General features: G+C 66.1%; 194 protein-coding genes, 3 tRNA genes, 3 other RNA genes, 1 pseudogene and 2 riboswitches (1 of these 203 cut by a window edge). Of the genes and pseudogenes, 141 read left to right on the top strand and 60 right to left on the bottom strand.

The genetic code is table 11. From position 1 onward, the window contains the following. On the top strand, nt 1-46 hold the final stretch of the coding sequence (crcB, locus tag ACNKW1_RS09200) for a fluoride efflux transporter CrcB (protein WP_418364283.1). Its footprint begins 338 nt before the window's first position; the window shows 46 of its 384 coding nt (coding positions 339-384); its start codon lies off the left edge, out of view; it ends in the stop codon at nt 44-46. A gap of 111 nt (nt 47-157) precedes the next feature. Further along, nucleotides 158-823, top strand: a complete 666-nt coding sequence (locus tag ACNKW1_RS09195) for an OmpA family protein (protein WP_418364282.1) — start codon at nt 158-160, stop codon at nt 821-823. A 138-nt stretch (nt 824-961) separates the two neighbouring features. On the opposite strand, the gene ACNKW1_RS09190 is transcribed toward ACNKW1_RS09195, so the two are convergent. The 3 genes from ACNKW1_RS09190 to thiD all read right to left on the bottom strand — a co-directional run bounded on the left by ACNKW1_RS09190 (nt 962) and on the right by thiD (nt 7,315). Further along, nucleotides 962-4,264: an SNF2-related protein gene (locus ACNKW1_RS09190; RefSeq protein ID WP_418364281.1), complete on the bottom strand. Its 3,303-nt coding sequence runs from the start codon at nt 4,262-4,264 to the stop codon at nt 962-964. 143 nt (nt 4,265-4,407) lie between these two features. After that, complete coding sequence (gene thiC / locus ACNKW1_RS09185; protein ID WP_418364280.1) at nt 4,408-6,339, bottom strand: phosphomethylpyrimidine synthase ThiC; 1,932 nt, start codon at nt 6,337-6,339, stop codon at nt 4,408-4,410. A gap of 82 nt (nt 6,340-6,421) precedes the next feature. Beyond that, nucleotides 6,422-7,315: a bifunctional hydroxymethylpyrimidine kinase/phosphomethylpyrimidine kinase gene (gene thiD, locus ACNKW1_RS09180; RefSeq protein ID WP_418364279.1), complete on the bottom strand. Its 894-nt coding sequence runs from the start codon at nt 7,313-7,315 to the stop codon at nt 6,422-6,424. Then, nucleotides 7,309-7,404: riboswitch (TPP riboswitch) on the bottom strand. It overlaps the preceding gene by 7 nt. 66 nt (nt 7,405-7,470) lie before the next feature. Here thiD and ACNKW1_RS09175 point away from each other — a divergent pair. The 6 genes from ACNKW1_RS09175 to ACNKW1_RS09150 all read left to right on the top strand — a co-directional run bounded on the left by ACNKW1_RS09175 (nt 7,471) and on the right by ACNKW1_RS09150 (nt 16,097). Continuing rightward, nucleotides 7,471-9,288 (top strand): surface-adhesin E family protein, encoded by a 1,818-nt coding sequence (locus ACNKW1_RS09175; protein ID WP_418364278.1) that lies wholly within the window; start codon nt 7,471-7,473, stop codon nt 9,286-9,288. A gap of 192 nt (nt 9,289-9,480) precedes the next feature. Next, nucleotides 9,481-10,488, top strand: coding sequence for an efflux RND transporter periplasmic adaptor subunit (locus ACNKW1_RS09170; RefSeq protein WP_418364277.1), 1,008 nt, complete (start codon nt 9,481-9,483; stop codon nt 10,486-10,488). Further along, nucleotides 10,485-13,709: an efflux RND transporter permease subunit gene (locus tag ACNKW1_RS09165; protein WP_418364276.1), complete on the top strand. Its 3,225-nt coding sequence runs from the start codon at nt 10,485-10,487 to the stop codon at nt 13,707-13,709. Before ACNKW1_RS09170 ends, ACNKW1_RS09165 begins: the two co-directional genes overlap by 4 nt. Before the next feature lie 65 nt (nt 13,710-13,774). Next, nucleotides 13,775-14,428, top strand: a complete 654-nt coding sequence (locus ACNKW1_RS09160) for a protein-L-isoaspartate O-methyltransferase family protein (protein WP_418364275.1) — start codon at nt 13,775-13,777, stop codon at nt 14,426-14,428. 7 nt (nt 14,429-14,435) lie between these two features. After that, a complete protein-coding gene (locus tag ACNKW1_RS09155) occupies nt 14,436-14,759 on the top strand; it encodes a rhodanese-like domain-containing protein (RefSeq protein WP_418364274.1) in 324 nt (107 codons plus the stop codon). A 33-nt stretch (nt 14,760-14,792) separates the two neighbouring features. After that, entirely contained in the window at nt 14,793-16,097 is a 1,305-nt protein-coding gene (locus ACNKW1_RS09150; protein WP_418364273.1) for a TolC family outer membrane protein, read from the top strand. Nucleotides 16,098-16,117: 20 nt separating this feature from the next. Here the strand turns inward: ACNKW1_RS09150 and waaA are convergent, their stop codons facing one another. Further along, nucleotides 16,118-17,389 (bottom strand): lipid IV(A) 3-deoxy-D-manno-octulosonic acid transferase, encoded by a 1,272-nt coding sequence (waaA, locus tag ACNKW1_RS09145; protein ID WP_418364272.1) that lies wholly within the window; start codon nt 17,387-17,389, stop codon nt 16,118-16,120. A gap of 214 nt (nt 17,390-17,603) precedes the next feature. Between waaA and ACNKW1_RS09140 the strand changes: the two genes are divergently transcribed. Both ACNKW1_RS09140 and ACNKW1_RS09135 read left to right on the top strand, forming a co-directional pair. Next, a complete protein-coding gene (locus ACNKW1_RS09140) occupies nt 17,604-18,611 on the top strand; it encodes an NAD-dependent epimerase (RefSeq protein WP_418364271.1) in 1,008 nt (335 codons plus the stop codon). A gap of 75 nt (nt 18,612-18,686) precedes the next feature. Further along, nucleotides 18,687-19,484 carry a symmetrical bis(5'-nucleosyl)-tetraphosphatase gene (locus tag ACNKW1_RS09135; RefSeq protein WP_418364270.1) on the top strand — a complete coding sequence of 266 codons (798 nt, stop codon included), beginning with the start codon at nt 18,687-18,689 and terminating at the stop codon, nt 19,482-19,484. Between the two features lie 87 nt (nt 19,485-19,571). Here the strand turns inward: ACNKW1_RS09135 and ACNKW1_RS09130 are convergent, their stop codons facing one another. Together ACNKW1_RS09130 and ACNKW1_RS09125 are read right to left on the bottom strand one after the other, a co-directional pair. Then, nucleotides 19,572-20,426, bottom strand: a complete 855-nt coding sequence (locus tag ACNKW1_RS09130) for a lysophospholipid acyltransferase family protein (RefSeq protein WP_418364269.1) — start codon at nt 20,424-20,426, stop codon at nt 19,572-19,574. Between the two features lie 38 nt (nt 20,427-20,464). Next, the gene (locus ACNKW1_RS09125) at nt 20,465-21,232 is read right to left on the bottom strand and encodes a GNAT family N-acetyltransferase (protein WP_418364268.1); all 768 of its coding nucleotides are present in this window, start codon (nt 21,230-21,232) and stop codon (nt 20,465-20,467) included. 113 nt (nt 21,233-21,345) lie between these two features. Here ACNKW1_RS09125 and ACNKW1_RS09120 point away from each other — a divergent pair, with 113 nt between their 5' ends. The 25 genes and pseudogenes from ACNKW1_RS09120 to ACNKW1_RS09000 all read left to right on the top strand — a co-directional run bounded on the left by ACNKW1_RS09120 (nt 21,346) and on the right by ACNKW1_RS09000 (nt 44,577). Beyond that, nucleotides 21,346-21,792: an HIT family protein gene (locus tag ACNKW1_RS09120; RefSeq protein WP_418364267.1), complete on the top strand. Its 447-nt coding sequence runs from the start codon at nt 21,346-21,348 to the stop codon at nt 21,790-21,792. Between the two features lie 214 nt (nt 21,793-22,006). Then, nucleotides 22,007-23,125 (top strand): DegT/DnrJ/EryC1/StrS family aminotransferase, encoded by a 1,119-nt coding sequence (locus tag ACNKW1_RS09115; RefSeq protein ID WP_418364266.1) that lies wholly within the window; start codon nt 22,007-22,009, stop codon nt 23,123-23,125. Further along, the gene (locus tag ACNKW1_RS09110) at nt 23,125-24,075 is read left to right on the top strand and encodes a glycosyltransferase family 2 protein (RefSeq protein WP_418364265.1); all 951 of its coding nucleotides are present in this window, start codon (nt 23,125-23,127) and stop codon (nt 24,073-24,075) included. Before ACNKW1_RS09115 ends, ACNKW1_RS09110 begins: the two co-directional genes overlap by 1 nt. Further along, entirely contained in the window at nt 24,072-24,812 is a 741-nt protein-coding gene (locus ACNKW1_RS09105) for a hypothetical protein (protein ID WP_418364264.1), read from the top strand. Before ACNKW1_RS09110 ends, ACNKW1_RS09105 begins: the two co-directional genes overlap by 4 nt. Then, entirely contained in the window at nt 24,809-25,615 is an 807-nt protein-coding gene (locus ACNKW1_RS09100) for a WxcM-like domain-containing protein (protein WP_418364263.1), read from the top strand. Before ACNKW1_RS09105 ends, ACNKW1_RS09100 begins: the two co-directional genes overlap by 4 nt. Next, the gene (locus ACNKW1_RS09095; RefSeq protein WP_418364262.1) at nt 25,612-26,037 is read left to right on the top strand and encodes a GtrA family protein; all 426 of its coding nucleotides are present in this window, start codon (nt 25,612-25,614) and stop codon (nt 26,035-26,037) included. The genes ACNKW1_RS09100 and ACNKW1_RS09095 overlap by 4 nt, the downstream gene beginning before the upstream one ends. A 6-nt stretch (nt 26,038-26,043) precedes the next feature. Continuing rightward, nucleotides 26,044-27,882: a hypothetical protein gene (locus ACNKW1_RS09090; protein WP_418364261.1), complete on the top strand. Its 1,839-nt coding sequence runs from the start codon at nt 26,044-26,046 to the stop codon at nt 27,880-27,882. A gap of 28 nt (nt 27,883-27,910) precedes the next feature. Then, nucleotides 27,911-29,602 (top strand): GspE/PulE family protein, encoded by a 1,692-nt coding sequence (locus ACNKW1_RS09085; protein ID WP_418364260.1) that lies wholly within the window; start codon nt 27,911-27,913, stop codon nt 29,600-29,602. After that, a complete protein-coding gene (locus ACNKW1_RS09080; RefSeq protein ID WP_418364259.1) occupies nt 29,595-30,842 on the top strand; it encodes a type II secretion system F family protein in 1,248 nt (415 codons plus the stop codon). The genes ACNKW1_RS09085 and ACNKW1_RS09080 overlap by 8 nt, the downstream gene beginning before the upstream one ends. A gap of 22 nt (nt 30,843-30,864) precedes the next feature. Beyond that, a complete protein-coding gene (gene gspG, locus ACNKW1_RS09075; protein ID WP_418364258.1) occupies nt 30,865-31,314 on the top strand; it encodes a type II secretion system major pseudopilin GspG in 450 nt (149 codons plus the stop codon). Beyond that, nucleotides 31,265-31,408 (top strand): annotated as a pseudogene (locus ACNKW1_RS09070) (prepilin-type N-terminal cleavage/methylation domain-containing protein); the annotation flags it as partial. The gene gspG and the pseudogene ACNKW1_RS09070, both read left to right, overlap by 50 nt. A 63-nt stretch (nt 31,409-31,471) precedes the next feature. Next, nucleotides 31,472-31,783, top strand: a complete 312-nt coding sequence (locus ACNKW1_RS09065) for a GspH/FimT family pseudopilin (protein WP_418364370.1) — start codon at nt 31,472-31,474, stop codon at nt 31,781-31,783. Then, nucleotides 31,780-32,187, top strand: a complete 408-nt coding sequence (locus ACNKW1_RS09060; protein WP_418364257.1) for a PulJ/GspJ family protein — start codon at nt 31,780-31,782, stop codon at nt 32,185-32,187. Before ACNKW1_RS09065 ends, ACNKW1_RS09060 begins: the two co-directional genes overlap by 4 nt. Continuing rightward, on the top strand, nt 32,184-32,843 hold the full coding sequence (locus ACNKW1_RS09055) for a prepilin-type N-terminal cleavage/methylation domain-containing protein (RefSeq protein ID WP_418364256.1): 660 nt from the start codon (nt 32,184-32,186) through the stop codon (nt 32,841-32,843). The genes ACNKW1_RS09060 and ACNKW1_RS09055 overlap by 4 nt, the downstream gene beginning before the upstream one ends. Nucleotides 32,844-32,875: 32 nt before the next feature. Then, a complete protein-coding gene (locus tag ACNKW1_RS09050; protein ID WP_418364255.1) occupies nt 32,876-33,706 on the top strand; it encodes a hypothetical protein in 831 nt (276 codons plus the stop codon). Next, on the top strand, nt 33,706-34,737 hold the full coding sequence (locus ACNKW1_RS09045) for a PilN domain-containing protein (protein WP_418364254.1): 1,032 nt from the start codon (nt 33,706-33,708) through the stop codon (nt 34,735-34,737). The genes ACNKW1_RS09050 and ACNKW1_RS09045 overlap by 1 nt, the downstream gene beginning before the upstream one ends. Beyond that, nucleotides 34,734-35,279, top strand: coding sequence for a type II secretion system protein GspM (gspM, locus tag ACNKW1_RS09040; RefSeq protein WP_418364253.1), 546 nt, complete (start codon nt 34,734-34,736; stop codon nt 35,277-35,279). The genes ACNKW1_RS09045 and gspM overlap by 4 nt, the downstream gene beginning before the upstream one ends. After that, nucleotides 35,276-35,905, top strand: a complete 630-nt coding sequence (locus ACNKW1_RS09035) for a hypothetical protein (RefSeq protein ID WP_418364252.1) — start codon at nt 35,276-35,278, stop codon at nt 35,903-35,905. The genes gspM and ACNKW1_RS09035 overlap by 4 nt, the downstream gene beginning before the upstream one ends. Nucleotides 35,906-35,950: 45 nt before the next feature. Next, the gene (gspD, locus tag ACNKW1_RS09030) at nt 35,951-38,233 is read left to right on the top strand and encodes a type II secretion system secretin GspD (protein WP_418364251.1); all 2,283 of its coding nucleotides are present in this window, start codon (nt 35,951-35,953) and stop codon (nt 38,231-38,233) included. Nucleotides 38,234-38,329: 96 nt separating this feature from the next. Then, complete coding sequence (locus ACNKW1_RS09025) at nt 38,330-38,779, top strand: hypothetical protein (protein WP_418364250.1); 450 nt, start codon at nt 38,330-38,332, stop codon at nt 38,777-38,779. A gap of 186 nt (nt 38,780-38,965) precedes the next feature. Next, a complete protein-coding gene (locus tag ACNKW1_RS09020) occupies nt 38,966-40,651 on the top strand; it encodes a hypothetical protein (protein WP_418364249.1) in 1,686 nt (561 codons plus the stop codon). A gap of 123 nt (nt 40,652-40,774) precedes the next feature. Continuing rightward, nucleotides 40,775-41,665, top strand: coding sequence for a peptidylprolyl isomerase (locus ACNKW1_RS09015; protein WP_418364248.1), 891 nt, complete (start codon nt 40,775-40,777; stop codon nt 41,663-41,665). A gap of 7 nt (nt 41,666-41,672) precedes the next feature. Continuing rightward, nucleotides 41,673-42,476 (top strand): ABC transporter permease, encoded by an 804-nt coding sequence (locus ACNKW1_RS09010; RefSeq protein ID WP_418364247.1) that lies wholly within the window; start codon nt 41,673-41,675, stop codon nt 42,474-42,476. A 20-nt stretch (nt 42,477-42,496) separates the two neighbouring features. Further along, the gene (locus ACNKW1_RS09005) at nt 42,497-43,678 is read left to right on the top strand and encodes an ABC transporter ATP-binding protein (protein WP_418364246.1); all 1,182 of its coding nucleotides are present in this window, start codon (nt 42,497-42,499) and stop codon (nt 43,676-43,678) included. A 5-nt stretch (nt 43,679-43,683) separates the two neighbouring features. Next, nucleotides 43,684-44,577: a hypothetical protein gene (locus ACNKW1_RS09000; protein ID WP_418364245.1), complete on the top strand. Its 894-nt coding sequence runs from the start codon at nt 43,684-43,686 to the stop codon at nt 44,575-44,577. Between the two features lie 5 nt (nt 44,578-44,582). Here the strand turns inward: ACNKW1_RS09000 and ACNKW1_RS08995 are convergent, their stop codons facing one another. Further along, on the bottom strand, nt 44,583-48,428 hold the full coding sequence (locus ACNKW1_RS08995) for a methyltransferase domain-containing protein (RefSeq protein WP_418364244.1): 3,846 nt from the start codon (nt 48,426-48,428) through the stop codon (nt 44,583-44,585). Between ACNKW1_RS08995 and ACNKW1_RS08990 the strand changes: the two genes are divergently transcribed. From ACNKW1_RS08990 to ACNKW1_RS08965, 6 genes are all read left to right on the top strand, one after another. Further along, on the top strand, nt 48,427-49,353 hold the full coding sequence (locus ACNKW1_RS08990; protein WP_418364243.1) for a hypothetical protein: 927 nt from the start codon (nt 48,427-48,429) through the stop codon (nt 49,351-49,353). The genes ACNKW1_RS08995 and ACNKW1_RS08990 overlap by 2 nt on opposite strands. 8 nt (nt 49,354-49,361) lie before the next feature. Beyond that, nucleotides 49,362-50,324, top strand: coding sequence for an NAD-dependent epimerase/dehydratase family protein (locus ACNKW1_RS08985; RefSeq protein ID WP_418364242.1), 963 nt, complete (start codon nt 49,362-49,364; stop codon nt 50,322-50,324). After that, on the top strand, nt 50,311-51,309 hold the full coding sequence (locus tag ACNKW1_RS08980) for an MraY family glycosyltransferase (protein ID WP_418364241.1): 999 nt from the start codon (nt 50,311-50,313) through the stop codon (nt 51,307-51,309). Before ACNKW1_RS08985 ends, ACNKW1_RS08980 begins: the two co-directional genes overlap by 14 nt. After that, on the top strand, nt 51,276-53,201 hold the full coding sequence (locus ACNKW1_RS08975) for a polysaccharide biosynthesis protein (protein WP_418364240.1): 1,926 nt from the start codon (nt 51,276-51,278) through the stop codon (nt 53,199-53,201). Before ACNKW1_RS08980 ends, ACNKW1_RS08975 begins: the two co-directional genes overlap by 34 nt. Nucleotides 53,202-53,264: 63 nt before the next feature. Then, on the top strand, nt 53,265-54,200 hold the full coding sequence (locus ACNKW1_RS08970; RefSeq protein WP_418364239.1) for a carbohydrate kinase family protein: 936 nt from the start codon (nt 53,265-53,267) through the stop codon (nt 54,198-54,200). Further along, nucleotides 54,194-54,667: a glycine zipper 2TM domain-containing protein gene (locus tag ACNKW1_RS08965; RefSeq protein ID WP_418364238.1), complete on the top strand. Its 474-nt coding sequence runs from the start codon at nt 54,194-54,196 to the stop codon at nt 54,665-54,667. The genes ACNKW1_RS08970 and ACNKW1_RS08965 overlap by 7 nt, the downstream gene beginning before the upstream one ends. A gap of 77 nt (nt 54,668-54,744) precedes the next feature. Here the strand turns inward: ACNKW1_RS08965 and ACNKW1_RS08960 are convergent, their stop codons facing one another. The 5 genes from ACNKW1_RS08960 to ACNKW1_RS08940 all read right to left on the bottom strand — a co-directional run bounded on the left by ACNKW1_RS08960 (nt 54,745) and on the right by ACNKW1_RS08940 (nt 59,741). Continuing rightward, nucleotides 54,745-55,965 carry a DUF3426 domain-containing protein gene (locus tag ACNKW1_RS08960; protein ID WP_418364237.1) on the bottom strand — a complete coding sequence of 407 codons (1,221 nt, stop codon included), beginning with the start codon at nt 55,963-55,965 and terminating at the stop codon, nt 54,745-54,747. Then, a complete protein-coding gene (gene prmA / locus ACNKW1_RS08955; protein ID WP_418364236.1) occupies nt 55,962-56,864 on the bottom strand; it encodes a 50S ribosomal protein L11 methyltransferase in 903 nt (300 codons plus the stop codon). Before prmA ends, ACNKW1_RS08960 begins: the two co-directional genes overlap by 4 nt. A 6-nt stretch (nt 56,865-56,870) precedes the next feature. Beyond that, nucleotides 56,871-58,229 (bottom strand): acetyl-CoA carboxylase biotin carboxylase subunit, encoded by a 1,359-nt coding sequence (accC, locus tag ACNKW1_RS08950; protein WP_418364235.1) that lies wholly within the window; start codon nt 58,227-58,229, stop codon nt 56,871-56,873. An 11-nt stretch (nt 58,230-58,240) separates the two neighbouring features. Continuing rightward, complete coding sequence (accB, locus tag ACNKW1_RS08945) at nt 58,241-58,693, bottom strand: acetyl-CoA carboxylase biotin carboxyl carrier protein (protein ID WP_418364234.1); 453 nt, start codon at nt 58,691-58,693, stop codon at nt 58,241-58,243. Between the two features lie 430 nt (nt 58,694-59,123). After that, nucleotides 59,124-59,741, bottom strand: coding sequence for a hypothetical protein (locus tag ACNKW1_RS08940; RefSeq protein WP_418364233.1), 618 nt, complete (start codon nt 59,739-59,741; stop codon nt 59,124-59,126). Between the two features lie 166 nt (nt 59,742-59,907). Here ACNKW1_RS08940 and mpl point away from each other — a divergent pair, with 166 nt between their 5' ends. Continuing rightward, the gene (mpl, locus tag ACNKW1_RS08935; protein ID WP_418364232.1) at nt 59,908-61,275 is read left to right on the top strand and encodes a UDP-N-acetylmuramate:L-alanyl-gamma-D-glutamyl-meso-diaminopimelate ligase; all 1,368 of its coding nucleotides are present in this window, start codon (nt 59,908-59,910) and stop codon (nt 61,273-61,275) included. 73 nt (nt 61,276-61,348) lie between these two features. On the opposite strand, the gene ACNKW1_RS08930 is transcribed toward mpl, so the two are convergent. The 3 genes from ACNKW1_RS08930 to ACNKW1_RS08920 are packed head-to-tail and all read right to left on the bottom strand — an operon-like array spanning nt 61,349 to nt 63,098. Further along, nucleotides 61,349-62,017, bottom strand: a complete 669-nt coding sequence (locus tag ACNKW1_RS08930; protein WP_418364231.1) for a BON domain-containing protein — start codon at nt 62,015-62,017, stop codon at nt 61,349-61,351. Then, the gene (locus tag ACNKW1_RS08925; RefSeq protein WP_418364230.1) at nt 62,017-62,610 is read right to left on the bottom strand and encodes an SIS domain-containing protein; all 594 of its coding nucleotides are present in this window, start codon (nt 62,608-62,610) and stop codon (nt 62,017-62,019) included. Before ACNKW1_RS08925 ends, ACNKW1_RS08930 begins: the two co-directional genes overlap by 1 nt. A 44-nt stretch (nt 62,611-62,654) precedes the next feature. After that, nucleotides 62,655-63,098 (bottom strand): YraN family protein, encoded by a 444-nt coding sequence (locus tag ACNKW1_RS08920; RefSeq protein ID WP_418364229.1) that lies wholly within the window; start codon nt 63,096-63,098, stop codon nt 62,655-62,657. Between ACNKW1_RS08920 and rsmI the strand changes: the two genes are divergently transcribed. From rsmI to ACNKW1_RS08815, 21 genes are all read left to right on the top strand, one after another. Then, on the top strand, nt 63,097-64,002 hold the full coding sequence (gene rsmI, locus ACNKW1_RS08915) for a 16S rRNA (cytidine(1402)-2'-O)-methyltransferase (RefSeq protein ID WP_418364228.1): 906 nt from the start codon (nt 63,097-63,099) through the stop codon (nt 64,000-64,002). The genes ACNKW1_RS08920 and rsmI overlap by 2 nt on opposite strands. Before the next feature lie 72 nt (nt 64,003-64,074). Continuing rightward, nucleotides 64,075-65,115: a dihydroorotase gene (gene pyrC / locus ACNKW1_RS08910; RefSeq protein WP_418364227.1), complete on the top strand. Its 1,041-nt coding sequence runs from the start codon at nt 64,075-64,077 to the stop codon at nt 65,113-65,115. A gap of 1 nt (nt 65,116) precedes the next feature. Continuing rightward, entirely contained in the window at nt 65,117-65,551 is a 435-nt protein-coding gene (locus ACNKW1_RS08905) for a hypothetical protein (protein WP_418364226.1), read from the top strand. A gap of 53 nt (nt 65,552-65,604) precedes the next feature. Then, nucleotides 65,605-66,078, top strand: an RNA gene (gene rnpB, locus ACNKW1_RS08900) — RNase P RNA component class A. Nucleotides 66,079-66,569: 491 nt separating this feature from the next. Continuing rightward, nucleotides 66,570-67,013 (top strand): division/cell wall cluster transcriptional repressor MraZ, encoded by a 444-nt coding sequence (gene mraZ, locus ACNKW1_RS08895; RefSeq protein WP_418364225.1) that lies wholly within the window; start codon nt 66,570-66,572, stop codon nt 67,011-67,013. After that, entirely contained in the window at nt 67,010-67,948 is a 939-nt protein-coding gene (rsmH, locus tag ACNKW1_RS08890) for a 16S rRNA (cytosine(1402)-N(4))-methyltransferase RsmH (protein WP_418364224.1), read from the top strand. Before mraZ ends, rsmH begins: the two co-directional genes overlap by 4 nt. Next, nucleotides 67,945-68,211, top strand: coding sequence for a cell division protein FtsL (gene ftsL, locus ACNKW1_RS08885; protein WP_418364223.1), 267 nt, complete (start codon nt 67,945-67,947; stop codon nt 68,209-68,211). The genes rsmH and ftsL overlap by 4 nt, the downstream gene beginning before the upstream one ends. Next, nucleotides 68,208-69,974: a peptidoglycan D,D-transpeptidase FtsI family protein gene (locus ACNKW1_RS08880; RefSeq protein ID WP_418364222.1), complete on the top strand. Its 1,767-nt coding sequence runs from the start codon at nt 68,208-68,210 to the stop codon at nt 69,972-69,974. Before ftsL ends, ACNKW1_RS08880 begins: the two co-directional genes overlap by 4 nt. Continuing rightward, entirely contained in the window at nt 69,971-71,476 is a 1,506-nt protein-coding gene (locus ACNKW1_RS08875; RefSeq protein ID WP_418364221.1) for a UDP-N-acetylmuramoyl-L-alanyl-D-glutamate--2,6-diaminopimelate ligase, read from the top strand. The genes ACNKW1_RS08880 and ACNKW1_RS08875 overlap by 4 nt, the downstream gene beginning before the upstream one ends. Further along, the gene (locus tag ACNKW1_RS08870) at nt 71,473-72,891 is read left to right on the top strand and encodes a UDP-N-acetylmuramoyl-tripeptide--D-alanyl-D-alanine ligase (RefSeq protein ID WP_418364220.1); all 1,419 of its coding nucleotides are present in this window, start codon (nt 71,473-71,475) and stop codon (nt 72,889-72,891) included. Before ACNKW1_RS08875 ends, ACNKW1_RS08870 begins: the two co-directional genes overlap by 4 nt. Nucleotide 72,892: 1 nt before the next feature. Beyond that, on the top strand, nt 72,893-73,981 hold the full coding sequence (gene mraY / locus ACNKW1_RS08865) for a phospho-N-acetylmuramoyl-pentapeptide-transferase (RefSeq protein WP_418364219.1): 1,089 nt from the start codon (nt 72,893-72,895) through the stop codon (nt 73,979-73,981). Next, nucleotides 73,978-75,378, top strand: coding sequence for a UDP-N-acetylmuramoyl-L-alanine--D-glutamate ligase (murD, locus tag ACNKW1_RS08860; protein ID WP_418364218.1), 1,401 nt, complete (start codon nt 73,978-73,980; stop codon nt 75,376-75,378). Before mraY ends, murD begins: the two co-directional genes overlap by 4 nt. Continuing rightward, nucleotides 75,375-76,607 carry a putative lipid II flippase FtsW gene (ftsW, locus tag ACNKW1_RS08855; RefSeq protein ID WP_418364217.1) on the top strand — a complete coding sequence of 411 codons (1,233 nt, stop codon included), beginning with the start codon at nt 75,375-75,377 and terminating at the stop codon, nt 76,605-76,607. The genes murD and ftsW overlap by 4 nt, the downstream gene beginning before the upstream one ends. After that, nucleotides 76,604-77,674 (top strand): undecaprenyldiphospho-muramoylpentapeptide beta-N-acetylglucosaminyltransferase, encoded by a 1,071-nt coding sequence (gene murG, locus ACNKW1_RS08850; RefSeq protein ID WP_418364216.1) that lies wholly within the window; start codon nt 76,604-76,606, stop codon nt 77,672-77,674. Before ftsW ends, murG begins: the two co-directional genes overlap by 4 nt. Beyond that, nucleotides 77,671-79,086 (top strand): UDP-N-acetylmuramate--L-alanine ligase, encoded by a 1,416-nt coding sequence (gene murC / locus ACNKW1_RS08845; protein ID WP_418364215.1) that lies wholly within the window; start codon nt 77,671-77,673, stop codon nt 79,084-79,086. Before murG ends, murC begins: the two co-directional genes overlap by 4 nt. Continuing rightward, nucleotides 79,083-79,997, top strand: coding sequence for a D-alanine--D-alanine ligase (locus tag ACNKW1_RS08840; protein WP_418364214.1), 915 nt, complete (start codon nt 79,083-79,085; stop codon nt 79,995-79,997). Before murC ends, ACNKW1_RS08840 begins: the two co-directional genes overlap by 4 nt. Then, entirely contained in the window at nt 79,990-80,856 is an 867-nt protein-coding gene (locus ACNKW1_RS08835) for a cell division protein FtsQ/DivIB (protein ID WP_418364213.1), read from the top strand. Before ACNKW1_RS08840 ends, ACNKW1_RS08835 begins: the two co-directional genes overlap by 8 nt. Continuing rightward, a complete protein-coding gene (gene ftsA, locus ACNKW1_RS08830) occupies nt 80,853-82,082 on the top strand; it encodes a cell division protein FtsA (RefSeq protein WP_418364212.1) in 1,230 nt (409 codons plus the stop codon). Before ACNKW1_RS08835 ends, ftsA begins: the two co-directional genes overlap by 4 nt. A gap of 141 nt (nt 82,083-82,223) precedes the next feature. Continuing rightward, a complete protein-coding gene (gene ftsZ, locus ACNKW1_RS08825; protein WP_418364211.1) occupies nt 82,224-83,366 on the top strand; it encodes a cell division protein FtsZ in 1,143 nt (380 codons plus the stop codon). Nucleotides 83,367-83,686: 320 nt separating this feature from the next. Further along, complete coding sequence (gene lpxC, locus ACNKW1_RS08820) at nt 83,687-84,613, top strand: UDP-3-O-acyl-N-acetylglucosamine deacetylase (protein ID WP_418364210.1); 927 nt, start codon at nt 83,687-83,689, stop codon at nt 84,611-84,613. Nucleotides 84,614-84,686: 73 nt separating this feature from the next. Beyond that, nucleotides 84,687-84,875 (top strand): hypothetical protein, encoded by a 189-nt coding sequence (locus ACNKW1_RS08815; protein WP_418364209.1) that lies wholly within the window; start codon nt 84,687-84,689, stop codon nt 84,873-84,875. Nucleotides 84,876-84,983: 108 nt separating this feature from the next. Here ACNKW1_RS08815 and ACNKW1_RS08810 read toward each other — a convergent pair whose 3' ends face one another. After that, nucleotides 84,984-85,487 carry a DciA family protein gene (locus tag ACNKW1_RS08810; RefSeq protein ID WP_418364208.1) on the bottom strand — a complete coding sequence of 168 codons (504 nt, stop codon included), beginning with the start codon at nt 85,485-85,487 and terminating at the stop codon, nt 84,984-84,986. Between the two features lie 42 nt (nt 85,488-85,529). Here ACNKW1_RS08810 and secA point away from each other — a divergent pair, with 42 nt between their 5' ends. From secA to ACNKW1_RS08780, 6 genes are all read left to right on the top strand, one after another. Next, nucleotides 85,530-88,265: a preprotein translocase subunit SecA gene (gene secA / locus ACNKW1_RS08805; protein ID WP_418364207.1), complete on the top strand. Its 2,736-nt coding sequence runs from the start codon at nt 85,530-85,532 to the stop codon at nt 88,263-88,265. Between the two features lie 343 nt (nt 88,266-88,608). Next, nucleotides 88,609-89,847 (top strand): bifunctional glutamate N-acetyltransferase/amino-acid acetyltransferase ArgJ, encoded by a 1,239-nt coding sequence (gene argJ, locus ACNKW1_RS08800; protein WP_418364206.1) that lies wholly within the window; start codon nt 88,609-88,611, stop codon nt 89,845-89,847. Between the two features lie 201 nt (nt 89,848-90,048). Then, nucleotides 90,049-92,109, top strand: coding sequence for a TonB-dependent receptor plug domain-containing protein (locus tag ACNKW1_RS08795; protein ID WP_418364205.1), 2,061 nt, complete (start codon nt 90,049-90,051; stop codon nt 92,107-92,109). Between the two features lie 5 nt (nt 92,110-92,114). After that, a complete protein-coding gene (locus ACNKW1_RS08790; protein WP_418364204.1) occupies nt 92,115-93,083 on the top strand; it encodes an ABC transporter substrate-binding protein in 969 nt (322 codons plus the stop codon). Further along, entirely contained in the window at nt 93,080-94,387 is a 1,308-nt protein-coding gene (locus ACNKW1_RS08785) for a diguanylate cyclase (protein ID WP_418364203.1), read from the top strand. The genes ACNKW1_RS08790 and ACNKW1_RS08785 overlap by 4 nt, the downstream gene beginning before the upstream one ends. A 44-nt stretch (nt 94,388-94,431) precedes the next feature. Next, nucleotides 94,432-96,102 carry a TonB-dependent receptor plug domain-containing protein gene (locus ACNKW1_RS08780; RefSeq protein WP_418364202.1) on the top strand — a complete coding sequence of 557 codons (1,671 nt, stop codon included), beginning with the start codon at nt 94,432-94,434 and terminating at the stop codon, nt 96,100-96,102. Nucleotides 96,103-96,121: 19 nt separating this feature from the next. Here the strand turns inward: ACNKW1_RS08780 and apaG are convergent, their stop codons facing one another. Beyond that, nucleotides 96,122-96,505 (bottom strand): Co2+/Mg2+ efflux protein ApaG, encoded by a 384-nt coding sequence (gene apaG / locus ACNKW1_RS08775; protein WP_418364201.1) that lies wholly within the window; start codon nt 96,503-96,505, stop codon nt 96,122-96,124. A 68-nt stretch (nt 96,506-96,573) separates the two neighbouring features. On the opposite strand from apaG, the gene purB reads away from it, so the two are divergent. Continuing rightward, nucleotides 96,574-97,950 (top strand): adenylosuccinate lyase, encoded by a 1,377-nt coding sequence (purB, locus tag ACNKW1_RS08770; protein ID WP_418364200.1) that lies wholly within the window; start codon nt 96,574-96,576, stop codon nt 97,948-97,950. A 110-nt stretch (nt 97,951-98,060) separates the two neighbouring features. After that, a complete protein-coding gene (locus tag ACNKW1_RS08765) occupies nt 98,061-98,378 on the top strand; it encodes a DUF2322 family protein (RefSeq protein ID WP_418364199.1) in 318 nt (105 codons plus the stop codon). A 104-nt stretch (nt 98,379-98,482) separates the two neighbouring features. On the opposite strand, the gene secF is transcribed toward ACNKW1_RS08765, so the two are convergent. The 5 genes from secF to queA all read right to left on the bottom strand — a co-directional run bounded on the left by secF (nt 98,483) and on the right by queA (nt 104,019). Further along, nucleotides 98,483-99,415, bottom strand: a complete 933-nt coding sequence (secF, locus tag ACNKW1_RS08760; protein WP_418364198.1) for a protein translocase subunit SecF — start codon at nt 99,413-99,415, stop codon at nt 98,483-98,485. Between the two features lie 20 nt (nt 99,416-99,435). Further along, nucleotides 99,436-101,289: a protein translocase subunit SecD gene (secD, locus tag ACNKW1_RS08755; RefSeq protein WP_418364197.1), complete on the bottom strand. Its 1,854-nt coding sequence runs from the start codon at nt 101,287-101,289 to the stop codon at nt 99,436-99,438. Between the two features lie 144 nt (nt 101,290-101,433). After that, a complete protein-coding gene (gene yajC, locus ACNKW1_RS08750) occupies nt 101,434-101,760 on the bottom strand; it encodes a preprotein translocase subunit YajC (RefSeq protein ID WP_418364196.1) in 327 nt (108 codons plus the stop codon). 92 nt (nt 101,761-101,852) lie between these two features. Further along, on the bottom strand, nt 101,853-102,965 hold the full coding sequence (gene tgt, locus ACNKW1_RS08745) for a tRNA guanosine(34) transglycosylase Tgt (RefSeq protein ID WP_418364195.1): 1,113 nt from the start codon (nt 102,963-102,965) through the stop codon (nt 101,853-101,855). Next, nucleotides 102,955-104,019 carry a tRNA preQ1(34) S-adenosylmethionine ribosyltransferase-isomerase QueA gene (gene queA / locus ACNKW1_RS08740; RefSeq protein WP_418364194.1) on the bottom strand — a complete coding sequence of 355 codons (1,065 nt, stop codon included), beginning with the start codon at nt 104,017-104,019 and terminating at the stop codon, nt 102,955-102,957. Before queA ends, tgt begins: the two co-directional genes overlap by 11 nt. A gap of 80 nt (nt 104,020-104,099) precedes the next feature. Here queA and ACNKW1_RS08735 point away from each other — a divergent pair. Further along, a tRNA-Leu gene (locus ACNKW1_RS08735) sits at nt 104,100-104,184 on the top strand. A 165-nt stretch (nt 104,185-104,349) separates the two neighbouring features. On the opposite strand, the gene nhaR is transcribed toward ACNKW1_RS08735, so the two are convergent. Then, nucleotides 104,350-105,246, bottom strand: a complete 897-nt coding sequence (gene nhaR, locus ACNKW1_RS08730; protein ID WP_418364193.1) for a transcriptional activator NhaR — start codon at nt 105,244-105,246, stop codon at nt 104,350-104,352. Between the two features lie 152 nt (nt 105,247-105,398). On the opposite strand from nhaR, the gene ACNKW1_RS08725 reads away from it, so the two are divergent. The 4 genes from ACNKW1_RS08725 (at nt 105,399) to tilS (ending at nt 109,043) form a co-directional block, all read left to right on the top strand. Further along, nucleotides 105,399-105,737: an HPF/RaiA family ribosome-associated protein gene (locus tag ACNKW1_RS08725; RefSeq protein WP_418364192.1), complete on the top strand. Its 339-nt coding sequence runs from the start codon at nt 105,399-105,401 to the stop codon at nt 105,735-105,737. A 99-nt stretch (nt 105,738-105,836) separates the two neighbouring features. After that, nucleotides 105,837-106,502 (top strand): Bax inhibitor-1/YccA family protein, encoded by a 666-nt coding sequence (locus ACNKW1_RS08720; protein WP_418364191.1) that lies wholly within the window; start codon nt 105,837-105,839, stop codon nt 106,500-106,502. A 170-nt stretch (nt 106,503-106,672) separates the two neighbouring features. After that, nucleotides 106,673-107,638, top strand: coding sequence for an acetyl-CoA carboxylase carboxyltransferase subunit alpha (locus ACNKW1_RS08715; RefSeq protein WP_418364190.1), 966 nt, complete (start codon nt 106,673-106,675; stop codon nt 107,636-107,638). Between the two features lie 82 nt (nt 107,639-107,720). Continuing rightward, a complete protein-coding gene (gene tilS, locus ACNKW1_RS08710) occupies nt 107,721-109,043 on the top strand; it encodes a tRNA lysidine(34) synthetase TilS (RefSeq protein WP_418364189.1) in 1,323 nt (440 codons plus the stop codon). A 3-nt stretch (nt 109,044-109,046) separates the two neighbouring features. Here tilS and ACNKW1_RS08705 read toward each other — a convergent pair whose 3' ends face one another. Together ACNKW1_RS08705 and ACNKW1_RS08700 are read right to left on the bottom strand one after the other, a co-directional pair. After that, on the bottom strand, nt 109,047-109,652 hold the full coding sequence (locus ACNKW1_RS08705) for a response regulator transcription factor (protein WP_418364188.1): 606 nt from the start codon (nt 109,650-109,652) through the stop codon (nt 109,047-109,049). Beyond that, on the bottom strand, nt 109,645-111,657 hold the full coding sequence (locus ACNKW1_RS08700; RefSeq protein ID WP_418364187.1) for a sensor histidine kinase: 2,013 nt from the start codon (nt 111,655-111,657) through the stop codon (nt 109,645-109,647). Before ACNKW1_RS08700 ends, ACNKW1_RS08705 begins: the two co-directional genes overlap by 8 nt. A gap of 240 nt (nt 111,658-111,897) precedes the next feature. Here ACNKW1_RS08700 and ACNKW1_RS08695 point away from each other — a divergent pair, with 240 nt between their 5' ends. The 19 genes from ACNKW1_RS08695 to ACNKW1_RS08605 all read left to right on the top strand — a co-directional run bounded on the left by ACNKW1_RS08695 (nt 111,898) and on the right by ACNKW1_RS08605 (nt 130,905). Further along, nucleotides 111,898-112,902 carry a TRAP transporter substrate-binding protein gene (locus tag ACNKW1_RS08695; protein WP_418364186.1) on the top strand — a complete coding sequence of 335 codons (1,005 nt, stop codon included), beginning with the start codon at nt 111,898-111,900 and terminating at the stop codon, nt 112,900-112,902. Nucleotides 112,903-112,978: 76 nt separating this feature from the next. Then, on the top strand, nt 112,979-113,674 hold the full coding sequence (locus ACNKW1_RS08690) for a TRAP transporter small permease (RefSeq protein WP_418364185.1): 696 nt from the start codon (nt 112,979-112,981) through the stop codon (nt 113,672-113,674). Nucleotides 113,675-113,687: 13 nt separating this feature from the next. Then, the gene (locus ACNKW1_RS08685; protein WP_418364184.1) at nt 113,688-114,974 is read left to right on the top strand and encodes a TRAP transporter large permease; all 1,287 of its coding nucleotides are present in this window, start codon (nt 113,688-113,690) and stop codon (nt 114,972-114,974) included. A 221-nt stretch (nt 114,975-115,195) separates the two neighbouring features. Next, nucleotides 115,196-115,621 carry a nucleoside-diphosphate kinase gene (ndk, locus tag ACNKW1_RS08680; RefSeq protein WP_153160961.1) on the top strand — a complete coding sequence of 142 codons (426 nt, stop codon included), beginning with the start codon at nt 115,196-115,198 and terminating at the stop codon, nt 115,619-115,621. 132 nt (nt 115,622-115,753) lie between these two features. After that, entirely contained in the window at nt 115,754-116,890 is a 1,137-nt protein-coding gene (gene rlmN, locus ACNKW1_RS08675) for a 23S rRNA (adenine(2503)-C(2))-methyltransferase RlmN (protein WP_418364183.1), read from the top strand. Then, nucleotides 116,887-117,696: a type IV pilus biogenesis/stability protein PilW gene (gene pilW / locus ACNKW1_RS08670; protein ID WP_418364182.1), complete on the top strand. Its 810-nt coding sequence runs from the start codon at nt 116,887-116,889 to the stop codon at nt 117,694-117,696. The genes rlmN and pilW overlap by 4 nt, the downstream gene beginning before the upstream one ends. 5 nt (nt 117,697-117,701) lie before the next feature. Further along, on the top strand, nt 117,702-118,694 hold the full coding sequence (locus tag ACNKW1_RS08665; RefSeq protein ID WP_418364181.1) for a helix-turn-helix domain-containing protein: 993 nt from the start codon (nt 117,702-117,704) through the stop codon (nt 118,692-118,694). A gap of 10 nt (nt 118,695-118,704) precedes the next feature. Next, entirely contained in the window at nt 118,705-119,964 is a 1,260-nt protein-coding gene (gene ispG, locus ACNKW1_RS08660) for a flavodoxin-dependent (E)-4-hydroxy-3-methylbut-2-enyl-diphosphate synthase (RefSeq protein WP_418364180.1), read from the top strand. Nucleotides 119,965-120,020: 56 nt separating this feature from the next. Then, nucleotides 120,021-121,325, top strand: a complete 1,305-nt coding sequence (gene hisS / locus ACNKW1_RS08655; RefSeq protein WP_418364179.1) for a histidine--tRNA ligase — start codon at nt 120,021-120,023, stop codon at nt 121,323-121,325. A 2-nt stretch (nt 121,326-121,327) separates the two neighbouring features. Continuing rightward, nucleotides 121,328-121,972 (top strand): tetratricopeptide repeat protein, encoded by a 645-nt coding sequence (locus ACNKW1_RS08650; protein ID WP_418364369.1) that lies wholly within the window; start codon nt 121,328-121,330, stop codon nt 121,970-121,972. 3 nt (nt 121,973-121,975) lie between these two features. Continuing rightward, a complete protein-coding gene (bamB, locus tag ACNKW1_RS08645; protein WP_418364178.1) occupies nt 121,976-123,118 on the top strand; it encodes an outer membrane protein assembly factor BamB in 1,143 nt (380 codons plus the stop codon). A gap of 13 nt (nt 123,119-123,131) precedes the next feature. Then, a complete protein-coding gene (gene der / locus ACNKW1_RS08640; RefSeq protein WP_418364177.1) occupies nt 123,132-124,460 on the top strand; it encodes a ribosome biogenesis GTPase Der in 1,329 nt (442 codons plus the stop codon). 114 nt (nt 124,461-124,574) lie between these two features. Next, nucleotides 124,575-124,811, top strand: coding sequence for an RNA chaperone Hfq (gene hfq / locus ACNKW1_RS08635; protein ID WP_418364176.1), 237 nt, complete (start codon nt 124,575-124,577; stop codon nt 124,809-124,811). A 51-nt stretch (nt 124,812-124,862) separates the two neighbouring features. Further along, nucleotides 124,863-126,032 carry a ribosome rescue GTPase HflX gene (hflX, locus tag ACNKW1_RS08630; RefSeq protein ID WP_418364175.1) on the top strand — a complete coding sequence of 390 codons (1,170 nt, stop codon included), beginning with the start codon at nt 124,863-124,865 and terminating at the stop codon, nt 126,030-126,032. Nucleotides 126,033-126,046: 14 nt separating this feature from the next. Further along, entirely contained in the window at nt 126,047-127,351 is a 1,305-nt protein-coding gene (gene hflK / locus ACNKW1_RS08625; RefSeq protein ID WP_418364174.1) for an FtsH protease activity modulator HflK, read from the top strand. Then, entirely contained in the window at nt 127,351-128,232 is an 882-nt protein-coding gene (gene hflC, locus ACNKW1_RS08620; protein ID WP_418364173.1) for a protease modulator HflC, read from the top strand. Before hflK ends, hflC begins: the two co-directional genes overlap by 1 nt. A 7-nt stretch (nt 128,233-128,239) precedes the next feature. Beyond that, nucleotides 128,240-128,425 (top strand): DUF2065 domain-containing protein, encoded by a 186-nt coding sequence (locus tag ACNKW1_RS08615; protein ID WP_418364172.1) that lies wholly within the window; start codon nt 128,240-128,242, stop codon nt 128,423-128,425. A gap of 7 nt (nt 128,426-128,432) precedes the next feature. After that, nucleotides 128,433-129,590, top strand: coding sequence for an ATP phosphoribosyltransferase regulatory subunit (locus ACNKW1_RS08610; RefSeq protein ID WP_418364171.1), 1,158 nt, complete (start codon nt 128,433-128,435; stop codon nt 129,588-129,590). A 4-nt stretch (nt 129,591-129,594) separates the two neighbouring features. Further along, complete coding sequence (locus ACNKW1_RS08605) at nt 129,595-130,905, top strand: adenylosuccinate synthase (protein ID WP_418364170.1); 1,311 nt, start codon at nt 129,595-129,597, stop codon at nt 130,903-130,905. A gap of 188 nt (nt 130,906-131,093) precedes the next feature. Here ACNKW1_RS08605 and ACNKW1_RS08600 read toward each other — a convergent pair. Both ACNKW1_RS08600 and ACNKW1_RS08595 read right to left on the bottom strand, forming a co-directional pair. Continuing rightward, nucleotides 131,094-131,178 (bottom strand) — tRNA-Leu (locus tag ACNKW1_RS08600). A 150-nt stretch (nt 131,179-131,328) separates the two neighbouring features. Next, a tRNA-Leu gene (locus tag ACNKW1_RS08595) sits at nt 131,329-131,413 on the bottom strand. A 315-nt stretch (nt 131,414-131,728) separates the two neighbouring features. Between ACNKW1_RS08595 and rnr the strand changes: the two genes are divergently transcribed. From rnr to ACNKW1_RS08555, 8 genes are all read left to right on the top strand, one after another. After that, nucleotides 131,729-134,380, top strand: a complete 2,652-nt coding sequence (rnr, locus tag ACNKW1_RS08590) for a ribonuclease R (protein ID WP_418364368.1) — start codon at nt 131,729-131,731, stop codon at nt 134,378-134,380. Further along, nucleotides 134,373-135,125 (top strand): 23S rRNA (guanosine(2251)-2'-O)-methyltransferase RlmB, encoded by a 753-nt coding sequence (gene rlmB, locus ACNKW1_RS08585; RefSeq protein ID WP_418364169.1) that lies wholly within the window; start codon nt 134,373-134,375, stop codon nt 135,123-135,125. The genes rnr and rlmB overlap by 8 nt, the downstream gene beginning before the upstream one ends. A 128-nt stretch (nt 135,126-135,253) precedes the next feature. Then, a riboswitch (cobalamin riboswitch) is annotated at nt 135,254-135,448 on the top strand. A gap of 48 nt (nt 135,449-135,496) precedes the next feature. Then, a complete protein-coding gene (bluB, locus tag ACNKW1_RS08580; RefSeq protein ID WP_418364168.1) occupies nt 135,497-136,324 on the top strand; it encodes a 5,6-dimethylbenzimidazole synthase in 828 nt (275 codons plus the stop codon). A gap of 77 nt (nt 136,325-136,401) precedes the next feature. Then, nucleotides 136,402-137,745 carry a nitrate- and nitrite sensing domain-containing protein gene (locus tag ACNKW1_RS08575; protein WP_418364167.1) on the top strand — a complete coding sequence of 448 codons (1,344 nt, stop codon included), beginning with the start codon at nt 136,402-136,404 and terminating at the stop codon, nt 137,743-137,745. 422 nt (nt 137,746-138,167) lie between these two features. Continuing rightward, entirely contained in the window at nt 138,168-140,681 is a 2,514-nt protein-coding gene (gene nirB / locus ACNKW1_RS08570) for a nitrite reductase large subunit NirB (protein ID WP_418364166.1), read from the top strand. Nucleotides 140,682-140,734: 53 nt separating this feature from the next. Beyond that, nucleotides 140,735-141,046 (top strand): nitrite reductase small subunit NirD, encoded by a 312-nt coding sequence (gene nirD, locus ACNKW1_RS08565; protein WP_418364165.1) that lies wholly within the window; start codon nt 140,735-140,737, stop codon nt 141,044-141,046. 61 nt (nt 141,047-141,107) lie between these two features. After that, on the top strand, nt 141,108-141,920 hold the full coding sequence (locus ACNKW1_RS08560) for a formate/nitrite transporter family protein (protein ID WP_418364164.1): 813 nt from the start codon (nt 141,108-141,110) through the stop codon (nt 141,918-141,920). 67 nt (nt 141,921-141,987) lie between these two features. Further along, complete coding sequence (locus ACNKW1_RS08555; RefSeq protein ID WP_418364163.1) at nt 141,988-143,730, top strand: protein kinase domain-containing protein; 1,743 nt, start codon at nt 141,988-141,990, stop codon at nt 143,728-143,730. Between the two features lie 184 nt (nt 143,731-143,914). Here the strand turns inward: ACNKW1_RS08555 and ACNKW1_RS08550 are convergent, their stop codons facing one another. The 3 genes from ACNKW1_RS08550 to ACNKW1_RS08540 are packed head-to-tail and all read right to left on the bottom strand — an operon-like array spanning nt 143,915 to nt 148,974. Next, the gene (locus tag ACNKW1_RS08550) at nt 143,915-145,057 is read right to left on the bottom strand and encodes an ABC transporter permease (protein WP_418364162.1); all 1,143 of its coding nucleotides are present in this window, start codon (nt 145,055-145,057) and stop codon (nt 143,915-143,917) included. Nucleotides 145,058-145,072: 15 nt separating this feature from the next. After that, entirely contained in the window at nt 145,073-147,889 is a 2,817-nt protein-coding gene (gene rbbA / locus ACNKW1_RS08545; RefSeq protein ID WP_418364367.1) for a ribosome-associated ATPase/putative transporter RbbA, read from the bottom strand. A 17-nt stretch (nt 147,890-147,906) separates the two neighbouring features. Continuing rightward, nucleotides 147,907-148,974 (bottom strand): HlyD family secretion protein, encoded by a 1,068-nt coding sequence (locus ACNKW1_RS08540; RefSeq protein WP_418364161.1) that lies wholly within the window; start codon nt 148,972-148,974, stop codon nt 147,907-147,909. Nucleotides 148,975-149,160: 186 nt separating this feature from the next. On the opposite strand from ACNKW1_RS08540, the gene ACNKW1_RS08535 reads away from it, so the two are divergent. The 5 genes from ACNKW1_RS08535 to ACNKW1_RS08515 are packed head-to-tail and all read left to right on the top strand — an operon-like array spanning nt 149,161 to nt 153,829. Then, a complete protein-coding gene (locus tag ACNKW1_RS08535) occupies nt 149,161-150,351 on the top strand; it encodes an MlaE family ABC transporter permease (protein WP_418364160.1) in 1,191 nt (396 codons plus the stop codon). Next, nucleotides 150,348-151,184 (top strand): ABC transporter ATP-binding protein, encoded by an 837-nt coding sequence (locus ACNKW1_RS08530; protein ID WP_418364366.1) that lies wholly within the window; start codon nt 150,348-150,350, stop codon nt 151,182-151,184. Before ACNKW1_RS08535 ends, ACNKW1_RS08530 begins: the two co-directional genes overlap by 4 nt. A 1-nt stretch (nt 151,185) precedes the next feature. Next, nucleotides 151,186-152,127 carry an MlaD family protein gene (locus tag ACNKW1_RS08525; RefSeq protein WP_418364159.1) on the top strand — a complete coding sequence of 314 codons (942 nt, stop codon included), beginning with the start codon at nt 151,186-151,188 and terminating at the stop codon, nt 152,125-152,127. After that, nucleotides 152,124-152,801, top strand: a complete 678-nt coding sequence (locus ACNKW1_RS08520) for an ABC-type transport auxiliary lipoprotein family protein (RefSeq protein WP_418364158.1) — start codon at nt 152,124-152,126, stop codon at nt 152,799-152,801. Before ACNKW1_RS08525 ends, ACNKW1_RS08520 begins: the two co-directional genes overlap by 4 nt. After that, on the top strand, nt 152,798-153,829 hold the full coding sequence (locus tag ACNKW1_RS08515) for a 4Fe-4S binding protein (RefSeq protein WP_418364157.1): 1,032 nt from the start codon (nt 152,798-152,800) through the stop codon (nt 153,827-153,829). Before ACNKW1_RS08520 ends, ACNKW1_RS08515 begins: the two co-directional genes overlap by 4 nt. 13 nt (nt 153,830-153,842) lie before the next feature. On the opposite strand, the gene ACNKW1_RS08510 is transcribed toward ACNKW1_RS08515, so the two are convergent. Next, on the bottom strand, nt 153,843-154,733 hold the full coding sequence (locus ACNKW1_RS08510) for an ADP-polyphosphate phosphotransferase (RefSeq protein ID WP_418364156.1): 891 nt from the start codon (nt 154,731-154,733) through the stop codon (nt 153,843-153,845). 57 nt (nt 154,734-154,790) lie between these two features. Next, a complete protein-coding gene (gene mgtE / locus ACNKW1_RS08505; RefSeq protein WP_418364155.1) occupies nt 154,791-156,479 on the bottom strand; it encodes a magnesium transporter in 1,689 nt (562 codons plus the stop codon). A 411-nt stretch (nt 156,480-156,890) separates the two neighbouring features. On the opposite strand from mgtE, the gene ACNKW1_RS08500 reads away from it, so the two are divergent. Then, complete coding sequence (locus tag ACNKW1_RS08500; protein WP_418364154.1) at nt 156,891-157,649, top strand: response regulator; 759 nt, start codon at nt 156,891-156,893, stop codon at nt 157,647-157,649. A gap of 33 nt (nt 157,650-157,682) precedes the next feature. After that, nucleotides 157,683-157,832, top strand: coding sequence for an HD-GYP domain-containing protein (locus ACNKW1_RS08495; protein ID WP_418364365.1), 150 nt, complete (start codon nt 157,683-157,685; stop codon nt 157,830-157,832). Between the two features lie 671 nt (nt 157,833-158,503). Here the strand turns inward: ACNKW1_RS08495 and ACNKW1_RS08490 are convergent. From ACNKW1_RS08490 to ACNKW1_RS08465, 6 genes are all read right to left on the bottom strand, one after another. After that, nucleotides 158,504-159,328 carry a mechanosensitive ion channel family protein gene (locus ACNKW1_RS08490; RefSeq protein ID WP_418364153.1) on the bottom strand — a complete coding sequence of 275 codons (825 nt, stop codon included), beginning with the start codon at nt 159,326-159,328 and terminating at the stop codon, nt 158,504-158,506. Nucleotides 159,329-159,330: 2 nt separating this feature from the next. Then, nucleotides 159,331-160,581: a hypothetical protein gene (locus ACNKW1_RS08485; RefSeq protein ID WP_418364152.1), complete on the bottom strand. Its 1,251-nt coding sequence runs from the start codon at nt 160,579-160,581 to the stop codon at nt 159,331-159,333. A 15-nt stretch (nt 160,582-160,596) separates the two neighbouring features. After that, a complete protein-coding gene (locus tag ACNKW1_RS08480; RefSeq protein WP_418364151.1) occupies nt 160,597-162,567 on the bottom strand; it encodes an SLC13 family permease in 1,971 nt (656 codons plus the stop codon). Next, on the bottom strand, nt 162,564-165,293 hold the full coding sequence (locus ACNKW1_RS08475; RefSeq protein WP_418364150.1) for a cation-transporting P-type ATPase: 2,730 nt from the start codon (nt 165,291-165,293) through the stop codon (nt 162,564-162,566). Before ACNKW1_RS08475 ends, ACNKW1_RS08480 begins: the two co-directional genes overlap by 4 nt. A gap of 194 nt (nt 165,294-165,487) precedes the next feature. Continuing rightward, entirely contained in the window at nt 165,488-166,903 is a 1,416-nt protein-coding gene (locus ACNKW1_RS08470; protein WP_418364149.1) for a TonB-dependent receptor, read from the bottom strand. A gap of 29 nt (nt 166,904-166,932) precedes the next feature. After that, the gene (locus tag ACNKW1_RS08465) at nt 166,933-167,751 is read right to left on the bottom strand and encodes an NADPH-dependent oxidoreductase (RefSeq protein ID WP_418364148.1); all 819 of its coding nucleotides are present in this window, start codon (nt 167,749-167,751) and stop codon (nt 166,933-166,935) included. A gap of 346 nt (nt 167,752-168,097) precedes the next feature. On the opposite strand from ACNKW1_RS08465, the gene ACNKW1_RS08460 reads away from it, so the two are divergent. Then, nucleotides 168,098-169,789 (top strand): AMP-binding protein, encoded by a 1,692-nt coding sequence (locus ACNKW1_RS08460; RefSeq protein ID WP_418364147.1) that lies wholly within the window; start codon nt 168,098-168,100, stop codon nt 169,787-169,789. A 67-nt stretch (nt 169,790-169,856) separates the two neighbouring features. Then, nucleotides 169,857-169,955, top strand: an RNA gene (gene ffs / locus ACNKW1_RS08455) — signal recognition particle sRNA small type. Nucleotides 169,956-170,058: 103 nt separating this feature from the next. Here ffs and ACNKW1_RS08450 read toward each other — a convergent pair. Next, the gene (locus tag ACNKW1_RS08450) at nt 170,059-170,961 is read right to left on the bottom strand and encodes a ZIP family metal transporter (RefSeq protein WP_418364146.1); all 903 of its coding nucleotides are present in this window, start codon (nt 170,959-170,961) and stop codon (nt 170,059-170,061) included. A gap of 230 nt (nt 170,962-171,191) precedes the next feature. Here ACNKW1_RS08450 and argB point away from each other — a divergent pair, with 230 nt between their 5' ends. Beyond that, the gene (gene argB / locus ACNKW1_RS08445; RefSeq protein WP_418364145.1) at nt 171,192-172,094 is read left to right on the top strand and encodes an acetylglutamate kinase; all 903 of its coding nucleotides are present in this window, start codon (nt 171,192-171,194) and stop codon (nt 172,092-172,094) included. Nucleotides 172,095-172,199: 105 nt separating this feature from the next. On the opposite strand, the gene ACNKW1_RS08440 is transcribed toward argB, so the two are convergent. Further along, nucleotides 172,200-172,637: an Hsp20/alpha crystallin family protein gene (locus tag ACNKW1_RS08440; RefSeq protein WP_418364144.1), complete on the bottom strand. Its 438-nt coding sequence runs from the start codon at nt 172,635-172,637 to the stop codon at nt 172,200-172,202. A gap of 99 nt (nt 172,638-172,736) precedes the next feature. Between ACNKW1_RS08440 and ACNKW1_RS08435 the strand changes: the two genes are divergently transcribed. Next, nucleotides 172,737-172,988: a cysteine-rich CWC family protein gene (locus ACNKW1_RS08435; RefSeq protein WP_418364143.1), complete on the top strand. Its 252-nt coding sequence runs from the start codon at nt 172,737-172,739 to the stop codon at nt 172,986-172,988. Here the strand turns inward: ACNKW1_RS08435 and ACNKW1_RS08430 are convergent. The 11 genes from ACNKW1_RS08430 to ACNKW1_RS08380 form a co-directional block, all read right to left on the bottom strand. Beyond that, on the bottom strand, nt 172,921-173,268 hold the full coding sequence (locus tag ACNKW1_RS08430; protein WP_418364142.1) for a barstar family protein: 348 nt from the start codon (nt 173,266-173,268) through the stop codon (nt 172,921-172,923). The genes ACNKW1_RS08435 and ACNKW1_RS08430 overlap by 68 nt on opposite strands. Nucleotides 173,269-173,344: 76 nt before the next feature. After that, the gene (locus tag ACNKW1_RS08425; protein WP_418364141.1) at nt 173,345-173,719 is read right to left on the bottom strand and encodes a ribonuclease domain-containing protein; all 375 of its coding nucleotides are present in this window, start codon (nt 173,717-173,719) and stop codon (nt 173,345-173,347) included. Next, on the bottom strand, nt 173,716-175,371 hold the full coding sequence (locus ACNKW1_RS08420; RefSeq protein ID WP_418364140.1) for a response regulator: 1,656 nt from the start codon (nt 175,369-175,371) through the stop codon (nt 173,716-173,718). The genes ACNKW1_RS08425 and ACNKW1_RS08420 overlap by 4 nt, the downstream gene beginning before the upstream one ends. 140 nt (nt 175,372-175,511) lie before the next feature. Then, nucleotides 175,512-177,311 (bottom strand): aspartate--tRNA ligase, encoded by a 1,800-nt coding sequence (aspS, locus tag ACNKW1_RS08415; protein ID WP_418364139.1) that lies wholly within the window; start codon nt 177,309-177,311, stop codon nt 175,512-175,514. 80 nt (nt 177,312-177,391) lie between these two features. Continuing rightward, nucleotides 177,392-178,018 (bottom strand): DUF502 domain-containing protein, encoded by a 627-nt coding sequence (locus ACNKW1_RS08410; RefSeq protein WP_418364138.1) that lies wholly within the window; start codon nt 178,016-178,018, stop codon nt 177,392-177,394. A 15-nt stretch (nt 178,019-178,033) separates the two neighbouring features. Beyond that, complete coding sequence (locus ACNKW1_RS08405; protein ID WP_418364137.1) at nt 178,034-178,288, bottom strand: FmdB family zinc ribbon protein; 255 nt, start codon at nt 178,286-178,288, stop codon at nt 178,034-178,036. Between the two features lie 131 nt (nt 178,289-178,419). After that, on the bottom strand, nt 178,420-179,271 hold the full coding sequence (locus tag ACNKW1_RS08400) for a prepilin peptidase (RefSeq protein WP_418364136.1): 852 nt from the start codon (nt 179,269-179,271) through the stop codon (nt 178,420-178,422). A 3-nt stretch (nt 179,272-179,274) separates the two neighbouring features. After that, nucleotides 179,275-180,504, bottom strand: coding sequence for a type II secretion system F family protein (locus ACNKW1_RS08395; RefSeq protein WP_418364135.1), 1,230 nt, complete (start codon nt 180,502-180,504; stop codon nt 179,275-179,277). 14 nt (nt 180,505-180,518) lie between these two features. Then, nucleotides 180,519-182,234 carry a type IV-A pilus assembly ATPase PilB gene (gene pilB / locus ACNKW1_RS08390; RefSeq protein WP_418364134.1) on the bottom strand — a complete coding sequence of 572 codons (1,716 nt, stop codon included), beginning with the start codon at nt 182,232-182,234 and terminating at the stop codon, nt 180,519-180,521. Nucleotides 182,235-182,321: 87 nt separating this feature from the next. Beyond that, complete coding sequence (locus ACNKW1_RS08385; RefSeq protein ID WP_418364133.1) at nt 182,322-183,602, bottom strand: HlyC/CorC family transporter; 1,281 nt, start codon at nt 183,600-183,602, stop codon at nt 182,322-182,324. Between the two features lie 99 nt (nt 183,603-183,701). Beyond that, nucleotides 183,702-184,544 (bottom strand): cytochrome C assembly family protein, encoded by an 843-nt coding sequence (locus tag ACNKW1_RS08380; protein ID WP_418364132.1) that lies wholly within the window; start codon nt 184,542-184,544, stop codon nt 183,702-183,704. A 48-nt stretch (nt 184,545-184,592) separates the two neighbouring features. Between ACNKW1_RS08380 and ffh the strand changes: the two genes are divergently transcribed. From ffh to gloA, 5 genes are read left to right on the top strand one after another with little or no spacing between them, the layout of a single operon-like run. Then, nucleotides 184,593-185,963 carry a signal recognition particle protein gene (gene ffh, locus ACNKW1_RS08375; protein WP_418364131.1) on the top strand — a complete coding sequence of 457 codons (1,371 nt, stop codon included), beginning with the start codon at nt 184,593-184,595 and terminating at the stop codon, nt 185,961-185,963. Nucleotides 185,964-185,992: 29 nt separating this feature from the next. Then, nucleotides 185,993-186,757 carry an EI24 domain-containing protein gene (locus ACNKW1_RS08370; RefSeq protein WP_418364130.1) on the top strand — a complete coding sequence of 255 codons (765 nt, stop codon included), beginning with the start codon at nt 185,993-185,995 and terminating at the stop codon, nt 186,755-186,757. A gap of 8 nt (nt 186,758-186,765) precedes the next feature. Continuing rightward, nucleotides 186,766-187,515 (top strand): competence/damage-inducible protein A, encoded by a 750-nt coding sequence (locus ACNKW1_RS08365; RefSeq protein ID WP_418364129.1) that lies wholly within the window; start codon nt 186,766-186,768, stop codon nt 187,513-187,515. Next, the gene (locus ACNKW1_RS08360; protein ID WP_418364128.1) at nt 187,512-188,279 is read left to right on the top strand and encodes a M48 family metallopeptidase; all 768 of its coding nucleotides are present in this window, start codon (nt 187,512-187,514) and stop codon (nt 188,277-188,279) included. The genes ACNKW1_RS08365 and ACNKW1_RS08360 overlap by 4 nt, the downstream gene beginning before the upstream one ends. Before the next feature lie 26 nt (nt 188,280-188,305). Further along, nucleotides 188,306-188,692 carry a lactoylglutathione lyase gene (gene gloA, locus ACNKW1_RS08355; protein ID WP_418364127.1) on the top strand — a complete coding sequence of 129 codons (387 nt, stop codon included), beginning with the start codon at nt 188,306-188,308 and terminating at the stop codon, nt 188,690-188,692. 1 nt (nt 188,693) lies between these two features. On the opposite strand, the gene ACNKW1_RS08350 is transcribed toward gloA, so the two are convergent. Together ACNKW1_RS08350 and ACNKW1_RS08345 are read right to left on the bottom strand one after the other, a co-directional pair. Beyond that, nucleotides 188,694-189,812 carry an HD domain-containing phosphohydrolase gene (locus ACNKW1_RS08350; protein WP_418364126.1) on the bottom strand — a complete coding sequence of 373 codons (1,119 nt, stop codon included), beginning with the start codon at nt 189,810-189,812 and terminating at the stop codon, nt 188,694-188,696. Between the two features lie 69 nt (nt 189,813-189,881). Beyond that, nucleotides 189,882-191,126, bottom strand: a complete 1,245-nt coding sequence (locus tag ACNKW1_RS08345) for a nitronate monooxygenase (RefSeq protein ID WP_418364125.1) — start codon at nt 191,124-191,126, stop codon at nt 189,882-189,884. Between the two features lie 165 nt (nt 191,127-191,291). Here ACNKW1_RS08345 and ACNKW1_RS08340 point away from each other — a divergent pair, with 165 nt between their 5' ends. Then, on the top strand, nt 191,292-192,275 hold the full coding sequence (locus tag ACNKW1_RS08340) for an MDR family oxidoreductase (RefSeq protein ID WP_418364124.1): 984 nt from the start codon (nt 191,292-191,294) through the stop codon (nt 192,273-192,275). A 57-nt stretch (nt 192,276-192,332) separates the two neighbouring features. Further along, nucleotides 192,333-192,660: a transfer-messenger RNA gene (gene ssrA, locus ACNKW1_RS08335) on the top strand. A gap of 45 nt (nt 192,661-192,705) precedes the next feature. On the opposite strand, the gene ACNKW1_RS08330 is transcribed toward ssrA, so the two are convergent. The 5 genes from ACNKW1_RS08330 to ACNKW1_RS08310 all read right to left on the bottom strand — a co-directional run bounded on the left by ACNKW1_RS08330 (nt 192,706) and on the right by ACNKW1_RS08310 (nt 198,829). After that, complete coding sequence (locus tag ACNKW1_RS08330) at nt 192,706-193,131, bottom strand: DUF1850 domain-containing protein (RefSeq protein WP_418364123.1); 426 nt, start codon at nt 193,129-193,131, stop codon at nt 192,706-192,708. Then, on the bottom strand, nt 193,128-195,161 hold the full coding sequence (locus tag ACNKW1_RS08325; RefSeq protein WP_418364122.1) for a TRAP transporter permease: 2,034 nt from the start codon (nt 195,159-195,161) through the stop codon (nt 193,128-193,130). Before ACNKW1_RS08325 ends, ACNKW1_RS08330 begins: the two co-directional genes overlap by 4 nt. A gap of 170 nt (nt 195,162-195,331) precedes the next feature. Next, nucleotides 195,332-196,291: a TAXI family TRAP transporter solute-binding subunit gene (locus ACNKW1_RS08320; protein WP_418364121.1), complete on the bottom strand. Its 960-nt coding sequence runs from the start codon at nt 196,289-196,291 to the stop codon at nt 195,332-195,334. Between the two features lie 151 nt (nt 196,292-196,442). Then, nucleotides 196,443-197,633 carry a CaiB/BaiF CoA transferase family protein gene (locus ACNKW1_RS08315; protein ID WP_418364120.1) on the bottom strand — a complete coding sequence of 397 codons (1,191 nt, stop codon included), beginning with the start codon at nt 197,631-197,633 and terminating at the stop codon, nt 196,443-196,445. A gap of 2 nt (nt 197,634-197,635) precedes the next feature. Then, nucleotides 197,636-198,829 (bottom strand): acyl-CoA dehydrogenase, encoded by a 1,194-nt coding sequence (locus tag ACNKW1_RS08310; RefSeq protein WP_418364119.1) that lies wholly within the window; start codon nt 198,827-198,829, stop codon nt 197,636-197,638. Between the two features lie 212 nt (nt 198,830-199,041). Here ACNKW1_RS08310 and ACNKW1_RS08305 point away from each other — a divergent pair, with 212 nt between their 5' ends. The 19 genes from ACNKW1_RS08305 (at nt 199,042) to virB5 (ending at nt 226,973) form a co-directional block, all read left to right on the top strand. Beyond that, a complete protein-coding gene (locus ACNKW1_RS08305; RefSeq protein WP_418364118.1) occupies nt 199,042-199,815 on the top strand; it encodes an IclR family transcriptional regulator in 774 nt (257 codons plus the stop codon). Between the two features lie 299 nt (nt 199,816-200,114). Beyond that, the gene (gene wrbA, locus ACNKW1_RS08300) at nt 200,115-200,717 is read left to right on the top strand and encodes an NAD(P)H:quinone oxidoreductase (protein WP_418364117.1); all 603 of its coding nucleotides are present in this window, start codon (nt 200,115-200,117) and stop codon (nt 200,715-200,717) included. A 623-nt stretch (nt 200,718-201,340) separates the two neighbouring features. Continuing rightward, nucleotides 201,341-201,562: a helix-turn-helix domain-containing protein gene (locus tag ACNKW1_RS08295; RefSeq protein ID WP_418364116.1), complete on the top strand. Its 222-nt coding sequence runs from the start codon at nt 201,341-201,343 to the stop codon at nt 201,560-201,562. After that, nucleotides 201,559-205,815: a BREX system serine/threonine kinase PglW gene (gene pglW, locus ACNKW1_RS08290; protein ID WP_418364115.1), complete on the top strand. Its 4,257-nt coding sequence runs from the start codon at nt 201,559-201,561 to the stop codon at nt 205,813-205,815. The genes ACNKW1_RS08295 and pglW overlap by 4 nt, the downstream gene beginning before the upstream one ends. A gap of 41 nt (nt 205,816-205,856) precedes the next feature. Continuing rightward, nucleotides 205,857-209,684, top strand: coding sequence for a BREX-2 system adenine-specific DNA-methyltransferase PglX (gene pglX, locus ACNKW1_RS08285; RefSeq protein WP_418364114.1), 3,828 nt, complete (start codon nt 205,857-205,859; stop codon nt 209,682-209,684). A gap of 56 nt (nt 209,685-209,740) precedes the next feature. Further along, nucleotides 209,741-210,163 (top strand): hypothetical protein, encoded by a 423-nt coding sequence (locus ACNKW1_RS08280; protein WP_418364113.1) that lies wholly within the window; start codon nt 209,741-209,743, stop codon nt 210,161-210,163. A 15-nt stretch (nt 210,164-210,178) separates the two neighbouring features. Then, nucleotides 210,179-210,829, top strand: coding sequence for a type II TA system antitoxin MqsA family protein (locus ACNKW1_RS08275; RefSeq protein WP_418364112.1), 651 nt, complete (start codon nt 210,179-210,181; stop codon nt 210,827-210,829). After that, a complete protein-coding gene (locus tag ACNKW1_RS08270) occupies nt 210,829-211,392 on the top strand; it encodes a hypothetical protein (protein ID WP_418364111.1) in 564 nt (187 codons plus the stop codon). Before ACNKW1_RS08275 ends, ACNKW1_RS08270 begins: the two co-directional genes overlap by 1 nt. Then, nucleotides 211,389-212,624: a DUF6161 domain-containing protein gene (locus tag ACNKW1_RS08265; RefSeq protein WP_418364110.1), complete on the top strand. Its 1,236-nt coding sequence runs from the start codon at nt 211,389-211,391 to the stop codon at nt 212,622-212,624. The genes ACNKW1_RS08270 and ACNKW1_RS08265 overlap by 4 nt, the downstream gene beginning before the upstream one ends. 69 nt (nt 212,625-212,693) lie before the next feature. Next, nucleotides 212,694-216,395, top strand: coding sequence for a phage resistance protein (locus ACNKW1_RS08260; RefSeq protein WP_418364109.1), 3,702 nt, complete (start codon nt 212,694-212,696; stop codon nt 216,393-216,395). Nucleotides 216,396-216,397: 2 nt separating this feature from the next. Further along, complete coding sequence (pglZ, locus tag ACNKW1_RS08255) at nt 216,398-219,178, top strand: BREX-2 system phosphatase PglZ (protein ID WP_418364108.1); 2,781 nt, start codon at nt 216,398-216,400, stop codon at nt 219,176-219,178. A gap of 31 nt (nt 219,179-219,209) precedes the next feature. Then, complete coding sequence (gene brxD, locus ACNKW1_RS08250) at nt 219,210-220,520, top strand: BREX system ATP-binding protein BrxD (protein WP_418364107.1); 1,311 nt, start codon at nt 219,210-219,212, stop codon at nt 220,518-220,520. Then, complete coding sequence (locus tag ACNKW1_RS08245; protein WP_418364106.1) at nt 220,517-222,628, top strand: DEAD/DEAH box helicase; 2,112 nt, start codon at nt 220,517-220,519, stop codon at nt 222,626-222,628. The genes brxD and ACNKW1_RS08245 overlap by 4 nt, the downstream gene beginning before the upstream one ends. 661 nt (nt 222,629-223,289) lie before the next feature. Further along, nucleotides 223,290-224,294, top strand: a complete 1,005-nt coding sequence (locus ACNKW1_RS08240) for a type IV secretion system protein (protein ID WP_418364105.1) — start codon at nt 223,290-223,292, stop codon at nt 224,292-224,294. A 348-nt stretch (nt 224,295-224,642) separates the two neighbouring features. Next, nucleotides 224,643-225,002 (top strand): mobilization protein, encoded by a 360-nt coding sequence (locus ACNKW1_RS08235; protein WP_418364104.1) that lies wholly within the window; start codon nt 224,643-224,645, stop codon nt 225,000-225,002. After that, nucleotides 224,999-225,196, top strand: a complete 198-nt coding sequence (locus ACNKW1_RS08230) for a ribbon-helix-helix protein, CopG family (protein WP_418364103.1) — start codon at nt 224,999-225,001, stop codon at nt 225,194-225,196. The genes ACNKW1_RS08235 and ACNKW1_RS08230 overlap by 4 nt, the downstream gene beginning before the upstream one ends. A 5-nt stretch (nt 225,197-225,201) precedes the next feature. Then, on the top strand, nt 225,202-225,831 hold the full coding sequence (locus tag ACNKW1_RS08225; protein ID WP_418364102.1) for a hypothetical protein: 630 nt from the start codon (nt 225,202-225,204) through the stop codon (nt 225,829-225,831). A 12-nt stretch (nt 225,832-225,843) separates the two neighbouring features. Next, nucleotides 225,844-226,239: a hypothetical protein gene (locus ACNKW1_RS08220; protein ID WP_418364101.1), complete on the top strand. Its 396-nt coding sequence runs from the start codon at nt 225,844-225,846 to the stop codon at nt 226,237-226,239. 14 nt (nt 226,240-226,253) lie between these two features. Continuing rightward, nucleotides 226,254-226,973: a P-type DNA transfer protein VirB5 gene (gene virB5 / locus ACNKW1_RS08215; protein ID WP_418364100.1), complete on the top strand. Its 720-nt coding sequence runs from the start codon at nt 226,254-226,256 to the stop codon at nt 226,971-226,973. 32 nt (nt 226,974-227,005) lie between these two features. Here virB5 and ACNKW1_RS08210 read toward each other — a convergent pair whose 3' ends face one another. Together ACNKW1_RS08210 and ACNKW1_RS08205 are read right to left on the bottom strand one after the other, a co-directional pair. Continuing rightward, on the bottom strand, nt 227,006-227,653 hold the full coding sequence (locus ACNKW1_RS08210) for an exonuclease domain-containing protein (protein WP_418364099.1): 648 nt from the start codon (nt 227,651-227,653) through the stop codon (nt 227,006-227,008). Further along, nucleotides 227,646-228,377 carry a DNA-binding protein gene (locus ACNKW1_RS08205; RefSeq protein ID WP_418364098.1) on the bottom strand — a complete coding sequence of 244 codons (732 nt, stop codon included), beginning with the start codon at nt 228,375-228,377 and terminating at the stop codon, nt 227,646-227,648. The genes ACNKW1_RS08210 and ACNKW1_RS08205 overlap by 8 nt, the downstream gene beginning before the upstream one ends. A 411-nt stretch (nt 228,378-228,788) precedes the next feature. Between ACNKW1_RS08205 and ACNKW1_RS08200 the strand changes: the two genes are divergently transcribed. Beyond that, nucleotides 228,789-229,265, top strand: a complete 477-nt coding sequence (locus ACNKW1_RS08200) for a hypothetical protein (protein WP_418364097.1) — start codon at nt 228,789-228,791, stop codon at nt 229,263-229,265. The last annotated feature ends 92 nt before the right edge of the window (nt 229,266-229,357 follow it).

Genomic DNA, 229,357 nt, shown 5'->3' with positions numbered 1-229,357 from the left:
GATGACCTGGGTCGGTTTTTCGCTGTTCAACGCGCTGCGCGCCTGAGCCGCTCGCATCCAGGCGCCGCCGTCATGTTCTGTTGCATTCGGATGGGCTAGAGTGAAAGCGCGAAGCGGCCATAATTCGTATTCCCGCAGCTCAACGGAGGCAAACAACATGAAAAAAGTCATCATCACCTTTTCCGCAATCACGCTCGCCATGGGCGGGCTGTCGGGTTGCGCGAACATGACGGAAACCCAGCGTGACGCCAGCGTTGGCGCAGGCATCGGGGCGGTGACGGGTGCGATCATCGGACGTGCCACTGCGGGTGGCAACAAGAGCAAGAGCACGGCGACCGGCGCAGCCGTTGGCGCGGCGATCGGGGCCGCGGGCGGCTACCTGTGGTCGCAGAACATGCAGAAGCAGCGTGCCGAGATGGAGCAGGCCACCGCGGGTACCGGTATCGGCATCAGCCAGACGGCCGACAACCAGCTCAAGGTGGATATCCCCTCGGATGTCTCTTTCGACGTGGGCCGGTATGACATCAAGCCGAACATGCGTCCGGTGCTCGACCGCCTGGCCGCTACGTTGAATCAGCACCCCGTGACCACGGTGTCCATCATCGGTCACACCGACAGCACCGGCTCCGACGCCATCAACAACCCGCTTTCGGTGAATCGTGCCGCGGCGACCCGTGACTATCTGGTCATGCGCGGCGTTTCGGCGCAGCGCATCGCGGTCGATGGCCGGGGCTCCTACCAGCCCGTGGCCGACAATGCGACCGCAGCAGGGCGGGCGATGAACCGCCGCGTGGAGATCTTCATCGCAGAACCGGCGCGCTAAGCGTTCGGGACGCGACGAGCCCGGCCTGGGTCCGCCCGGCCGGGTTTTTTGCGCCTGTGGCAGCGACTCCTTGGGAATGAGCCGCGAGGTCGGGCTGTCCGCGAGCCCGCCCGTCATGATCGGACAGCACGCGCCCTGTCAGCGGGCCGGGGCTGGCAGCGGCGCAAGCAGGGCGGCGATATCCGACTCGCCGAACTTTGCCAGCGCATTCGCATCCTCCGAGAGCACGCCCTCGGCCAGCGCGGCCTTCTTCTCCTGCAGGGCGAGGATCTTCTCCTCGATGCTGCCCGCGCACACCAGCTTGAACACGAACACCGGTTTGTCCTGTCCGATGCGATGGGCGCGGTCGGTGGCCTGGTTTTCCGCCGCCGGATTCCACCACGGATCGTAGTGGATCACGGTGTCGGCGGCGGTCAGGTTGAGTCCCACGCCGCCCGCCTTTAGGCTGATCAGGAACACCGGCACGCGGCCCTTCTGGAAGTCTTCGACCGGAATGCGGCGGTCGCGGGTGTCCCCGGTCAGTGCGACCCAGCCGATCTTCGCCTTGTCGAGCTCGGTGGCGATCAGGCTCAGCATGGTGGTGAACTGCGAGAACACCAGAATGCGTCGGCCCTCGTCGATCAGTTCGGGCAGCATGTCCATCAGCAGGTCGAGCTTGGCCCGCTCCTTGACGCGTGCGGCGGCGGGGGACTTGAGGAGGCGCGGGTCGCAGCACACCTGGCGCAACTTCAGTAGCGCATCGAGGATCACGATCTGGCTGCGCGCAAAGCCCTTGCCCGTAATCTCGGCGCGCACCTTCTCGTCCATGGCTGCGCGTACCGTCTCGTACAGGTCGCGCTGGCCGCCCTCCAGGCCCACGCTGCGCACGATGATGGTCTTGGGCGGAAGCTCCGTGGCGACGTCTTCCTTGCGCCGGCGCAGGATGAACGGGCGCAGGCGGGCGGCGAGCAGGTCGCGGCGCACGGTGTCGCCGTGCTTTTCGATCGGCGTGCGCCAGGTCTGGGTGAACTGCTTGTGCGTGCCGAGGAAACCCGGCAGCAGGAAGTCGAACTGCGCCCACAGTTCGCCGAGGTGATTCTCCAGCGGCGTGCCGGTGAGGCCCAGGCGATGGCGGGCCTTGAGCTGGCGGATGACTTGCGCGCCCTTGCTGGCGGCGTTCTTCACCGTTTGTGCCTCGTCGAGGATCAGCAGGCTCCACTCGCGCGCCTGCAACTGCTCGGCGTCGCGCCACAGCAGCGGGTAGGTGGTGAGCGCGATGTCGATCTTCTCGCTGTCCTTGCCGTCCGCGTCCAGTTCGTCGAAGCGTGCGTGGCGGTCGGCGCCGTGCAGGTTCAGCACGTTCAGCTCTGGGGCGAAGCGCTCGGCTTCGGCCTGCCAGTTGAACACCAGCGAGGTCGGCAGGATCACCAGTGCGGGTGCGTCGAGTCGGCCGGCGTGCTTCTCGGTGAGCAGGTGGGCGAGCGTCTGTGCGGTCTTGCCCAGGCCCATGTCGTCGGCAAGGATGCCGGCGAGGTCGTGGCGCACCAGGTGCTGCAGCCAAGCCAGGCCCTCGAGCTGGTAGGGGCGCAGTTCGGCGCGGAAGCCTTTCGGCGGATTCACCGCCTCGATGCCCGCGGCGTCGCGCAGGCGGCTGGTGAGCCTGGAAACCAGATCGTGGCCGCGGCCGGGCAGGTCGAGGTCGGCCAGGCGTGTGGCATCGAGCTTCGAGAGCCGCCAGTCGTGGTCTGGCCGGTCGAAGAGGTCGACCAGCGCGCGCACCAGCGGCTTTACCCGCCCGGCGCGGATGCGCAGGCGGCCGAGCGTCTCGTCCTCGAGGATCAGCGCCTCGTGGTCGTCGATGTCGTCCAGCCTGCCTGAGAGCCAGCGTGGGTCGTGGGCGAACAGGCCGGCGAGCAGCGGTGCAAGCGGCAGGGATTTGCCGTCCACCTCGATGCCGGGCGACAGGCCCAGCCAGCCGTCCTCGTGCTCGTCGATGTCGAGCATCAGTGCGTCGATGTCGATGGCGTTGTGGCGGAAGTCGGCTGGGAACGCGATCTCCCAGCCTTCTGCGCGCAGCGTCGGCACGGCGCCGGCCATGAAGGTCGACCATTCCGCCTCGCTTGCCAGGCCGAGTGCATCGGCCGGCAGGGGGCCGAAGCTGGCCTGCACCGCGCCGGGCGGAATGCGGGTGAAACCGGCCGCCGCAAGCCGCTGTGCGGCGGTGCGCTCGGCGGCCTCGTCGCGAGTGAGGCGGGCGCTGCGGCCGTCGGGCAAGGGGTGGAAGAGGCGGGCGTCGCCTGCTTCCACCGTCAACGGTCCGTAGCGGAAGGCGAGCAGCGCGAGATCGAGCACATAGGTACCGTAGGCGGCGTAGCTGCGATAGCGCACCTGGAGCACCGGGCGCGATTCCAGGCGCAGCACCGGCACCGGCACACCGCCGAGCTCGATTGGCGGCTCGCCGCGCAGGGTCGGTACGGGCAGGGCAGGGGCCACGTCGGCAAGCGTTTCGGCAACCAGCTCGGATTCAGCCTGGGTCAGCGGCGGCAGCCACAGCATGCGCTGCACCAGTTCGGCAGGCACTTCGAGCGTGACCGGGCCGGCGCTTGCCGTGGCGACGTCCACGTACCAGAGTGGCAGCAGCGGCAGGACGTGGTCGGCAGCGGGCTCGATCTTGAGCGTTGGGGCGCGCAGGCCGTCGGCGGTGAGCGTCCAGTCGGGTGTGCCCGGGCGCGGCTCGCCCGCGCTCAGTACCGGGCCAGCGAGGCGGTCGTAGTGTGCGCGACCGCTGGCGAGCAAGGCCGCCATCAGCTCGGCGCTGTGCTTGCCGTCCAGCATCACACCTTCATTGAGCATCGGGCGGCCGCGCGGACGGTGTGCCCACAGCAGGCGCAGAACCTCATGGTCGTCCTCCGCGACGAAGGCGGGCGGAGCCTGCAGCGCGCGCTCGATGTTGCTCCAGCGCTCGTGCTGGCGGATCTGTCCCTGCTGGTCGAGGCGCACCTTGTAGCAGAGGACGCGGTAGTCGCTGCTGTAGGCATCGGGCTCGATGACGTAGTGCAGCGCGTGTAGCGTCTTGTTCGTCCTGGTCGTGTCCGTGCCTCCGGGGCCCAGCGCGCGGGCCGCCTGGCGAAAGCCTTCGACCCAGGCCCGCACCTGCTCCCGCGGGCGCTCGGGGCGGCCGCGCTGGTGCAGCCACACCAGCATCATTGCCGCCACGTGCTTGCAGTCGTAGCCCATCGGACAGGTGCATGTGCTGGTGAGCGCGGGGCGCCCGTCTTCCTCGAGGACGTTCGCATACACGTTGTAAGGCGTGCGCTGCCGGCCCTTCACCAGCGCCGACACCTCGCCGCCCTCGGCCGAAAGCGCACTCACCCGGCTCAGGTAGCCCAGCCCCTTGGCCACGGTTTCCATGCCGAGCTGGGCGATCAGATCATCCTGGGTGAAACGGTCGAGCGGGGTCATCGGCGAAGGGCAGGCCCGAGGCGGGCGCGAGCGGAAAACCCGTCAGTTTACACGCCGGATGCAGATGCTGGCGCTTGATGCACGGCAAAACCCGACGGGCCGCATGTTGCGGGCCGTCGATGCTCAAACGGCGGCGAGCGGCATCACACGTTGCGATACACCTCGGCCCCGCTCTTCACGAACTCGATCGACTTCTCCTCCATGCCCTTCTTGAGCGCCTCGGCCTCGTCGATGCCCTGCTGGGCGGCGAAGTCGCGCACGTCCTGGGTGATCTTCATCGAGCAGAAGTGCGGGCCGCACATCGAGCAGAAGTGCGCCACCTTGGCCGAGTCCTTGGGCAGGGTCTCGTCGTGGAACTCCTTCGCCTTGTCGGGGTCGAGGCCGAGGTTGAACTGGTCCTCCCAGCGGAACTCGAAGCGCGCCTTGCTCAAGGCGTTGTCGCGGATCTGCGCGCCCGGGTGGCCCTTGGCGAGATCGGCGGCATGCGCAGCCAGCTTGTAGGTGATGATGCCTTCCTTGACGTCCTGCTTGTTGGGCAGGCCGAGGTGCTCCTTGGGCGTCACGTAGCACAGCATCGCGGTGCCGTACCAGCCGATGGTGGCCGCGCCGATGCCGCTGGTGATGTGGTCGTAGCCCGGGGCGATGTCGGTGGTGAGCGGGCCCAGGGTGTAGAAGGGCGCTTCCTTGCACCACTCGAGCTGCAGATCCATGTTCTCCTTGATGAGCTGCAGCGGCACGTGGCCGGGGCCCTCGATCATGACCTGCACGTCGTGGCGCCAGGCGAGCTCGGTGAGCTCGCCCAGGGTCTTGAGCTCGCCCAGCTGCGCCTCGTCGTTGGCATCGTAGATCGAGCCCGGGCGCAGGCCGTCGCCGAGGCTGAAGGCCACGTCGTAGGCCTTCATGATCTCGCAGATGTCCTCGAAGTGGGTGTAGAGGAAACTCTCCTTGTGATGCGCCAGGCACCACTTGGCCATGATCGAGCCGCCGCGCGACACGATGCCGGTCATGCGGTTGGCGGTCAGCGGCACGTAGCGCAGCAGCACGCCGGCGTGGATGGTGAAGTAGTCCACGCCCTGCTCGGCCTGCTCGATCAGGGTGTCGCGGAAGATCTCCCAGGTGAGGTCTTCGGCCTTGCCGTTGACCTTCTCCAGGGCCTGGTAGATCGGCACCGTGCCGATCGGCACCGGGCTGTTGCGGATGATCCACTCGCGGGTCTCGTGGATGTTCTTGCCGGTGGAGAGATCCATCACCGTGTCGCCGCCCCAGCGGATCGACCAGGTCATCTTGTCGACCTCTTCGGCGATGCTCGAGGTGACCGCCGAGTTGCCGATGTTGGCGTTGATCTTGGTGAGGAAGTTGCGGCCGATGATCATCGGCTCGGACTCGGGGTGGTTGATGTTGTTCGGGATGATGGCGCGCCCGCGGGCGATCTCGTCGCGCACGAACTCGGGGGTGATCGTCGCCGGCAGGCTGGCGCCGAAGTTCTGGCCCGGGTGCTGGCGCAGCATCATTTCGGCCATCTTCTGGCCCTTGAGGCCGCCGCTGGCACGCAGCGAGGCGATGTACTGCTCGCGGTTGAGGTTCTCGCGGATGGCGACGTATTCCATCTCGGGGGTGATGATGCCGCGGCGGGCGTAGTGCATCTGCGTGACATTGCCACTGAGATTGGCCCCCGCCTTGGCGCGGCGCGGCTTGCGATGCAGGCCGGGGAAGCGCAACTCGTCCAGGCTCTTGTCGGCGGCGCGCTGGCGGCCGAATTCGGACGAAAGATCGGGCAGCAGCTCGGTGTCGGCACGCTCCTCGATCCACTGCTGGCGCAGCGCGGGCAGGCCGGAGCGGATGTCGATCTTCGCGGCCGGGTCGGAGTAGGGGCCCGAACAGTCATAGACGAAGATCGGCGGGTTCTGCTCGGCGCCGAAGGAGGCCGGGGTGTCGGCCTGCGAGATCTCGCGCATCGGCACGCGGATGTCGGGGCGCGAGCCCTCGACGTAGATCTTGCGCGAGTTGGGCAGCGGGGCGATCGCGGCCTCGTCGACATGGGCCTTGGCGGCGATGAATTTCTCGTTGGCGTTCATGCGGTCTCCTGGGGAGGGGGGAGCGTTGGTTATGTGCTGCATGGGATGCATGCCGGCGGGCAGGCGCCGGTGGTGGATGCGCTCACCGCTTCCACAGTGCGTGGAAGTGATGCACCGGTCCATGGCCGCTGCCGACCGCCAGCTCGCCCGCATGCGCGATCGCACCGAGCAACCATTGGCGTGCATGGCGCACCGCGGCTTCGACGGGACGGAACTGGCCCTCGGCCTGCGGCAGCAGTGCAGCGATCGCCGAGCTGAGCGTGCAGCCGGTGCCGTGCGTGTTCTTGGTGTCGATGCGCTGCGCCGGCAGCTCGACCATACGGTCGCCGTCGAAGAGCAGGTCGACCAGCTCGTTGCCGGGCAGGTGGCCGCCCTTCAGCAGCACCCAGCGCTCGGAGGACAGCGGCAGCAGCTCGCGCAGGCGCTCGGCGGCGCGGTACATCTCCTTGACCGTGTCGGGCGCGCGCTGCTCGAGCAGCACGCCGGCCTCGGGCAGGTTGGGGGTGATCAGGAAGGCCTGCGGGAAGAGCGCCTCGCGCAGCGCCGAGATTGCGCTCTTCGCCAGCAGGCTGTCGCCGCTCTTGGCCACCATGACGGGGTCGAGCACCACGCGGGCGGCCTTCCAGTGCGCGAGGCGGTCGGCCACCGTGGCGGTGACCTCCGCACTGCCGAGCATGCCGATCTTGGTGGCGTGGATTGCGACGTCGACGAACAGGGTGTCGATCTGCAGGCGCAGGAAATCGGTGGGCGGTACATGCACGCCGGTGACCGCCTGCGTGTTCTGCGCCGTGAGCGCGGCAACCACGCCGCAGCCGTAGGCGCCGAGCGCGGAGAAGGTCTTGAGGTCGGCGAATACGCCAGCGCCGCCACTTGGATCAACCCCGGCGATGGAGACGACGTTGGGGATGTGCGATCGGACGGCGGAAGAAGCGGGCGACGCGCTGCCGGTGGCAGCGGATGTGGCGGACGAGCTCATGAATTACGTTTCCCTACGCCGGTGCGAGCCGGATCAGGTTCCAAGGGTGTTTCTCAGCCCGTGCGCGGCGGGCACCCCTAACGAGAGCTGGGACGATACTGGATGCTCCCGGGCGTGGCAAGGTGCTCAAGATTTTGTGGAAAAGGTCGATTAGCATGATGAACATTCCGCATCCGCCTACGACGATGAGACCTTTCCGCTCGATCCTTGCCGCATTGCTGCTCGCCCAGGCTGCCGGAGCCGTGCAGGCTGCCGACTGGCAACTCGTGCTGAGCGACCGCAATCGCCGCGTCGAGATCGACCGTGGCAGCATCCTGACCTCGGATGGGGGCACGAAGATTTCCTGGGGACGGGTGGTGCTGACCACCGAAGAGGCGCGCGCGTCGGGGTACGCGATGATCAAGGCCCTGAACCGCTACGACTGTCGCAAGCGCAGCTTCACCACCATCAAGCGCGTGTATGTCGATGCCTTCGACAACATCGTGCGCGAGGAGTCGGTTGCGGACCAGATTTTCCTGGAGGTCGCGCGCGGTTCGGTCGATGAGCGGATGTGGCGCGAGGTTTGCGAGCCGCCCTCCGCAGCCGACCTGCAGAAGCTCGCCAGCGAGGCTGCAAGCGCCGCTGCCGCCCGGCAGGACGGGTCCGCCACGGCCGTGGCGCCTGTGGCAAAGCCTGCAGCGCCCGCGCAAGCGAAGCCGCCGGTCGCGGAAGGGGCGGGCGCTGCGGGGCGCGAGCGTGCAGGCAGCATCGCAGCGGCGCCCGAGACCCCGCCGGCCGCCTTGAAAACCGCAGCCGTGCCGACGGACCGGGGCGAGGTGGTGCCTGCCTTCGAAACCCATGTGGAGATTCCTGCCAAGTTCCTGCCCGGGGGGCAGGGCGCCGCTGCCGACAGTGCTCCGCGCACATCCATCCTCCCCCCGATCCCCACGCTCGCAGCCAAAGCGGAACGGCCACCCGAGCCTCCGGCCACGCAGGCGGTCCGCCCCCAGCCGCAGGTGGCCACTCCTTCGAAGGAATCGGGTCCGGTGACGGCGGTTTCAGTGGTCTCGCCGGCCGAAACCCGCAAGCCGCCCGCGCCGCCCCCGGCAGGTGCCCCTTCTGCGCCTGCGCGCAAGGCCGTGGCTGTGTCCCGTCAGGGTAGTCCGGCGCTCAGCGCGCGTGCGCGCGACGTGGCCCTGGCGGCGCCGCGCTCGCCGGCGGTGCGTCGAGATGCAGCGGCCGTCCCGGCAGAGCAGGATGCGATCGCCGACCTGCTCGCGCGGCAGGCCATCCGTCTTAGCGCGGTGGGCGAAGGCCAGCCGGGTTGGAGCTATGCAGGCGAGACCGGGCCCGAGCACTGGGGGCGCTTGCGGCCCGAGTGGCGCGTCTGCGAAGAGGGCAGGCGGCAGTCGCCGATCGACCTGCGTGACGGGCTTGCGGTGGATCTGGAGCCGGTCAGGTTCCACTACCATCGCAGCGGGTTCCGCATCCGCGACACCGGAAACCTGCTGCAGGTGGATGTTGGCAACGGCATGGGCGTGATCGTGCGTGGCGTGCGCTATGAGCTTGAGCGCTTCACGCTGCATCGCCCCTCGCAGGACCGGGTCGGTGGCATGGCGCACGACATGGCGGCCTATCTCGAGCATCGCAGCGCCGACGGGCGGCAGATGATCCTCTCGGTGCTGCTGTCCGCTGGGGGGGAGGAGCACCCCCTGTTTCGCACCTTGTGGGCCAACCTGCCGCTGGACCGCGGGCGTGCGTTCACGCCCGAGGCGGTGATCGACCTGGCGACGATGGTGCCGCAGGACCCCGGGCACTTCCTCTACACGGGCTCGTTGCCCACGCCGCCGTGCACGGAGGACGTGCTGTGGGTGGTAATGAAGACGCCGGTGCGGATCTCTGACGCCCAGCTCGACGTTTTTGCGCGACTCTATCCGCGCAACGGCCGTCCGATCCAGCCGGATAACGGCCGCCTCGTGCTCGAGTCGCGCTGAACGGGCCTTTGCGGCGTTACACTAACGCCGCTTCGTCGCGCAGGCCGGCCGCGGTGCCCATGCGGCATGCCTGCCTTGCATAGAGATCGATCCCCGATGCGCTCCCGTCTTGCCCCGATTTTTCTGGGCGGCTGCTGCTTGCTTGCCGCCTGCTCTGCGCCCGCACCCGAAACGCCGCCGCTCCGCGCCGTCATGGTGCGCACCGTAGACGGCGCCGCGGCGCCGCAGGCTATCCAGCACTATGCAGGCGAGGTGCGTGCGCGCATCGAGGTCGACGTCGGCTTCCGGATCGGTGGCAAGCTCGTCGAGCGCAGGGTCGATGTGGGGTCGGAGGTGGCAGCAGGTGCGACGCTTGCGCTGCTCGATCCCGAGGATGCGCGCCTTGCGGCCGATGCCGCGGGCGCTGCGGCGATGGCTGCGGAGGCGGATCTGGCGCTGGCGTGGGCCGAATACGCGCGGGCGCAGGAGTTGGCTGCGCGCAAGTTCGTTTCGCCCGCGGCGCTGGATGCGCGCCGCACGGCGCTGCAGGCCGCCGAGGCGCGCTTGCGGCAGTTGCGGGCGCAGGCCGAGGGCGCGGCCAACCAGGCTGGCTATACCCGCCTGGAGGCCCCCGCGGCCGGGGTGATCACGGCCGTACTGGCCGAGCCGGGGCAGGTGGTGGGCGCGGGGCAGCCGGTGTTCCGTCTCGCCCGCCCGGAAGCGCGTGAGGTGCTCATCCATGTGCCAGAGGGGCGCGCCGGCGCGTTGCGCCAGGGCATGCCCGCGGTGGTGCGGGCCTGGGCGGCTCCCGAGCGCGAGTATGCGGCACAGGTGCGCGAGATCGCGCCGGCGGCCGATGCCTCAACCCGGACCTTTGCGGTGCGCGTGGCGCTGGCTGAGGCCGATGCAGGCTTGCCGCTGGGGGCTACGGCAGGGGTGCGGTTTGCCATGCCCGAGGCGGGCGATGCGTTGCTGCTGCCGCTGGCAGCGCTCACCCGGCTGGACGATGCTGCGGCCACCGTATGGCTGGTTGATACCGACGGCAGGCTGGCGCCGCATGCGGTCGAGGTTGCGGCCTGGCGCGAGGATGGCGCCCTGGTTCGCGGCGGCTTGCCGTCACGGGCGAGGGTGGTGGTGGCCGGCGTGCATACCCTGGTCGAGGGCGAGCAGGTGCGCGCAGTGGAAGAGGGCGCGCCCGTGCTGCTGGACGTTGCACGATGAGCCTGCCCGAGCCCAGCCCGATCGGGAGCGGGCGCTTCAATCTCTCCGAGTGGGGGCTCAAGCACCGCGCTCTGGTGCTGTATTTCCTCATCGTGTCGACCCTGCTCGGGCTGTTTTCCTATGCCCGCCTGGGCCAGTCCGAGGACCCTCCGTTCACCTTCAAGGTGATGGTGATCCGCGCCGAGTGGCCCGGGGCGAGTGCGCTCGAAATGGCCGAGCAGGTCACCGACAGGATCGAGAAGAAGCTGCAGGAAATCGCACAGGCCGACGTCATCCGCAGCTACTCCAAGCCGGGCGAGACGATGGTGTTCTTCATCGTCAAGGACGCGACCCTTTCGCGCGACGTGCCCGACATCTGGTACCAGGTGCGCAAGAAGATCGGCGACATTGCCGGCACTTTCCCAGCAGGCGTGCGCGGGCCCTTCTTCAACGACGAGTTCGGTGATACCTATGGCAACCTCTTCGCGCTGGTCGGAGAGGACGTCAGCCATGCGGAGCTGAAGCGCCACGCCGATGCGATCCGCAGCGAGCTGCTGCGGGTGAAGGACGTTGCCAAGGTGAGCTTCTTCGCCGAGCAGCCGCAGCGCGTGTTCGTCGAGATCTCCAATGCCAAGCTCGCGACCTTCGGCCTGCGCCTGGACGACATCGTGGGCGCGCTTGCCCAGCAGAACGCGGAGACGGGTGCGGGTTTCTTCGAGACGGATGAGGAGCGCGTCTGGCTGCGCCCCTCGGGCCAGTTCGAGGATCTCGACGCGATCCGCGATACGGTGATCCGTGCCGCCGGGCGCAGCTTCCGGCTCGGTGATGTCGCGGAGGTGCGGCGCGGGTACGCCGACCCGCCGGGCGAGCGGCTGCGCTACATGGGGCAGGAGGCGCTCGGTATCGGCGTGTCGATGCGCAGTGGCGGTGACATCGTGGCGCTCGGTCGTCACCTCGACGAGGCGGTGGAGAAGATCGACGCCCAGTTGCCGGCGGGCATCCGGCTCGAACGTGTCGCCGATCAGCCACGCGCGGTCACGCGGGCGGTGAACGAGTTCGTCAAGGTGCTGGCCGAAGCGGTGATCATCGTCATGGCAGTGAGCCTGCTGTCGCTCGGCTTCCGCACCGGGGTGGTGGTGCTGGTGATCATTCCGGTGGTGCTGGCGATCACGTTCATGTTCATGCACCTATTGGACATCGGCCTGCACAAGATCTCCCTCGGCGCGCTGATCATCGCGCTTGGCCTGTTGGTGGACGACGCCATCATCGCGGTCGAGATGATGGCGAGCAAGATGGAGCAGGGCTGGGGCCGGGTGAGGGCGGCGAGCTACGCCTGGACCTCGACCGCGATGCCGATGCTCTCGGGCACACTGGTGACGGCGGCGGGCTTCCTGCCGGTGGCGCTGGCTGCCTCATCGGTGGGCGAGTTCACCCGCTCGATCTTCCAGGTCACGGTGACCGCGCTGCTGGTTTCGTGGATCGCGGCGGTGATCTTCGTGCCCTATCTCGGCTACTACCTGCTCCCCGACTTCAGCAAGCGCGCAGGCAAGCCCTCCTGGCTGGCGCGCCTGGTCGGCAAGTTGTGGCCGGCGATCGGGCGCCGCATGGCGGAGCACGACCTCCATGCCCACGAGCAGCACGACGAGTTTGCGATCTACCACACCGCCTTCTATAACCGCCTGCGCAGGCTGGTCGATGCCTGCGTGCGCCTGCGCTGGGTGGTGATCGTGCTCACGGTGGCGATCTTCGCAGCATCGCTGTTTGCGTTCGGGCGCTTCGTGCCGCAGCAGTTCTTCCCGGATTCGACCCGGCCCGAGCTGCTCGTCGATCTGCGCATGGCCGAGGGCGTCTCGCATCAGGCGACCGAGGCGGCGGTGCTGCGGCTGGAGGCCTTCCTGAGCGAGCAGGACGGTATCGAGAACTACGTGTCCTGGGTTGGCAGCGGCAGCCCGCGCTTCTACCTGCCGCTGGACCAGCAGTTGCCGCAGACCAGTTTCGCGCAGGTCGTCATCCTGACCGCCGGGCTGGCCGAGCGGGAGGCGTTGCGCGAGAAGCTGATCCGCCTGTTCCAGGATGAGCCCTGGCCCTTGCGCGGCATTGTCAACCGGCTCGAGAACGGGCCGCCGGTCGGCTTCCCGGTGCAGTACCGGGTGAGCGGGCCGGATCTTGGCGAGCTGCGCCGTCAGGCGCACGCCGTGGCCGAGGCGATGCGCGGCAATCCTCACCTGTCCAACGTGCATCTGGACTGGGAAGAGCCGTCCAAGGTGGTGCGCCTGGCCATTGATCAGGACAAGGCCCGCCTGCTCGGGGTGAGCACCCAGGACATTTCGAACCTGCTCGCAACCTCGCTGCAGGGCATGACCGTGACCCAGTTCCGCGAGGGCACCGAGACCATCGGCGTGGTGTTGCGCGGGGCGGAATCCGAGCGCGTTCACCTGTCCCAGCTGTCCGATCTGGCCTTGCCGGTGGCGGGCGGACGCAGTGTGCCGCTGGCGCAGATCGCGCGTCTGGAACACGACTTCGAGCCGGGCGTGATCTGGCGCCGCAACCGCATCCCCACCGTCACCGTGCGCGCCTCGCTCTACGGCGGCACGCAGCCTGCCGTCGTGGTGGGACAGCTGGCCGGGCAGATGCAGGGCATCCGCGACGCCTTGCCACTCGGTTACCGGCTTGATGTCGGCGGCTCTGTGGAGGAGAGCGCCAAGGGCACCACATCGGTCGGCGCCGGCATGCCAATCTTCGTGCTCGTCGTGCTCACGGTGCTGATGCTGCAGCTGCAGAGCTTCTCGCTCACCTTCATGGTCGTGCTGACGGCGCCGCTGGGCCTGATCGGCGTGACGGCCTTCCTGCTCGCGTTCAACAAGCCCTTCGGGTTCGTCGCCATGCTCGGCTCCATCGCTCTGTCGGGCATGATCATGCGCAACTCGGTGATCCTGGTGGATCAGATCCGTCAGGACATCGAGGCGGGGCGCACGCGTTGGGACGCGATCGTGGAGTCTACGGTGCGGCGTTTCCGCCCCATCATGCTCACCGCCGCCGCCGCCATCTTCGCCATGGTGCCGCTGTCGCGCAGCACCTTCTTCGGTCCGATGGCGGTGGCGATCATGGGCGGCCTGACGGTGGCCACCGTGCTCACCATCCTTTTCCTGCCGGCGTTGTACGCCGCGTGGTTCCGGGTAAAGCCTTCGCATGTCGAGCGCGGTGGCAGCGCGGATGGGGCTGCGGCTTCTGCGCTAGAATGACGCGGTTTGCCTGTACGGGTAACGCTAACAATTAGCGTGTGCTAATATTCTGCCGGGAGTCCCTGATGAATTTCGAGAAAGCGCGCTTCAACATGGTCGAGCAACAGATCCGCCCCTGGGAGGTGCTGGATCAGGACGTGCTCGACCTCCTGATGACGGTCAAGCGCGAGGAGTTCGTGCCTGCCGAACATCGCGAACTGGCCTTCGCCGACGTCGAGATTCCGATCGGCTGCGGGCAGGTGATGCTGAAGCCGGTGATCGAAGGCAAGGTGCTGCAGGCCCTGCGTCCGGCGAAGTCGGATTCCGTGCTCGAGATCGGCTCGGGTTCGGGCTATTTCGCCGCGCTGCTGGCCGCGCGTGCCGAGTGGGTGCGCAGCATCGAGATCGAGCCGGAGCTGGTCAAGCAGGCCAGCGCCAACCTCGAGCGCAGCGGTGTGGGCAACGTCGTGGTCATGCAGGGGGACGGCATCCATGGCTTCGCCGAGCGTGCGCCTTATGACGTGATTGCCGTTTCGGGTGGACTGTCCTCGGTGCCGCAGGCGCTGCTCGAGCAGCTCAAGGTCGGTGGCCGCCTGTTTGCATTTGTGGGGGAGGCGCCGGTGATGAAGGCCCGCCTGATCACTTGCGAGGCCGAAGGCCGCTTCCGCACCGAGGACATCTTCGAGACCGTGGTGCCGGTGCTGCGTAACGCCCCGGCGCGCGACCCGTTCAGCTTCTGAGCGACGCATGAAGCAGATCACTCCGCGCAAGCTTGCCGAACGACTGCAGGATGAAAGCCGGCCTGCACCCTTGCTGCTCGACGTGCGAGAAGCCTGGGAACTGCAGATCTGTCAGATCCCGGGGTCGGTGGCGATGCCGATGGGCAGCGTGCCGGCGCGCTACCTGGAGCTCGATCGCGAGCGCGAGACGGTGGTGATCTGCCATCACGGCGGGCGCAGCTGGCAGGTGTGCATGTTCCTCGAGCGCCAGGGCTTCTCCAATCTGGCCAATCTGTCTGGCGGCGTCGCCGGCTGGGCCAACGAGGTCGATCTGAACATGCCGCAATATTGACTGCGGCGCAGCACAACAGCGGAGCGGAGCACGATGAAGCGAATCCTGGCAGTTCTTGTCGCAGGCCTGTTTGCAGGGGGCACCGCGGCTGCGGACCTCATGCAGGTGTATCGGGACGCGGTTGCCAACGATGCGAAGTTCTCCGCAGCACGCGCGCAGTACGAGGCCGGGCAGGAGAAGGTGGTGCAGGGGCGTGCCGGTCTGCTGCCGCAGATCGGGATGTCGGCCAATACGACCCATAACGACTCCGAAATCACCCCCGCGACCGGCCCTGGACGGGACTACACCTACAATACCAACGGCTACGGTGTGCAACTCACCCAGCCCCTGTTCCGCTGGCAGAACTGGGTGCAGTACAAGCAGGGCGAACTGCAGACTGCGCTCGCGGAGACGCAGTTCGGTATCGCTCGCCAGGATCTCGTGCTGCGGGTCGCAGAAGCCTATTTCAACGTGCTCAATGCACAGGATGCGTTGGCCGCGGTGACGCAGTTGCGTACCGCCGCCGCCGAGCAGCTCGAACTGGCGAAGACCAGCTTCGAGGTTGGTACGGTCACCATTACCGACGTGCATGAGGGGCAGTCGCGCTTCGATCTCGCCTCGGCGCAGGAGATCGCCGCGCAGAACCAGCTCGAGGTCGCGCGCCAGAGCCTGGCGCAGATCATCGGCAGCCAGCCCGAGCCGCTCGCCGGCCTGCGCGAGGGCGTGGCGCTGCAGCGTCCGCAACCCGAGAACATCGCCGACTGGGTCGCAGCGGCGGAGTCCGGCAGTTTTGGTGTGCAGGCCCAGCAACTCGCGCGCGAGATTGCTGCGCGAGAGGTCGAGCGTGCGCGTGCCGGCCACTTGCCGACGGTGGATATCGTCGCCAGCCATGGCGTCAACAATCGTCCGCAGCCGGGCACCGACCGCTCCGAGGCGACTTCGATCGGGCTGCAGCTGAATGTGCCACTCTATGCGGGCGGGCGGGTTTCCTCGGTGTCGCGCGAGGCCGCGTCGCTGCGCATGAAGGCCGATGCCGATCTCGAGGATGCCCGTCGCACGGCTGCACTGCAGGCCCGCCAGTCCTGGCTGGGCGTGACCAGCGGCATGGCGCAGGTCAAGGCGCTCGAGGCGGCGCGGGTTTCGTCCATGTCGGCGCTCGACGCCAACAAGCTTGGCTACGAGGTCGGCGTGCGCATCAACATCGACGTGCTCAACGCGCAGACCCAGCTTGCCGACACCTTGCAGCAGCTTTCGCGTGCGCGCTACGACACCCTGCTCGCACAGCTTCGCCTGAAGGCGGCAGCGGGTACGCTGGGCGAAGAGGACGTGCAGGCGATCAACGCCCTGCTCGCTCCCTGATCCGGGCCGCTCTGGCCCTGTCACGGCAGGGTGCTGGCCTGCAGACTCTCCAGAATGGCAATCGTGCGCGCCGTCGCGCCTTGGTGCGTGGTGGCGAATGCCCGTCCGGCGGCCGCCATCGTCTCCCGCCGTGGCATATCCCCGAGCAGTGCCGCGGCCTGACGCATGCCTTCGTCTGCGTCCGAGGCGCGCAGCGCGGCACCGCTGCGCACGGCATCTTCGGCAACGGCCTGGAAGTTGAAGGTGTGCGGGCCGATTACCACCGGGGTGCCGGTCGCGCACGCCTCGATCAGGTTCTGACCGCCGAAGGGCAGCCAGCTGCCGCCGATCAGCGCGACGTCGGCAGCGGCATAGTAGGCGAACATCTCTCCCATCGAGTCTCCGAGCAGCACCCGTGTGCCTGCTGCGACGGCACCTTCTGCGCTGCGCCGCTGCAGCGCGACTCCACGGGCCGCGACCAGCGCCGCCACCTCGTCGAAGCGTTGCGGATGACGTGGCACCAGCAGTAGCAGCGCGTTGGCCGGCGCGTGCCGGAGGAAGGCCTCCAGCATGGGTGCTTCCTCGCCCTCGCGCGTGCTGGCGGCGAGCACGACCGGCCGTGTACCTGCGCGGGCGCGCAGGCGGTGCCCGCGTTCGAGCAGCGCATCGGGCGGGGTGATGTCGAACTTGATGTTGCCGGTGATGGTGACCTGTCGTGCGCCCAGCTGGCTCAGCCGGGCGGCGTCGGCCGCGGTCTGCGCGCCGACCGCGGCCAGCGCCTTCAGCGTCAGGCCGGTCAGAGCGGGGAGACGGGCATAGCGGCGGGCCGAGCGCTCGGACAGCCGGGCGTTCGCGAGCATCACCGGAATGCGGCGGCGCTGACAGGCTGCGAGCAGGTTGGGCCACAACTCGGTTTCCATGATCACGCCGAAGTTTGGACGGAAGTGGCGCAGGAAGGCATGCGCAAGAAAGCCGATGTCGTAGGGCAGGTAGGCGCACAGCACGCGCCGCTCGTCCCCGAATAGGCTGCGGCCGGTGTCGCGGCCGGTCGGTGTCATGTGGGTGAGCAGGATGCTGTGCTCAGGCCAGCGTGCGAGCAGCGCGCGCACGAGGGGTTCCGCGGCACGGGTTTCACCGACCGACACAGCATGCACCCAGATCACCTGGGCCGGTGCGCGCATTTGGTAGCATGCGAAGCGTTCGCCCAGATTGCGCAGGTAATCCGGCTGTCGCCGCGCACGCCATGCCAGGCGCAGCAGCACGAAGGGCAGGGCGAGCAACCACAGCAGGGTATAGGGCAGGCGCTTGAGCATCGGATCGGGAGAGGGCGCGACGCGCGCCAGTATACGCAAGCTGCGCAGTGGGCGCCCTGAACACGAAAGCGCCGCCTGTCCGAGATTTCATCTCCGGTTGGCAAGGCAGCGGCGCCGTTCAGGGCCCGGACGACTGCAATCTCGCTGCAATACGCTCACAGGATGCGTGCATGCGATAATCCCCGCCAACTTTCCCGTTGCGACGCCCATTCTCATGAAGATCCTCGTCACCGGTGCCGCCGGTTTCATCGGCATGCACACCACCCTGCGCCTTCTTGCCCGCGGCGATGAGGTCGTGGGACTCGACAATCTGAACGACTACTACGACCCCACGCTCAAGGAGGCGCGCCTGGCGAAGCTGCGGCCCCATGCCAGCTTCCGCTTCGTCAAGATGGATGTGGCTGACCGCCCCGGCATGGAAAAGCTCTTTGCCGAGGAGCGCTTCGATCGCGTGATTCATCTCGCGGCGCAGGCGGGGGTGCGCTATTCGCTGCAAAACCCGCACGCCTATGTGGACAGCAATCTGGTCGGCTTCATGAACATCCTGGAAGGGTGCCGGCATTCACGGGTGCAGCACCTGGTCTACGCGTCGAGCTCCAGCGTCTACGGCGGCAACACGAAGATGCCCTTCTCCGAACGCGACAGCGTCGACCATCCGGTCAGCATCTACGCAGCCACCAAGAAGGCCAACGAGCTGATGGCGCACACCTACAGTCATCTGTACGGCCTGCCCACCACCGGGCTGCGCTTCTTCACCGTGTATGGGCCCTGGGGTCGGCCGGACATGGCGCTTTTCCTGTTCACCAAGGCGATGCTCGAAGGCCGCCCGATCGACGTCTTCAACCACGGCCGCATGAGGCGCGACTTCACCTATGTGGACGACATCGTCGAGGGCGTCCTGCGCACGCTGGATCATGTTGCCGAGCCGGACCCGGCCTTCGACCCGATGCAGCCCGATCCTGGCACCGGCAGCGCGCCTTATCGCGTGTTCAACATCGGCAACCATGATCCGGTCGACCTGATGGAGTTCATCGCGGCGATCGAGGAGGCGTTGGGGGTGACGGCGGAGAAGAACTTCCTGCCCCTGCAGGACGGAGATGTGCCCGCGACCTACGCCGACACCGCCGCGCTCAACGCCTGGACCGGCTTCGCGCCGGCGACCAGCGTGCGCGAGGGGGTGGGGCGGTTCGTGGCTTGGTACCGCGAGTACTATCGGGTCTGATCTGGGCGTGGGGGAGCCCCCCCACACATCGGAACTCGATCCGCAGCTGGCCCCGGGCCGCTGCGACAGGAAAAGATGGCAACCTACGCAATCGGAGACATCCAGGGCTGCTACGCGCCACTCGAGCGCATGCTCGACCGGATCGCGTTCGATCCCGCCGTAGACCGGCTGTGGATCGTGGGCGACCTCGTCAACCGTGGGCCGGATTCGTTGCGCGTGCTGCGCCTGCTGCGCGATCTCGGCGATGCCGCAAGCATTGTGCTCGGCAATCACGACCTCTATCTGCTGATGGTCGATGCGGGCCTGAAGCGCAGCCTCGGCGATGACACCCTGTACCAAGTGCTCGAAGCGCCCGACCGTGAGGAACTCATCGACTGGCTTTCCTGCCTGCCGTTGCTGCGTGTGCAAGGCGAGTACGTGCTGGTGCACGCCGGTCTGTTGCCGGGGTGGACGGTGACGCGTGCCGAAGCCCTGGCAGGCGAGGTGTCGGCGGCGCTTGCGGGGAAGAGGGCAAAGGAATTTCTCCTCAATCTCGCGGGAAACCAGCCCGAGCGCTGGTCGGACGGCTTGCGCGGTTGGGATCGCCTGCGGGTGATCGTCAATGCGATGACGCGGCTGCGCTTCTGCTCTGCAGAGGGGCGCATGGATTTGCGTGCGAAGGGGGCGCCGCAGAAGGCGCCGCCAGGCATGATGCCGTGGTTCCGCGTGCCCGGGCGGGCAAGCCTGACACACACCATCGTGTGCGGCCATTGGTCGGCGCTCGGCTTTTATCGCGAGCCGGGTCTGATTGCGCTCGACTCGGGCTGTGTGTGGGGTGGCAAACTCACTGCCCTGCGCATCGAGGACGGCGCCGTGTTCCAGGTGCCTGGCTGATCCGGAAGCGCTGAGAAGCTAATTGGCGCGGGTTTGAAGGCGCCCCAAGGCGATTTGAAGGCGCTCGTGCGCGGCACTCCAGCGGCCTCAGTCGGGCAGTTCGACGCCGATCGCAGCGGCGATCTCGCTGCGCGCGCGGACGGCAAGGACGCGGCGATCGGTCCCTTCCGTGGTGGTGATCGGCTCGGCCACCGTGATGCGGGCGAGGGTCTTGCGCCGGGCGACGATGTTCGCCACACACGCACCGAGGCTCATCTCGCCGATATACGCTGGCGCGCTGCTGAAGTGATCCTCGGGTGTGCGGTACTGCAGGGCCAGCGTCTGCACCGCATGACCGCAGGCGATTGCCGGCTGCAGCAGCGCCGCATGGAAGTGCAGCAGCGTGCCGCCGTCCGTGGTCGTGCCTTCCGGGAAGATCGCCACGTTGCTGCCAGTGTCGAGTAGCGCCGCGGTTTCGGCATTGATGATGCGGGCGTGACCACGGCTGCCGCGGCGCAGGAAGATGGTGTCGTTGCGGGCGGCGAGCCAGCCGATCACCGGCCAGTCGCGCACTTCGGCCTTGGAAACGAAGGCTGCGGGCGCGAGTGCGTTGATCACGAAGATATCCACCCAGGAGATGTGGTTCGCGATCAGCATGCAGCCCGGGGCGATTGGGCTGCCACGATGCTCGAGGCGGATGCCGAGAACCTCCAGCATGCGTGCGGACCAGCGCTGGCGCAGCGCCCTGCGTCGCGCTGCGCTGCAGAAGGGGTAACGCAGCGCGACGGTCGCCACGCCCCGGGCAAGGAGCAGAGCGAGGTGCGTATAGCGCCAGGCGCGAAGCAGGCGAGGTGTGGTGGCCTCCCGTCCGCTCGGGGCGTCTTCGCGGAGGTCTCGCGCGTCCTCGCCCGAGCCCATGGCGCCGGGCGAGCGGGTACGCGCTGTGCAGGCGTTCGTGGTCATCGCGGACGTGTGGTCGGGAGGAGATCGGAGTGGTGTCTTCAGTCCTTGCGTCCCATGAAGTGGCGCGCATAGCGCTCGTCGAACCGCCCGACGGGCATCAGGATGGGCAGGTCGGCGGTGTTGAAGTCAGGGTCCCAGGCGGGCGCGCCGCAGATCCAGGCGCCTGCACGCAGGTAGCCCTTGATGAGCGGGGGGGCGTCGACCTCGAGATCGCCACGCAGCTTGTCGAGCGGCAGCGGATTGCGCGGAAACACGTGGTATTCGAGCGGCGCCATATGCGCCTGGCCGAGCCGATTATACAGGCTGGCCGCGCGGTGGCCGCCGTCCCCCATGGCGATCGATGCGCAGCCGATGAGGTAGTCGTAGCCGTTCTCCAGCATGTAGCGGGCGAGTCCGGACCACAGCAGTGCGATCACGGCGCCGCTGCGATACTCCGCGTCGATGCACGAGCGCCCGATCTCGACCAGACGGCTGCGCAGATGCTGCAGGCGGGTCAGGTCGAATTCGTTCTCCGAATAGTAGCCGCCCACGCGCCGCGCCGCGGAGGGTGAGAGGATGCGGTAGGTGCCGACGATGCGTCCAGCCGCCTCGTCGCGCACGATGAGATGCTCGCAGAAGGGGTCGTAGATGTCGCGGTCGACGCCGGGTGTGCGGGTCGGCAGGCGTGCCCCCATCTCCTCGGAGAAGACTCGGTAGCGCAGCCGCTGGGCCTCGAGGATTTCGGTCTCGCAGCTTGCAAGGCTGACGTTCAGGCGTCGCGGCGCGCGCGCCGGGCTTTCCTGGCGGGGCTGGATGTGCTGGAGCATGGTGTCCTTCCGTCCTGTTCGGGTCGGACCATTCTCGAAAGCCTGTGTTGCGACGCGTTGACGTGCCCGTTACGATGGGGTGACGACCATGAACGACAAGGAGTTGCCTGGGCATGACAGTGAGTGATCACGATGAAAACTGTGTTTTCTGCCGCATCGTCCGCGGTGAGTTGCCTGCCGCGAAGGTGTACGAGGATGCGCATACGCTGGCGATCATGGATATCCAGTCGGTCAATCCGGGGCACATGCTTGTGCTCGTCAAGCCGCACCGGGCGAACGTCTATGCGCTCGACGATGAACTGGCTGGAGCGGTTTTTCGCACCGCCGCGCGCATGGCGCGCGTGGTCAAGCGTGCCACCGGCTGCCAGGGTGTGACCCTGCTCCAGGCCAACGAGAAGGCGGGTGCGCAGACCATGTTCCATTTCCACATCCATGTGCTCCCGCGCTGGGAGGGGGACGGCATGGAACTGGCCTGGCCGGTGAAGAATCCGCCGCGCGAGGCGCTGGAGGCGATGGCGGAGAGGCTGAAGGCGGCGCTGCACGACGCGACTGAGAGATGAGCGAGGGGTCAGGCTACGATTTCGCGTATCTGGCTGATGCGAGATTCTCGATATCAACCTTCGGTTCGCTGGCGGCGGACGCCCTCCAAGGAGCATCCATTGTATGATGCTTGCCCCGCGGGCCTGCTTTCAACCCCCTGGCGCGATCCACACGCCATCGACAGGGATACGCCGGCTCAGCGACATCAAGAATACGATCATCATGGACCTGTAGATGAGTGCCGAACGTAAGATTCCCTTCTTTCTTCCTGGCGCATCCAACCCGGAAGCGTTGCTGTCGCGCTCGATTTCCCGCGTGTTGGCCAGCAACTGGTTCGTACTCGGGCAGGAGGTGACTGCCTTCGAGAAGGCTTTTGCGGAGTATATCGGTGTATCGGACTGCGTCTCGGTAGCCAATGGAACGGATGCGCTCGAACTGGCCCTACGGGCGGTCGGCGTCCGCGCGGGAGATCGCGTCGTGCTAGCCGCGAATGCTGGCTACTATTCAAGCACCGCAATCAATGCGATCGGCGCGGTTCCATGCTATGTCGACATTGATCCCCGGACCATGTCGTTGGCGCCGACCTTGGTGGAAGGGGCGCTCCAGAACCGCCCTGCGGCGGTGATCATCACTCATCTGTATGGGCAGTTGGCCGATGTCGAGCTGGTGGGCGGTCTGTGCAAACGTGCCGGCGTTCCCTTGATCGAGGACTGTGCCCAAGCCCATGGCGCAAGGCGGGCTGACCGGTTGGCTGGCAGTTTCGGGACTGTAGGTTGCTTCAGTTTTTATCCGACCAAGAATTTGGGCGCAATTGGCGATGGCGGGGCGGTAACTACGGGCGACGACGAGATTGCAACTCGATTGCGTGCGCTCAGGCAGTATGGCTGGGAAGGTAAGTACCGGGTTGCCGTACAAGGGGGGCGTAACAGCAGACTGGATGAAATCCAAGCCGCGGTGCTGCTGGACAAGCTGCCCCTGCTGGACGCGTGCAATGAGGCGCGCAGGGCGATCGCTGTCCGTTACAGCGCCGGGCTTCGAGCACTCCCGCTGGAGCTGCCCGTCAGCGTGGGCCCCGACTACGTGGCGCATCTCTACGTCATCCGCTCAAACCTTCGGGACCAGTTGCGAACTTTCCTGGCGGAGAGGGGGATATCCGCTGAAGTGCACTACCCAATTCCGGATCATCGGCAGGCCGTAAGCGCTCCTCTCCATGGTGATCAACCGTTGCCAGTCACCGAACGAGCCTGCGACGAGGTCCTGTCTTTGCCGTGTTATCCGGGGCTGGACCTTGAGGCGCAGGCGCTGGTCATTGAGGCCATCGAAGACTTCTTTCGCGAGCAAGGGCGCTCTTGATGCTCAGTCTTGTTGTTCCCGTATTCAAGAATCAAGACTCGATTCCAGCTTTGCTGGAAGTCATTTCCGGAATGGGCCGAAGTCTCGATGGCCAACTGGAGGCGGTGTTCGTCGTCGACGGAAGCCCAGACCGTTGCTTCGAGATCCTGCGCGATTCGCTCCCGGGGTGTGGCTTCAGATCGAAGTTGCTGCTCCTCACAAGGAATTTTGGCTCTTTTTCTGCCGTGCGAGCTGGACTCGAGGCAGCAAGCGGTGAGCGTTTCGCAGTCATGGCTGCTGATCTGCAGGAGCCTCCTGAGTTGATCCTTGAAATGGATCGAGTGCTTCGTGAAGAGCCGATCGACGTCGCGATCGGAACACGTGAAGCGCGGGAGGATCCCCTTTCCGTACGGATTCCTGCCCGAATCTTCTGGGGCTTCTACAGGCGATACATCGTCGCCGACATGCCGCGCGGTGGCGTTGATATCTTTGGCTGCTCGCGGGAGTTCCGGGATGCTTTGCTGGCGCTCAAGGAAAGCCATAGTTCCCTGATCGCTCAAGTTTTCTGGCTGGGCTTCAGGCGAAAGTATCTCACGTATGTTCGTCGCCGCAGGGAGCATGGAGTTTCGTCCTGGACGGCGCGAAAGCGCATCAATTACTTGATGGACAGCGTGTTCTCGTTCTCCGACCTCCCGATAAGGTTGCTGATACGAGTAGGTGCCGGCGGGGTGGCGCTGTCCGTCGTGCTGGGGCTTGCCGTCCTGCTGGCAAGGTTCGGCGGTGCCATAGACGTACCGGGTTACACGATGACCATGGTGGCCATTCTATTCTTCGGTGCGCTGAATCTGCTTGGACTGGGTGTGGTGGGTTCGTATGCCTGGAGGGCGTACGAGAACACCAAACAGAGGCCGCTCAATGTGGTCTTGAGTTGTTCTGAATTCAATGTGCGCCATCTGGAGGAGAAATCGTGATTCACCCTACCGCCTTGGTTTCGAGCACTGCGATAATTGGAGAAAGGGTTGAGATTGGCCCGTTTACGATTGTCCATGACAATGTGGTCATAGGGAACGACGTCAGGATCGGCGCCCATTGCGAGCTTGGCGTGGCCAACCACCTTTCGGGAGGCCGCCCCCTGAGCATAGGCGACAATTCATTGATACGTTCGCACAGCGTTTTCTATGAGGGATCAACGCTTGGAGCTGAACTCGTCACTGGGCACAGAGTGACGGTCAGGGAAGGTACCATCGCCGGGCGAAATCTCCAGATTGGGACGCTCGGTGACATCCAGGGGCACTGTCGAATTGGTGACTATGTCCGTTTCCATAGCAATGTGCACATTGGTCAGAAGAGTGTCATCGGCGACTTCGTCTGGATATTTCCTTATGTTGTGCTCACGAATGACCCGCATCCACCCAGTGAACACTTGGTCGGGGTGACCGTGGAGGACTACGCGGTGATCTCCACCATGTCGGTCGTATTGCCGGGAGTGACCGTTTCGCGCGGTTCACTTGTTGGCGCGCATGCGCTCGTGACGCGAGACACCGAGCCTGCAATGGTGCATGTGGGCTCTCCTGCAAAGGCCGTCTGTGCCACAAGCAAGATCCGCCTGCAGGATGGCTCTGAGCGGCCTGCTTACCCCTGGACATCGCATTTCACGAGGGGATATCCAGAGGAAGTTCTGAGCAAGTGGCGCGGAGAGGAATCTTGAGAAATGGCGAGGTGTCCGGGGACGGGCATGGTGAGGTGGCTGCGCTGACCTATATTGGTCCCGATGTGATCCTTGGGACTGGGGTATCAATTGGGATTGGGGCTGTGATCCTTGATGGCAAGTCAGAAGCGCCAGCGAAGGGTGTTGGGCTAGCCACGGTCATACACGATGGTGCCAGCATTGGGGCGAACGCCACCGTTCTTCCCGGGGTCGCCATCGGAGAGGGAGCGGTGGTTGCTCCGGGTGCAGTCGTATCCCGTTCCGTGCCTGCGTTCGCCAGAGTGGAAGGGAATCCTGCGCGCATCGTGGGGTATTTGAATGCGGTGGAAGAGGGTGTAACCATCCTCAGGCCCGGTTCGGGCGAGGAATGCACCGTCGAAACTTCGGTCAGGGGGACTTTCCTTAAAAGAGCGAAGCGTGTGGAGGACCTTCGTGGAGCGCTCGCGGTGGGTGAGTTCCCGGTCGATGTGCCGTTCGTTCCACGGCGCTATTTTCTGGTGTTCGATGTGCCGTCGGCCGAGACGCGTGGAGAGCATGCGCACCATAGGTGCGCACAGTATCTGATTGCGGTTTCGGGTTCTCTGCACGTGTTGGTCGATGACGGGCATGCTCGTGAGGAAATCCTTCTTGATCGTCCGGAGCTAGGGCTGTACATCCCCCCCATGGTTTGGGGCGTTCAATACCGCTATTCTCCCGGTGCAGTCCTGCTGGTCTTTGCATCCGATCCCTATGATCCGGACGATTACATCCGAGATTATCAGGCGTTCAGGCGCATTGCCCTGGGAGTGGCCGCGGGATCATGATCGATCCAGGCGCCCAACCCCTGTTTTCGCGCGTCTTCCGGTTTTTGCTGTCGGGTGCGGGAAACACGGTCCTCAGCTATGGCCTTTATCTGGTGCTCATCGGCTTTCTGCCGTACTGGCTCAGTTACTCGCTGGCTTTTGCATTCGGGGTGGCGTACTCATACTTCATGTTCAGGTACTTCGTCTTTCGCGCGAAGGGTGTCCGTCATGCTTACGTCCGTGTCGTCCTCATTTATGCCATTCAGTATTTGCTGGGCCTCGCGCTGGTGAGGGTGTGGGTGGAGCTTCTGGCACAGCCCGAATGGCTTGCCCCCGTTTTTGCGACAGCGCTTTCCCTGCCTTTCACGTATTACATGAGCAGCAGGGTTTTTCTGAGGCGACTGGATGCAAGCGACGAGTCGGCGAGTGAACCCAATGTGTGAGTCATCGTGTTTCTGAATGTCATGTTCCGGCTCTTGCCGGTCATCAGCCTGGTACTCTGCGCCATTGCGTGGCTCGTGTATGGGCTGGATTTTCCCTTCTTCGATGACTGGCGAGGGTATTACAGCGGGAACATTCACTCGCTTGATCCGGCTTATCTATTCACGCCGATCAACGGCACCTTATCCCCGGTTGGTCTCGCGTTGGACGCGCTGGCACAGCGCTGGCTGAAGGGCAACTCCATTGCGTACCAGTTCCTCAGCATGGTGACTGTTCTCGGGGCGCTGCTTTACTTGCAGTGGAGACTTCTCAGTCAAGTCACCAATGATCGCGTTATCGCGGCGACCTGCTTTGGTCTGACGATATTCATGCTTCAGCCCGGCTCCTATTGGGGTCGAGAGAATCTCGCCTACCATCAGGCTCTTCCTCTCGTTTTCCTGCTGGCCGCATTCGTTCTGATGCATTCGCGCCACGTCCGATCCTGGTGGGCGGGTATCGTCGTAGCGCTGCTGGGGTTCGCAGCGGGGTTCAGTTATATATCAGGCGCTTTTGCCGCGATGACAGCGGGCATTGCGCTCTGGGTGTCGGGCCGCTTCGTGGAGAAGCCGGTCGCAATTGCGCGCTCGAATCTTGGAGCGGTGCTTGGTGCGGTCGGTGCAATTGCCGCCGCAACGCAGTTCTACCTTGCGGTCTTTCCTTTTGCCGGGTCTGAGGAGCGAGCCGGATTCCGAATGGCCTTCCCCGGTGAGCTTGAATACTGGATCTTCCTGCTAGGGAAGATCGCACGGAGCCTCTTGCTCCCGCAGGAGCACCCGGCGGTTTCGTTGGGACTCATTTCGATCCTGTGTGTCATTGCGTTGACGTTGCCGCTCTTCGCCTTGAAAAGGCTACGCGGTGCCGGGCGCGCGGATCATGAAGTTTCAGCGGTGCTCGGTATCTATCTTGCGCTGGGGGCGGCGGTCTTCAGCTACCTGATGCTTGTCGCAGCTGCTCGAACGCACCTTAGACCCGATGACGTGCAAGGCTGGCGCGGAGTATTTACGTTTGCTTTCCAGCGCTTCCATTTCTTCTGGGCTACCCTGCTCTGGCCCTGGCTGCTGGCTCTCGCCCTTCTATTGTTTCGAAACAGGCGTACTGTGGTGCTGCGACTGGGGTCTGTGGTCGGTGTGCTGGCGATAGTGCATGCAGTGGATGGGGGGGCGTTGCATCATGCGCACAGTTTCCGCAGCCACATCCAGACGCGACTGCCGACCGTAAGCTGCCTTCACGCAGGGCTTCTGCAGGGAGGTAGCATGAATTGCCCCGAGTTCAATCTGCCGGACTTCACGCCAGCCTATATCTACGCATACAAGACCAAGGCTTCCTTTGTCCGCTATTTTCCACTGCCGTTTGTTGGCATGGGTATGGACGACCCTGCGCCCCTGTTTCGCCTCTCGCGTGATGAAGAGGGGGTGGTTCGAGACCAATTGACCGAGTGGAGCGAGAACAGGGACGTGCTCGAGGCGGGTGCGGATCCAAAGCTCTTGGTTCATGTGAGACCAGAGGTGGATATGACCCAGTGTGCGGTAATCGACTTCTCGGTCATGATCGCCGCCGAGCGGGACGACGCCGCTCAACTCTTCTTCCGGGAGGCCGATGACGCCGGATTCAGTGAGGAGCGATCGACGTGGCTTGCCGTTGGCGGGGGCGCACGGTTCCAGCGGCTCGATTTCCGGCTGTTCAGCGAGAAAGGGTTTGCTGGCGATCTACGCCTGGATCCCGTGTCCGGCTCGCAGAAGATCATGCTTGGGGAGGCGGAGTTGCGTTGCAGGCTGCGTTTGCGGGATCTTGCACAGCCCGGGAACTAGGTTGTTCACATGTTCATGATTGATTCCTATGAGTTCTGAGCGCAATACGGGGGAGCGGCTTGGTGACCGACTGGTCGCAAGAGGGCTTCTCGCAACACGCAATCTGGAGCGGGCACTACACGCCCAGCAGGAAACGGGTGGGCTCTTCGGCAAGGTTCTGGTCAGTCTCGGGCTCGTTTCGGAACTTGACGTTGCGAGGGTGCTCTCCGAGCAACTGGGCGTGCCCGTGGTCTCGGCCGACGATTACCCGGCCGTTTTGCCTGAAGTGGAGGGCCTGAGGACCGAGTTCCTGCATGCGGCGCTTGTCTGTCCGCTCAAGGTTGAAGGGAACGTTCTCACGGTTGCGATGGCGCAGCCTCAGGATGCCTTCACCCAGAAGGGCTTGCACCTCGCGACTGCGCTCGAGATCCGCCCCGTGCTAGGTCTGGAGAGCGACATCGAGGAGGCTCTCAGGCGCTCCGTGCTCGTGCTGGAGGATGCTGAGGAGGATGCGGGGGAGGGCGGCAGCGAAGGTGCCGATTTCGTAGAGCATCTCCGCGATCTCGCGACTGAAGCGCCTGTGATCAGGCTGGTCAGTTCCATCGTCAACAGGGTGGTTGATCTCAGGGCCTCGGATATTCATCTCGAACCGTTCGAGGACGGGCTGCACGTTCGTTATCGCGTCGACGGGATCCTGCAGCCGGTGGAGAGTGTGCCCGGACAACTCGCGGCTGCGGTTGTGTCGAGGGTGAAACTGCTGGCACACCTCAATATTGCCGAGCGACGCTTGCCGCAGGACGGCAGGATCAGGATGCGAGTGAAGGGAAAGGAGCTGGATCTGCGCGTATCCTGCCTCCCCACGGTGCATGGTGAAAGCGTCGTGATGCGGGTGCTGGACCGGTCCAGCGTGCGCTTCGGGCTTGAGGAAATGGGCTTCAGCCCGGACAACCTGGCGGGCTTCAGCGCTCTGCTGGAGCGGCCTCACGGCATCCTTCTCGTGACGGGCCCCACTGGCTCGGGAAAGACTACGACGCTCTACGCTGCGCTATCGAAGCTCGATGCCACGAGCCTGAAGATCGTGACGGTCGAGGATCCCGTTGAGTATCAGCTTGAAGGCATCAACCAGATTCATGTGCATCCTCAGATTGGTCTGACCTTTGCAAGTGCCCTCCGCGCAATTCTCCGGCAAGATCCCGACATCATCATGATCGGCGAAATGCGGGATGGGGAAACAGCCCAGATTGCGGTGCAGTCCGCGCTCACCGGGCATCTCGTCCTCTCCACGCTGCACACCAACACCGCGGCCGGCGCGATTGTCCGGCTACAGGACATGGGCGTGGAGCGCTACCTCCTGACCTCCTCCGTGAATGGTGTGCTCGCGCAGCGTCTCGTTCGGCGCCTGTGCCCGCATTGCAAGGAGCGCGCGCATCTTCCGCAGGGGGTTCTCGGTCACGCGCTCGCCTCGCGCTATCTGCCGGCAGGTGAGGTCTATGTTGCCAAGGGATGCGGACAATGCAAGGGCAGCGGCTATCTCGGACGCAGCGCGATTCATGAACTGATCGTGCTCGACACGGTGTTGCTCGAAGCCATCAACCGAGGGGAAGACTCCGTTTCGCTCCAGGCGCTGGCACGAGAGCGGGGCATGGCCAGCCTTTTCGAGGATGGTCTGCGCAAGGTGGCCGCGGGCGAAACGACGCTGGATGAGGTGATGCGGGTTACACAGGATCAGAACGGTGGCTGAGTTTCGCTATCGTGCAGCCAGTCCGGCTGGCGTTCTCCTGGAGGGAGACTGCGACGCGGCCTCGGTCGAGGCCGCGGTACGAAGCCTCCGGGCTCGCGGGCTGACGCCCATTCTCGTAGAGCCGATGGAGGCCCCCCGTCCGCAGACCGGTGCGCTTTCCCTGGGCTCCCGGAAGCAGGGCCGTGGCGTCTTTCGGCGGGCCGGCAGGATCGGCGCTGCGGATGTTCTGGCGATCAGCACTGAGCTGTCGGTCATGCTGAGGGCCGGCCTCTCGCTCGATGGCGCGCTGCGGGTGCTGATCGACATGAGCCATGGTCCCGCGACCACGGCGTTGTTGCAGGACATCCTCGAAAGGGTCAAGGAAGGCTCCACGCTGAGTGCGGCCCTGACCGCGCATCATGGCCTCTTCGGCGATTTCTACATCAACATGGTCCGCTCCGGGGAGGCAGGCGGCAATCTGAGCGACGTTCTCGCGCGGCTCGTCGAGCATCTGGAGCGCATGCGTTCGTTGCGCGAGAGTGTCGTGTCCGCGACGATCTATCCGAGCATCCTGTTGGTGGTGGCCGTTCTATCGCTCGTCGTGATGCTCGGCTTCGTGGTCCCGCAGTTCGAGTCGATGTTCTCCGATCTTGGTGATGCGCTGCCCTTGCCTACCCGGCTCGTTCTGGAGGCCGGCGACTGGTTCAAGCACTACGGACTCTACGCCGCCGTGTTAGCACTGCTTGGCGGGGCGGTGCTTTCGCAATGGGGGCGCTCGCCTGCAGGGCAGGCCCGGCTGCAGGGACTGGCGCTTCGAGTGCCCGTGCTGGGTGGCGTACTGCGAAAGTACGACATCACGCGATTCGTCCGCTCCTTCGGTACCTTGCTGGGGAATGGCGTACCGATTCTGGTCGCACTCGACATCGCGCGCCAGACGGTGGGCAATCTTCAGTTCCGGCAGATCCTTGCGCGTGTCACGCCTGCAATGAAGAGTGGCGGAAAATTGACGGACGCTCTCGGTGCCACGGGTTTCTTCGAGCCCATGGCGCTCAACCTGATCAAGGTCGGAGAGGAAACGGGGCGCCTGGATGTCATGCTGCTGGAACTCGCGAGGCTGTTCGATCGCGATGTCGAGACGTCCATCAAACGAGCGCTCACCATGCTCGAGCCGATCCTGATCCTGACTCTCGGCCTGCTCATTGCGGTCATTATCGTTTCAATTCTTATGGGGATACTGTCGGTCAACGACTTGGCTCTATAATCCAGCGCTTCCACGAATTTCCATGAGCGGCAAAATGTTCGTCCCTTTCTCCAGACCTGAGCTTCGGCGAAGCGCGGGCTTCACCTTGGTCGAGCTTCTCGTGGTGCTAGCCATCCTGACCCTGCTCGTCGGCCTCGTCGGACCACGCGTCCTGGGCCAGTTGGGCGGTGCGAAAAGCAAGACGGCGGCGGTGCAGATCGCCGATATCGAAAAATCCCTCGAGCTGTTCAAGCTAGACGTGGGGCGCTTCCCGACCAAACAGGAAGGCCTGGACGCGCTGGTTACCAGACCCGGGGTAGTCAGCGGCTGGAACGGACCGTACCTCAAGGGGGATGCAGTCCCGCGCGACCCGTGGGGCAACCCCTACCAGTACGCACCTGCGGCGGGGCAGGGAGGGGTTGAAATACTCTCGCTCGGCGCGGATGGCGCGCCAGGGGGCGAAGGCGAGAATGCCGACGTCCGTAACCGGTGAACGACAGCGAGCCAATCGTGCGCGCAGAGGCCACCAGGGGTTCTCTCTCGTAGAGTTGCTGGTCGCCTTCGCCGTGCTTGCCCTTGTCATGGGGGTGATGCCCTTTGCCGTATCGAAGTTTCACGAGTCTGCCGAGTATCGGAGCACCGTGAGGCAGATGCGCGCAATGCTTATCGAGGCTCGCCGGCAGGCGGTGGGGCGTGGAGTCAGTGTCGCGTTCGAAGTGGATCTTCATGGCCGCAGCTTCGGTCTGGAAGGCGCCGTGGTGCAACGCATGCCGGCCGATCTCCAACTGCGTCTGGATGTCGCCGCGAACGAGCTCGACTCCGGGCGTCGTGCACGCATTCGCTTCTATCCCGATGGCGGAGCCACGGGGGGCAGTATCGACATCCTCCGGCCCGGCGGGGGCGGGGCCCGGTTGCGGGTGGACTGGTTGCTTGGTCGTGTCAGCCAGGAGCCTCTTTCGTGACTCCTCCCGCCCATGCCCTCGAGCGGGGTTTCTCTCTCCTCGAATTGCTGGTCGCGTTTTCCATCATGGCCGGCTCCCTGGTGGTTTTGTACAAGGCCACCGGGGGGGTCATAGACACCACGGGGCGCCTCGATCGACACGCCCGGGCGCTGCAGCTTGCAGAATCGGTCCTCGCCGGGCGTGACTGCATCGAGCCGGCCAACCCGGCCGCACGGGGCGAATGGTTTGCGTACCGGTGGACGCTTGCCTCTGCGCCCTATCCGGCAAGAGAAAGTGCGGATGGCTCGGTCGTGCTCCACCGTGTCGAACTGTCCGTGTCCTGGCCGGGCGAGGGGGTGGATCAGAGCCTGGGCCTTATAACCATCCTGCCGCAATGCATCGAAAAAGCACCCACAAAAGGATGAGGCGGCGGCGTCGCGCGGGATTCACGCTGGTCGAGGTGCTGGTTGGCCTGGTGCTCTTCTCGCTCATCATGACAGGCTTGCTCGGCGCGCTGCGCGGCTTCGCCTCTGTCGGCGGGAAGGTCGATGCCCGCCTCCAGGCGCAGGACGCCGACCGTGTCGTCCTCGGATTCCTGCGCTCGGTGCTCGGCAGCGCACAATCCCTTCCGCGCAGCGCTGCTGGCCCGCGCCGCGTCTGGTTTGATGGAGATGCGGTCGGTCTTGCCTGGGTCGGCGTCATGCCGCCCCGCCATGGTTTCGGGGGCCTGCACCACATGCGGCTTGCCGTTGCGGGCCCTGCCTCCGGCGGGGGGCTGGACCTCGTGCTCCAGTACGCGCCCTATGAGGATGCTCGCGCGCCGGTGAACTGGGCTGCCGCCTCATCTCGTGCCCTGTACTCGGACGTCTTGGGTCTGGAACTCGCTTACGAGGATCCCAGCGCAGATCCGGGGGGACGATGGGTCACAACCTGGCGGGATCAGGAGCGTCTGCCGGCGCGGGTGTCCGTTGGCATCCTGCGAGCGGGAGGTGCAGCGCCGCCCCCCCTGGTCGTACAACTGCCCGGAAGGCCCGCAGGCAGCGCGGGGGGAGGCGGATTCGTGATTGGAGGCAGTCGTTGATGGACCATGCGGCCGCCCGATCGGGTTCCCCCATGCAGGGCATTGCGCTCGTTGCAGTCATGTGGATGATCGCTGCCTTGAGCCTGATCGCCACCAGTCTGATCGCCGCCACCCGCCCTGAACTGCGTGCCGTGGCGCAGCAGCGTGACGCGCTCGTTGCGGCCGCCACTGGCGACGCAGCCATTGCCCTCGCCCTGCAGGATCTGGTGCGCAAGGATGCCTTGCCAGCGCTCTTCCAGGAGCGAACCGAGTGGGTCGACGGACAGCCGGTTCGCGTGAGCGTGACCCCAATCACGGGGCTGGTCGATGTCGCGCACGCGCCCGAGTCCCTGTTGGCGGCCTTGTTTTCGGTCGCTGGCGGCATTGGGGGGCAGGAGGCCTCGATGCTCGCCGCGCGAATCGTGGCGGCCCGCTCCGCCGCGGATCCTCAGGCGCGGGAGGCGCTCCTCGTCGTGGAAGACCTGCTCCGTCCCGGGGGCATCGACTACCCCCTTTATGCTAAGATTTCGCCCCTGATCACGGCAGGGGAAGGCAGTGGCGACGGCAAGGTGAATCCCCTTGCTGCGCCGGCTCGCGTTCTGCAGGTTCTGGCCGGTGGGAACGGAGCGCTGGCTGCCGGTTTCATTGCAGCACGCGAATCCAGGGGGCGGCTTGCGGATACCACGGTATTTCCCGGAGCCCTCACTGGAAACGCAGTCTCCCCACTCCTCCGGATCGAGGCCTTTGTCCCCGCGGGGGATGTCGTGCTTCGATGGAGCCGGTCGGTGGATATCCGGCAGGCCTCCCCTTCAGGTGCGCCATGGAGCGTCTATCGCAGCGAGTCGACGCCGATGCCCCCCGATGTTACGGATGATTCGCACTGATGACTGGCGTATCGAACAATATGGAGCTGTTTGGCCTCGATCTCGCCGCGATCCCGGGGCACTATCGCGCGGGTTGGGCCGAAGCCCTGCGCTGGCCGGCGTTTTCCTGGCTGCGCCCTGCGCGTGTCGTGCGTGTTCTCCACGCGGACGGTACGGTCCGCATCCAGACGGACGACGGGCGTGCTTCCGGCGCGCCCCCGTCGGCAGCAGCAGTCGTGCTGCCCGATCAATGGGTGCTGTGCCGCACCCTTCGCTTGCCCCGCCTGGACGAGCGCGAACTGCATGCTGCCGCTGCGCTCGAAGCCTCATCTCTCAGTCCGTTCCCCGAGGAGGATCTGGCTTGGGGGTACGCGCTCGTCCCCGGGGGCGACTCCGCTTGCGAGCTTCGTCTGGCAATGGCGTCGAAGCGGCAGATCGATGCCTATGTCGAGGCCCTGCGCGCCCGCCCCGGTATCGACCTTGATGGCCCGCTCGAAATCTGGAGCGAGGGTAGTCCGCCCGTGGTTCTGCAGAAGCCCGAGCGCGGCACGCGCGCAGGGGAAGAGGGGGCGCGTAGGCGGCGCTGGGTCTGGAGCCTGTTCCTGCTGGCCGCACTGCAACTGGGCGCGCTGCTGGTGACCCCCGCGGCGCAAGCCAGGCTGCAAGCCATCCAGGCGCAGCTGGCCTACGATGCCCTCGCAGCCCGAACCTCGGCGCAGGTGGATCTTCGCGCCGAGCTCATGGAAGCCAATGCCCGTCTGGATGTCGTGGGCCGTGCGCTGGAACGGCAAGGCAATCCTCTGCAGATGCTCGATGCGCTCACACGTCTCCTGCCGGATGATGTGGTCCTGAATCGGCTCGATGTCTCCGAGGGTTCGATCCGCATCGCCGGAATGGCGGACAATGCATCCGGCCTGATGAGCGAGCTCGGCGCGAGCGGCCGTTTCCGGGACGTCACCGCTCCCACGCCCAGCACGCGCCCTCCAGGGGCTGCAAAGGATAACTTCACCTTCGACATGCGTTTCGTTGCTGAGGGCGAGGCGTCCCGATGAAGGTCATCGCGTACCGCGCGCACATCGTGGTGGGCCTGACGGTGGTCGCCATCGCGGCTGCGGTGCTTGGTGTGGCTGGCTATGTCGTCGCAAAGCACGACTGGGCCGAGGCCAGACTGGCCGATCTTGAGCCGCGCTACGCGCGCCTGGCCGGGTTGGCGCAGTCTGGGCAGTTGCTTGGGGATGAACTCTCCAGCGCACGCGCGCAGCTGGGTCGCCTGGCGTTTCCGCCCGAGCAGACGGACAGTCAGGTCGGTTCTGCAGCCCAGCAGCATGCGCGGGCGCTGGCCGAGGCCGCGGGCTTTGCCGTGTCCAGCATCCAGGGGCTCGCCGCGCAGAAGCAGGACGGCTATGAGCTCATTCCGGTTTCCATGCGGCTGGAGGGAGACCTTCCCGCCCTGCACAGCCTGCTCGCATCGCTCGCAGAGCGTGCGCCCCTGCTCCTGCTCGAGTCGCTCTCGGTACAGGCTGGCGCCAGGTCCGTGGGCCAGGAGCCGCGCCTGAACATTCAACTCACCCTTTCTGCGGTGCGTCTCCAGTGACCTCCGTGCGCTTGCTGCTGATCCTGTTGGGTCTCAACGCCATTCTTGGTCTCGGGCTTGCCTACGCCTGGCTGGGCGGGGAGGATGCGCCGATTCGCAAGCGGTGGGCTCCGCCTGTCGCGATCGACCCCGATCCACGCTCGTTGCGCGCGCTGACCTTGCCGCTGCCTCAGGCGGATGCAGGCGACGAGATTCTTTCGCGCCCCATCTTCTCGCTCGATCGCAGGGCGGTGCCCGCAGCGGAGAGCGGGGGGGAGGAGGCGCCTTCCCCTGCGCCGTTGTCGGAGCTCAGGATTCACGGCTTCGTGAAGGGGGCGGGCTTCCGCGCAGTGATCGGCGTGAAGGGTGGCAAGGCGATACGCATCCCCCTGGACGGCACGATCGAGGGCTGGCGTCTCGTTGCGATCGAGGGCGAGGAGGCGGTCTTCCGTGCCGAAACGGGCGAGGAGCGCAGGCTGTCCCTCATCCGCGTTCGCGCCCCGGCGGCCACAACGCCGGCGCCACAGGCCATGACGCAGGGCTCAGCGCCGGCGGCGGCCCCGAGCCCCGAAGATCTCGCCCGCGAGCGCCTGGCCCGGCGCAATGCCTTGCGCCAGGAGCACGGACTGCCGAGTGTGGAGCGCTGAATGCGACCCAGAACATTGACCATTCCTTTGTCGAGCATGATCACGATGCCCTCAACCCGAGTTTCCCTTCGCGCGCTGCTGCTGGCCGTCCTCCTGTTCATGGCGGCGGGCGGGGCGGTGGCGACGGGGCCGGATCACGTGGCCCCCGACCTGTCCTCCCAGCCGCCTGCGCCCGTTCGCGAAGCCGACATCCGCCCTGTTCAGAGCGCGCAGTCACAGTCGCTCGGTCTGCCTCAGGCGTCTGCCCTGGCGGAGGGCGCCCAGGATGGCGACGGCCCCGCCCCACGTATCGTCCGGGGCAACGACCGGATGATCGCGGTGCAGGCTTCGGCGCGCGGCATCCAGCTCGACGGAGATCGAGCCTCGCTCCGGTTCGAGCAGGCGCCCGCGCTGCAGGTCGTGCATGCGGTGTTTGGCGACATGCTCGGGCTCGATTACATCGTCCACGAACCGCTGGATGGCACCATCACGCTTTCGACCCAGGAGCCGATCCCGCCCGAGCAGATCCTGCTCGTGCTCGAAAGCGTCCTCCAGGCGAACGGGATCGTCATGGTCCGCGACTCCGGCGGCCTCTACCACGTCGGCAAGCCAGAGAACCTGAGCGGGGTCGTCGCCCCGCCCCGGGTTGCGACCGGTCGGCGGCTGGCCCCTGGCTCGGGGGTGGTGATCGTGCCGCTCAGGTTCATCGGCGCCGCGGAGATGGCTGACATCCTTCGGCCCGTGGCGCCCGCCGAAGCCTTCGTCCGGGTCGACACCCTGCGCAACCTGCTCGTTCTGGCGGGTGCGCGCCCCCAGGTCGAAGGCTGGCTGGAGCTGGTGAACACCTTCGACATCGACATCCTGGAAGGCATGTCCGTCGGTGTCTTCCCGCTTCGCTACGCATCGGTACGCGAGGTGCAGGCCGCGCTCGAACTGATGGGGCCGGCCGGTGCGGCGGCGGCGGGATCGGGTGACCCTGCCCGGCAGTCGGGTCAGGCGGCCGGCACAGCGGGGGGCAGCACCGGGCTGCCCGGGGCGGTGCGCATCCTGCCCATCGAGCGCCTCAACAGCATCCTGGTGGTCACGCCGCGCGCCGCTTATCTCGACCAGGCGCGCCGCTGGATCGAGCAACTGGACCAGCCCGGCGGGGGCGATGCCAGCACCCAGCTCTACGTCTACCGCGTGCAGAATGGCTCGGCTTCGCATCTCGCCACCGTCCTGAACGGACTCTTTGGAGGGGGGGATGGCGCAGAAGCGGCCGAGCAGGCCTCGAGCGTGGCGCCGGGTCTGCGGCGGGCCGGCGCATCCACCGCCGGACGCACGGCGCAGCCCTCCGGTGCCTTATCGGCAAGCGGCACGGCGGGGGGCGCTGGGCAGCTCCCGGGCGACGCGGGGCAGACGCAGGCCGGCGGTCTGGTCCAGGCAACCTACGCTTCCGGCGTCCGTGTCATCGCGGACGAGCTCAACAATGCGATCCTCATCTACGGCCCCCGTGCCGAGTACGGCAAGATCGAAGCCGCGCTGCGCAGGCTGGACCTCGCGCCCACCCAGGTGCTCATCGAGGCGAGCATCATCGAAGTGTCGCTCAATGATGAACTGAGCTATGGGCTGCAGTGGTACTTCCAGGATTCCACTCGGGGGGGGCTGTCCGGCGCGGGTACGTTGAACCTTGCGGCCAGCGGCGGCCTGGCTGCGCGGCAGCCCGGGTTCTCCTACACCCTGACCGGTCCCCTCGGCGACGTGCGTGCGGTGCTCAACGCGCTCGCCGACAAGTCACTCGTGCGGGTGATCTCGAGCCCCTCGCTGATGGTGCTCGACAACCACACCGCCGCCATACAGGTGGGCGATCAGCAGCCGGTACAGTCCGGCGAGACGATCACCGACGGCGGCGTCCGGTCCGTGTCGATCGAATACAAGGACACCGGCGTTAACCTCTCCGTCACGCCCTCCGTCAATGCCGGCGACGTGGTCACGATGCGCATCCTGCAGGCGGTGACGGAGGTGGGGCCAGTCGATTCCGCCACCGGCCAGCGTTCCTTTCAGCATCGGCAGATCGGCAGCCGGGTTGCCGTGCGCTCGGGCGACAGCGTTGTCCTGGGGGGCTTGATCCGCGACAATTCGACGCGCGGAAAGGTCGGCGTCCCGATCCTTCACGAGCTGCCGCTCGTCGGGGCACTTTTCGGCAGCACGACCGTCGACACCGGGCGCACCGAACTGCTCATCGTGGTCACCCCCCGCGTGGTGCGTTCAGCGCAGGAGGCCAACGAACTCTCGCAGGAACTGCGCCACAGGATGCAGGGGCTGCGCGACATGTCCTGGCCTCCCGCCCGGGGTGACCGTCCGGAGTGAGGGCGTGTGCGCAGTGGGCGGGCGTCTCGCAGGGTGCGCCGGCCCCGGCGCCATGCCCGCTAACCTGTCTTTCGATTCAATGGAGGTTTTCTTGCCGTGATTTCAGTGCAACCGACGCATGTTACCCCTCGTTTCAAAGCCGCCCGCTGGAACGGCATGCTGTGTGCGTTCGTCGCTGCAGCCGCGCTGTCGGCCTGCGCGCACGTGGCCACATCTGCCACGACCGAGGAAATCGTTCACGATCGGGCGCAAACCCGCTGGAACGCTCAGGTTGCGGGGGATTGGGAAAAGGCTTATAGTCTCTTCGCGCCGTCATACCGAGCGGTCGTTTCAAGCGACGCGCATCGTGCCCGCCTGGGCGCCGCGGCGAAGTTGACCGAAGCTGAAGTGACCAATGTGGTCTGCGAGGCTGAAGTCTGTACCGTGCGGGTCCGGCTGGGGTTTGCTCCCGTTCTCAAATCGAGAGCCTTGCCGGTCGAGAGCACCCACTTCGAAGAACGTTGGGTGCTCGAAGAAGGACATTGGTGGCTGTTTCAGGGCTTGTAGCAGTCGAAAGGAGAAAGGAGGAGGGCCCGATATAGCAGAACGCTGGTGATGTTGTTGCATTCCCGCAACTGGCGTGTTGAAATTGCTCGCTCCAAGTTGCTCCTGTAAAAATCGCTGTGCTACTTTAGCGCTGCGTTACATAAATCTCCCTTGAACTACATTGGTTTCAACCAAGGAGTCATCTTCATGAAGAAAAAGCTTCTCGCTCTTGGCGTCGCTTCCGTGTTCGGCGTGCTCGCCATGCCTGCTTCCGCTGGTGTGGTTACCGGTACCGGTCCGGCGGTTGTTGTTGCAGGCGATGGTCTTATCGCAACGCCCACTGGTACGACCCTCGAGTTCAATGAGGGTGGTGTTGGTCACATCCTGCTGGTTCCGTACTACACCGTTCAAAATGGCAACGCCACGCTGATCAACCTGGTGAACACCGATACGGTGAACGGTAAGGCGGTGAAGGTTCGCTTCCGCGGTGCGCAGAACTCGGATGACGTCTTTGACTTCCAGGTCTATCTGTCGCCGGGCGACGTCTGGGCTGCTTCGGTGACCCAGGCTGCCGACGGTCGCGCCCAGTTGAGCACCGCCGACAATAGCTGCACTCTGCCTTCGAACGTCAATCAGCCGTTCGTGACGGGTCGTCTGCCCGGTGATACCGAGGCCGCCAAGGCTGCCGGTACCCGCGAAGGTTATGTCGAAATCCTCACGATGGCCGACATTCCGCCGAATGTGACGGTTCCGCCCGCGGCCGAAACGCTGTACATGACGACGAAGCACAAGGCCGACGGTTCGGTTAACTGCGGCACGGCACTCACCAGCTTGAATGCTGACATCCTCCTTGAAGGACCGGCCGATACCGCCGGCCTTGAGTCGCCGACGACCGGTCTGATGGCCAACTGGACCATCATCAATGTGCCGCAAGCTTCCGCTTGGAGTGGTCAGGCTGCTGCGATCGAGGCGCGTGTCGCTGCTGGTGGTGCTGCTGGTACCGGCAACTTCGTCTGGTTCCCGCAGATGAGCACGCCGGTGGCCGGTTTTGGTGGCCTTTCCGCCGATCCGCTGCTCCTGGCCGGTAAGATCGCTGGCGCGTACTATGACCTTCCCGATCTTTCCACTCCGTACGTGACCGCTTTTGCTGCCGGTGCTCCGGAAGCGCAAGCGAGTGCGCTGACTGATGCGATCGCCAAGATCTCGGTGAGCAACGAGTACATTACCGATCCGGGTGTGTTTGCTCAGACCGACTGGGTGTTCTCGATGCCGACCCGTCGCTACGCCGTCGCCATTGACTACGCAGCAGCGGTTGCCGCTAACCGCATGATCTTCAACCCGGGTGTGTTTGTTACGGGTGCGGCATATGCAACCGGCTCGTATTTCGCAGCCGCTCCGGGTACTGCCCAGCAAGTTGGTGCAGCGACGCCGGTCAACACCAACTCGGCGCTGGCAGCGAACATCGCTGGTTCCGGTGCCAACGTGACGCGTGATGGCTTCTCGGTTTGCACCCAGCTGGGCGCCGGCGCAATCCGTGTGACCGACCGTTCGGAGCGTACGCTGGCGGGTAGCGATTTCGTGATCTCCCCGGGAACCCCGACCACACTCGCGTTCTGCGGCGAAACCAACGTCCTGAGCTTCAACGCGGGCGGTGGCATGTCGGTGCTGGGTGGTGAAATTGCCCGTGCCAACATCGACATCGGCAGCTTCGTGGATGGTTGGGCGCGTATCAACACGCAAGGTAACCCGGCGCCGGTTCTCGTGAACCCTTCGGCTCGCGCTGGTCTGCCGGTTCTGGGGGCTGCCTTCGTGCAGGCCACCAACCCGAATGCCGCCCCTGGCGTGTCGGGCAACTACGGCGCAGCCTACGAGCACCGCTTCGTCCGTCCGTAACCCGGGCATGAAGTTGGTGTAGGGAAAGGGCGGGGGTCTCCCCCGCCCTTCTTCGTTTCTGCCCCGTCTCAAGGCTTTCCCTTCTGGTCAGTTCCGCTTGCGGAGAACGAAAGTTTCATCAAGATGAAGAACGGCTTGTTGTTTCTGGCTTGTGCCACCCTATTCACTACGTCGGCCGCGCTGCGCGCTGCATCGCCTGCCGACGCGTTTGTCCTGGTCCGCGGCGAGGGCGTCTCCATCACCGCGCTTGACGTCGAGGCCGATCTCGCCAATCGTGCGCCCGAGCAGCGCGACCTGGTGCTGACGCGGCCGCAGGACGTGCAGCAGATCGCGATGTCCCTTTACATCCGGCGAGTGCTCGCCGAGCAGGCGCGCCGCGCCGGCGAGGCCGACACCCCGCTGTTCTGCGCACGCTTGCGCCTGCTCGAAGAGCGCGCGCTGTCCGATCTCCGCCTCGAAGGTGCGGAGGCCGCGGCGCTTGCCGACACGTCTGCGCTCGAGAACCTTGCCCGGGCCACCTACCGGGCACAGCCCGAGCGCTTCGACGCCGGCGAGCAGGTGCGGGCCCGTCATATTCTCGTGCGTGCCGACCGGGACGACGCGGAAGCCCTCGCCCGCGAGATCCTCGCCGAGGCTTCGGCACCGGGCGCGGACTTTGCCGACCTGGCCCGCCGAAAGTCGGACGATGTCTCGTCGGCCGCGCGTGGCGGAGACCTCGGCGCCTTCGGGCGTAACCGTATGGTGCCCGCCTTCGAGAACGCAGCTTTTGGCCTGAAGGCCCCCGGGCTGGTCCCCGAACCGGTGCAGACCGAGTTTGGCTACCACGTGATCCTGGTGGAAGAGATCCGTCCCGCGGGGCGGCAGGCCTTCGAAGACGTGCGCGCATCCCTGCTGGACGAGGCGCGGACCGCGCTCGCGAAGCGCACGCGATTCGGGCTCACCGAGACTCTCGAGAAGGGTGCGTCGATCGACGGCGAGGCCATCGAGCGCTACACCCGTTCACGGCAGCGCTGAATGGCGCATGGGTAAGGAGCTCGTTCTCCAGTGCAGCGGCCTCGTGCGCGCCCGCAGCCTGTTGTGGCTGATGGCGCGGCGCGAGGTGGCGGCCCGGCACGCCGGTTCGATCATTGGCGTGGGCTGGGTGTATGCGCAGCCGCTGCTCACGATGGCCGCGTACTACCTTGTTTTCGATGTGGTCTTCGGCATGCGCCTGGGTGAGGGCGCGCCGACGCGGGCCGTCGGTGCGTTCCTGATCGTGGGCATGCTGCCGTGGATGGCCTTCTGTGATGCGGTTTCGCGCGGCATGGGCAGCCTGGTGGAGGCGGGCGACCTGCTGCGCAAGAACCCCTTGCCGCCGGCCCTCTTCCCGGCGCGGGCGGTGCTTGCCAGCGCGCTCATCTTCGCCCCGCTGCTTGTCTTGCTCGCGGTGGCGTACGCCCCCATGAATGGCCTCCGGCCAAGCCTGCTCGCGCTTCCTCTGCTCGTGGCGGGGCAGGTGGTGCTGGCGCTGGCGCTGGCGTGGCTGCTCTCGATCATCGCGGCGGCCGTACGTGACACCCTTCAGGTAGTGGGGTTTCTGCTCTCGATCGGGGTGTTCACGGCGCCGATCCTGTTCCCGCTCAGCCTGTTCCCCGAGGCGATGCGCCCCTTGCTCTGGCTGAATCCGATGACGCCGCTGGTGCAGGGGTATCAGGCCGTGCTGCTCGAAGGGCGTTGGCCGGACCCCGTCACGTGGCTCGGGCTTGGCGCCTGGCTGGTGCTTACCTGGGTTGTGCTCCAGTCGGCGGTGTCGCGGAGCCGTGAACAACTCGTCGATTGGCTTTAGACGGAGCGGAGAGCCGGATCATGCAGCCTGTGGTTTTGCGTGCCGAAGGCCTGGGCAAGGTCTACAGGCTCTACGAGTCGCCGCGCGCGCGACTGTTCTCGTTGCTGGGAGCGACCGGGCACTTTCGCGAGCACTGGGCGCTGAGGGACGTTTCCTTTACGCTGGCGCGGGGGCAGTGTCTGGGCCTGATCGGTGACAACGGCGCGGGCAAGAGCACCCTGCTCAAGCTTGTCGCAGGTTCGCTGCAGGCCTCGTGCGGCCTGCTGGAGCGACAGGGCAGGGTAACGGCCATCCTTGAACTGGGGGCTGGCTTCCACCCGGAGTTCACGGGGCGCGAGAATCTGTACTTTGGCGGTGCCCTGATCGGGATCAGCGAGCGCGAGATGAACGCGCTGGAGCCTTCGATCGTCCAGTTCGCCGAACTCGAGGACGCGATCGACCGGCCGGTCAAGACCTATTCGTCGGGCATGGTCGTTCGCCTGGCCTTTGCCCTCGTCACCGCGGTGGAGCCAAAGGTGCTCATCATCGACGAAGCGCTGGCCGTCGGCGACCAGCACTTCCAGAAGAAGTGCGTGGAGCGCATCGAGTCGTTCCGCAGCAATGGCTGCACCATCCTGTTCTGCTCGCACAGCCTGTACCATATTCGCCACCTCTGCGACGTGGCGATCTGGCTGGACGGGGGGCGCGTGCGTGCCAGAGGGCCGACCGAAGGCGTCCTCGCAGCCTACGAAGCGCATGTGCGGGCGCAGGACCAGGATGGCCGGGGCAGCCTGCCGGCGGCGTCGGCACAGCCTGCTCGCAGCGGCAGGCAGGCGGCCATCGAGTCCTTCGTGCTGGTGGGCGCTGAGGGTGACGGTGCGCTCGAGGGGCCGGACCTGGCGATGGAGATCGAGGTGCGGATGCCCGGCGATGAGGTGCCGCAGATCGGTATCATGCTCGAGCAGGTCAATGGTGTGGGCATCACGTCGGTCGGCACGCACGTGGATGGGGTCACCGCACGGCGTTCCGGCGCCGGGACCTGGCGTATCGGACTGTGTTTCCCCGGTCTGCCGCTGCACAGCGGTGAATATGTCTTGAGTGCCTATCTGTTCGATACGGCGGGTCTTGTGGTCTACGATGAGTGGTTGCACCACCTGCGGTTCACCTGGGTGGATCCGGACTCCACGCCGGGGTTGCTGCGACTGGCGCATACGTGGTGCTGACGCGCATGTGGAGGCGGCTTGGCACCGAGTTGCGTGACCTGACTGAATGCGTGCTGTTGCCGGGTCTCGCTGCGCTGCTGCCCTGGCGTGTGGGGTTTCGCTTGTTGCGCGTCTTTTCACGCTTCGGATGGCTGTACCGCGAGCGGTGCGAGGCCGCGCTGCGACATGCGGTGTCCCTGGGGCAGGTTGGTGCCGCGGACGCGGCAGCCTGGGTGCGGGCCGCGCGTCTGGTGATTCTGGTGGACCATGCGGACTTCATGCTCGCGATCACGCGCGGGGATGGATGGATGCGGCGGCATCTGCGTGTAACGGGCCGTTGGCCAGACGGTGGCGCGGCGATCCTGTGCACCTTTCATTGGGGGGCGGGCATGTGGGGCTTGCGCCACGCCGGTGCCAGCGGGCTGAAGCCCCACGCGCTGGTGGCGCCCCTCGAGCGGGCGGCTTTTCCGCACAACATGGTCCTGTATCACTACTACCGTCTGCGCAACCGCGCCGTACAGCGGGCGCTCGGTAGCGCGCCGATCGATGCGACGAAGGGGCTGCGCCGTGTGGTGAGCGCCTTGCGTACGGATGAGCAGGTCATGGCCGCAGTGGATGTGCCTGCGGATCAGGTGAGCGCCAGCGAGATCATCCCGTTCATGGGGTACTCGGCGCGCGTGCCGCGGGCTCTTTTCAAACTCGCGGTGGAACGGCAGATGCCGCTAACGGTGTACGTGACGGGCTTCGATCCAGGGACGGGCATGCGCAGCCTGCAGATCGAGGAGGTGCTGCCGCAGGAGAGCGTCGAGCGCATGGCCGCCGCGGTGTTCACTCACCTGGAGCAGGCGATCCGCACACAGCCACCAGCCTGGCATTTCTGGGCTGTGGCGGACCGCTTCTTTGTGCAGGCGTCGACTTAGGACGCTCAGGACTGAAGCCAGGTTTTCATCCGCGTTTGCCAGCGCAATGGTATCCGCCGTGCGAGTGTGCGAAGCAGGCGCGTGCTGCGAAGCCGCACGAGGATGCCGAAGGTGCGCGCCTTGACCGAGGACGTTAGGGTCCGTGGGCGACCGTCGCCGCCGCAGCGGAAGCTGCGCAGATAGGCGCTATCGAGCGGCCGCCGGGGTGCTTGCCCGGAGATGGTAGGCAGGTAGTCCTGCCGGTAATCATGCGCGGGCGGGGCGGTGTTGCCCGGTGTGAGCTCCGGCGGGCTGCCATCCCGGAAGTGCGTCGCGCGGATGTGCTCGAAAAAGTCCGCATGATCTTCCGTTCCGTGCTCCCAGGGTACCAGCCAGGTCCATTGGCGCGCGCCAAGCCTTTCGCTGAAGGCGCCGAGCGCGGGCGCCACCACGGGCAGGCCTGCCTGCAGGCAGGCGCTGAGCGTGTAGCTGTACGTTTCCGGCCACTGGGCGGGAAACCACACGACGTCTGGCTCGAGCCAGGCGAGCAGTTCGGGCAGGTCCTCTTCATCGTACTCGCCATGTATGGTCAGGCGCGCGCGGGGCTGTGTGCGCATTGCGCGGTAGGCGTAGCCGAGCAGGTGAAAATCCAGCGCCAGCCCCCGACGCGCTGCAGCGATCGCGGTGGTTTCGAGGACATCTGCTCCCTTGATTGGGCTGAGGGCGCCAATGACGGCGACGCGCAGCGGCCGATCACCGATGCCGGTTACCGGCCCTTTGGCGGGTGGAATCGGGGCGGCGAGGTCGGCATGGGGCGCGACGATGATGTTTGCAGAGGGTGCGGCCCGGTGCAAACGTTGCGCGGTGTCCGCGCTTGGCGCGAACACCTTGCGTGCGCCCTCGAGGATGCTGCGCCCGTGCGTGCGCCAGTCGAGGATGTCCACGCCGCCCGGGGCCGGACTGGATTTCAGGCACTGCCGGCAGCGTTCGAGGCCGGCGCCGGTCTGTTCGCTGTTCCCCGTTTCTCCGCAGAACCGGTTGTCCTTGCCGGTGAGACTGATCTGCGGGCAGATGCTGTAGTAATCGTGCGCGGTGAAGTCGTACTCCACGCCGAGTTGCCGGGCGATGGATTCGACGATCGGATGCAGCCCGAGCAGATGATGAACATGCACATGGACGACGCCTGCCGTCCTCAGCGCGATGAGCAGTTGCTCGAACTCGTCGGGCAGCCGGAAGCAGAGACTGAACGCTTCGCCCCGATTGATCCACTCGAGCGTGGTGAGGCCATCGCTTGCGGGGCGCAGCAGAAAGGCTTGCGCAATGCCTTCGAGCGCGTCGGCCAACTCGTGAATATGGCGCTGCGTGCCGCCGCCACGGTTATGCCCTATGAACAGCAGGGTGGGCAGGTTGGTGCGCTGGAGCCGAGCGATGTCCACCGCGAGGCGGTACGGCTGGGCCGGGTCCCTGGCGACGTGCCGGTGTACGCGGGTCTCGTAATCCGGATACAAGCCTCGGAGGATCTCGAGGGCGTCCCGTTCTCGTGGGCTCTTCTCTGCGCCGAAGCTGACGCCCCCCGCGTGGCGGACGAAAACGTCGAGTGCGAGCAGATGGTGCCAGCCATGCGCCGCAGCGCGCATGCAGAAGTCGTTCTCCTCCCCATAACCCTTGCCAAAACGCTCCATGTCGAACAGGCCGGTCTGGGTCAGGCAGTCGCGCCGGATGTACATGCAGAACCCGACCGCAGTCGGTATCTCTACGGCAACGCCTGCATTGGTCGCGGCGAACAGCGCGTCGAGTTCAGGGGTTTGAATGCCGCGCGGTAACGCGTTTGCAGCGCAGAATCTGGGGTAGCTGCAGATGGTGGCGTTATTCGAGGCAGGGGTGACGGTGCCGGCCTTCGGGTTGCTGTAGGCGCAGGCACGGAGGCGGTCGAGCCAGTCTCCGGCGACTTCGGTGTCGCTGTTGAGCAGCAGTACGTCATGGGTGTCCGACAGTGCCATGCCTCGGTTCACCGTGCCGACGAACCCGAGGTTGGTTTCGTTCTCCAGCAAGACGATGCGCGCGTCGCGTGCGGGAAGGGTGTGAAGCCATGCCGCAAGCTCAGGCTCGGGGCCGGCGTCGTTGATCACGATCAGCCTGAACGGTGTTTGCACGTTCGCCTGAGGTGAAAGAACGGATTCGATGCAGCGGCGGGTATCTTCCAGTCCCCTATAGACGGGAACGATCACGTCGACCGGCTTTTCTGGCGGCGTGACGGGGGCGATGGGCGGGCGCACTTCATCCACGGTGGGAGGTGTTCCCTTCAGAAAGGTGTCGATCTTCATTTTTGCGTTGACCAGCGGCCGGGTCGCGCGGAATACGGTCGATCGGTGGATGTCGTCCAGGTGACTGCGCAGATCGGCAAGCTGTTCGGTCAACTCGCTGAGGTGCTCTTCACGATCATGGCACCTCTGTGCCAGGGCAAGTGCGGTTTCCTGCGCGCTGAGGCGTGCTGCTTCATGTGCTGCCTCAAGCTCGACGACATGCTGTTTGAGACCAGCGAGTTCGTGTGAGAGCGCAGCTTTGTTCTCCAGCAGTTGCCGGGCATGAGCCTGTTCATCGTCAAGCAGGGTCTTCTGTTGGGCAAGTCGCTCCTGCTGTTGGGTAAGCAGCGCCTGCTGTTCGGCAAACCGCTGGGCGTAGATGACGCAATCCGCCGACATGGGCCAGGAGAGGGCGATTCGCAATCGTGCGTCCGGAGACTGTGCTAGGGTCTGCGCGGGCACCGGGAGTTCGATCCAGGGGTCTTCCCCGGTGAGCAGGAGCATTGCTCCATCGCCGGACGGCCAGGGGAAGGGCTCAACGATGGACTGGTGGGCGGGGCATGTGGCGAGGCTGGTCGCCTGGCCGTCCCATGCCCATACCTGCGAGTCCTCTGCCGAGTGCAGTTCGATGGCGTGGATTCGAAGAAGGCCGGGCCGGTCGGCCGGGTCGAGGCGAAGCCGGGTGGGCGGGCTGGCAAAGCCACGCAGATCGAATGTCAGCCATTGGCGCTCGCTTCCGATGCGTCCGGAGCCGAGCAACTTGTGTGCTTCATCGTAGGTGCCGTCGCAGTGCCCGTACAACTCGACCGTATAGAAAGCGAGCGTGCGGCTCGCCTGGGTGCTGTCGGGCGTCGGCTGGCCTAGCGTATCGGCTGCCGGGCAGGGGCGGCAACTGATGACGAATTGATACGTGAGCCCGTCGTCGAAGCCCAGCAGGTAGCGAGACACTGCGGGCGGGAGAAGGTCGAACACCGGGCCGAACTCGGAGTCCGGGAGCTCACGGACGATTTCCTGGATCGACTCGGATGCGAAGCCATGCTCGGCGAGAAAGCGCAAAAGCGAGTGGCGTGTATAAAAGCGTAAGTGCGTACGGTCGAGAAGCCCCTCTTCCCGGTAACGGAACTCTCCCGCCATGAGTTCGCCGATCAGGCCGATGTATCCCGCGTTGGGAACGGATACGAGCAGCCTGCCATCTTCCGCGAGCTTTGCATGGCAGGCGTTTAGCACGCGCTCGGGTGCGCGGAGATGTTCGAGTACGTCTGCGCACACGATGTAGTCGTAGCGGGCGTCTGCAAACAGATCGGCCAGTTCCGCGGCGTCGAGGTCCGCTACGACCACGCTACGGTAGTGGGCGCGCGCAAGCTGTGCCTCGGCTTCGTTGTGGGTGATGCCATCGACGATGCACGAAAGCTGTTGCGAAAGATACCGGCCAAGTGCGCCGCTTCCCGTGCCGACGTCCAGCACTGAAGAGCCGCGAGGTATCATGCTGCATATGGCAGTCAGTGAGTCTGGCTGATCAAGGTCGATGTTGCGCTGATAAACGTGCTTGATGCCGTCTGGTGCGGTCATGGAGAACGGGCTGCGGGCGCGCCTTGGTGTGCTGTCGAAGGGCTGGAATCTAACATGGGCGTGGGACGATAGGAATGGAAGCGACACGACGGGGGGCGCTTTGAGCGTTGTGCGGCACGACGCCACGCAGGCGTGCGATCTGCTCGTCAGCGTGGTCGTATTCAAGCCGGATCGCCATCAGTTGCAAAGGACGTTGCAGACTTTGGGGGAATCGGTTCGCCGGGCGGGCCTGAGCGCGCTACTGGTGATCGTCGACAACACCCCGGCCGGCACGCCGTGGCTCGAAGAGGTCTTGCCGGTGTCGCGCATCGACCAGCCACGCATCATGAGCGGGCACGGCAACGTGGGTTTCGGGCGCGGGCACAACATGACCATTGGGCTGGTTCGTGCTTCGTATCATCTGGTTCTCAATCCCGACGTGGAGTTCGAGCCGCTGGCGTTGCGCAATGCCATGGCGTTCATGGGAAACCAGCCGGATTGTGCGCTGGTGGTGCCGGAGGTCGTCTCGCCCGCCGGTGAGCGAGAGCACCTCTGCAGGCGCTATCCATCGGTGCTCGTGCTTGCGCTCCGTGGGTTTGCGCCAGGGTGGGTAAACAGGCGATTCACGCGGTTGTTGGCGGCCTACGAGATGCGTGATGCGCCCGACGGCATACTGTGGGATCCGCCCGTTGCGGGGGGGTGCTGCATGCTGTTTCGTGCAGATGCGTTGCAGGCGCTCATGGGCTTCGACGAGCGGTTCTTTCTCTATTTCGAGGATTTCGACTTGAGCATCCGCACCCGCAGGCTGGGGCGGGTGGCCCGGGTGCCCTCCGTACGCATTCTTCATCACGGGGGAGGCGCAGCGAGAAAGGGGCACGTTCACGTACGCGCATTCGTTCGCTCGGCGTTCGCCTTCTTTTCGCTGCACGGCTGGAGGTGGGTTTGAGTGCGCTCATGCTGATTACCGGGGCGCACGGATTCGTGGGCCGTGCCTTGCTCGCGCGTGCCTTGGCTGATGGCAGGTCCGTGCGCGCTTTCGTGCGCAGAGGATATGTCCCGGGGGTGCAGACGGTGGAGGGGGATCTGGTGGATGCCGGGTCGGTCCTGCGCGCATGCTCTGGGGTCGACACCATTGTCCACTGCGCCGGCCTCGCCCATGTGGGGGGTGATGAAGCCTTGCACTGGCAGGTCAATCATCAGGGCGTGCGGATGCTGGCTGAGGCGGCGGTGCAGAAGGGGGTGCGGCGGCTGGTGTTGGTTTCTTCGGTGAAGGCGATGGCGGAGCCGGGGGAGGTATGCGCGGATGAGGATTGGCGCGCTGGTGTCGAGCCCGAAACCGCATATGGCCGCTCGAAGCGGGCCGCCGAGCGGCTTCTGACGGGGGTGTTTTCGCCAATGGGGCTCGAGGTGGTCATCGTGCGGCCCTGCGCAGTTTATGGACCGGGCTGCAAGGGGGGATTGGCGGCCTTTGTGGAGAGTGTGGCACGGGGCCGTGTTCCGCCGCTGCCCGAGACCGGCGCGAAGCGCTCGCTGCTGCACCTCGACGACCTCGTTGAGGGTCTGATTCTCGCAGCCGATGAGCCATGTGCTGCGGGGCGAACCTACGTTCTAGCCGGCCCGGATTGTGTTTCGAGCAGGGGCTTGCAGGCGGCGATCCTGGCAACTGCGGGGAAGACGATGCCTGCATGGTCGGTCCCGGCGTGGGCGTTGCGCGCAGCAGCACGAACGGGAGACTGCTTGCGTGGGCTCGGTTGGAAGGGTGTTCCCTTCGACTCGGATGTGTTGTCCCGTCTGTTTGGCGGCGGATGTTACCGGCCGGCCCGGGCAGAGGCCGAGCTGGGGTGGCGGGCTCGCGTCCGGCTCGAAGATGGGCTGCGCAGCATGCTTTCCGGGGTGGCCGAACGTGAAGGGTGTTGATGTGACGAACCTGCTGCTGCCTGCGCTCGGCGCACTGGCGCTGTCGATGGCCGTAGTGGGTTTGCTGCTCCATACCGGATGGGCGTGGCGCATGGCGGTCGATCGGCCGAACCGCCGCTCTCTTCATGATCGCCCCATTCCCAGGGTCGGTGGGTGGGGCATCATCGTCGGTGCGCTCGGCTGGGTCGCGATGCTTGATCCGGTGCTCGGTGCGTGCGCCGCTGGACTGGCGCTGCTCTCGTTCGGGGATGACCGCATGGGACTGTCAGCGTCGTTGCGTTTACTTGCGCACCTGTGCATCGCTGCCTTGTGGCTCTTTTCGACCGGCTGGCTTGGCGAGGAGCACTTACTGTTGACGGGCTGCGCGGTAATTGGGGTCGCATGGGGGATGAACCTTTATAATTTCATGGATGGCGCCGATGGACTTGCCGGCGGCATGGGTTTCCTGGGCTTCGGTTTCCTTGCGGCGGCCGCGGGGATGGGGGCGCACCCCGGTCTGGCTGCGGCTTGCGCCGCAGTCGCTGGCTCGTCTCTGGGATTCCTGCTGTTCAACTTTCACCCCGCGAGGGTGTTCATGGGCGATGCTGGGTCGGTGCCGCTTGGATTCCTGATGGCCGCCATGGGCATGCATGGGTGGAGCGAAGGCGTCTGGCCCTTGTGGTTTCCGCTGGTCGTTTTTGCGCCCTTTGTTGCGGATGCGACATTTACCCTGGTACGGCGCGCATTGCGTCGAGAAGCGGTGTGGCGTGCGCATCGAGACCACTTCTATCAGCGCTTGGTGCTGAGCGGATTTGGTCACGGGCGAACTGCGGTCGCTGAATACGGTTTGATGTTTTTCTGTGGCGCGATGGGGCTTGTGGGCCTGATTTTGAAGTCCGAGCAAGCGCTGTTTGGCGTTTTTGCTGCCGTCGCGGTGGCGTTGATTGTCTTTGCTTACTGGATTGAACGCAGATGGGCAACATCCCTGCTCGCCCCGTCCCGGTAGCCGCCTTGAAGTATCTGAACAGGTCGGCACTTGTCTTTCTGTTCGACCTCTGCTGCGGGCTGCTCGCATGGTCCTGTGCTTTTGTGCTGAGGTTTTCGTTCGATAGTATCCAAGCCCATCCAGATCTGTTCTGGGGGGTGGCGGCATGGATGGTGCCTCTGCATGCACTTGCGTGCAGGGTAGCCGGACTGTATCGCGGGCTGTGGGCGTTCGCGAGCCTGCCCGACCTGAAACGGCTTCTGAAGGCGATCGCAGCTTCGACCGTTGGGCTGGGCGCGTTTTCGTTCGTCGTGGGGTCATCGGAGCCACTCGTGCTTTCGCTCTTGCTTCTCTACCCGATGTTCCTGCTGGTGTTCATGGGAGGCGGGAGAGCCCTGTACCGTATCTGGAAAGAGGACACGCTGTACCGGGAAGCCCTTGGAGCGGGCAAGCCCGTCATTGTGGTGGGCGCTGGCAGAACGGCTGCGATGCTTGTGCGCGAATTGGCCAAGAGCCCTGACTGGCGGGTGGTCGGTTTGCTGGATGATGATCAGGGGAAATGGGGGCGTGAGATCGGCGGCTTCCGGGTCATGGGGCCGATCGCGATGCTCGAGCATGTCGCCAAGGCGTCCCGCGCCCATCACGCTGTTGTTGCGGTGCATCCGGATCAGCGCACCATTCACAGTGTGGTTACCAGCCTCGCGGTTCAGGCGGGGGTTCAGGTGCTCACGATTCCGAGAATCGAAGACGTCATGGCGAACGCCGTGACGGTGTCCAATTTGCGTAAGGTGGAGATTGAGGATTTGCTGGGCCGGGAGCCTGTGTGGATCGAAACGCAGTACGTGAGTGCAATGCTGGAGGGGCGCGTCGTTCTGGTAACCGGAGCGGGTGGATCCATCGGCTCGGAGTTGTGTCGGCAATTGGCCCGATTCAGGCCGGAAGCCGTTGTGCTGTTCGAGCAGTCCGAATTCGCCCTCTACAAGGTCTCACAGTGGTTCGAGGATAACTTCCCGGGCGTTGCCTTTTATCCGATTGTTGGTGACGTTAAGGATCGAGACCGGGTTTACGATGTCTTTCGGCGTTTTTCGCCAGAGGTGGTGTTTCACGCTGCAGCCTATAAGCATGTGCCTCTGATGGAAGTAGGCAATGCCTGGCAGGCGGTGCGCAACAATGTTCTCGGTACCCATGTCCTCTGTTGCGCAGCAAAGGATTTTGGTGTGGATCGGTTTGTCATGATCTCGACGGACAAAGCGGTTAACCCCACCAATGTCATGGGCGCCTCGAAGCGCCTCGCCGAGATGGTGTGTCAGGCCATGCAGGCTTCGGCTGCGAAGACACACTTCGTGATGGTGAGGTTTGGCAATGTGCTGGGCAGTACCGGCAGCGTCATTCCCCGTTTCGAAGAGCAGATCGCTCGTGGCGGCCCCGTGACCGTAACGCATCCGGAAGTTACGCGCTATTTCATGTCGATTCATGAAGCGGCTCAGTTGGTTCTGCAGGCGGCAACGATGGGGCAGGGCGGAGAGATTTTCGTCCTCGAGATGGGGAAACCGGTTCGGATCGATGACCTGGCGAGGAACATGATTCGCTTGTCTGGTTACTCGGAAGATGACATACGGATCGAGTATACGGGTCTTCGCCCCGGCGAGAAGCTATACGAGGAGTTGCTCTCCGGTCACGAGCTCACGCTTGAAACCCCGCATCCGAAGCTGCGCGTGGCAAGGGCATCGCCCGTAAGAATGGATCTTTTGAACAGGATCCTGTCCTGGTTGGGGCAGGGGGGCGTGGTGACGGATGCGGAGGTGCGCTTAATGCTTGCGCAGTGGATTCCCGAGTATTCGCCGCCGCCGGAGAGGCGTCCGGTCCTGAGCGTGGTGGAGGGAGGGGCTGCTGTCGCGCAAGCAGATGCTTGATCCGGTCTCACGCTGCGGGTGAGTTTGCGAGTTGATTACAAGATAGAGAATTTCCCTTAAAACATGTCCATCCTCGTCTGTGGATCGGTCGCCTACGACTCGATCATGGTCTTTCATGACCGCTTCAAGAACCACATCCTCCCTGAGCAGATCCACATCCTGAACGTTTCCTTTCTGGTGCCCGACATGCGCAGGGAGTTCGGCGGCTGCGCAGGCAACATCGCCTACAACCTGAAGTTGCTGGGCAGCGATCCAAGCATCGTGGCGACCGTGGGTGAGGATGCCGGTCCTTACCGTGCGCGCATGCGTGCGCTTGGCCTGCGCGAGGACTTCGTGCGCGAGGTGCCGGGGACCTTCACGGCGCAGGCTTTCATCACCACCGATCTCGACGACAACCAGATCACCGCGTTTCACCCGGGGGCGATGTTCCACTCCCACCTCAACGATGTTCGCGAGGCGAAGGGGGCGACCCTGGGCATCGTTTCGCCCGATGGCGCGGACGGGATGCTGCGTCACGCCGACGGATTTGCTGCGGCGGGCGTGCCCTTCGTGTTCGATCCCGGCCAGGCGCTACCGATCCTCGGTAGCGAGGCGTTACTGAAATGCCTGCAACAGGCGCGCTACTGTACGGTCAATGACTACGAGGCCCGCCTGATGTGCGACAAGACCGGACGCAGCGAAGAGGAACTCGCGCGCGAGGTCGAGGCGCTGGTCGTGACCTTGGGTGCCGAAGGGTCGCGCCTGTACTGGAGGGGCGAGCGCCATGTCGTTCCCGCGGTGCAGGCCGATGCGGTCGTCGACCCCACCGGCTGCGGGGATGCCTATCGTGCAGGTCTGCTGCACGGCATTGCCAGCGGCTGGGACATGGTCAAGAGCGCGCGTCTGGCAGCGGTCATGGGGGCGATCAAGATCGCCCATCGCGGCGGACAGAATCATCAACCCACGCGGACGGAGATCGGTTCCCGCTTCCGCGCGGCCTTCGGGGAGGAGCTATGGTGAGTCGAAAGGGCATGAAGATGCAGGCGGCAGTCGGTGCGATGCTGGCGGCCCTGGTCCTCGGCGGTTGCGCGCAGGGGCTGGGGGGCGGGACGTATTCGCGTACGGAGGCAAGGCGTGCCATGACCGTGCAGTTCGGTACGATCGAGTCCGTGCGCGCGGTGCAACTCGAAGGCACGAAGACGCCGGTCGGCTCGGTGGCCGGCGCCGCGGTCGGCGGCATCGCGGGCAGCACGATCGGCGGCGGCCGGGGACAGGCGGTAGCGACGGTGATCGGTGCAGTCGTGGGCGGTGTCGCGGGCGCGGCGGTTGAGGAAGGCGCGACGCGCACGCCGGGCGTGGAAGTGACGGTGCGCCTCGACAATGGGCAGTTTCTCGCTGTAGTGCAGGCGGATGAAGGTGAGCGCTTCCGGGCGGGTGAGCGGGTGCGCGTGTTGCGGGACGGCGGAACGACGAGGGTGTCGCGCTGACTCCTTCGTGCGCGTGATGGCGTCGTGGTCTTATCCGGCCGGGGCCTTGCGGGGCCCCGGCTGCGTTTACGCGCCGTTCATGGGTAGAAGGCGTAGATGCGGTAGCCGGTGGGGGCGATTCCGGTCGTTTCGAAGGGGATGCGCAGGTCGACCAGCCTGCGTGCGGCGAAGGCCGGCGCGCTGCGAGTCTCCGCCAGCCACTCCGCGGGCGCGAGCACGCGGCGCGAAATCGGGTTGTCGCCGGCGTCGGTCAGCGTCAGTTCGAGATGGGGCCATTGCTGCGCGTACTGGGCGCGGTTGTTGAGCGTTGCGCGGAGCATGTAGTACCCGGGCTTTCCAGGCTCGGCTTGCAGGTCGGATGCCTCGATGGCGATCTGCTCTGCGTCGCGTGGGTAGGGAACGATGCAGCCGATGCGCGCGCAGGTCTGCTCCAGCACCGGGCGCAGGCCGGGAAGTTCGCGTGCGATGTCGGTCCGGTACAGGTAGACGGCCTGGGCGCCCAGGCCAATCGCCATCAGCAGCACCAGTACGCGGCCCAGGGCATTCGCCAGCGGGCTCCGGGCCTGCGTCGGTCGCCCGTAGGTGGCATCCAGGCGGGCGAGGTCGGGTTCTGCGGAATCCGCTTCGGATCGATCCGCTTCGCGCTGTGCCATCGACGCCGTCCGGACCGCACTGGGGGGCTCGGGGGAGGCGGGGGCCTCGGAAGGCTCCGGGATGGCGATGGCTCGTGTGCTTGAGAAGGCCCCCGTGCTGTCCGCGGTCATCGGGTGCTGGCTGCGGTCGAATGCAGGCAGCGGTGCTTCTGCCGGCGACGGTTGAGCGGACGGCCGGCCGCGGAGGGCATCGTCGAGCGCTGGGTCTGAATCGTTGCTCGTGGCGCGCCGTACATGGCGCAAGACCTCGGGGAAATGCGGCGCAGCCTGTTCCGTTCGGGCTGGTGGAGCGAGTTCGAACTCGGTCACAGGGGGCGCGAGGCCGGCTTCATCGAAGGGCGCTGGGGGCGGCGTGTCCTGCGCCGCATCGAATGGGCTGCCCGGGATGTCGAAATCCAGTGTCGTCAGCGATGCGGGCGCCGTCGGCGTGCCCTGTGCGGACTGCGTCTGGACCTGCGGAGGGGGCTGCCTGGCAGCAGCACGGGCTTCCTCCCTTTTGGCTTCTGTGGGTGGCTCGAAGGCGTGCGCGCGCGCGTTGAAGGGATGGAAGCAGTGCCCGCAGCGGACTTCGCCGCCTCGTGCGTCCAGCTGTTCCGGGCGAAGCCGGAACACGGTCTGGCAGGCAGGGCAGCGCGTGAGCATCATGGCCCCGGGCGGCGCCCTTCCAGTCTCACCCAGCCCTCGAGCGTGGCGCCGGCCCGCAGGGTGATGAATGGCGCCCAGGCTTCGATGACCTGCTCGGCCTGGCTCTCCAGCACGCCGGACAGTGCGACCTGACCGCCCGGTGCGACGCGTGCCGCGATCGCCGGGGCGAGTACGCACAGCGGGTTGGTGAGGATGTTCGCCACGACGCACTCGAAGGTCTCGCCGGTGGGCTGTGCGGAGTGCTGCAGCCGCAGCCGCACCCGGTTGCGCTCGGCGTTGTCCCGCGCAGCCTCGACCGCCTTCTCGTCGATATCGATCCCGAGCACGTCGCCTGCGCCCAGGCGTGCCGCCGCGATGCCGAGGATGCCCGAGCCGCAGCCGTAGTCGAGTACGCTGCAGCCGGGCGTAACGGTGTCGCACAGCCATTCCAGGCACAGCCGGGTGGTGGGGTGCGAGCCGGTGCCGAAGGCCATGCCCGGGTCGAGCTCGATGTTGATTGCATCTGCGTCCGGCGCCTCATGCCACGAGGGCACGATCCACATGCGATCGGTGATGCGGATCGGGTCGAACTGGCTCTGGGTGAGCTGCACCCAGTTCTGTTCGGCCACGGTTTCGGTCGAGAACGGCGGCACGGCCGCGAAGCCCGCTGCGCTCGCCGCCTCGCCCAACATGGCGGCGAGCGTCTCGCCGCCGGTGTCGCCGTCGAACAGCGCGATCACCTTGCTGTGCGCCCACAGGCTGGTGGGCAGATGGCCGGGTTCGCCGAACTGCGGCGTCTCGGCCTCGGTCCCTGCGTCGGCATCCTCGATGGAGACGGACAGGGCGCCCGCCTCCATCAAGGCATCGGAGAGTGCTTCGGCCTTGTCGGCGTCGGCCTGCAGGGTGACCGAGATCCACATCGTGTGTCAGCCCTGGACTTCGTTGCGGTCGGCGAGCTTGTGCTCGAGATAGTGGATGCTGGTGCCGCCCTCGACGAAGCGCGGGTCGAGCATCAGCGTCTGGTGCAGCGGGACGTTGGTCTTGATGCCTTCGACCATCATCTCCGACAGCGCGATGCGCATGCGCCGGATCGCCTGGTCACGCGTGTCGCCGTAGGTGATCAGCTTGCCGATCATCGAGTCGTAGTGCGGCGGCACCGTGTAGCCGTTATAGACATGCGAGTCCACGCGTACGCCGGGGCCGCCCGGGGTATGCCAGTTGGTGATGCGCCCCGGCGAGGGCGTGAATTTGAACGGATCCTCGGCGTTGATGCGGCACTCGATGGCGTGTCCGCGGAACGCGATGTCGCGCTGGCGGAACCACAGCTTTTCGCCGGCAGCGATACGGATCTGCGCCTGCACGATGTCGATGCCGGTGATGAGTTCGGTGACCGGGTGCTCGACCTGCACGCGGGTGTTCATCTCGATGAAGTAGAACTCGCCGTTCTCGAACAGGAACTCGAAGGTGCCGGCGCCACGGTAGCCGATCTTGCGGCAGGCCTCGGCGCAACGCTCGCCCACGGCGGAGATTGCCTTGCGGTCGATGCCCGGCGCGGGCGCCTCCTCGATGACCTTCTGGTGGCGGCGCTGCATCGAGCAGTCGCGTTCGCCCAGATACACGGCGTTGCCGTGCTGGTCGGCCAGTACCTGGATCTCGACATGGCGCGGGTTCTCGAGGAACTTCTCCATGTACACGACCGGGTTGTTGAACGCGGCCTGGGCTTCGGTGCGTGTGGTGGTCACCGCGTTGAGCAGGGCGGCTTCGGTGTGCACCACGCGCATGCCGCGACCGCCGCCGCCGCCGGCCGCCTTGATGATGACCGGGTAGCCGATCGCGCGCGCGATCTTGACGATCTCTTTCGGGTCGTCGGGCAGGGCGCCGTCGGAGCCGGGTACGCAGGGCACGCCGGCGGCCTTCATCGCGTCCTTGGCTGAAACCTTGTCGCCCATCAGACGGATGGTCTCGGGGCGCGGCCCGATGAAGACGAAGCCGGACTGCTCGACGCGTTCGCCGAAGTCGGCGTTCTCGGACAGGAAGCCGTAGCCGGGGTGGATGGCCTCGGCGTCGGTCACCTCGGCAGCCGAGATGATGGCCGGCACATTCAGGTAGCTCTGCAGCGAGGGCGGTGGGCCGATGCACACCGACTCGTCGGCGAGACGGACGTACTTGGCGTCGGTGTCCGCCTCCGAGTGCACCGCCACGGTCTTGATGCCGAGCTCGCGGCATGCGCGCAGGATCCGCAGGGCGATCTCTCCGCGGTTGGCGATCAGGATCTTTTCGAACATCGTGCGCGCGCTCAGTCGATGACGAACAGGGGCTGGCCGTACTCGACCGGCTCGCCGTTCTCGACCAGGATGGCCTTGATGACGCCGGCCGCGTCAGCCTCGATTTCGTTCATCAGCTTCATCGCTTCGATGATGCACAGTCGGTCGCCTTCGGAGACCGACTGGCCGATCTCGACCAAGGGCTTGGCGCCTGGCGAACTGGCGCGATAGAAGGTGCCGACCATGGGTGACTTGACGATGTGGCCGCTGGGGAGCGCACTGCTGACGTGGGCGGCCGGCGCGTCACCCGCCACCAGCGCGCCCGGTGCGGGCGCCGAAGCGGGAAGCTGGGCGTAATAGGTGGTCGGTGCTGCCGGACTGTGCTTGGCGATACGGACTTTTTCCTCGCCTTCGGTGACCTCGAGTTCGGCGATGCCCGACTCCTGGACGAGGTCGATGAGTTTCTTCAGCTTGCGCAGATCCATGATGTTCTCCGGACGCGACCGTCAGTGAAGTGTGCTTGACGGCCTGGGGTGACTGGTATTCGCGGGCCCGTCGGTTTGCGGCGGGCCGGGGGCGTCGATGAGCCGACGCGGGGCGAAGCATGACGTGCCAAGACGGCGGCGTCGCCATCTGTCGCAGTGCGTGCCTGAGGGCGAGCCCTTCAACGCTGTGGGGGTGGCCGCATTTGTTGTTTTGCGTGCTTCATGCCTGCAAGTTTGACGCATTTCGCGGCATTTTGTCCACGTTGGGTGCCGGTTTGCGCAGGCGCATCAAGTGCGGCACGAGGATTTTTGTGCGCGGATTGTGCGCCCGAGTCTCGTCCATCGCAAGCGATCCCGCGCGGTCGCACGTCCGCAACGGGTCGGGGCGACACACCGGAACGATGCAGCACGAAGCGCGCGCAAGGGCAGATCAGAAGGGGGCGGGCGGCGTGTCCGTGGCGAGTCCGTCCGCGAGCAGCGCCTCGACCTGGGCGAGCCGTGCGCGATCCTGGCCGCGGCGCGGGCTGCGCTCGGCAGACGAGGGGTAGATGGAGACCTTCACCGGCACCTCTCCCCAATCGAAGCTCAGCACGGCCTCGGGTGCATGCGGTGCGGGCCGTCTCGGCTCACGGTGTTCGTAGGGGAAGTCCTGGTTGAGGAAGAAGATCTCCACGTCCTTCGTGCTTTCCGGAAAGATCTCGATCTCCAGTTCGGAGTAGCGCCCCGCGGTGCCGTCGAGTGCGCCGCCGGTCAGATAGGGGCGGAAGTCCGCAAGCAGGCGCATCACTTCGACGGCGGCGCTGCGCATCTCGAACAGGCGCTCGGGCTGCTCCTCGTCCTGGTAGAGCGCCAGCCATGCGCGCAGTTCGGCTTCGACCTCGCTGTTGTTGGGGAGCGCGTCCAGGTCGGTCGCGCCCAACTGCTTGGCGGCCTTGCGTTTGGCGAAGCCGAAGTCGCTGATGCCGTCTTCGGCCATCATGCGCGCGGCCAGCGCGGCGATCTCGCGCCGCAGGCCGCCACTGCGTAGGGATTGGGCGTGTGAGGGCATGGTCGGGCTCGGGTAGAATGCGCGTCCATTGTACACGGGCGGATTGCAGCTGCATGACCGCCCCGTGTCGCGCGGCGCCGACCTCCTCGCAACGCCTCGCAACGCCTCGCAACCCTTCCGGCGCGCTCTTGCGGCGCGCTCGCGGCATCCTCGGAGCGACTTCGCCATGCATCTCCACATCCTCGGTATCTGCGGCACCTTCATGGGCGGCGTCGCGCTGCTGGCGCGTGCGGCCGGCCACAAGGTCACGGGATGCGACGCCAATGTATACCCGCCCATGAGCACCCAGCTCGAGGCGCAGGGTATCACCCTGATCGAAGGCTACGATGCCGCCCAGGTCGATCTGGCGGCCGATGTATTCGTCGTGGGCAATGCCGTCTCACGCGGCAATCCCTTGCTCGAGGCGATCCTCGACCGCGGCCTGCCCTACGTCTCCGGCCCGCAATGGCTGGCCGAGCATGTGCTCGCCGGACGCTGGGTGCTGGCGGTGGCCGGAACCCACGGCAAGACGACCACCACCTCGCTGCTGGCCTGGATGCTTGAGGATGCGGGGCTGAACCCGGGCTTTCTCGTGGGCGGCGTGCCGCAGAATTTTGGCGTGTCGGCGCGCCTCACGGAATCGCCCTTCTTCGTCATCGAGGCGGACGAGTACGACACTGCCTTCTGCGACAAGCGCTCGAAGTTCGTGCATTACCGGCCGCGCACCGCGATCCTGAACAATCTCGAGTTCGACCATGCCGATATTTTCGTCGACCTGGCGGCTATCGAGACCCAGTTCCATCATCTGGTGCGGACCATTCCCGCCTCCGGTCGCATCGTGGCGAATGCGCGTGAGGACAGCCTGAAGCGTGTGATCGGGCGCGGTTGCTGGTCGGAACTGGAGTGGTTCAACGACCCCGCGCAGTGGACCGCGCAGGCGGGGGGGTGCGATGCCGAGGCAGTGTTCGCGCTCGCCGGGACGGAGCAGGGACGGGCGGAACTGCCGCTGGCCGGCAGCCATAACCGCGAGAACGCCCTGGCCGCGGTCGCTGCGGCGCGTCATGTGGGGGTCGCCCCGGCCCAGGCGATCGCCAGCCTCGCGCGCTTCGCGGGCATCCGGCGCAGGCTGGAACTGCGCGGAACGGTGGTGGGCGTGCGCGTGTACGACGACTTCGCGCATCACCCGACGGCGATCGCGCTGACGGTGGAGGGTTTGCGCCGCCGCGAGCCCGGGGGACGTATCCTCGCCGTGCTGGAGCCGCGCTCCAATACCATGAAGATGGGCACCATGAAGGCGCAGCTTCCCGCCAGCCTCGAGGCGGCCGACGCGGTGTTCTGCTACGCCCAAGGGCTGGACTGGGACGTTGCGGCCGCACTCGAGCCGCTGGGGGAGCGGGCACGGACGTATGTGGCTCTCGAACGCCTGGTGGACGACGTGGTCGCTGCCGCCCGGGGCGGAGACCACGTGCTGGTGATGAGCAACGGCGGCTTCGGCGGGGTGCATCAGAAGCTGCTGGACGCGCTCGCCGCGCGCGCGCCGAACGCAGCCACCTGAGCCCTGCGGCCGGGAGGCTGCCGGCTGCTGCCTCCCGGCCGGCGCCCTGCGTGGGCGCGGCCGGAGGTGCCGCTCAGCGCTTCGCGTTGGTGGGGTTGTCGCGGCGGCGGGCTTCTTCTTCGCTGATGTACTCGAATACGCGCACGACCTTGCGTACCCCCTTGCTGGTGCGGGCGATCTCTGCGGCCGCATCGGCCTCGGCGCGGGTGACGATGCCGAGCAGGAACACGACGTTCGCCTCGGTCACGACCTTCACGCTGTGCGCCGAGAAGCGCTGTGCATCCACGAAGCGGGCCTTGACGTTGGAGGTGATCAGGGTGTCGTTGGCCCGCGCGGAGAGCGTGGAATTCGGACCAACCACGACTTCGTTGACGACGCCGCGTACGTTCTCGACCCCGGCCACGACCTCATTGAGCTGCGCGCGCATGTTCTCGCTCGGCGCCTCGCCGGTAAGCAGCACGTTGCGGTTGTACGAGGTCACGTTCACGTGTGCCATGTCGCCGAGTCGCTCGCGGATGCGCGCAGACACCTTCCACTCGATGCCTTCGTCCTCGACGTAGGTGCCGCTCGTGCGCCGATCGGCAACCATGGCGGCGCCGGCGCCGACGCCGGTGGCGACCACTGGGAAGCAGCCCTGGAGCAGCGGCAGGGCCGCAACGCCAAGGGCGAGAAGGATCCGGCGCCGGCCGATGTGCGGCGTGTCCTTGTCGAGGGTGGGCTGCGGGGTGAGGGATGTATTCATCAGTCTTCTTCTCCGAGTAAGACACAGTCGATACCGTCGCACAGGCAGTGCAGAATGAGCAAGTGCAGTTCCTGGATGCGCGCGGTGCGTGTGGCGGGTACGTCGAGCAGGATGTCGGCAGGGGTCAGGATTTCTGCGATCGCCGTGGCCTGGGCCCCGGTGAGTGCGATGACGCGCATGTCGCGTTCGTGTGCGGCCTGGATGGCGCCGAGGACGCGCGCGCTGTCGCCGCTGTGCGATAGCGCAACGAGCAGGTCGCCCGGGTGGCCGAAGGCAGCAATCTGGCGCTCGAAGAGCGCCTGCGGGTCGATCCCGGCGGTACCGGGCGCGAGGGTGGACGCGTCCGCGCTGAGCGCCATCGCCGCGAGCGCCGGGCGCTCGAGCTCGAATCCGTTGACGAGTTGCGCGGCGAAGCGGCGTGCGTCGCCTGCCGAGCCGCTGCCGCCGCAGACCATCACCTTGCCGTTCTCGAGCAGACAGGCGGTGATCAGCTCAACCGCGCCGGCGATCGGCGCCGCAAGCAGCTCGAGCGCCTCGAGCGTGCTGCGCATGTTGTCTTCGAACTGATGCGAGATGCGGTCGATGAGGTTCATGCCCATGGCCTTGCGTACAGGGCGACGGAGTCTAGCACGCCGCTTCAGCTGGCATCGAAGGCGCCGCGTAACCAGGTGATTCGGGCGGGGTCGAGCGCGTCGAGCAGCACGGCGTCGAAGCGGCAGGGTGCGCCCCGCTGATGGCGCCCGGCGCCGCCCAGCCACCACTGCGCCGCAATCAGTACGCGCCGCCGTTTGGCGGCGGTGATGCTCGCAGCGGCCCCGCCAAAGCGGCCGCTGCTGCGCAAACGGACCTCGACGAACACCACCTCGCCGTGTTCCGCGCAGATGAGGTCCACCTCGCCGCCGCGGCAGCGCACGTTGCGCGCCAGCACACGCAGACCGTTGCGCTCGAGATGGGCGGCGGCAAGCGCTTCCGCAGCGGCGCCGCGCGCTTGCGCGGGGGTTCGGCGTGCGTCGATACTGTCCGTCCGTGTGCGGCCCTGATGGCCGCTGGTCCCTTGCCAGAGATCTTTCGTTCCGCTCATGCCTGCCTCCATCTCCCTGCCCGAACGCCCGCTTTCAAGTACGCCGTCATTGTATGTGGTGGCGACGCCGCTCGGGAATCTTCATGACATCAGCCTGCGTTCGCTTGCGGTCCTGGGGGCGGTCGATGTCGTGGCGGCCGAGGACACGCGCCACACCCAGCGCCTGCTCGATGCGTTTGGTCTGCGCGTGCGTACCATGGCGGTGCATCAGCACAACGAGCAGGCGGCCGCTGGGCAACTGATCGATCGGCTTGCCGCCGGGCAGCATGTGGCGCTGGTGAGCGATGCCGGAACGCCGGCGGTTTCGGATCCAGGGGCGCGGCTGGTGGCACGGGTGCGGGCGGCAGGCCACCCCGTGGTGCCCTTGCCCGGAGCATGCGCTGCGGTTGCCGCGCTCTCTGTGTCGGGTTTTGCGGAGGGGGGCTTCCGTTTCGTGGGCTTCCTGCCCGCTCGTCCGGCGGCGCGCGCGAGCGCCCTGTCGGTATTGCGGGACGAGCGTGCGACGCTGGTGTTCTATGAGGCGCCGCATCGTGTCGTGGAGTCGGTGACGGACATGGTGGCGGCCTTTGGAGGTGCGCGCGAGATCGTCGTCGCGCGGGAGATGACCAAGCTGCACGAACAGATCGTGCGCATGGCGCTGGCGGATGCGCCGGCCTGGTTCGCGGCCGACCCCAACCGCGTTCGGGGTGAGTTCGTACTTGTGGTGGAGGGGGCGCCAGCCGCGGAAGGGCTGGATGCGGAGGCCGTCCGCGTGCTGGATCTGCTGCTGGGCGCCCTGCCGGTGAAGAGTGCAGCGCAGCTTGCTGCGGACATCTGCGGCGCACCGCGCAAGGCCCTGTATGCGCTGGCGCTGGCGCGCCGCGCGGATGCCAGCGAGCGTGATGAGGTGGACGAGGACGGTTGACCATGGCCCGGTGGCCACGGCCCGGAAGTCCGCGCGAAAGCCTATAATTCGGCCACCCAACAAGGAATTGCCATGCAATCGATCACTCTTGTCCGTCCCGACGACTGGCACCTCCATGTGCGGGACGATGCCGCGCTCGAAGCCGTCGTGCCGCACACCGCGGCGCGCTTCGGCCGCGCACTGATCATGCCCAACCTCAAGCCGCCGGTGACGAGCACTGCGCAGGCCCTGGCGTACCGCGAGCGCATCCTCGCTGCGGTGCCGGGGGCGGCGTTCGAGCCTCTGATGAGCCTGTACCTCACCGACAATCTCGATCCGGACGAGATCGACCGGGCGCAGGACAGTGGGCGCATCGTCGCCTGCAAGCTCTACCCGGCGGGTGCGACCACCAACTCCGACGCAGGCGTGACGGCGATCGACAGGATCTATCCGGTGCTCGAGCGCATGGAGAAGCGGGGCATGGTGCTGTGCGTGCATGGTGAGGCGACCGGCGCGGAGGTGGATGTGTTCGACCGCGAGCGCGTGTTCATCGAGCGTACCTTGTCGCCGCTGGTACGACGCTTCCCAGGGCTGAAGGTGGTGTTCGAACACATCACCACCTCGGAGGCCGCACAGTTCGTGCGCGCGGCGGGGGCCAATGTCGGAGCGACCGTGACTGCGCATCATCTTCTGCTCAACCGCAACGCGATCTTTGCGGGTGGCATCCGGCCGCATCATTACTGCCTCCCGGTGCTCAAGCGAGAAACGCATCGCGAGGCGCTGGTGGCGGCGGTGACTTCGGGCAATCCCCGTTTCTTCCTCGGCACCGACTCCGCGCCGCATGCGCAGAGCACGAAGGAGAACGCCTGCGGCTGCGCCGGCTGCTACACCGCGCATGCGGGTATCGAACTGTACGCCGAGGTGTTCGAGGCTGCGGGGGCGCTCGAGCGCCTGGAGGCCTTTGCCAGCCTGAACGGACCGGCGTTCTATGGCCTGCCGCCCAATGCAGGTACGATCACGTTGCGTCGAGAGCCGTGGAGCGTGCCCGCAAGCTATGCCTACCTTGGTGCCGATCCGCTGGTGCCGCTGCGTGCGGGTGAGCAGGTGGTTTGGAAGCTCGTCGAGGGAGCGTGAGATGCGTGCCAACCGCAAGATTCTGACCCGTGTACTGGCCGCGCTCGGCCTGGTCGCTGCGCTCGCTGGCTGTGAGAACAGCGCCACCGCATACATGATCGACGGCAGCCAGCACGCGCTGATCCTGGTGCGCGAGCAGAAGTTCTTCTGGGACGACGAGCTTCGCCAGGCGGTGGTGGTTTCCCGTCTGCCTGCTTGTCAGAAGCGCATCCGCATCCATCCGGGTTCGACCGAATTGGTGGAAATGCGGGTCTATCAGGCGGGCGACATGCTGTGGGCCTTGCAGCAGGGTGCGCGTTGGTATCTGGCGGGCACCGAGGAGTGTCGCCTGCAGGACTGGGACAACCCTGGCAACCAGCCGCCAGGCGCCTTGGTCGGCAGCTTCATGCTCAAGGAAGGCCAGCCGGTCTTCGTTGCTGCGCCGCCTGCAAACTGAACGCTGCATCTCGAGCACACGCCCGGGGCCGTGGCTGCGTATAATCCACGCGGGAAGTTCGCCAGGCAGTCGCTGCGCACCGCGTTGTGCGTGGAGGAAAGTCCGGGCCCCGCAGAGCAGGATGCCGGCTAACGGCCGGGCGCCGTGAGGCGACGGAAAGTGCAACAGAGAGCAGACCGCCGATGGCTCGGACTCGGCCGCCGCAAGGTGGAAAGGTCCATATTGAAGAGTTCGCTCTTCAATGGAGATCAGGCAAGGGTGAAACGGTGTCGCGGCGTGCGCAAGCGCGGCGCGGGCCGGCGCGAAAGTGCCGGCAGGTAAGAGCTCACCGCAGGACTGGCAACAGGACTGGCACGGCAAACCCCATCCGGGGCAAGGCCAAATAGGGGAGCATTGGCGTGGCTCGCGTCGCTCCCGGGTAGGCTGCTAGAGCGCCGTGGTGACACGGCGCCCAGAGGAATGACTGCCCGACATTGCCGGCTTGCCGGCGTGTTCGACAGAACCCGGCTTATCGGCGAACTTCCCAATCGCCTCGCCGCTTCTTGGTCATTCCCGCTTCGGCGATTCCCGCTTCGGCGATTCCCACTTCGGCGATTCCCACTTCGGCGATTCCCACTTCGGCGATTCCCACTTCGGCGATTCCCACTTCGGCGATTCCCACTTCGGCGGCCGTATTCCTGGCCGCTCGTGCGGCGCGGGCGGTCCGCTGCTGCGCGCGACGCACATGAGCAGCCTTTTCGCGTTCCTCCTGCGCCGTTTTCAGGCTTGCTGCCCCACTTTCTCCCACAGGGGCTTCGCGGCGTTCAGGTTGAGGCCGAACTCGAGCACATTTTCCATCCCCTTTGATTTTGCAGGATTTATTGCACGATTTCGGCCGTGCGTTAAGTCATTGTGTCACAAAGAGATTCCCAGGTTGCTGCCTTGACCATGCAAGGCCTTTCCACTAAAGTGGGATCAAGTGGAAAAAAGTGGGAAAAAGTGTCGAGTCGATGCTTTTCCGATGCCGCCAGGGGGTGTGATGTTTCAGGGAGCTGCCGCGCTCAATCTCGATGCGAAGGGTCGTCTTGCGATCCCGGCGCGGCATCGTGACGCCCTCACCGCCGAGAGTGGTCAGCTCGTGCTCACGGCGCATCCTCACGGCTGCTGCCTCGTCTATCCGGTGCCTGCCTGGGAGCCGATCCGAGACCAGGTGCTTGCCGCGCCAGGGCTCGATCCACGCTCGGCGATGCTCAAGCGCCTGCTCGTGGGCTTTGCCCAGGAAGAGTCGCTCGATGCCGCTGGCCGCGTGCTGGTTGCACCCTCGCTGCGCAAGTTCGCGAAGCTCGAGAAGCAGGTCTGGCTGGTCGGTCAGGGAACCCATTTCGAGCTCTGGTCGGACGAGGCTTGGGAGAAGCAGCAGCAGGCGATGCTCGATCTGGTCGCGACCGGGCTGCCGCCGGGTTTCGAGAGCCTGGCGCTGTGACGGCCGCGCAGGTTCACGTCAGCGTCCTGCTCGCCGAGGCAGTCGACGCGCTCGCGATCCGTGCCGACGGAATTTACGTCGATGGCACGTTCGGGCGCGGCGGTCATAGCCGTGCGGTGCTCGAGCGGTTGGGGCCGCATGGCCGGCTGATCGCATTCGATCGCGATCCGATGGCGATTGCTGCGGGAAGGGCGATCGAAGATGCCCGACTGACGCTGGTGCACTCCGCCTTCAGCGCGCTGGACGAAGCGTTGAGCGGGTTGCAGGTCGAAAAGGTGGACGGTGTGCTGCTCGATCTGGGGGTGTCCTCACCCCAACTCGATGAGGGCGCCCGGGGTATGAGCTTTCGCTACGACGCGCCGCTGGACATGCGCATGGATACGAGCCGCGGGCAGACCGTGGCGCAATGGCTGGCGGAGGCCTCGGTCGGCCAGATCACGGAGGTCATCAGGGATTATGGAGAGGAACGGTTTGCTCATGCGATTGCAAAGGCGATTGCAGCTGCTCGGGCAGGGGGGGCTGTCGCAACCACTGGACAACTTGCCGCGCTCGTGGAAAAGGCGGTCCGCACGCGCGAGCCGGGGCAGCACCCTGCGACACGCACCTTCCAGGCTCTTCGGATTTTCATCAATCAGGAGCTCGAGGAGCTGAGTCGTGTGCTGCCGGCCTGCGTGGCGCGCCTCGCACCCGGCGGGCGTCTGGCCGTGATCAGCTTTCATTCGCTGGAAGACCGCATCGTGAAGCGTTTCATGCGTGACGAGTCGCGCCCTCCGGTGTTGCCGAGGCGTCTCCCGCTGCGGGCGGCCGACCTGCCTGCGCCGCGGCTGCGGTTGCTCGGCAAGGCGATTCGCCCCACGGAGCAGGAGGTCGAGGCCAATCCGCGTGCACGCAGTGCGGTGCTGCGGGTGGCCGAGCGCACGGAGGCGCCGCAATGATCCGCGTCGATGCCGTCCTGGTCGCACTCGTGGTTTCCAGTGCGCTTGGCGTAGTGGCCGCGCAGCACAAGGCGCGCCAGCTCCACGCTGAGTACGAGCGCGAGCAGGCGCGCGCGCAGGCACTCGAGGTGGAGTGGGGGCAGTTGCAACTCGAGCAGAGCACCTGGGCGACGCACGGCCGCGTCGAAAAGCTGGCGCGGGAGAAACTGGGCATGCGCCTGCCGCCTGCCGGGCAGGTGATGGTCGTGGAGCCGCAGTCATGAAGAAACAGCGTTCGGTCACCTTCAACCACAATCCCTTGCTCAAGCGCGAGCTTCCGGCCTGGAGGCCGCGGCTGGTTATGCTCGCGCTGATGGGCTGCTCGCTCGCCCTTGCAGGGCGTGCGCTCTACCTGCAGGGAATCCATCACGACTTCCTGCAGGCAAAGGGTGAATCGCGCTACGCGCGTACGCTCGAGGTGCCTGCCACGCGTGGCCGCATCACCGATCGTCACGGCGACATCCTTGCCGTGAGCACGCCGGTGCGTGCGGTGTGGGCGCTGCCTTCGGACGCGCGGTTTGAGCCCGCGCAGGCGCGCGAGCTTGCGCGCATGCTCGAGATGGACGTGAATGAACTGAACCGGCGGCTGGCTTCCGGGCGAGATTTCGTCTATCTGAAGCGTCAGGTTCCACCCGAGGTGGCCGCGCAGATCGCGGCCCTGGGGCTACCGGGAATTCATCAGGAGCGGGAGTACCGTCGTTACTACCCCGGCGGCGAGGTGATGGCCCACCTGATCGGCTTCACGGACGTCGAGGACAAGGGTCAGGAGGGCATCGAGCTTGCGTTCGAAAAGCGCCTGGCGGGTCAGGCGGGTGCACGCCGCGTGATCAAGGATCGCCGCGGCCGGATCGTCGAGGACGTCGAGCCGATCCGCTCGCCGCGCGACGGGGAGGACCTTGCGCTGTCGATCGACGGCAAGATTCAATACCTGGTGTGGTCGGCCCTGCGTGACGCGATGCACGAGCACAAGGCCAAGGCGGCCTCTGCGGTGGTGCTCGACACGCGCACGGGCGAGGTGCTGGCGCTGGTCAATGCACCGACCTTCAACCCCAACAACCGCTCCGGGCTGACGGGCGCGCAGCTGCGCAACCGGGCGTTCACCGACTCCTTCGAGCCCGGTTCGGTGATGAAGCCCTTCATCGCCGCGCTCGCGCTGGAGCGCGGCAAGGTGCGTGCCGATACCGCGATTGATACCGGCAACGGGCGCATGACCATCGGTGCCGCCACGATTTCTGACACCAAGCGCCATGGCGTGATGACCGTGTCCGAGATCGTGCAGAAATCTTCGAACGTCGGCACGGTGAAGATGGCCCAGCAGTTCAGCCCTGACGAGATGTGGCACCTGTTCGATCAGCTCGGCTTCGGCGCGGCGCTGAATCTTGGTTTCCCCGGAGAGACGTCCGGACGTGTGCGGCCGGCCAAGAGCTGGCGCCCCATCGAGCAGGCTACCATGTCGTATGGGCATGGCATTTCCACGAGCCTGATCCAGATGGCGCGCGCCTACATGGTGTTCGCCCGCGACGGTGAACTCGTGCCGCTGTCGCTGACTCGCGTCGACGGCCTGCCGTCTTCGGGCAGGCGCGTGTTCTCGAACGAGACTGCGCGCCAGATGCGCGCCATGCTGCACCTGGCGGCAGGCCCCGGCGGAACTGCGCCCAAGGCACAGGTGCCCGGATACACCGTCGCAGGCAAGACCGGCACCGCGCACAAGCTCGAGGATGGCCGCTACGCGCGCAAGTACATTTCGTCCTTTGTCGGCTTCGCGCCGGCGAACAATCCGCGCATCGTGGTGGCGGTGATGGTGGACGAGCCCTCGGCAGGCCAGTACTTCGGCGGCGCGGTGGCTGCGCCTGCGTTCTCGCGCATCGCCGAAGGCGCGCTGCGCACGCTGGGCGTTGCGCCCGATGTGCCGCTGACGCCGCTGCAACTGGCCCGGCGCAGCGCCGCGGATGAGCCGGCCGCTGAGGTCTCTCGGGAGCGCATGTGAGCACCGAACGGGCCCTCGCCCTGCTCGAGCGCCTGCGTGCAGCGGGTGTGGCAGCAACCGACATCACCGCCGATTCGCGCAAGGTCGTGCCCGGCTGCATCTTTGCGGCCTGGCCCGGTGTTCGCACCGACGGACGTCGCTATCTTGCCGACGCTGCGGCGCGGGGCGCAGCCGCGCTGCTGTGGGAAGAGGGCGATGGATTCGTCGCCAGCGGCTTTGGCGTTCCCGCCTTCGGGGTGCAGGGGCTGCGCGAGCTGGCGGGATTTCTGGCGAACGAGATCCATGACCAGCCGTCCTCTTCCCTCTGGCTGGCCGGGGTGACCGGCACCAACGGCAAGACCACGGTGAGCCAGATGCTGGCGCGCGCCTGCGGCGAGTTGGGTGAGCGCTGCGGCGTGGTCGGCACGCTGGGCTGCGGTTTCCCCGATGAACTCGAGGAAGGTCTGAATACCACGCCGGATGCGCTGGAACTGCATCGCTGGTTCGCGCGCTTTCGCGCCGCCGGCGCGTCGTCTGCTGCGATGGAAGTGTCCTCGATCGGGCTGGATCAGGGCCGTGTGAACGGCGCTCGCTTCGATGTCGCAATCTTCACCAACCTCAGTCGTGATCACCTCGACTACCACGGCACCATGGACCGGTATGCGGAGGCGAAGAGCCGGCTCTTCAGTCGACCCGAGCTCCGTGCGTCGGTGATCAACATCGATGATGCCTTCGGCCTGGTCCTTGCGCGCCGGCTGGTTGACCAAGGGGGTAGCGTCATCGCGTGCACCCGCTATGGCGCGAACCTGACCGCCGTTCCCGGTGCGCGGGTTCTGCTCGCTGACCGCCTGCAGGCTGCGCCCGCAGGCTTGCGTTTCACGCTGGCTTGGGAAAGTCGTGAGGCCGAGGTGAACGTGCGCATGGTCGCTCCGTTCAACGTTTCCAACGTCGTCGCGGTGGCTGGCGCCCTGCTTGCGCGCGGCGTCAGCTTTGACGATCTGGTTCCGGTGCTGTCGCGCCTGGTTCCTCCGCAGGGGCGCATGCAACTTGTGGGGGGCGTCTGCGAGCCGCTGGTGGTGGTCGATTATGCGCACTCGCCGGATGCGCTGGCCAAAGTACTCGAAGCCTTGCGCGGGACCGTGCATACGCGGCGCGGAAGGCTGGTGTGCGTGTTCGGTTGCGGCGGGGACCGCGATCCGGGCAAGCGGCCGCTGATGGGGGAGATCGCCCGCAACCTGGCCGACCGTGTCGTGGTCACCAGCGACAACCCGCGTTCGGAGGACCCGCTGCGGATCATCGATGCCATCGCGGCCGGCGCAGGTGCCGACGCGGAGCGGATCGTCGATCGTGCGCAGGCGATCGTGCGCGCGATCGTGGAGGCGGGGCCGGACGATGTCGTGCTCCTCGCCGGCAAGGGGCACGAGCCCTATCAGGAGGTCCTCGGGGAGCGCCTGCCGTTCTCCGACATCGAGCAGGCCCGCAAGGCACTGCGCGCCTGGCACGTAAAGGGGGGCGAGCGATGATGAGCCTGCACGACGCGGTACGGGCGCTGGTCGCGCACGGCGCACGCCACGTGGGTTCGGCTCGCTTCGAGCGCGTGGGCACGGACAGCCGCTCCGTCGTTCCGGCGCAGCTCTTCGTCGCCTTGCGCGGAGAGCGTTTCGACGGACACACATTCCTGGCGGCTGCGGCCCGCGCCGGCGCGGCTGCGGCGATGGTGGATGCGGCCTGGGCCGCGGCCAATCCCGATGCCGGTGAAGGTCTGCCCCTGCTGATCGTCGACGACACCCGGCGCGCGCTCGGCACGCTGGCTTCTGCCTGGCGCGCGCGCTTCGCGCTGCCGGTGATCGGCGTCACCGGCAGTAACGGCAAGACCACGGTGAAGGAGATGTGTGCCGCGATCCTGCGCGCGCAGGCGCACGCGGACGGCTACGGCGATGAGTCCGTGCTGGCGACGCGTGGCAACCTGAACAACGACATCGGGCTGCCGCTGACCCTGCTCGAGCTGCGCGACTTCCACCGTGCGGCGGTGGTGGAGATGGGCATGAACCACCCAGGCGAGATCGGCTACCTGAGCGGGCTCGCGCAACCCACCGTGGCCCTGGTCAACAACGCCCAGCGCGCCCACCTGCAGGGGCTGGGCAGTGTCGAGGACGTCGCCCGCGAGAAGGGCGCCATCTACGGCGGCCTTGGCGCCGCGGGCGTGGCGGTGGTCAACGCGGACGACCCGCATGCGGCGTACTGGCGCGGTATCAACGAAGGCCGCGCGATTGTGACATTCGGTATCGAGCACGCGGCCGATGTCCGCGGCCGGTGTACCCTCCGCGGCCTCGGTTCGCGGCTCGAACTCGACAGCCCGCAAGGGTGCGTGGAGTTTGCCCTGCAGGTGCCGGGACTGCACAACGCACACAACGCGCTCGCTGCCGCAGCGACGTGTCTCGCGGCAGGCGCCGGGCTCGATGCGGTGATCGAAGGGCTGAGCGGTTTCGCGGGCACCCGCGGCCGGCTCCAGCGTCGCGAGGGCCCCCGGGGCGCGTTGATTCTGGACGACAGCTACAACGCCAACCCGGATTCGGTGCGGGCGGGGATCGACGTGCTCGCGGCGACGCCCGGCAACACCTGGCTCGTGTTGGGTGACATGGGTGAGGTCGGTGAGACCTGCGCCCAGGTGCACGACGAAATCGGTGGCTATGCGAAGAGCAAGGGCATCGACGGCCTGTTCGCGCTGGGCGACATGAGCACGGTGGCGGTACGCAACTTCGGTGAGGGCGGGCGTCATTTCGCCTCGCCCGAAGCACTGGTCGGCGCGCTCGCGCTGCGGCTGAATGCAGACTCGGTGGTGCTGGTGAAGGGCTCGCGATTCATGCGGATGGAAAGGGTGGCGGATCTGCTCGCTGCGATGCAGGGCCCAACCCCTTCGGAACACGGCGGATCCTGAAATGTTGTTGGAAATTGCACTCTGGCTTGGCCAGGACATCCGGGGCTTCAACGTCTTTGGCTACATCACGCTGAGGACGGTGCTCGCGGCGCTCACCGCGCTGGCGATCTCGCTGATTGCGGGGCCCGGCGTCATCCGCTGGCTCGCCGCCAAGAAGATTGGCCAGGCGGTGCGTGATGATGGCCCGAAATCCCACCTCACGAAGGCGGGGACGCCGACCATGGGCGGCGCACTGATCCTGATCGCGATCGGCATCACGATGCTGCTGTGGGGCGACCTGAAGAACGATTACGTGTGGGTGACCCTGTTCGTCACTCTCGGCTTCGGTGCGGTGGGCTGGGTAGATGACTGGCGCAAGGTGGTGCATCGCGACCCGAAGGGGCTGGCAAGCCGGTGGAAATACCTGTGGACCTCGGCGATTGCGCTCGCTGCGGCCATCTACCTCGGCCTTACGGCGAGCACGCCGGCCGAAACCGAGCTGATCGTGCCCTTCTTCAAGGCGGTCGCCTATCCGCTGGGCATCTTCGGCTTCGTCGCGCTGACCTATTTCGTGATCAACGGTACCAGCCATGCGGTGAATCTCACCGACGGTCTGGACGGGCTGGCGATCATGCCCACCGTGATGGTGGCGGGTGCGCTGGCGATCTTCGCCTACGTGGCCGGTCATGCCGGGTTCGCCAAATACCTGGGTGTGCCCTACGTGGCCGGTGCCGGTGAGCTGGCGGTGTTCTGCGGTGCGATCTGCGGCGCCGGACTTGGTTTCCTGTGGTTCAACGCCTATCCAGCCGAAGTCTTCATGGGCGACGTCGGTGCGCTCGCGCTCGGTGCCGCGCTCGGCACGATCGCGGTGATCGTCCGCCAGGAGATCGTGCTCTTCATCATGGGCGGCCTGTTCGTCGCCGAAACCCTCTCGGTGATGTTGCAGGTGCTGTACTTCAAGGCCACCGGCGGCAAGCGCATCTTCCGCATGGCCCCCCTGCATCACCACTACGAGCTGGGCGGCTGGAAGGAGACGCAGGTCGTGGTCCGCTTCTGGATCATCACCATCATGCTGGTGCTGTTCGGGTTGTCGACGCTGAAACTGAGATGAGCGCACTCACGGGCAAACATGTTCTCGTCCTCGGGCTCGGTGAATCGGGCCTCGCCATGGCGCGCTGGTGCGCGCTGCGGGGTGCGCGCCTGCGCGTGGCGGACAGCCGTACTGCGCCGCCGGGGCTGGATGCACTGCGGGCGGATGCGCCGCTGGCCGAGATCGTTACCGGGTCGTTCGGTGCCGAGGTGCTGGATGGCATCGAGTGCATTGCCCTGAGCCCGGGCCTTGACCCCCGTACCGGCGTGGCGGCCGAGGCGCGCCGCCGCGGGTTGCCGCTTACCGGTGAGATGAGCCTGCTCGCCCAGGCGCTCGATGAGCTGGGCGTGCGCAAGCAGACGCGTATCCTCGCCATTACCGGCACCAACGGCAAGACCACCACCACCGCGCTGACCGCGGCGCTCGCCCGCTCCGCCGGCGTCGACGCGGTTGCGGCCGGCAACATCAGCCCGGCTGCGCTCGACGTGCTGATGCAGCGCCTCGAGATCGGTGCCGAGCTGCCGGAGTGCTGGGCGCTCGAGCTTTCGAGCTTCCAGATCGAAACCATGCGGGGCCTGGACGCCGAGGCGGCCACCGTGCTCAACATCACCGATGATCACCTCGACCGCTACCGCGACCTCGACGAATACGCTGCCACCAAGGCTGCGATCTTTCAGGGCGAGGGCGTGCAGGTCATCAACCGCGAGGATCGGCGCGTCGCGGCCATGGCCCGGCCGGGGCGGCGCGTACTCTCCTTCGGCGTCTCCGCGCCGAGCGCCGATGCCGAGTACGGTCTCGCCGATGTCGATGGGGCGCCGTGGCTGATGCGCGGCGGCGAACGCCTGCTTGCGCTGGCCGATCTTCCGCTCGCCGGGCGCCACAATGCGGCCAATGCCCTCGCCGCGCTCGCCCTGTGCGAGGGCGGGCTCGGGATCGCGCCGCGCCGCCTCGTGCCCGGCCTGATCGCCTTCTGCGGCCTGCCGCACCGGGTCGAACGGGTGGCGGAGCGTACCGACGGAGTGCGCTTCTACGATGACTCCAAGGGCACCAATGTCGGTGCAACGGTCGCCGCGCTGGCCGGAATGGATTGCCCCGTGGTGCTGATCGCCGGCGGCGACGGCAAGGGGCAGGATTTCACGCCGCTCGCGCCCGTGCTCGCGCAGCGCGGGCGTGCGCTGGTGCTGATCGGACGCGATGCCGCGCGCATCGAGGCGGCCGTCGCAGGGTGTGGCGTTCCCCTCGAGCATGCGCAGGACCTGGAGGCTGCGGTGCTGCGTGCCAACGCGCTTGCGTGCGCGGGCGATGTCGTACTGCTGTCGCCTGCCTGCGCCAGCCTGGACATGTTCCGCAACTACGCGCACCGCGCCGAGGTCTTCGTCGCTGCGGTACGCCGTCTGCCGGGGGTGAGTGCCTCATGAAACTCGCGGGCGGCTTCTCCGGGCTCTTCCACCGCGGCAGTCAGGCGCCGGACCCCGCACGCTCGGCGGCAGGGCGGCTCGCGCGGCAGGCTTCCGCGCCGGCGCGCGAACTCGACCTGCTGCTGATCTGGTCGACGGTCGCGCTGCTGCTGCTGGGCTTGGTCATGGTCTATTCGGCATCGATCGCGATCGCCGAGGGGAGCCGCTTCACCGGTCATCAGTCGCACTATTTTCTCATGCGCCACGCGGTCTTCCTCGCCGTAGGCATCGGCCTGGGACTGGTCAGCTTCCAGTTTTCGATGGCGCGCTGGCAGCAGCTGGCCCCCGCGCTCTTCGTCGCCGGCGTGGTGCTGCTGGTCGTGGTGCTGATCCCGGGGGTAGGGCGCGAGGTCAATGGTGCGCAGCGCTGGCTGTCGCTCGGGCCGGTGAACATGCAGCCCTCGGAGCTGATGAAGATCTTCGCGGCGCTGTACGCAGCCGACTACACCGTGCGCAAGCTCGACGTGATGGGAAGCTTCATCAAGGGCTTCCTGCCCATGCTCGTAGTGATCCTGTTCGTAGGCTTCCTGCTGCTGCGCGAGCCGGATTTCGGCGCCTTCGTCGTCATCACTACCATCGCCTTCGGGGTGCTGTTCCTCGGTGGCCTCAACGTGCGGGTGTTCGGCCTGCTCGCGGTGCTCGCGCTGATCGGCTTCGTGATCCTGATCTGGACCTCGCCGTATCGCCGCGACCGCATCTTCGGTTTCATGGACCCGTGGCAGGACGCCTTCGGCAAGGGCTACCAGCTCTCGCACTCGCTGATCGCCTTCGGGCGCGGGGAGTGGTTCGGGGTCGGCCTCGGCGGCAGCGTGGAGAAGCTGTTTTACCTGCCCGAAGCGCATACCGACTTCCTGCTCGCGGTGATCGCCGAGGAGCTCGGCTTCGTCGGTGTGCTCACCGTGGTGGTCCTGTTCGCCCTGATCGTGCAGCGAGCCTTCCTGATCGGCCGTGAGGCGATCAAGCTCGAGCGCTACTTCTCCGGGCTGGTGGCGCAGGGTATCGGCCTGTGGATCGGCGTGCAGTCCTTCATCAACATGGGCGTCAACATGGGGCTTCTGCCGACCAAGGGCCTGACCCTGCCGCTGATGAGCTTCGGCGGTTCGGGCATCGTGGCCAACTGCGTCGCGCTCGGCATCCTGCTCCGTGTCGACTGGGAGAACCGACAGCTCATGCGCGGAGGCCGTGCATGAAGACGCTGATGGTGATGGCCGGTGGCACGGGTGGCCACATCTTCCCCGGGATCGCGGTGGCAGAGGAACTGCGCGCACGCGGCTGGCGCATCGTCTGGATGGGCAACCCGGATGGCATGGAGGCGCGCATCGTCCCCGCGCGCGGCTATGAAACCGCCTGGGTGCGCTTCGGCGCACTGCGTGGCAAGGGGCTGGTCCGTAAGCTGCTGCTGCCGCTGAACCTGCTGCGCGGATTCTGGCAGGCGCTGCGCGCGCTGCGTCGTGTGCGCCCCGACGTGGTGCTCGGCATGGGCGGCTACATCACCTTCCCGGGCGGCATGATGGCGGCACTGCTCGGCCGCCCGCTGGTGCTGCACGAATCGAATTCGGTCGCGGGGCTCGCCAACCGGGTGCTGGCGAAGGTCGCCGACCGCGTGCTGAGCGGGTTCCCCGAGGTGCTGGAGAAGGCGGAGTGGCTGGGCAATCCGGTGCGTGCCGACATCGCTGCGGTGGTCCCGCCCGCAGAGCGCATGGCAGGACGCGAGGGGCCGCTGCGCGTGCTCGTGGTCGGTGGCAGCCTGGGGGCCGCGGTGCTCAACGAGACCGTACCGCAGGCGCTGCTGCGGCTTCCCGCAGAGCAGCGTCCGGTGGTCGTGCACCAGGCGGGCGAACGCCAGATCGAGGCCTTGCGCGCAGCCTATGCACGCGCCCAGGTCGAGGGCGACCTGCGGCCCTTCATCGCCGACATGGCGGCGGCTTATGCCGACGCCGATCTGGTGATCTGCCGCGCGGGCGCGCTGACCGTGGCGGAACTCGCCGCGGCGGGTGTGGCCAGCCTGCTGGTGCCTTTCCCGCATGCGGTGGATGACCACCAGACCGGCAACGCGCGCTTCCTCGCCGACCGCGCGGGCGCCTACCTGCTACCGCAGTCCGAACTCACGCCCGAGCGTCTGGCGGGCATCCTCGCCAGCCTCGATCGCGGCCGACTGCTGCAGATGGCCGAGAACGCCCGGGCGCTCGCCAAGCCGCTCGCCGCAGTGGCGGTTGCCAACGCATGTGCCGAACTGGCCGGTGGAGTACAGCAATGAAGCATAAGGTGCGGAACATCCATTTCGTCGGCATCGGCGGCTCCGGCATGAGCGGCATCGCAGAGGTGCTGGCCAACCAGGGCTACCGTGTGAGTGGCTCCGATCTCGGCGACAACGCCGCCACCCGCCGCCTGCAGAGGATGGGGGCGCGGGTCGTGCGCGGCCACGACGCCACCAATGTCGATGCGGCAGACGTGGTCGTCGTCTCCACGGCCGTGAAGGCGGACAACCCCGAAGTGCTCGCGGCGCGCGCCCGCCAGATTCCGGTGGTGCCGCGCGCACAGATGCTCGCCGAGCTGATGCGCTTCAAGCATGGCATCGCCATTGCGGGAACTCACGGCAAGACCACCACCACCTCGCTGGTCGCGAGCATTCTGGCCGAGGGCGGCATCGACCCCACCTTTGTGATCGGCGGACGCCTCAATGCAGCCGGTGCCAACGCCCGCCTGGGCAAGGGCGACTACCTGGTGGCGGAGGCGGACGAATCCGACGCCTCCTTCCTGCTCCTCAATCCGGTGATCTCGGTGGTGACCAATATCGACGCCGATCACATGGACACCTATGGCCACGACTTTGGTCGCGTCAAGCAGGCCTTCGTCGATTTCCTCCAGCGCCTGCCCTTCTATGGCGTGGCGGTGCTGTGTGCGGACGACCCGAACGTGCGCGAGATCATGCCCCGGGTCGCGAAGCAGATCGTCCGCTACGGCTTCTCGCCGGAAGCCAATATCCGCGCCGAGAACGTGCGCGCGGAGGGCGGGCGCATGCTGTTCGATTGCGTGCGCGTCAATGGCACGACCAGCCGGCTGGCGATCGAGCTGAACCTGCCCGGCATGCACAACGTGCTCAACGCGCTCGCCGCAATCGCGGTGGCGACCGAGGTGCAGGTGCCCGATGCAGCGATCGTGAAGGCGCTGGCGGATTTCCGCGGCGTTGGCCGCCGCTTCCAGCGCTACGGCGAGGTTGCGCTGCTGGACCAGGACGGTGACGAGGCCGGCAGCTTCACCCTCATCGACGACTACGGGCATCACCCGGTGGAGATGGCAGCGACCATCGCCGCGGCGCGCGGTGCCTTCCCGGGCCGCCGCCTGGTGCTCGCCTTCCAGCCTCACCGCTACACGCGCACACGCGACTGCTTCGAGGATTTCGTGAAGGTTCTGTCCACCGTCGACGGTCTGCTGCTGGCCGAGGTCTATGCCGCCGGCGAGGCCCCGGTCGTCGCCGCGGACGGCCGCTCGCTGGCGCGTGCGATCCGCGTGGCGGGCGCGGTCGAGCCCGTCTTCGTCGAGGACATCGCCGACATGCCGCGCATGATCCTGTCCGCCGCGCGCGACGGCGATGTCGTCATCACCATGGGCGCGGGCAGCATCGGCGCAGTGCCGGGCAAGCTCGCCAGCATCGAGGAAGCAGCGTGAAGGCCCGGTTCGGAAAGGTTGCGGTGTTGTTCGGCGGCTCCTCCGCCGAGCGCGAGGTTTCGCTGATGTCGGGCAGCGCGGTGCTCGCGGCGCTGCAGGCGGCGGGGGTGGATGCGCACCCCTTCGATCCCGCCGAGCGTGATCTGCACATCCTCAAGGAAGAGGGCTTCGAGCGCGTGTTCATCGCCCTGCATGGCCGTGGCGGCGAGGACGGCACGGTGCAGGGCGCGCTGGAGCTGATGGCGATCCCATACACCGGCAGCGGCGTCATGGCTTCGGCCCTGTCGATGGACAAGTGGCGCACCAAGATGGTGTGGCTGTCCGCCGGCCTGCCCACGCCGCGCTACGCCATCCTGGAGCGCGATACCGACTGGGATGCGGTGGTGACCGAGCTCGGCTTGCCGATCTTCGTCAAGCCCGTGCATGAAGGGTCGAGCATGGGCGCGACCAAGGTCACCGAGCCGGGGCAACTGCGCGCGGCGTGGGAACTTGCCGCGGGTTACGACAGCCTGGTGATCGCCGAGGAGTTCATCGTCGGCGACGAGCTCACCGCGCCCTTCCTCGAGGATCATGCCTTGCCGCTCGTGCGTATCGTCGCGCCGGACGGCAACTACGATTACCAGCACAAGTACTTCACCGACGACACGCGCTACGATTGCCCCTGCGGCCTGCCGGCCGAGCAGGAGGCCGCACTGCAGGCGCTGGTGATGAAATCTGCGCGGGTGCTGGGCTGCCGCGGCTGGGGGCGTGCCGACCTCATCCTCACCACCGATGGCCGGCCCTATCTGCTCGAGATGAACACCTCGCCGGGCATGACCGGTCACTCGCTGGTGCCGATGTCGGCCCGCGTCGCCGGGCTGGACTTCACCGCGCTGTGCCTGCGGATTCTGGAAGGAGCTCGCCTTGGCTGAGATCCAGGCCCGCCCTGCCTCGATCCGTTCCGCCCGTTCGGCGGCAGCGGGCGGTGCGCGCCCGCGCGCCGGGCAGGAGAAGGGCCTGTGGCACCGTCCGGCCTTGCTGAACCTGATCTCCGACCTGCTCACCCTTGCCGCTGCGGTCGCGCTCGGCTGGGCGCTGGTGACCTGGTTCCTTTCGCGTCCGCTGTTTCCGCTGCGCGAGCTGGTGGTTGCGACCAAGCCCGCACAGGTCACCGAGGAGCAGCTCGAATACGCCGCCCGTCTCGCCGTGCAGGGAAATTTCTTCACGGTCGATCTCGCCGCGGTGAAGGCGACCTTCGAGAAGCTGCCCTGGGTGCGCAAGGCCGAGGTGCGCCGGCGCTGGCCGGATGCGCTCGAACTGCGCCTGCAGGAGCACGAGGCCGTCGCCTACTGGACCGTGTCCGACAGTGGCGAGGCGCGCCTGGTTAACCGCCAGGGCGAAGTGTTCGTCGCCGCCAGCAATGGGGACATGCCTCAGTTCGACGGCCCGCAGGGGTCCTCGCAGTGGCTGCTGGCGCGCCATCACGAGTTTTCCAGCATGCTCGAGCCGCTGGGCGTGCGCCTGGTCGGACTGGCGTTGTCTGCACGCGAAGCGTGGCAGCTGCAGCTCGACAATGGCATGACCATCGTGCTCGGCCGCGAGCGTGACAAATCCCCGCTGGCCGAGCGGCTGCAGCGCTTCATCGCCGTGTGGCCGCGGGTGCAACAGGAAATCGACATCGACATCAGGCTGGCGGATCTGCGCTACCCGGGTGGGTTCGCGCTGACGCCGGCCGACGCCTCGGTACTGCAACAGGCCGAGCCCTCCTCCGGCAGGAAAGGCAGGAAATGAGCAAGGAATACAAAGAATTGATCGTCGGTCTGGACATTGGCACGGCCAAGATCACCTGCATGGTGGCCGAGGTGAAGCCGGACGGCAGGCTCAACGTGATCGGCCTCGGCACGCAGCCGACGAACGGCCTCAAGCGCGGCGTGGTGGTCAACATCGAGGCCACGGTCGACGCGATCTCGCGCGTGGTGCAGGAGGTCGAGGTCATGGCCGACTGCAAGATTGCCGAGGTCTATACCGGGATCGCGGGCAGCCACATCAAGAGCTTCAACTCCAGCGGCACGGTCGCGATCAAGGAGAAGGAAGTCTCGACCATGGACGTGGAGCGCGTGATCGAGGTTGCGCGCGCGATGCCGATCCCGGCCGAACAGCAGATCCTGCATATCCTCACGCAGGAGTTCATCATCGACGGCCAGGGCGGCGTGCGCGAGCCGATCGGCATGAGCGGCGTACGGCTCGAGGTGAAGGTGCACATCGTCACCGGCGCGGTGTCCGCGGCGCAGAACGTGATCAAGTGTGTGCGCCGCTGCGGGCTGGAGGTCATGGACCTGAGCCTGCAGCCGCTCGCCTCCAGCCATGCGGTGCTGACCGAGGACGAAAAGGAGCTCGGCGTGTGCATGGTCGATATCGGCGGCGGCACCACCGACATCGCGGTGTTCACGCAGGGCGCGATCCGCCACACCGCAGTGATACCGGTCGCGGGCGACCAGATCACCAACGACATCGCGATGGCGCTGCGCACGCCGACCTCCGAGGCCGAGGAGATCAAGATCCGCCACGGCGTGGCGATGCATCAGATGGCCGACCCCGAGGAGATGATCGAGGTCCCCGGGGTGGGCGATCGCCCGCCGCGCAAGCTCTCGCGCCAGGCCCTGGCCGACGTGATCGAGCCGCGCGTCTCCGAGCTCTTCGAGCTGGTGCAGGCCGAGCTGCGCCGCAGCGGCTACGAGGAGCTGCTGTCCTCGGGCATCGTGCTGACCGGCGGCTCGTCGGTGATGCGCGGCATGGCCGAGCTGGCGGAGGAGGTGTTCCACATGCCGGCGCGGGTTGGCGCGCCGCAGTACGACGGTGGTCTGGCGGACGTGGTGTGCCAGCCGCGCTACGCCACCGCGATGGGCTTGGTGATGGAAGGTGCCGCACAGCGGCGCAGGGGCATCCAGGCGCGGGAGACGCGCAGCATTAAACAGGTTTTCGGGCGCATGAAGGCGTGGTTTGAACGTAATTTCTGAACCGTGCCGGGTGCGCAAGTCATTTTGAATGAATGCTGGATCATCGCAGGTTATTTAGTAGTAGACTTCGCGGAAAATACTAGATGCAGGCAGATCGGCGTTCGGTGTTGAGCAGGACCGTCAATTCAGGAGGCGAGGCAAATGTTTGAAATCGTTGAGAAGGAACCGACCGGGACCGTGATCAAGGTCATCGGCGTCGGCGGCGCTGGGGGGAACGCGGTCGATCACATGATCCGCGAGGGGGTGAAGGGCGTGCACTTCATCTCTGCCAACACCGACGCCCAGGCGCTCAAGCGCTGCCTGGCGCCGGTCAAGGTTCAGCTCGGCAACACCGGTCTCGGTGCCGGCTCCAAGCCCGAAGCGGGCCGTGCGGCCGCGCAGGAGTCGCGCGAGGACATCGCCGCGGTGCTCGAAGGCGCACACATGGTGTTCATTACTGGCGGCATGGGCGGTGGTACCGGCACCGGTGCAGCGCCCGTGGTGGCCGAGATCGCCAAGGAGATGGGCATCCTGACCGTCGCGGTGGTGACCAAGCCGTTCGACTTCGAGAACCGCATCCGTGTCGCCGAAAGCGGCGTCGAGGAGCTGACCCGCCACGTCGATTCGCTGATCGTGGTGCTCAACGACAAGCTGCTCGATGTGTATGGTGACGACGCCGGCTTCGAGGAGTGCTTCCGCTCCGCCGACAACGTGCTGCGCTCGGCGGTGGGAGGCATCGCCGAGATCATCAACGTCCCCGGTCTGGTCAACGTCGACTTCCAGGACGTACGCACCGCGATGGCCGAGATGGGCCGTGCGATGATGGGCTCGGCCGAGGCCGCCGGTCTGGACCGCGCCCGCATCGCAGCCGAACAGGCCGCCGTGTCGCCGCTGCTCGAGGGCACCGAGCTCTCCGGCGCGCGCTGCGTGCTGATCAACATCACCGCCAGCAAGTCGCTGAAGATGTCCGAAGTGCGCGATGCAGTGAAGACGGTGCAGGCTTTCGCCGCGCCCGAGGCCTTCGTCAAGTACGGCACCGTGTTCGAGGACGCCATGGAAGACCGTATCCGCATCACCGTCGTGGCTACCGGGCTCGGTGCGCCGCGCGCGGCGCGCCAGCCGGTCATGCAGGTGGTGCAGGGCACGGGCACCTACGGTCCGTCCATGGGCGGCAACGTCGACATGAACAGCCTGGACGTGCCGGCCGTGATCCGCAACCGCCGCAGCTCGACGGTCGAGGCCATGAGCACCAGCGGTGTCGGCACCTACGACATCCCGGCTTTCCTGCGCCGTCAGGCCGACTGAGCTTCGTCCGTGGGCGTGGGAGCAGGAGTGCAGTGCGAGTAGGAGCAGGAGTGGGCCCGGCCGTGAAACCGCCTCGTTCGCGGGCAGGCCCCGCTCCCGCGCAGCGCGCGCCTGCGCCAGGTTGACGCTGCCGCGATGTGTGCAGAGACGTCCCCGAAAACCCGCATCCAGACCGAAGCCTCCGGTCCGGTTGCGGGTTTTTCGCTTTATGGTTGCTGCTTTGCAACATCCGCTTTCGCAAGAGCCGTTCCGTATCGGAGCGATAGCCGGGACCTGCCGGGGGTGCGTGATAAAATCCGCGTTCGCAAAAGGAAAAGACCATGATCAGGCAGCGCACCCTCAAATCCATCGTCAAGGCCACGGGGGTCGGTCTGCATGGCGGGCGCAAGGTCAACCTGAGCCTGCGCCCGGCGGCGCCCGACACCGGCATCGTCTTCCACCGCATCGACCTGGATCCCCCTCTGACCCTGCCTGCTGACCCCTATTCGGTATGCGACACGCGCATGTGCTCCGGGCTGGAAAAGGGCGGGCAAAAGGTCGGCACGGTCGAGCACCTGATGTCCGCGCTTGCAGGCCTTGGCATCGATAACCTGCACGTCGACGTCGACGCGCCCGAGATTCCCATCCTTGACGGCAGCTCGGCGCCTTTCGTTTTCCTGCTTCAGTCCGCGGGCATCGAAGAGCAGAAAGCGGCGAAGAAATTCCTGCGCGTGAAGAAGCCTGTCGAGTACGTCGAGGGCGACAAGTGGGTGCGGCTGGAGCCGTACGACGGTTTCCGTCTCTCCTTTTCCATCGTCTTCAACCACCCCGCAATCGACTCGACCTCGACCAAGGTCATGATCGACTTCGCCGAACACTCCTATGTCCGCGACGTCGCGCGGGCGCGCACCTTCGGCTTCATGCAGGACGTGGAGTTCATGCGCGCCAACGGGCTCGCGCTGGGCGGCAGCCTGGAGAACGCGATCGTGATGGACGAGTACCGCGTGCTCAATGCCGAAGGGCTGCGCTACGGGGACGAGTTCGTAAAGCACAAGGTGCTGGACGCGATCGGCGACCTGTACCTGTGTGGCCACCCCTTGCTTGCGGCGTACTCCGCCCACAAGGCGGGGCATGCGCTGAACAACCAGATCCTGCGCGTGCTGCTGGAAGACAAGGAAGCCTGGGAGATCGTCAGCTTCGAGCGAGAAGCCGTCACGCCGGCCGCCGTCTCGCACCAGTTCGCACCCCTGGGCCACGCCTTCGCATGACGATGCGCATGCGCACAGTCGGTTGCTGCATGAAACGAAACGCTCGTCCCGCGGCGCCGGGAGGCGCCCCGGCATGCTGATCATGCGCCTGCTCCTGCTGCTGGCAGTGCTCGCGATCGGCGGCTCGGTGATCCTGTGGCAACTCACCGGCAACCCGCGCTACAAGGCCTGGGCGTGGAAAGCCTTTCGCGCTGCGGTCGTGCTCATCTTCGTGTTTCTGTCCCTGTTCGCGATCGAGCGCATTCTGGCGCCGATGATCTAGTCTTCCGCTGTCGTGACTGCCGAGTTGTGTGGTGATCAGCGGGCGCGTATGGTGCCGGTCAGCCACTTCCCATGCCTGAGCGCCGCGGCCGCGGCCGCAGCGGGCGCGTCATTGCGTTCGGGCGCGGCGTGCGAGGCGCTCGATCGCGCTGCGCAGCTCGGAGTCGGCGGGTAGCGAGGCGGCGAAATCCGCGAGGTGGTCGAGGCTGGCGCTGGAGAGCTTGCGCTGCGTGGCGGGGCGCTCGGGAGGGGGCATAGCGTCGGGGCTGAGAATGCGCACCTTGATGCCCTGCACGCTATGGCCCGCCATGCGCAAGTGCTCGGTCAGGCGGGGCAGGATCTGCTTGAGACGCACTGCGGCGGCGGCCGTCTGCGCGAAGACCACGAGATGCTCGTCCTTGAGGTTGCCCACCCGGTACTGCGCGATGGCCTGCGCCGGCAGGGCGGTGGCGAGCGCGGACTCCAGCGCGGTTTGCAGGCGGCGCAGCCGGCTGGCGTGGTCCTGCAGCCGGGCGAGGGTTTCGCCGCTGCCAAGAAAGCGTCGTAGCGGATTGCTCATGTAGGGCGAGGCGCGGTCCCGATGGAGGCGCGATGAGGTGCATCGGATTGCCATGATAAACTCCCGCCTTTGCCGAATCGACCTCGACCCCAAAACATGATCTCCGGCCTGCTCAAGAAGATTTTCGGTAGTCGCAACGACCGCCTCATCCGCCAATACAAAAGCACCGTGCGCAAGATCAACGCGCTCGAGCCGGCGATGGCCGCCCTGTCCGACGAGGCCTTGCGTGGCAAGACCGCGGAGTTCCGCCAGCGCGTGGCCGACGGCGAGACGCTGGACGCCCTGCTGCCCGAGGCTTTCGCGGTGGTGCGCGAGGCCGGCAAGCGGGTGCATGGCATGCGCCACTTCGACGTCCAGCTCGTTGGCGGCATGGTGCTGCACAACGGCAAGATCGCGGAGATGCGCACCGGCGAGGGCAAGACCCTGGTCGCGACCCTGCCGGCCTACCTCAACGCGCTTGGCGGCAAGGGCGTGCATGTGATCACGGTCAACGACTATCTGGCCAGTCGTGACGCGGAGTGGATGGGGCGGATCTACGGTTTCCTCGGCCTGACCACCGGCTGCAACCTGTCGCGCATGCCGCACGACGAGAAGCAGGCCGCCTACGCAGCCGACATCACCTACGGCACCAACAACGAGTTCGGCTTCGACTACCTGCGCGACAACATGGTCTATGCGGCCAATGAGCGTGTGCAGCGCGGGCTCAACTTCGCGATCGTCGACGAGGTGGACTCCATCCTCATCGACGAGGCGCGCACGCCGCTGATCATCTCGGGGCAGGCCGAGGATCACACCGAGCTCTACCTCAAGATGAATCAGGTCGCGCCCATGCTGAAGAGGCAGGAAGGCGGGCTGGACGACAAGGACGCGGTGCTCGAGCCCGGCGACTACACCGTCGACCTCAAGGCCAATCAGGTGCTGCTTACCGAGCAGGGCCACGAAACCGCCGAGCAGATCCTGGTGCGCATGGGCATGCTGGCCGAAGGCACCAGCCTGTACGACCCGGGCAACATCCTGCTGGTGCACCACCTGTATGCCGCGCTGCGTGCGCACGCCCTCTACCACAAGGATCAGCAGTACGTGGTGCAGAACGGCGAGGTGGTGATCGTCGACGAGTTCACCGGCCGCCTGATGGCCGGCCGGCGCTGGTCGGACGGCCTGCACCAGGCGGTCGAGGCCAAGGAGGGTGTGCGTATCCAGGCCGAAAACCAGACCCTGGCCTCGATCACCTTCCAGAATTACTTCCGCATGTACGGCAAGCTCGCCGGCATGACCGGCACGGCCGACACCGAAGCCTACGAGTTCCAGCAGATCTACGGCCTCGAGACGGTCGTTATCCCGACCAACCGCCCGATGCAGCGCAAGGACGGGAACGACAAGGTCTACCGCACCGCGAAGGAGAAGTGGGATGCGGTGATCGAGGACATCCGCGGCTGCGTCGAGCGCGGCCAGCCGGTCCTGGTGGGCACCACCTCGATCGAGACCAACGAATTCCTCGCTGCGGAACTGAAGAAGGCGAAGATCGCCCACCAGGTGCTCAACGCCAAGCAGCACGACAGCGAAGCGCAGATCGTCGCCCAGGCCGGTCGTCCGGGCATGGTGACCATCGCGACCAACATGGCCGGTCGCGGCACCGACATCGTGCTCGGCGGCAACATCGAGAAGCCGGTTGCTGCCGTGCGCGAGGATGCGAACCTGTCCGACGCCGACAAGGAGGCGAAGATCGCCACCCTGCGCGCCGACTGGCAGAAGGTGCACGACCTGGTGATCGCCAACGGCGGCCTGCACATCATCGGTACCGAGCGCCACGAGTCGCGCCGCATCGACAACCAGTTGCGCGGCCGCGCCGGCCGGCAAGGGGATGCGGGTTCCAGCCGCTTCTATCTGTCGCTGGAAGACCCGCTGATGAAGATCTTCGCCGGCGAGCGCCTGAACGCGATCATGGTGCGGCTGAAGATGCCCGAGGGCGAGGCCATCGAGCACGCCATGGTCACGCGCTCGCTCGAGTCGGCGCAGCGCAAGGTCGAACAGCGCAACTTCGATATCCGCAAGCAGTTGCTCGAGTACGACGACGTCTCCAACGACCAGCGCAAGGTGATCTATCAGCAGCGTAACGAACTGCTCGAGAGCGAGGACATCTCGGATACCGTCCGCGCGATGCGTCAGGGCGTGCTGCACGAGATCTTCCGCCGCTACGTCCCTGCCGACAGCGTGGAGGAGCAGTGGGAGATCCCCGCACTGGAACAGGCGCTGCTCGGCGAGTGCCAGTTGCGCGTGCCGGTGGGTGAATGGCTGAAGGCCGAGCCCAGCCTGGACGACGACGCCATCCTGGAGCGCGTCATTCAGGCCGGCGAGGAAGCCTACGCCGCCAAGACGGCGATCGTCGATCCGGCGGCTTGGCACCAGTTCGAACGCAATGTGATGCTGCAGAGTCTGGACAACCATTGGCGCGAGCACCTCGCCGCGCTGGACCACCTGCGCCAGGGCATCCACCTGCGCGGCTATGCGCAGAAGAACCCCAAGCAGGAGTTCAAGCGCGAGGCCTTCGAGTTGTTCGAGTCCTTGCTGGACACCGTGCGCGCCGACGTCACCAAGATCCTGATGACGGTGCAGATCCGCACCGAGGCGCAGCTCGAAGAAGCCGAGAAGCCGCAGCAGGTCGAGAACGTGCAGTATCAGCATGCCGACTATGACGAGGCACTGGGCACGGGCGATGGCGAGAAAGGAGCGGCGCAGCCGCAGGTAAACGCCGGCCCCAAGGTCGGGCGCAATGATCCCTGCCCTTGCGGCTCGGGCAAGAAATACAAGCACTGCCACGGTAAGCTCAGCTGAGCCGGGCCCGGGGAGGACGACTGTCCGCGCCGGGTAAGGGTGTGAGCGAACGAGGGGGGCGGTTCCGGAAGGAGCCGTCCCCCTCGTTCGTTCAGGCACGCGGTCATGCGCACGTATTTCGGGTCGACGTTTTTCGGCGCGCTGCCCGCATGAAAGCGGTCATCCGGCGTTGTAGGCATGCCTGTCGCATCGGCTTGCCGGCCTGGCCGAGGGGGCGGAGGGGGGCGTGCGGCGTTTCCGCCGCTTGCGCCAAACCCTTTCCGGTAGCCTGAATCCGCTATCATTCGGCGACTCGACGCCGCCGGCCTTCCCGCTGCCGGTGTGTGCACTTCCGGAGATCCGCATGGCCGTCAATCTGAACACCCCGAACCCCGCCGATCTGCTGCCCGTTGGGGGCGTCCGCCTTGGTGTTGCCGAGGCGGGCATCCGCAAGGCCAACCGCCGCGATCTCACGGTCATCGCGCTGGAAGAAGGGAGCCGCGCCGCGGGCGTGTTCACCACGAACCGCTTCTGTGCCGCGCCCGTTCAGGTGTGCAAGGCGCACCTTGCGGGCGGCGCGATCCGCGCGCTGGTGATCAACACGGGGGTGGCCAATGCCGGTACCGGCGAGCCGGGCCTGGCCAACGCGAATGCCACCTGTGCCGCGCTGGCGCAGGAGATGGGTATCGAGGCTGGCCAAGTGCTGCCGTTCTCGACCGGGGTGATCCTTGAGCCGCTGCCCATGGACCGCCTGGTCGCGGGTCTGCCGAGGGCGATGGCCGACCTGCGCGCCGAGGGCTGGTTCGACGCTGCGCATGCGATCATGACTACCGACACGCTGGCCAAGGCAGTGTCGAAGCAGGTGCAGATCGGCGGCTGCACGGTCACGCTCACGGGTATCAGCAAGGGTGCGGGCATGATCAAGCCGAACATGGCGACCATGCTCGGCTTTCTCGCCTGCGACGCGGCAGTGTCCCAGACGCTGCTCGAGGGCTTGGTCAAGGAAGCGGCCGACCTGTCCTTCAACAGCATCACCGTGGATGGTGACACCTCGACCAACGACTCCTTCGTGCTCATCGCCACCGGTGCTGCGGGCAATGCCGAGATCACCGACGCAGCGAGTGCCGACTACAAGGTGCTGCGCGATGCGGTGGTCGAGGTCTCGATCGCGCTTGCTCAGGCCATCGTGCGCGACGGTGAGGGGGCGACCAAGTTCATGACCATTGCCGTGGAGGGGGGCAAGGATCGGGAGGAGTGCCGCAAGGTCGCCTACGCAGTGGGACATTCGCCCCTGGTCAAGACCGCCTTCTTCGCTTCCGACCCCAACCTTGGACGCATCCTCGCTGCAATTGGCTATGCGGGTATCGATGATCTCGACGTGTCAAAGCTGCGCGTGTGGCTTGGCTGTCCTGAGGAGTCCGTGCTCGTGGCCGAGCACGGCGGGCGGGCGGCGAGCTATGTCGAGGCGGCCGGCGCACGGATCATGCAGCACGCCGAACTCACGGTGCGCATCGATCTTGCGCGCGGCGATGCCGCGGCGACCGTCTGGACCTGCGATTTTTCGTACGATTACGTGAAGATCAACGCGGATTACCGCAGCTGATCCGCAATAAGGCGTTGCCGTTCCGGCCAGCGAGGGCGTGACGTGCTTCACTGACCGAGCCGGATGCCCCGCTGCAGTGTTTCCGTTCCGGGCACAATCCGGCTCGTGGAGCGCGGAGGCGTCAGGGGACGGAGCGTGGGTAAACCGAGCCTGCAGAGAGAGCGAGGCATGAAGAGATTGTATTCGGGGGGCAGGCGTGGCATGCACAGGACCGTCGCGGCTTTGCTCGCGTCGTCCTGCCTGCTCGCGCCGGCGGTCAGGGCGAGCGGCCCCTTTTTCGACGAGATCCCGCTCGTGCTGACGGCGTCGCGACTTGCGCAGTCGCCGCTGGATGCGCCAGCGCCTGTCACGATCATCGATCGCGAGATGATCGCAGCCTCGGGTTTTACCGAGATCCACGATCTTTTGCGTCTGGCACCTGGTTTTCTGGTCGCCGATATCGCCGACTCGCAGCCTTCGGTCGCGCGTCATGGGCTCGGCGATGCTTACGATCGCCGGATCAAGGTCATGATCGACGGGCGCACCATCAACAGCCCGCTGTGGGGCGACACCCGGTGGGACAGCCTGCCTTTGCGCGTCGACGATATCGAGCGCATCGAGGTCGTGCGTGGGCCGAACGGCGCTGCCTATGGGGTGAATGCCTACCAGGGGGTGATCAACCTCATCACCCGTGCGCCAGCGACGGAGGCGGGCAAGACGGTGATCCTGCGCGCCGGCAAGGACCGCTTCTACGACTACGGGGTTCGCATCAACGGCGCGGCTGAGGGCGCTCTCGACTGGAGGCTCTCGGCTTCGCGCCGCTCGGCGGTCAATTTCGAATCCCATTTCGAGAATCTGCCCACGTTCAAGCGCTGGCACGGGGCGGAAAGGCTGACGCGTAATGTGGCGAACTTCAATGCGGCGCTGCAGATGACGCCGCAGGACAGCCTCGCGCTACAGCTGGGCTTCAGCGAGGGGCCGAGCTGGCGCGGATCGCCCGACTACGATGACTTCCCCGAGCATGTCGAACGCGACCGTTCCCTGTATCTGCAGGCCGGTTGGGAGCGCGCGATTGGCATCGACTCCCTGCTGAGTGTGCAGTTCTATCATCAGAACGAGCGTTCCCGGGGCAACTGGCCGGTGCGCCAGGTCGACGCGGCGGGCGTGCCGCACACTTTCGGCACAGACCGTGACAGCGAGGTGCAACGCAACGACCTCGAGCTGCAATACAGCACGCGCCTGTCCGCATCCCTGACCGGCATGCTCGGCCTGGGCCTGCGCTCGGAGCGTGCGCGATCGCTGGGGCTCTTCGGTACGAGCGACTGGCTCGACGCGACCCATGGGCAGATCTTCGGCAGCGTGGAGTGGAGGCCCATCGAGGCCCTACGGCTGAATCTTGGCGGGACCTTCGAGGATCATCACTACAACGGCGGCTTGTTCTCCCCGCGGTTTGCGGCCAATTACATGCTGGACCAGACGTCTGCGCTGCGGGTGTCGGCCGGCACGGCGTATCGGGCCCCGAGTCTGATGGAGTCGCGTGCGTTCCAGACATACCGTGAAGGGGACCTGATCCGCCGGATCCTGTTCCGGAGCCTGGGGCCACTCGAGGCGGAGCGCATGCGCTTCGTCGACCTGGGCTACATGGCGCAGCTCCCCTCCCTGGGGCTGACGCTGGATGCACGGGTCTTCCGCGAGCACTACGAGCGCTTCATCGATGACCGGAGCTGCAGGACCTACCCGCAGGGCTTCGATCTCGGCACGCTGCCGGACGACTACCAGCTTGCGGCCTGCAAGGCCGAGTCTCCGTCCAATTTCCAGCCGTTTGCGCTCGGCCAGAAGGCCTTCTACTTTTTCAACGGCAACGATTTCCGCATGACCGGTGCCGAGTTCACCGTAGACTGGCGGCGGCCGGGGTGGGGGCGCGTGATTCTGTCGCAAGCCTTCGTCCGCATCGACAAGGGTGCGCCCTACACCGACCAGGACATCCCGAACAGCGCACCGCATGCGACCACATCGCTGCTGCTGATCAAGGAGTTGCCCGACCGCTGGCGGGCCAGCGCCGGCTATTACCACAACGGTGAGTATTACTGGATGAACGGTGGCGACTACATTCCGCGCACAGACCGCTTCGATCTAAAGCTCGCCAAGCGTTTCGGTCCGCCGGGCAGCGAAAACGAGTTTTCGATCACCGCGCTCAGCGTGAAGGGTTCGTATCCGGACTTCCATGGCGGGAAGTTCCGCCACCAGCCTCGGCTGTTCGCCTCCCTGCAGATCGGATGGTGATGTCCATGCACGGAATGACCGGTGGCATGCGATGCTGGGCCCGGGCGCTGCGCCCGATGGCCTTCGTCGCTGCGCTGGTCGTGCTCGTGCTCGCAGCCCCTGTGGCGCGGGCGGTGGAGGTTGCGCTGCTGCTGTCCGAGAACAGTGGCCCCGAGCAGCAGTTCGCCGATGCCTTTCGTGCAGCCTTGAAGCCGGGCGCCCATCGTGTCGTTCATGCGGGTGCAGTGCGTGAGGGGATGAAGGTGGATGCGCTCTCGTCGGCCGGTCTGGTGCTGACTACCGGGGCGCTTGCGGCGGAGATTGCGCTGCGGGATACCGATCGACCGGTGCTGATGGTGCTGGTGGGCATCCGTGAGGTGCAGCGGCTGCAGGCCGCCTACCCCGCGCGCAGCGTGGGTGCGGTCGTGCTGGACCAGCCGCCCGAACGCCATATGCGCTTGATCCGCGCGATCCTGCCCGAGGAGGCAAGAATCGGTGTGCTGATGGGGCCCGAGAGCCGTTTTCAGGAGCAGGAGATCCTGCGTGCGGCCGAGGGTACGGGCTTCGTGGTCGAGTTGGCCAATGTTGCGGACCCGAAGGAACTGGTCGGGGCGCTGCAGGCGGTGCTCGACAAGGCCGGGGCACTGCTGCCACTCCCGGACGGGCTGGTGTCGAGTCCGGGCGCGGCCCGTACGATCCTGCTGACTAGCTACCGCTATCGGCGGCCGATCTTTGCCTTTTCGTCCGCCTATGTGAGCGCAGGCGCCCTGGCTGCGGTGTTCAGTTCTGCTGAGCACATCGCGAGCGACATCGCGGATCTGCTTGGGTCCGAGTCGGTGCGGGCGGGGGATGTCGCGCCCCTGTTGTCCGTGCTGCGCTTTCCCGAGCGCTTCGACGTGGCCGTGAATCGTACCGTAGCGCGTGCGCTCGGGATCGTCGTTCCGGAAGAGGACGTGCTGCGTGAACGCGTGGCGGGCGGGGAGGGCACGCGATGAACTGGCTGCGCAGCTTTTCACTCGGACGCAGGATGATTCTGGTGCTGCTCATGCCCAGCGTGCTGTTCGCGCTCGTGCTGGGTGGCTTGTTCCTCCACCAGAGCAGCCGCGATCTTGATGAGGCGACCCTGGCACGTGGGCGCGCGATCGTCAGCTTCCTTGGTCCTGCGGCGGAGTATGTGCTGGTCTCGGGCAATCCGATGGTGCTGGAGGGCTTGATGGCGCGGGCGCTGGAACAGCCCGATGTGTCGGCTGTCGCGTTCTATGACGCCGAGGGGGCCTTGCTCGGCGTTGCCGGTCGCGGGCTGGCAACATTGCCTGAAGCAGCTCGCGCGGCGAACGGCGACGAGGTCGTGGTCGAGGTGAACAAGGGGCATCTGAGCTTTGCCGCCGCAGTGCTGAGCCTTGCACCGGAGGTCGAGGATTACCCTGCGCCTGGCGGAGCCGCGCCCGCGGAGCGTCTCGGCTGGGTGCAGGTGGATCTGGATACCAGTGTCCGTGACGCCGCCAAGCGGCGGCTGTTCCTGGTCGTGGGCGCGGTGGCTGCGCTGGCGCTGCTCAGTGCGATGTTCATGGCGCTGCGCCTGGCGCGCTCGGTCGCCAACCCGGTGGAAGCCTTGGTGCGCGCGGTCCGCCGCATGGCCGCGGGCGATCTGAAAACGCGCGTTCCAGCACAGTCGGGGAGTGGAGAATTGCGTGCGCTCGAGTCCGGGTTCAACGCGATGGCGGAGTCGATCGCCGAGAGCCAGCGCACACTGCAGGCGCGTATCGATGAGGCGACCGCACTGCTGGCGCATCAGGCCCGCCACGACCCCTTGACTGGCTTGCCCAACCGGCGCGCGTTCGAGGAGTCGATCGAGCAGGCGGTGACCACGCACCGCCGCGCGGGTGATCAGGTGACCTTGCTGTACATCGACCTGGATCACTTCAAGCCGGTGAACGACACCTGCGGTCACGCCGCGGGCGACCGGCTGCTGTGTGAGCTGGCAGGACTGCTGCGCATGCGCCTGCGGGTCGGCGACCAGGTCTTCCGTATCGGCGGCGACGAGTTTGCGGTGATCCTGCGTGGCTGTGCGCGGGACGATGCCCTCGTGATCGCCACTTCACTGTGCGAGACCGTGGGTGGGCATGACTTCGTGTGCGATGACCAACACTTCATGGTTGGAGCGAGCGTGGGGCTTGCACGCATGGAGGAGGGGCTGGATGACGCATCGATGCTGATGCAGGCGGCCGACCACGCTTGTTATGCCGCGAAACACGCCGGTCGTGGGCGAGTCGTCGAGTATGGACAGCATCGGGTCTGAACCATCGGGGTGCCGGCGGGAGCTCGCCGCTCTTTCGCGGCGGCATGAACTGGGAGCTGGTGCCGGTTGCGCTCGATGACATCGAGCGCATCGAGGTGGTACGGGGCTCGAACACCACCTCGTACGGCACCAATGCCTTCCTCGGCGTGATCAATATCGTCACCGTGGCGCCCGCCTTTGTGCAGGGCTGGTCGGTGGCCACCCGCCAGGGGAGTGGTGGTGTGCGCGATTACAGTGTGCGCGGTGGCGGTGCCCTTGGAGAAAGCGGTCTTTTCCGGTTGAGCGTCGAGGAGCGCGCGGACGACGGCCTGGACTACCGGGCCGTTGCGCCGGCCGATCGCGACTGGCGTGATCAGAACCGCTCCCGCTTGTTCGATTTCAGGGCTGAGTTCCAGCTTGCTGCGCGCAGCTTGCTGGAGCTGCAGTTCGGCCGTGTCGAAGCACGCCACCTTGTTGGGCGGCTCGCGATCAACGACGACGGCACCGCCATCGGGCCCCGTGCGTCCGACCCGCTGCGGCCCTCGGATCAGGCATCGACCTGGGTGCAGGCACGCTGGTTGCAAACCTTGTCCGAGACTGCAGACCTTTCGCTGCGCTACACCCATCACGTGGATCGCCTCGATGCGGGTTTCGCGGTCGAGGGTCGGCCGGAGCTGGGGCGTCTAAACCCGAGCGGGGGGCGTGGCGTACGCCATGAACTGGAGGCGCTCCATACCTTTCTGCCCGCCGACTCGCTGCGCATGGTATGGGGCGGGGGCTGGCGGCATGATGCGCTCGAGTCGTCGACCATGCTCCATGGCATCGGCCGTGTCAGCCGTGATGTCGGCCGTCTGTTCGCCAACATGGAGTGGAAGCCGCGCGACTGGCTCACCGGCAACGTCGGCCTGTCCCATGAGTACGATTCGCTCGCGGGCGAACACCTCGCGCGGCGGGCCAGCGCGAGCTTCCACTTCGACGGGCAGAACACGGTCCGTCTGGGCTACGTGCGAGCCTGGCGCACGCCGGGCACGCTCGATTACACGGCCAACCAGATCGACCGACGCGGGCAGATCGAGTGGGCGGGCAACCCAGCGCTACCGGCCGAAGGGCTCGACAGCTGGGAGCTCGGCTACCTCGGAGACTGGTCCGCGGCGCGCATGAGCCTGGACGTGCGTGTCTTCCGGGAGCGCTTGAGCGACCGCCAGATCCACCGCATCAGGACGACTGCGACCGGCCCGGATACGGTGCAGGCTGTTCATGATCTGGAAATTCGTGGCCAGGAACTGCAATGGAAATGGCAGCCGGTCGACGCCACACGGATCGTGGTCGGGCATGCCCATGTCGACATCGACGCCGGGTTCAGCGCGGTCGGGCGTGCGCTCAACGCCACGACCGGAAGCAACTTCGCCGGTCCGGCGCGGGCCGCCCTCTATTTCGCCTTGTCCGAACAGTCTGCGCCGCGGCGGGCCACTTCGCTACTCTGGATGCAGCGTCTGCCGCTGGGGCTGGACCTTTCGGTGGCGCGGTACTGGGTGCACGACATCAAATGGACCCGTAACACCGAAACCGACAGCTACAACCGCACCGACCTGCGCCTCGCCTATCCGATCAAAGGAATTGCCAGCGGCGGCGAGATCGCCTACACGGTGCAGTCGCTCAACGGCGCACACGCCGAAGAGCGCATGGAGCGCATCGTCGGTCGCCAGCACTGGTTGTCCCTGCGGCTGGATTTCTGACGCACATCTCCCGGCGCGCTCAGTGCAGGGCGCGGGGCATCGCCAGTGTGAAAGGGGGAATTTCCGCTTCGAAACGGTCGGTGCCGTCCCCGAGCATGTGGTAGCGCCCCTGCATGGTGCCGACCGGGGTTTCGAGCACGCAACCGCTCGTGTAGCGGAAGCTCTGCCCTGGCGCGAGCGTGGGTTGCTCACCGATCACCCCTTGGCCGTGTACTTCCTGGACCTTGCCATTGCCGTCGGTGATCACCCAGTGACGGGCGATCAATTGGGCTGGGGCCGTGCCGGTGTTGCGGATCGTCACGTGATAGGCGAACACGTAATGGTTGTCCTCCGGGCGGGACTGTTCGGTGACGTATTCCGCGACGGCAGTGACTTCGATCCGGTAGTGCTCCTGGGTACTCATGGTTTTTTGTTCTCTGGTGCGGGGAGGGGAGGCGTTAAAATATCAGCTTTTTCCCGGAAGCCCACGCCATGTCCAATGCCGTTCCGTCCCCGCTGACCGCCCTGTCCCCGCTCGATGGCCGCTACCACGGCAAGGTCGCCGGCCTGCGCGACCATTTTTCCGAGCATGGCCTGATCCGCAATCGCGTCAAGGTCGAGGTCGAATGGCTGAAGGCGCTCGCGGCCGAGCCCGCGCTGGCGGAGATTGCGCCCTTTTCGGCGGCAACGGTGGCCGAGCTCGACGCTGTGGTGGCGAGCTTCTCGACCGAAGACGGCGAGGCGGTGAAGGCCATCGAGGCCACCACCAACCACGACGTCAAGGCCATGGAATACTGGCTCAAGAAGCGCCTCGGCCACAACGCCGAGGTGATGAAGGTGTCCGAGTTCATCCACTTCGCTTGCACCTCGGAGGACATCAACAACACGTCGCACGCGCTGATGCTGGCCGAAGGCCGCGACCGCGTGCTGCTGCCGGCCCTCGATGCGGTGATTGCGCGCTTCCGCGAACTGGCGCACGCGCTCGCCGACCTGCCGATGCTGTCGCGCACCCACGGCCAGCCCGCCAGCCCGACCACGCTCGGCAAGGAGATGGCCAACATCGCCGCGCGCCTGATGCGCGCCCGCGCCGCCATTGCTGGCGTCGCGATGTGCGCCAAGTTCAACGGCGCGGTGGGCAACTACAACGCCCACCTGTCGGCCTGGCCGGAATTCGACTGGGAGGGCTTCAACCGTCGCTTCATCGAGTCGCTCGGGCTCACCTTCAACGAGTACACCATCCAGATCGAGCCGCACGATGCCATGGCCGAGTTGTTCGACGCGGTCGCGCGCGGCAACACCATGCTGATCGACGCCTGCCGCGACATCTGGATGTACATCTCGCTCGGCTACTTCAAGCAGAAGCTCAAGGAAGGCGAGGTCGGCTCCTCGACCATGCCACACAAGGTCAACCCGATCGATTTCGAGAACGCCGAGGGCAATTTCGGCCTCGCCAACGCAGTGCTCAAGCACTTCTCCGAGAAGCTGCCGATCTCGCGCATGCAGCGTGACCTCACCGACTCGACCGTGCTGCGCAACATGGGCGTGGGCTTCGGCCACACCGTGCTCGCGCTCGACAGCTGCCTGCGCGGCCTGGGCAAGCTCGAGGCCGAGCCCGCTCGCCTGGCGGCCGACCTGGACGAGTGCTGGGAGGTGCTCGCCGAACCGGTGCAGACCGTGATGCGCCGCTACGGCATCGAGAATCCCTACGAGCAGCTGAAGGCCATGACGCGCGGCAAGGGCATCACGCGCGAGGCACTGCACGACTTCATCCGCACGCTCGCCATCCCCGCCGAGGCTCGTGACCACTTGCTGGCGATGACGCCGGCGAGCTATGTCGGCAAGGCGGCCGAGTTGGCGCGGCGCATCTGATCCCTGTTTGACCGGGCCGACCCTTCAAACCGGCCCTTGCTGTGCAATCCGCGTTACAAACCATCCCGGCGCCACCCTCGAGGTGGCGCCGTCACGACAAGGAGCCCGCAATGGCCTTCGCCGACAACCTCAAGACCCTGCCCGGCATCTCCCACCTCGCTGCACTGAACCTGATCGATGCCGCCGACGCGGTCGTCGCCACCATCGAAAACAAGCCCGGCCAGGCCGGTTCGCTGGCGGTCTACAATCACCTTGCCCAGCTCTACGGCGCCATCAGTCCGGAAGCGGCCAGGAAGGGCCTGGAGCTCTACGCCGAGCACAGCGAGGACGCTCGCAGCAACCCCGGAAAGCATCCCAACATCGACCGTTTGATCGGCCTGATTGAGCGAGGAGAGACGCTCAGGGTGAAGCAGGTTTTTGCGATGTGAGATCTTGCGCGGCGCATGAGTGCTCAAGATTTCAGCGTGGATCGCTCCGCCCGGAAAGACAAAGGCGCCCGCAGGGCGCCTTTGTCTTTCCGAAGAGGGCGGCCTCAGACCACCGCCTCTTCCTTCTCCTTCTTCGGCTTGATGAACTGTTCGCGCGAAACGCCCAGCCACATCACCAGCGGGCTGGCGACGAAGATCGAAGAGTAGATGCCGAAGCAGATGCCGATGGTCAGGGCGAGCGCGAAGTAATACAGCGTTTCACCACCGAAGATCAGCATCGAAACCACCATCATCAGGGTGCTGCCGTGGGTGATCACGGTGCGCGAGATCATTGCCGTGATCGCGTGGTCGAGCACGGCCGGCGTGTCCATGTTGCGCTTCTTCTTGAAGGTTTCGCGTACGCGGTCGAACACCACCACCGACTCGTTCACCGAATAGCCCAGCACCGCCAGCACCGCCGCCAGCACTGGCAGCGAGAACTCCCACTGGAATGCGGCGAAGAAGCCGATGATGATGATCACGTCGTGCAGGTTGGCGATGATCGCCGACGCAGCGAAGCGCCACTCGAAGCGCGCGGCAAGATAGACCATGATGCCGATGATCACCAGCAACAGCGCCATTGCGCCGTCGGTTGCGAGTTCCTTGCCCACCTGCGGACCCACGAACTCCACGCGGCGCAGCTGCGCTTCGGGGCCTTCGACGGACTGCAGGGTGGCCATCACGCGCTCGGAGATGCGGCTGGTGTCCAGGTCCTCGCGGTTGGGCATGCGGATCAGGATCTCGCGCGCACTGCCGAAGTTCTGCACTTGCGCGTCGGGGTAGCCGTCGCGCGCGAGCGCCTGGCGGATGTCCTCGATGCGCGGCGGTTCGGCGTAGCCGATCTCGATCAGCGTGCCGCCGGTGAACTCGACCGAGAGGTTGAGGCCGCGCAGCACGATGAAGAACACCGCGAGCACGAAGGCGAGGGTGGAGACGATGTTGAACTTCAGCGCATGGCGCATGAAGGGGATGTCGGATCGCTGACGGAAAAATTCCATGATCTTTTCTTCCTTGCCCCTTAGTTGGCCGACTGGCCCAGGTGCAGCTTGGTTACCTTGCGCTGGCGGCCGTAGATGAAGTTGATCGCCATGCGCGACACCATGATGGCGCTGAACATCGAGGTCAGGATGCCGAGGCAGTGCACCACGGCGAAGCCGCGCACCGGGCCCGAGCCGAACACCAGCAGTGCCACGCCTGCGATCAGGGTGGTGATGTTGGCATCGAGAATGGTGTCGAAGGCGCGGTCGTAGCCCGCTGCGATGGCCGCCTGCGGGCTGGCGCCGTTGCGAAGCTCCTCTCGGATACGCTCGTTGATCAGCACGTTGGCGTCGATCGCCATGCCGAGCGTGAGCGCCATGGCCGCGATGCCCGGCAGCGTCAGCGTGGCCTGCAGCAGCGACAGCAGCGCCACCAGCAGCACCAGGTTGAAGGTGAGCGCAACCACCGAAACCAAACCGAACAGGGTGTAGTACACGATCATGAACACCGCGATTGCGAGGAAGCCCCAGATCACCGAGTTGGCGCCCTTGGTGATGTTCTCGGCGCCCAGGCTGGGACCGACGGTGCGTTCCTCGATGATCTCCATCGGTGCGGCCAGCGAACCGGCGCGCAGCAGCAGGGCGACGTCGTTGGCCTCCACGGTGGTCATGCGGCCGGAGATCTGCACGCGGCCGCCGCCGATTTCGCTGCGGATCACCGGTGCGGTTACGACCTCGCCCTTGCCCTTCTCGAACAGCAGGATGGCCATGCGCTTGCCGACGCTCTCGCGCGTGACGTCGCGGAAGATGCGCGCGCCGGCGGCGTCGAGGGTGAGGTGCACCGCGGGTTCGTTCGTCTGGCCGTCAAAACCGGGTTGCGCATCGGTAAGACGGTCACCAGTGAGCACGACCTGCTTCTGCACCAGCAGTGGCGAACCGCCGCGCTCGTTGTAGAGCTCGGTGCCGAAGGGCACGCTGCCAGCGAGCGCCTGCTCGATCGCGCCGGGGGTGTCATCCACCATGCGCACTTCCAGGGTTGCGGTGCGGCCCAGGATGTCCTTGGCCTTGGCGACGTCCTGCACCCCGGGGAGCTGCACCACGATGCGCTCGGCCCCCTGCTGCTGAATCACCGGCTCGGCGACGCCGAGTTCGTTGATGCGGTTGTGCAGGGTGGTGATGTTCTGCTTGATCGCGAACTCGCGCATGGTCTGCTGCGCCTGTGCGGTGAGCGTTGCGACGAGCTTGAAGTCGTCTGCGGCGTCGTCGCGGTCGGCGAGCTGGAGGTCGTTGGTCGAGTCCAGGATGGCGCGCCGGCCAGCTTCGCGCTGCGCAACATCGCGGAAACGGATCACGACCGTGTTGCCCTCACGGGTGATGCCCGCGTGGCGCACGCTCTTGTCGCGCATCAAGGTGCGCAGGTCGCCCGTGGTGGAGTCCAGACGCTTGGTAAGCGCGCCGGGCATGTCGACCTCGAGCAGGAAGTGCACCCCGCCGCGCAGATCGAGGCCGAGATACATCGGCAGGGCCTGGATCGAGGTGAGCCAGGTCGGTGAGGCCGACAACAGGTTCAGCGCGACGACGTAGGATGGGTCGGCAGGGTCGGGGTTGAAGGCCTGCTCGATGACGTCCTTTGCGCGGAGCTGCGTTTCGGTGTCGCGGAAGCGGGCACGCACGCTATTTGCGTCGGAGAAGATGCCGGTGTGCTCGATGCCCGCTGATTTCAGTGCATTGCCGACACGGTCGGTGGTGGTTGCGGGGTCGAGCCTGAGTGTGGCCTTGGCGCTGGACACCTGCACCGCCGGCACCTCGCCGTAGAAGTTGGGCAGGGTATAGAGCAGGCCCCAGATCAGCACGAGGCCGATCAGGATGTTCTTCCAGAGAGGGTAGCGATTCATCGTCGGCGGGAGAGTGGGTGGAGCGAGGCCCGGGGCGCTGCTGCGGCCTGTCTGGCCTGCTGTGTGCAGGCGGCGAAGGCGGCGGGCAGCTGCGGCGGACTGGCGACGCGCCGACGGCGGGACCGTCGGCTGTCGCCGCGGAGATTACAGCGCCTTCAGCGAGCCTTTGGGCAGCACGGTGGCGACGGCCTGTTTCTGCACGGCCACCACGGTGTTGGGGGCGACTTCGACCTGCACGAAACTGTCGCCCACCTCGACGATACGGCCAGCGATACCGCCGCCGGTCACGACCTCATCACCCTTGGAGAGCGCCTCGACCATGGCCTTGTGCTCTTTTGCGCGCTTCATCTGCGGGCGGATCATCAGGAACCACAGCACCACGAACATCAGGATCAGGGGCAGCAGGCCCATCAGGCCACCCGTAGGGTCGGCAGCGCCAGCGGCTTGGGCGTAGGCATTTGAAATCAGCACGTTGAAACTCCGGTTAGGCAGAAAAGCGTTGAAGTATAGCAGTAGCCGGGACGGTGCCCGGAATGGGTGAGACGGTGCAGGCGCGCAGGGGTTCAGGCGGTTCCGGTCGCTCGCTCGCTGCGGAAGCGCTGCACACAGGCTGCGAAGGTGCCGGCTGCGATGGCCTCGCGTAGCTCCGACGTCAGCGTCTGGTAGTAACGCAGGTTGTGCACCGTGTTGAGCATGCTGCCGAGGATCTCGCCGGTGCGGTGGAGGTGGTGCAGGTAGGCGCGGCTGAAGTTTCGGCAGGTATAGCAGTCGCAGGAGGGGTCCAGCGGCCGGGTGTCGGCCTTGTGCACCGCGTTCTTGATCTTGATGTCGCCGTAGCGGGTGAACAGCCAGCCGTTGCGCGCATTGCGGGTCGGCATCACGCAGTCGAACATGTCGATGCCGGCGGCGACGCCGTCGACGATGTCCTCGGGCGTACCCACGCCCATCAGGTAGCGCGGCTTGCCCTGCGGCAGGCGCGGCGCGGTGTGGGCGAGGATGCGCGCCATGTCTTCCTTGGGTTCGCCCACCGACAGGCCACCGATGGCGAAGCCGTGGAAGCCGATCTCCTCGAGCACGCCCTGCGATTCGTCACGCAGATCCTCGTACATGCCGCCCTGGACGATGCCGAACAGCGCGTTCCTGTTCTCCAGGCGATCGAACTCGTCGCGCGAGCGCTTGGCCCAGCGCTGTGACAGGCGCATCGACTTGGCGGCCTCGTCGCGGGTGGCGGGGTAGGGCGTGCATTCGTCGAAGATCATCACGATGTCCGAGTTCAGCACCGTCTGGATCTGCATCGAGATCTCGGGCGTCAGGAACAGCTTCGCGCCGTCGATCGGGCTGGCGAATTTGACGCCTTCTTCGGTGATCTTGCGCAGTGCCCCCAGGCTGAAGACCTGGAAGCCGCCCGAGTCGGTGAGGATGGGCTTGTCCCAGGCCATGAAGCGGTGCAGGCCTTCATGCGCGGCGATGATGTCGAGTCCCGGGCGCAGCCACAGGTGGAAGGTGTTGCCCAGGCAGATCTGCGCGCCGATGTCGGCGAGCATGGCCGGCGTCATCGCCTTGACCGTGCCGTAGGTGCCGACCGGCATGAAGACCGGGGTTTCGACGATGCCATGGGCAAGCGTCAGGCGGCCGCGGCGGGCGCCGCCGTCGGTGGTCAGGAGTTCAAATTGCATCGTTTTCGGATTCGTTGCGGCGGGTGATGAACATGGCGTCCCCGTAGCTGAAGAAGCGGTAGCGCTGCTTGACCGCGTGCGCGTAGGCGCGGCGCATGCTGTCGAGGCCAGCGAAGGCCGCGACGAGCATCAGCAGCGTGGACTTGGGCAGGTGGAAATTGGTCACGAGCGCATCGACCACCTGGAAGCGGAACCCGGGGAGGATGAAGATCTCCGTCTCCCCGCTGCCGGCTTCGATCGGGCCGTCCTGCGCCGCGGCTTCGAGCGCGCGCATGCTGGTGGTGCCGACTGCGATCACACGTCCGCCCGCTGCATGGGTGGTGGTGATAGCGTCAACGGTTTCCTGCGGAATCACGTAGCGCTCGCGGTGCATGCGGTGCTCGCCGAGGTCGTCCACGCGCACCGGCTGGAAGGTGCCGGCGCCCACGTGCAGGGTGAGCCAGGCGCACTTTGCACCACGTGCGGCGATACGTTCGAGCAATGCCTCGTCAAAATGCAGGCCGGCGGTGGGCGCGGCGACCGAACCCGGTTCGCGTGCATACACGGTCTGATAGCGGTTCTCGTCGGCTTCACCGGCGGCGCGCTGGATGTACGGCGGCAGCGGTAGCTTGCCGTGGCGCTCGAGCAGGTCGAAGAGGTTTTCCCCACGCGGGAAACTCAGGTGGAAGAACTCGCCCACACGGCCCAGCACCTCGACCTCGAAGGCGTCTGCCAGACGCAGTCGGCTGCCAGTCTTGGGTGACTTGCTCGCGCGCACCTGGGCGAGCGCCTCGTGCGGGCCGATCGCGCGCTCGATCAGCACCTCTATCTGGCCGCCGCTGTCCTTGACGCCGTGCAGACGGGCATGGATCACGCGGGTGTCGTTGAAGACCAGCAGGTCGCCGGGATGGATCAGGTCGGCCAGTTCGCCGAAGTTTGCGTCGGAGAGCGCGGGTGCAGCGCCGGTGTGGGGGTTCACCACCAGCAGCCGGCTCGCGCTGCGCTCGGGCAGCGGTGCCTGCGCGATCAGTTCGGTCGGCAGCGCATAGTCGAAATCGTTGAGCGTCAGGGGCATGATGTGGGAGGTCTGGCGTCTGGTTGGCGTACGGCCTGCTTGCCGCGCCGAGGATTGTTCGGAGATAATGCGCGACCCGTGCCGGGATGGCGGAATCGGTAGACGCAGCGGATTCAAAATCCGCCGCCGCAAGGTGTGTGGGTTCGAGTCCCACTCCCGGCACCAGCTTCAAGCGCTCTCATCGCTGCAGGCGGCTCTTGCGTGCACGGCTGGATCGTCGATCCAGTCCGAGCGCTGCGGCCGGCCCGCGATTCTGTAGCGTACGTAGCGGAAAATCAAATCTGCCGCCCGGGCCCAGCCGCGGGTTGCGGTCCCCCGCAGACGACGCATTCAGCCGAATTTTGTCTTCTCCCGCGCGGCATCGCTGATGGCGCGGACTGCCGGATGCGTCAGCCTGCGTTCGACCGAGATCGCGTAATAGGTTTCCGTCACGCCACTGGCGTCCCCCAGGAGTACCAAGCCACTCTGGCGGCACAACTGCTCGCCGACCAAGGATGCGCTGGGGAAGATACCTGCGCCGGCCTCCGCGAACGCGCGCATCAGCGCGCTGTCGTCGAATTCGCCCACGATGCGTGGATGCAGGCCGGCCGCTTCGATCCAGCGCAGGAGCGGGCCGCGCACGCTTGCTTCCACCCCCGGCAGCAGCAGGGGGGCGCCGTTGAGCTGTGCCGGGAAGTCGTCCTGCAGCGATGCTGCCAGTTCAGGCGCGGCATAGAAGCCGATGGTCGACTCGCCCAGCGCATGGCTGAACCCGCGTACGCCCATGTTCGGCGGCAGTGGGCTGTCCGCAAGCACCACGTCGAGCTTGTGGATCGCCAACTCACCGAGCAGCGCATCGAACTTGCCTTCCCTGCACACGATTCGCATGGGGTCGGGCAGGTCCAGGGACGGCGCGAGCAGCAGCCAGGCGATGGCCTTGGGGACGACGTCGGCGATCCCCACGCGGAAGGGTACGGTGCGCCCGGTGGCGCGGCTGCGCAGGGCTTCTTCCAGTTCGCTGCCAAGGCGGAAGATCTCTTCCGCATAGTCCAGCACCATGCGCCCGGTTTCGGTCAACTCCAGCCCCCGCCCCTGGCGCTTGAAAAGGTTGACGCCGAGGTCCGTTTCCAGACTGGCGATCTGGCCCGACAGAGTTTGTGGGGCGAGTCCGGAACGTTCTGCCGCGCGCACGATCCCACCCGCACGTGCCACGGCCCAGAAGTGGTGCAGCTGTTTGTAGTTGAGCATGGCAGTGTCCCCGGATGGCTGGCGTGGTCAATACTTCGAAAAAATCAGATGAACATTCTGTTGAACTGAGATTTTATCGAACAGTCTGAGCGGTAGTATCCATCGGAGCACAGGGCCCGATGGATCCGTGTGACAACAACAGGAGACTGAACATGCGTATCGACCTGCAATGCGATGGTGTTGAAGCCGCCCCCGGCCTGCGCGAATACGTGGCGCGTCGAATGAAATTCGCAGTCGGCCGTTTCCGCGACCACATCCAGTGGGCGCGCGTGAAAGTCGCCGACGTGAACGGTCCCAAGGGCGGCGTCGACAAGCGTTGCGTGGTACAACTGCGACTGCGCAACCTGCCCGACGTGGTGTTCGCCATCAACCAGCTCGACGTGCGCGCCGCGGTCGATGAAGCGGCCGACCGGGTCGCCCGCGTACTCGCGCAGCGCGTGCGCCGCCATCAGCGTCCCGATCGCACGGCCGGGGCCGTCATGCCGGCCTGAGTTTCGCCCCAGGCCATCGCCTGAACGACCGGGCAGTGCCACGTGTCGGGACCGGCCCCAAAACAATTCACACTCTCTTCCTTAGGAGGACATTCGATCATGGAAAACCGCATCACAGGCTTCGGCCGTGCCGAGGCTTCGGTCCTGCAGACCAACAAGGTCATCCGCAACACTTACATGCTGCTGTCGCTGACGCTCGCGTTCTCGGCGCTGACTGCCGGTGTGTCGATGGCGATGGGCGCGCCGCGCCTGGGCATCCTGATCACCCTGGCCGGTTACTTCGGCCTGCTGTTCGCCACGACCAAGTTCCGTAACAGCAGCCTCGGTGTCGTCTTCGTGTTCGCGCTGACCGGCTTCATGGGCTTCACGCTCGGCCCGATCATCTCTGCCTACCTGTCGCTGCCGAATGGCAGCAGCATCGTGATGCAAGCCATGGCCGGTACGGCGGCGATCTTCCTGGGCCTGTCCGCCTATGCGCTGACCACCAAGAAGGACTTCTCCTTCATGGGCGGCTTCCTGATGGTGGGTATCCTGGTGGCCTTCCTCGCTGGCCTGGGTGCGATCTTCTTCTCGATCCCGGCGCTCTCGCTGACCGTGTCTGCCGCCTTCGTGCTGCTGATGTCGGGGCTGATCCTGTATGAGACCAGCAACATCATCCATGGTGGTGAAACCAACTACATCATGGCAACCGTGTCGCTGTTCGTGTCGATCTTCAACCTCTTCACCAGCCTGCTGCACCTGCTGGGCTTCGCCAACAACGAGTGACCCCCTCCTCCCCGGTCACGATCGGGCCGAGGCGCACCGGGGCGGCTGCCGCAAGGCGCCGCCCCGGTGTTCTTTTGAGGTCTGCCTGCTTTTGCGCCGCAGCATGCAGTGCTCGCGTGGCACAACGCAGGCGTTACAATGGCGGACATTTTTGACTTGGACAGGCCGGGATGAAGACCACCTTTCTCGATTTCGAAACGGCGATCTCCGAACTTGAGGAAAAGATCGACCAGCTGCGTTTCGTGCAGGACGATCCGGCGGTCGACATCTCCGACGAGATCAAGCGGCTCGAGACCAAGAGCCAGTCGCTGACCAAGGATCTTTACGCCAAACTGACGCCCTGGCAGGTCGCCCAAGTGGCGCGTCACCCGCAGCGTCCCTACACGCTCGATTACGCGAGCCTGATCTTTACCGACTTCCAGGAACTGCACGGCGACCGCAGCTACGCCGACGACAAGGCCATCGTCGGCGGCCTGGCGCGCTTCAATGGCCAGGCCTGCGTGGTGATCGGCCATCAGAAGGGGCGCGATACCAAGGAAAAGATCGCGCGCAACTTCGGCATGCCGCGGCCCGAGGGCTACCGGAAGGCCATGCGCCTGATGAAGATGGCCGAGAAGTTCGCGCTGCCGGTGTTCACCTTCGTCGATACGCCGGGTGCCTATCCCGGCATCGGCGCCGAGGAACGCGGCCAGTCAGAGGCGATCGGCCACAGCATCTACCTGATGGCCGAGCTCAAGACGCCGATCATCAGCACCATCATCGGCGAAGGCGGTTCGGGTGGCGCGCTCGCGATCGCGGTGGCCGATCAGGTGCTGATGCTGCAGTACTCGGTCTACTCGGTGATCTCGCCCGAGGGCTGCGCCTCCATCCTTTGGAAGAGCGCAGAAAAGGCCGCTGATGCTGCCGAGACCATGGGCATCACCGCACAGCGCCTGAAGTCGCTCGATCTGGTCGACAAGGTCGTGGACGAGCCGGTGGGCGGCGCGCACCGTGATCCGCGCGTGATGGCGGCGACCCTGAAACGCGCACTGACCGATGCCTTACGCGAGCTCGAGGTGCTGACGCCGTCCGAGCTGGTTGCTCAGCGCTACGAGAAGCTGATGCGCTACGGTCGCTTCAAGGACAAGGCGGCCTGAGGCCCTATCGCGCCTGGGGCCGGCGGCATTGCGCTTGCGCCTCGGGTGGCGCGTGTCCTGGAGCCGGCGCTGGCAGCGCACCGTGACCGTCACCGACGTACCCGCCGCAGTTTCGGCTGCGCTGCGCCTTGCAGGCGTGGGGCAGGGGAGCCGGCTGTGCTGTGCGCTCTCCGGGGGGGTTGATTCCGTCGTCCTGTTCGAGGCCTTGCGCGTAGTGCAGGGAGCGCTCGGGTTTTCGCTCAGCGCCGCCCACGTTCACCACGGCCTGAGCGGGAACGCACCGGCCTGGGCCGAGGCTTGTCGGGTGCGCTGCGCGCAGGCTGGCGTTCCGTTTCAGATCCTTGCGGTGGAGGTTGTACGCGATGGGGGGCAGGGGCTCGAGGCCGCCGCCCGCAGCGTGCGCCTGGCGGCACTGCGGGCGTTGCCCTGTGACTGGCTGGTGTTCGGCCATCACCAGGATGATCAGGCTGAAACCCTGCTGTTCCGCCTGTTCCGTGGTGCAGGCGTGCGGGGCTCCTCGGCCATGCAGGCGCTGCAGCCTGCCGCAGGCGGAGTCCCCGGCAGCCTGCGCCCCCTCCTGGGGCTGCGTCGGGCGCAGATCGTCGGCTGGGCGCGCGCTTGCGGCCTCGACTGGGTGGAGGACGAAAGCAACGCTGACCTGCACTTCACCCGCAATGCGATCCGCCATCGCCTGCTGCCGGTGGCGGGCGAGATCTTTCCCGCCGCGGTGCCTGCGCTGGCACGCGCAGCCGCGAATTTCGCAGAGGCCGATACGCTGCTTGGGGCGCTGGCGGAAATCGATCTGCAGGCCTGCGGAGGGGAGGCGCTCTCGCGTACCGCGCTGCGCGGGCTGAGTGCCGCGCGTCAGGCCAACCTCGTGCGCTGGCGGATGCAGGCGGCGGGCGTGCAGGCGCCCCCGGCGCGCAGACTGGCTGAAGCGCTACGCCAACTGGACGCGCTACCCGCCGAACGCGCGCTCGACATCGGGCTCGGTGCGTGGGCCTTGCGCGCTTACCGCGACCGTGTGTGGCTGGAGCCGGCGCAAGGACCGCTGCCCGCGCCCCGCGCGTGGGTGGGCGAGGCGGTGCTGCCCTGGGCCGGAGATTCGGTGCGTTTCGAATCCGTGGTGGGTGAAGGGCTGAGCCTCGCGCGCCTGGAGGGTGCAGCGCAGCGTGTGCTGGCGCCGCGGCAGGTCGGCATGCGGCTGCGCTTGTCCGCACAGCGTCCGCGGCGAGAGCTGCGCAAGCTGTGCCAGGAGGCCGGCATCCCGGTCTGGCTGCGTGAGCGCCTGCCGGTGCTCTGGGTGGACGGGGTGCCGGCCTGGGTCGGCGGCCTGGGGGGGGCGGTGGAGTTCTCCGCCGCTGAGGACGAGCCTGGAGTGGTGTTGCGCTGGCCGGCGGGCTGAGTATCAGCCGCGCAGCGTGGTCAGCAACTGCGCCAGCTCGACCGCCGAGCGCACCGCCATCTTGTCGAAGATGCGCGAGCGATGCGCCTCCACCGTACGCATCGAGATCGCCAGTTCGTCGGCGATGACCTTGTTGTACTTGCCCTCGAGGATCAGGTTCATCACCTCTCGTTCGCGCTGTGTCAGCGTCGACAGCCGCGCTTCCACCGTTTCCCGACTTGCGGCTGCGCGCAGGCGCTCGTTGTCGGCGGCGAGGGCTTTCTCGACCAGATCGACGAGGTCATGATCGTTGAATGGCTTCTCGATGAAGTGGAACGCCCCTTTCTTCAGCGCCGAAACGGCCATCGGTACGTCGCCGTGACCGGTGATGAAGATAACCGGCAGCTCGCAGCCGCGCGCGAGCAGGGTGTCGAAGCACTCCAGGCCGGTCATGCCCTGCATGCGGATGTCGAGCACGATGCAGCCGCGCCACTCCGGCTGCCAGGCCTGCAGGAATTCCTCGCCGCCCGGCCAGGTCCGGCACGCGACGCCGCGCGTCTTGAACAGCCATTGCAGGGCATCGCGAATGGCTTCGTCGTCGTCGATGATGTGGGTGCAGGCATCAGTCATGCGCGTCGTTCTCAACGGGGAGCGATAGGGTGAAGATGGTACCGCCCCCGGGGCGGGCACCGAAAGCCAGGCGGCCGTGGTGGAGCTCCGCGATCGAGCGGCAGATGTTCAGCCCCATGCCCATGCCCTCCTGCTTGGTGCTGAAGAAAGGCTCGAAGAGCCGCGCTGCGGCCTCCTCGCTGATGCCCGTGCCGCGGTCGCCGACGGCCACGTTGACGAAGCGGCCTTCCTGGCCCGTGCAGATGTCGACGCTGCGCGCGGCGAGCGGGGTGTCATGCATCGCATCCATCGCGTTGCGCACCAGGTTGACCACGATCTGCTCGATCATCACCGCGTCCGCAGGCACGCTTGGCAGTGCGGGGGCCAGCTGAACGCGCAGCTGAACATGGCGCTTGCGCGCGTCCGCCTCGATCAGGCCGACTGCGTCGCGCACCACGCCGTTCAGGTCGAGCGGCACCCGCTTGGGCTCCGAGCGGCGCACAAAGTCATGCACCCTGCGGATGATCTCACCCGCACGTCGTGCCTGCCGGCCGATGCGCTCCTGAATGTCGAGCAGTTCTCCACGGTCGATGGGCTGCGCGCTCTCGAGGCGATTGACGCAGCCGCTGCTGTAGCTCGCGATCGCTGCCAGCGGCTGGTTGAGTTCGTGCGCGAGCGTGGAGGCCATCTCGCCCATGGTGATCAGGCGCGAACTCTGCTGCAGGCGCTCCTCCTGCTGCCGTGCCTGCTCGCGTGCACGCTTCTGCTCGGTAATGTCGAGCACTGAACCCATCCATCCCGAATGCCGGCCAGCGGCGTCGATGAGCGGCGCTTCGAAGACGAGCGCGTCGAGCGCCTCACCGTTCTTGCGCCGCAGCCGGACCTCGGTGCCCTCGGGGTCGCTGCCCGCAGCCATGATCTGGCGATGCAACTCGAGGGTCTGCTCCAGGTTCTCCGGGTCCCAGTACGGCATGGGTGGCCGGAGCCCGATCAGCTCCTCGCGCTCGAAGCCTGTCATCCGGCAGAAGGCGGAGTTGACGTAGGTGAGCCGCCCGTCCAGGTCGCGGGCGCGCATGCCGGTGAGCATCGAATCCTCCATTGCCTTGCGGAAGGCTGATTCGGAGCGCAGTGCAAGCTCGGCCTCCTGACGTCGGGCGAGCTGGCGGCGCAACTGGGTCACGCTCCAGACGATGATGATCGCGAGCAGGACGATCGATGCCCCCAGCAACATCGGTATCCAGCGCGTGTCGGATCGGTACGCGGTGATCTGCAGCATCAACCCATGACCTGGGGGGTCGAAGGGCATGGTGTAGGCGAGGCTGGAGGAGACCGGTGCAACCTTGGATTTGGAGGCGATCTCCCTTTCGTCGGCATCGAGCACGGCCACCCGGTAGCGCTCGGAAAACCACCACGGCAGTTCGCGCATGACCAGGTCGGGCAGCGAATAGACGCCTACCACGACGCCGAGCGGTTCGTCATCAGACCAAACCGGCACATATACGTCGAACAGCGGCAGGCCGCCGGGGCCGATGTAGTGCGCCCCATACACTGCGCGCCCGATGCTGCTCGCGAGGCGGAAACCCGTTTCGCGCGCGTCGGTCTGGTTTTCGCCGTTGCCGCTGCGGGCTGGAGGGGGGCGGTCGCCCGTCAGCGGTGGGATGGCGCCAGCCAGCGTGCCTTCGGGGGATAGCCACAGGATGCGGATCAAGCCACGCTCCTGGCCGAGAAGGGCTGCGACGCGGGCCTCGGTCTGGGGCTCGAGTGCTTGCGGGCCGAACAGTTCGGGGCCGATTTCCTGCAGATGGATCTCGTTGCGGTCGAGATGGAAGCGCAGGTTCTGCTCCATCCACAGCACGTCGTTGATCAGGGTCGTGCGCTGCTCGTCGGCGTCGTAGGCGCGGGTCAGCCAGACCAGGGCGGCAATGGCAGCGAGGAACAGCGCGAGGCTCAGGTACGGCAGGTACTGCAGCCACTGGCGGCGCGGGAGGTGCGGGAGGGGCGAAAGATGGGAGACTGGGGCGTTCATGTGCCGGGTGGAGAGGCGCCGGGTAAAGAAGAGGTGTCGGGGCGAGGGTGGCTGAGGAGGGCGGGTCGTGGCAGGCGGCCTGCGGTTTTCACGGTTGCGGACATCCACAATAGCAGTCCGCCGGACCCGAAAGGATACTGATTCAGGGCACAGCAAAACTTATCGCCGTGTCCCTCACGCGCCCGGCAGCCGCCGGAACGCTCAAGGAATTCAAGCCGTTCTCTCGGAGGAGATGTGTTCATGAAGATTCGTGCGCTTCTGGTTGGCCTGGCGGCCGTGGGACTATCGGCAACTGCGGTTGCAGCAGACCCGATCGTGATCAAGTTCAGCCACGTCGTGGCCCAGGACACGCCCAAGGGCAAGGCCGCGGAAAAATTCAAGGAGTTGGCCGAGCAGTACACCAACGGCGCGGTCAAGGTCGAGGTCTACGCCAACAGCACGCTGTACAAGGACAAGGAAGAGATGGAAGCACTGCAACTCGGCGCCGTCCAGTTGCTCGCACCGTCGCTCGCCAAGTTCGGCCCTCTGGGTGTGCGTGAGTTCGAGGTTTTCGACCTGCCCTACATCTTCGACGGCTACGCCACGCTGCACAAGATCACCAAGGGGGCGGCCGGCCAGCAACTGCTCGCCAAGCTCGAGCCCAAGGGCATCAAGGGGCTGGCGTTCTGGGACAACGGCTTCAAGTCCCTCTCGGCCAACTCGCCGATCCGCACGCCCGACGACCTGAAGGGCAAGAAGATGCGCATCCAGTCGTCCAAGGTGCTCGAGGAGCAGATGCGCACCGTCAAGGCGCTGCCGCAGGTGATGGCATTCTCCGAGGTGTACCAGGCGCTGCAGACCGGCGTGGTCGATGGCACCGAGAACCCGCATTCCAACCTGTTCACCCAGAAGATGCATGAAGTGCAGAAGCACATGACGCTGACGGACCATGGCTATCTGGGCTATGCCGTCATCACCAACAAGAAGTTCTGGGACGGCCTGCCCGCAGAAGTTCGCACCCAGCTCGACAAGGCGATGGCCGAGTCGACCGACTATGCGAACCAGATCGCGAAGGAAGAGAATGACAAGGCTCTCGAGGGCGTGCGTGCTTCCGGCAAGACCGAGATCTACACGCCGACCGCAGAAGAGAAGGCTGCCTTCATGAAGGCACTTGCCCCGGTGCACAAGAAGATGGAGTCGCGCATCGGCGCCGACCTGATTCAGTCGATCTACAAGGAAACCGGCTTCGATCCCTCCAAGCTGTAATCGAGTCTTCTAGACGCCCAGTAGCGCCCGTCAGGCCACGCAGACCAGACGGGCGTTTTTTCGGGGGAAAACAATCATGAACAAGCTTCTCGACCGCCTCGAGGAGTTCATCATCGGCGCCCTGATGGCAGTGGCGACGATCGTGATCTTCATCTCGGTGGTGCACCGCTATATGTCCGGGTACGAAATCCCGGGGCTGCAGGACTGGCTGCTCGAGCTGAACGTCGGCTGGGCGCAGGAGTTCTGCATCATCCTTTTCGTGTGGATGGCGAAGTTCGGCGCCGCCTATGGCGTGCGCACCGGCATCCACGTCGGCGTCGACATCCTGGTGAACAAGCTCACTGGTGCTTCGCGAGCCGCCCTCATCCAGACCGGTCTGGTGTGCGGGGTGGTCTTCACCGGTCTCATCGGCCTCTTCGGCGCGCTCTTCGTGTGGGAGAACGGCCTGGCCTACGAGACCCTGACCCTGCTCGGTCGTGACGCCGGAGATTTCTTCGAAGGTCCGACGACGCCCGACCTCGAGTGGCCGACCTGGATCGTGTACTCCGCAGTGCCGCTGGGTTCCTTTCTGATGTGCTACCGCTTCGTGCAGGTGATGGTGAGCTTCGCCCGTACCGGCGAATTGCCCACGCACGATCACGGTCATGTCGAAGGTCTGGACGAAGACGACGACGAAAGCGTGCTGCTCGGCGGAGAGGCGATCTCCATCGCCGAGGACATCGAGCACGCTCGCCATGACGGGGACGTGAAGCGTCCGGGTCAGGGCAAGTGAGGAGGACGAAGAAATGACCAATACGATTGCAATCTTCGGCCTGCTCGTCGTCCTCATGGCGATCGGCATGCCGGTGGGTGTGGCGCTCGGCCTCACCGTGCTGAGTTTCATGTTCATCTTCACCGACGTGCCGCTGGAGTCCGTGGCGCTCAAGATGTTCACCGGCATCGAGAAGTTCGAGATCATGGCGATCCCGTTCTTCATCCTCGCGGGCAACTTCCTCACCCACGGCGGGGTGGCGCGGCGCATGATCAACTTCGCCACCGCCATGGTCGGCCACCTGCGTGGCGGCCTGGGCATGTCGGCGGTGCTGGCCTGCGCGCTGTTTGCCGCGGTGTCGGGTTCGAGCCCGGCCACCGTGGTGGCGATCGGCTCGATCCTCATTCCGGCCATGATCAAGCAGGGCTACCCGGTGCGCTTCGGTGCCGGCGTGGTGGCTTCGGCCGGCGGTCTGGGCATCCTGATTCCGCCGTCCATCGTCATGGTGATGTATTCGGTGACGACCAACTCCTCGGTCGGTGCGCTGTTCATGGCGGGCGTGATTCCGGGCCTGCTGCTGGCCTTCATGCTCGGGCTGACTACCTGGTACGTGGCGCGCAAAAACAACTACCCGGTGATGCCGTCGGCAACTTGGGGCGAGCGCATCAAGCACTTCCGCAAGGCCTTCTGGGGCCTGATGCTGATCGTCGTGGTGATGGGCGGTATCTACTCGGGCATGTTCACCCCGACCGAGGCTGCGGCGATGAGCGCGGTGTATGCCTTTTTCATTGCGGTGTTCGTGTATAAGGATCTGACCTTCAAGCAGATCCCGCGGGTGCTGCTGGATTCGGCGAACATGAGCGCGATGCTGCTGTTCATCATCGCCAGCGCGGTGCTGTTCTCCTTCATCCTGACCAGCGAGCAGATCCCGCAGCGCATGGCCGACGCCATCGTCGCCAGCGGCATGGGGCCGATCGGCTTCCTGATCGTGGTGAACATCCTGCTGCTGGTGGCTGGCGCGCTGATGGAGCCGTCATCGATCATCCTGATCCTGGCGCCGATTCTTTTCCCGGTTGCGGTGGCGCTGGGGATCGATCCGATCCACTTCGGCGTCATGATCGTGGTGAACATGGAAATCGGCATGATCACGCCGCCGGTAGGGCTGAACCTGTTCGTCGCCAGCGGCGTGACCAAGGCCGGCCTGACCGAGATGAGCAAGGCAGTCATGCCGTGGCTGTACACGATGCTGGTGTTCCTGATGCTGATCACTTACATCCCGAGCATTTCCACCTTCCTGCCAAAGGCGCTCGGCATGATGTAAGCGTCCTGGCCCGGTCGCGTCAGGCGATTCGGGGGGCTGGTCGCTGCAATCCCCGCGGGGCGGTCAAGCCCGGCGGGGATTTGCGCTTTTGACGGCCGCGCATTTGCGCCGGCTTACATTCGCACGCACCGCGTGCGCATCGGTGTCACGCGAAACCTGTTAAAATTTCGCGCTTTTTTCTTAACCTCGCGCTTCGTACAAGCGCAGTCCCGGAGTTTTCCATGGCAATCGAACGCACCCTGTCCATCATCAAGCCTGACGCCGTCGCCAAGAACGTGATCGGCCAGATCTACGCCCGCTTCGAAGGCGCTGGCCTCAAGGTCATCGCCGCCAAGATGGCTCACCTGTCCGAGCGTGAGGCCGGCGAGTTCTACGCCGTGCACAAGGAGCGTCCCTTCTTCAAGGATCTGGTGTCCTTCATGACCTCCGGCCCGGTGATGATCCAGTGCCTGGAAGGCGAGAATGCCATCGCCAAGAACCGTGAACTGATGGGCGCCACCGACCCGAAGAAGGCCGACAAGGGCACCATCCGCGCCGATTTCGCCGAGTCGATCGACGCCAACGCCGTGCACGGCTCCGATGCGCCCGAGACGGCTGCCGTGGAAGTGGCGTTCTTCTTCCCGGGCATGAACGTTTACTCGCGCTGAGCGGTCCGTACCAACGGCCCGTCGCGCACGCTTCGCGGTGCCTTCCGCACCGCGTGCGGCGTGTTCGGGCCGTTTGCATTACGGTCGGTCCGTCATTGCGGGCCTCCGCTACCGACAAGTGAAGTTTCAGGCATGAGCACTCCCAATCCGGTCAATCTGCTCGATTTCGACGTCGACGGCCTCGTCGCCTGGTTTGCCGGGCTGGGCGAGAAGCCGTTCCGTGCCCGCCAGGTGATGCGCTGGATGCATCACGAGGGTTGCGACGATTTCGATGCGATGACCGACGTCGCCAAATCCCTGCGCGCCAAGCTCAAGGACATCGCCGTGATCCGCCCGCCGGTGCCGGTGCGCGACTCGATCTCGGCCGACGGCACGCGCAAGTGGCTGCTCGACGTGGGTAACGCCAACGCGGTCGAGACCGTGTTCATCCCTGAAACCAGCCGCGGCACGCTGTGTGTGTCGTCGCAGGCCGGCTGTGCGCTCGACTGCGCTTTCTGCTCGACCGGCAAGCAGGGCTTCAACCGCAACCTCAGCGCGGCGGAGATCATTGGCCAGCTCTGGCTGGCCAACAAGCTGCTCGGTGCCGCCCGCGATGAAGCGCAGGATCTCGAAACCGGCGAGAAGGACAACGGGCGCATCATCAGCAACGTCGTGATGATGGGCATGGGCGAGCCGCTCGCCAACTTCGACAATGTCGTCACTGCGTTGCGCCTGATGCTCGACGACCACGCCTACGGCTTGTCGCGCCGCCGCGTCACGGTGTCGACCTCTGGCATCGTGCCGGCGATGGATCGCCTGCGCGAGGAATGTCCGGTGGCGCTTGCGGTCTCGCTGCACGCCTCCAACGACACGCTGCGCGACCGTCTCGTGCCGATCAACCAGAAATATCCCTTGCGCGAACTGATGGCCGCCTGCCAACGTTACCTCGAGCGCGCGCCGCGCGATTTCGTCACCTTCGAGTACGTGATGCTCGACGGCGTCAACGATAGCGATGCGCACGCGCGAGAACTGGTGGCGCTGGTGCGCGACACGCCGTGCAAGTTCAACCTGATACCGTTCAATCCTTTCCCGAACTCGGGTTTCCAGCGTTCATCCGCGGAGCGTATCCGCCGCTTTGCCGGTATCCTGATCGACGCCGGAATCGTGACCACGACGCGCAAGACCCGCGGAGACGATGTCGACGCGGCTTGCGGTCAGCTCGCCGGACAGGTTCAGGACAAGACCCGGCGCACGGTTCGGCTGCAGCCGGTCATGGAGGAACGCAAATGAAATCCAGATGGATGCTCGCCGCACTCGCGGCCGCCACGCTCACGGTGGGGGGGTGCGCCACGCAGCAGGGGGGCGGGGTAGCCGAGCCGTCTTCCACAGGGAGTCGGCCGATGTCGGACCTCACGCCGACCACCCCGCTCGAGCGCAGTGCGCGCGTACATGTGGACCTGGGCATGGCCTACTTCGAGATCGGTCGCTACGACGTGGCGATCGACGAAGCGCGTGTCGCCCTCGCCAGCAGCCCTTCGTATGCGCCGGCCTTCCACCTGCTCGGCTTGGCCTACATGCTCATCGAGGAGAACACCGGCGCGCGCGAGAACTTCGAGCGTGCGCTGCGTGAAGCACCGGGCGATCCCGATTTCAACAACAGCTATGGCTGGTTCCTGTGCTCCCAGGGGCAGATCCCGCAGGGGCTGGAGCGGCTCGCGATCGCTGCGCGCAACCCTTATTACCGCTATCCCACCCGCCCGCTCACCAACGCTGGTCTGTGTCATTTGCGTGCGAACGAGGATGCCGCGGCGGAGGTGCAGTTCGTGCGTGCGGTCCAGGCGGACCCGGCCAACGGTGACGCGATCTACCAGCTCGCTGACATCGCTTACCGGGGCGGTCGTTACGAAGAGGCGCGCAGCCATCTCATTCGTCTCCACCAGCAGCAGGGGCCGAGTCCCGCGTCTGCCTGGCTGGGCTTGCGTACCGAGCGCCGCCTGGGCAACGGAGATGCCGAACAGAGCTACGCCGCGCAGTTGCGCAGCCGCTTCGGCGAATCGCCTGAAACCAAACTGCTGGAGCGGGGGGCGTACGAGTGAGCGACATGCAAGATCAGAGCCTGCACAAGCCTGCGACCATGGTGTCCTCGCCCGGGACAGTGTTGCGCGGCGCGCGTGAAGCGCGCGGGGAGAGCGTGGGCGAGGTGGCCTTTGCGCTCAAACTCAGCCCGCGCCAGATCGACGCGATGGAGAACGACGATTTCGCTGCCCTCCCGGGCATGGCCTTCGTGCGCGGCTTCATGCGCAACTATGCGCGCTACCTCGGTATCGACGCAGCGCCCCTGCTGGAGGCGGTGCAGCGCCTGGTCGATGTCGATACCCCGGACCTGTCGCCGATCCGTAATGCCGAAGGGCAGATCCCCATGGGGGATGCGCGTCGTAGCGGAGGCTTTCCGTTTGGCGTGGTGGTCGTGCTTCTGGCGGTGGCCCTTGCCGTCGGCTGGTATTTCGATTGGTTCCGTACCGAGCCGGTGACCGCGGTTCTGGAGCCCACGCCCGACTTCGTGCCGGCTCCGGTGCAGCCGCTCGACATGCCGCCTGCGGAGCCGGTGCTGCCGCCCGCAGCGGCGGAGGACGATTCGGCTGCACAGCAGGCGGCTGCCGTGACGCCGGATGCCGGCGGTGCAGTGGACCAGGTCGACGGAAAGGACTCGGCGGCCGAAGCGTCGGCTCCGGCTGTGGCGCCGGCAGCCGAAGCGACCGCCCCCGCAGGCGTTGAGAACGAAACGAACGCAGCGGATGCGGCGGGTACCGAAGCGCCGGAGCCCGCCGCCGCGCTGGTGGATGGGGCCGAAGCGACTGCCGGAACGCTTGGCTTCCGGTTTGCGGCCGACTCGTGGATCGAGGTGCGTGACGGCAAGGGCACGATCCTGCATTCCGGCGTCAACCGGGCGGGGAGCGCGCGCACGGTGCAAGGCACGCCCCCGTTCGCGCTGGTGGTGGGCAACTCCGCCAGTGTGACCCTCGAACACGACGGCAAGCCGGTCGATCTCGCGGCACATACGCGCGGCTCGGTTGCACGTCTGACCCTTCCCTGAAGAACGACCCATGAATCCGCAACAGGACCTCGAACCGATCGAAACCGGCGCACTTGGTCGCCACCGCACCCGCGCGGTGCGGGTGGGGCAGGTGCTCATCGGCGGTGATGCGCCGGTGGTGGTGCAGTCGATGACCAACACGGACACCGCCGACGTGCTCGCCACCGCGATGCAGGTTGCCGAACTGGCGCGAGCGGGTTCCGAGATCGTTCGCATCACGGTCAACAACGAGGCCGCAGCGGCGGCGGTGCCGAAGATCCGCGATCGTTTGCTCGCGCTCAACATGGACGTGCCGCTGGTCGGCGATTTTCACTACAACGGTCACAAGCTGCTCACGGATTTCCCGGCCTGTGCCGAGGCGCTCGCCAAGCTGCGCATCAACCCGGGCAACGTGGGTGCGGGTGCCAAGCGCGACCCGCAGTTCGCCGCCATCGTCGAACTCGCCTGCCGCTACGACAAGCCGGTGCGCATTGGCGTCAACTGGGGCAGCCTCGACCAGTCGGTGCTCGCGCGCATCATGGACGAGAATGCCAAGCGTGCGGAGCCGCGCGACGCCGGCGCGGTGATGCGCGAGGCGCTCGTCGTTTCCGCGCTCGAATCCGCCGCCAAAGCCGAGGAATACGGCCTCGGCCGCGACCGCATCATCCTCTCCGCCAAGGTCTCCAGCGTGCAGGATCTGATCGCGGTGTACCGCGACCTCGCGCGCCGCAGCGACTACGCGCTGCACCTCGGGCTCACCGAGGCCGGCATGGGCAGCAAGGGCATCGTCGGCTCCACCGCCGCGCTTGCGGTGTTGCTGCAGGAGGGCATCGGCGACACCATCCGCATTTCGCTCACCCCTGAGCCGGGCGGCAGCCGGACGCAGGAGGTTGTGGTCGCGCAGGAGATCCTGCAGACCATGGGCCTGCGCGCCTTCACGCCCATGGTTACCGCCTGCCCGGGCTGCGGGCGGACCACCAGCACCTTCTTCCAGGAGCTTGCCTCGGGCATCCAGGCGTATGTGCGTGCGCAGATGCCGGTTTGGCGCGACCAGTACGATGGCGTGGAGAACATGACGCTCGCCGTGATGGGCTGTGTGGTCAATGGCCCGGGCGAGTCCAAGCATGCGAACATCGGCATCTCGCTGCCCGGTACCGGCGAGTCACCGGCGGCGCCGGTGTATGTGGACGGCGAAAAGGTGGTGACCTTGCGCGGCGACAACATCGCAGCCGAGTTCAAGGCCATCGTGGACAACTACGTGGCCACCCGATACGTCAAGAAGGGCACCTGAGCGCCCCGATCGAGAACGACAACCGCGTTTCAGCGCGAAACAGAAGAACAGAACAGATGAGCCAGACCTTGCAGGCCGTGCGCGGGATGAACGACATCCTCCCCGCCGACGCCGAAACCTGGGAATACTTCGAAGACATCGTCCGCGACTGGCTGCAGAGCTACGGCTACCGCCCCATCCGCATGCCGCTGGTCGAGCCCACCCCCTTGTTCAAGCGCGCGATCGGTGAAGTCACCGACATCGTCGAGAAGGAGATGTACTCCTTCGAGGATGCGCTCAACGGTGAACAGTTGACCTTGCGCCCGGAAGGCACTGCCTCCTGCGTGCGCGCCGCGATCCAGCACAGCCTGATCCCCTCGGCCGGGCCGCAGCGGCTGTACTACTACGGCCCGATGTTCCGTCATGAGCGCCCGCAGAAGGGTCGTTACCGACAGTTCCATCAGATCGGCGTGGAGGCGCTCGGCTTCGCCGGCGCGGATACCGACGCCGAGCTGATCCTGATGTGCGCGCGCTTGTGGGAGGACCTTGGCCTGGAGGACGTTTCGCTCGAGATCAACTCTCTCGGCGCGCCTGAGGAGCGGGCGTTGCATCGCGCCGCGCTGATTGCCTATCTCGAACAGCACCAGGACCGACTCGACGAGGACGGCAAGCGTCGCCTGCACACCAATCCGCTGCGCATCCTGGATACCAAGAATCCCGAGCTGCAGGCGATTGTCGAGGCGGCCCCCAAGCTCGCCGATTACCTTGGCGGAGAATCGAAGGCGCATTTCGATGCGGTGCAGGTCTTCCTCAAGGATGCCGGCATCCCCTACCGCATCAATCACCGCCTGGTACGCGGTCTGGACTATTACAACCGCACCGTGTTCGAGTGGGTCACCACCCGCCTCGGCGCGCAGGGAACGATCTGTGCCGGTGGGCGCTACGACGGCCTGTTCGAGCAACTGGGCGGCAAGCCCCAGCCGGCCGCAGGTTTCGCGATTGGCATCGAACGCCTGCTGCTGCTGTGGCAGGCTTGCGGTGGTGAGGCCGAGCGGCCGCTTCCCGACGCCTATGTGGTCAGCGTGGGCGAGCAGGCGCAGCGCGTGGCGATGCGCGCCGCGGAATCGCTGCGCGAGCATGGCTTCGCGGTGCTGATGCACTGTGGGGGCGGCAGCTTCAAGTCGCAGATGAAGAAGGCCGACGCAAGCGAGGCGCCGGTGGCGATCGTGATCGGCGAGGACGAGGCTGCGGCGGGCGAGGTCGGCCTCAAGCCCTTGCGCGGTGCGGGCGCCCAGCAGAGGGTTGCGCTCGACGGGCTGCCCGAAGCGATGGCGGCATTGCTGTATTCCGAAGAACCCGAACAGGATGAACAAGGGGCTTGATGATGGCGGTCTACGATCTCGAAGAACAGGAACAGATATCCGAGCTCAAGGCGTGGTGGGCCCAGTACGGCAACTTCGTCGTCACCCTCGCGGTGCTTGCCGCGCTGGCCTCGGTGGGGTGGCAGGCCTGGCAGTGGTATCAGAACCGCAACGCGGCCGAAGCAGGCACGCTGTATTACGCGGTCCAGCAGGCGGCCGAGAAGCAGGATGCGCAGAAGGCGCGGGAAGCCGCAGGCCGGCTGATCGGAGAGCATGGCGGCAGCGTCAGTGCGCAACTGGGCGCGCTGCTCTCGGCGGCGATGCAGTTCGAGGCGGGCGATCTGGACAACGCGCGCGCCCAGCTCGAATGGGCGGCCGAGAAAGGGTCGGATCCGGCCCTGCGGGATCTCGCCAGGCTGCGCCTGGCAGCCGTCCTGTTGCAGGCCGGTGAGCCCGAGGCCGCACTTGCGCGCTTGCAGGCTGCGCCGACCGTGGCTTTCATGGCACGCTTCGACGATCTGCGTGGCGACATCCTCGCGGCGCAGGGAAAGGCGGCCGAGGCGCGCGCAGCGTGGCAGGCTGCGATCGATGCGCTCGCCGCACAAGGGGATGATGCCGCCAGCCTGCGTGAGGTGGTGCGCGTGAAACTCGAATCGCTTGGAGCCTGATCGATGAAAGCAATGAACGCTCGGCTCCTGCCCCTGCTCGCGGCTGCGCTGCTCGCGGGCGGCTGCTCATCCCTGAACCCCTTCTCCAGTTCGGCGCCCAAGCCGGCGGCGCTGCAGGATTTCACCCCGAGCGCCGAGCTTGCGGTGAGCTGGCGGGCCAGCGTCGGCAGTGCGGGTGAGTACCGCTTCCAGCCCGCAGTCTGGGGGGATAGCGTCTATGCCGCAGGGCATCGGGGCACGGTCGCCCGCTTCGAGGGCGGTCGCCAGGTCTGGGGCGCCGATACCGATATGCGTCTGTCCGCTGGCGTAGGTACGGACGGACGCCTGGCTGCGGTCGTGACCACCGACGGCACCGTGATCGCGCTCGACGCCCAGACTGGCGCGGAACGCTGGCGCGCACCGGTAGGGGCGGAAGTGCTCGCGCCCCCCGCGGTCAGCCTCGAGTTCGTGATCGTGCGTGCTTCGGACAATCGCCTCATCGCCCTCGACGCGCGCGACGGGAGCCAGCGCTGGACCTATCAGCGCAACAACCCGCCGCTTGCGCTGCGCAGTTTCGCGAGCGTGGTCATTGAAGGCCCAGTGGTGCTCGCCGGCTTTCCGGGGGGCAAGCTCGGCGTGATCAACCTTGCCAATGGCGGCGCGATCACTGAACTCAACGTGGCGTTGCCGCGCGGCGCGACTGAACTGGAGCGTGTGGCCGACATCGTCGGCACGCCGGTGGTCGGACGGCGGGAAGTGTGCGCCGTTGCCTACCAGGGGCGTGCCGCCTGCTTCGATACGTCGAGCGGAAATCCCCTGTGGGCGCGTGACTTCTCGAGCAGCGTGGGGATGGACCGCGACGCCCGCTTCGCGATGATCACCGACGACCGGGATGCGGTACATGCGCTCGACGCGTCCAGCGGCGCCAGTGTATGGAAGCAGGATGCGCTCGCGCGCCGTGCAGTTTCGCGCCCGCTGATTGTCGGCGATCACGTGATCGTGGGCGATGTCCAGGGTTATGTCCATGCACTCACGCGCGATACCGGCAGCTTCGCCGCGCGCGACCGTGCGGGCAACGATGCGATTTCCGCCGATCCGGTAGCGTATGGTCGCGGATTCGTCGTGCAGGGCGCGGGTGGTGACATCACCGCCTACGAAGTCCGTTGAGGCAATCGAACCCGTGAAACCCACCATTGTTTTGGTCGGCCGTCCCAACGTCGGCAAGTCGACCCTGTTCAACCGCCTCACGCGTACCCGCGACGCGCTGGTCGCCGACCAGCCTGGCCTGACCCGTGACCGCCACTATGGGGTGGGACGCGTCGGTGAGCGCGACTACCTCGTGGTTGATACCGCAGGCTTCGATCCTGTGGCCAAGGACGGCATCATGCACGAGATGGCGCGCCAGGCCGAACAGGCGATCGCCGAGGCGGACGTGCTGCTGTTCCTGGTCGATGGTCGTGCCGGACGAACTCCGCACGACGAGAACATCGCCGCGCGCCTGCGCCGCGCGGGACGCCCGGTGCATTTGGTCGTGAACAAGGCTGAGGGGATCGACCGCGCGATGGTTGCCGCTGACTTCCATGCGCTCGGGCTGGGCGACCCGCTGCCGGTATCGGCCGCGCATGGCGATGGCGTCAAGCAACTTGTCGAGCTTGTGCTCGCGCCCTTCCCGGTAGACGACGAAAAGGCGTCCTCCGAGGATGAAGGGCCGCGTGTGGCGATCGTCGGGCGTCCCAACGTCGGCAAGTCCACGCTGGTCAATACCTTGCTCGGCGAGGAGCGAGTGATTGCCTTCGACCTCCCGGGTACCACCCGCGACGCGATTTCCATTCCCTTCGAGCGCGGTGGCAAGCGCTACACTCTGATCGACACCGCCGGGCTGCGCCGTCGCGGCAAGGTGTTCGAGGCGGTTGAGAAGTTCTCCGTGATCAAGACCCTGCAGGCCGTGCAGGAGTCCAATGTGGTGGTGCTGGTGCTCGATGCCGCGCAGGACATCTCGGATCAGGATGCACACATCGCCGGCTTCGCGCTCGAGGCCGGGCGCGCCCTGGTGGTGGCGATCAACAAGTGGGATGCGGTGGATGACTACCGGCGCGAGCGCCTCAAGGCCGACATCGCGCGCAAGCTATCCTTCCTGTCTTTCGCGCGCTTCCACCAGATTTCCGCGCTCAAGTCGCAGGGCATCGGGGGCCTGCTCGCATCGGTGGATGCCGCCTATGCCGCCGCCACGGCCAATCTGTCCACGCCGCGCCTGACGCGCGCGCTGCAGCAGGCCGTCGCGCGCCAGGCGCCGCCGCGGCATGGCATGGCCCGCCCAAAGATGCGCTATGCGCACCAGGGGGGCATGAACCCGCCCGTGATCGTCATCCACGGCAACGCGCTGGACGATATCCCGCAGTCCTACGAGCGCTATCTGGAGCGCTGCTTCATGGAGGCCTTCAAGCTCCAGGGCACGCCCTTGCGCGTTCAGTTCCGCACCACGCACAATCCTTACGCAAGCCGGAGTTGACGAAATTCCGGCGAGAGCCTTTTTCCACACCCGGATTTCGTAGCATACTGCCATGTCGCAGCGCAGCAACAAATCCACAACATTCTTATAAACACAATATAAAGAGGTTCAATAATGAGCAACAAAGGGCAACTCCTGCAGGACCCCTTCCTGAACACCCTGCGTCGCGAACACATCCCCGTGTCGATCTATCTGGTCAATGGCATCAAGCTCCAGGGCCAGATCGAGTCCTTCGACCAGTATGTCGTGCTGCTCAAGAACACCGTCACCCAGATGGTCTACAAGCACGCCATCTCCACCGTGGTGCCCGCGCGCCCGGTCGTCATCCAGCAGGAAGAGGGCGGCAACTGAGCCCCGTGACGAAGCTGCGAGCCGGTCGCGCGCCGGCCGCAGGAGGCGCGCATGTTTGAGCGCCCCGCGTCCGGCGAACGCGCGGTCCTGGTTCAGCTCGATCTTGGCCAGGGTGCGATCGAGGAGCGGCTCTCCGAACTGAAGCTGCTCGTCGGCAGCGCCGGCGCGAGCGTCGAGGCGGTCGTCCAGGGGCGACGTGCGGCGCCCGACTCCAAGCTCTTCGCCGGCAGCGGCAAGGTGCAGGAGGTCGGCGAGGCGTTGCGCGCCCACGGTGCGGACATCGTGATCTTCAATCACGCGCTGTCGCCGGCGCAGCAACGCAACCTCGAGCGCGAGCTGCAGTGCATGGTGATCGACCGTACCGCGCTCATCCTCGACATCTTCGCCCAGCGCGCGCGCAGCCACGAAGGCAAGCTACAGGTGGAACTCGCCCAGCTCGAGCATCTGGCTACCCGCCTGGTGCGCGGCTGGACGCACCTCGAGCGGCAGAAGGGCGGTATCGGCCTGCGCGGCCCGGGCGAGAAGCAGCTCGAAACCGACCGCCGCCTGCTGGGTACGCGGGTCAAGATGCTCAAGTCCCGGCTCGCGCAGATCGAGAAGCAGCGCAAGGTTCGTCGACGTGCCCGGGAACGCCGTGACGTTCTCTCTGTCTCTCTCGTCGGGTACACCAATGCGGGCAAGTCCACCCTGTTCAATGCGCTGACCAAGGCCGGCGCCTATGCAGCCGATCAGCTCTTCGCCACCCTCGACACCACCTCCCGCCGGCTTTACGTCGGCGGCGACCGGAGTGAGGAGGGGGCAGGCGTGAATGTGGTGCTGTCGGACACGGTGGGTTTCATCCGCGATCTTCCGCATGCGCTGGTTGCGGCCTTTCAGGCCACGCTCGAGGAAACGGCGCAGGCAGACCTCCTGCTGCATGTCGTCGATTCTGCGAGTGAGGATCGCGACGCGCAGATCGAGGCGGTGAACCTGGTTCTCGCCGAGATCGGTGCGGCCGACGTGCCGCAGATCCTGGTGTGGAACAAGGTCGACCTCACGCGGGCGGCTCCAGCGGTCGAGCGTGGGGACTGTGATAAGATCAGGCGCATTTTTTTGAGCGCCCGAACGGGGGAAGGTCTCGACCTGCTTCGCGACGCGCTCGCCGAAGTGGCGCGCCAGACCTTTGGTGACAAGGCCGGCCGGAATGACGGCACGGCGGAAGGACGACCACAACAACCGTGATAACAGGCATTCTCATGTCACTCAACGATCCACGCTGGGGTAGCCAGGGCGGCGGCGATGGCGACCGCGAAGACGGCAACCGCGGCGACGACCATCGCAATGACGATCTCCGCGGCGACCGCAATCGCGGAGCGAACCAGGGCCCGCCCGACCTCGAAGAGGTATGGCGCGATTTCAATCAGCGCCTGACGGGCATGTTCGGCGGCAAGCGCAATGACCGCCGCCCCGCCGGCGGTGGTGGCAATGGCGGGGGCGGCGGTCCGCAGTTGCCGAGCTTCTCGTTCAAGCAATTCGGTGGCGGCATCGGTGTGCTGCTCGTGCTTGTGCTCGTCGTCTGGCTTGCCAGCGGCTTCTACACCATCGACGCCAACCAGCGCGGCGTGGTGCTGCGTTTCGGCGAGTACGTCTCCACGACCGAGCCAGGCCTGCGCTGGCGCCTCCCGGCACCGATCGAATCGCATGAGGCGGTTGACCTGACCGGCGTGCGCACCGTCGAGGTAGGGTATCGCGCGTCCGAGCGCAACAAGGTGCTGCGCGAAGCGCTGATGCTGACCGATGACGAGAACATCATCAACATCCAGTTCGCCGTGCAGTGGGTGCTTAACAGCCCCGAGAACTACCTGTTCAACAACCGCTTTCCCGATGAGGCAGTGGCGCAGGCGGCCGAAACCGCGATGCGCGAGATCGTCGGCAAGAGCCGCATGGACTTCGTGCTGTACGAAGGACGTGAGGAGATCGCTGCGACTGCGCACGAGCTGATGCAGCGCATCCTCGATCGCTACGAGACGGGGATCCAGATCAGCCGTGTCACGATGCAGAACGCCCAGCCACCGGAGCAGGTGCAGGCTGCATTCGATGATGCCGTCAAGGCCGGTCAGGACCGCGAGCGACAGAAGAACGAGGGTGAGGCGTATGCCAACGACGTCGTTCCGCGTGCGCGGGGTACAGCGTCGCGCCTGATCGAGGAAGCCAATGCCTACCGTGAGCGCGTGGTCGCTAACGCAGAAGGTGAGGCGAGCCGCTTCAATCAGGTGTTCGCGGAGTACAGCCGCGCGCCGGAAGTCACGCGCGAACGCCTGTACATCGAGACCATGCAGCAGGTGCTTTCCAATACCTCCAAGGTCATGGTCGATGCGCAGGGCAACGGCAACCTGTTGCTGCTGCCGCTCGACAAGCTGATGCAGCAGAGCAGCACCGGTCCGGCGCCGGTCAAGGTCGACCCGCAGTCGGCGGCGGGCCTGTCCGCAGATGCGCCGATGCCGTCTTTCGACCCGCGCAACCGGGATGGAATGTTCAGTCGTGAGCGGGGGGTTCGGTGATGCGTGACAAGATGTCCCTGATTGGTGGCGTGCTGGTGTTCGCCGGCCTGATTGCCTCGATGTCGTTGTTCACCGTGGATCAGCGCCAGTATGCGATCGTGTTCCAGCTTGGCGAGATCAAGGAGGTCATCTCCGACCCCGGTCTCAACGTCAAGCTGCCCTTCATCCAGAACGTGCGCTACTTCGACAAGCGCATCCTGACCATGGATACGCCGGAGCCGGAGCGCTTCATCACCTCCGAGAAGAAGAACGTGCTGGTCGACCACTTCGTGAAGTGGCGCATCATCGACCCCCAGCTGTACTACGAGTCGGTGGCTGGTGACGAGGCGCGGGCCCGCACCCGGCTGACGCAGACGGTGAACGCCGGCCTGCGTGAGGAATTCGGCCGCCGTACCGTGCATGACGTGGTGTCCGGGGAGCGCGATGCAATCATGGAGCAGATGCGCGAGCGCGCCGACCGCGACGCCCGCACCATCGGCGCGCAGATTGTTGACGTGCGTCTGAAGCGCGTCGATCTGCCCAATGAGGTGTCGGAATCGGTCTACCGCCGCATGGAGGCAGAGCGTACGCGCGTGGCCAACGAACTGCGTTCTCTGGGCGCCGCGGAAGCCGAGCGCATCCGCGCGGATGCCGACCGTCAGCGCGAGGTCATCATCGCCGAAGCCTACCGATCCTCGCAGGAGATCAAGGGTGAAGGCGACGCGAAGGCGACGTCCATCTATGCCGAGGCCTTTGGCAAGGACACGGACTTCTATGCCTTCTACCGCAGCCTGGAAGCCTATCGTTCCAGCTTTGCGGGCAAGGACGATGTGATGGTCGTAGACCCGAGCTCGGATTTCTTCCGTTTCCTCAAGGACTCAGGGGGCGCTGCGCGCAACTGACGCCCGCATGGGAAATTCGCTCCTGACCGCCTTCGCGCTGATGCTGATCATCGAAGGCCTGTTACCCTTCGTCGCGCCGGCCGCCTGGCGCGACACCTTTTTGCGCCTCGCCAGCATGGCGGACGGCCAGATCCGCTTCATCGGGCTGACCTCCATGCTGCTGGGGGTGATCCTGCTCTTCCTCTTCCTCTGACACGCTCATGCGCTGGGTATTGCCCGATCACATTCAGGACGCCCTGCCGTCCAACGCTCATCAGCTCGAAACCCTGCGCCGCAGGCTGCTCGACGCTTTCCGGTTGCGCGGCTACCAGCTCGTGATGCCGCCCATGCTGGAGTATCTGGACTCGCTGACCACCGGCGCCGGCCAGGATCTCAAGCTGCGCACATTCAAGCTGGTCGATCAGCTCTCCGGGCGCACCATGGGTGTGCGCGCGGACATGACGCCGCAGGTCACCCGCATCGACGCCCACCTGCTCAACCGGCAGGGGGTGTCGCGGCTGTGCTACTGCGGCAGCGTGCTGCATACCGTGCCCTCGTCGCTCACCGCCACGCGCGAGCCGATCCAGGTCGGTGCCGAGGTTTACGGCCATGCCGGCGTCGAAGCCGACATCGAGATCCTGCGCCTGCTGGCGGAGGTGCTGCGCCTGGCCGAAGTGCCCGCCTCGCGCATCGATATCAGCCACGTCGGCCTGTTTCACGCGCTGGTCGCGCGCACCGGCCTCACCCCCGAGCGCGAGGTCGAACTCTTCGATCTGATCCAGGCGAAGGACGTGCCGGAGCTGCGCAGGGTGCTCGCTGACGTGTCCGAGCCGGTGCGTGGCGCGCTGCTCGCGCTGCCGGGGCTGTATGGTGGCGCCGAGGTGCTGGATGAGGCGGCTGCGCGGCTGCCGCAGGATGCAGAGATCGCTGGTCCGCTCGGAGAGCTACGTGCGCTCGCGCGTGCCCTCGCCGATCTGCCGGTGAGCTTCGATCTATCCGACCTGCGCGGATACCACTATCACAGCGGCATCGTGTTCGCCGCTTATGGTGCGGACTCGCCTGCAGCGCTTGCGCTGGGTGGGCGCTATGACCGGGTGTCCGAAGCGTTTGGGCGCGCGCGTCCGGCGACCGGATTCAGCCTCGATCTGCGCGAGCTTGTCTGGCGGCTGCCCCAACTGGCGCCGATGACGGGCGCGATTCTGGCGCCCCTCGAAGGTGGCGCGGCGCTGGCGGAGGAGGTGGGGGCATTGCGCGCCCGTGGCGAGATCGTCATGAATGCGCTGCCCGGGCACGAAGGGACTTGGAACGAAGCCGGCTGCGACCGGCAACTGGTGAAGCGGGGCGATCGCTGGGCGATCGTGCCGTTACAGGGAGAGTAAGAAAATGGCAAAGAACGTCGTCGTCGTCGGCACCCAGTGGGGAGACGAAGGCAAGGGCAAGATCGTCGATTGGCTGACCGACCATGCGAAGGGCGTCGTGCGCTTCCAGGGCGGACACAATGCCGGTCATACGCTGGTGATCGGGCAGACCGAGTACAAGCTCAACCTCGTGCCCTCGGGTATCGTGCGTGAGGGCGTGGCCTGCTTCATCGGCAACGGTGTCGTGCTCGATGCGCATCACCTGCTGTCCGAGATCCGCACGCTGGAGGCCGGCGGCATCAAGGTGCGCGACCGTCTGCGCATCAGCCCGGGCTGCCCGCTGATCCTCGGCTACCACAGCGCGCTCGACCGCGCACGCGAAGCCGCCAAGTCCGCCGACGACAAAATCGGCACCACCGGCAAGGGCATCGGCCCCACCTACGAGGACAAGGTGGCGCGCCGCGCGCTGCGTGTGTACGACCTGTTCGATCGTGCGCGCTTCGCCGCCAAGCTCAAGGCCAATCTCGAATATCACAACTTCGTGCTGACGCAGCACCTCGGTGCCGAGCCGGTCGATTTCCAGGCCGTGTTCGACGAGGCGATGGCGGACGCCGAAGAGTTGCTGCCGATGGTGGCCGACGTCTCCGCCGAGCTTTACGCGATCAACAAATCGGGGGGCTCGCTGCTGTTCGAGGGTGCGCAGGGTACGCTGCTCGACATCGACCACGGCACCTATCCCTTCGTCACCTCGAGCAACTGCGTGGCCGGACAGGCCGCGGCGGGCTCGGGCGTCGGGCCCAGCCGCCTGCACTACGTGCTGGGCATCACCAAGGCGTATTGCACCCGCGTCGGCGGCGGCCCGTTCCCGACCGAACTCGACATCGAAACCAAGGGCGTGCCGGGCGAGCAGATGTCGACCAAGGGTCGCGAGTTCGGCACCGTTACCGGTCGAAAGCGCCGTTGCGGCTGGCTGGATCTTGCTGCGCTCAAGCGTTCGATCATCATCAACGGCGTGACCGGCCTGTGCATCACCAAGCTCGACGTGCTCGACGGCCTCGAGGAACTCAGGCTCTGCACCGGCTACATGCTCGACGGCAAGCGCATCGACCTGCTGCCCATGGGCTCGGAAGAGGTCACGCGCTGTGAGCCGATCTACGAAACCATGGCGGGCTGGAGCGGCACGACCTTTGGTGCGCAGAGCTGGGACGCTCTGCCGCAGGAGGCACGCGCCTATCTGCACCGCATCGAGGAGATCTGCGAGATCCCGATCGACGTGATCTCCACCGGCCCCGAACGCGACGAGACTATCCTGCGGCGCCACCCGTTTGGTGCCTGATCGAGGTTTGCAGCCGAAGCAGGCCCTCGCGGGCGTGCTCAAATCTGTGGGGGCGGGCGTGTCCGCGAGTGTTGCCTGCGCCGCAGGCGTTCGTGGATGCGCCCGCTCCCGCAGTGCTTTCCAGCCGCTTCGCGTGAGCAGAGCGGTGAACGAAAAAAGCCGGCTCAAAGCCGGCTTTTTCCTGCAACTGGTGCCCAGAAGAGGACTCGAACCTCCACGCCTCGCAGCGCTAGTACCTGAAACTAGTGCGTCTACCAATTCCGCCATCTGGGCAGGGACGCGCATAATAGCAAAGTGGCTCGCGTGCGTGAAGCGATTTGTCGGCTTCTCTGCTGCGAGCCCCGAAGCCGTACGACAGCGGAAAGAGACGGACAACAACAGACAACAAAAAAGCCGCTCCGAAGAGCGGCTTTCCTGTGAAACTGGTGCCCAGAAGAGGACTCGAACCTCCACGCCTCGCGGCGCTAGTACCTGAAACTAGTGCGTCTACCAATTCCGCCATCTGGGCAGGAAGACGCGCATTATAAGCACGAAATGAAGATTGTCAATGACTCGCAAAACGAAAAAAACTGAAAAGAAACGTGGCAACGCTGCCGCACCTGCAACAAAGAAGGCCCCCGTGGCGCGCAAGTCCGAGCCCAGGAAGGCGTCCGCTGACCGGGTTGGCGCTGCCGCCAAGCGCGCGGACGCGCGCCCGGCGCCGCAGCCAGCCAGCCACGAAAAGCCCGTTCGCGGTCCGGGTCGCAGCCGCGCGGCGCGCAAGGCCGCCGCAGTACAGGCGAGCGCAATCCGCCTCGCCGACCCCTTCCACGCCCGCGAGGCTATGCAGTACGAGAACCCGCTCCCCAGCCGTGAGTACGTGTTGCAGGTTCTCACCGATCGTGGTGTTCCGATGCCGTTCTCGGAGCTCAGTGCCGCGCTCGATATCGCTCCCCATGAGCTGGAGCACTTCGATCGCCGACTGCGTGCGATGGAGCGCGACGGCCAGCTCATCCGCAACCGGCGCGACGCTTACCTGCTGCCTTCCAAGGCGGACCTGATCAAGGGCCGCGTCGAGGGTCATCCCGACGGTTTCGGCTTCGTGCGTCGCGATGACGGTGAGCCCGACATCTTCCTCGGCCCCAAGGAGATGCGCGAGGTACTCCATGGCGACCGCGTCATCGTGCGCATTTCCGGCACCGATCGACGCGGCCGCCCCGAAGGCAAGCTGGTAGAGGTGCTGGAGCGCGCCAACACTCGCGTCGTCGGCCGCGTCATCAACGAGCACGGCGTAATGATCGTCGTGCCCGAGAATCGCCGCCTGGCGCAGGACATTCTGGTCGCCCCCGGTGGGCGCAAGAAGCCCGAGCCGGGCCAGATCGTCACCGTCGAGCTGGTCGAGCAGCCCACCAAGTACGCCCAGCCGATCGGCCGCATCGTCGAGGTGCTCGGCAACTATGCCGACCCCGGCATGGAGATCGAGATCGCGCTGCGCAAGCACGATCTGCCCTTCGAGTTCTCGTCCGAGGCCAAGGCGCAGACGCGCAAGCTGCCCGACGTTGTGCGCAAGAAGGACTGGGCCGGCCGCGAGGACCTCACCAAGCTGCCGCTGGTGACCATCGACGGCGAGACCGCGAAGGACTTCGACGACGCGGTGTATTGCGAGCGCCAGGGCAAGGGCTACCGCCTGATCGTCGCGATTGCCGACGTCTCGCACTATGTGGACGCCGCCAGCGCGCTCGACAAGGACGCCTTCGACCGTGGCAACTCGGTGTACTTCCCGCGCCGCGTCATCCCGATGCTGCCCGAGAAGCTCTCGAACGGCCTGTGCTCGCTCAACCCCCAGGTCGAGCGCCTTGCGATGGTCGCTGACATGGCCATCTCGGCCACCGGCGAGATCAAGAACTACCGCTTCTACCCCGCAGTGATCTGGTCGCACGCGCGCCTGACCTACACCAAGGTCGCCGCCGCGCTGTACGAGCAGGATCCGGCGGTGCGCGCCGAACTCTCCGCGCTACTGCCCCACCTCGAGAACCTCGACAAGCTCTTCCGCGTGTTGCTCAAGGCGCGCGCCAAGCGCGGCGCGATCGACTTCGAGACCACCGAAACCCGTATGATCTTCGACGATAACGGCAAGATCGCGCAGATCGTGCCCGAGGTGCGCAACGACGCCCACCGCCTCATCGAGGAGTGCATGCTCGCCGCCAACGTGTGTGCGTCCGACTTCCTCGCCACCCGCGAGCACCCGGCGCTGTATCGCGTCCATGACTCGCCCTCCGAGGACAAGCTCGCCAAGCTGCGCGAGTTCCTCAAGGAGTTCGGCCTCGGGCTGGGCGGCGGTGACGAGCCGCGCGCGAGTGATTTCGCGAAACTGCTCGAGCAGGTCAAGGATCGCCCCGACGCCCAGCTGCTGCAGACCGTGATGCTGCGCTCGTTGAAGCAGGCGATGTACAGCCCGGACAACGTCGGCCATTTCGGCCTCGCTTACGAGTCCTACACCCACTTCACCTCGCCGATCCGGCGCTACCCCGACCTGCTGATCCACCGCGGCATCAAGGCCGCGCTCGGCGGTGACCAGTACCGCCCCGGCGACTGGGAGCAGATCGGCCTGCACTGCTCGATGACCGAGCGCCGCGCCGACGACGCCACCCGTGACGTGGTCGCCTTCCTCAAGTGCTACTTCATGCAGGACCGCGTCGGCGAGGAGTTCACCGGCAGCGTGTCGGCGGTCGTGCCCTTCGGCCTCTTTGTCGCGCTCGACGACATCTTCATCGAGGGCCTGCTGCACATCTCGGATCTCGGGAGCGACTACTTCCACTACGACGAGATGCGCCACGCGCTCATGGGCGAGCGCACCGGCAAGCAGTTCCGCCTCTCCGACCGCGTGAAGGTGCAGCTCGTACGGGTGGATATGGCGACCAACAAGATCGACTTCCGCCTCATTGAAGGGCCGCTGCCGGCCGAGCCGCCCGCGAAGCCGGCCGGGCCGGTGGCTGTCGCAGCGATCCCCGAAGCCGGCAAGAAGGCGCGCAAACCGCGCGCGAAGAAGGGCGAGGCGGGGCCTGTGGTCGAAGCTGCGCCTGCGCCTGCAGCCGCACTGCCGGTCGCTGCCCCCGAGTTTGCCCCATCGAAGGCGGACAAGGCCCGCAGCAAGCGGGCGAAGCAACCCGCCACCGAGCAGGTCGCCGAGGCCGCGCCCGCGCCGGCCGTCGAGTTGCCCGCCGCAGTGCCGGAGGTCGCTGAGCCGAAGCCTCGCAAGGCCCGTGCGAAGAAGCTTGTAGTCGAGCCGGTCACTGTGCCCGAGCCGGTGGTCGAGGCACCTCCCGCCGCGCCGCAGGGCGCCGAGCCCAAGCCGCGCCGGACGCGGGCGAAGAAGACTGTTGTCGAGCCGATCGCCGCAGCGCCGGTCGAAGCGCTAGAATCCGCGCCCCCGACTGCGGCTCCGGCACGACGCGCCCGCCGCAAGACCACCACCAAGGGCACCGACCGTGGCTAAAGCACCCGAGAACACTCCCACCAAGCTGATTTACGGCTTCCACGCGGTCTCTGCCAAGCTGCGCCATGCGCCCGAATCGGTGCTGGAGATCTACCTCTCCGGTGACCGCAAGGACGCGCGGGTGAAGAAGTTCATTGCCCAGGCCGAGGCTGCCGGCGTGCGCATCCTGCAGAGCGAGGGCGACAAGCTCGACGGCATGGTGGGCACCCGTCGCCACCAGGGCGTGGTCGCCAAGGTCGACGCCACCCGGCGCGAGATCAAGCTCGCCGACGTGCTCGACAGCCTGGACGAGAATGCGCTGATCCTGGTTCTCGACGGCGTGCAGGATCCGCACAACCTCGGTGCCTGTCTGCGTGTGGCCGACGCCGCCGGTGCACATGCGGTGGTCGCACCCAAGGACCGCGCGGTGGGCCTCAACGCCACTGCGGTCAAGGTCGCCAGCGGCGCCGCCGATACCGTGCCCTACATCACCGTGACCAACCTTGCCCGCGCCCTGCGCGAGATGCAGGACGCCGGCGTGTGGATCGTCGGTGCCGCAGGCGAAGCCGACAAGTCCATCTACGACATCGACCAGAAGGTGCCGGTGGCGTGGGTGCTTGGCGCCGAAGGTGACGGCCTGCGTCGCCTCACCCGCGACACTTGCGATGCGCTTGCCCGCATCCCCATGCACGGTAGCGTCGAGAGCCTCAATGTGTCGGTGGCGAGCGGGATCTGCCTGTTCGAGGCGCGCCGCCAGCGGGGTTGAAACCGGCCAGGCGCGTGCGCCCGTTTGCTTGTCCGGTCCACGTCCGGTATTCAGCGTGCGGGCGCTGCAGGAACGTACTGACCCAGCGCACGTCTTTTGCCGCGGCAGCCCGTTTGCGGCTAAGCTTACGCCCCTGTTTGCTTCGAGGTGCCCGCGCGCTGCGCGGGAGAATCGGGAAGGTGGTGCAAACCCACCGCGCGCCCAGCGCCGTGAAGGGGATTGTCCGGGCAAGGTTCGCCCAGCCACTGGTCCGCAAGGACCGGGAAGGCGTCCGGACGAGTTGATCCGCAGCCGGAAGACCGGCCTCGAAGTGCCCCCAGCAGCCGCCTGGTCGGTGGCTGTCTACTGCTCGACGACAAGGGGAATACTTCATGAGCAGCCCGACGCAGGCGCATGCCGCGCCGGCGCGTACCGACGCGCCCGCATTTACCCAAGAACCGGTCACGAACGACCTGGCCGGCAGCGCCGGCCCCGCGCGCTTCCAGGCCGATCCGCGCTTCGATGCGGCCGAGCGCGACGCGGTCTATCGCGCCATCCATACCCGCCGCGACGTGCGTGGCGAGTTCCTGCCCGATCCGATCCCCGACGAGGTGCTCGCGCGTGTGCTCGATGCCGCTCATCACGCGCCCTCGGTCGGCTTCATGCAGCCCTGGGATTTCATCGTGGTGCGCTCGCGCGCGGTGCGCGAGCAGATCCATGCTGACTTCCTTGCCGCGCACGCCGAGGCCGAACAGATGTTCGACGAAGGCAAGCGCGACACCTACCGCAACCTGAAGCTCGAAGGCATCCTGGAATCGCCGGTGAACATCTGCATCACCTGCGACCGCAGCCGCCATGGGCCGGTGGTGATCGGCCGCACCCACATCGGCGCGATGGACGTGTACAGCGCGGTGTGTGCGGTGCAGAACCTGTGGCTGGCCGCGCGTGCCGAGAACCTCGGCGTGGGCTGGGTCAGCATCCTGCACCCGCAGGCGCTGCGCGAGGCGCTGGGCATCCCGCGTGAGATCGTGCCGATCGCCTACCTGTGCATCGGTCACGTGAGCGCGTTTCACGCCCGGCCCGAACTCGAGGCTGCGGGCTGGTTGCCGCGCATGCCCTTGCCCGAGTTGCTGCATTTCGATGGCTGGCAGGGGCCCGCGGACGAGGCTGGCGAACAGCTCATCGAGCAGGTGCGGAAGCTGCCTCCTCACCCGCGCTGACGCTGGCTGCGCACGGCTCTTGCTTGGTTCTACCCCTGCGGCCTCGGCCGCAGAACAAGAACCCTCGGGAGCCCCGCATGAAATCGACCCTGGCCTTTCTCGTCGCTGCTCGTCGCAGCGAGATCCACGAGCTGGAACAGCTTGCGCGCAGCTGCGAGCTCGTCCAGCTCGTGGGCGAACTCGTGCACCGCCTGCAAGGCGAGCGCGGCGCCTCGAACCTTTTTCTGGCTTCCGCGGGCGTGCGCTTCGGTCCGGAGCGGAAAGAGCATGCCGAGGCAAGCCGCAGCGCGGAGGCGGCCGTGCGCGCCTGGCTGGGGCGGCCGGAGATCCGTGACGCCGTGCCAGGTTTCGCTGTGGCCGGCGGCGCTCGGCTGTTTACCCGTATCGCCCTTGCGCTGCACCGCGTCGACATGCTCCCCGATCTGCGCGAGGCGATCGTGCGCCAGCGCTGCTCAGTCGCCGAGGCGACAGCGCACTTCAGGCGGACCATCGCCGCCCTGCTGGCGCTGGTGTTCGAGGCGGCGGACGTGGCAGCTGATCCCGCGATTTCACGGCTGCTCGTGGCGCTGTTCAACCTCATGCAGGGCAAGGAACTCGCTGGCCAGGAGCGTGCGCTGGGCACTGCAGTGTTTGCTGCGAAGGCCGATCCGGCAGTGGATGGCCCGCCGCTGCTGTACCTGATCGAGGGCCAGGAGGCGTGCTTCCAGCGCTTCGAGGCCTTTTCTCCGGAGGATGTGCGGACGGCCTGGCGGGGCGTGCAGCAGGCGATGCCGCTCGTCGAACTGGAGCGCCTGCGCCGCAAGCTGCTTGCAGATGGGCAGGATGCTGCGGGCGTGCCCGAGCGGGCCCAGGACTGGTTTGCCTGCTGCTCGCTGCGCCTCGACCGCGTGCGGGAGGTCGAAGTGCTGCTTGGTGTGGCACTGAGGACGGAATGCCTGCGGCGCAGCGAGGCCCTGCAGGCAGATCCGGATGACCCGCAGCGGCTCGCATCTGCACTGGACGGACTGGTGGGACTGGACGCCGCAGGGGCCACGCCCGGCGTGCGCATGGGTGAAGAAGGGGCGGAGGAAGGATGCGCCGGTGAGTTCGGCGGGCTGGATGGTGGGCTGGAGGGCGGGGCGGGCAGGCCCGCGGTGCCCGATCCGATGGGGCGCCGTCTGGCCGCTTCGATCGTCGATGTACTGCATGCGCAGTCGCGCCGGCTGCAGGCGATGAGTGACGAACTCGCTGCCGTACGTGCGAGCCTGGAGGAGCGCAAGCTCGTCGAGCGCGCGAAGGGGGTGCTGATGCGCCACCAGGGGCTCGCCGAGGATGAGGCCTACCGCCTGCTGCGGCAGACGGCGATGAACCAGGGGCGCCGCATCGTCGAGGTTGCCGAGGCCGCGCTCGCGATGGAGGCATTTCTGCCGGGGCGGAGCTGAGGACAGCCTGCTGCGTTGCGATGGCTGGGCTCCAGCCGCGGCATTGCGTTGCGGGGCGTGAGCCATGCGCGCCTGAGCTGCTGGTGCGGATTGCACCATCGGCGTGCATCGGGGCTTGACTGCTGCACTGCAGCAGTGCGGTCGAAGACGTTGCGAGGCCGGACGTTCGTGCGAGCTGCAGCGCAGAAACCGGATCTATGCCCCGGATTCCGGGCCTGTGCTGCGGCCTGCCCGGCTTGGCATGTTTGATGCTTTGAAGTGTTCAGCAACCGGCCAAAGGCGGTCGGGCACCCGGCAGCGAGCGCTGCCCAGAACTTTCCAGCTTCAGGACAACGGCGTCCATTCCGCTACGGCCCAAAGGGCTGGGCGGAGTGGGCGCCGTTTCCGTTTCGAACGTACTGGCCTTGTCGCGGAGAAGCACCATGAAGAAGATGAAACTCGTCCTTGTCGGCAACGGTATGGCCGGCGTGCGCACGATCGAAGAGCTGATCAAGCTCGCGCCCGACCTCTACGACATCACCGTGTTTGGTGCCGAGCCGCACGGCAACTACAACCGCATCCTGCTCTCGCCGGTGCTGGCAGGCGAGATGACCCTGCCCGAGATCATGCTCAACGATCTCGACTGGTACCGCGACAACGGCATCAAGCTGCATGCGGGCAGCACGGTGACGAAGATCGACCGGGTGAGGCGCAGGGTGGTCGCCGAAGCCAAGGACGGCAGCGTCACCGAGGCCGACTACGATCGGCTGCTGCTCGCTACCGGCTCAACGCCCTTCATCCCGCCCATCCCCGGCAACGATCTGCCTGGCGTGCTCGGTTATCGCGACATCGCCGATACCGAGGCGATGATCGAGGCCGCCGGCAAGTACCGCCACGCGGTCGTCATCGGTGCCGGCCTGCTCGGCCTGGAGGCCGCCAATGGGCTGATGCTGCGTGGCATGGACGTGACCGTGGTGCACATCGGTGACTGGATCATGGAGCGCCAACTCGACAAGGTGGCAGCCGACATGCTGCAGGCCTCGCTCGAAGCCAAGGGCATGAAGTTCCTGCTCGCACGCCAGACCGAGGCGCTGCTGCCGGCGCGCAGCGCCCATGGCGACACCGGCGGCGAGGAGGGTGCCGGGGGTGCCGGGCGCGTGGGTTCGGTGCGCTTCAAGGACGGCATGGAGATCGCCGCCGACCTGGTGGTGGTCGCTGCAGGCATCCGGCCCAACTACGCGCTCGCCGAGTCGGCCGGCCTGTACTGCGGCAGCGGGCGGGTGCGTGGCATCCACGTCTCCGACACCCTGCAGACCGTCACCGATCCGCGCATCTACGCGGTCGGTGAGTGCGTGGCGCACCGTGGCGTCGCCTACGGCCTGGTGGCGCCGCTGTTCGAGCAGGGCAAGGTGTGCGCCAACCACCTCGCCAACCATGGCATTGGGCGCTACCTCGGCTCGGTGACCTCCACCAAGCTCAAAGTGACTGGCATCGACGTGTTCTCGGCGGGCGACTTCAGTGGCGGCCCGGGCACCGAGGACATCGTGCTGCACGACAAGCTGGGCGGCGTGTACAAGCGGGTGGTGCTCAAGGACGACCGCATCGTCGGCTCGGTGCTGTACGGCGACACCGCCGACGGTTCCTGGTACTTCCAGCTCATGAAGGACCGCCAGAGCGTTCATGAGCTGCGCGGCCAGCTCATGTTCGGCCAGAACCGCTTGGGCGACGCCGGCCACAAGGGCGAGAACCGCGCCGCCACCATGCCCGACAGCGCCGAGGTGTGCGGCTGCAACGGCGTGTGCAAGGGAACCATCGTTAAGGCGATCAAGGAGAAGGGCCTGTTCTCCCTCGACGAGGTGAAGAAGCACACCAAGGCGGCATCGTCCTGTGGCTCCTGCACCGGGCTGGTCGAGCAGATCCTCGCGTCCACGGTGGGCGGTGCCTACCAGGCGGTGAGTGCGAGTGACAAGCCGGTGTGCGCCTGCACCGAGCATTCGCACAAGGTGGTGCGCGAGGCGATCTACAAGCACCACCTCGTCACCAAGGAGGCGGTGTTCGGCATGCTCAACTGGAAAACGCCCGACGGCTGCGACAAGTGCCGCCCGGCGATCAACTACTACCTGATCTCGTCCTGGCCGCACGAAGCGAAGGACGACCCGCAGTCGCGCTTCATCAACGAGCGCGCCCACGCCAACATCCAGAAGGACGGCACCTACTCGGTGGTGCCGCGGATGTGGGGCGGGGTGACTACGCCGGCGGAGCTGCGCGCCATCGCCGACGCCGCCGAGAAGTACAAGGTGCCCACGGTCAAGGTCACCGGCGGCCAGCGCATCGACCTGCTCGGCATCAGGAAGGAGGACCTGCCTGCGATCTGGGCCGACCTCAACGCCGCTGGCATGGTCTCCGGCCACGCCTATGGCAAGTCGATCCGCACCGTGAAGACCTGCGTCGGCGCCGAGCACTGCCGTTTCGGCACCCAGCTCGCCATCGACATGGGCATCAAGCTCGAGAAGATGCTGTTCGACATGTACGCGCCGCACAAGGTCAAGCTCGCTGTCTCCGGCTGTCCGCGCAACTGCGCGGAGTCCGGGATCAAGGACGTGGGGGTGATCGGCGTCGATTCCGGCTACGAGATCTATGTCGGCGGCAACGGCGGCATCAAGACCGAGGTGGCTCAATTCCTGTGCAAGGTCGGCAGCGACGAGGAGGTCATGGAGTATTCGGGCGCTTTCCTGCAGCTCTACCGCGAGGAGGGCTGGTATCTCGAACGCACCGTGCATTGGCTCAACCGTGTCGGCCTCGACTACGTGAAGGCGCAGGTCGTGGAGGACGCCGAGAACCGCCGCCGGCTGCACGCGCGCCTGCTCGACGCCCTCAAGAACGCCCGCGACCCCTGGCAGAGCAGCCGCGAGGGCGAGGCGGCCAGGCAGTTCATCCCGATCCGGGTCGAGGCGTGATCGGCGCCATCGTCCCGCTTGCCACCTGACCCATCCGAACGAAGGAATCCATCATGACCGACTGGAAGCGCATCTGCCTGCTCGAAGACATCCCCCGCCTCGGCGCGCGTGTCGTGCAGCGCCCCGGCGAGGAGGACATCGCCATCTTTCGCAACGCCGAGGACGAGGTCTTCGCGCTGCACGACAAATGCCCCCACAAAGGGGGACCGCTGTCGCAGGGCATCGTCCATGGCCGCAAGGTCACCTGCCCGCTGCACGGCTGGAACATCGGCCTCGAGGACGGCCAGGCGGTGGCGCCCGACAGCGGCCATTGTGGCCGTTTCGCGGTGAAGGTCGAAGGTGGGGAGATCTTCCTCGCAATCTGAGACCCCGTATCCCCAACCCCACACGCCTGCAGAACGACAACGCACACAGAGAGAAGAAATTATGGCCTACCTTGCTCCCTCCGAATTCGTCACCAAGATGGTCGACGCTGGTGAATCCAAGATCTGCATGGCGCCACGCGACGTCCTGATTCGCGCTTTCATGGCGGGCGCCATCCTCGCCCTGGCCGCGGTGTTCGCGGTCACCGCCACCGTGATGACCGGGCAGCCGCTGGTTGGCGCGATCCTGTTCCCGATCGGGTTCTGCATGCTCTATCTGCTCGGATTCGACCTGCTCACCGGCGTCTTCGTGCTCACCCCGCTGGCCTGGCTGGACAAGCGCCCCGGCGTCACGATCAAGGCGATCCTGAAGAACTGGGGCCTGGTCTTCGTCGGCAACTTCGCCGGTGCGCTGACCGTGGCCTTCATGATGGCCTTCGTGTTCACCTATGGCTTTTCGACCGAGCCCAACGAGATCGGCCAGAAGATCGGCCACATCGGCGAGGCGCGCACGCTCGGCTATGCGCAGTATGGACTCGCCGGCTGGCTCACCATCTTCATGCGCGGCATGTTGTGCAACTGGATGGTGTCGACCGGCGTGGTGGGCGCGATGATCTCGACCACGGTGAGCGGCAAGGTGATCGCGATGTGGATGCCGATCATGCTGTTCTTCGCGATGACCTTCGAGCACTCGGTGGTGAACATGTTCCTGTTCCCGTCCGGGCTGATGATGGGCGGCGAGTTCTCGATCATGGATTACCTGATCTGGAACGAGATTCCGGTGGTGCTCGGCAACCTCGTCGGCGGTCTCGCCTTCACCGGGCTCACGCTCTACACCACGCATGTGCGCACCGCGCCCAAGCGCAGCTTCAGCTGATCCGCTGCGTGGGCTGTCGAATCCTCCCCGGCGCGGCGAGGCGCCGGGGTTCCATCGTGGATCGAGCATGAGCACAGGACTCGCCGTTCGCGTCGGCCAGCATTCGACGGCCGGACGCAAGCAGCGCAACCAGGACTTTCACGGCGTCTGCATGCCGCAGGGCGCCGAGCTCGCCGCCAAGGGCATCGCGTTGGCGCTCGCCGATGGCATCAGCAGCAGCGACGTGAGCCTGGCCGCCGCCCAGGCCGCGGTGGATGCCTTCGTCACCGACTACTACTGCACGTCCGAGGCCTGGTCGGTGCGCACCGCCGCGCTGCACGTGCTCTCCGCCACCAACGCCTGGCTGCACGCACAGACGCGCCGCAGCGAACATCGCTTCGACCGCGAGCGCGGCTATGTATGCACCTTCAGCGGGCTGATCCTCAAGTCGACCACCGCGCACCTGTTCCACATTGGCGACGCGCGCATCCACCGCTTGCGCAATGGCCGAATCGAGCGGCTCACCGAGGATCATCGCGTGCGCGTGTCGGCCGAAGAGAGCTATCTCGCCCGCGCCCTCGGCATGGATCGTCGGGTGGATGCGGATTACCGCGTGCTCGCGCTCGAGCGGGGCGACCTCTTCATGCTCTCTACGGACGGTGTGCACGACTACATGGACATGGGCTTTGTCGCCAGCGCGATCGCCGCGGCTGAAGGGCTTGACGGCGCGGCGCGCACCATCGTGGACGAGGCCCTGCGCCGCGGCAGCCCCGACAACCTCACCGTGCAGCTGGTCGAGATCACGGCCCTGCCCGATGCGCAGGCGAGCGAGCTCGGCCGCCGGCTCGCGGAGCTGCCGCTCGCGCCGGCGCTGCAAGCCCGCATGCGGCTCGACGGCTATACCATCGTGCGCGAATTGCATGCCAGCGCCCGCAGCCATGTCCATCTGGCGGTGGACGACGAGAGTGGGGTGCGTGTGGCCATCAAGACGCCGTCCATCGAGCTGCAGCAGGACTCCGCCGCACTCGAGCGCTCCCTGCTCGAGGAGTGGATCGCGCGCCGGATCGACTCGCCTCACGTGCTACGCCCATGGCGGCCGGAGCGCCCGCGCAGCTGCCTCTATGTGGTCACCGAGTTCGTCGAAGGCCGCAGCCTGCGCCAGTGGATGACCGACCATCCGCGGCCCGCGCTCGATGCCGTGCGGGACATCGTGCGTCAGACTGCGCGTGGGCTGCAGGCCTTCCACCGCCAGGAGATGCTGCACCGCGACCTGCGCCCCGAGAACATCATCATCGACGCCTCGGGTACGGTGCGCATCATCGACTTCGGTGCGGTGAGCGTGGCCGGCATCGCGGAGTGCGCTGGCGCGGGCGAGGTCATGGCGATGGCCGGTGGCGTCCCCGGCGACAGCGCCTACGCCGCGCCCGAGTATTTCCTGGGCGAGCCGGGTTCGACGCGTTCCGACCTGTTCTCGCTCGCTGCGATTGCCTACGAGCTGCTCACCGGCCGGCTACCCTATGGCGTCGCGCTCGCGCAGGCGCGCACGCGCAAGGCGCAGCGCCGCCTGCGCTACCGTTCGGTGGTGGATGACGAGCGCGACATCCCGGCCTGGATCGACGACGCGCTCTCGCGTGCGCTCGATATCGACCCGGCACGGCGGCAAGCGGAGCTGTCGGAGTTCGTGCATGAGATTCATCATCCGGACGCCGAGCACCTGCGCCGCCTGCGACCCGCACTCATCGAGCGCGATCCGGCGAAGTTCTGGAAGGTTCTTGCGCTCGTCGCCCTGCTGCTCAACCTTGTGCTGCTGCAGCAGCTTTTCGGGCGCTGAAAAGAAAAAGCCCGGGCGTCTTGCGAGGCCCGGGCAAATCCACACCAAAGGAGGAGGGTGGAGGAGACAGGTGCGATGGTAGGGGAAAAGATGCTGCAGTGCAACAAAAAATAGTGCTTCATCCATAAACGAATTTTTGCCTCGGCTTGATGCTCGGCAGCAGATTGTGCTGCAGCCGATCGGCTCAACTCTGCATCGTTCCGAGCGTGTGACGCAGGCGACGATGCGCGAGCGCCAGGAACACGGCACCGATCGCCGCCACCATCGCAAATGATGGCCACACCACGTCCAGCCCGGCGCCCCGGAACAGGATGGACTGCGCGAGCGACACATAGTGGGTCGTCGGCGTCAGCGACATCAGGGCCTGGACCGTCTCGGGCATGCTCTCGCGCGGGGTCACGCCGCCGGAGAGGATCTGCAGGGGCAGCAATACGAGGATGGACATCAGCCCGAACTGCGGCATCGAGCGGGCGATCGTGCCCATGTAGATGCCGATCGAGGCAGCGGCAAACAGGTACAGCAAGGTGCCGGCGCCGAACAGCACCGCGGAGCCGGCCACGGTGATACCGAGCACGCCCTTGACCATCACCTGCAGCGAGAAGGACGAGGCCAGCAGCACCACCACGCCCATCGACCAGATCTTGGACAGCATCAGCTCGAGCGGGGTGACCGGCATCACCAGCAGATGCTCGATCGTGCCGTGCTCGCGCTCGCGGATCAGCGCCGCGCCGGTGAGCAGGATGCCGAGCATGGTGACGTTGTTGATGATGGCGTTGATCGCGGCGAACCAGCTCGCCTGCAGGTTGGGGTTGAACATTGCGCGCGGTACCAGCTCGACCGGCTGTGGCGCGGGCGCGCGCACGCGCTGGACGAAGGCGCGCACTTCATCGTTGAGGATGTTCTGGATGTAGCCGGTGCCGGTCTGCGCCTGGCTCTGGCGGGTGGCGTCGACGTTCAGCTGCAGCGCCGGGCTGCGGCCGGCGAGCACGTCGCGCTGGAAGTTGGGCGGGATGTCGAGTACGAAGGTGTGCAGGCCGGCGTCCATGCCGCGGTCCATGTCGGCCAGGCCGACGTGCTCGGGCGGGATGAACTGCGGCGGCTGCAGCGCGGCGACGATCCGTGCCGAGAGCTGCGAGCGGTCCTCGTCCACCACCGCGATCGAGGCCCGGTTCAGGCTCTCGGGCTTGGCGCGGGCGTCGGCGTAGATCGAGGCGCTGAACATGAACACGATCAGGAACATCATCGCGAGGTCGCGGGAGAGGCTGCGGAACTCCTTGACCCCGAGGTGCCAGGTGTTGCGCAGATGGGTGCTTGCGGTCGTGATCACTTGGCGTACCTTTGCTCACTTCGCCTGTTTCTTCAGCAGTGTCGCCGACAGCAGCGTGAGCACCGGGATTGCCAGCAGCAGCGGGATGAAGGCGCCGCCCAGTTCCGCGAAGCCGAGCGCCTTCGAGAAGGTGCCGCTGGCGATGGTGAGGAAGTGGGTGGTGGGATACATTGCGCCGATCCAGTAGCCACCGCCTTCGAGGGAGCTCACCGGGTCCATCAGCCCGGAGAACTGGATCGCCGGCAGCAGGGTGCCGATCGAGGTGCCGGCGAGCGCGGCGACCTGGCTGTTGGTCAACGTGGAGGCAAGCAGGCCCAGGCCGGTGGTGGCGGTGACGTAGAGTAGCGCGCCGGTCGCCAGCGCGAGGAAGCTGCCCTTGAACGGCACCTGGAACAGCGTTACCGCGAGCCCGAACATCAGCACGAAGTTGAACATCGACAGCGCGATGTAGGGCAGCTGCTTGCCGACCAGAAACTCGAGCTTGGTCACGGGTGTGGTGTACACGTTGAGGATGGAGCCGAGCTCCTTTTCACGCACCACGCCGAGCGCGGTGAGCATGGCGGGGATGAACACCAGCAGCAGCGGAATCACCTTCGGCACCATCGCCACCAGGCTCAGCAGCTCGGGGTTGTAGCGGTAGCGTGGCTCGACGCTGGCGAGCGCACGCACCGGGCCGGCGCCCGACTCGGCGATCACGTCGGCGAGCGTCTGCGCGTGCACGCCGGCGACGTAGGCGCGCGCGAGCTCGGCGCGCAGCGGCATCGAGCCGTCCAGCCACACCGCTACCTGCGGCGCCTTGCCACGGGCGAGGTCGCGGCCGAAGCCGGGTGGGATCTCGACCGCCATTGCCAGCGTGCCCGCACGCATGCGCGCATCGAGGTCGGCGTGGCTGGCGAGCGGTGGCTGCTCAAGGAAGTAGCGCGAGCCCGCGATGCGCAGCGTGTAGCGCTGGCTCGCCACGCTGCGGTCGTGGTCGAGCACTGCGTAGTGCAGGTCTTCCACGTCCATGGTGATCCCGTAGCCCATGACCAGCATCAGCACCAGGCTGCCGAGCAGCGCCAGCGTGAGCCGCACCGGGTCGCGGCGCAGCTCGGTGGCTTCACGCGCGGAAAAGCTCAGCAGGCGGGTTAGGCTGAAGCGGGCCAGGCGCTCGGCATGGCGCTCGGTCTCGCTCGGGGGGGATGTGTGCGGAAGCGGTGGGGTCGCGGCGGCTGTCGTCGCCGACTTGTGGGACGGCATGCCCGCGGGGGGCTGAGCGGTGGCTTCGCTGGCTTCCTCGAGGTAGGCGACGAAGGCATCCTCGAGCACGTCGGTGCCGCGTGCGGCCGCAAGCGCGGCCGGCGTGCCGCTGGCGAGGATGCGCCCGGCGTGCATCAGCGAGATGCGATCGCAGCGCTGGGCCTCGTTCATGAAGTGGGTGGTGATGAAGATGGTCACGCCGTCCTTGCGTGACAGGTCCGCGATCAGCGCCCAGAAGTGGTCGCGTGCCACCGGGTCCACCCCCGAGGTGGGTTCGTCCAGGATCAGCACATCGGGCCGGTGCAGCACCGCCACAGCGAGCTGCAGGCGCTGGCGGATGCCGAGCGGCAGCGCGTCGGGCTGCGTGTTCATCACCGGGTCGAGGTCGAAGCGGCGGGCGAGTTCGGCGATGCGCGCCTCGCCTGCGGCCTGGGGCAGGTCGAACAGGCGCGCATGCAGGTCGAGGTTCTGTCGCACCGAGAGCTCGCCGTACAGGGAAAAGCCCTGCGACATGTAGCCGACGCGGCGACGGGTGGCGATGTTGCGCGCGTCCAGCCGGCTGCCGAGCAGGCGCGCTTCGCCCGCACTGGGCTCAAGCAGGCCGGTGAGCATTTTCATCGTGGTGGATTTGCCGCAGCCGTTCGAGCCGAGGAAGCCGAAGATCTCGCCGCGCCGTACCTGCAGGCTGACGTCGTCGACCGCCACGAAGTCGCCGAAGCGCATTTGCAGGCCGCGAGCCTCGATGACGACCTCGCCCGCCACATGGGGCGGAATCGCCAGGCGCTGGTGGTCCCGGCGGCGCGCTTCCGGCAGCAGGGCGATGAAGGCCTCTTCGAGCGTGCCGGCGTTTCCGGCGGTACGCAGCGCATCGGGCGTACCGGTGGCGAGCACGCGGCCGGCGTCGACCGCCACCAGCCAGTCATAGCCCTCGGCCTCTTCCATGTAGGCGGTGGCGATCAGCACGCTCATGCCCGGGCGCTTGGCGCGGATGCGCTCGATCAGCGCCCAGAACTGGCGGCGCGACAGCGGATCGACGCCGGTGGTGGGTTCATCCAGGATCAGCAGATCGGGGTCGTGGATCAGTGCACAGCACAGTCCGAGCTTCTGCTTCATGCCGCCGGAGAGCTTGTTGGCGGGGCGGTCGGCGAAGGCGGCCATGCCGGTGGCAGCAAGCAACTCGTCGATGCGCTGCCTGCGCTCGGCCTCGGGCTGGCCGAACAGGCGGCCGAAGAAGTCGATGTTCTCGAACACCGACAGTGTGGGGTAGAGATTCTTGCCCAGCCCCTGCGGCATGTAGGCGATGCGCGGGCAGATGCGGGCGCGGTGGCGGGCATCCTTCATGTCGCCGCCCAGCACCTCCACCGTGCCCTGCTGGATTTGGCGTGCGCCGGCGATCAGCGCCAGCCAGGTGGACTTGCCCACGCCGTCCGGGCCGATGAAGCCGACCATGCGCCCGGCAGGGAGGTCGAGCGTCACACCGTCTGCGGCCGCGGTGGCGCCGTAGTGGTGGCGCACGTCCACCAGGCGCGCTACCGGGGGCGCGGCGTGCGCGGGTGCGGATGGGGTTTGGGGCGGTGCAGGCCTGCAGCTCATGTCGCCGCAGTGTGAGGTCACGGCAACCTCACCTGCAGTTCGGGCGGCCACTCGCGCTGCGGGTTCAGGCGCACGTGGGCCATGCCGGGCAGCCCGGTCTTGACCTGTTCGGGGTAGCGGGCGAGCAGCGCGGGGTCGACCCGGGCCTTGACCCGGAACACCATCTTCTGGCGCTCGCTCTGTGTTTCGACCGTCTTGGGGGTGAACTGGGCAACACTGGCGACGTAGGACACGTTCGCCGGAATCACCAGATCCTGCGCGGCATCCAGCACGATGCGCACCTCGCTGCCAAGCGCCACCCGCCCGGCGGCCCTCTCGGGCAGGAAGAAGGTCATGTACACGTCGCCGACATCGATCAGGCTCACCACCTTGCCGCCACCGCCGATCACTTCGCCCGGCTGTACCACCCGATACTGCACGCGGCCGCTGCGCGGGGCGCGCAGTTCGCCATCGGCGATCTCGGTCTGCAGGCGGGCGACCACCGCCTCGGCGGCATGGATCGCGGCCTCGGCCTGCTGGACCTGAGCCTCGGCAGCGCGCACACCGGCACGGGCGGCGTTGATCTGCGCCTGCGCGACGCTGATGTTGGCCTCGGCGGTGCGTGCGCGGGCGGCGTCGTCCTCGACCTTCTGCGCCGAGGTGGCGCGGTCGGCGAGCAGGGCGCGCGAGCGGGCCGCCGTGCTGCGGGCCAGGTCCCGCTCGGCGTGTCGCTGGATCAGCACCGCCTCGGCCATGGCCACGTCGGCCTGCCGCTGGGCTACCAGCGCCCGCGCGGTTTCCCGTGCGCTCGCCGCGTTGGCCACCTCGGCCCGCGCCTGCGCAAGCTGCGCCTGCAGCGACCGTACGTCCATGCGGGCGACCACATCGTCGCGGGTGACGAAGTCGCCCTCGTTCACCAGGATCTCGTCCACCCGGCCCGGCCCCTTCGCGGCGACATCGACCTCGGTGGCCTCGATGCGGCCGTTGCCACGAACGAAGCTGCCGTCGTCGGGAGCGGGGCGGAGGAATTGCCAGGCCGCGGAGGCGGCGATGGCGAGCACGCCGGTGCCAATCCAGGCGAGCCGGCGGTTTCCTGCGTGGGTCATGATGGAGCCTCGTCTCGCACCAGCGTCTGTGGGCGCAGGTGCGCTTGTTGCGTTGCGACAATTTCACGCCCGGAGCGTGACCGAAGTCAAGCTTTGGCCCGGATCGGGCGGGCACGGGGAACTGGGCACGGGGCGCGGCACGAGCGCTGATGTACCATGCCAGCCTTGTCTCACGAATCACGTTGCATGTCGACATTCTCCGCACCATCCACCGTTTCCCGGCCTGAGAATGCGCCTGGCGATGCCGAACTCCATGAGGAGGGCTACGCGGCCGTGCTGCGCCTGCGCGGGCAGTGGACCCTGGCGCATCACGCCCGCCTGGAGCGCTGCATTGCAGCGTTGCGGGGGCGCGTGGACGCCATGGCGGCCGGTGGTGCGCTGGAGGTGGACCCGGGTAGCCTGGAGGCGCTCGACACGGCGGGGGCGCGGCTGTTGTGCGGGTTGCTCGGTGCCGCGCACATCGCGCGCTTGCTTGAGGATGCGTCGCCCTTGCCGCGCGAGCGGCGTGCCCTGCTGCGGGCCGTTGCCGAGGCGATGCAAGGCAGCGCGGAGGCGACCGCGGCTGAGGGGGGGTATGCGCTCGGCGACGTGCTGGCCCACATCGGCCAGACCATGGGGGTGTTCTGGCGGCACCTCACCGGGCTCACCGGCTTCATTGGTCTCATCCTTGCGACCGTGCTGCGTGTGGCCGTGCAGCCGCGGCGCTGGCGCATGACGGCGCTGGTCGCCAACCTCGAGCGCACCGGGCTGGATGCGGTGCCGATCATTGCCCTGCTGACCTTTCTGGTCGGTGCGGTGGTCGCCTTCCTCGGGGCGACCGTGCTCGCCAGCTTCGGCGCCAGCATCTTCACCGTCGACCTGGTGGCCTATTCCTTTCTGCGCGAGTTTGGCGTGCTGCTGGCCGCGATCATCGTCGCCGGCCGCACGGCGAGCTCCTTCACCGCGCAGATCGGCTCGATGCGGGCGAACGAGGAGATCGACGCGATCCGCGTGCTCGGCCTCGACCCGGTCGAGTTGCTGGTGCTGCCGCGCGTCTATGCGCTGCTGATCGCGCTCCCCATCCTCACCTTCGTGGCGATGGTCTCGGGCATCATCGGCGGCATGCTGGTGTCGGCGACGACGCTGGACATCTCGCCGGTGCTGTTCCTTTCGCGCATCGAGGACAACGTCGGCCTCATCCATTTCTGGGTGGGCATGGCCAAGGCGCCGGTGTTCGCGTTCCTGATCGCGGTGATCGGCTGCCTGGAGGGCTTCCGCGTGCAGGGCAGCGCGCAGTCGGTGGGCGAGCACACGACCTCCGCGGTGGTGCAGTCGATCTTCGTGGTGATCGTGGTCGATGCGATCGCCGCACTGTTCTGCATGGAGATGGGGTGGTGACGGCGGGGCGGGTGAGTGCCGCATCCGATCGGCGCGACAACGTCATCGAGGTGCGCGGCGTGCGCAACCAGTTCGGCGCCCAGGTGGTGCACGACCAACTCGACCTCGATGTGCGCCGTGGCGAGATCCTCAGCGTGGTGGGTGGGTCGGGCACCGGAAAGTCGGTGCTGCTGCGCACCATCGTCGGCCTCAACCGGCCGCGTGCGGGCCAGGTGAAGGTGTTCGGCGAGGATCTGCTGGGCCTGCCCGACGCCCGCCGCAAGGCGGTGGAGCGGCGCTTCGGCGTGCTGTTTCAGAAGGGGGCGCTGTTTTCTTCCCTGACCGTGGCCGAGAACGTGGCGCTACCGCTGATCGAGCATGCCGGCCTGTCGAAGCGCGAGGCAGCGGCGTTGGCAGCGCTCAAGATTGCGCTCGCCGGGCTGCCGGCGATCGCTGGCGACAAGTTTCCATCGGACCTGTCGGGCGGCATGGTCAAGCGTGCGGCGCTGGCGCGCGCGCTCGCACTCGATCCCGACATCCTCTTCCTCGACGAGCCCACCGCCGGTCTCGATCCGATCGGCGCGGCGGCCTTCGATCAGCTCATCCTGACCCTGCGCGACGCGCTCGGGCTCACGGTGTTCATTGTCACCCACGACCTCGACACCATCTATACCATCACCGACCGCGTCGCCGTGCTCGCGCAGAAGAAGGTGCTGGTCAATGCCGGCCTGGACGAAGTCGCTGACACCGACGACGCCTGGATCCGCGATTACTTCCACGGCCCGCGCGGCCGCGCCGCAGCCACTGCGGTGGCCGCCGCGCAGACCGCACCCGCTGCAACGGAGAACCACTGACATGGAAACCCGCGCCCATCACGTGCTGATCGGCCTCTTCACCGTGCTCGTCGTCGGCGCTGCATTGTTGTTCACGCTATGGCTGGGCAAGAGCGATGCAGACCGCCAGTTCGAAACGTACGACATCGTGTTCCAGGAGGCGGTATCGGGCTTGTCCAAGGGGGGTACGGTGGAGTTCAACGGCATCCGCATCGGGGACGTCGTCAGCCTGCGCCTGGACCCGGACGACGCGCGCCGCGTGATTGCCCGTGTGCGTGTCGATGCCACTGCGCCGGTGCGCACGGACACCGAGGCCCGGCTGGTGCCGGCCGGCATCACCGGGCTGACGATGATCCGGCTCACCAGCGGCGATGATCCGGGCAGCGCGCCGCTACGCACAGAGGACGACATGGTGCCGCGCATCGTGGCCGTGCCTTCAGCCTTCGGGCGCCTGCTCGCCGACGGCGAGGATGCAGTCACCAACGTCAACGAGTTGCTGGTGCAGGCACGCGCGCTGTTCTCGGCCGAGAACGTGGCCGCCATCGGCCGCACCCTCGACAACCTCGAGCAGACCACCGCCGCCCTGGCTGCGCAGCGCGATGACGTCAATGCGGTACTCAAGCAGGTCACCCAGGCCAGCGCACAGGCCAGCACCGCGCTGGCCGAAGCCACACGGGTGCTCGGCACCGCCAACCGTCTGGTCGAGCAGCAGGGTACCCAGACGCTGGACAGCGCGCGCGACGCGATGCGCGCCTTCGAGCGTGCGATGGGCTCGGTCGAGGGCCTGATCGCCGATAACCGCGCATCGCTCGACGGCGGTCTGCGCGGCCTGGCCGAGATCGGACCGGCGGTGGCCGAGTTGCGCACCACGCTCGCCTCGCTGCGTGCGATCACCCGCCAGCTCGAGGACCGCCCCGCCGACTACCTGCTCGGCCTCGAACCGACCAAGGAGTTCACGCCATGAGAATCCCGCAATCCGCTCCGGGGCTGCGCCGCCGGAGCCGCGTGCGCGCTGCCGCGCCAGGCGCGGCCGCCCGCTGGCTGGCGATCGGCGCCGCGCTGCTGCTGCTGCAGGCTTGCACCATCCTGCCCAAGGCCGAGCCGCTCGACGTTTATCTGCTGCCGTCTGCCGCTCCTGTGCCCGCGTCCGCCGCGCAGGCGGTGCCGTGGTCGCTGCGCATCACGCGCCCGGCCGCGGGCGTGCATCTGTCCGGGCAGCGCATCGTCGTCGTACCCGAGGGCAGCCGCGTCAGCGTTTACAAGGGGGCGGGCTGGAGCGACCCGGCGCCGGTGCTGCTGCGCAACCGCCTGCTCGACGCCTTCCGTAGCGACGGCCGGGTTGCCGCGCTGAGTACCGACGACAAGCAGCTGCAGGCCGACTTCGAGCTCGACAGCGAATTGCGTGCCTTCCAGAGCGAGTACCGCGACGGCCGCCCCGAGGTGGTGGTGCGCCTCGATGCGCGCCTGGTCGATACCGGCTCCCGCCGCATCGTCGCGAGCCGCAGTTTCGAGTTGGGCATGGCGGCGTCCGGCCCTGCGGTGCCGGCCGTGGTGCAGGCCTTTGGCGCCGCGAGCGATCGTCTGGCGGCGGAGGTCCTTGACTGGGCCATGCAGGCGCTTGTGGCCGCGCCCCGATGAGCGGGGATCTCCCTCGTCGCGTGATTCCGATCGCCCTCGCGCCGCTGCCCGCTGCGCGCCGGCTGCAGTGGCGCCGCCGCCTGTTCCAGGGCGGCTTCTACCTGCTGTTCGTTTTCGCGCCGGTGTTCGACCTGTTCCGCTTCGATCTTCAGGCGGACCATGCTTGGCTGCTCGGCTTCGAGTGGCGCCTGGGGCTGGACGACTTCCTCGCCAAGCGCGCCACCACGCTGGAGGCGGGCGGCAACCTGCTGCTGCGGCTGTTCCTGCCGGTGTTCGGCGTCGCCGCGGTGGTGCTTTGGGTGGCGTGGAAATGGGGGCGACTGTTCTGCGGCTGGCTGTGTCCGCATTTCTCCGTCGTCGAGTTCCTCAACGAGCTGTTCATCCGTGCGAGCGGCAAGCCCACGCTGTGGGAGAAGTCGCCGCTGCCCGCGTTGCGACCCGATGGCACCCGCCTGCGCCGCGACCCGCGCTGGTGGCTGCTGGTGGCACCGGCGGGCGTGCTGCTCGCGTTCTCGTGGGCGGTGGTGCTGCTCACCTACGTGCTGCCGCCTGCGGAGATCTACGGCAACCTGCTCGCGCTCGAGTTCACGCGCATCCAGACGATCTTCCTCGTTCTCATCACCGCGGTGCTGAGCCTGGACTTCCTGTTCGCGCGCCATCTGTTCTGCCGCTATATGTGCTCGGTGGGCGTGTTCCAGAGCCTGATCTGGATGAAGAACCGCGACGCGATGGTGGTCGGCTTCGACCGCTCGCGGGCGAGCGCCTGCAGCACCTGCCTGCCCGAGCGCGAGTCGGCGTGCAACGCGGCGTGTCCGATGCGGCTGAAGCCGCGCAGCATCAAGCGCCACATGTTCACCTGCACGCAGTGTGCGTTGTGCCTCGAGGCCTGTGCCGAGACTCAGCAGCACAACCCGGACGGCCCGCTGCTGAGCTGGGTGAGTGGCGAGGCCGCGCGGCAGAACGAGGCGGGCTTCAGCGCCCTGCAGGACCGCCGGACACCCTCGAGCGGCGAGGCGCGGCAGGGCTGAAGGCCCCACCGGATCAGACCTCGCCCGCTTCCAGCTGGCGGCGGATCTCGCGCAGCCTTTCGCGCCGTGCGTCGCTGGTCTCCGGGTAGCGCATGTCCAGCCCGGCCAGGGTGTCGACCAGGATCTGCGACACGATCAGGCGGGCGTTCTTCTTGTCGTCGGCGGGCACCACGTACCACGGGCAGTCGGCGGTGCTTGTGGCGGCGAGGCAGTCGGCGTAGGCGGCCATGTACTTGTCCCAGTGCTGGCGCTGCTCGATGTCGCCCTCGTCGAACTTCCAGTTCTTGTCTTCCTCGTCGATGCGCGCGATCAGGCGGTCGCGCTGCTCGTCCTTGGAAAGGTGCAGGAAGATCTTGACGATGCGGGTGCCGTTGCGGTGCAGGTGGGCCTCGGCGTCTGCGATCGAGCGCAGGCGATCGCCCCAGAAGTCCTTTGCTGCCAGGGTCTCGTCGGGCAGCTTCTGCCCCTGCAGGATCTCGGGCAGCACGCGCACGATCAGCACCTCTTCGTAGTACGAGCGGTTGAAGATGCCGATGCGCCCGCGCTCGGCCAGCGCGAGGTGGGTGCGCCACAGGAAGTCGTGGTCGAGTTCGGTGGCGCTCGGGTGCTTGAAGCTGAACACCTGGCAGCCCTGCGGATTGACGCCCGACATGACGTGGCGGATGGCGCCGTCCTTGCCCGCAGCGTCCATTGCCTGGAAGATCACCAGCAGCGAGTAGCGGTCATGGGCGTAGAGCATTTCCTGCAACTCGGCCAGACGCTCGGTGCCGGCCTCGAGCATGTCCTTGTAGTCGCTCTTCGAGCCGTAGAACGGGGGGGCTTGCGTCGACCAGTCGGCAAGATCCACCTTTTTGCCGCCCTGAACGCGGTATTCGGCGATGTCGATTGTCTTGTGCTTGCTCATGGGGACTCCGGTTGAATGCAGAGGTTTAACGGCCTGCATGCGGTCGGGCGCGCGCGCTCACAGCAGCAGCACTGTTGCCAGCCCGAGGAAGGCGAAGAAGCCGACCACGTCGGTGACGGTGGTGAGGATGACGCTGCCGGCGAGCGCAGGGTCGATGCCCATGCGCTCGAGGATGAGCGGGATCGCCAGCCCGGCGAGCGCGGCGCACAGCAGGTTCAGCAGGATCGCCGCGGCGATGACGCCGCCGATGCCCCAGTCGCCGAACCACACCACGGCAAGCGCCGCCACCACCAGCGCCCAAAGCAGTCCGTTGAGGATCGACACACCGACCTCGCGGTTGAGCAGGATGCGGATGTTGCCCTTCTGCACCTGCTTGAGCGCGAGGCCGCGGATCACCAGGGTCAGCGTCTGGCTGCCGGCGATGCCGCCCATGCTGGCGACGATGGGCATCAGCACGGCAAGCGCGACGAGCTGCTCGAGGGTGCCCTGGAACTGGCCGATCACCCACGCGGCGAGGAAGGCGGTAAGCAGGTTGATACCCAGCCACAGCGCCCGCCGGCGGGCGCTCACAAGCACCGGGGCGAACATGTCGGCTTCGTCGTCGAGGCCGGCCATCTGCATCACCGCGCGCTCGGAGTCTTCGCGGATCAGGTCGACCACGTCGTCGACCGTGATGCGACCGATCAGCCGGCCTTCGCCATCGACCACCGGGGCCGACATGAGGTCGAGGTCCTGGAACAGGCGGGCGACCTCGCGGCTGTCGGTATCCACCTGGATGCCGGCGATTTCCGTCTGCATCAGATCTTCGACCCGCGTATCGAGATTGGCCGTGACCAGCGCCGACAGGCGTAGCGCGCCCTGGTAGTGGCCCTTGCGGTCGACCACCATCAACATGTCGGTCTGCGGCGGCAGCGTCTCGAGCAGGCGCAGGTAGCGCAGCACCGTGCCGGCCTTGACGTCGGCGCGCACCTCGATGGCGTCGGCGTTCATCAGGCCGCCGGCGGACTCCTCGGGGTAGGACAGCATCGACTCGAGCTGTTCGCGGCGCGCGCCGGTGGTGGAGAGCACCAGGCGGCTGCCGAGCTCGGTGGGCAGGGTCTGGATGAGGTCGACGAGGTCGTCGAGCTCGAGCGGGTGTACTGCAGCGATCAGGTCGTCGAGGTCGAGCTCCTGGGCGAGCGCGGTGCTGATCTCGTCGTGCAGGAAGCTGAGCACACGGCCGGCGCGTTCGGTCTCGACCATGCTCCAGGCCTGGCTGCGCTCGGCCGGCGGCAGGGCTTCGAGCAGGCCGGCGACCTTGGCCGGATGCATGCGGTGCAGCAGCTTGCCGACGCGCTTGAGCTTGCCGGCTTCAAGCGCTTCGCGCACGTCCTGCAACTCGCTCTTCGCGTCCTCCGGTGCCTCGCCCTGCGGCGAGGGCGGCGCAGGCGCAGCGTCGGCTTCGCTGTCCTCGCGCGACTCGTGCATCAGCGTTGGGCGAAGCTCGGTGCTCAGGTGGCCGAGCACGCGCTGTTCGACCGTGCCGCCGATCTGCTGCCAGAGCGAGATGCGCTGAACGGGCGACAGGCGTTCGAGCAGCGCAGCGATCTTGGCCGGATGCATGCGGTGCAGCAGCTTGCGTACGCGCTTGTTGCGGCCTGCGGCAAGCGCCTCCACGATCTGCTCGCTCAGGGTGAGCGGTCGCATCTCCGCATCAGCGCTACGCACGCTGCGGTGGGGAACGTCAGGTTCAAGTTCGTCGCTCATGTCGACGAGCATACCTTTCGCAGCGGCGGCAGGGCAGTGCTCGAACCGATCAGCGTCCAGGCGCCTCCGAGGGAGAGAGAGGGAAGAGAGTCCTCCCCATCCACCAGGAACGGGGTGTAATGCGCGGAGGAGTGCGACTTCCCTCACATGCGCGGTGACATGAAACGGTTGAAATCAGAAAGACTTGCTATATTCGCCAGAAAAGTTCTAAACAGTAAATAAGCGGATGGCGGTATCTGCTGTAATCCTCTGGAGCTTTGCGGTATTCCGGCGCTTCGGCCGGATGGCGCGGGCCACTGAGGCGCTGTCCCGCACGGCCTTACGCCCTTCTCTCGTGATCCGATGAATACACCTCTGACTTCTGCCCCCGGCACGATCCTGATCGTGGATGACATGGTGTAAAACCTTTCGGTGCTTGGGGAGTTGCTGCAAGGGCACTATCGCGTGCGTGCAGCGAACTCCGGTGAGCGTGCATTGCGTGCGGCTTCTATGGCGCCCCGACCGGACCTGATCCTGCTCGACGTGATGATGCCGGGCATGGACGGCTACGAGGTCTTGCGCAGGCTGCGGGCCGATGCTGCGACGCGTGGCATCCCGGTGATCTTCATCACGGCGATGGATTCCGCCGAGAACGAGGAGCAGGGGCTGGCGCTCGGGGCGGTAGATTACATCACCAAGCCCTTCAGTCCGCCGGTGGTGCTGGCCCGGGTGCGGACCCAGCTCGAACTCAAGCAGGCGCGTGATCGCCTCTCGACCCAGAACGAATGGCTGGAGCGCGAGGTGGAGCGCAGGATGCGGGAGAACGTGCTCATACAGGACCTCAGTGTCCGTGCGCTGGCGAGCCTGGCCGAGGCGCGCGACTCCGAGACGGGCAATCACATCCTGCGCACGCAAGCGTACGTCGAGCTTCTTGCCCGTCATCTGGCCGATCGCGACGGCTATCGTGAAGCACTGGCCGGCGATAGACTCGCGCTGGTCGTGAAAGCCGCGCCACTGCACGATATCGGCAAGGTCGGCATTCCGGATGCGATCCTGCTCAAACCCGGCCGCCTCACCCCGGAGGAGTTCGAGATCATGAAGACCCATCCGCAGATCGGGGCCGATGCGATCAGCCGGGCGATGGAGCAGGCGCTGGCCGGAAATGGCCTGCCCTCTCCCGAGCAGGTCTAGGGCGCGTTCGATTTTCTCGACGTTGCGCGCGAGATCTCCCTGGGGCACCACGAAAAGTGGGACGGAAGCGGCTATCCGGCAGGCGTGGCCGGGGAGGAAATCCCCGTTTCGGCGCGCCTGATGGCGCTGGCGGACGTGTTCGATGCGCTCATGAGCCGACGCGTATATACAAGGCGCCGATGAATCCCGAGGAGGTCACCCGCATCATCGTCGAGGGGCGTGGGCAGCATTTCGATCCGCAGGTCGTCGATGCATTCCTCGACCTGCAGGCGCAATTCGCCGAGATTGCCGGACAACTGGCCGACGTCGCCTGAGTCTTCGAGCGTCTTGTTGGCGCCGCTGAAAACGAAGGGTGTCGTGCTGCCGGCGTAGTGCGCCGCTACGTGCTCGATGGCCGCGTCGTCCGACAGATAGACCAGATCCGGCTTCCAGGTTTCGATCATTTCGCGCGCCAGCCGTCCGCGTTCAGCCTTCTGCTCGGCGGAGGCGTAGCGCTTGATGTCCATCTGGAAGACGCGGTACTCCGCGTTCACGTCCCCGAGCCCCTCCTTGAAACCCGCGTACTGACCATCCGTCCAGCGCCACGGTGAATCGAAGCTCATGACGTGAAAGATGCGCAGAGGCGTGCCTTGGGCGAAGGCGCTTTGCGTGAGCAGTGCCATCAGGACCAGCGTGATCTGGCGGAGCAGTCGGGTGAGGTTCGGCATTGGATGAATTCTTGCGAAAAGCTTGAGTAACGCATTAAAAACCAATTTTAGCAATTATGGCCGAGATGGATCTGGATCAAGCGCGATCCATTGCACGAATGCACCTTCCCCGCAGCCGTGAACCTCCGCAGCGAGCACCCCGCCCGGTCAGATTCGGCGGCCGTCTCCCCGAAGCGCCTGGGGTGTGAGTCGCGGTCTTGCACCGATACGCGATAGCGCCTCGCGTCCGCGCACGGTGAGGTCGGAGATAAAGCGGAACTGCTGGCGCGGGTCGACCGGGTAGGCGCGGATGCGGTATTGCGTGCCCCATTCCGTTTCCTCGGTGAGTACGCCGACTGGGGCGTCGAAGTAGAGATAGGGGCTGGTGAGTGCGACGTCCTCAAGCACGGCGCGGGCGCGCCGCGCGTCGTGCTCGGGGTGCACATGGAACACCGCCGAGCACTGCAGCACCGGGCTGCCGTTGTTGGCGTTGCGCACCGCCGAGGACCACAGCTTGAGGTGCGGCACGGTGATGGTGTCGTCGTCCGCGGTGACCAGGCTGACGGTGCGCATGCCCACGTGCACGACCTCGCCGTAGTGGCCATCGAGCTCCACCCAGTCACCTGGCCGGTAAGGTTGCTCGAACGCGGACACCACCCCGGCGATCAGGCTGCTGACGTAGTCCTTGAGCGCGAATCCGATTGCCAGGCCGGCCGCACCGAGCAAGGCCACCATGTTCTGTATCGAAGGCTCGATCAGGATTGGCAGGATCAGCGCCAGCGCGATGACGATCAGCACCAGGCGCAGCAGCGGAACCGAGGCGAGCAGGTAATGGCGCGGGCGGCCGTGCAGGCGGTTTGCGAGCCAGGGCAGGGCGCGCTGGGCGCTGCGGATGAGCGTGATGGCGACGAAGACGATGACGGCGAGTTCGATCCAGTCGCCGTGGTCGAGCGTGTTGAAGAGTCGTGCGAGGTTCGGGTTGTCTTCTGGCATGTTCAGAAACCGTCGGTCAGGTAGCTGCGACTGCGTAGGAATTCGCGCACCGTGGGGTAGGCGAGCGGCGCCACCTGCCAGCGTGCACCGTCGTGTTCGAGCAGCGTGAGCGCCCGCAGCCGCAGCAGGTGCGAGTGCATGCGTGCGTCGGGGATGGGCAGCAGGGCGCCGAGGGCTTCGGCATCGAGGCCACGGTGGAGCAGCAAGGCATGGAGCAGGAAGGCCACGTCCTCGCCGGATTCGGCGGGGAGCGTGGGTGTTTCGATGCCGGGCGCGACCCAGACGACCTCGTCGGCGGCGGCAAGGCGCTCGCGGTCCGCGCCGGCTGGCGGGTCGTGAGGGGCTTCCTCTGCCTGTTCCTGAGGCTGGTGCTCGGGCGCGGCGCGCAGACGCTGGCGCCAGTAGTGCCAGGCAAGGCCGGGGTTGCCGCGGCAGTGGGCGGCGAGCTGGCGCAACTCGGGGCAGGTGCTTTCCTCTGCCGCGGTGGCGTCCGCCTTGCCGTCGGCTGGGCGCTCGGGCAGCAGGGGTTTGCCGCTGCGCGCGCTCAGGAAGCGGACGTGGCCGCGATTTGCCTGCATCAGGTAGCGGGTGAGCGCAGGGCCGTCGAAGGCCTGCAGCGTCAGCCGTGGGGTGCCGGGCAGCGGCCAGATGCGCTCGATGAAGGCCAGCGCCCAGCTGTCGCAGCCGATCAGGCCGGGGCCCAGGGCGCCCGACAGGGCGCGGGCCAGAAAGCCGCGTAGCAGCTCCAGCCCGCTGGCGTGGCGCAGGAAGCAGCGCTCGAGCTCGGGCAGCACCCAGGGGTGGCCCTTGGCGGGTGCAAGATCGTCCAGCCAGCGTTGATCGGCAGCGAGGATCTGTGCGCTGTCGGGCGGCGTGAGCACGACCGCGTCATGCGTGCACGCCCAGTGCGCGAGGGTCGCGGCGTGGTCGCAGTACGGTTGGCCGATGAAGAGTCGGACCGGTGCGTGTGTGTCCTCGTCCGGCGCGCCGAGCGCGCGCGCGGCGGGCGCCCAGTCAATCGGGGGGACGAGGTTGGCGAGGCGCAGCTGTGGCAGCGCGCGCAGATCCGCCTCCGCCCGTGCGGGGGCGGCCTCGCCCTTGTCGTCGCCGAGCAGCAGGCGCCCGAGCGCGCGCCAGCGGCGCTGTAGCGTGGCGGGCTGGGAGTCGGTGGGGCGCTCGTAGTCGGCGGTGGGAACGATCTGCCAGAGGGGTGGCTTCGCGGGCGGGGGGCTTTCGGCGGAGGTCGCGTTCATGCGAAGGAGTGTGCCTCAGAGCGGCCAGACGAGGAGAAGCAGCGGGACGGAGACGCCCACCACGAGAAGTTCCAGCGGCAGACCGAGCCGCCAGTAGTCGCCGAAGCGGAAACCGCCGGGGCCGAGGATCAAGGTGTTGTTCTGGTGGCCGATCGGGGTCAGGAAGGCGCACGAGGCGCCGATCGCGACCGCCATCAGGAAGGCGTCCGCGCTGACCCCGAGCGCCGTCGCGGTGCCGATTGCGATCGGGCACATGACCGCTGCGGTGGCGGCGTTGTTCATCAGATCGGACAGGAACATGGTGACGATGAGCACCAGGCTGAGAGCGACGATGGTGTTGCCCTGCGCCACGCCATCGAGCAGGGCGTGCGCGATCAGGTCGGCTGTGCCGGTCGTCTCCATCGCCTGAGCGACCGGGATCAGCGCCGCCAGCAGTACGATGACCGGCCAGTCGATGCTCTCGTACACCGAGCGCAGCGGGAGGGTGCGCAGCGCCATCGAGGCAAGTACGCCGAGTGCGAAGGAGATCGCCGCAGGCAGCAGGCCCAGCGCGGCGGCGCCGACGGCACACAGCATGATCGCGCCGGCGGTCCATGCCTTGCGCCGGTCGGGGATGCGCAGTTCGCGCTCTGCCAGCGGCACGCAGCCCGAATCCGCCGCGAACTCGGTGAGCGCCTCAAGGGGGCCCTGCATCAGCAGCAGGTCGCCGGCCTGAATCTTCAGCGTGCGTAGGCGCGACTTCGAGCGCTTGCCGTTGCGCGACACGGCGAGCAGGTTCAGGCCGTAGCGGGTGCGCAGCGACAGGTCGCGCGCCGAGCGGCCGATCAGGCTGGCCTCAGGGCGCACGACCAGTTCCATCAGCATGACCTCTGCGTCGGCCGCGGACCGGACGCTGTCCTTGTCCTCCTCGGCGGCTTCGTCCTTGCGGCCTTCAGCGCGCTGCTTTTCGTCGTCCACGCTGCCGGCTGCGTCGCGGCCGCGTGCGTCGCCTCCATTCTTCCGGCGAGCCTGCTTCTCGTCCCGGCTGCTGGTGGGGTCCTGCGCAGGCTGCGCGCGTGCCGTCTTCTCGTGCGTGTTCGTCTCCTCCTCGCTCGACGAGCCTGCCTCCTCGAGCTGCAGCCCGAGCGTGGACAGCACCTCGGGCAGGGCCTCGATGTCGGCCTCGATCACCAGGATGTCGCCCGCCAGCACCTTGCGACTCGACTGGGGGGCGGTCATGCGCACCTCGTTGCGCACCAGGCCGATGATCTGCGCGCCGGCCTCGTCGAGCCGGGATTCGATCTCGCGCAGGAACAGGCCGGCGGCCTTGCTGTCGGGCACGACGCGAACCTCGGTGACATAGGCGCCGGTCTCGAAGCCCTCGGTGCTCGCCTTCTCGCGCGCGGGCACGAGGCGCCAGCCGAGCAGCACGATGAAAACCGTGCCGATGACCGCGATGGCCAAGCCGATCGGCGTGAAGTCGAACATGCCGAAGCTGCCCGCGCCCGTCTGCGCGCGAAAGCCCGACACGATCAGGTTGGGCGGGGTGCCGATCATGGTCGTCATACCGCCGAGGATGGTGCCGAAGGCCAGCGGCATCAGCACTCTGCCGGGGGGCAGTTCGAGTCGGGCGGCGAGCTGCATTGCGACCGGCATGAGCAAGGCCATCGCGCCGACGTTGTTCATGAAGCCCGAGAGCAGCGCCCCCAGGCCGACGAGCGCGGCGAGACTGAGCAGGATGCCGGCCTTGGCCGGCAGGAGCGCGGTAGTGAGCGCATCGACCGCGCCCGAGATCTGCAGGCCGCGTGAGAGTACCAGCACGCAGGCCACGGTGATCACCGCGGGATGGGCGAATCCCGCGAAGGCTTCGGCGGGCGCGACCAGCCCCCCGAGCACGCACGCCAACAGCGCGCCGGTGGCTACCATGTCGTGGCGCCAGCGCCCCCACAGGAACATGCCTATGGTGGCGGTGAGGATGGTGAGAACGAGCAGCGGATCCTGGTTCATCCGCCGTACTCAGCGCGAACGACATTGCGCCGGCGTACGCGCAGCACCGCCTTCTCGCCCTCGATGATCAGGAACACCAGCACGCCGATCACCATCGGCGGGCCCCAGGCCTCGATCGGCAGCGGGGTGGTACCGAACCAGGTGTTCATAAAGGGCAGATAGACGAAGCCGAGCTGAAGCACGCCGAGCAGTCCGACCGAGACGATCGCGCCCGGATTGGTGAACATGCGCGAGGGCGCGAGGCTGGAAGCGGTGAGGAAGCGGCTGTTGAAGAGGTACCAGGCTTGCGCCACCACCAGGGTGTTGACCGCCATCGTGCGCGCCGCGTGCAGTTCCATGCCCTGGACGAGCGAATACTCGAAGGACAGGATGGTGGCGCCGCCGATCAGCAGCGAGACGAACGCCACCCGCATGAGCATGAGTCGGTCCATGATCGGCGCGCCGGGCTTGCGCGGCGGGCGCTGCATGACGCCCGGCTCGGCTGGCTCGAAGGCGAGCGCCAGCGCCAGCGTGACCGCCACCACCATGTTCACCCACAGGATCTGCACCGGGGTGAGCGGCAGGGTGAGGCCGAGCACCACCGCGGCCAGCATGACGAAGCCCTGGGCACCATTGGTGGGGAGGATGAAGAGAATGGCCTTTCTCAGATTGTCGTAGATCGTGCGGCCCTCCTCGACCGCACGCTCGATGGTGGAGAAGTTGTCGTCGGCGAGCACGATCTCGGCCGCCTCCTTGGTGGCCTCGGTACCCTTGATGCCCATGGCCACGCCGACGTCGGCGCGCTTGAGCGCGGGGGCATCGTTGACGCCGTCGCCGGTCATCGCCACCACCTCGCCGCGTGCTTGCAGGGCCTTGACCAGGCGCAGCTTGTGCTCGGGGCTGGTGCGGGCAAAGATGTCGCAGTCCTGGGCGATCTGTTGCAGTTCGTCGTCGCTGGCGGCCTCGATCTCGGCGCCGGAGACCACCTTGAGTGCGTCGGCGGAGCCCAGACCCATCTCGATGCCGATCGCGCGCGCGGTGCCGGCGTGGTCGCCGGTGATCATCTTCACGCGAATGCCGGCCTCGTGGCAGGAGCGGATGGCCTCGATCGCCTCGGGGCGCGGCGGGTCGATGATGCCGATGAGGCCGAGGAAGACCATGTCTTCGTGCAGATCCTCGAGGTGGAGCTCGTCCTTGCTTTTCTGGACCTCGCGCGACGCGGCGGCCAGCACGCGCAGACCTTCAGCGCTCAGGGTCTCGATCTGCGCTTCCCAGAATCCGCGGTCGAGCGGCGCCTGTGCGCCGTCAGCGCCGAGTTCATGATGACAGCGGTCGAGCAGGCGGTCGGGCGCACCCTTGAGCAGGATGCGGCGTCGGCCGCAGGGACCGGTATTGAGCGTGGCCATGAACTTGTTGGCCGACTCGAAGGGGATGCTGGCATGGCGAGTGTGCGCGGCGGCATCGAAACCGGCCTTCTCGGCGAGGGTGCGCAGCGCGCCCTCCGTGGGCTCGCCCGTCACGCGCCATTGCCCATCCTCTTCGGCGATGTGGGTGTCGTTGGCGACTGCGGCGACCTCGATCACCGCGTGCAGATGACCATGGTGCTCCAGGTTGGCGGACTCGCCCCCCAGGGTGATCTCGCCCTCGGGCCGGTAGCCGGTGCCGCTGACATCGAACAAACCGCCCCGTGTGACCACGTGCCGCGCGGTCATCTCGTTCCTGGTCAGCGTACCGGTCTTGTCCGAGCAGATGACGGTGACCGAGCCCAGTGTTTCGACGGCGGTGAGCTTGCGGGTGATCGCGTTGCGATGGGCCATGCGCTGCACGCCGAGCGCAAGCGTGATGGTGAGGATCGCCGGCAGACCCTCGGGGATGGCCGCCACGGCAAAGCCGATCGCAGCGAGGAAGACTTCGGCGAGCGGCTGATCGTGCAGGAACACGCCGATCGCGAGCATCAGCACCGCCAACGCAACGATGACCACCGACAGCAGCTTGCTGAACTGCGCCATCTGCCGCGTGAGCGGAGTCTGCAGGGTCTCGACCTCGGCGATCATGCGGTTGATGCGGCCGAGCTCGGTGTCGGTGCCGGTGGCCACCACCACGCCCACGCCGCGCCCGGCAGCGACCAGGGTGCCGGAGTAGGCCATGCCGAGGCGGTCGCCCACGCCTGCGTCGGCGGCGACCGCCTCGGTGGTCTTGTCGGCGGGGACCGATTCGCCGGTGAGCGCGGATTCCTCGATGCGCAGGTTGGTGGCCTCGACCAGCCGCAGGTCGGCCGGCACGCGCGCGCCCGAGCGCAGGCGCACGATGTCGCCGGGCACCAGCCCGTCGGCGTCGATGCTGCTCCACTGCGCGTCGCGGCAGACGTCCGCGCGCAGGGACAGCATCTTGCGGATGCCTTCGAGCGCCTCTTCGGCCTTGCCCTCCTGGATGAAACCGATGATGGCGTTGATGACGACCACGCCGAGAATGACGCCCGTGTCGATCCAGTGGCCGAGCGTGGCGGTGATCGCGGCGGCGCCCAGCAGCACGTAGATCAGCACGTCGTTGAAGTGCTTGAAGAAGCGCTTGAGCACGCTCTCCTTTGACGCTTCAGGCAGGCGGTTGGGACCCACTGCGGCCAGGCGGCGGACGACCTCGTCGCTGTCCAGGCCCTGCGCACCGCTGCCGAGTGCGGCGAGTACGTCTGCGGGAGCGCGTGCGTGCGGGCGCTGGAGCGTGTCGTACGGTGGTGTTTCTGAACTCATGGGAGCGGCTCCGGGCCGTGCCTTCACGCGCCGCTTCGAGGGCGGAGCTGGCCGGTGATGTCGGTGGTTCTTACGCAGCGCTCAGACGGAATTGCTGCGCTGCCATATCAGAGCAGACCATACCGCCTCCCGAAGTTCAAAAGAAGACCCTGCGCAAGGCAGGGTCCAGGATTGCGGACGATGTGCAGACAGGCTCATTCACTGTCGTAACCGAGCAGGCGCGATTCGATGATGCGCTGCGCAACCGTCTCGGGTACCTCGCTCTCCCAGTCGCCGCGTCCGCGCCGCAGTCTTGCGAGGACGTCGGCGATGTCGATGTACAGGTGTTCCTCGTCGAGCGGCCGTACCGCCACCAGCTTGTCGTTTTCCTTCAGGTGGGCGAGCAGGTGACGCAGGTTGTCCGGGACCTGGACGTTGCCGAGCGTGATCGTCGCAGCGGCGTCGGTGCCGCGCGGGCGCGAAGGATAGACATACACGTGGGTGTTGTCCGGGAAGAGCTTGCCGAAGGCCTCGAGGATGCCGCCTTCCAGACCCTCGTAGTACTTCTCGTCGAACAGGAAGGCGAAGTCGCGCACCGACAGCACGATACCGATCGGCTTCTGCGTATAGCGGCGCAGGTAGGCGCGCAGGCGGAAGAAGCGCACGTAGTCGGAGATCATCACCGTGTAGCCCTGCGAGGCGAGCAGGTCGATGCGGGCGAGGAAGTCGGCCCCGTCCACGTTGTCGCCGCTGATCAGGGAGTTCATGGTGATCTCGGCGAGGGAGACGATCTCGTTCTCGTCCACCGCGGCGAGCTGGCTGAACTGACGCAGGCCGGCGGCCATCATGTCGACATTGACCAGGGTGACCGGCTTGAAGCTGCCCCGCATCACCATCACCGGCTTGCGGTAGAGGAGCTCGCCCGGCACCACCACGTCGCCCTGCGGGTTGAACACCACCGCGCGTGTGAGCCAGCTGCGGATCAGGTGCAGGTTCATCAGGCGATTTTCCACTTCCTCGAAGTAGGGGCCGGAAAAATGGATCAGGTCGACCTCGATCCGCTCCGAGCCCAGCCCGTCGGCAAGGCCCTCGACGACCCACTCGGGCTGGTCATGATGGAAGAATGCGCCGTGGATGAGGTTCACGCCCAGGATGCCGAGCGCCTCGGACTGCAGGGCATTGTCGTTGTCGAGCATGCGGACGTGCATGACCACGTCGCTGGGTTCCGCGCCCGGGTGGAGCTGCAGGCGGATACCGACCCAGCCGTGGCATTCGTTCTTCTGCTTGAAGCTGCGGGCGGTCACCGTCGCGGCGTAGGCGAAGAAGGTGGTGTTCTTCGGCCGAACGTGCGCGAGCCGCTTGACCACCTGGCTGAACTCCTTGTCAAGCATCTGCAGCAGGCGGGCGCGACTCACGTAACGGTCCACATGACCGTAGATGTCGTCGCTGACCGCCATGTCGTAGGCGGACATCGTCTTGGCGACCGTGCCCGCGGCCGCGCCGACCTGGAAGAAGCGGCGCGCGACTTCCTGGCCGGCGCCGATCTCGACGATCGAGCCATATTTGTACTTGTCGAGGTTGACCGCGAGGGCCTTCTGATCGGTGGTGAGCGTGTTGTCGCGCTTGCGCATGGGGAGCTTCCTCGCGTCGGGCGGGGGGGTTACTTGAGCTTGAAGCCGAGCGCGTGCAGGGCTTCGACCAGGCGATCGCGGCCGGACAGGCTTTCTGCCCCGGACACGCGTTTCGCGGAGTGCAGGCGCCAGGTGCCGCGCACGTTCATCTGCTGCTCGGCATAGAAGTCCGCCATGTTGCGGTCGTAGGCGTCGAGGCCTGTCTGCTGTGCGTCATTGCTGTACCGCTCGTGATGCAGCACCACGTGCTGCGGAGGGCGGGGCTTTACTGCGGCAGGGTGCGCTGGATCGGGGTGGCCGACGCACATGCCGAATACGGCGAAGGTTTCGGGCGGAAGGCCGAGCAATTCGGCGACCGCCTCGGGCTGGTTGCGCATGCCGCCGATGTAGACGGTGCCCAGGCCGATGGATTCTGCGGCGGCGGCCGCATTCTGTGCGGCAAGTGCGGCGTCTATGACCGCGGTGACGAACATCTCGGTGTAATCCAGCCCCTCGGACGGACGTTCGAGCGTGCGGGCAATCTGGCGCAGGCGGGCGAGGTCGGCCAGCCACACCAACTGCAGCGGGGCCTCGCGCACATGCGCCTGGTTGCCGACCAGCTCGGACAGTCGTCCGCGCCTGGCGGGGTCGCGTACCGCTACCACGCTCCAGAGATTGAGGTTTGAGGAGCTGGCCGCCGATTGTGCGGCCGCGATGATCGTGGCGAGCGCATCGTCGCTGACGGGAGTGGCCAGATAGGCGCGCACCGAGCGGTGCGACAGCAGTTGCTCGACGAAGGGATTCAGCCGGGCCAGTGCCGGTGCCTCGTCCTTGCCATAGCGTGCGATCAGGCTGGGGTGGGTGCTCATCGGGCTTCCTCTCGGGGGTTCTAGCGGTGGCCGGGCGCGGCGCAGGTCCGAAGTATACCGGCAGCCGGGTGGGCAGATGGGGGACTGCGGTGGGGAGGGGCGGTTCGTGCGAACGGTGGCAGGCGTTCAGGGGCGTTCAGAGGCCATGACGTGTGAGGCTGGCGAGGCGGCCGCCTGGCCGCAATGGGGTGTATCGTTCTGTGCATGCTCGTGCGGAACGACGTGAAAGGACAAAAACTTTGATCTCGGTTCACGAATTACGTTAACGTCAACGTAAAATATTGGTTTTTGGCAGGGTGCTACCCGGCCGGGCAAGATTTCAACGACGTACTCGAGAGGAGAGCTCATGAACGCTGTCACCGAATTTCTCGCCGCACGCGACTTCCTTCTGGAGCATCGCAGCGACTATGCCACCGCCTATGCCGGCTTCAAGTGGCCGAAGCTGAAGGAGTTCAACTGGGCGCTGGACTACTTCGATGCACTGGCAAAGGGCAACGACAACCCTGCGCTGTGGATCATCGAGGAGGACGGCAGCGAGTCGAAGCTCTCCTTCGCCGAAATGTCCGCGCGCTCCAACCGTGTCGCCAACTGGCTGAGCAAGCAGGGCGTCAAGCGTGGCGAGCGCATCCTGATCATGCTCGGCAATGAAGTGCCGCTATGGGAAACCATGCTCGCCGCGATCAAGCTGGGCGCGGTGGTGATCCCCGCGACTACGCTGCTGACCCCGGAAGACCTGGTCGATCGCGTCGAGCGCGGTCAGGTCAAGCATGTGGTGATCGGCAAGGCCCACACGGAGAAGTTCGCCGACCTGCCGGGCAGCTTCGGCCGCATCGTCGTCGGTGGCGCGACCGAAGGCTGGAAGACCTTCGAAGACGCCTATGCCGAAACCGAAGTGTTCACACCGGACGGCGTCACCCGCGTCAGCGATCCGCTGCTGCTCTACTTCACCTCCGGCACCACGTCCAAGCCCAAGCTGGTGCTGCACACCCACCAGTCCTACCCGGTTGGCCATCTGTCGACGATGTACTGGATCGGCCTCAAGCCCAACGATCGCCACATGAACATCTCGTCGCCGGGCTGGGCCAAGCACGCCTGGAGCTGCTTCTTCGCGCCCTGGAACGCCGGCGCCTGCGTCTTCCTGTACAACTACAACCGCTTCAACGCCAAGGCCCTGCTCGACGTGCTGGTGAAGTACGAAGTCACCACCATGTGCGCGCCTCCGACCGTGTGGCGCATGCTGATCCAGCAGGATCTGGCTGCGGTGAAGACCCAATTGCGCGAGCTGATCGGCGCTGGTGAGCCGCTCAACCCGGAGGTGATCGATCAGGTGAAGAAGGCCTGGGGCATCACCATCCGCGACGGCTTCGGTCAGACCGAGACCACCGCGCAGATCGGCAATACGCCCGACCAGCCGCTCAAGCCCGGTTCCATGGGCCGTCCGCTGCCGGGCTACAAGATCGCCCTGCTCGACGCCGACAGCAAGCCTTCGGTGGAGGGTGAGGTGGCGCTGGTGATGGGCGAAGACCGTCCGGTCGGCCTGATGGTCGGTTATGCCGGTGATGCTGCCAAGACAGCCGAAGTGATGCGCGATGGCCACTACCGCACCGGCGACGTCGCCAGCATCGACGAGGAGGGCTACATCACCTACGTCGGCCGCGCCGATGATGTGTTCAAGGCCTCCGACTACCGCATCAGCCCCTTCGAGCTGGAGAGTGTGCTCATCGAGCACCCGGCAGTGGCTGAAGCCGCGGTGGTGCCTAGCCCGGATCCGGTACGTCTGGCAGTGCCCAAGGCCTTCGTGATCCTGGTCGCGGGCCAGGAGCCGAGCAAGGAACTCGCCAAGGACATCTTCGCCTTCACCCGCGAGCGCCTGGCACCGTACAAGCGCATCCGCCGCCTGTCCTTCGCCGACCTGCCCAAGACCATCTCGGGCAAGATCCGCCGCGTGGAACTGCGCAAGGCGGAAGAAGCACGTGGCGAGGCCGTTCGTGGCGAGCTGGAGTTCTTCGAGGAAGACTTCCCCGAGCTCAAGGGCTGACAGGGCTCCTGCAGCGCAGCAAGCCGGGCGCCCGCTGCGGCCGGCTTGCTGCTACAATGCCGGCCGTGGCGGGTCTCCCCGCATTGCAGTGCGGTGAACCTGGTCAGGGCCGGAAGGCAGCAGCCACAGCCGTTTCCTGCAAGTGCCGGGGGTCAGGCTCGCCACCCCGAACATAAAAGCGAAGGGCGCTCCTTGTGGGCGCCCTTCGCTTTTTCATGGCCTCGTTCGTGCGCAGCGCACCGCTGGCGCTGCACGTGGGCCAAGCTGGTTCAGCCGAGCATCGTGTCCATCATCATCATCAGCACGAAGCCGACCATCAGCCCGCCCGTTGCCAGGGTTTCGTGGCCGCGACGATGCGACTCGGGGATGATCTCGTGGCTGACCACGAACAGCATCGCGCCGGCTGCGCCCGCCAGACCCCAAGGCAGGATCATCGCCGAAACTGAAACCATCATCGACCCGGCGATGGCGGCGATCGGTTCGATCAGGCCCGATACCGTCGCGACACCAAAGGCCAGCCAGCGGCTGTAGTTGGCGCTCACGAGGGCGATGGCCACGATCAGGCCTTCGGGCACGTTTTGCAGTGAAATACCGGCTGCAACCGCGTCGCCCGATCCTGCGCCGGTGCCGTTCAGGCCGGCGGCCACGCCGATGGCGAGCCCCTCCGGGATGTTGTGCACTGCGATTGCGAACACGAACAGCCACACGGCGCCACCGCTGCGCCTGCCCTCGGGGAAATGCGTGTGAGGGAGGGCGCGATCCAGGGCCAGGAGCCCGCCCGCGCCAATCAGGACTGCCAAGGCCACGAGCATACCGGCACCGGTTTCAGAGCCGGTCTGCAGTTGCGCGGCGTCGAAGGCCGGCAACAGCAGCGAGAACACGCTCGCCGCGAGCATCACGCCCGCGCCGAAACCGAGCAGCATGCCCTGCACGCCTGCACGGATATTGCGCACCACCAGCAGCGGAACAGCACCGAGAGCGGTCGCTGCCGCCGCCATGGCGCCGCCGGAGATTGCGCCCGACACCGGCAGGTCGAACCCCTCCAGCCCGCGTACGAACTGGGCAATGAGCAGAGCCAGCCCGACTAGAGCGATCAGCCAGCCGGTGAGCGCACGCAAGGCGCCTGCCGGGCTGGCAGGCTGGAAATGCAGGCGGGCGACTTTATCAACCATGGTGAACTCCTCGTGCTCCACGCGCGGTGCATGCACCGCCTCGATGACTCCAGTATGGTGCTTGCTTGGCAATAGAGCCAATTGAGCACGGTTAAACCGGCGATAGGGGGGATGCATCCGCGGCGGGACGGGCGCTGGAGCCGCGCTGGAGTATCGGCCGGGCGGGGCGTGCCCTTTCGGTTCTCACCCGGGGCAACTAGAATCGCGCTGTTCGATCAAGGAGCCTCCCGATGACCCAGTCCCCCGCGCTGCAAGACGTTACCCCCGCCCGCAAGGCCGAGATCCTCGCTGAGGCCCTGCCTTACATCAAGCGCTTCTTCGACAAGACCATCGTCATCAAGTACGGCGGCAACGCGATGACCGATCCGCACCTCAAGGACTGTTTCGCGCGCGACGTGGTGCTGCTCAAGCTGGTCGGCCTGAATCCGGTGGTGGTGCACGGCGGCGGTCCGCAGATCGAGAACCTGCTCGCCCGCGTCGGCAAGAAGGGCGAGTTCATCCAGGGCATGCGCGTGACCGATGCCGAGACCATGGAAGTGGTCGAGATGGTGCTGGGCGGCCAGGTGAACAAGGAGATCGTCAACCTCATCAACAAGCACGGTGGCAAGGCGGTGGGGCTGACCGGCAAGGACGCCGGCTTCATCCGCGCACGCAAGCTGCTGATGCAGAAGCACGGTGCGCCGCAGGGTGACCTGATCGACGTCGGCCAGGTGGGCGAGATCACCGGCATCGACCCGAGCCTGATCTCCTTCCTCGACCAGGGCGACTTCATTCCGGTGATCGCACCGATCGGCGTGGGTGAAGAGGGTGAAACCTACAACATCAACGCCGATGTCGTGGCCGGCAAGCTGGCCGAGATCCTGAAGGCCGAGAAGCTGGTGCTGCTCACCAACACACCGGGGGTGCTCGACAAGGCGGGCAATCTGCTTACAGGGCTGACGCCGCGCCAGATCGATGATCTGGTCGCGGACGGTACTCTGTCGGGCGGAATGCTGCCGAAGATCGGTTCAGCACTGGATGCCGCACGCAACGGCGTCAAGTCGGTGCACGTCATCGACGGGCGCGTCGAACATTGCCTGCTGCTCGAGATCCTGACCGACCATGGTGTCGGGACGATGATCAAGAGCAAGTGAGAACGCAGGCGGGGCGGTACCACGGGTTCCGCCCCGCCTGCCTCGGCGTACAGTCCGGCGGGCTGGAGTCGCTTGGGCAAGCCGGGCTGCGCGCTTGCCCGTGGGTCAGTCGATGGTGAGTCGTCTGGCTTGTGCTTCGGCCTTCTTCGGCAGGACGAGCTCGAGAACGCCGTCGTTAAACTTGGCCGAGGAGTTCGCTTCGTCGATCTCCTGCCCGAGCTGAAAGCTGCGCGAAACCTTACCGAAGTAGCGCTCGGTGCGCAGCACCTTCTCGCCTTCCTTGACCTCCTTCTCCTGCTTGCGCTCTGCGCTGATCGAAACGACCGGGCCGTCGATGTGCACATGGATGTCTTCCTTCTTCATCCCCGGCAGCTCGGCGTGCACCTCGTAGCCCTTCTCGGTCTCTTTGACGTCCACCTTCATCTGCGGCGCTTCGGTGGCGATGCCGCCGACCGGGGCGCCGCCGAAATCGACCGGGCGAACGAAGAAGCCGCGGAAGAAGTCTTCGAGCGGGTCGGTGCGACGGGTGAGATGATTGCTCATGTCCGGTTCTCCTCATCTGAAGTCTGGCCGGTCGTTCCGGCTTCAGATCAAATATAGGCGCGGGTTCAGCGTTTTCAAGTCTTGCCGGGAGCGGCCCGGATGACCGTGCAGGGAGTCGAAATGAATGAACCAGGAAATGCGTGCCGCGTCTGCGGCGCGCCGTTCGTGTGCGGTATGCGCTCGGGTGAGGCAGCCTGCTGGTGTGCAGCCTATCCAGCGGCGCTTGGGGTGCCCAAGGGCGGTGAGGGTGCGGGCTGCTACTGTCCGCGCTGTCTGGGCGCCCTTATCGAGGAGAAGCGTGCGGAGTTGGGGGGGATGTACTGCCGTCCGCTGGGCCCTCGAGAAAGCTGAACTCGAAGGAGACGCCCTCTCCGCGCCAGTAATCGCCGGCCTCGGAAAGCACTTCTTGCAGCGTGTCGAGGGTCTCCGGCGATGCATGCCGTAAGGCGGTGGTGTGGGCGATCGTCAGGCGGTAATGCGCGGCGGGCAGCCAGGACAGGTCGGTGAGACTGTCGGCGAGCGCATCCCAGTTGTGCCCGAACCAGTCCGGGAAGCGCAGGGCGTTGGCCACGCGGCGGAGGAGCTCGGACTTCCCCTCACAACCGGCGAGGTCGATGTGGAGGTCGAGCACGCGGTCGGAGGGCGGTTGCGCGGGAGCGGGAGGGGGAGACGGCAGTGGCATGGAATGGACTTTGTGCGCGGGCCGCTCAGGGCAAGGGTTCGATCTGGCGGAAGCTGCGGTAGTGGTCTGCGGTGTAGTAGAACACTTCCGGCGGATCCCCTCCGGTGACGATGCGGCGTGCGCCGCGATCGCGCGCACCGGGCGTCGGTACCGTGTACTCACGGTAGAAGCCGCGTGGTTTGCCGGGAAGCAGGCGCTCGCGATTCTGGAAGGTGCTGCCGTCCTTGCGGTAGGGGAAGGGGCCGCCGCGCCGGATGAGTGCGAGGGTCTCGATCGCTTCGGGCGGCAGCCCTGCGTGCGAGGGCAGGGTCGGTTGGGGGCTGGCCTGTGGCGAGCAGCCGAGCAGCGCACCCAGCAGCGCAATGAGCGGAAGCAGGCCGAGCCAGCGCGAGCGCGTCATCCCGTTCGGCTCTTTCGCGCGCGCGCGGGTGCGCGATCCGGGCGGATGCCGTAGCGCTTCATCAGCGCGTGCATGAACTCGGTGATCGCGGTCAAGCGGGGGTTGGCCGGCGACAGACGGTGAGCACGGCTGATCAGCCCCCGCGCCTGGGTCGCGAAGGCTTCGTTCCAGCCCCGGTTCTCGATGTGGCGAAGCAGCGCCAGCGCGGCATTGAAGAGCACGTGCGGATTGCCCGGCATTTTGCGTGCCGCGTTCATCATCTCGCTCACGGCGCCGTCGAAGTCGCCCGCATGCGCCTTTTCTGCACCGGTGCTGACGAGCGTTTTGACCTCGGCCTGCACGCGTGCTTCCACCTCCCGCGACAGGTGCTCCAGCCCTCGCGCCTGTAGCGTGGCGCGGGTGCTCGCGAGGGTGCGGTCGTCGCCCGCGGTGCGCATGAGATCGGCGAGCAGCTCATTGCCTTCATTGCCAAGCTGCTGGTCGAAGCAGGCCTTCATGAGGTCCTGGCGCAGGCCGACCGAGAGCTCGCGCAGGCGCGCCGGATTCCGCAGCGCACCCGTCATTGCGCTGCGGGCCTGATCGCGGTCTTGCAGGTGGGCATGGATGAGGGCGTTGCCGATCGCGGAGCAGAGTTCGCCCTTGGGCTGGCGGGCCAGGTTGCGCTCGAGGTCTTCCAGTGTTTCGCGCGCTGCGTCCAGTTTCTGCTGCGCGAGCTGGGCCTGTAGCAGGCGTACGTGGTCCTCCGGGTCGCGGAACTCGGAGTGCTTGCTGCGTTGGACGACCTCGCTCAGGCTGTGTTCGGCAGTCGCGGGGTTGCCGGCCTGGAGCGAGAGCTCGCCCAGGTGGCGCAGGCGACTGGTGCGGTAGGGAGAAAGCTCGCTTGCGCGCTGCAGCGCAGTACAGGCCTCGTCGGGGCGTTCGCTCTCCTCGTACAGGCGTGCGAGGAGCTCGTATGCCTCGATGAAGCGGTCGTGATGGGCGATGAGTTCGGTGAGGATGTGCTCGGCCTCGATCCATGACTTTTTCGTTACCAGCACGCGTGCAAGGCCAAGCGAGGCCCAGGGGATGGTGCGGGCGGTGAGAATTTCGCGGTAGAGCGCCTCCGCCTCGGCGATCTGACCGATCCCCGCATGCAGTTCGGCCTGCAGGCGCATGAAGTCGATCAGGTACTGTGGATGCTCGTCGCGGGCGAGGCGGCAGTATTCGATCGCGCCCACCGGGTCACCGATCCGGGTCAGCTGCCAGGCGGGGAGAAAGGCGTCGCGCTTGGCGAAGGCGCGCAGCAGCCGGACGCGCAGGGTTTCAGCCGTGAGCGGCTTGAGGATGTAGTCGTCGGGCGCGAGCTCGCAGGCGCTCGTGACGCGTTCAAAGTTGCGCTCGCCGGTGATCATGACGAACAGCGTCTCGCGCGGGATGATCTCGTGCTGACGCAGATCTTCGAGCAGATGCTGTCCGTCCTGACCTTCCCCGAGGTTGTATTCGCACAGCACGAGGTCGTAGTGCTGCTCGCGCAGGCGACGGATGGCCATCGTGGCAGAGGCCGCGAACTGGGGTGTTTCGACGCCGATCGAGCCGAGCATGGTGCGCAGCTGCGCGCGCATGCTCGCCTGGCTTTCCACGACCAGCACATCGATATTCTGGGGAAGCAGCATGAAAGGGTCACCGGATGCACGCCGACGGCGTGCCATGACCGAAGATTACGGCAGCCAGCGCAAAGGCTGAAGCCCCTGCAACGAAGAAAGAAGGTCTTCCTTGCAGGGGCTTCGCATGGGAGCGGGTGTCTGCCGGTGGATCAGCCGCGCTCGACCTCGACTTCGGTCTGCACCTTTTGGCGCAGGCGGATGTGCAGCTCGCGCAACTGCTTCTCGTCCACGCCGCTCGGCGCGTCGGTGAGCAGGCACTGGGCGCGCTGGGTCTTGGGGAAGGCGATCACGTCGCGGATGGACTCGGCGCCGGTCATCATGGTGACGATGCGGTCGAGGCCGAAGGCCAGCCCGCCGTGCGGCGGCGCGCCGTACTTGAGCGCGTCGAGCAAGAAGCCGAACTTGGCCTGCTGTTCCTCGGGACCAATGTTGAGCGCCTCGAACACGCGCGCCTGCACGTCGGCGCGGTGAATACGCACCGAGCCGCCGCCGATCTCCCAGCCGTTGAGCGCGAGATCGTAGGCCTTGGCGAGGCACTCGCCCGGGTTGGACTCGAGCAGGTCGATGTGCTCGTCCTTCGGGCTGGTGAAGGGGTGGTGGCAGGCGGTCCAGCGCTTGTCATCCTCGTCGTACTCGAACATCGGGAAGTCGACCACCCACAGCGGACGCCAGGCCTCGCCGGTAACGTAGCCTTTCTCGTGGCCGAGCTTGATGCGCAGCGCGCCCATGGCGTCGTTGACCACCTTGGTCTTGTCGGCGCCGAAGAAGATCAGGTCGCCCGACTGCGCGCCGGTGCGCTCGAGGATGGTGCGCAGCGCGGTCTCGTGCAGGTTCTTGACGATCGGCGACTGCAGGCCCTGCTCGTTGGGCTGGGTGACGTCATTGACCTTGATGTAGGCCAGGCCCTTGGCACCGTAGATGCCGACGAACTTGGTGTACTCGTCGATCTCGCCGCGGGTCAGCGCGTTGCCGCCGGGCACACGCATGGCCGCGACGCGGCCGCCCGAGGTGGCGGGGCCGCTGAAGACCTTGAAGGCGACGTCCTGCACCGCGTCGGTGACGTCGGTGAGTTCCAGCGTGACGCGCAGGTCCGGCTTGTCCGAGCCGTAGCGGCGCATCGCCTCGGCATAGCTCATGCGCGGGAAGGGCGCGGGCAGCTCGACGTCCATCGCTTCCTTGAACACGTAGCGGATCATCTCCTCGACCAGCGCGGTGATCTCGTGCTCGTCCATGAACGAGGTCTCGAGGTCGACCTGGGTGAATTCGGGCTGGCGGTCGGCGCGCAGGTCCTCGTCGCGGAAGCACTTGACGATCTGGTAGTAGCGATCGTAGCCGGCGACCATCAGCAGCTGCTTGAAGAGCTGCGGCGACTGCGGCAGGGCGAAGAACTGGCCCGGATGCACGCGCGAGGGCACCAGGTAGTCGCGAGCGCCTTCCGGCGTGCTCTTGGTGAGCATCGGCGTCTCGACGTCGATGAAGCCGGCGCCGTCGAGGAAGCGGCGGAAGGCCATCGTGGTCTTGTAGCGCAGCATCAGGTTCTTCTGCATCTGCGGGCGACGCAGGTCGATGACGCGGTTGGTCAGGCGCACCGTCTCGGACAGGTTCTCGTCGTCGAGCTGGAACGGCGGCGTGGCGGCGGCGTTGAGCACCTCGATGTCGTGGCAGAGGATCTCGATCTCGCCCGAGGTCAGGTTGGCGTTCTCGGTGCCGGCGGGGCGGCGGCGCACCTTGCCGCTCATCTTGAGGACGAACTCGCTGCGCACCGACTCGGCGGTCTTGAACATGTCGGCGCGGTCGGGGTCGCACACAACCTGCACCAGGCCCTCGCGGTCGCGCAGGTCGATGAAGATGACACCGCCGTGGTCGCGGCGGCGGTGGACCCAGCCGCTGATGGTGACGATCTGGTCGAGGTCGGCGGCAGTGACTTTTCCGCAGTAGTGAGTTCGCATGTCGGGTTCCGGATGTCGTCCTCCGGCGGCCAGCCGGAGGCTACGGTAGTTTCAGGTTCGGGGTGTGTGTGGCCGGGTCGTCATTTCTCGAGCTGCGCCGGAAGGTGGGGCGGTTTGCGCGAGGGGGGAGCGACTACCCCCATGGAAATGATGTACTTCAGTGCTTCGTCCACGCTCATGTCGAGCTCGATCACGTCGATGCGCGGAAGCATGAGGAAGAATCCCGAGGTCGGGTTCGGTGTGGTCGGCACGTAAACGCTGACGTAGTCACCCTGCAGATGGTTGGCTGCATCCCCTCCGGGCTTCCCGGTGAGAAAGGCGATCGTCCATGTGCCGTGGCGCGGATACTGCACCAGCAGGGCCTTGCGGAAAGCCTGCCCGTTGCTCGAGAAGAGCGTGTCGGAGACCTGCTTGACGCTGTAGTAGATCGACTTCACCACCGGAATGCGCGCAAGCAAGGCCTCCCACAGCTGCACGATCTTCTGCCCGAGCACGTTGGCTGCGATGAGGCCGGTGAAGAAGACGATGAGCAGGCTTGCGGCCACGCCTGTGCCGGGCAGGTCGAAGCCGATGTATTTGCGCGGGTGATACTGCTCTGGTAGCCAGAGCAGGATCGCGTCGAGCGAGCTGACGATCCAGGCGAGCACCATGAAGGTGATCGTCAGCGGAATCCAGATCAGCAGTCCGGTGATGAAGTACTTTTTCAAGGGGACAGGCTGCCGTCAGTGACAGGCACAACCGCCGCCGCAGCCGCCACTCGATGTGCTCTCGGCGGGTGCAGGGGCGGGGGCGCTGCCACCCTTGAAGTCGGTCGCATACCAGCCGGAGCCCTTGAGCTGGAAGCCCGCGGCAGACAGCAGTTTGGCGTAGCCTTCGGCTCCGCAGGACGGGCAGGTGGACAGTGGTGCATCGCTCATCTTCTGCAGGTGGTCTTTCTGGAAACCACAGCTCGGACAGCGGTATTCGTAGATGGGCATGAGAGGCTCCCCGAAAACAAGTGCGCAAGTCTAACGCAATGCAGCATAAGGAAAAAGCGCGCCACGGACTTCCGTGCGCGCGCTTCAGATGGGGGCGTGAGCGGCGGGCTTCAAGCCTCGTCGCGCCCGCTTCAGAGCAGGCCGAGGTAATGCTGCGTAAGCGCCTCGCCCCAGAACAGCGCAATGATGCCTGCTGCGGCAAGATAGGGGCCGAAAGGGATCGGCACGTTGCGACCATGGCGCGCGAAAACGATGAGTGCGACGCCGACGAGCGCACCCACCAGAGAGGAAAGCAGGATCGTCAGCGGTAGCACCTGCCAGCCCAGCCAGGCACCAATTGCGCCGAGTAGCTTGAAGTCACCGTAGCCCATGCCCTCCTTCCCGGTCGTCAGCTTGAATAGCCAGTACACCGACCACAGCGCGAGGTAGCCTGCCATGGCGCCGATCACAGCGTCGGAGAGCCCGGTGTAGGTGCCGGGCAGGTTGAAGGCGAGCCCCAGCCATAGCAGTGGCAGGGTGATGTCGTCCGGGAGCAACTGGGTGTCGAGGTCGATGAAGGTCAATGCGATCATCGCCCAGATGAACAGCAGGGCGCCGATCGCGGCAAGCCCGAAGCCGAAGTGCCAGGCGGCGTAACCGGACAGCGCTGCGGTCAGCAGTTCGGTGATCGGATAGCGCTTTCCGATACCTGCGCCGCAATGGCTGCACCGACCCCGCAAGAGCACGTAGCTGATCACCGGAATGTTCTCCAGTGCAGTGATCCGGTGGCCGCAATGCGGGCAGCGCGAGCGGGGCGTGGCAAGGTTGAAGCGCTCGCCCGCCGGCGTGTCCTCGCCGCGCAACTCGGCCGCCTGCGCCTGCCAGTCGCGCTCCATCATCACCGGCAGACGGTGGATCACCACGTTGAGGAAGCTGCCGACGAACAAGCCGAGCAGAGCCATCAGGGCGGTGAAAGCCGCCACGTTGTTGAGCAGATCCAGCATCGATCAGACGACTTGGCCGAGCTTGAAGATCGGCAGGTACATGGCGACCACGAGGCCACCGATGATGGTGCCGAGAAACACCATGATCAGAGGCTCGAGCAGTTGCGAGAGGCCGGCCACCGCATCGTCCACCTCCTGCTCGAAGAAGTCGGCGACCTTGCCGAGCATGGAGTCGAGCTGGCCCGATTCTTCGCCGATGGACACCATCTGGACCACCATGGTGGGAAAGACGTTCGCGTTCTGCATGGCAACCGTGAGGCTTGTCCCGGTGCTGACTTCAGCTTGAATCTGCCGTGTCGCCACCGTATAGACGTAGTTGCCCGATGCCCCGCCCACGGAGTCCAGGGCCTCGACGAGGGGAACCCCGGCGGCGAACATGGTGGACAGCGTCCGCGTCCAGCGTGCCACGGTGGCTTTGCGCACAATCTGTCCGATTACCGGAAAGCGCAACAGGGCTCGGTCCAAGGCGATCTGCATTGCAGTGGAGCGCTTGTACAGCCAGGCAATGACGAGGATCGTTCCGATCAGGATCCCGAAGATCAGGTACCAGAATTCGACGAAGAAGTCCGACATGGCGATGACGATCATCGTCGGGGCGGGGAGGTCGGCGCCGAAGCTGTTGAATACGTTCTTGAACTCGGGGATGACGAACAGCATCATCACCGAGACGACGAGGCCGGCCACGACGATCACCGCGGCCGGATAGAACAGTGCCGACTTGATCTTGCTCTTGATCGCGAGGATCTTTTCCTTGTACGTCGCGATGCGATCGAGAAGGTTGTCCAGGATGCCAGCCTGCTCGCCCGCGGCGACCAGGTTGCAGAACAGCTTGTCGAAGTGCACCGGGTGCTTCGAGAAGGCCTGCGAGAGGTTCGACCCGGACTCGACATCCGCGCGGATCTGATCGAGCAGGCGGGACAGCGCCGGGTTGCCCGAGCCCTTCATGGCAATGTCGAAGGCCTGCAGCAGTGGTACGCCCGACTTCATCATGGTTGCGAGCTGGCGGGTAAAGAGTGCGATGTCCTTGTCCTTGACGCGCCCGCCACGGGACATCCTCTGTTTCTTGACCTTGGTTGGCTGTATGCCCTGGCGGCGCAGCGTGGCATGTACGACCGCATCCCCCAGCGCGCGCATCTCCCCGCGCACCAGTTTTCCGGTCTTGTCCTTGCCTTCCCAGTTGTAGAGCTCTTCCTTGGGCCCGGTGTGTCGCACCGCCCGGCTTGCCGTTGCCATGAGTCGAACGTCCTTTATTCGTTGGTCGTCGCCAGTACTTCTTCCAGCGAGGTGATGCCCTGCTTAACCTTGCGCAGGCCGGATTGCCGTAGATCCTGCACGCCTTCACGCTGCGCCTGCGCTGCAATGTCCATCGAGTTGCCGCCGGTCATGATGATGTGGGCAATGTCCTCGCTGATCGGCATCACCTGGTAGATGCCGACGCGACCCTTGTAGCCGCTCCCCTTGCACCGGTCGCAGCCGGTGGGGCCCATGGGTTGCCAGCTTCCGTCGAGCTCCTCGGGGGCAAAGCCTGCCTCGATGAGCGCCTCGAGCGGGATGTCCACCGGCTTCTTGCATGAGCATAGCCGGCGGGCGAGGCGCTGGGCCGTGATGAGGATCACCGAAGACGCGATATTGAACGGTGCAACCCCCATGTTCTTGAGTCGCTCGAGGGTGGATGGTGCGTCGTTGGTATGCAGGGTGGACATCACCAGGTGCCCCGTCTGGGCCGCCTTGATCGAGATCTCGGCCGTTTCGAGGTCGCGGATCTCGCCCACCATGATGACGTCCGGATCCTGGCGCAGGAATGCGCGCAGCGCTGCCGAAAAGGTGAGGCCTGCCTTCTCGTTCACGTTCACCTGGTTGATGCCGGCAAGATTGATTTCCGCCGGATCCTCTGCCGTGGAGATGTTGATCCCCGGCTTGTTGAGGAGGTTGAGACAGGTGTACAGCGACACCGTCTTGCCCGAGCCCGTGGGACCAGTGACGAGGATCATGCCGTAGGGGCGCTCGATTGCGGCCAGCATGGCCTGCTTCTGGTCCGGATCGTAGCCAAGCGCATCGATGCCGAGCATGGCCGAGCTCGGATCGAGGATACGCATGACGATCTTCTCGCCGTGCAGGGTCGGCAGCGTCGATACGCGGAAGTCGATCGCCTTGTTCTTCGACAGCACGAGCTTCATGCGGCCGTCCTGCGGAACGCGCTTCTCCGAGATGTCGAGACGGGAGATGACCTTGATGCGTGCGGCGATCTTTTCCTTGAGTACCAAGGGCGGCTGGGCGATGTCGCGCAGGATGCCGTCGGTGCGCACGCGGATGCGGTAGAACTTTTCGTAGGGTTCGAAGTGGATGTCGGAGGCGCCCTCATTGATGGCGTCGATCAGCACCTTCTGGATGAACTTGACGACCGGGGCGTCATCGACATCGCTGCTGTCCTCCTCTTCGGCTTGCTGTCCTGGACCTTCCTGCTGCAGCAGGTCCATGTCGAAGGCCTCGCCGGTGAGGTCCTTGAGCGTTTCGGACGTTGACTCCGAAAGGCCCTCTACGATGCGCTTGAGCTTGTCCGCCTCGGCGATGACGAGATCGAGCTGCATGCCGGTCTGGAAGCGGATCTCGTCCAGCGCGCGCAGGTTCGAGGGGTCTGCAACGGCAAGCGTGATCCGGTTCTGGCGCTTGAGCAGGGGCACGACCTGATGCTTGGTGAGAAGCTTGCGGTCGACCGCATCGCGTGCAAACACCTGCGCGTCGAATGCGGAAATGTCCAGTAGCGGGTAGCCGAAGGTCTCCGCCGCGAAGTGCGCCATTGCCGTGCAGCTGACCAGGCCTTTTCCGGCGACTTCGAGTATGAAGGCGTTGCTGCCATCATGGGCTTGCGTCGAGCATGCGATCGCATCTTCTTCGCGCAGGTGCCCATGCTGAATCAATGCCCTGGCGAAGCCGCTCAGGGCCGGTTTGGAAGTTGCCGCCATACCTTGCTCTTCTCCGGAGTGCGGCCGATCTTGCACGTCGTGCCCGACCTTGTAAAGTGCTCTGTCATGCCATGTGTGATGCCTTCCTCAGGGCTGAGGCCGCTCCTGGAGCGGGCGATACAGGCGGGCAGTGCGCACCATGCGGTCTTCCGTCTGTACCACCTCCACCGGAGTATTGCCGATCTTCATTGATACGCCGGTCTCCGGGATGTCCTGGAGAAACTCGAGAATCAGGCCGTTGAGGGTCTTGGGGCCGTCGATGGGCAGATCCAGATCGAGGCGGCGGTTGAGTTCCCGCAGGTTGGACGAGCCGTCGACCAGCACGCTGCCGTCTTCGCTCCAGTTCATGCGGTTGCCGGCGTCCGGCGTGCTGGTGGTGAACTTGCCGATCAGTTCCTCGATGATGTCCTCGAGCGTGATCAGGCCGAGCAGTTCGCCGTACTCGTCCACGACGAAGGCCAGACGCTGCTGGTTCTCCTGGAAAAACTGGAGTTGCGAATACAGTGGTGTGTCGGCAGGAACGAAGTAGGGCCGTGCGAGCAGTTCGCGAATGCGCTCGATGTCGAAGTCCTGTTCCAGGGTGTCGCTGAGCAGGCGGCGCTGGTGCAGCACCCCGATCACGTGCTCGCTGTCACCGTCATGCACGGCCAGCCGGGTGTGAAAGCTGGTCGCGATCTGGCGCCGGATCTCTGCTTCCGGCTCGGAGAGATCGATCCCCTCGATCGCTCCGCGCGGCGTCATCACGTCTTCCACGGTGATGTTCTCGAGGTCGAACAGGTTGAGGAGGATGCTGCGGTGCTTGTGCGGGATGTAGTGTCCCGATTCCGCCACCATCGCGCGCAGCTCATCGACCGAGAGCCCAGTCTCGGCGTCCTTCCTGGGGTTGAGCCTGAACGTCCGCAGCAGCGCGCTGGAAAACAGATTGACGAACCACACCGCGAAATAGAACGTCCGCAGGAGTGCCGTGAGCGGATACGCGACGATCGGCGCGAGGCGGTCGGCATGCGTGGCGCCGACCACCTTTGGAGTGATCTCCGCGAACACCAGGATCGCGAAGGTCACCAGCAGCGTTGCCGCGCCGAGCACCCAGCGCTCATCGCCGAAAAGCTCCATCGTCAGTACGCTGACCAGGGTAGCTGCGGCGGTATTCACCAGGTTGTTGAAGAGCAGGATCACGCCCAGCAACCTGTCGGTGTGGGCGAGCAGGTCGAGGGCCAGGACTGCTCCGCGATGCCCCTGGGCAGCCAGGGAGCGGAGGCGGTAGCGGTTTGCGGCCATCATGACCGTTTCGGACATCGAGAAGCTGCCCGAGAGTATGAGCAGCACGATCAGTGCGACGACTTGGAGCGTCAGGCTAAGGTCCGACACGGGTAACGGGGTGTTGAGAGGGACCCCGAGTATTCGCGTGGGTCAGGACGCTGTCAACTCGCGCCCGGTACGCTCGAGCCCAGCACGCGCAAGGCCTGCTCAGGCCGCGCGGCCGAGCAGGACTTCAAGAACGAAGCGGCTGCCTACGTAGGCAAGCATGAGCGCGACGAAGCCCGCGAGCGTCCAGCGCAACGCCAGCCGTCCGCGCCAGCCCCACAGCCGTCGACCGAGCAGGAGCCCGCCGAACAGGAGCCACGAGATGAAGGCGAAGACCGTCTTGTGGTCCACCCGGAAGGCTTGCCCAAACAGGGTCTCGGAAAACAGCACACCGCTGGCGAGGGTGAGTGTCAGCAGCACGAAGGCAATGCCGATGAGGCGGAACAGCAATGCCTCCATGGTCAGCAAGGGCGGCAGCCCTGAGAGCAGGCGGCTGAAATGGGCATTGTGCAACTGGCGGCTTGCGATCGACATCAGCATGGCGTGCAGCGCGGCGAGGGTGAATAGGCTGTAGGCCAGCATCGCGATCACGAAATGCGCGCGGAATCCGGCTGAGGTGGCGTTGGCCAGCACATGGTCACCCGGGAACAGCAGCGGGATCAGACTGGCGATGGCCCCGGCAGGCATCACTGCCGCGTGCAAGCCGTCGAGCCGGGTGTACAGCGTTTCCACCCAGTAGAAGCACACTGCCAGCCAGACCATGAGGGAAACTGCAAGACCGAAGCCGAAGCGCATCTCGTCGCCGGGGAAGATGCTGACGTGCAGGGTCAGGCCGTGTGCAATCATCGCGACGAGCAACAGCAGGCGCTCGCGGGTGCTCATGCACTCGCGCCTTGCGCTCAGGCGCGAGACGCCCACGTCTCCTGCCATGCAGGTCCGCCAGAAGAAGACCCCGAGCCCGGCATAAAGCGAGGCGGGAAGCAGATGAAGTAGAATTGTGCCCATACGTAGCTGCAGTTTACTCCAAGTCACGCGCGGAAGGCCTCTTACACAATGCTCGACAATCTGACTCAACGGCTGTCCAAGGTCGTGAAGACCTTGCGTGGCCAGGCTCGCCTCACAGAAGAGAACATCCAGGAGGCCATGCGAGAGGTGCGCATGGCTCTGCTCGAGGCGGACGTTGCGCTCCCCGTGGTCAAGGACTTCGTCGCCCGAGTCAAGGAAAAGGCGGTCGGCCAGGAGGTGATCGCCTCCCTGACGCCCGGGCAGGCGCTGGTGGGTGTCGTGCATGACGAACTCAAGGCGCTCATGGGCGGTGCGCACGAGGGCCTGAATCTTTCCACTCAGCCGCCGGCGGTCGTGCTGATGGCCGGCCTGCAGGGCGCGGGCAAGACCACCACCACCGGCAAGCTCGCCAAGTTCCTGCATGAGCAGCAGAAGAAAAAGGTGTTGGTGGTGTCCACCGACGTCTATCGCCCGGCAGCGATCGAGCAGCTGAAGACGGTGGCCGCCCAGGCCGGCGTCGGCTTCTTCCCCTCCGAGACGGTGCAGAAGCCGGTCGACATCGCGCTCGCCGCGCTCGATTACGCGCGCAAGCATCACGTCGACGTGCTCCTGGTCGACACCGCTGGCCGGCTTGCGGTGGATGAGGCCATGATGGCCGAGATCAAGGATCTACATGTCGCAGCCAAGCCGATCGAAACCCTGTTCGTGGTCGACGCGATGCTTGGCCAGGACGCGGTCAACACGGCGCGCGCCTTCAACGAAGCACTGCCGCTCACTGGCGTCGTGCTCACCAAGCTCGACGGTGATTCGCGTGGCGGTGCGGCGCTGTCGGTGCGCCACGTCACCGGCAAGCCGCTCAAGTTCGCCGGTGTCGGCGAGAAGCTCTCCGGGCTGGAGCCCTTCCATCCGGACCGCATGGCCAGCCGTATTCTCGGCATGGGCGACATCCTCGGCCTGGTCGAGGAGGCGCGCCGTGGCGTCGACGAGGAGAAGGCGCGGGTCTTCGCGCAGAAGCTCAAGACCGGAAAAGGGTTTGATCTCAACGACTTCAAGGAGCAGATTGCCCAGATGCGCAAGATGGGCGGGCTGTCCTCGATGATGGACAAGCTGCCGGCGCAGTTCGCGCAAGCCGCGGGCAAGCTGCAGGGTGGGGCGGAAGAGAAGGCCATCTCCCGCATCGAGGGCATCATCAACTCGATGACCCCGCTCGAGCGCACAAAGCCCGAATTGCTCAAGGCCAGCCGCAAGCGCCGCATTGCGGCCGGCGCAGGGGTCACCGTGCAGGAGGTGAATCGCCTGCTCAACCAGTTCGAGCAGACACAGAAAGTGATGAAGCAGTTCTCCAAGGGCGGCATGCAGAAGATGATGCGCGCCATGAAGGGCATGATGCCGGGCGGGCTCCCGGGCATGCCGCGTTGAACGCTTGAGTCCGGAGGCGAGGTGGGCGAATGAAGGACATTCTGGTTGCCCTGGGACGCGCCGCGCGTAGCTTGGGACGGCGCGACATCTTCTGGCATCTGCTCTGGCCGGGGCTGCTCTCGGTCCTGGTTTGGGCCAGCGTGGCCTTCTATGCGTGGACGCCGGTCACCGGATGGATCTTCGAGCAGGTGAGCAACTGGTCCTTTGTCGGCGGCTGGATCTCGGCCTCGGAAACGACGGCGGCCATCGTGCTGGTGCTGGTTCAGATCGCCGCCGCCTTGCTGGTTGTGCCGCTGGTCTATGTCACCGCGGCGATGCTGGTGGCGACGATCGCGTTGCCGCTGATGCTCGAGCGCGTGGCTCGCAGCGACTACGCGGAAGTCGAGCAGCGTCGTGGCGGCTCCAACCTCGGTAGTGCGTGGAATTCGATCCTCGCGGGCGTCCTGTTCCTGGCCGCACTGCTGATCTCCCTTCCGCTCTGGCTGATTCCCGGAGCGGGCCTGCTGATTTCCGTAGGCCTCACGGGCTGGCTCAACCAGCGTGCCTTCGGCTATGACGCGCTGATGTTCCACGCCGACCGGGGCGAACTCCAGCGCCTGCGCGATGACTGGCGGCCGCAGATGCTCCTGCTCGGTGGGGGCACAGCATTGCTCGCTTACGTGCCGGTGATCAACCTGGTCGCGCCTGCCTTTGCCGGTCTCGCGTTCGTCCATTACATGCTCGAAACCCTGCGCCGCCATCGGCTCAAGTACGGCGTGACCGTGCTCGATGCAGAGCCCGGCGCCATTCGTTGAGAACCCTCATGAACTTCGGTGCTCTGATCATCGGCGACGAGATCCTTTCCGGCCGCCGCAGCGACAAACATCTGGCGAGGCTGGTCGAGCTGCTTGGCGCGCGTGGCCTGAAACTGTCCTGGGCGCGCTACGTCGGCGACGATTTTGCCCGCCTGGCCGAGACTCTGCGTCAGACCTTTGCCACCGGCGACGTGGTGTTCAGCTTTGGCGGCATCGGGGCCACCCCGGACGATCGGACCCGCCAGGCGGCAGGGGCGGCGCTTGGTCTGGAGCTCGCCCTGCACCCGCAGGCAGAAGCCGAGATCCGCGCCCGTTTTGGCGATGAGATCACACCCGAGCGGCTGCAGATGGGCGTTTATCCGGTCGGTAGCGAGATCATTCCCAACAGTTTCAACCGCATTCCCGGCTTTTCGATCCGGCAGCACTACTTCACCCCCGGCTTCCCGGTGATGGCGTGGCCCATGGTGGAGTGGGTGCTCGATACCCGGTTTGCCCATCTGCATCACGCCGAGGACTACGTCGAGCAGGCGGTGACCGTGTGGGATGCCTACGAGGGGCAACTCATCGGCCTGATGCGTCAGGTCTGCGCCGACTATCCCGACGCCACGTTGTTCAGCCTGCCTACCATCGCGGCAGAAGGGCAGCGCCGCTCGCTGGAGCTGGGCATGAAGGGCAAGGCCGCGCGCGTGGCCGATGCGATGGCGGTGATCAAGGCCGATCTCGGTGCCCGCGGCCTGACCTGGGAAGACAAGGCTTGAGCGCTCGCGGCCGCGTTGCGGCACAGGAGCAGGCGCACAGCCTCTTGGTCGAAGGAACGCGTGTCGACCTGATCCTGCGCCGCTCCGCGCGACGCTCCTTCGCACTTCAGGTCGACCACCGTGGCGCGCGTGTGGCGGTGCCCTTGCGCACTCCGCTGGACGAGATTGAGCGCTTCATCCACAGCCACGGCCGTTGGCTGCTGGACCGGCTGCAGGCGCGGACTGCGGTGCGCGCCGCGCCGGCGATGGACGTTGTCGATGGGGCCACGCTGCCGCTTTTCGGCTGCCCATTGACGCTTCGCCTGCACCCGGGCCGCAGCGTGCGCTGGCAGCTGGATGGCGCGCGGGAGGAACTCATGCTACCTACCGCCGTCGACACGCAACGTGCGCTCGTACGTGCGTTGCAGGCCCGGGCGCTTGCCTGGTATCACGGGCGGGTGGAGGAATGCTGTCATCGACTTGCGCTGCCCGTGCCGCCGGTGCGACTGTCGAACGCACGCACACGCTGGGGCAGTTGCAGTGTGCGCTCGGGTATTCGCCTGCACTGGAGGCTGGTTCATCTCCGCCCGGCCCTGATCGACTACGTGGTGGCGCATGAAGTCGCTCATTTGCTGGAGATGAACCACTCGCCGCGCTTCTGGGCGGTCGTCGAGCGTCTTTACCCGGGCTGGCGCGAAGCGCGGGCCCAGTTGCGCGAGGCCACGGCGACCCTGCCGGTCCTCACCTGCGCAGTCGGTTCTGCGGGCGGCGCACGGGAACATTGAACAAGCAAACGAACAGGACACCACCCATGCGAATTCTCCACACCATGCTGCGCGTCGGCGATCTCGACCGGTCCCTTGCGTTCTACACCGATGTGCTGGGCATGCGTCTGCTGCGCCGGCAGGATTACCCCGAGGGCAAATTCACCCTCGCCTTCGTCGGCTATCAGGACGAGGCCGAGGGCGCCGTGCTCGAACTCACCCACAACTGGGGAGTGACCGAGTACGCGCTCGGCACGGCCTATGGCCATGTCGCGCTGGAAGTTGCGGATGCAAAGAAGGCCTGCGACGAGATCCGTACACGCGGTGGAAAGGTGGTGCGCGAAGCGGGCCCGATGAAGCACGGCAGCACGGTGATTGCCTTTGTCGAAGATCCCGATGGCTACAAGGTCGAGCTGATCGAACGCAAAGACTGAATCAGTGCGGCGATTCCGGGGGCGACGGGATACCAAGCTCGTCGTCATCGCGGAAGCCCGCGTCGTCGTCGCGGAAGCGTACGCGAATCTCCAGCACGGCCTCCCAGGCATGCAGTAGCGCATCGACGCAGTCACCGTCGAAGTGCCGGCCGCGACCATCGCGCAGCAACGCAATCGCGCGCGACATGGGCCATGCGGGTTTGTAGGGGCGTGCCGACGTAAGCGCATCAAATACATCGGCCACGGCGACAATCCGCCCCTCGACCGGAATGTCCGTGCCGGCAAGGCCGTTCGGATAGCCGCTGCCGTCGAACTTCTCGTGGTGAGTCAGGGCGATCGTGGCGCCCAGGCGCAGGATGCTCGATGAGGAATCCTTCAGGATGTCATAGCCGATCTGGGAGTGGCGCCGCATCACCGCAAGCTCTTCCGTGGACAGCTTTCCTGGTTTGAGCAGGATGGTGTCAGGGATGCCGAGTTTACCCACGTCGTGCATCGGGGCTGCCAGCAGCAGGGCATCGGCCGACGCGGTCGAATGCCCCAGCTGTCGTGCGATCAGCGCCGAGTAATGTGCCATGCGCTGGATGTGCGCTCCCGTCTCCGGGTCGCGGAACTCGGCTGCGCGCGCCAGCCGGGTGACGGTCTCTTGTTCGCGGTCCACGATCGCCGCCGTCGCCTTGCGCACTTCGGCGGCGAGTATCTCGGCACGCTGTTGAGTGGCGAGATGGGCCTCGCGCAGTTTGAGCATGTTGCGCACCCGGGCGCTGAACTCATGGCCGTCGATCGGTTTCGTCAGGAAGTCGTTTGCGCCCAGATCCAGCGCCTGGTAACGCACTTCGCGCTCGTGGCTGGCAGTGACCATGAGGATCGGCAGGCTGTCCCGGTCGCGGTCAGCCCGTATCCGGCGCAGGAACTCCAGTCCATCCATCTCCGGCATCATGTAGTCGAGGATGATCAGGTCTGGCTCATTGCCCTGGCACCACGCAAGCGCATCGCGAGGCGCTTCGAAAGGGAGCGCGCGAGCCCCCCCGAGCCGGTCGACGAGCGAACGCATCAGGGCGAGGTTGAGTGGCGTGTCGTCGAGCACGACGACCTGCATCGATCTTTCGGGCAGACGTTCCATGCGCGCAAGTATTTCCTCTGCGGGCGCGCATGCCGAGGAACTATTCCTCGGCTGCCTGTCTGAGCGGAATCACTCCGGCAGGGCGATACGGCCCTCGGTGCTGAATTGATAATCCTTGAACACGTGCTCGGCGGACAGGATGCGGTAATCACCCGTCTCCCCGCAGACCGAGGTGTCCTTGAGTCGGTAAGTGTAGTGCCCGCAGGTCCAGCAGTCGAAGTTGCGCATGTGCGTGCACAGACAGGTCTTGTCGAAGACTTTCACCTTCTTTGCCTCGGGGTGCGCAGCCACCTCCCGGTTGTAGGCCTCGATGTACTGGCAGTTGCCGGTCGAATCGAGCAGATAGCCGTATGCTTCGCAGTTGGGGCGGATGCCGCTGCCGATTGCCGGGCTGCTCTTGAGCATCCGCATCGGGTAGCCGGTAGGCGAGATCTGGTTGACCTCGATCTGCTCTTCGCTTGCTTTGAAATAATGCTGCTTGACGTCGTCGGGCAGGCCGCATTCGGTGGTTACGGTGAAGCGGGTTGCAACCTGCACCGCAGCCGCCCCGGCGTCGAGGAAGTTCACCGCATCGGTGCCGGTGAAGATGCCGCCGGCCGGAATCAGCGGAATGTCGAGCTGCTGCTCGCGCAGCCAGTCGCGGATCTCGGTGACGATGGTGGCGAGATCGTACTCTGCCCAGTCGAGGCCGAACCCGAGGTGGCCGCCGGCGAGCGGCCCCTCGACCACAACGTAGTCGGGCATGCGGCCGGTACGGGCGCTCTTCTTCAGGAAGAGCTGCAGCGCACGCAGCGAACTGACGATGATGCCCAGTTGCACATCGCGGAAGCGCGGGTGGTCCTCGATCAATGCGAACGAGCCCAGATGCAGGCCGGCGGCGAGCGTGATGCCGTCGATGCCGTGATCCATCGCGGTGCGCAGGCGCACGCGCAGGGTTTCCTTCGGCGCGTTCATCGTCAGCTTTTCCATGCAGTTGATGAACACCATCCCTGGGCCGCGCTTGCGCTCCATGGTGCGACTGACGTGGGTCGCGGTGGCCTCGGCGATCAGTCCGAGGTCGAACTGCACCACTGACTTGTCGGCGTTGGCGACGTTGAACTTATACTGCTGCAGCTTGTTCTTGACGTACTTGGTGTTGTAGCGCCGGTCGGATACCGTCGGCAGCATGGCATCGGAAATGTGCCCGACTCCGCCCAGGCGTGCAGCCTCGAGTGCCAGGTCGGAAGTGGAGATGTCCACTCCCATACCCCCGACCATGATCGGCACGAGTTCGCTGGAACCCAGTTTCAGGCGGAAATCATCAACACGCTTCATTGCTTCGAGTCCGTTTGTTCGGAAGTCCCGCATTATCACCCGGCGAGGCGTTTCATTACAGCCCCGTGGCGCCCGTCGGCCGTTCGGGGCAGGCGTGCGGGTGATGCATCACCTGACTTATGATCCCGCGTGGGCATTTTAGTTTTCACAACGGAGGTCGACACCATGTTCAGGGCGGTTCTGATCGAGAAGGACGACGCAGGCTACCGTGCGTCGGTCAAGGCGTTGGATGAATCCACGCTGCCCGAGGGCGATGTCAGCGTACGCGTCGCCTATTCCTCGCTCAATTACAAGGACGGGCTGGCGATCACCGGCCGCGGTGCGGTCGTGCGCAAGTTCCCCATGGTGCCGGGCATCGACCTCGTCGGCACCGTGGAAGCCAGCAGCCACCCCGGCGTGGCAGTCGGCGATGCGGTGACCCTCAATGGATGGGGGCTGAGCGAGGTGCACTGGGGCGGACTGGCGCAACGGGCGCAGGTCCGTGGCGAATGGCTGGTGCCGCTGCCGGAGGCGTTCACCCCGCGTCAGGCGATGGCGATTGGCACCGCTGGCTACACCGCCATGCTGTGCGTGATGGCGCTCGAGCGCCATGGGGTGACGCCGGAGCGCGGCGAAGTGCTCGTAACCGGGGCGAGCGGTGGCGTGGGTAGTGTGGCGATCGCCTTGCTCGCGAAGCTCGGATTTACGGTCGTTGCGTCCACCGGCCGGCCACAGGAGGCGGATTACCTGAAGTCCCTCGGGGCCAGCGAGATCATCGACCGGAATGAACTCGGTTTGCCCGGAAAGCCTCTAGGCAAGGAGCGTTGGGCGGGCGTGATCGATGCGGTCGGCAGTCACACCCTGGCCAACGCATGTGCCACAACGAAGTATCGGGGCACCGTCGCCGCCTGCGGACTCGCGCAGGGGCTCGATTTTCCGGCGTCGGTCGCGCCTTTCATCCTGCGCGGCGTGACCTTGGTCGGCATCGACTGCGTGATGGCGCCGCGCGAGGATCGCCTGGAAGCTTGGCGCCGGCTCGCACGCGACCTCGACGTGAGCAAGCTCGAGTTGATGACCCGGGAGATCGGGCTCGACGAGGTGATCGACACCGCTACCGCCCTGCTCGATGGCAAGGAGCGGGGCCGTATCGTGGTGAACGTGGACCGCTGATCTGGTCGCAGGGCGAGCCTGCACGAGACAAGCGCTTACAAAGCTCGCCCGGTCGGATTGCGCCGAGGCATTGAATACGAAGGGCAACCTGCGTAAGATTCGTCGCATGGTTGTAATCCCGGCAATCTGGAGGCGTTCTGGACAGGGGTTCGATTCCCCTCACCTCCACCCAAGTGCATTCGGGAGTGTGCTTGGGTGGGGGTGTACCGGTTTCGACAGGGCGGGCAAAGGTGAGCAGGCAACCCGAGAGGCGACGGACGTAATCCGCGCAAATCCATAAACGCCAACGATGAGCGTTTCGCACTGGCCGCTTAAGGCCTATGCCGAGGCTGCTTGAGCCTTGTTACCAAAGAAAAGCCGGTGGGGACTTCGGTCCCCATCGTCATGTCTACGCCCAGGCCTGTTTGCGCCCAGGCCTCGCGATGGTTTCTCAGGGCGTTTGCCTGCAACCCCGCAGGGTCACTACGACGGCCTCTGCGGGCTGCGGCTCCAGTCCGGGCAGGTGGTCTGCGAGGGGTCGGCAGCGCCCGCCGGTGCAGAGTTCGTAGGGCGCGGCATACGCACTGTGTGTCAGTTCCAGCGCCTCGACGGCGCGGCTCACGCGGTAGTGCCAAACGCCGTCTCGGAGTTCGGCGCCAGCCGGAGGCTCCATGCCGGCACCCGAACCGCGGACCCGGGCTTCCATCAGCGCCAGCGCCCAGGACTTCGTGTCGCCTTGGGATCCCAGGTCGGCGGGCTGGATCTGCCAGTCTTCTTCCCAGCGCTGCTTCTCGATCGAGTGGGTCCACGCCAGGGTGAATCGCTCTGCGGGTACGAACGCCGCCAGCGTGCCGCTCAGCAGGCAGATGCCGATCATGTGCTCGCCACGACGCTGCGGCGCTGGCGCCAGGCCAGCCAGCCGAACAGAAGGGCCGCACTGCCCAGACCGATCTCGTCGGTGACCGGCAGTGCGGCGACGAGAAAGAGGGCGCTCAGGAAAGCCCAGATGCGCAGCGGCCAACTCACCGGCTGCCACAGATAGCCAATCGAGGCGACGCCCCAGAGCGCAATCGCCACCAGCGCCTTGAAGACGATCCATGCGACTGCGAGAACTGTCGGGTCGCCCTGCAGCATCAGCTCTGGTGCATAGACCGCCATGTAGGGCACGACGAAGCCCGCGAGCGCCACCCGCACCGCCTGCAGGCCGATGCGCATCCCTGACACGCCGGCGATCGGTGCCGCCGCGAAGGCGGCCAGTGCCACCGGCGGCGTGAGATCGGCCAGGATTCCGAAGTAGAACACGAACATGTGCGACACGATCAGCGGCACGCCCAACTCCAGCAGCGCGGGTGCGGCCAGTGAGCTGGTGATGATGTAGTTGGGGATGGTCGGGATGCCCATGCCCAGCAGCAGGCAGACGAGCATGGTCAGCATCAGCGACAGCAGCAGGTTGTCCTTGCCGAGCGAGATGATGGCGTTGGCGAAGGTGGTGGCAGCGCCGGTGAGGGTGAGCACGCCGATGATGACGCCCACCAGGGCGCAGGCCACGCCCACCGGAAGCGCGTGGCGGGCGCCGTCAGCGAGGGCGTTGGCGGCGATGCGCAGCGTGGCGCGCCCGCCGCTGACGAAGAAGCAGAGCAGTACGAGGCCGGCGATCACGCTCAGGATCGCGCTGATGCCCCATTTGAAGAAGCCGGCGCAGAAGACGCCCAGCGCGATCCAGAACGCGAAGCGCAGCGCATTGCCACGCAGGCGGAGCGCCACTGCAGCGCCAAGGATCAGCACCGCGGTCAGCGCCAGACCGACCATGCCCGAGAACAGGGGCGTGTACCCCGAAAACAGGAGCCCGACCAGCACCGCAAGCGGCAGCAGCAGGTACCACTGTCGCCTCACTGCTGCCCAGGGGTCGGGGCACTCGTCCTTGGGAATGCCGTGCAGGCCGGCGCGCCCGGCCTCGAGATGGACCATCCAGAACGCAGTGACGAAATAGAGCAGGGCAGGGATGATCGCCGCCTTGACGATCTCCACATACGCCACCCCGATCGTCTCGGCCATGATGAAGGCGACCGCGCCCATCACCGGGGGCATGATCTGCCCGCCCATGCTCGAGGTTGCTTCGACGCCGCCGGCAAACTCGGGCCGATACCCGAAGCGCTTCATCAGCGGAATGGTGAACTGGCCGGTGGTGACCACATTGGCCACGCCCGAGCCGTTGATCGTACCCATCATGCCCGAGGTGACGACGGATACCTTGGCTGGCCCCCCGCGCGTGTGGCCGACCGTCCCGAGGGCGAAATCGGTGAACAGCCGGATCATGCCGGCCTGCTCGAGAAAGGCGCCAAACAGGATGAACAGGAAGATGTAGGTGGCGCTGACGTAGGTTGGGATGCCGTAGATGCCCTCGGTGCCGAAGGTGAGGTGCTCGATGAGCTGGTCGAAGCCGTAGCCTCGGTGGGCGAAGTCACCGGGCAGGTGTTGGCCGAACAGGGCATAGGCGAAGAAGGCGGCGCAGATCAGCGGCAGCGCCGGGCCCATGATGCGACGTGCGGCTTCGAACACCAGCAGCAGGGTGAGGCTGCCGACGACGATGTCGGCTCGGGTCGGGTCGCCAGCGCGTACGATCAGATCCGATTCGAACAGCCAGTGATACGACGCGAGCAGAAGGGCGAGCACCCCCAGCAACCATGCGAGTGCGGGCACCGACCGACGTGGGAGCCAGTGCTGCATCAGCGCGAAGGTCATCAGCAGCATGAAGCCGACGTGAATCGCACGCACGACCTGCGAGGACAGCGGGTGGTAGGCCGCCACCACGATCTGGAAGGCGGAGAACGCGATTGCGATCAGGAACAGGGCGCGCCCCTGCAAGCCCTTGTCCCAACCGAAGGGGGCGACGTGTGCGTCCTGCATTTGACTGAGCCTGTGGGTGTGCCGCGGGTTGCATGCCTCACCGGCAGGCTTCGATCACAGGACAACCTCGATCCTGTGCGCTACCGTCTGCCCACCGGGGCGTGTGGTGAGGGGGGTGTCGGAAAGACGGCGTGGCGGCGCCTGGAGGAGGCGCCGTCACGCTGCCGGGCTCAGTTGAGCAGGCCCGCCTCTCGGTAGTAGCGCTCGGCCCCGGGGTGCAGCGGCAGCGGCAGATTGTCGGCCGCCCCCTCGGCCTGGATGCCGCGTGCGGCGGCATGGGCCGATACGAGCTGGTCGAGGTTCTCGAACATCGACTTGGTCTTTGCGTACACCACCTCGTCCGGCACTTCAGCGTGCGTGACGAGAATATTGCGGATCGCCACCGTCGGCACGTCCTCGGCCTGCCCTTGATACGTGTTCGCCGGGATCACGGAGGGTTGGTACGCCGCGTCCCCGATGCTCGCGACCACCTCGGCAGGGACGGGAATCACCGTGATATTGAGTGCATTGGCGAGATCGCGGATCGATGCGACCCCCAGCCCGGCGGATTGCAGGGTGGCGTCGAGCTGGCGGTTCTTGATGAGTTCGACGGACTCGCCAAACGGCAGGTATTCGACCTTGGCGAGATCCTCGTAGCTCATTCCCGCGCCCTTGAAGATGGCGCGTGCGTTCAGCTCGGTGCCCGAACGCGCTGCGCCCACGGATACGCGCTTGCCCTTGAGATCCGCCAGGCTGCGGATGCCGGAATCGGCGGCCGCAACGATCTGGATGTAGTTGTTGTAAATGCCAGCCAGACCCCGCAGCTTGTCGAGCTTGCTCTTGAAGCCGGCCTCTTCCACTCCGTTCCATGCCGCGGAAACGGAATCGCCCAGGGCGAATGCGACTTCGCCACGGCCCGCCTGCAGCAGATTGAGGTTCTCTGCGCTGGCCTTGGTGGACTGAACGCTGACGCGAGCGCTGGGCAGCGCATCGCCATACACTTTGGAGAGCGCGACACCGAGCGGGTAATACACGCCGCTGGTGCCGCCGGTCAGTACGGTGACGAACTGCTGCTGGGCGTGCGTGATGCCGCTGCCGACGGTGGCAAGTGCCGTGAACGCGGCGAGGCCGAGCGTGCGAATCAACTTCATGGTTGTCTCCTACCTGGTTGATCAGACAAATGGTCGTATTGGCTGAGGCCGGATCTTGTGCCCGGCTTGGGCGGTGAAACTGTGCGTCGGGCGGCACCCTGGAGGCAATGCGTGTTTGCCCGAACCTTGATACCCCGAAGGCGATTGAATTTCAGTCGATTGCGCCCTCCCTGCGCAGGGTTTCAATGCGCGCCTCGTCCAGCCCGAGGACGCGTTGGAGGACGTTCTCCGTGTGCTCGCCCACCGCGGGAGGCGCATGACGGTAGGCGGGTGGCGTCGCCGACAGGTGAAGCGGATTGGCGAGCTGGGGGATGCCGCCGATTTCGGTCCTCATGCGGCGGTGGCGGATCTGTGGGTCTGCGAATACGCGCGCAAGGTCGTTGATCGGGCCGCCTGGTACGCCCGCCGCCTCGAGCGCCCGCACCCAGTCGTCGGTACTGCGCATCACCGTCGTCTGACGCAGCAGCGGGATCAGGGTCTGGCGGTGCTCGACCCGTGCCGCGTTGCTCTCGAAGCGAGCATCCGTGATCCACTCCTCGCGCCCGGCAAGGCGACAGAAGGCGGCCCACTGGCGGTCATTGCCGATCGTGAGCACGATATCCCCGTCCGCGGTCGGAAAGGCCTGGTAGGGGACGATGTTGGGATGCGCGTTACCCATGCGCGTGGGTGCCTTGCCCGAAACCAGGTAATTCATGGCCTGGTTGGCCAGGCAGGCGACCTGTACGTCCAGCAGCGCAAGGTCGATATGCTGACCTTCGTTCGTGCGCTCACGGTGTGCGAGCGCGGCGAGAACCCCGACCGTGGCGTAGAGCCCGGTCAGGATGTCGGTGAGCGCCACGCCCACCTTCTGCGGTGGCCCGTCCGGCTCGCCGGTGAGACTCATCAGACCGCCCATGGCCTGCAGCAGGAAGTCGTAGCCGGGGCGCTCGGCATAGGGGCCGTCCTGCCCGAAGCCGGTGATCGAGCAGTACACCAGGCGTGGGTTGAGCGCCTGCAGGCTGGCGAAATCGAGCCCGTACCGCTTCAGCCCGCCGACCTTGTAGTTCTCGATCAGCACGTCGCAGTGCATGGCGAGTTCGCGCACCAGCGCCTGCCCCGCGGGATGGGTGATGTCCACCGCCACCGATTCCTTGTTGCGGTTGGTGGAGAGGTAATACGCCGCATCGCGCCGGCCGTCTGCTTCGAACCAGGGCGGGCCCCAGGCGCGGGTGTCGTCGCCGCCACTGGGGCGTTCGATCTTGATCACCTCCGCGCCAAGGTCGCCCAGCAGTTGCGAGGCCCACGGGCCCGCGAGCACGCGTGACAGGTCGAGCACGCGCAGGTGTGAGAGGGCGCCGGCCATGGTCAGCAGAAGGCCTGGATGCCGGTCTGCGCGCGGCCGAGGATCAGCGCGTGGATGTCGTGTGTCCCCTCGTAGGTGTTAACCACTTCGAGATTGACCAGATGGCGCGCCACGCCGAACTCGTCCGAGATGCCGTTTCCGCCCATCATGTCGCGCGCCATGCGGGCGATGTCCAGTGCCTTGCCGCAGGAGTTGCGTTTCATGATGCTGGTGATCTCGACCGCAGCCGTGCCCTCGTCCTTCATCCGGCCCAGGCGAAGGCAGCCCTGCAGGCCCAGGGTGATCTCGGTCTGCATGTCAGCGAGCTTCTTTTGTATGAGCTGGTTGGCCGCCAGCGGGCGACCGAACTGCTTGCGGTCGAGCACGTACTGGCGCGCGGTGTGCCAGCAGGACTCTGCCGCGCCGAGTGCGCCCCACGCGATGCCGTAGCGTGCGGAGTTGAGGCAGGTGAAAGGCCCCTTCAGGCCGCGGATATCGGGGAAGGCGTTCTCCTCCGGGCAGAAGACCTCGTCCATGACGATCTCGCCGGTGATCGATGCACGCAGCCCGACCTTGCCGTGGATGGCAGGCGCGGACAGTCCCTTCCAGCCCTTCTCGAGCACGAATCCGCGGATGCGCTCGACCCCGTCCTCATCCTGGGCCTTGGCCCAGACCACGAAGACGTCCGCGATCGGGCTGTTGCTGATCCACATCTTGCTGCCGCTGAGCAGCCAGCCGCCCTCCACGCGCCTCGCCCGGCTCGCCATCGAGCCTGGATCCGAGCCGTGGTCGGGCTCGGTGAGGCCGAAGCAGCCGATCCACTCGCCCGTCGCCAGCCGTGGCAGATACTTGCGCTTCGTGGCTTCGGTGCCGAACTCGAAGATCGGCACCATCACCAGCGAACTCTGCACGCTCATCATCGAGCGGTAGCCCGAATCGACGCGCTCGATCTCGCGGGCGATCAACCCGTAGCTGACATAGCTCAGTCCCGCACCGCCATATTCCTCGGGGATGGTCGGCCCGAGCAGGCCGAGCGCACCCATCTCGCGGAAGATCGACGGGTCGGTGCGCTCGTGGCGGAAGGCTTCCGTGACGCGTGGCAGGAGCTGGTCCCCCGCAAAGGCGCGCGCGGTATCCATCACCATGCGCTCCTCGTTACTCAGCTGCTGGATGAGTAGCAGCGGGTCATCCCATTGAAAAGAGGCTGTGCTGGACATGATCAAATCCGGTTGAAGTTCCGCTGTGCAGAACAAATAATCATCAATGTGCTGGAATCGTTGCAAATATCGCGCCGAATGAGAAGCGGGATGCGCACTCAATCGCCATAGAATCGAAAAATTTCATAGAGTGTTCCGCTATGCAGAACAGAAAGGCCGGGGTGTCGCGGGGGGCAGAAGAGGCCTCTGGGGGTGGCGTAGATCGTCAGTTCGTGACGGCGCTCGCCCGTGGACTCGAACTGCTGCGCTGCTTCTCCAACGACGCCCGCCTGCTGTCCAATGGTGAGCTGGCCGAGCGCACCGGGCTCGCCAGGTCGACCGTTTCCAGGCTGACGCATACCTTGGTGCAGCTTGGCTACCTTGGCCTGGATGACGCATCGGGGCGCTATCGCCTGACCAGTGCGGTGCTGGCGCTGGGACATGCCGCGCTCGCCAATGTCCACGTGCGCGAGATGGCCCGGCCGCTGATGCAGGATCTGGCCGATTACGCGCAGGCCTTGGTGGCACTTTCCGCGCGTGATCGGCTCAGCATGATCTATCTGGAAAGCTGTCAGCCCCGCTCGCTGATGACGCTGAAGGTGAGCGCGGGAATGCAGTTGCCGATTGCCTCCACCTCGATGGGGCGCGCCTTCCTGTGTGCGCTGCCCGAGGCGGAGCGCCGCTTCCTCGTCGAGCAGATCCGCTTGCGTGACCCCGAGGCCTGGCCGGCCCTGGCCGAGGGCTTGCTGCGCGCCGACGAGGAGTTCCGCGAGCATGGCTACTGCACTTCGTTCGGGCATTGGAACCGTGACACCCATGCGGTCGCGGTTCCAATGCGGTGCCCGGGTCAGGATCTGTTGGTCCTCTCGGCGAGCGGGCCAGCCTATGCGCTCACCCGCGAGCGGATCGAGCGCGACCTGGGACCGCGGCTGGTCTACCTTGCGCGGGGAATCGAGGCGGGGGCGACAGAACGAGATGCCAGTTCCGAAGGGGCGGTAAGTGACTGACCCGTTGTCGGTTGCCTTGCAGTCTCCGCCATGCGGCGTGAGGCGCGGCGAGTTTGACCGCTGGTGCGTACAGACGGCCGATTCCCCGCTGCCAACGCGACATGGCGCATCGACGGGCGCGACCTTGCGGGTTGAAGGCGGTATCGTCGAGCGCACCGCATGATGCATGCGAAGCCAGAAGGCAATCTGCGACATCGCGCAGCCTGCCTATACTGCAGGATGCCCGGGCCGCCCGCACTGGCGCCCGGCGGTTGAACGGCAGTTCCTTGCTGCACGATCAATCCCACGGAGAAAGCGTCATGACCAAGGTTCTTGTTCTGTACTACTCGTCGTATGGACACATTGAAGCGATGGCATCCGCCGTCGCCGAAGGCGTGAGGGAAACAGGGGCACAGGCGACGATCAAGCGTGTCCCGGAGCTGGTGCCGGAGCAGGTCGCCCGATCGTCCGGCATCAAGCTCGACCAGGTCGCACCGATCGCCACGGTGGCCGAGCTCCCTGACTACGACGCGATCATCTTCGGTACTCCGACCCGCTTCGGCAACATGGCCTCGCAGATGCGCAACTTCCTCGACCAGACCGGTGGCCTGTGGGCCAAAGGCGCGCTGATCGGCAAGGTCGGGAGCGTGTTTGCCAGTACCGCGACCCAGCACGGCGGCCAGGAGACGACGATCACCAGTTTCCACACCACGCTGCTGCATCACGGCATGGTCATCGTCGGCGTGCCGTACTCGGAAGCACGCCAGACGATCATGAGTGAAATCACGGGTGGTAGCCCCTACGGCGCGACCACGCTCGCCGCGGGTGATGGTTCGCGCATGCCGAGCGAGAACGAGCTTGGCATCGCCCGGTTTCAGGGCCGGCACGTCGCGGCAATCGCCGCGAAGCTTGCCGCGGGATAGGCACGCGCCGAGGGCCTATGGGGCCTGAGCACAGACGTTGCATCTGGGTGTGCCCAGCCAGCGCCATTACGGCTCGCCACCATTCAGAGACCCGGAGTGCGCAGTCGAGACTGGAGGGTACTGATGCGGGGCGTGAGAGCGGTGGCAGCGATCCACAAGCGGTGTGCGCGGCGAGTAGCGGCGAGGCGCTGGAACTCCGGGAGAACGGAGAACGCGCATGCTCTGAAAAGAAAAGCAAAACGCCAGCCCCGAGGGACTGGCGTAAGTGCTTGATGCAATTGGTGGGCCCCCTGGGAGTCGAACCCAGCACCAACGGATTATGAGTTTCCTTGTAAATCAATAAGTTGTTGATATATAAGGCAAGCTGACCGTAAGTGGTCGAAGTCGAAAGTAACTAAGGATCAGTAGCTTAGCGTAGCTGACTACAGGAACCTGAAGCTGACGACTGTACCGCCCTTGTACCGGGAAGGGTGGCTCGGGGCCGTTCGGGGATGGCTAAGGGTGCGCAGGGCGAGTATGGAAATGTACTTGCCCTCCCCGCTAAAAAATACTACGCTGCGCAGCACCCCGACTCTATTTTGGGCGCCGCTGGTCGGCTCCGGCCGATCCACCGCCCCCCCCCCATGATCCGCTGTCACCTCTCCACCCTGATGCATCGCGACAAGTTGCGCATCGCCGATGTCGCGCGGCTCACCGGGCTCAACCGCAGCACCGTCACTGCCCTGTATCGCAACACCGCGACGCGCATCGAGCTGCCGGCGGTCGAACGCCTGTGCGCGCTGTTCCGCTGCTCCGTCGGCGACCTGCTCGAGTACGTGGCCGATGAGCCGGGGAGGGCTGCATGAGCATGGGGCCGTCGCGCTGGCACGTCATTGCCGAATCCAACTTCGCCTGGGAGCGCGAAGCGCTCGACTGGCTGCGCGAGCAATTGCCCGACCGCGAGCCCTGGCATGTCTGGAGCAACTTCGAGTTCATCGACGATCAGGGCAAGGTCAACGAGGTCGACGCGCTGGTGCTGTCGCCCGCCGGCCTATTCCTGGTCGAGATCAAGAGTCGTCCCGGGCGGTTGTCGGGCGATGCGCACTCGTGGACCTGGGTGACCGATGGCCACACCCGCACCGTCGACAACCCGCTGCTGCTCACCGATCGCAAGGCCAAGCGGCTTGCCAGCCTGCTGCGCCGCCAACCGGCCATCGCCAAGGCCAAGATCCGCCTGCCGTTCGTCGAGCCGCTGGTTTTTCTGTCCGCGACCGCGCTCGATTTCCAGCTTTCCGGTTCCGCCGCAGCTGGCGCCTTCAGGCGCGGGCGACCGGGCGTCGAGGGCGATGACGGCATCGTCGGTGCCCTTGCGCAGGGGCTGCGTGGGCCGATCCGTCACCCGGTCGACCATCAGCAGGCGCGCGCCATCACGCGCGGGCTTACCGAAGCCGGCGTGCGGCCTTCCAACAAGCACCGCCAGATCGGCGACTACGAGTTGGTCAAGCTCATCTCGGAAGGCGACGGCTACCAGGACTGGCAGGTACGCCACGTCAGCGTTGATACAGTGCAGCGCCGGGTGCGCATCTACACCATCGCTACCGCCTCCAGCCCGGAGGAGCGAGGCGCCCGCGCCCGCCAGGCCCGTCGCGAGTTCGAGGTGCTCGAAGGCATCGACCACCCCGGCATCCTGCGCTGCAACGACTACAAGGACAGCGAGCTCGGGCCGGCGCTCATCTTCGATCACGACCCTGCGTCGGTTCGCCTCGACCACCTGATCCGCGAGCGTGGCCAGCACCTCACGGTGGACCAACGCCTGCAACTGTTGCGCGACATCGCCGAAGCGCTCAAGTACGCCCACGGCAAGCGCCTTTATCACCGCGCTCTCGGGCCGCAGAGCGTGCTTGTGCGCGAGGACGGCAGCGGGTTCAAGGTCCAGTTGATGAACTGGCAGACGGCCTCGCGCGATGTCGATGCGGACGATACCGTGCATCGCACGACCGGTACCCAGCACGTCGAGGCCTATGTCGAGGATCCTGGCCAGGTCTATCTGGCGCCGGAGATCACGCGCGCGGACCCCGCCCACGGCGCCGAACTCGACGTCTTCTCGCTCGGCTGCCTCACCTGGTTGATCTTCAGCGGCCGCCCGCCGGCATCGAACACGCTGGAGCTCGCTGTCAAGCTGCGCGAAGGGCAGGGCCTGCGTCTGTCGGACGTGATGGACGGCTGCGGCAAGAAGCTGCAGGAGCTCGTGCAGTTCGCCACCCATCCTGATGTGCTTGGCCGCTACGACAACATCCAGGGCTTTCTGGCCGATCTGGAGAGCGTCGAGGACGAGCTCACCACGCCCGACCCCGAGGCCACTGTCGATCCCTGCGATGCAGTCAAGGGCGACCGCCTCGAAGGCGGTTTCACCGTCCTCACGCGGCTTGGGCGCGGCTCGTCCAGCATCGCGCTGCTCGTGCAGCAGGACGACAGCGACGAGGAGTTCGTCCTCAAGGTCGCCAACGATCTTGCCCACAGCGACAACCTGCAGGCCGAGGGCGAGGCGCTGGCCAAGCTGCGCCACCCCAACATCGTCGAATATCGCCAGACCCTGCAGATCGCCGGGCGTACCGCGCTGCTGCTCAAGAGCGCGGGCGAGCACACGCTGGCGGAAAAGCTGCGGGATGGACGCCTGTCGCTCGACCTCCTGCGCCGCTTCGGCGAGGAGCTGATCGAGGCGGTTCGCCATATCGAGGACATTGGCGTCATCCACCGCGACATCAAGCCCGACAACATCGGTATCAGCGGCGGGCGTGGCGGCAAGCTACAGCTCGTGCTGTTCGACTTCTCGCTGTGCCGCACCCCGGCAGAAAACCTTTCCGCCGGCACGCCGCCCTACCTCGACCCCTTCCTGCCGCTGCGCCCGGGCAAGCGCTGGGACCTCTACGCCGAGCGCTTCGCGGTCGCGGTCACGCTCTACGAAATGGCCGTCGGCAAGGCGCCGCGCTGGGGCGACGGCGCCAGCGCGCCGGCGGTGGTCGATGGCGAGCTCGCCTTCGAGACCGGCGTGTTCGACCCCGCCATCCGTGGCCCGCTCGACACCTTTTTCTCGCATGCCTTGGCGCGCGACTATCGCGAGCGTTTCGACAACGCCGAAGACATGCTGCGCGACTGGCGCCGGGTGTTCGAGGTCTTGTCCACCAGCCATCCCACCTCGGCCCAGGGCTTCGAGGCAATCGCCTTCGCCGCCACCGGCGAGACGACGATGGCCGAGCTCGGCTACAGCCTCGAAGCGCGCGACGTGCTCGAGCGCATGAGCATCCACAACGTTCATGAGCTGCTCGCGGTCGATCGCATCCGCTTCCGCTATCTGCGCGGCGTGGGCGACAAGATCCGCAAGGAGATCCGCCTCAAGGCCAAGGAGCTCGCCCGGCTGCGTCCGGATCTCACGAGGGGCCGCGGTACCCTGCACGACATGGAGGAGGGCGGCGGCAAGGGCGCGGAAAAGCTCGCCATCAGCATCAACGAGCTTGCCCGCCAGTTGCTGCCGCGGCGCCCCGCCGGCGACGACCGCCCGGAAGAGGCGGCGCTCGCCGACTTCCTCGGTCTCGACGAAGACAGCGCAGGCGAGGATGCCAGCCCGCTCCAGCCCCGCACCCCCTTGCGTCCCGCCGGCACCTGGCCGGCGCTTGGCGAGGCCGCGACGGCCTACGGGCTCGACCGCAAGGCGCTCACCGACGCCCTGGTCAAGGCCCGCGAACGCTGGCTCAAGAACCCGGCCTTCACCGAGCTGCGCAACCAGCTCGAAACCCTGCTGCACGGCCAGGGTCAGGTCATGACCAGCACCGAGGCCGCGCTCGCCCTGCTGGCCCTGCGTGGCTGTGCCGAGCAAGGCGACGACGAGCGCCTGCGCCTGGCCAGCGCGGTGCTGCGTGCCGCGCTCGAGGCCGAGAACCACCTCGAAAAGCCCCGCTTCGAGCTCTTCGACCATGCGGCCACGCCGCTCATCGCCACCAGCGCCGCCTGGGCCGACTACGCCCGCCAGCTCGGCGCCGTGGCCGATGCCAGCGCGCTGGCCGACCCGCTGCTGCCGCCGGCCCGCGTGCTGCAGGCGCTCGAAGGTATCCATGCCCCGCAGCCGGTGGACGACGAAGCCCCCGAGTCGCTGCGTGGCATCCAGCCCGCGCGTCTGCTGCGCCTTGCCACCGCGGCCTCGCGCACCGCGGCGCTGTCCAGCCGGCAGGAGATCTACCCGCGCCAGATGCCGGCGCTGCAGGCGCTGCGCCAGTCGCTCGGCGCCTTGGTCAGCCTCAAGGAGCTCGAAGTAGGCGACCTCAGGGCCCGCGTGCGCGGCCGCTACCCCGACGCCGAGCCCTTGCCCGACCGTCCCGTGCTCGACCGCCTGCTCGAAGAGGTCGAGGCCCCCTTCCGCTGGGATGACGAAGCGCGCCACTACCGTCGCCTCCAGTCGGGCACCACCAGCGGGGGCACCACGTCCTTTCAGCGCCTCACCACCGTCGATGGCCTCGCCCTGGTCGACGTCGCGGCGCAGGACGCTCAGGCGCTCGAAGACCGCTTGCAGCGCAACCTGCGCCAGGGCGGGCTGCTGGTGCTGTGCGTCGAGCCCCGCCTCGCCGTCCGCGCCGAGGCCGAGCTGCTGCGCCGCTTCGGCCCGGGTTCGGCCGCCGCCGGCGGGCTCGCCCGCTTCAGCTTCGACGCCCTGATGATCCAGGCCCTGCGCGCGCAGGCCGACGCCCTGGGCGCCGACTGGAACGTCATCCTGCGTGCCGACGGCGCCGCCCACGACAGCCGCGACTGGGCCAACTTGCAGCGCCTGGTGCAGCGGACGCTGCCCGGTCTGCGCGACCGGTTGCTCGGCAGCGCCGACCCGGTCCTGCTCACCAGCCCCGGCCTGCTCGCCCGCTACGGGCTGATGAGCCTGGTCTCCGAACTCGAAGCCCAAGTCGGCCGCCCCGGCTGCACACCCGCGCTATGGCTGCTCCTGCCCACCCACCGCCAGGGGTTGCCGATGCTCGATGGCGTGCCGGTGCCGCTGGTCCACGCCAGCGCTGCCGCCGACGTCCCGCAGTCCTGGATCAAGAACCATCACCGTGCGGCGCTCGCCACCCAGCCTTGAACTGCACTGCCTGCTCACTGCGCTCTTAACGGAATCCCTTCGTGATCCACGCCCCGCAACTCCTCGCCGACCTCACCCGCCAGATCAAGCGCCTCGAAGACGACCTGCGTGCCCGCATCGCGGAGCTGCCCGAGCTCGACGTCGCGCTGCGTGCCGAATGGCAGGCCGCCCGCGATGCCGACCGCTGCGCCGAGCCCTTCGAGAGCTGGGCCGACCAGGTCATCACCCAGGCCGGCGTGCATTGGTTGCTGTCCTGCGTGTTCCTGCGCTTCATCGAAGACAACCAGCTCGTCGACCGCCCCTGGCTGTCCGGCACGCCGGAGTTGGACGGCGGCGGCGGCCGGCTCGCGCTCGCGCGTGACCGTCACGAAGCCTACTTCCGCGCCCACCCGCTCGAATCCGACCGCGACTACCTGCTCGCCGCCTTCCGAGAGGCAGGCCGGCTTCCCGGCCTGCAGACCTTCTTCGACCAGGCGCACAACCCGGTCTTCCGCCTCGGCATCAGCGGTGACGCGGCGATGGCGCTGCGCCAGTTCTGGCAGACGGTGGACCCGGCGAGCGGGGCGCTGGTGCACGACTTCACCGACCCCGAGTGGGACACCCGCTTTCTTGGCGACCTCTATCAGGATCTGTCGGAGGCCACCCGCAAGCGCTACGCGCTGCTGCAGACCCCCGAGTTCGTCGAGGAATTCATCCTCGACCGCACGCTCACCCCGGCGATCCGCGAGTTCGGCTACCAGAGCGCGCGCATGATCGACCCCACCTGCGGCTCCGGCCACTTCCTGCTCGGCGGTTTCCACCGCCTGGTGGCGGAATGGCAGCGCCGCGAGCCCGGCCGCAACCCGCGCGACATCGCGCAGAAGGCGCTCGACGCGGTGGCCGGCGTGGACCTCAACCCCTTCGCCGTGGCGATCGCGCGCTTTCGCCTGCTGGTGGCGGCGCTCAAGGTGTGCGAAGTGTGCCGATTGGCGGATGCGCCCAACCTCAGGCTGCAGGTGGCCATCGGCGACAGCCTGCTGCACGGCCCGCGCTTCGGTTTCAAGGAAACCGAGGACATGTTCCAGCGCGCCGATGACTACGCCGACACCGGCCTAGCCCACGCCTTCGCCAGCGAGGACCTGGCCGAGGTGCAGAAGATCCTCGGCCGCCAGTACCACGCCGTGGTCGGCAACCCGCCCTACATCGTGGTCAAGGACGCGGCGCTGAACCAGGCCTACCGCCGGCGCTATCCAAACAGTTGCCACATGAAGTATTCGCTCGGCTGCCCCTTCACCGAGCGCTTCTTCGAGCTCGCGCAGACCGGGCGCGACGGGCAGGGAGACGTGGCCAAGGCAGGCTTCGTCGGCCTGATCACCGCCAACAGCTTCATGAAGCGCGAGTTCGGCGCCAAGCTCATCGAACAGGTGCTGCCGGCGCTGGATCTCACCCACGTCATCGACACCTCCGGCGCCTATATCCCGGGGCACGGTACGCCAACGGTGATTCTGTTCGGCCGCCACCGACCGCCGGTGGCGGGCGAGGTGCGCACGGTGATGGGGATCAAGGGCGAGCCGAGCACGCCGGAGGATCCCGCGACAGGGCAGGTGTGGTCCGCGATCCTCGGGCAGGTGGATGTGGCGGGGTCGGAAAGCGATTTTGTCAGCGTGGCGGACACGCCGCGGGCGACGTTCGGGAAGCATCCCTGGAGCATCGGCGGTGGCGGGGCTTCGGACCTGAAGGAGGTTATCGAAACTGATCGGCCGACACTCTCCGAGGCGTCCGACTCCGTGGGAATCACGTCCTTCACCCTTGAAGACGATGTATTTGTGAATCCTCCGAGCGCTTTCTCAAGGCAGGGAGTGACTGGCGGCATCCTGCGCGGCATGGTGAGTGGCGATGAGGTGCGGGATTGGTCTCACGCTCCGACTTCGGCTGCACTATTCCCGTATGACGAGGGATTTGAGTCCGTCGACTTGTTGTCGACGCCTGGCGCTCATCGATTCATGTGGCCCTACCGCACCGATTTGTCGAACAACAAGATGTTTGGTAAGCAGACCAAGGTGGAAGCCGGCCTGAAGTGGTGGGAGTACGGCAGGCTGACAACAAGAAAACTCCGTATCCCTTTTTCCATCACCTTCGCCGAGGTCGCCACCCACAACCACTTCGTCCTCGACCGCGGCGGCAAGGTGTTCAAGCAGACCGCGCCGGTCATCAAGCTGCCGGCGGAGGCGACCGAGGACGAGCATCTGGGCCTCCTCGGGCTCCTGAATTCGTCGGTGGCGTGCTTTTGGTTGAAGCAGGTGTGCTTCAACAAGGGAGACTCGACGGATACGAATGGCGCGAGAACTACAGGCGATCCTGCGTTTGATACTTACGCCTTCAACTCGACCAAGGTCGCTGACTTCCCGCTGATCGATGGCCGGCCGCTCGACTTGGCTCGTCGGCTCGATACCCTCTCCAGCGAGCGCGCCGCGACCCTCCCGGACGCGCTGCTGCGTGAAGGTCAGCCGCTGCCGACCCGCGCCACGCTGGCCGCCGCCCGCCGCGAGGCCGAATCCCTGCGCCAGCGCATGATCGCGCTGCAGGAAGAACTCGACTGGCGCTGCTACCGGCTCTACGGCCTGCTGCCCGAGGGCGTGGCCGAGCTGGAACACCCTCACCCGCCCGAAGTCCGCCTCGGCGAGCGCGCCTTCGAGATCGTGCTTGCCCGCCGCATGGCCGCGGGCAAGGAGAGCACGACCTGGTTCGAGCGCCACGGTGCCACGCCGATCACCGAGATCCCCGCCCACTGGCCGGCAGACTACCGCGCGGTGGTCGATCGGCGCATCGCGCTGATCGAAGCCGAGCGCAACATCGGCTTGATCGAGCGCCCGGAATACAAGCGGCGCTGGAACACGCCGCCGTGGGACGAGCAGGAGCAGGCCGCGCTGCGCGACTGGCTGCTCGCCCGGCTGGAATCCGCCCACTACTGGCCGCGCGGCGAGGGGCGCGAGGACACAGCCGGCGCCGCAGGCGGCGCGGGCGAACCGGCGCAGCTCTCCAGCATCAACCGCCTGGCCGACGCCGCCCGCCAGGACGCCGACTTCATGCAGATCGCCGAGCTCTACGCCGGCCGCGCCGACTTCGACGTCACCCGCCTGGTCGGCGAGCTGGTCGCCGCCGAGTCCGTGCCCTTCCTGCCCGTGCTGCGCTACACCGAAACCGGCCTGCGCAAGCGCGCCCAGTGGGAAGACTGCTGGGCGCTGCAGCGGCGCGAAGATGCCATCGATGCCGAGGTCGAGCAGGGGGCCGACGCACGGCGCCAGGCGTTGCTTGCGATCCTTGGCCAGGGGCGCGATGGAAGCGAGCCGGATGCGGAGGACTTGCGCTGGGTCGAGGAGACCTTGGCCACGGAACTGGCAAAGACCAAGGCCGAGCGCAAGGCGGTTGAGGTCGGGCGGATTCCGGTGCCTCCCAAATATCAGAGCAAGGACTTCCAGAAGGCCGACTTCTGGCGCCTGCGCGGCGGCCTGGACGTGCCCAAGGAGCGCTGGGTGAGCTACCCCGGCTGCGAACGCGGCGCCGACGGCAGCCAGCCGATTGCGTGGGCCGGCTGGGACCGCCTGCAGCAAGCCACCGCGCTCGCCGCCTACTACCTCGACATGAAGGACACCGAAGGCTGGCCCATCGATCGCCTGGTGCCGCTGCTCGCCGGCCTGCTCGAACTGCTGCCCTGGCTCAAGCAATGGCACAACCAGCTCGACCCCAACTTCGGCGAGCGCATGGGCGACTATTACGACGGCTTCGTGCGCGACGAGGCCAAGGCGCTGGGGGTGACGCTGGATGCGTTGCGGGCATGGAAACCGGCAGTGACGGCGGCCCGGCGCGGGCGTCGGCGGAGCGTGAGCTGAGTCACAGGTTTGAAAGTGTAAAATCCGACTAAATATTTATCACGGTGATAAACTAGATGCCTGGTCTGTGGAAGATTGCCCGTGCCTCGCTGAAGCGTCCGACGTCATCCCGGCGCGCGATTGCGGGTGGTCCCGTGTTCGACCTCGTTGTGCTCCAGACACTGTTGGCCGATGGGGCGTTGACTGAAGACGAGGTTTGGGTCGCCACGGATCGATGTGAGCGAGATCTGGAGAATGAGCAGTGGAGCTATGAAGATGTGCTGCACATGCTTTCTTGCCTGAAACCGGCGGATTTCAAGAACGCCGAGTGGTGTCAGGTGAAGGGCGGGGAGACGTATCCTTGCGATGTTTATCGATTGCACTTTGACTTTGAACGGCGCGTGCGCAACGCACGTGGCCTCGAGGTGTATATGAAGTTTTCCGTGACCGACGACGGCCAGCTGAGTTTGGTGCTGGTGTCTTGTCACGGCTCTCGCTGAGGGGGAGGGTGAATCATGGGATTGGGTCTGTGCCCGGTGTGCCGCAAGGGTCACCTAGAGGCGGCGGAGCGTGTGCGTGTGTTCGAGCCGCACGGCAAGCGTGTGGAAGTGAAGCTGCAGACCTCGGTCTGCAATGCCTGCGGTGAAACGACGACCAAGGCGTCGCAGCACAGGGAAAACCTACGTGTGCTGGCCGAGCGCAAGGTGCATTACGGCGATCTGCTGATGGGCGAGGAGATTCTGGCTCTGCGCAAGCGCTACGGCCTGACGCAGCAGCAGGCGTCCAAGGTTTTCGGTAAGGGCAAGATCGCTTTTTCGCGCTACGAGTCGGAAACCACCTATCCGGATGAGAGCACGACGCTGCTCCTGACGATGGCGATCGAGCGTCCCGAGGTGATGAAAGCGCTTGCCGACAAGGCTGGTGTGGAGTTGTCACTTTGGAAGGAGCGCTGCGAGGATGAGCAGCGGGTGAAGCTGCGCTCGCTGCCGACGACGCGCATGGATACCCGGCGTCGCGACCGGACCCGGGTGAGCGTACACATTCCTGGACGCTCGGCAGACCTGAGCGGCATGTGGAGTGGGAGGGTCCATCTCACAGAACACTTATCCATGACCGCTTGCAATGACGCAGCCTCGTCCGCCGAGTTGATGGAGGCGATCGCCTGATGAAACCGGCACCGGTGCAATTGCTGCAGGTGATGTTCAAGAAGGTTTCGGTCGAGTGGGACGAGCGGCATGCGCCGCAGGAGCCTCCGAACCCATTCACGACCACCTTCATGTTCGATGGCGTCGATCTGACCACTGAGTTCAGCATCGGCGAGCTCGATCCGAACCACGAGCGGGGGCGGATGTACCTGATCAGCTTTCGGCTGGTGGTCGATAACGAGACTCGAGAAGACAAGGAAGATCAGAAGTATTCACCCTATCTCATCGATGTCGAGGCCCGCGGAGTCGTGCTCATTCCGAATGGCGCCGAAAAACTCGCTCCTCCCGAGGACCTGGCTGCGGTGAATGGCGCGTCGCTCCTGTGGTCTGCGCTGCGCGAGCAATTGCTTACCGTCAGTTCGCGGATGATGGCAGGACAGGTGATGCTGCCAACGATGAACTTTCATGATTTGAGGAAAGAGGGCTCCGGGGCATCGGAGCCTGCTGCTGTGCAGACGCTAAAGAAGCCGCTCAGCGGTGCCAAGGTGCGCAAGAAGGTTCCAAAGGGAGACGGAGCTGAATGACGGGGGTGGCGGAAGCCGTTCTTACGCCCGCTGAGCCGATTTTCAGCCTTGATCTGGGTGAGAACGGAGGGCTGTTTGCGCCCAGGTCGATTCAAGAGGCAAGTGATTGGGTCCAGGCTGAGATCAACTTCTGGTCTTGGCAGCGAGACCGGCAGAGTGGCAACCACACGAACGGCTTTCGGCAGGCACTGAGCCAACTCGCGAATGCACTGAGTTGTCTTCAACAAGCTCAGCAGTACGCGACGCATAACCCCCAGCAATACGACCAGCAGATTCAATCGGCCCAGGCTTCGGCGCGTGAGGCGCTGGTCGTGCATGGACTGCCGCACAGTTCGACTCCGCTCGCCAAGCGAATTGATCTGTACCGCGCTCAGAATGAGGCAGCCGCGAGCTTCTACGCCTGTGTCTTTGTCCCTCCGAGGGACGGGCATGGTCTGCAGCCGCAGACGCCGGACGCGTGGCGAGGCCTGGTAGAAGGCATTCTGGACCGCTATGAACTGCCCGCTTCGCTGAGGGAAGAGCGGCTCGAGGCGGCGAGCCAGGCATTCGAACAGCTTCGGGCGAACACAGCGTCCGTGGTTGGCGAAAAAACCGCGGCGATTGAGGCCCTGCACCGCGATTACGCGGAGCTTGCAAGCGACATCCGTTCGGCGCGTGAGGCCCAGCAAAACGACTTCGATTCGGCTCAACAGCAGCGGAGCGAGCATTTTGAGGCGCTGCTGGCGACGCACGAGGCGTCCATGAGCGACCTTAGAAAGGCGTTCCGGGACGAGATGGCGATGCGTGCGCCCGCGGAATACTGGAAAACCAAGGAGAAGCACCACAGGACGATGTCTTGGGTCTCGGGCGTGGCCGCCTTTGGCGGAATGCTCGTCGCCTCTCTCATGGTTGGGCGGCTTCTCGCCGGGCTTCTTGAGTCGACGCCGGTTGGGCAGGGGCCTGACAGCTGGAGGCTGGCTCTGGTTGGCCTGATCGGTCTCTTCTCTGTGTGGGCGATACGCTTGGTGGTGCGCTCATATCTGAGCAACTTGCACCTGGTCGGCGATGCAGCCGAGCGCCGGGTGATGATCCAGACGTACCTCTCTTTGCTCGAGAGTGGCGCAGCCGTTGGCGATCAGGACCGGCAGTTGATCCTGCAGGCCTTGTTCAGACCCGCTGCGGACGGAATCGTTAAAGATGAGGGCGTGCCGCCATCGGTCGTGGACTTCTTGACCCGAAGTCCCAAGACCTGAGCGGTGCTCTATGAATAGCCTTTGAAGGGTCGCTGGCACATGGGTGCGAGCGAGAGAAGGAGCGAGGCCATGCCTCAGTTGCTGAAAGACCTGATCACTATCCCTGAGCGCGTGCATCAGGGCGACTTCGTGCTGAAGCTCTCCGAAGGGGTGAGCCACGCCGAGCAGACGCTGCGCGACTACGTGGTTACGCCGCAGCTTGCTGACGCGTTCAACAATGCGATGGGTTTCATCGAGCAGGCGGTGCTGTCGGGCAACAGCAAGGCGGCCTACCTGCACGGCAGTTTCGGCTCGGGCAAGAGCCACTTCATGGCGGTGCTGAACCTGCTGCTCGCGGGCAACACGCAGGCGCGGGCGATTCCGGAGCTGGCCTCGGTCGTGGCCCGCCACGGTTGGACCCAGGGGCGCAAATTCCTGCTCGTGCCGTACCACATGATCGGCGCTCGCGACATGGAGAGCGCGATCCTTGGCCAGTACGCCGAGTTTGTGCGCAAGCAGCACCCCGAGGCACCCGTGCCGGGCTTCTACCTGGCCGAGGGGCTGTTCCACGACGCCGTGCGCATGCGCGAGACGATGGGCGACGCGGAGTTCTTCGACAAGCTAAACGCCGGCGCCCAAGGCAGTGCAGGAGGTGGCTGGGGGGCGCTCGACAGCGGCTGGGATGCGGCGAGCTTCGAGGCGGCGATGCTGGAGCCGCCGCACGGCGAGGAGCGGGCGCGGCTGGTGGGCGACCTGATCGGGCAGTTCTTCTCGGCCTACCGCTCGCTGGCGGCCGGTGGCGAGGGCTTCGTGCCGCTGGACGACGGGTTGGCGATCATGAGCCGGCACGCGCGCGACCTCGGCTACGACGCGGTGATCCTGTTCCTCGACGAGCTGGTGTTGTGGCTGGCGAGCCATGCGGCGGACGTGAGCTTCGTCAGCCGCGAGGGCACCAAGCTGGTGAAGCTGGTCGAGGCGACCAACGCCGACCGGCCGATTCCGCTGGTGAGCTTCGTCGCACGGCAGCGCGATTTGCGCGACCTGGTGGGAGAGAACCTGGCCGGATCGCTGCAACTGCAGTTCAGCGACGTGCTCAAGCACTGGGAGGCGCGCTTCCACCGTGTGACGCTGGAAGACCGCAATCTGCCCGCGATCGCGGAGAAGCGCGTGCTGCGTCCGCGTGACGAAGCGGCGCGGCAGACCCTGCAGGCCGCCTTCGAGGACGTGCTGAGGTTGCGCCGCGACGTGCTCGACACCTTGCTGACCACCGAGGCCGACCGCGACCTGTTCCGCAAGGTCTATCCCTTCAGCCCGGCGCTGGTGCAGACCCTGATTGCGGTGTCGGCGGCGCTGCAGCGCGAGCGCACGGCACTGAAGCTGATGCTGCAGTTGCTGGTGGATCGGCGCGAGGATCTCGAGCTCGGCCAATTGATTCCGGTCGGCGATCTGTGGGATGCGATCGCGGAAGGGGATGAACCCTTCTCCGAGGGCATGCGGCTGCACTTCGAGAACGCCAAGCGGCTCTACACCCAGCGCCTGCTGCCGATGCTGGAAACGCGCCACGGCGTGACCTGGGAGGCGATCAAGCTCGGCCAGGCGGATGCCGGCGCGGCGCGTAACCTGCGCAACGACGCGCGGCTGCTCAAGACCCTGCTGCTGGCGGCGCTGGTGCCCGAGGTGGAGTCGCTCAAGGGTATGACCGCCGGCCGGCTGGTTGCGCTGAACCACGGCACCTTCCGCTCGCCGATTCCGGGGCGCGAGGTGCAGGACGTAGTGCGCCGACTGCGCGACTGGGCGGGCGAGATCGGCGAGATCAAGGTCTCCGACGACAACAACCCCACGGTGGCGATCCAGGTGACCGGGGTCGATATCGAGCCCATCCTGCGGGCCGCTGAGGTGAACGACAACGACGGCAACCGTCGCCGCAAGATCCGCGACATGCTGTTCGAGCAGTTGGGCATCGAGGACGACGGTGGCCTGTTCATCCGCTACGAGTTCGTCTGGCGCGGCACGCGGCGCGAGGTAGAACTGCTGTATGAAAACGTGCGCCAGATGGCCGACGAGCGCCTGCGCGGCCGCAGCGAGGCGTGGTCGGTGGTGCTGGACTTTCCCTTCGACGAGGCCAACCGCACGCCCCAGGACGACATCGCCCGACTGGACGAATACAACGGCGGCAACACGCGCACCGTGGTTTGGCTGCCGGCCTTCCTGAGTAACAAGGCGATGGCCGACCTCGGGCGGCTGGTGATCCTCGACCACATCCTGCAGGGCGAGCGTTTCGAGCAGTATGCCGGCCATCTGTCCTTCGTCGAGCGCACGCAGGCGAAGGCGCTGGCGCGCAATCAGCTCGATTCGCTGCGCATCAAGCTGCGCACCCAACTCGACGTGGCTTACGGCCTGAGCACGGAACCGCGCGACGCGGTGATGTTTGCGCTAGAGCCCGAGCAGCAGTTCCGCTCGCTCGATCTCACCTTCGCGCCGCGACCGCCGGTGGGGGCGGACTTCCGTTCGGCCTTCGAGGATTTGCTCGGGCAACTGTTCGCCCACCAGTATCCCGCGCACCCGGAGTTCGATACCGAGATCAAGGCCAGCGTGGTCAAGAAGGTGTGGGCCGAGGTGCAGAAGGCGGTTGCCGCGTCGGGGCATCGTGGGCTGGTGGCCGACACGTCCACCCGACGCCTGGTGCGCTCCGTCGTGAATCCCTGCCGCCTGGGCGTGATGGGCGAGACGCATCTGCTGATCGAACACCGCTGGAGGGAACATTTTTCGCAATGCCATGCGCGCGATGGCGGTGGGGCGATCACGGTGGCGAGGCTTCGGCAGTGGATCGACCTTCCGCAGCCGATGGGCCTGCCCGTCGAGCTGCAGAACCTAGTCATCCTGACCTACGCGCTGCAGACGAACCGCAGCTTCGTGTTCGGCAGCACGCCGGTCGATCCGGGGGTGGAGCAGCTTGCCGACGACCTGGAGCTGCGCGAGCAGTCCTTGCCCGAAGCCTCGGAGTGGGTGCGTGCGGTGGAGCGTGCGGCGTCGCTGTTTGGCCTGACGCTGCCGCAGACGCTGAATGCGGCAAGCGTGGCGCAACTCGTCAGCCAGGTCCGCGAGGCGGCGAGGCCGAAGCGCATCAAGATCGGCGAACTTGTTGCCCGTGTGCGCGACCGTGCGGAGCGCTACGCGCCTGGGGCGCCCGGGTCGCGGCAGCGAAGTGCCGAATCGGCGCAGGCGCTGGTGGCGGCGCTCGTGACGGCCGATGACCGCGAACTGGTGCGCGTGCTGGCGTCGATGGCGCTCGAGACCTCGGAGACCGCGGTGGGTCGGACGCTGGGGCAGGCCGAGACCTCGTTGGCAGTGCTCGACGCGGCCAAGTGGCAGTTGTTCGATGCGATGGGCGATCTCGCCGACCATCGTCGGGATGCGGCACAGCTCATCCTCGTGCGCCTGAAGGAGGCGCTGACGGCAGACGAGCATGTGGTGCCTTTGAAGGCCCGCTTCGAGGAGATGGAGCGCGATGCCGTCCGGCTGCTGGCCGCAGCCGCAAGCATCGGTGCTCCTAGTCCTACAGCAACTGGTACCCCAGGGGTGCAGACAAGTACGCCCTCCACGCCATCCGAACCCACCGCGCCGACCGTACCGCAGCCGGGGCCGCGCACCATCGTGGTCGAAGAGGCCCAGAAAACCGACCTCAGCGCCCAGGAGGCGACCCGCGTGCTCGATGACTTGAAGGCGCGCCTGGCGAGCGATCAGGCGCTGGAACTGACGGTGACCTGGCGTCTGCAACGTCGGGGAGAATGAACATGGCACCTGCAACGGGGGTGTCGGCCGCGCAGGTCGCTGCACAACTCGAAACGATCGTCGCGAGGGACACTAGCGCCAGTGCCCGCGCGGTGGCGGTGCGCTCGGCGGCACGGCAGCCGTGGCCCGAGCGGATCAGCGCACGGGGGAGGCCTTTCGAGGTGCGCTGGTGCGACTCTCTGCTCGGCTTGCGCGAGGCGCTGCTCGGGCTCGAGCCGCAAGGCGCAAGCGGAGGCGGGCCGGACGAGGCCGGTGTCGTCCTGCTGACGCCCTTTGCAACGCACGAGTTGCCGGATGACGTGGCCGCGCGCCTGTTCAAGTCGCGCGTCTGGCAGCCGGAGGGCTGGGAGATCGTGCGCGAGATGTTCGAAGCGAAGGAGGTTGATGCCCGCCTCGCGCGCTATGGCTGGATGCCGCAGGTGCTGATCGATGCGGCGGCCGCTGGGCCCTACGACCCGGTGGCCACCGGCTTTCTCGATCTCGGGACGGCGTGGCGGGTTGTCCTGCAGCGCTGCCTCGGGCTGGAGAACGAACGACCCGACGCGCAAGCGTTGCTGGCCTGGACTCAGCAGCCCGACGCCGTCGCTCGGCTGGAAGCCCTGCCGGCCGCGGCGCAGACGGACGTGTGTGCGTGGCTGCAGGATGCAGCCGGCGCGGTCGGCAGACTGATTCTCGCCACCCGCAGGAGTGAGCGCCTGGCGGATGCTCTGCCGATCGGGCTGGTGTGCTCGGTGGTGTTCGCTTCCGATGCTGCCGGCCAGACGGAGCGGGGCCATGCGGCCGTGCGCCTGGAGCGTCATGTCGATGACGAGCACATCGGCGTGGTCGAAGGCCGGGCGTGGGCGAAAGCAGCGACCGCGCTCGTCACGCGTGACGGGGCTTCAGTCTGGCAGGGAGCGCTCGATCGCGCCGACACCCTGCTTGAGGAGTTGCGCGTCGCCGAGTTCGCTTGGTTGAGCGACACGCTTTACGCCGGTCTGGACCAGCGCATGGCGCGCTTCGGCTCAGCGATCGGGCAGTTTGTGGCGGACCTCTCCGGTGAGAAGGGGCGTGATGCGCTGAACGGGGCGGTGCGCGAGGTTTTGCAACGGGCGGCCGAGTTGCGCCGGCACGTGCTGGTGGGGCGCTTCACCCAGCGCCTCGAGCAGGTGGCAATGGCGTGCCGTCTGGTTAAGTGGCTGGCGAGGCCGACACTCGACCTCGATTCGGTGGCCGCTGCCATCGAATGGCAGGCGGACGAGGGAGCATTCGTCGATTGGGCACGTTTCCGCTTGCGCGGCGGCGATGACCTGGCGCCGGTGTCCGAGGCGTACGCCGCCCTGCGTGCTGCAGTGGCCGCCAGGCGGGCGCGGCTGGCAAAGGGGTTCGCAGGCATGCTCGCGCAGGGGGGCGGGCACGACTGGAGCCCGTCGCCGCGCATCGTGCCGGTCGAGAACGCGCTCGCGGACGTGGTCGCGCCGCTGGCGGCTGCGAGCCCGGTGCTCGTGCTGGTCATGGATGGACTGAGCGTCAGCATCTTCCGGGAATTGTTCGCTGATCTGGCCGCACTGAGCTGGTCCGAGTGGGTGCACAGCGACCTGGGGCATGCCCTGACCGGGGTGGCCGCATTCCCCACGGTGACGGAGGTCAGCCGTGCGAGCCTGCTCGCCGGCACCGTGACGACCGGTGGAAGCGCGCAGGAGAAAAGTGCGTTTGCGGCGCATCCGGCCTTGCTTGCGCGTAGCAATGCCTCGCAGCCGCCGAGGCTGTTTCACAAGGGTGAGCTGGCCGAGGACGGCAGCCTGTCGTCGCAGGTGCGGGCAGCGATTGCCGATGGCCGGCAGAAGGTGGTCGGGGTCGTTTACAACGCGGTGGACGACCATCTCGCCGGTCCGGACCAGTTGCATCAGGCCTGGCGACTGGAGGGGCTGCGCCTGCTGATGCCCCTGCTGAGAGAAGCGCGTGACGCACGCCGGGTCGTGATCGTGACGGCGGATCACGGTCATCTGCTCGAAGACGGCACGCGCCAGTGCGCGGGCGGTGAGCGCGATCGCTGTCGCGATGGCAGCAAGTTAGGCAGCGAGGACGAGATCGTCCTGCGCGGGCCGCGGGTGCTGACCGCCGCGGGGCAGCGCAGCGTGGTGTGCCTGTGGGGCGAGGACACGCGTTACACCGGTCGCAAGAACGGCTACCACGGCGGCGCTTCTCTGCCCGAGGTGGTGGTGCCGATGAGCGTGCTGGTTCCGCTGGGCATGAGCCTGCCGGGATGGCAACCGGCGGTGCCGCCGCAGCCCGAGTGGTGGGATCCGAGCTTGCCTTTCGGCGCGGCAGCGAACGGTCTGAAGGTGACGGACCGACCTGCCGCTTTGCCAGCTGCGGGGAAGCCTTCGCGTGCTCCGTCTCGCAAGCCGGCCGCGCCGGAGGGGCAGGGGGCGCTGTTCGATCTGGATGTCCCGGCTCCGGTGCCCGCCGAGCCAAAGCGCACGCACTGGGTGGACGGCTTACTTGCCTCCGACACTTATGCGGCCCAGCGCCGCCTGGCTGCCCGTGTGGCGCTACCCGATGAGCAGATGCGGCGTTTGCTGTGCACGCTGGAAGAGCGTGGAGGCAAGCTGTCGAAGACCGCGGTGGCGCAGCGTCTGGCTGTGCCCGAACTGAGGCTGGCGGGCATGCTGGCTGCGGCGCGACGGGTGCTCAACGTCGACCAGATGCCAGTGATGGAGCTGGATGAGGGCGCCGGAACGGTGGAACTGAACCTGAACCTGCTGATGAAGCAGTTCGGACTGAGCGCAACGGGGCAGTGAAGATGAAGCCAGCCAGGATGAAGGAGCGCGCATGATCAGCGCTGCCAAACGCGAGGACATCATCGGCGCGCTGCGCCGCGGGACGGTGCCGGGTTCGGGCCTCGACGCCTTTGCGGTTGGGGTGGATGCGTTTGTGCCGGTGATCGACGAGGAACTCGAGCGCGTCGCCGCCGGGCGTGGCGCTTTCAAGGCGGTGCGCGGCGAGTATGGCAGCGGCAAGACCTTCTTCGGGCGCTGGTTCCAGGAGCGTGCCCGCAGCCGTGGTTTTGCGGCGAGCGAGGTCCAGATCAACGAAACCGAGACCCCGCTGCACAAGCTGGAGACCGTCTATCGACGGCTGGTGGAGCGCCTTGGCACGGCAGACGCCGCGAACGGCGCATTCCGCAGCGTGATCGACGGCTGGTTTTTCGCGCTCGAGCAGGACGTACTGGCGGAGGGGGGCGTCGATGCCGATGACGATTCCGCCCTGCTGGCCAGGACCGATGCCTTGATGGAAGCGAGGTTGGCGGCCATCAGCAAGGCGGCGCCGGCGTTTTCGGCGGTGCTGCGCGCCTATCGGCAGGCGGTTGCACGGGGCGATGGAAGCCTCGCCGACGGACTGATCAGCTGGCTGGCGGGGCAGCCCAATGTGGCCGCGAGCGTGAAGCGGGCGGCAGGCATCAAGGGGGATCTGGACCACTTCGGTGCGGCGAATTTCCTTGCCGGTCTGCTGGTGATCCTGCGTGACAGTGGTTACGCCGGGCTGGTCCTGGTGCTCGATGAAGTCGAGACTTTGCAGCGCATGCGGGCCGACACCCGGGAGCGCGGCTTGAACGCGCTGCGCCAATGGATCGACGAGATCGACGCCGGACGCTACCCGGGGCTCTATCTGCTGGTTACGGGTACGCCGGCCTTCTACGACGGCCCACAGGGCATCCAGCGTCTGGTTCCGCTTGCGCAGCGTCTGCATGTGGATTTCGCCACCGAGGCCAGATTCGATAACCCGCGTGCGGCGCAGATCCGCTTATCGACCTTCGATCATGGCGCCCTGGTCGCAGTAGGGACGCGGATACGCGACATCTACGCCGAAGGCGCGCGAGACCAGGCGCGCATCCACGGTGTGGTCGATGATGCCTACGTGGAAACCCTGGCCCGCGCCGTGGCCGGCGGGCTGGGTGGCAAGGTAGGGGTTGCGCCCCGCCTGTTCCTGAAGAAGCTTGTCGCGGACGTGCTCGACCGGGTGGATCTGCACGCCGACTTCGACCCGCGACGCCACTACAGCCTGACGCTGTCCGAGACCGAGATGTCTGCCGCCGAACGGGCGGCGGCGAATGCGGACTCGGTGGACGACATCGCGCTGTGAGCGCGCCCGACCCGAGGCGGGAACTGGGTGTTGATCCTTTCGATACCCTGCACCCCGCGCTGCAGTACCACGTCGTCAATTCGCTGGGCTGGACGTCTCTGAGACCGACGCAGATCGAGGCCATCGGCCCGATCCAGGAGGGGCTCCATTGCCTGTTGCTGGCGCCGACTGCAGGTGGCAAGACCGAGGCGGCGATCATCCCGGTGTTGTCGCGCATGCTTCGCGAGAACTGGAGCGGCGTGAGCGTGCTGTACGTCTGCCCGATCAAGGCGCTGCTCAACAACCTTGCCCAGCGTCTCGAACACTACGCAGGACTCGTTGGCCGACGGGTGGAGCTCTGGCATGGCGATGTGTCGCAGTCGCGCAAGCAGCGTGCGCTGAAGGACCCGCCCGACATCATCCTGACCACGCCCGAATCGATCGAGGGCATGCTGATCTCCACCCGGGTCGAGCGCGATACCTGGTTCGGCAGCCTGCGGGCGGTGATCGTGGACGAGCTCCACGCCTTTGCGGTCGATGATCGCGGCTGGCATCTGCGCGCCATCCTTTCCCGCCTGGCGGACTACACGGTGCGCCCGCCCCAGCGCATCGGACTGTCGGCCACCGTCAGCAATCCGGATCAGTTGCTAGCCTGGCTCGCTCCGGAAGGCGAGCGCAGGGTGGTCGGCAGTGCGGGGGTGAGCACCGATGCCGACGTCACGCTGGACCACGTCGGCTCGCTCGAGAACGCGGCAATCGTGATTTCGCGCCTGCATCGCGGCAAGAAGCGCCTCGTCTTCTGCGATTCGCGCAGCTACACCGAGCAACTCGGCAACCTGCTGCGGGGCCACGGTGTGCGCACCTTCGTCAGCCACGCGTCGCTGAGCGCGGTTGAGCGTCGTCAGGCCGAGACGGCGTTTGCGGAAGAGAAGGACTGCGTCATCGTTGCCACCTCCACGCTCGAACTGGGCATCGACGTGGGTGATCTCGACGTCGTCATCCAGATCGATGCACCTTCGACAGTGTCATCGTTCCTGCAGCGGATGGGCCGTACCGGCCGTCGCGCCGGAGCGAGGCGCAACTGCCTGTTCCTTGCCACGACCTATCAGGGTTTTTTGCTGAGCCTCGGCGTGCTGCAGAAGTGGCAGGAGGCCTGGGTGGAGGCAGCGCTGCCGCCTCCCGAGCCTTGGGGTGTGGTGGCCCAACAGGCGCTTGCTATGGTGCTGGAGCAGGGCCTGGTGCCGCGACATGCGTTGCTGCAGCGCTTGCAGAGGGCTTTCCCGGAATGTGAGCAATCCGACATCGCCTTGCTGGTGGATTCGGCCATCGACAAGGCCTACCTGTCGATGGCTGAGGCGGATCTCCTGCAGGTTGGGCCCACCACCGAGCGCGAGTACGGCCGGGGACATTACAGGGACCTTCTGGCGACTTTCTCGGGCTCACCGCTGTTGACCGCACGCTTCGCGGGTGCGGATGTCGGCTATGTCGATCCGAGTGCCCTGACGGGCGATGATGCGCCGATGAACATCCTGCTCGCGGGGCGAAGCTGGAGGGTGGTCGACATCGACTGGGGGCGCCGGGTGGTGACACTCGAGCCCGGTACGGGGGGGGGCTCGGCACGATGGACTGGAACTGGCCGCGTGCTTGGAGGCGAAGTGTGTGGGGCGATTCGGATTGTCCTGCAGCGAGGGACGGTCTCGGGCGTGACGACGTCGAAACGAGCGGCTGCCGCGCTGGAGGAGTTCAGTGGGGGGCTCCCCTGCGCAGGCGAGGGACCGATCATCACGCATGATGGGAAGGACCGCTTTAGGGTCTGGACCTACGCGGGAACACGTTTCAATCGCTGGCTCGGCTATCAGCTGCGTGAGGTGGTGGGGCCGTTGCGCGAAGACGAACTCGGTCTCGACATGCGCCGGGACCCGACCGAGGCGATGCGAGGGATGGCTGCGCGAAGTGTCGCGCTGAGCACCAGCGAGTTGGAGCAGCGTAGGGCGGAGGTCAAGTTTGGGGAATGCGTGCCGGCGGGGTTGCTCGAGCGGTTGTTGGTTCGCAGGACTTATGAGGCGGCTTCGAGCGGGCCCATCGCGGCCAGCGTTTGGTCGAGCATGAACATCGCCGATAGCCGGTAGTTCGGCTCCGGACGGGGGGCTGGCCCTTCCTCCGCTCTTCCTTGCGGTGCCCCGGGAAGACCACTGCCAAACGATCGCGTTTGATCCTCGGGGCAGGGTTTCCCTGCCCTGGGGCAAGCGTGTGGAGCCTTCTTCGCGTCAAGGGGCCGTGTCCTCGGCTGCACCTGCGGGCCGCACCAACCCCTTGACCCGCCTTCGGCTAGTGCGACCGAGAACGGGGTGTTCCGACGATGGTTGAATGTGGAAGGCGTTGTTACCGGCGATCGCCGATGTTTGCCTGGTTAAGGGCGTTCTGGATTAGGGCAGTTCACCTGGGGTTCGTGTTTTGTCTAACTTTTGTCCTATATTTGTCCTATATAAAACAATAGCTTAGAGTTCACGTAAATCCTTTTTGCGTATATCCTTCCTGCGTGTTTGATCAGTTCTGACGAGCTCAGACAAGGGGGGTGTATGGCGCAAATAAGCGAATTTCTGGTTCTGCTTCCGCGCCCAGCGGGCGTCTTGTTCTACGTCGGTCGTGATCGTAGGAATGGACCGGCGCGTTGGGGTAGTGCAGCGGAGGCTGTGCGCTTTGACGAGTTCGAGGCTGCGGCCAAGATCAGCCGGCGGCATTGTGGCAGCCATGTGATCGGCCGTTTGGCGAACGCCGGGGAGCACTGATATGACGTTCAGTGTCTTCCAGGACTTGTTTGCAGAGGTCGATGACGCAACGAGCGTATTCGTGTCGGATGTGATCGGGCGCCTCATCGCGGAACTCACGCCCGTGTTGACGGTGGGACTCACCTTGGCATTCATCGGCTACGGGCTCCTGATCGTCCGCGGTGCTATCGACATGCCGGTGATGAACTTCGTCGGGCGTTCCGTCCGGATCGGCATCATCACCGCCGTCGCACTGGCGGGCGGGATCTACCAGGCGCAGATTGCCGATGCCATCCGGACGGTGCCCGATGCGTTCACTCAGGCCATCCTGAGCGATCCATCGGCAGTTGCCGCCAGCGTGATCGATGCCGCTGGGCAGAAAGGGCTAGATCGGGCGACTGAAGCGTTCGAGAAGTCTTCGGTGTTCTCGGCAAACGGTATGGCCTATCTCGTCCTGGCAGTCGTTTATGGTTTCAGCGCCGCGATCATGCTGATTTTTGGGGGCGGCCTGATCCTGATGGCGAAATTCCTGCTCGCCCTGCTTGCCGCATTCGGTCCGATGGCGATATTGGCGCTTCTGTTCGAGCCTACTCGCCAACTCTTCGATAGGTGGATGGGGCAGGTCGTCGGCGCCGGCCTCACGATCGTTTTCGTGGGGGCAATCTTCGGCTTGCTGCTCTCGATCTACGGCCGGCTCATGGATGGGCTGGATTGGGGTACGACCAATATCGGCTGGCATATGGGTGGCACCATCATCATCACCGGGGTTGCCGCGATGGTGTTGCTGCAGGTGTCCTCGATCGCCGCCTCATTGGGCAATGGCCTCAGTCTCGGCATCCTGCACGAAGTCCGCGCGGTGCGTGGTGGGGCGGTCGCTGCTGCGCGTGGTGCTCGATCTGTGGTGAACAACCCCCTTACACGTACTGCCGTGAGTAACCCGGCAACGCGCGCTGCTGCCTCCGGTGTTGCCAGTGTCGGCCGTCGTGCTGTTGGGTACTTCAAGGGGACACGTCGTGATGCAGCGTGATCGCCCACGTCTTGTCCGATGGTTGTCCTACATCTGGCCGCTGCTGTCCCACGTTTGTCCTAGCTCGCGGTTCTTCTCAATGACCTTGCGGTCATTGAGTGTGGGTTTTGACCTTCCTGTTCGTGCCTTGCGCCAGACGTCATAGGTGCTGCTGAAAGGTGGGTGTCCTTAATCCTTAAATCGAGGGCATACACCATACGCACCTTGCTGGTTCGACCAACTAACTGATTTATAGATAATTTTTTCGGTTCCCCAGAAGCCGGTCGTAGTCCCGTAAAACTACGGAATGGCCTGCATCCTGCGTATTTACTGGCTTTCCCGCACTACGCGACGGACCACGGAGGCGATATGTCGTTAGATGCCATTGTCAAGATGAGGTTGGGCCGCGAACAGCACGCCATTTATGAGGTTGAGGCAGCCGCGCGCGGCTTGCCGCTGACGACCTGGTTGCGGCAGCGCCTTGACGCCGCCGATCAGGTTCATGCCCAGCTTAATGCCTTGGAGTGCGAACTCGCTGCATTGCGAGCAGCGGTGGGCCGGCTCGAAAACGGATGGGAATGGAGCACTGCTGCCGAGGACGGGAAAGGCAGTGCCTTGCTGGTGGAAGTCCTGCTGCTGATGCGCGCGTTGGCGACGCCGCAGCAGGTTCAGATGGTCCAGGCGGAATTGCGGCGCATCGGCTTGACCGCCCGGGAGGGGCCTGCGTGAGAGTGAAATTGCCCGCGGTATCGGCTCGCCTCGATGCTGCATTGAAGGGGGAGTTCGAGGCTGCCGCCGCTGCGAATGATTTGACGCCGAGCCAGGTTATCCGCCGCCTGATAAGGGATTACGTGACGCGGTATCAGCACGAGGAAGCGCACCAACGCGGGTGCAAGCGCGCCGGGGAAGGGGGCACAGAATGAGATGCGTGGAAGTCACGAATTGGGTGGGCAGGGCTGCGCTGTCGATCATGCTGATCGGGTGCGTCGGGGATGCGACCGAGCCCAACGAAAAGAACTTCGCTGCCGCGTTGAGTACCTCCCTTGAGAAGGAGGGGGCGTTTTGCTTGCCGTTGCAGTTTCCGGTGGCTCTCAACAGCGGTGATCTGGTGGTGAATAGCGATCGCCGCAAGCAGATGCAGGCCCTCGAATCGGTTGGACTCGTTCACGCGACCGAGTACGAGCTCGAAGAGCGCAGCGTGTTTGGCGGCACGCGATCCGCGAAGCTGCCGCGCTATGACCTTACTCCTGCCGGAGCCGAGTACCGAGGCCAAGGGGGCCGTGGCGCTGACCAGGCTGTGTCTGGTTTGTGCTACGGCAAGCCTCGGCTGCATCGGATCGTTTCGTGGGAGGGGCCGCGCCAGGTCGACGCCTCGATGGTGGCCCTGGTTCGCTACACCTACTCGATCGAGGGCCTCGCGCCGTGGGCGAACGATGCCGCCGTGCAGGGGGCGTTTCGGCCCTTGAGGGAACGTGTGCGCGGCGCTGGCACGTTCGAGAAGCTTGTTCCGCTGCGACTGACCAATAACGGTTGGGCAGCGGCCGGAAGGCACTTTTGAGGGGGCGCGAACATGGTTCATGACAACAAGGTGGTTTTCCTACGTCCTCGCGACCGTCTCGAAGACGTCGATCACCGTGAAACCGATGAGGTGCCGCCGCCCGCCGTGCACCAGGAACATCCGCAGAGCCGTCGCGGATTCGCCATCGCCATGATCGAGCTCCTGCGCTACTTGTTCGTGGTCGTGCTGATCTTCTTGCGGCTGCCGATCAAGTTTGCATTGAGCTTCTTTGCCTTCGGCCTGACGGCAGCCGGGGTGCTGGTGTACATCGGCTACCCCGAAGGGGCCGCTGCCCGCGAGGCGATGCTGCCTTGGGCTCCGGTTGGTGGCTTTGCCGCCTTTGCGCTGAGCTACGCGTACGACTCGATCGTGATGTGGCTTTCGCGTGAACAGCTTTTCTTGCACTAACCAGGAGCACAACCATGAACAGAATCCTTCGCCCCCTCGCACTGGCTGCAGGCCTCGCCATCGGCAGCGGCGCGCACGCCGGTATCCCGGTCATTGATAACGTGGCGATCGCCAAAGCAGTCCAGCAGGTGGCAGCCTGGGGAAAGCAGTATGAGCAGATGGCGGCGCAGATTCAGGAGGCCCAGAAGCAACTACAGCAACTCGAAACCACCTATCAGTCGATGACTGGCAGCCGCGGACTCGGCTCGCTGCTTGCAAACCCGGGCCTGCCGCAGTTCCTGCCCGACGAGTGGAAAACCGTCTACGAGACAGCCGCCGGTGGCGGCTACGCGGGCATCTCGGGCTCCCTGTCGCAGATCGTCGCCGACGAGGAACTGGCGGGCTCGGTAGCTGACATCGAGCAGCAGATCATGAAGCGCAGCCGCGAAACCGCCGCTACCGACAAGGCGGCGGGTCTGCGTGCTTATGATGGCGCCAAGGCGCGGCTCGTGCAGATCGAGGCCTTGATGAGCGAGATCAACGCGACTTCGGACCCGAAGGCGATCGCCGAGCTTCAGGCGCGCATCCAGGCCGAGCAGGCCGCGATCAGCAACGAGGCGACCAAGCTGCAGATGATCGCGATGCTTCAGCAGGCCGAGCATCGGCTGATCGAGGAGCAGCGGGCACAGTTGAACCGTCGGATCATGTCAGGCGCGAATACAGGGTTTCCATCGTTGCGCAGTGGCACACCCTGACATAAAGGTTAATCCTCCAACCCCGGACACCGTCAACACGTTCTGCGGGTTGACCGCTCTCGAAGCGCGATCCTCCCGACTGGGTGACTGATGTTGCCGCTTGCCATTGCCCGCACGACGCCGAGCGTCATCAGGCAGTCGCCGAGCGCGCGGTGAGCGTTCTCGACCCGCACGCCCTGCTGCTGCGCTGCCGTCGAAAGCTTCTGCCAGCGATACCGCCCCTTCTCCTCGCTCCACTCGCCGTGGAGCTCGGCATAGGCCTGCATCGCGCAATGCACGGTACTGTCATCGAGCGCGAGGTCGAAGCACTGCGGCGCCTGCAGGCCGTACCGGCGCGCGGTCTGGCTGATCACCCTGGCGTCGAATTCTCGGCTGTAGATCACGACTTGGCGGCCCTCGACCAGGTCGCAGAATCGATCGTGGATATCTGACCAGGTCGGCGCGTCGGCGAGCATGGCGTCGGTGATGCCGTGGATCGCGGCGGCCTCGGCCGGGACCGGGCCGCTCGGGCGCACAAGGGTGTCGAGCAGCACGGTGCCGGCGCAGTCGATCACGGCGAGCTCGACGACCTCGGCGTCGTCGTCGAGGCCCGTCGTTTCCGTGTCGAGGATCAGCGCATTGGTGGCCAGCCAGGCACAGGCGCGCTCGACCGCCGCATCGGCTGCTGCGTGGTCACGCACCGCCTTTGTCCTTGCCGAGCGCCTCGAGCAGCTTGGCGTTCTGCGCCTGCAGGGCTTCGAGCTGGCCGGCGAAGTGCGCAGTTTTCTCGCGGGCGGCTCGCGCTTCCTTCTCGTATTCGTCGCGAGCCTTCTCCGCGGCGAGAACCTTGTCGGCACAGCGCTGCGCTTCCTTCGCGACCTCCTTGCGGTGCTCCTGGTGCGAGTGCTCGGCGGCGGCCAGCCGCTCCTTGAGCTGAGCGATCTCGACGGCTTGCTTCTGGGACTCGATCACCTTCTCGGCGAAGTGCTGCTCGAGCTTCTCGCGCTCGGCCTTCATGTCCGCGAGCGCCTGTTCCAGGTCGTCGACCGTCTGCGCCGCATCCGCGAGCTCGCGCTCGGCCTGCTCACGCTGCTCGCCAGCGGCGCGGACCACCTCGCCGACCCGGCGCTCGGCGGCCTTCACCGCCTTGTCGTTGAGCTCGACCGCCAGCGCGGCGATCCGCTCGGTCAGCGCCTTGGTCACGGCCGCGACCGTCTCGGCGACCTCGACCGGGAGCTCGGCGACGGGCTCGACCTCGGCGGTCTGCTTGCTGGCGAGGTGCTCTTCCCACACCTGGCGCAGACGCGACGGGTTGCCGCCGCCGACCTTCTGCCGGAGGGCGAAGCCGGTGACGTTGCGGCCGGAGGCCTGGATGGTCTCGCCGGCGGCGATGATCTCTTCGGTGGTGTATTCGACTGGGCGCATGGCGGAATCTCCTCGACGGGACGCCACAACTATACCACAAGAAAGAAATAAACAAACTAATAAATAAAGTTATTTGACCGGACCGGCTGCCGCCGGCTTAACAGCGCCGCTCCACGGCGGTAATCGGCAGAGAACTCGTGTTTTGGCTAAGCCACCACGCACGGAAACGGCCGCAGTGCCGCGAACGATGGTCGGTCGAAGGGAGGATTTAGGTCGAGGGTCGAGAAACCGCTCAGAGGGGCGTCTCAGAAAACGGAAAAAATCGTACGCAAAGCCGCTGACTGGCCTCGGATCAACCTGCAAGAGAAGCAAAACGCGGCGCCCTAAACGCCCGGGTTTGTTGACTGAACCGGCACATCCGGCATAAACAGGGCCTTTCACCCGCACAACATGAACAGGAATCCAAAATATATGCTGAAGAAATCTGCCCTGCTGTCCTTCTGCCTGCTCTCTAGTCAAGCCTTTGCCAGCTCCGGCATCTATTTGGACGGAAGCGTGGAGTTTAGTGGCCGCTGCGCTGATCTCACGGTTGAGGGTACGGCCTTCGACGGCTTCTCCATGCCTGTGAAATCAATGGGCTTTTCCGTTTCGCTCAACGAGAAGACCGTCTTCGATGACGGAACCGTGAGTTCGACACCTGTTTTTGTTTTCGAGCACATGGCCATGAGGTGCGTACTGCACCAAGGTGACCCGAAGCTAATCATTGCTGGTAGCTGTGCTGCCAACGCCACAGTTTGCGGCAAACCGTGGTTCTACGTCCTGGACGCGAAAACGGGGCAGATCCTCGCGCCCAAGGACCTGAAAAAGGATCTCTGCGATGCGAAATGCGCTGAAAAAGTGGGCTTAGGCGGCATGGCTGAGTATGTCGCAGAGGACTACTTCGACTGATCAACCCGCTTCGAAAGCCCGCCAGACGGGGCTTGTTTGTGTTTCATCGTGGCCCGGCTGGGCCGCCGATCTGCGCAGCATCGGCGACATTC

It is taken from the genome of Thauera sp. WH-2 (assembly GCF_048321015.1).
Classification (GTDB): domain Bacteria; phylum Pseudomonadota; class Gammaproteobacteria; order Burkholderiales; family Rhodocyclaceae; genus Thauera.
This window is presented reverse-complemented; position numbering and strand designations above follow the sequence as displayed.

Excerpts from the sequence above, each read along its gene's own strand:
- mraZ (WP_418364225.1), top strand. The coding sequence starts at position 66,570 with ATGTTTCAGGGAGCTGCCGCGCTCAATCTCGATGCGAAGGGTCGTCTT.
- ACNKW1_RS08280 (WP_418364113.1), top strand. The coding sequence starts at position 209,741 with ATGCCTGGTCTGTGGAAGATTGCCCGTGCCTCGCTGAAGCGTCCGACG.
- rbbA (WP_418364367.1), bottom strand. The coding sequence starts at position 147,889 with ATGAGCTGCAGGCCTGCACCGCCCCAAACCCCATCCGCACCCGCGCAC.
- tgt (WP_418364195.1), bottom strand. The coding sequence starts at position 102,965 with ATGCAATTTGAACTCCTGACCACCGACGGCGGCGCCCGCCGCGGCCGC.
- ACNKW1_RS08990 (WP_418364243.1), top strand. The coding sequence starts at position 48,427 with ATGGAGAACGGGCTGCGGGCGCGCCTTGGTGTGCTGTCGAAGGGCTGG.
- ispG (WP_418364180.1), top strand. The coding sequence starts at position 118,705 with ATGAATCCGCAACAGGACCTCGAACCGATCGAAACCGGCGCACTTGGT.
- ACNKW1_RS08560 (WP_418364164.1), top strand. The coding sequence starts at position 141,108 with ATGGCCTACCTTGCTCCCTCCGAATTCGTCACCAAGATGGTCGACGCT.
- hisS (WP_418364179.1), top strand. The coding sequence starts at position 120,021 with ATGAGCCAGACCTTGCAGGCCGTGCGCGGGATGAACGACATCCTCCCC.
- ACNKW1_RS08205 (WP_418364098.1), bottom strand. The coding sequence starts at position 228,377 with ATGCGCCCAGTCGAATACACCACCGAAGAGATCATCGCCGCCGGCGAG.
- apaG (WP_418364201.1), bottom strand. The coding sequence starts at position 96,505 with ATGAGTACCCAGGAGCACTACCGGATCGAAGTCACTGCCGTCGCGGAA.
- murC (WP_418364215.1), top strand. The coding sequence starts at position 77,671 with ATGAAGCATAAGGTGCGGAACATCCATTTCGTCGGCATCGGCGGCTCC.
- ACNKW1_RS09115 (WP_418364266.1), top strand. The coding sequence starts at position 22,007 with ATGAGTGCCGAACGTAAGATTCCCTTCTTTCTTCCTGGCGCATCCAAC.
- secF (WP_418364198.1), bottom strand. The coding sequence starts at position 99,415 with ATGGAATTTTTCCGTCAGCGATCCGACATCCCCTTCATGCGCCATGCG.
- rlmN (WP_418364183.1), top strand. The coding sequence starts at position 115,754 with ATGAGCACTCCCAATCCGGTCAATCTGCTCGATTTCGACGTCGACGGC.
- pilW (WP_418364182.1), top strand. The coding sequence starts at position 116,887 with ATGAAATCCAGATGGATGCTCGCCGCACTCGCGGCCGCCACGCTCACG.
- ACNKW1_RS09095 (WP_418364262.1), top strand. The coding sequence starts at position 25,612 with ATGATCGATCCAGGCGCCCAACCCCTGTTTTCGCGCGTCTTCCGGTTT.
- ftsA (WP_418364212.1), top strand. The coding sequence starts at position 80,853 with ATGAGCAAGGAATACAAAGAATTGATCGTCGGTCTGGACATTGGCACG.
- ftsZ (WP_418364211.1), top strand. The coding sequence starts at position 82,224 with ATGTTTGAAATCGTTGAGAAGGAACCGACCGGGACCGTGATCAAGGTC.
- ACNKW1_RS09170 (WP_418364277.1), top strand. The coding sequence starts at position 9,481 with ATGGTGCGCACCGTAGACGGCGCCGCGGCGCCGCAGGCTATCCAGCAC.
- ACNKW1_RS08965 (WP_418364238.1), top strand. The coding sequence starts at position 54,194 with ATGGTGAGTCGAAAGGGCATGAAGATGCAGGCGGCAGTCGGTGCGATG.
- ACNKW1_RS08725 (WP_418364192.1), top strand. The coding sequence starts at position 105,399 with ATGCGTATCGACCTGCAATGCGATGGTGTTGAAGCCGCCCCCGGCCTG.
- rnr (WP_418364368.1), top strand. The coding sequence starts at position 131,729 with ATGCAGTACGAGAACCCGCTCCCCAGCCGTGAGTACGTGTTGCAGGTT.
- ACNKW1_RS08925 (WP_418364230.1), bottom strand. The coding sequence starts at position 62,610 with ATGAACCTCATCGACCGCATCTCGCATCAGTTCGAAGACAACATGCGC.
- ACNKW1_RS09065 (WP_418364370.1), top strand. The coding sequence starts at position 31,472 with ATGCGCGCAATGCTTATCGAGGCTCGCCGGCAGGCGGTGGGGCGTGGA.
- ffh (WP_418364131.1), top strand. The coding sequence starts at position 184,593 with ATGCTCGACAATCTGACTCAACGGCTGTCCAAGGTCGTGAAGACCTTG.
- ACNKW1_RS08605 (WP_418364170.1), top strand. The coding sequence starts at position 129,595 with ATGGCAAAGAACGTCGTCGTCGTCGGCACCCAGTGGGGAGACGAAGGC.
- ACNKW1_RS09140 (WP_418364271.1), top strand. The coding sequence starts at position 17,604 with ATGAAGATCCTCGTCACCGGTGCCGCCGGTTTCATCGGCATGCACACC.
- ACNKW1_RS08815 (WP_418364209.1), top strand. The coding sequence starts at position 84,687 with ATGCTGATCATGCGCCTGCTCCTGCTGCTGGCAGTGCTCGCGATCGGC.
- hfq (WP_418364176.1), top strand. The coding sequence starts at position 124,575 with ATGAGCAACAAAGGGCAACTCCTGCAGGACCCCTTCCTGAACACCCTG.
- ACNKW1_RS08465 (WP_418364148.1), bottom strand. The coding sequence starts at position 167,751 with ATGAGCACCCACCCCAGCCTGATCGCACGCTATGGCAAGGACGAGGCA.
- ACNKW1_RS08765 (WP_418364199.1), top strand. The coding sequence starts at position 98,061 with ATGGCCTTCGCCGACAACCTCAAGACCCTGCCCGGCATCTCCCACCTC.
- ACNKW1_RS08685 (WP_418364184.1), top strand. The coding sequence starts at position 113,688 with ATGACCAATACGATTGCAATCTTCGGCCTGCTCGTCGTCCTCATGGCG.
- nirB (WP_418364166.1), top strand. The coding sequence starts at position 138,168 with ATGAAGAAGATGAAACTCGTCCTTGTCGGCAACGGTATGGCCGGCGTG.
- ACNKW1_RS08420 (WP_418364140.1), bottom strand. The coding sequence starts at position 175,371 with ATGCTGCTTCCCCAGAATATCGATGTGCTGGTCGTGGAAAGCCAGGCG.
- nirD (WP_418364165.1), top strand. The coding sequence starts at position 140,735 with ATGACCGACTGGAAGCGCATCTGCCTGCTCGAAGACATCCCCCGCCTC.
- ndk (WP_153160961.1), top strand. The coding sequence starts at position 115,196 with ATGGCAATCGAACGCACCCTGTCCATCATCAAGCCTGACGCCGTCGCC.
- ACNKW1_RS09165 (WP_418364276.1), top strand. The coding sequence starts at position 10,485 with ATGAGCCTGCCCGAGCCCAGCCCGATCGGGAGCGGGCGCTTCAATCTC.
- ACNKW1_RS08610 (WP_418364171.1), top strand. The coding sequence starts at position 128,433 with ATGCGCTGGGTATTGCCCGATCACATTCAGGACGCCCTGCCGTCCAAC.
- ACNKW1_RS09125 (WP_418364268.1), bottom strand. The coding sequence starts at position 21,232 with ATGCTCCAGCACATCCAGCCCCGCCAGGAAAGCCCGGCGCGCGCGCCG.
- purB (WP_418364200.1), top strand. The coding sequence starts at position 96,574 with ATGTCCAATGCCGTTCCGTCCCCGCTGACCGCCCTGTCCCCGCTCGAT.
- murG (WP_418364216.1), top strand. The coding sequence starts at position 76,604 with ATGAAGACGCTGATGGTGATGGCCGGTGGCACGGGTGGCCACATCTTC.
- ACNKW1_RS09055 (WP_418364256.1), top strand. The coding sequence starts at position 32,184 with ATGAGGCGGCGGCGTCGCGCGGGATTCACGCTGGTCGAGGTGCTGGTT.
- ACNKW1_RS08870 (WP_418364220.1), top strand. The coding sequence starts at position 71,473 with ATGATGAGCCTGCACGACGCGGTACGGGCGCTGGTCGCGCACGGCGCA.
- rsmI (WP_418364228.1), top strand. The coding sequence starts at position 63,097 with ATGCCTGCCTCCATCTCCCTGCCCGAACGCCCGCTTTCAAGTACGCCG.
- secA (WP_418364207.1), top strand. The coding sequence starts at position 85,530 with ATGATCTCCGGCCTGCTCAAGAAGATTTTCGGTAGTCGCAACGACCGC.
- ACNKW1_RS08275 (WP_418364112.1), top strand. The coding sequence starts at position 210,179 with ATGGGATTGGGTCTGTGCCCGGTGTGCCGCAAGGGTCACCTAGAGGCG.
- ACNKW1_RS08985 (WP_418364242.1), top strand. The coding sequence starts at position 49,362 with ATGCTGATTACCGGGGCGCACGGATTCGTGGGCCGTGCCTTGCTCGCG.
- ACNKW1_RS08425 (WP_418364141.1), bottom strand. The coding sequence starts at position 173,719 with ATGACGCGCTCGCGCTGGCTCGGCCTGCTTCCGCTCATTGCGCTGCTG.
- ACNKW1_RS08940 (WP_418364233.1), bottom strand. The coding sequence starts at position 59,741 with ATGCCCTCACACGCCCAATCCCTACGCAGTGGCGGCCTGCGGCGCGAG.
- hflK (WP_418364174.1), top strand. The coding sequence starts at position 126,047 with ATGTCACTCAACGATCCACGCTGGGGTAGCCAGGGCGGCGGCGATGGC.
- ACNKW1_RS08535 (WP_418364160.1), top strand. The coding sequence starts at position 149,161 with ATGTCGACATTCTCCGCACCATCCACCGTTTCCCGGCCTGAGAATGCG.
- ACNKW1_RS08330 (WP_418364123.1), bottom strand. The coding sequence starts at position 193,131 with ATGATCGGCATCTGCCTGCTGAGCGGCACGCTGGCGGCGTTCGTACCC.
- ACNKW1_RS08365 (WP_418364129.1), top strand. The coding sequence starts at position 186,766 with ATGAACTTCGGTGCTCTGATCATCGGCGACGAGATCCTTTCCGGCCGC.
- ACNKW1_RS08665 (WP_418364181.1), top strand. The coding sequence starts at position 117,702 with ATGCAAGATCAGAGCCTGCACAAGCCTGCGACCATGGTGTCCTCGCCC.
- ACNKW1_RS09120 (WP_418364267.1), top strand. The coding sequence starts at position 21,346 with ATGACAGTGAGTGATCACGATGAAAACTGTGTTTTCTGCCGCATCGTC.
- ACNKW1_RS08435 (WP_418364143.1), top strand. The coding sequence starts at position 172,737 with ATGACCGTGCAGGGAGTCGAAATGAATGAACCAGGAAATGCGTGCCGC.
- ACNKW1_RS08970 (WP_418364239.1), top strand. The coding sequence starts at position 53,265 with ATGTCCATCCTCGTCTGTGGATCGGTCGCCTACGACTCGATCATGGTC.
- ACNKW1_RS09150 (WP_418364273.1), top strand. The coding sequence starts at position 14,793 with ATGAAGCGAATCCTGGCAGTTCTTGTCGCAGGCCTGTTTGCAGGGGGC.
- ACNKW1_RS08265 (WP_418364110.1), top strand. The coding sequence starts at position 211,389 with ATGACGGGGGTGGCGGAAGCCGTTCTTACGCCCGCTGAGCCGATTTTC.
- pglZ (WP_418364108.1), top strand. The coding sequence starts at position 216,398 with ATGGCACCTGCAACGGGGGTGTCGGCCGCGCAGGTCGCTGCACAACTC.
- ftsW (WP_418364217.1), top strand. The coding sequence starts at position 75,375 with ATGAAACTCGCGGGCGGCTTCTCCGGGCTCTTCCACCGCGGCAGTCAG.
- ACNKW1_RS08310 (WP_418364119.1), bottom strand. The coding sequence starts at position 198,829 with ATGTCCAGCACAGCCTCTTTTCAATGGGATGACCCGCTGCTACTCATC.
- ACNKW1_RS08320 (WP_418364121.1), bottom strand. The coding sequence starts at position 196,291 with ATGAAGTTGATTCGCACGCTCGGCCTCGCCGCGTTCACGGCACTTGCC.
- ACNKW1_RS08905 (WP_418364226.1), top strand. The coding sequence starts at position 65,117 with ATGCGTGCCAACCGCAAGATTCTGACCCGTGTACTGGCCGCGCTCGGC.
- ACNKW1_RS09195 (WP_418364282.1), top strand. The coding sequence starts at position 158 with ATGAAAAAAGTCATCATCACCTTTTCCGCAATCACGCTCGCCATGGGC.
- ACNKW1_RS08350 (WP_418364126.1), bottom strand. The coding sequence starts at position 189,812 with ATGGAACGTCTGCCCGAAAGATCGATGCAGGTCGTCGTGCTCGACGAC.
- ACNKW1_RS08555 (WP_418364163.1), top strand. The coding sequence starts at position 141,988 with ATGAGCACAGGACTCGCCGTTCGCGTCGGCCAGCATTCGACGGCCGGA.
- ACNKW1_RS08520 (WP_418364158.1), top strand. The coding sequence starts at position 152,124 with ATGAGAATCCCGCAATCCGCTCCGGGGCTGCGCCGCCGGAGCCGCGTG.
- pglW (WP_418364115.1), top strand. The coding sequence starts at position 201,559 with ATGAGCATGGGGCCGTCGCGCTGGCACGTCATTGCCGAATCCAACTTC.
- ACNKW1_RS08485 (WP_418364152.1), bottom strand. The coding sequence starts at position 160,581 with ATGAACGCGACCTCCGCCGAAAGCCCCCCGCCCGCGAAGCCACCCCTC.
- ACNKW1_RS08510 (WP_418364156.1), bottom strand. The coding sequence starts at position 154,733 with ATGAGCAAGCACAAGACAATCGACATCGCCGAATACCGCGTTCAGGGC.
- mraY (WP_418364219.1), top strand. The coding sequence starts at position 72,893 with ATGTTGTTGGAAATTGCACTCTGGCTTGGCCAGGACATCCGGGGCTTC.
- ACNKW1_RS08515 (WP_418364157.1), top strand. The coding sequence starts at position 152,798 with ATGAGCGGGGATCTCCCTCGTCGCGTGATTCCGATCGCCCTCGCGCCG.
- ACNKW1_RS08700 (WP_418364187.1), bottom strand. The coding sequence starts at position 111,657 with ATGAACGCCCCAGTCTCCCATCTTTCGCCCCTCCCGCACCTCCCGCGC.
- bamB (WP_418364178.1), top strand. The coding sequence starts at position 121,976 with ATGAAAGCAATGAACGCTCGGCTCCTGCCCCTGCTCGCGGCTGCGCTG.
- hflX (WP_418364175.1), top strand. The coding sequence starts at position 124,863 with ATGTTTGAGCGCCCCGCGTCCGGCGAACGCGCGGTCCTGGTTCAGCTC.
- ftsL (WP_418364223.1), top strand. The coding sequence starts at position 67,945 with ATGATCCGCGTCGATGCCGTCCTGGTCGCACTCGTGGTTTCCAGTGCG.
- ACNKW1_RS09110 (WP_418364265.1), top strand. The coding sequence starts at position 23,125 with ATGCTCAGTCTTGTTGTTCCCGTATTCAAGAATCAAGACTCGATTCCA.
- ACNKW1_RS08325 (WP_418364122.1), bottom strand. The coding sequence starts at position 195,161 with ATGCAGGACGCACACGTCGCCCCCTTCGGTTGGGACAAGGGCTTGCAG.
- ACNKW1_RS08370 (WP_418364130.1), top strand. The coding sequence starts at position 185,993 with ATGAAGGACATTCTGGTTGCCCTGGGACGCGCCGCGCGTAGCTTGGGA.
- ACNKW1_RS08405 (WP_418364137.1), bottom strand. The coding sequence starts at position 178,288 with ATGCCCATCTACGAATACCGCTGTCCGAGCTGTGGTTTCCAGAAAGAC.
- ACNKW1_RS08460 (WP_418364147.1), top strand. The coding sequence starts at position 168,098 with ATGAACGCTGTCACCGAATTTCTCGCCGCACGCGACTTCCTTCTGGAG.
- accB (WP_418364234.1), bottom strand. The coding sequence starts at position 58,693 with ATGGATCTGCGCAAGCTGAAGAAACTCATCGACCTCGTCCAGGAGTCG.
- prmA (WP_418364236.1), bottom strand. The coding sequence starts at position 56,864 with ATGTGGATCTCGGTCACCCTGCAGGCCGACGCCGACAAGGCCGAAGCA.
- lpxC (WP_418364210.1), top strand. The coding sequence starts at position 83,687 with ATGATCAGGCAGCGCACCCTCAAATCCATCGTCAAGGCCACGGGGGTC.
- ACNKW1_RS09050 (WP_418364255.1), top strand. The coding sequence starts at position 32,876 with ATGCAGGGCATTGCGCTCGTTGCAGTCATGTGGATGATCGCTGCCTTG.
- ACNKW1_RS08810 (WP_418364208.1), bottom strand. The coding sequence starts at position 85,487 with ATGGCAATCCGATGCACCTCATCGCGCCTCCATCGGGACCGCGCCTCG.
- hflC (WP_418364173.1), top strand. The coding sequence starts at position 127,351 with ATGCGTGACAAGATGTCCCTGATTGGTGGCGTGCTGGTGTTCGCCGGC.
- ACNKW1_RS08400 (WP_418364136.1), bottom strand. The coding sequence starts at position 179,271 with ATGCTGGATCTGCTCAACAACGTGGCGGCTTTCACCGCCCTGATGGCT.
- ACNKW1_RS08975 (WP_418364240.1), top strand. The coding sequence starts at position 51,276 with ATGGGCAACATCCCTGCTCGCCCCGTCCCGGTAGCCGCCTTGAAGTAT.
- ACNKW1_RS08690 (WP_418364185.1), top strand. The coding sequence starts at position 112,979 with ATGAACAAGCTTCTCGACCGCCTCGAGGAGTTCATCATCGGCGCCCTG.
- nhaR (WP_418364193.1), bottom strand. The coding sequence starts at position 105,246 with ATGCTCAACTACAAACAGCTGCACCACTTCTGGGCCGTGGCACGTGCG.
- ACNKW1_RS08315 (WP_418364120.1), bottom strand. The coding sequence starts at position 197,633 with ATGGCCGGCGCCCTCTCACACCTGCGCGTGCTCGACCTGTCACGCGTG.
- ACNKW1_RS09045 (WP_418364254.1), top strand. The coding sequence starts at position 33,706 with ATGACTGGCGTATCGAACAATATGGAGCTGTTTGGCCTCGATCTCGCC.
- ACNKW1_RS09175 (WP_418364278.1), top strand. The coding sequence starts at position 7,471 with ATGATGAACATTCCGCATCCGCCTACGACGATGAGACCTTTCCGCTCG.
- ACNKW1_RS08720 (WP_418364191.1), top strand. The coding sequence starts at position 105,837 with ATGGAAAACCGCATCACAGGCTTCGGCCGTGCCGAGGCTTCGGTCCTG.
- ACNKW1_RS08345 (WP_418364125.1), bottom strand. The coding sequence starts at position 191,126 with ATGAAGCGTGTTGATGATTTCCGCCTGAAACTGGGTTCCAGCGAACTC.
- ACNKW1_RS08615 (WP_418364172.1), top strand. The coding sequence starts at position 128,240 with ATGGGAAATTCGCTCCTGACCGCCTTCGCGCTGATGCTGATCATCGAA.
- ACNKW1_RS08380 (WP_418364132.1), bottom strand. The coding sequence starts at position 184,544 with ATGGGCACAATTCTACTTCATCTGCTTCCCGCCTCGCTTTATGCCGGG.
- wrbA (WP_418364117.1), top strand. The coding sequence starts at position 200,115 with ATGACCAAGGTTCTTGTTCTGTACTACTCGTCGTATGGACACATTGAA.
- mpl (WP_418364232.1), top strand. The coding sequence starts at position 59,908 with ATGCATCTCCACATCCTCGGTATCTGCGGCACCTTCATGGGCGGCGTC.
- murD (WP_418364218.1), top strand. The coding sequence starts at position 73,978 with ATGAGCGCACTCACGGGCAAACATGTTCTCGTCCTCGGGCTCGGTGAA.
- ACNKW1_RS08480 (WP_418364151.1), bottom strand. The coding sequence starts at position 162,567 with ATGAACCAGGATCCGCTGCTCGTTCTCACCATCCTCACCGCCACCATA.
- aspS (WP_418364139.1), bottom strand. The coding sequence starts at position 177,311 with ATGCGAACTCACTACTGCGGAAAAGTCACTGCCGCCGACCTCGACCAG.
- ACNKW1_RS08450 (WP_418364146.1), bottom strand. The coding sequence starts at position 170,961 with ATGGTTGATAAAGTCGCCCGCCTGCATTTCCAGCCTGCCAGCCCGGCA.
- ACNKW1_RS08960 (WP_418364237.1), bottom strand. The coding sequence starts at position 55,965 with ATGATGCTCACGCGCTGCCCTGCCTGCCAGACCGTGTTCCGGCTTCGC.
- ACNKW1_RS08440 (WP_418364144.1), bottom strand. The coding sequence starts at position 172,637 with ATGAGCAATCATCTCACCCGTCGCACCGACCCGCTCGAAGACTTCTTC.
- ACNKW1_RS08780 (WP_418364202.1), top strand. The coding sequence starts at position 94,432 with ATGAACTGGGAGCTGGTGCCGGTTGCGCTCGATGACATCGAGCGCATC.
- queA (WP_418364194.1), bottom strand. The coding sequence starts at position 104,019 with ATGCCCCTGACGCTCAACGATTTCGACTATGCGCTGCCGACCGAACTG.
- ACNKW1_RS08475 (WP_418364150.1), bottom strand. The coding sequence starts at position 165,293 with ATGAGTTCAGAAACACCACCGTACGACACGCTCCAGCGCCCGCACGCA.
- ACNKW1_RS09085 (WP_418364260.1), top strand. The coding sequence starts at position 27,911 with ATGAGTTCTGAGCGCAATACGGGGGAGCGGCTTGGTGACCGACTGGTC.
- ACNKW1_RS08490 (WP_418364153.1), bottom strand. The coding sequence starts at position 159,328 with ATGCCAGAAGACAACCCGAACCTCGCACGACTCTTCAACACGCTCGAC.
- accC (WP_418364235.1), bottom strand. The coding sequence starts at position 58,229 with ATGTTCGAAAAGATCCTGATCGCCAACCGCGGAGAGATCGCCCTGCGG.
- ACNKW1_RS08200 (WP_418364097.1), top strand. The coding sequence starts at position 228,789 with ATGCTGAAGAAATCTGCCCTGCTGTCCTTCTGCCTGCTCTCTAGTCAA.
- mgtE (WP_418364155.1), bottom strand. The coding sequence starts at position 156,479 with ATGAGCGACGAACTTGAACCTGACGTTCCCCACCGCAGCGTGCGTAGC.
- ACNKW1_RS08995 (WP_418364244.1), bottom strand. The coding sequence starts at position 48,428 with ATGACCGCACCAGACGGCATCAAGCACGTTTATCAGCGCAACATCGAC.
- ACNKW1_RS09020 (WP_418364249.1), top strand. The coding sequence starts at position 38,966 with ATGAAGAAAAAGCTTCTCGCTCTTGGCGTCGCTTCCGTGTTCGGCGTG.
- ACNKW1_RS08920 (WP_418364229.1), bottom strand. The coding sequence starts at position 63,098 with ATGAGCGGAACGAAAGATCTCTGGCAAGGGACCAGCGGCCATCAGGGC.
- argJ (WP_418364206.1), top strand. The coding sequence starts at position 88,609 with ATGGCCGTCAATCTGAACACCCCGAACCCCGCCGATCTGCTGCCCGTT.
- ACNKW1_RS08650 (WP_418364369.1), top strand. The coding sequence starts at position 121,328 with ATGGCGGTCTACGATCTCGAAGAACAGGAACAGATATCCGAGCTCAAG.
- ACNKW1_RS08240 (WP_418364105.1), top strand. The coding sequence starts at position 223,290 with ATGACGTTCAGTGTCTTCCAGGACTTGTTTGCAGAGGTCGATGACGCA.
- ACNKW1_RS08715 (WP_418364190.1), top strand. The coding sequence starts at position 106,673 with ATGAAGACCACCTTTCTCGATTTCGAAACGGCGATCTCCGAACTTGAG.
- ACNKW1_RS09135 (WP_418364270.1), top strand. The coding sequence starts at position 18,687 with ATGGCAACCTACGCAATCGGAGACATCCAGGGCTGCTACGCGCCACTC.
- ACNKW1_RS08395 (WP_418364135.1), bottom strand. The coding sequence starts at position 180,504 with ATGGCAACGGCAAGCCGGGCGGTGCGACACACCGGGCCCAAGGAAGAG.
- ACNKW1_RS08270 (WP_418364111.1), top strand. The coding sequence starts at position 210,829 with ATGAAACCGGCACCGGTGCAATTGCTGCAGGTGATGTTCAAGAAGGTT.
- argB (WP_418364145.1), top strand. The coding sequence starts at position 171,192 with ATGACCCAGTCCCCCGCGCTGCAAGACGTTACCCCCGCCCGCAAGGCC.
- ACNKW1_RS08295 (WP_418364116.1), top strand. The coding sequence starts at position 201,341 with ATGATCCGCTGTCACCTCTCCACCCTGATGCATCGCGACAAGTTGCGC.
- ACNKW1_RS08470 (WP_418364149.1), bottom strand. The coding sequence starts at position 166,903 with ATGCGCAAGCGCGACAACACGCTCACCACCGATCAGAAGGCCCTCGCG.
- ACNKW1_RS08260 (WP_418364109.1), top strand. The coding sequence starts at position 212,694 with ATGCCTCAGTTGCTGAAAGACCTGATCACTATCCCTGAGCGCGTGCAT.
- ACNKW1_RS09155 (WP_418364274.1), top strand. The coding sequence starts at position 14,436 with ATGAAGCAGATCACTCCGCGCAAGCTTGCCGAACGACTGCAGGATGAA.
- waaA (WP_418364272.1), bottom strand. The coding sequence starts at position 17,389 with ATGCTCAAGCGCCTGCCCTATACCCTGCTGTGGTTGCTCGCCCTGCCC.
- secD (WP_418364197.1), bottom strand. The coding sequence starts at position 101,289 with ATGAATCGCTACCCTCTCTGGAAGAACATCCTGATCGGCCTCGTGCTG.
- ACNKW1_RS08705 (WP_418364188.1), bottom strand. The coding sequence starts at position 109,652 with ATGACTGATGCCTGCACCCACATCATCGACGACGACGAAGCCATTCGC.
- ACNKW1_RS09005 (WP_418364246.1), top strand. The coding sequence starts at position 42,497 with ATGCAGCCTGTGGTTTTGCGTGCCGAAGGCCTGGGCAAGGTCTACAGG.
- ACNKW1_RS09190 (WP_418364281.1), bottom strand. The coding sequence starts at position 4,264 with ATGACCCCGCTCGACCGTTTCACCCAGGATGATCTGATCGCCCAGCTC.
- ACNKW1_RS08880 (WP_418364222.1), top strand. The coding sequence starts at position 68,208 with ATGAAGAAACAGCGTTCGGTCACCTTCAACCACAATCCCTTGCTCAAG.
- ACNKW1_RS08575 (WP_418364167.1), top strand. The coding sequence starts at position 136,402 with ATGAAATCGACCCTGGCCTTTCTCGTCGCTGCTCGTCGCAGCGAGATC.
- gloA (WP_418364127.1), top strand. The coding sequence starts at position 188,306 with ATGCGAATTCTCCACACCATGCTGCGCGTCGGCGATCTCGACCGGTCC.
- ACNKW1_RS09000 (WP_418364245.1), top strand. The coding sequence starts at position 43,684 with ATGTGGAGGCGGCTTGGCACCGAGTTGCGTGACCTGACTGAATGCGTG.
- gspD (WP_418364251.1), top strand. The coding sequence starts at position 35,951 with ATGCCCTCAACCCGAGTTTCCCTTCGCGCGCTGCTGCTGGCCGTCCTC.
- brxD (WP_418364107.1), top strand. The coding sequence starts at position 219,210 with ATGATCAGCGCTGCCAAACGCGAGGACATCATCGGCGCGCTGCGCCGC.
- ACNKW1_RS09015 (WP_418364248.1), top strand. The coding sequence starts at position 40,775 with ATGAAGAACGGCTTGTTGTTTCTGGCTTGTGCCACCCTATTCACTACG.
- ACNKW1_RS08220 (WP_418364101.1), top strand. The coding sequence starts at position 225,844 with ATGGTTCATGACAACAAGGTGGTTTTCCTACGTCCTCGCGACCGTCTC.
- thiC (WP_418364280.1), bottom strand. The coding sequence starts at position 6,339 with ATGAACGCCAACGAGAAATTCATCGCCGCCAAGGCCCATGTCGACGAG.
- bluB (WP_418364168.1), top strand. The coding sequence starts at position 135,497 with ATGAGCAGCCCGACGCAGGCGCATGCCGCGCCGGCGCGTACCGACGCG.
- ACNKW1_RS09130 (WP_418364269.1), bottom strand. The coding sequence starts at position 20,426 with ATGACCACGAACGCCTGCACAGCGCGTACCCGCTCGCCCGGCGCCATG.
- pilB (WP_418364134.1), bottom strand. The coding sequence starts at position 182,234 with ATGGCGGCAACTTCCAAACCGGCCCTGAGCGGCTTCGCCAGGGCATTG.
- gspG (WP_418364258.1), top strand. The coding sequence starts at position 30,865 with ATGAGCGGCAAAATGTTCGTCCCTTTCTCCAGACCTGAGCTTCGGCGA.
- thiD (WP_418364279.1), bottom strand. The coding sequence starts at position 7,315 with ATGAGCTCGTCCGCCACATCCGCTGCCACCGGCAGCGCGTCGCCCGCT.
- ACNKW1_RS08525 (WP_418364159.1), top strand. The coding sequence starts at position 151,186 with ATGGAAACCCGCGCCCATCACGTGCTGATCGGCCTCTTCACCGTGCTC.
- ACNKW1_RS08790 (WP_418364204.1), top strand. The coding sequence starts at position 92,115 with ATGCACGGAATGACCGGTGGCATGCGATGCTGGGCCCGGGCGCTGCGC.
- ACNKW1_RS08795 (WP_418364205.1), top strand. The coding sequence starts at position 90,049 with ATGCACAGGACCGTCGCGGCTTTGCTCGCGTCGTCCTGCCTGCTCGCG.
- ACNKW1_RS09010 (WP_418364247.1), top strand. The coding sequence starts at position 41,673 with ATGGGTAAGGAGCTCGTTCTCCAGTGCAGCGGCCTCGTGCGCGCCCGC.
- ACNKW1_RS08540 (WP_418364161.1), bottom strand. The coding sequence starts at position 148,974 with ATGACCCACGCAGGAAACCGCCGGCTCGCCTGGATTGGCACCGGCGTG.
- gspM (WP_418364253.1), top strand. The coding sequence starts at position 34,734 with ATGAAGGTCATCGCGTACCGCGCGCACATCGTGGTGGGCCTGACGGTG.
- ACNKW1_RS08785 (WP_418364203.1), top strand. The coding sequence starts at position 93,080 with ATGAACTGGCTGCGCAGCTTTTCACTCGGACGCAGGATGATTCTGGTG.
- ACNKW1_RS08340 (WP_418364124.1), top strand. The coding sequence starts at position 191,292 with ATGTTCAGGGCGGTTCTGATCGAGAAGGACGACGCAGGCTACCGTGCG.
- ACNKW1_RS09160 (WP_418364275.1), top strand. The coding sequence starts at position 13,775 with ATGAATTTCGAGAAAGCGCGCTTCAACATGGTCGAGCAACAGATCCGC.
- pyrC (WP_418364227.1), top strand. The coding sequence starts at position 64,075 with ATGCAATCGATCACTCTTGTCCGTCCCGACGACTGGCACCTCCATGTG.
- ACNKW1_RS08695 (WP_418364186.1), top strand. The coding sequence starts at position 111,898 with ATGAAGATTCGTGCGCTTCTGGTTGGCCTGGCGGCCGTGGGACTATCG.
- virB5 (WP_418364100.1), top strand. The coding sequence starts at position 226,254 with ATGAACAGAATCCTTCGCCCCCTCGCACTGGCTGCAGGCCTCGCCATC.
- ACNKW1_RS08930 (WP_418364231.1), bottom strand. The coding sequence starts at position 62,017 with ATGAATACATCCCTCACCCCGCAGCCCACCCTCGACAAGGACACGCCG.
- ACNKW1_RS08235 (WP_418364104.1), top strand. The coding sequence starts at position 224,643 with ATGTCGTTAGATGCCATTGTCAAGATGAGGTTGGGCCGCGAACAGCAC.